Source organism: Lysinibacillus fusiformis (assembly GCF_002845985.1).
Taxonomy (GTDB): Bacteria; Bacillota; Bacilli; order Bacillales_A; family Planococcaceae; genus Lysinibacillus; species Lysinibacillus fusiformis_D.
On sequence record NZ_PDFK01000002.1, the window covers coordinates 519,045 to 749,730 of the forward strand.

205 protein-coding genes, 40 tRNA genes, 4 rRNA genes, 2 riboswitches and 2 other annotated features (2 of these 253 only partly in view) are annotated in these 230,686 nt (G+C 38.8%); of the genes, 67 read left to right on the forward strand and 182 right to left on the reverse strand.

The features are described 5' to 3' along the window. On the reverse strand, positions 1–161 hold the beginning of the coding sequence (tyrS, locus tag CRI88_RS08515) for a tyrosine--tRNA ligase (RefSeq protein ID WP_058843403.1). Its footprint begins 1,108 nt before the window's first position; 161 of the gene's 1,269 nt are visible here — the first part of the coding sequence; it begins with the start codon at positions 159–161; the stop codon falls past the left edge of the window. An 85-nt stretch (positions 162–246) separates the two neighbouring features. Next, positions 247–455, reverse strand: a binding site (T-box leader). 102 nt (positions 456–557) lie between these two features. On the opposite strand from tyrS, the gene CRI88_RS08520 reads away from it, so the two are divergent. After that, positions 558–3,566, forward strand: a complete 3,009-nt coding sequence (locus tag CRI88_RS08520) for a transglycosylase domain-containing protein (protein ID WP_036118854.1) — start codon at positions 558–560, stop codon at positions 3,564–3,566. Between the two features lie 137 nt (positions 3,567–3,703). Further along, the gene (locus CRI88_RS08525) at positions 3,704–4,585 is read left to right on the forward strand and encodes an NAD-dependent epimerase/dehydratase family protein (protein WP_036118853.1); all 882 of its coding nucleotides are present in this window, start codon (positions 3,704–3,706) and stop codon (positions 4,583–4,585) included. 171 nt (positions 4,586–4,756) lie between these two features. Here the strand turns inward: CRI88_RS08525 and CRI88_RS08530 are convergent, their stop codons facing one another. From CRI88_RS08530 to acsA, 5 genes are all read right to left on the reverse strand, one after another. Continuing rightward, on the reverse strand, positions 4,757–5,887 hold the full coding sequence (locus tag CRI88_RS08530; protein ID WP_036118851.1) for an acetylornithine transaminase: 1,131 nt from the start codon (positions 5,885–5,887) through the stop codon (positions 4,757–4,759). Positions 5,888–5,960: 73 nt separating this feature from the next. After that, on the reverse strand, positions 5,961–6,746 hold the full coding sequence (argB, locus tag CRI88_RS08535) for an acetylglutamate kinase (protein WP_058843406.1): 786 nt from the start codon (positions 6,744–6,746) through the stop codon (positions 5,961–5,963). Next, positions 6,709–7,941 carry a bifunctional glutamate N-acetyltransferase/amino-acid acetyltransferase ArgJ gene (gene argJ / locus CRI88_RS08540; protein ID WP_058843407.1) on the reverse strand — a complete coding sequence of 411 codons (1,233 nt, stop codon included), beginning with the start codon at positions 7,939–7,941 and terminating at the stop codon, positions 6,709–6,711. The genes argB and argJ overlap by 38 nt, the downstream gene beginning before the upstream one ends. A 57-nt stretch (positions 7,942–7,998) precedes the next feature. After that, positions 7,999–9,033, reverse strand: a complete 1,035-nt coding sequence (gene argC / locus CRI88_RS08545; protein WP_058843408.1) for an N-acetyl-gamma-glutamyl-phosphate reductase — start codon at positions 9,031–9,033, stop codon at positions 7,999–8,001. Between the two features lie 235 nt (positions 9,034–9,268). Continuing rightward, the gene (gene acsA / locus CRI88_RS08550) at positions 9,269–10,996 is read right to left on the reverse strand and encodes an acetate--CoA ligase (RefSeq protein ID WP_369802721.1); all 1,728 of its coding nucleotides are present in this window, start codon (positions 10,994–10,996) and stop codon (positions 9,269–9,271) included. A gap of 321 nt (positions 10,997–11,317) precedes the next feature. On the opposite strand from acsA, the gene CRI88_RS08555 reads away from it, so the two are divergent. Genes CRI88_RS08555 through CRI88_RS08565 form a run of 3 tightly spaced genes read left to right on the forward strand, consistent with a single transcriptional unit; the run spans position 11,318 to position 13,782 of the window. Then, a complete protein-coding gene (locus CRI88_RS08555) occupies positions 11,318–11,950 on the forward strand; it encodes a GNAT family N-acetyltransferase (RefSeq protein ID WP_036118837.1) in 633 nt (210 codons plus the stop codon). Positions 11,951–11,974: 24 nt separating this feature from the next. After that, positions 11,975–12,622, forward strand: a complete 648-nt coding sequence (locus CRI88_RS08560; RefSeq protein WP_058843409.1) for an acetoin utilization AcuB family protein — start codon at positions 11,975–11,977, stop codon at positions 12,620–12,622. Next, entirely contained in the window at positions 12,622–13,782 is a 1,161-nt protein-coding gene (locus CRI88_RS08565; RefSeq protein WP_036118833.1) for an acetoin utilization protein AcuC, read from the forward strand. Before CRI88_RS08560 ends, CRI88_RS08565 begins: the two co-directional genes overlap by 1 nt. A 244-nt stretch (positions 13,783–14,026) precedes the next feature. Here CRI88_RS08565 and ccpA read toward each other — a convergent pair whose 3' ends face one another. Further along, the gene (gene ccpA / locus CRI88_RS08570) at positions 14,027–15,031 is read right to left on the reverse strand and encodes a catabolite control protein A (RefSeq protein WP_036118832.1); all 1,005 of its coding nucleotides are present in this window, start codon (positions 15,029–15,031) and stop codon (positions 14,027–14,029) included. 174 nt (positions 15,032–15,205) lie between these two features. Beyond that, positions 15,206–16,291, reverse strand: coding sequence for a bifunctional 3-deoxy-7-phosphoheptulonate synthase/chorismate mutase (locus CRI88_RS08575; protein WP_036118830.1), 1,086 nt, complete (start codon positions 16,289–16,291; stop codon positions 15,206–15,208). Between the two features lie 174 nt (positions 16,292–16,465). On the opposite strand from CRI88_RS08575, the gene pilM reads away from it, so the two are divergent. After that, the gene (pilM, locus tag CRI88_RS08580) at positions 16,466–18,619 is read left to right on the forward strand and encodes a pilus assembly protein PilM (RefSeq protein WP_036118828.1); all 2,154 of its coding nucleotides are present in this window, start codon (positions 16,466–16,468) and stop codon (positions 18,617–18,619) included. Between the two features lie 52 nt (positions 18,620–18,671). Here pilM and CRI88_RS08585 read toward each other — a convergent pair whose 3' ends face one another. The 9 genes from CRI88_RS08585 to CRI88_RS08625 all read right to left on the reverse strand — a co-directional run bounded on the left by CRI88_RS08585 (position 18,672) and on the right by CRI88_RS08625 (position 28,787). Beyond that, complete coding sequence (locus CRI88_RS08585; RefSeq protein WP_036118827.1) at positions 18,672–19,163, reverse strand: YtxH domain-containing protein; 492 nt, start codon at positions 19,161–19,163, stop codon at positions 18,672–18,674. 133 nt (positions 19,164–19,296) lie between these two features. Next, complete coding sequence (locus CRI88_RS08590) at positions 19,297–19,800, reverse strand: DUF948 domain-containing protein (RefSeq protein WP_036118825.1); 504 nt, start codon at positions 19,798–19,800, stop codon at positions 19,297–19,299. A gap of 109 nt (positions 19,801–19,909) precedes the next feature. After that, positions 19,910–21,223, reverse strand: a complete 1,314-nt coding sequence (murC, locus tag CRI88_RS08595) for a UDP-N-acetylmuramate--L-alanine ligase (protein WP_036118824.1) — start codon at positions 21,221–21,223, stop codon at positions 19,910–19,912. Between the two features lie 229 nt (positions 21,224–21,452). Next, positions 21,453–24,749 (reverse strand): DNA translocase FtsK, encoded by a 3,297-nt coding sequence (locus CRI88_RS08600; RefSeq protein ID WP_101966541.1) that lies wholly within the window; start codon positions 24,747–24,749, stop codon positions 21,453–21,455. A gap of 261 nt (positions 24,750–25,010) precedes the next feature. Beyond that, the gene (gene ytpR / locus CRI88_RS08605) at positions 25,011–25,625 is read right to left on the reverse strand and encodes a YtpR family tRNA-binding protein (protein ID WP_036118820.1); all 615 of its coding nucleotides are present in this window, start codon (positions 25,623–25,625) and stop codon (positions 25,011–25,013) included. Continuing rightward, positions 25,622–26,446 (reverse strand): DUF1444 domain-containing protein, encoded by an 825-nt coding sequence (locus CRI88_RS08610; RefSeq protein ID WP_036118818.1) that lies wholly within the window; start codon positions 26,444–26,446, stop codon positions 25,622–25,624. The genes ytpR and CRI88_RS08610 overlap by 4 nt, the downstream gene beginning before the upstream one ends. Positions 26,447–26,516: 70 nt before the next feature. Continuing rightward, positions 26,517–27,002, reverse strand: coding sequence for a hypothetical protein (locus tag CRI88_RS08615; RefSeq protein WP_231745133.1), 486 nt, complete (start codon positions 27,000–27,002; stop codon positions 26,517–26,519). 127 nt (positions 27,003–27,129) lie between these two features. Then, positions 27,130–27,651: a DUF84 family protein gene (locus tag CRI88_RS08620; RefSeq protein WP_101966542.1), complete on the reverse strand. Its 522-nt coding sequence runs from the start codon at positions 27,649–27,651 to the stop codon at positions 27,130–27,132. Between the two features lie 59 nt (positions 27,652–27,710). Next, positions 27,711–28,787, reverse strand: a complete 1,077-nt coding sequence (locus tag CRI88_RS08625) for a M42 family metallopeptidase (RefSeq protein WP_036118812.1) — start codon at positions 28,785–28,787, stop codon at positions 27,711–27,713. A gap of 165 nt (positions 28,788–28,952) precedes the next feature. Between CRI88_RS08625 and CRI88_RS08630 the strand changes: the two genes are divergently transcribed. Beyond that, positions 28,953–29,267 carry a peptidase M4 gene (locus tag CRI88_RS08630; protein WP_036118810.1) on the forward strand — a complete coding sequence of 105 codons (315 nt, stop codon included), beginning with the start codon at positions 28,953–28,955 and terminating at the stop codon, positions 29,265–29,267. Positions 29,268–29,320: 53 nt separating this feature from the next. Here the strand turns inward: CRI88_RS08630 and CRI88_RS08635 are convergent, their stop codons facing one another. The 7 genes from CRI88_RS08635 to pepV all read right to left on the reverse strand — a co-directional run bounded on the left by CRI88_RS08635 (position 29,321) and on the right by pepV (position 37,006). Next, a complete protein-coding gene (locus CRI88_RS08635; RefSeq protein WP_036118808.1) occupies positions 29,321–30,547 on the reverse strand; it encodes a carboxylate--amine ligase in 1,227 nt (408 codons plus the stop codon). A gap of 129 nt (positions 30,548–30,676) precedes the next feature. Next, positions 30,677–31,540: a YtnP family quorum-quenching lactonase gene (locus tag CRI88_RS08640; RefSeq protein ID WP_036118806.1), complete on the reverse strand. Its 864-nt coding sequence runs from the start codon at positions 31,538–31,540 to the stop codon at positions 30,677–30,679. Positions 31,541–31,551: 11 nt separating this feature from the next. Beyond that, positions 31,552–32,202 (reverse strand): tRNA (guanosine(46)-N7)-methyltransferase TrmB, encoded by a 651-nt coding sequence (trmB, locus tag CRI88_RS08645; protein ID WP_036118804.1) that lies wholly within the window; start codon positions 32,200–32,202, stop codon positions 31,552–31,554. A gap of 95 nt (positions 32,203–32,297) precedes the next feature. After that, on the reverse strand, positions 32,298–33,230 hold the full coding sequence (locus CRI88_RS08650) for a diacylglycerol/lipid kinase family protein (protein ID WP_036118802.1): 933 nt from the start codon (positions 33,228–33,230) through the stop codon (positions 32,298–32,300). Positions 33,231–33,233: 3 nt separating this feature from the next. Beyond that, the gene (locus CRI88_RS08655) at positions 33,234–34,238 is read right to left on the reverse strand and encodes a nuclease-related domain-containing protein (protein WP_101966543.1); all 1,005 of its coding nucleotides are present in this window, start codon (positions 34,236–34,238) and stop codon (positions 33,234–33,236) included. Positions 34,239–34,717: 479 nt separating this feature from the next. Further along, positions 34,718–35,572, reverse strand: coding sequence for a D-amino-acid transaminase (gene dat / locus CRI88_RS08660; protein WP_036118799.1), 855 nt, complete (start codon positions 35,570–35,572; stop codon positions 34,718–34,720). 27 nt (positions 35,573–35,599) lie between these two features. Then, on the reverse strand, positions 35,600–37,006 hold the full coding sequence (gene pepV / locus CRI88_RS08665; RefSeq protein ID WP_058845059.1) for a dipeptidase PepV: 1,407 nt from the start codon (positions 37,004–37,006) through the stop codon (positions 35,600–35,602). 357 nt (positions 37,007–37,363) lie between these two features. Here pepV and CRI88_RS08670 point away from each other — a divergent pair, with 357 nt between their 5' ends. Together CRI88_RS08670 and CRI88_RS08675 are read left to right on the forward strand one after the other, a co-directional pair. Further along, positions 37,364–37,585, forward strand: coding sequence for a DeoR family transcriptional regulator (locus CRI88_RS08670; RefSeq protein WP_036118795.1), 222 nt, complete (start codon positions 37,364–37,366; stop codon positions 37,583–37,585). A gap of 272 nt (positions 37,586–37,857) precedes the next feature. After that, complete coding sequence (locus CRI88_RS08675; RefSeq protein ID WP_082673772.1) at positions 37,858–39,027, forward strand: MDR family MFS transporter; 1,170 nt, start codon at positions 37,858–37,860, stop codon at positions 39,025–39,027. 47 nt (positions 39,028–39,074) lie between these two features. Here CRI88_RS08675 and CRI88_RS08680 read toward each other — a convergent pair whose 3' ends face one another. The 4 genes from CRI88_RS08680 to asnB form a co-directional block, all read right to left on the reverse strand. Next, positions 39,075–40,499, reverse strand: a complete 1,425-nt coding sequence (locus CRI88_RS08680; RefSeq protein WP_231745132.1) for a GGDEF domain-containing protein — start codon at positions 40,497–40,499, stop codon at positions 39,075–39,077. Positions 40,500–40,750: 251 nt separating this feature from the next. Further along, complete coding sequence (locus tag CRI88_RS08685) at positions 40,751–41,464, reverse strand: pseudouridine synthase (RefSeq protein ID WP_036118789.1); 714 nt, start codon at positions 41,462–41,464, stop codon at positions 40,751–40,753. A gap of 10 nt (positions 41,465–41,474) precedes the next feature. Further along, entirely contained in the window at positions 41,475–43,088 is a 1,614-nt protein-coding gene (locus CRI88_RS08690) for a putative polysaccharide biosynthesis protein (RefSeq protein WP_080717031.1), read from the reverse strand. Positions 43,089–43,359: 271 nt separating this feature from the next. Then, positions 43,360–45,210 (reverse strand): asparagine synthase (glutamine-hydrolyzing), encoded by a 1,851-nt coding sequence (gene asnB, locus CRI88_RS08695; RefSeq protein ID WP_036118787.1) that lies wholly within the window; start codon positions 45,208–45,210, stop codon positions 43,360–43,362. A gap of 287 nt (positions 45,211–45,497) precedes the next feature. On the opposite strand from asnB, the gene CRI88_RS08700 reads away from it, so the two are divergent. Further along, positions 45,498–46,748, forward strand: a complete 1,251-nt coding sequence (locus CRI88_RS08700) for a BaiN/RdsA family NAD(P)/FAD-dependent oxidoreductase (protein ID WP_036118785.1) — start codon at positions 45,498–45,500, stop codon at positions 46,746–46,748. A 469-nt stretch (positions 46,749–47,217) separates the two neighbouring features. Here CRI88_RS08700 and CRI88_RS08705 read toward each other — a convergent pair whose 3' ends face one another. From CRI88_RS08705 to CRI88_RS08730, 6 genes are all read right to left on the reverse strand, one after another. Further along, positions 47,218–47,910, reverse strand: coding sequence for an AIM24 family protein (locus tag CRI88_RS08705; protein WP_036118779.1), 693 nt, complete (start codon positions 47,908–47,910; stop codon positions 47,218–47,220). 276 nt (positions 47,911–48,186) lie between these two features. Beyond that, the gene (locus CRI88_RS08710) at positions 48,187–49,455 is read right to left on the reverse strand and encodes an L-lactate MFS transporter (RefSeq protein ID WP_036118777.1); all 1,269 of its coding nucleotides are present in this window, start codon (positions 49,453–49,455) and stop codon (positions 48,187–48,189) included. 767 nt (positions 49,456–50,222) lie between these two features. Continuing rightward, positions 50,223–51,128: a DMT family transporter gene (locus CRI88_RS08715; RefSeq protein ID WP_058845057.1), complete on the reverse strand. Its 906-nt coding sequence runs from the start codon at positions 51,126–51,128 to the stop codon at positions 50,223–50,225. A 167-nt stretch (positions 51,129–51,295) separates the two neighbouring features. Beyond that, positions 51,296–52,507 carry an amidohydrolase gene (locus CRI88_RS08720; protein ID WP_036118775.1) on the reverse strand — a complete coding sequence of 404 codons (1,212 nt, stop codon included), beginning with the start codon at positions 52,505–52,507 and terminating at the stop codon, positions 51,296–51,298. Next, positions 52,504–53,754, reverse strand: a complete 1,251-nt coding sequence (locus CRI88_RS08725; RefSeq protein ID WP_058845056.1) for an amidohydrolase family protein — start codon at positions 53,752–53,754, stop codon at positions 52,504–52,506. The genes CRI88_RS08720 and CRI88_RS08725 overlap by 4 nt, the downstream gene beginning before the upstream one ends. 43 nt (positions 53,755–53,797) lie before the next feature. Then, a complete protein-coding gene (locus CRI88_RS08730; protein ID WP_036118773.1) occupies positions 53,798–55,357 on the reverse strand; it encodes a glutathione ABC transporter substrate-binding protein in 1,560 nt (519 codons plus the stop codon). A 181-nt stretch (positions 55,358–55,538) separates the two neighbouring features. Here CRI88_RS08730 and CRI88_RS08735 point away from each other — a divergent pair, with 181 nt between their 5' ends. The 8 genes from CRI88_RS08735 to CRI88_RS08770 all read left to right on the forward strand — a co-directional run bounded on the left by CRI88_RS08735 (position 55,539) and on the right by CRI88_RS08770 (position 63,833). Further along, positions 55,539–56,441, forward strand: coding sequence for an ABC transporter permease (locus tag CRI88_RS08735; RefSeq protein ID WP_058845055.1), 903 nt, complete (start codon positions 55,539–55,541; stop codon positions 56,439–56,441). Between the two features lie 14 nt (positions 56,442–56,455). Continuing rightward, on the forward strand, positions 56,456–57,376 hold the full coding sequence (gene nikB / locus CRI88_RS08740) for a nickel ABC transporter permease (protein WP_036118771.1): 921 nt from the start codon (positions 56,456–56,458) through the stop codon (positions 57,374–57,376). A 14-nt stretch (positions 57,377–57,390) separates the two neighbouring features. Next, positions 57,391–58,404: an ABC transporter ATP-binding protein gene (locus CRI88_RS08745; RefSeq protein WP_058845054.1), complete on the forward strand. Its 1,014-nt coding sequence runs from the start codon at positions 57,391–57,393 to the stop codon at positions 58,402–58,404. Further along, entirely contained in the window at positions 58,401–59,393 is a 993-nt protein-coding gene (locus CRI88_RS08750; protein ID WP_058845053.1) for an ABC transporter ATP-binding protein, read from the forward strand. The genes CRI88_RS08745 and CRI88_RS08750 overlap by 4 nt, the downstream gene beginning before the upstream one ends. A 37-nt stretch (positions 59,394–59,430) precedes the next feature. Further along, positions 59,431–60,183: a sensor histidine kinase gene (locus CRI88_RS08755; RefSeq protein ID WP_058845052.1), complete on the forward strand. Its 753-nt coding sequence runs from the start codon at positions 59,431–59,433 to the stop codon at positions 60,181–60,183. Between the two features lie 38 nt (positions 60,184–60,221). Continuing rightward, a complete protein-coding gene (locus tag CRI88_RS08760; protein WP_036118767.1) occupies positions 60,222–60,920 on the forward strand; it encodes a response regulator transcription factor in 699 nt (232 codons plus the stop codon). Positions 60,921–60,924: 4 nt separating this feature from the next. Continuing rightward, the gene (locus CRI88_RS08765; protein ID WP_058845051.1) at positions 60,925–62,187 is read left to right on the forward strand and encodes a hypothetical protein; all 1,263 of its coding nucleotides are present in this window, start codon (positions 60,925–60,927) and stop codon (positions 62,185–62,187) included. Positions 62,188–62,651: 464 nt separating this feature from the next. Further along, complete coding sequence (locus CRI88_RS08770) at positions 62,652–63,833, forward strand: NupC/NupG family nucleoside CNT transporter (RefSeq protein ID WP_036118765.1); 1,182 nt, start codon at positions 62,652–62,654, stop codon at positions 63,831–63,833. 137 nt (positions 63,834–63,970) lie between these two features. Here the strand turns inward: CRI88_RS08770 and leuS are convergent, their stop codons facing one another. The 4 genes from leuS to CRI88_RS08790 all read right to left on the reverse strand — a co-directional run bounded on the left by leuS (position 63,971) and on the right by CRI88_RS08790 (position 70,224). Next, positions 63,971–66,388: a leucine--tRNA ligase gene (gene leuS, locus CRI88_RS08775; protein ID WP_058845050.1), complete on the reverse strand. Its 2,418-nt coding sequence runs from the start codon at positions 66,386–66,388 to the stop codon at positions 63,971–63,973. 87 nt (positions 66,389–66,475) lie between these two features. Continuing rightward, positions 66,476–66,686: a binding site (T-box leader), on the reverse strand. A 66-nt stretch (positions 66,687–66,752) separates the two neighbouring features. Then, positions 66,753–68,495, reverse strand: a complete 1,743-nt coding sequence (locus tag CRI88_RS08780; RefSeq protein WP_058845049.1) for a SulP family inorganic anion transporter — start codon at positions 68,493–68,495, stop codon at positions 66,753–66,755. 56 nt (positions 68,496–68,551) lie between these two features. After that, positions 68,552–68,899 carry an ArsR/SmtB family transcription factor gene (locus tag CRI88_RS08785; protein WP_036118762.1) on the reverse strand — a complete coding sequence of 116 codons (348 nt, stop codon included), beginning with the start codon at positions 68,897–68,899 and terminating at the stop codon, positions 68,552–68,554. A 146-nt stretch (positions 68,900–69,045) separates the two neighbouring features. Further along, the gene (locus CRI88_RS08790; protein WP_036118761.1) at positions 69,046–70,224 is read right to left on the reverse strand and encodes an MDR family MFS transporter; all 1,179 of its coding nucleotides are present in this window, start codon (positions 70,222–70,224) and stop codon (positions 69,046–69,048) included. A gap of 236 nt (positions 70,225–70,460) precedes the next feature. Here CRI88_RS08790 and CRI88_RS08795 point away from each other — a divergent pair, with 236 nt between their 5' ends. Together CRI88_RS08795 and CRI88_RS08800 are read left to right on the forward strand one after the other, a co-directional pair. Beyond that, complete coding sequence (locus CRI88_RS08795) at positions 70,461–71,417, forward strand: tRNA modification radical SAM protein MnmL/YtqA (RefSeq protein ID WP_036118760.1); 957 nt, start codon at positions 70,461–70,463, stop codon at positions 71,415–71,417. After that, positions 71,414–71,989 carry a tRNA 5-(aminomethyl)-2-thiouridylate-methyltransferase MnmM gene (locus CRI88_RS08800; protein WP_058845048.1) on the forward strand — a complete coding sequence of 192 codons (576 nt, stop codon included), beginning with the start codon at positions 71,414–71,416 and terminating at the stop codon, positions 71,987–71,989. The genes CRI88_RS08795 and CRI88_RS08800 overlap by 4 nt, the downstream gene beginning before the upstream one ends. 64 nt (positions 71,990–72,053) lie before the next feature. Here CRI88_RS08800 and CRI88_RS08805 read toward each other — a convergent pair whose 3' ends face one another. Together CRI88_RS08805 and CRI88_RS08810 are read right to left on the reverse strand one after the other, a co-directional pair. Then, positions 72,054–73,562 carry an alanine/glycine:cation symporter family protein gene (locus tag CRI88_RS08805; protein WP_036118756.1) on the reverse strand — a complete coding sequence of 503 codons (1,509 nt, stop codon included), beginning with the start codon at positions 73,560–73,562 and terminating at the stop codon, positions 72,054–72,056. Between the two features lie 127 nt (positions 73,563–73,689). Further along, complete coding sequence (locus tag CRI88_RS08810) at positions 73,690–74,496, reverse strand: alpha/beta hydrolase (RefSeq protein ID WP_036118754.1); 807 nt, start codon at positions 74,494–74,496, stop codon at positions 73,690–73,692. Positions 74,497–74,630: 134 nt separating this feature from the next. On the opposite strand from CRI88_RS08810, the gene CRI88_RS08815 reads away from it, so the two are divergent. Continuing rightward, positions 74,631–75,143 carry a gamma carbonic anhydrase gene (locus CRI88_RS08815; RefSeq protein ID WP_036118752.1) on the forward strand — a complete coding sequence of 171 codons (513 nt, stop codon included), beginning with the start codon at positions 74,631–74,633 and terminating at the stop codon, positions 75,141–75,143. 177 nt (positions 75,144–75,320) lie between these two features. Here the strand turns inward: CRI88_RS08815 and metK are convergent, their stop codons facing one another. Beyond that, positions 75,321–76,517, reverse strand: coding sequence for a methionine adenosyltransferase (metK, locus tag CRI88_RS08820; RefSeq protein ID WP_058845047.1), 1,197 nt, complete (start codon positions 76,515–76,517; stop codon positions 75,321–75,323). Positions 76,518–76,774: 257 nt separating this feature from the next. After that, a riboswitch (SAM riboswitch) is annotated at positions 76,775–76,893 on the reverse strand. Between the two features lie 389 nt (positions 76,894–77,282). Between metK and pckA the strand changes: the two genes are divergently transcribed. Next, positions 77,283–78,869, forward strand: a complete 1,587-nt coding sequence (pckA, locus tag CRI88_RS08825) for a phosphoenolpyruvate carboxykinase (ATP) (protein ID WP_058845046.1) — start codon at positions 77,283–77,285, stop codon at positions 78,867–78,869. An 85-nt stretch (positions 78,870–78,954) separates the two neighbouring features. Continuing rightward, complete coding sequence (locus CRI88_RS08830) at positions 78,955–79,911, forward strand: alpha/beta hydrolase (protein WP_058845045.1); 957 nt, start codon at positions 78,955–78,957, stop codon at positions 79,909–79,911. A gap of 97 nt (positions 79,912–80,008) precedes the next feature. Here CRI88_RS08830 and CRI88_RS08835 read toward each other — a convergent pair whose 3' ends face one another. The 10 genes from CRI88_RS08835 to CRI88_RS08880 all read right to left on the reverse strand — a co-directional run bounded on the left by CRI88_RS08835 (position 80,009) and on the right by CRI88_RS08880 (position 89,432). Then, positions 80,009–80,785, reverse strand: a complete 777-nt coding sequence (locus CRI88_RS08835; RefSeq protein WP_036118745.1) for an alpha/beta hydrolase family protein — start codon at positions 80,783–80,785, stop codon at positions 80,009–80,011. Continuing rightward, positions 80,769–81,236: an NUDIX domain-containing protein gene (locus tag CRI88_RS08840; protein ID WP_036118781.1), complete on the reverse strand. Its 468-nt coding sequence runs from the start codon at positions 81,234–81,236 to the stop codon at positions 80,769–80,771. Before CRI88_RS08840 ends, CRI88_RS08835 begins: the two co-directional genes overlap by 17 nt. A 236-nt stretch (positions 81,237–81,472) precedes the next feature. Beyond that, positions 81,473–82,396 (reverse strand): aminopeptidase, encoded by a 924-nt coding sequence (locus CRI88_RS08845; RefSeq protein WP_058845044.1) that lies wholly within the window; start codon positions 82,394–82,396, stop codon positions 81,473–81,475. An 11-nt stretch (positions 82,397–82,407) separates the two neighbouring features. Continuing rightward, the gene (locus tag CRI88_RS08850) at positions 82,408–83,169 is read right to left on the reverse strand and encodes an IclR family transcriptional regulator (RefSeq protein ID WP_036118741.1); all 762 of its coding nucleotides are present in this window, start codon (positions 83,167–83,169) and stop codon (positions 82,408–82,410) included. Positions 83,170–83,304: 135 nt separating this feature from the next. Next, positions 83,305–84,573, reverse strand: a complete 1,269-nt coding sequence (locus CRI88_RS08855) for a M20 family metallopeptidase (RefSeq protein ID WP_058845043.1) — start codon at positions 84,571–84,573, stop codon at positions 83,305–83,307. Continuing rightward, complete coding sequence (locus tag CRI88_RS08860; protein ID WP_058845042.1) at positions 84,566–85,519, reverse strand: DUF1177 domain-containing protein; 954 nt, start codon at positions 85,517–85,519, stop codon at positions 84,566–84,568. Before CRI88_RS08860 ends, CRI88_RS08855 begins: the two co-directional genes overlap by 8 nt. A 50-nt stretch (positions 85,520–85,569) precedes the next feature. After that, positions 85,570–86,577 (reverse strand): ABC transporter ATP-binding protein, encoded by a 1,008-nt coding sequence (locus CRI88_RS08865; protein ID WP_101966544.1) that lies wholly within the window; start codon positions 86,575–86,577, stop codon positions 85,570–85,572. Beyond that, positions 86,561–87,583, reverse strand: a complete 1,023-nt coding sequence (locus CRI88_RS08870) for an ABC transporter ATP-binding protein (RefSeq protein WP_036118732.1) — start codon at positions 87,581–87,583, stop codon at positions 86,561–86,563. The genes CRI88_RS08865 and CRI88_RS08870 overlap by 17 nt, the downstream gene beginning before the upstream one ends. Before the next feature lie 17 nt (positions 87,584–87,600). Beyond that, on the reverse strand, positions 87,601–88,467 hold the full coding sequence (locus CRI88_RS08875; RefSeq protein ID WP_058845041.1) for an ABC transporter permease: 867 nt from the start codon (positions 88,465–88,467) through the stop codon (positions 87,601–87,603). Positions 88,468–88,469: 2 nt separating this feature from the next. Further along, positions 88,470–89,432, reverse strand: a complete 963-nt coding sequence (locus tag CRI88_RS08880) for an ABC transporter permease (RefSeq protein WP_036118726.1) — start codon at positions 89,430–89,432, stop codon at positions 88,470–88,472. Positions 89,433–89,648: 216 nt separating this feature from the next. Between CRI88_RS08880 and CRI88_RS08885 the strand changes: the two genes are divergently transcribed. The 4 genes from CRI88_RS08885 to CRI88_RS08900 all read left to right on the forward strand — a co-directional run bounded on the left by CRI88_RS08885 (position 89,649) and on the right by CRI88_RS08900 (position 94,199). Next, a complete protein-coding gene (locus CRI88_RS08885; protein WP_058845040.1) occupies positions 89,649–91,250 on the forward strand; it encodes an ABC transporter substrate-binding protein in 1,602 nt (533 codons plus the stop codon). 62 nt (positions 91,251–91,312) lie between these two features. Beyond that, complete coding sequence (locus tag CRI88_RS08890) at positions 91,313–92,383, forward strand: amidohydrolase family protein (protein WP_058845039.1); 1,071 nt, start codon at positions 91,313–91,315, stop codon at positions 92,381–92,383. Continuing rightward, positions 92,380–93,522, forward strand: coding sequence for an amidohydrolase (locus CRI88_RS08895; RefSeq protein ID WP_058845038.1), 1,143 nt, complete (start codon positions 92,380–92,382; stop codon positions 93,520–93,522). Before CRI88_RS08890 ends, CRI88_RS08895 begins: the two co-directional genes overlap by 4 nt. Beyond that, positions 93,519–94,199 carry an AroM family protein gene (locus CRI88_RS08900; protein ID WP_257982882.1) on the forward strand — a complete coding sequence of 227 codons (681 nt, stop codon included), beginning with the start codon at positions 93,519–93,521 and terminating at the stop codon, positions 94,197–94,199. The genes CRI88_RS08895 and CRI88_RS08900 overlap by 4 nt, the downstream gene beginning before the upstream one ends. 403 nt (positions 94,200–94,602) lie before the next feature. Here CRI88_RS08900 and CRI88_RS08910 read toward each other — a convergent pair whose 3' ends face one another. Then, the gene (locus tag CRI88_RS08910; RefSeq protein ID WP_016992524.1) at positions 94,603–94,920 is read right to left on the reverse strand and encodes a hypothetical protein; all 318 of its coding nucleotides are present in this window, start codon (positions 94,918–94,920) and stop codon (positions 94,603–94,605) included. A 137-nt stretch (positions 94,921–95,057) separates the two neighbouring features. Here CRI88_RS08910 and ytzI point away from each other — a divergent pair, with 137 nt between their 5' ends. From ytzI to CRI88_RS08925, 4 genes are all read left to right on the forward strand, one after another. Then, positions 95,058–95,204, forward strand: coding sequence for a YtzI protein (gene ytzI, locus CRI88_RS08915; protein ID WP_094029263.1), 147 nt, complete (start codon positions 95,058–95,060; stop codon positions 95,202–95,204). A 30-nt stretch (positions 95,205–95,234) separates the two neighbouring features. Beyond that, entirely contained in the window at positions 95,235–95,396 is a 162-nt protein-coding gene (locus tag CRI88_RS22435; RefSeq protein WP_180957787.1) for a hypothetical protein, read from the forward strand. After that, on the forward strand, positions 95,393–95,626 hold the full coding sequence (yidD, locus tag CRI88_RS08920; RefSeq protein ID WP_036123166.1) for a membrane protein insertion efficiency factor YidD: 234 nt from the start codon (positions 95,393–95,395) through the stop codon (positions 95,624–95,626). Before CRI88_RS22435 ends, yidD begins: the two co-directional genes overlap by 4 nt. Positions 95,627–95,735: 109 nt before the next feature. Further along, complete coding sequence (locus CRI88_RS08925; protein WP_058845036.1) at positions 95,736–96,797, forward strand: metal ABC transporter solute-binding protein, Zn/Mn family; 1,062 nt, start codon at positions 95,736–95,738, stop codon at positions 96,795–96,797. Here the strand turns inward: CRI88_RS08925 and CRI88_RS08930 are convergent. The 6 genes from CRI88_RS08930 to CRI88_RS08955 form a co-directional block, all read right to left on the reverse strand. Continuing rightward, positions 96,794–98,017 (reverse strand): transglutaminase domain-containing protein, encoded by a 1,224-nt coding sequence (locus CRI88_RS08930; protein ID WP_058845035.1) that lies wholly within the window; start codon positions 98,015–98,017, stop codon positions 96,794–96,796. The genes CRI88_RS08925 and CRI88_RS08930 overlap by 4 nt on opposite strands. Positions 98,018–98,148: 131 nt before the next feature. Beyond that, on the reverse strand, positions 98,149–99,573 hold the full coding sequence (locus CRI88_RS08935) for an o-succinylbenzoate--CoA ligase (protein ID WP_058845034.1): 1,425 nt from the start codon (positions 99,571–99,573) through the stop codon (positions 98,149–98,151). A 774-nt stretch (positions 99,574–100,347) separates the two neighbouring features. After that, positions 100,348–101,166: a 1,4-dihydroxy-2-naphthoyl-CoA synthase gene (menB, locus tag CRI88_RS08940; RefSeq protein WP_036123154.1), complete on the reverse strand. Its 819-nt coding sequence runs from the start codon at positions 101,164–101,166 to the stop codon at positions 100,348–100,350. A 63-nt stretch (positions 101,167–101,229) separates the two neighbouring features. After that, complete coding sequence (gene menH, locus CRI88_RS08945) at positions 101,230–102,039, reverse strand: 2-succinyl-6-hydroxy-2,4-cyclohexadiene-1-carboxylate synthase (protein WP_058845033.1); 810 nt, start codon at positions 102,037–102,039, stop codon at positions 101,230–101,232. Continuing rightward, positions 102,036–103,751, reverse strand: a complete 1,716-nt coding sequence (gene menD / locus CRI88_RS08950) for a 2-succinyl-5-enolpyruvyl-6-hydroxy-3-cyclohexene-1-carboxylic-acid synthase (RefSeq protein WP_058845032.1) — start codon at positions 103,749–103,751, stop codon at positions 102,036–102,038. Before menD ends, menH begins: the two co-directional genes overlap by 4 nt. After that, a complete protein-coding gene (locus CRI88_RS08955; RefSeq protein ID WP_058845031.1) occupies positions 103,744–105,129 on the reverse strand; it encodes an isochorismate synthase in 1,386 nt (461 codons plus the stop codon). The genes menD and CRI88_RS08955 overlap by 8 nt, the downstream gene beginning before the upstream one ends. A gap of 247 nt (positions 105,130–105,376) precedes the next feature. On the opposite strand from CRI88_RS08955, the gene CRI88_RS08960 reads away from it, so the two are divergent. Next, complete coding sequence (locus tag CRI88_RS08960; RefSeq protein WP_058845030.1) at positions 105,377–106,297, forward strand: 1,4-dihydroxy-2-naphthoate polyprenyltransferase; 921 nt, start codon at positions 105,377–105,379, stop codon at positions 106,295–106,297. A 13-nt stretch (positions 106,298–106,310) separates the two neighbouring features. Here CRI88_RS08960 and CRI88_RS08965 read toward each other — a convergent pair whose 3' ends face one another. The 3 genes from CRI88_RS08965 to CRI88_RS08975 all read right to left on the reverse strand — a co-directional run bounded on the left by CRI88_RS08965 (position 106,311) and on the right by CRI88_RS08975 (position 108,571). Beyond that, complete coding sequence (locus CRI88_RS08965; protein WP_058845029.1) at positions 106,311–107,237, reverse strand: dipeptidase; 927 nt, start codon at positions 107,235–107,237, stop codon at positions 106,311–106,313. Positions 107,238–107,284: 47 nt separating this feature from the next. Further along, positions 107,285–107,734 (reverse strand): TraR/DksA C4-type zinc finger protein, encoded by a 450-nt coding sequence (locus CRI88_RS08970; protein ID WP_058845028.1) that lies wholly within the window; start codon positions 107,732–107,734, stop codon positions 107,285–107,287. Positions 107,735–107,809: 75 nt separating this feature from the next. Then, positions 107,810–108,571 carry a MerR family transcriptional regulator gene (locus CRI88_RS08975; protein ID WP_058845027.1) on the reverse strand — a complete coding sequence of 254 codons (762 nt, stop codon included), beginning with the start codon at positions 108,569–108,571 and terminating at the stop codon, positions 107,810–107,812. 254 nt (positions 108,572–108,825) lie between these two features. Here CRI88_RS08975 and CRI88_RS22780 point away from each other — a divergent pair, with 254 nt between their 5' ends. Both CRI88_RS22780 and CRI88_RS23265 read left to right on the forward strand, forming a co-directional pair. After that, the gene (locus tag CRI88_RS22780; protein ID WP_231745130.1) at positions 108,826–108,978 is read left to right on the forward strand and encodes a hypothetical protein; all 153 of its coding nucleotides are present in this window, start codon (positions 108,826–108,828) and stop codon (positions 108,976–108,978) included. Between the two features lie 187 nt (positions 108,979–109,165). Beyond that, on the forward strand, positions 109,166–109,291 hold the full coding sequence (locus tag CRI88_RS23265) for a hypothetical protein (protein ID WP_340809375.1): 126 nt from the start codon (positions 109,166–109,168) through the stop codon (positions 109,289–109,291). 127 nt (positions 109,292–109,418) lie between these two features. Here CRI88_RS23265 and CRI88_RS08985 read toward each other — a convergent pair whose 3' ends face one another. The 23 genes from CRI88_RS08985 to CRI88_RS09095 form a co-directional block, all read right to left on the reverse strand. Then, a complete protein-coding gene (locus tag CRI88_RS08985) occupies positions 109,419–110,621 on the reverse strand; it encodes a diaminopropionate ammonia-lyase (protein ID WP_058845026.1) in 1,203 nt (400 codons plus the stop codon). Between the two features lie 260 nt (positions 110,622–110,881). Continuing rightward, a tRNA-Glu gene (locus CRI88_RS08990) sits at positions 110,882–110,953 on the reverse strand. Positions 110,954–110,955: 2 nt separating this feature from the next. After that, a tRNA-Ser gene (locus CRI88_RS08995) sits at positions 110,956–111,046 on the reverse strand. Positions 111,047–111,055: 9 nt separating this feature from the next. Further along, positions 111,056–111,132: transfer RNA gene (locus CRI88_RS09000), tRNA-Asn, on the reverse strand. A 7-nt stretch (positions 111,133–111,139) separates the two neighbouring features. Next, positions 111,140–111,213 (reverse strand) — tRNA-Ile (locus CRI88_RS09005). Between the two features lies 1 nt (position 111,214). Further along, positions 111,215–111,288 (reverse strand) — tRNA-Gly (locus CRI88_RS09010). A gap of 5 nt (positions 111,289–111,293) precedes the next feature. Beyond that, positions 111,294–111,369 (reverse strand) — tRNA-Phe (locus tag CRI88_RS09015). Between the two features lie 57 nt (positions 111,370–111,426). Further along, a tRNA-Asp gene (locus CRI88_RS09020) sits at positions 111,427–111,502 on the reverse strand. A 3-nt stretch (positions 111,503–111,505) separates the two neighbouring features. Then, positions 111,506–111,580: transfer RNA gene (locus CRI88_RS09025), tRNA-Met, on the reverse strand. A 53-nt stretch (positions 111,581–111,633) separates the two neighbouring features. Further along, positions 111,634–111,726 (reverse strand) — tRNA-Ser (locus CRI88_RS09030). A 15-nt stretch (positions 111,727–111,741) separates the two neighbouring features. Continuing rightward, positions 111,742–111,818: transfer RNA gene (locus CRI88_RS09035), tRNA-Ile, on the reverse strand. Between the two features lie 7 nt (positions 111,819–111,825). Continuing rightward, a tRNA-Met gene (locus tag CRI88_RS09040) sits at positions 111,826–111,899 on the reverse strand. Positions 111,900–111,926: 27 nt separating this feature from the next. Continuing rightward, a tRNA-Ala gene (locus CRI88_RS09045) sits at positions 111,927–112,002 on the reverse strand. A 16-nt stretch (positions 112,003–112,018) separates the two neighbouring features. Next, positions 112,019–112,095 (reverse strand) — tRNA-Pro (locus CRI88_RS09050). Positions 112,096–112,102: 7 nt separating this feature from the next. Next, a tRNA-Arg gene (locus tag CRI88_RS09055) sits at positions 112,103–112,179 on the reverse strand. A gap of 8 nt (positions 112,180–112,187) precedes the next feature. Continuing rightward, positions 112,188–112,276, reverse strand: a tRNA-Leu gene (locus CRI88_RS09060). A 5-nt stretch (positions 112,277–112,281) separates the two neighbouring features. Next, positions 112,282–112,356 (reverse strand) — tRNA-Gly (locus CRI88_RS09065). 35 nt (positions 112,357–112,391) lie between these two features. Then, positions 112,392–112,476 (reverse strand) — tRNA-Leu (locus tag CRI88_RS09070). 17 nt (positions 112,477–112,493) lie between these two features. After that, a tRNA-Lys gene (locus CRI88_RS09075) sits at positions 112,494–112,569 on the reverse strand. Between the two features lie 8 nt (positions 112,570–112,577). After that, positions 112,578–112,653 (reverse strand) — tRNA-Thr (locus tag CRI88_RS09080). Between the two features lie 3 nt (positions 112,654–112,656). Continuing rightward, a tRNA-Val gene (locus CRI88_RS09085) sits at positions 112,657–112,732 on the reverse strand. A 10-nt stretch (positions 112,733–112,742) separates the two neighbouring features. Further along, positions 112,743–112,858 (reverse strand): 5S ribosomal RNA (gene rrf, locus CRI88_RS09090). Positions 112,859–113,177: 319 nt separating this feature from the next. After that, complete coding sequence (locus CRI88_RS09095) at positions 113,178–114,248, reverse strand: cysteine desulfurase family protein (RefSeq protein WP_082673677.1); 1,071 nt, start codon at positions 114,246–114,248, stop codon at positions 113,178–113,180. A gap of 100 nt (positions 114,249–114,348) precedes the next feature. On the opposite strand from CRI88_RS09095, the gene nadB reads away from it, so the two are divergent. From nadB to CRI88_RS09115, 4 genes are all read left to right on the forward strand, one after another. Next, the gene (nadB, locus tag CRI88_RS09100) at positions 114,349–115,935 is read left to right on the forward strand and encodes an L-aspartate oxidase (protein WP_058843238.1); all 1,587 of its coding nucleotides are present in this window, start codon (positions 114,349–114,351) and stop codon (positions 115,933–115,935) included. Continuing rightward, a complete protein-coding gene (gene nadC / locus CRI88_RS09105; RefSeq protein ID WP_058843237.1) occupies positions 115,892–116,752 on the forward strand; it encodes a carboxylating nicotinate-nucleotide diphosphorylase in 861 nt (286 codons plus the stop codon). The genes nadB and nadC overlap by 44 nt, the downstream gene beginning before the upstream one ends. Further along, on the forward strand, positions 116,739–117,842 hold the full coding sequence (gene nadA, locus CRI88_RS09110; protein WP_058843236.1) for a quinolinate synthase NadA: 1,104 nt from the start codon (positions 116,739–116,741) through the stop codon (positions 117,840–117,842). Before nadC ends, nadA begins: the two co-directional genes overlap by 14 nt. A gap of 197 nt (positions 117,843–118,039) precedes the next feature. Further along, positions 118,040–118,456: a VOC family protein gene (locus CRI88_RS09115; RefSeq protein WP_058843235.1), complete on the forward strand. Its 417-nt coding sequence runs from the start codon at positions 118,040–118,042 to the stop codon at positions 118,454–118,456. Between the two features lie 60 nt (positions 118,457–118,516). On the opposite strand, the gene CRI88_RS09120 is transcribed toward CRI88_RS09115, so the two are convergent. From CRI88_RS09120 to CRI88_RS09235, 24 genes are all read right to left on the reverse strand, one after another. Then, positions 118,517–118,588 (reverse strand) — tRNA-Glu (locus CRI88_RS09120). 2 nt (positions 118,589–118,590) lie between these two features. After that, positions 118,591–118,681, reverse strand: a tRNA-Ser gene (locus CRI88_RS09125). A gap of 9 nt (positions 118,682–118,690) precedes the next feature. After that, positions 118,691–118,767: transfer RNA gene (locus tag CRI88_RS09130), tRNA-Asn, on the reverse strand. Between the two features lie 7 nt (positions 118,768–118,774). Beyond that, a tRNA-Ile gene (locus CRI88_RS09135) sits at positions 118,775–118,848 on the reverse strand. Between the two features lies 1 nt (position 118,849). Continuing rightward, a tRNA-Gly gene (locus CRI88_RS09140) sits at positions 118,850–118,923 on the reverse strand. 5 nt (positions 118,924–118,928) lie between these two features. Then, positions 118,929–119,004 (reverse strand) — tRNA-Phe (locus tag CRI88_RS09145). Between the two features lie 57 nt (positions 119,005–119,061). Continuing rightward, positions 119,062–119,137: transfer RNA gene (locus CRI88_RS09150), tRNA-Asp, on the reverse strand. A 3-nt stretch (positions 119,138–119,140) separates the two neighbouring features. After that, positions 119,141–119,215, reverse strand: a tRNA-Met gene (locus CRI88_RS09155). 53 nt (positions 119,216–119,268) lie between these two features. After that, positions 119,269–119,361: transfer RNA gene (locus tag CRI88_RS09160), tRNA-Ser, on the reverse strand. Between the two features lie 15 nt (positions 119,362–119,376). Then, a tRNA-Ile gene (locus CRI88_RS09165) sits at positions 119,377–119,453 on the reverse strand. Between the two features lie 7 nt (positions 119,454–119,460). Further along, positions 119,461–119,534, reverse strand: a tRNA-Met gene (locus tag CRI88_RS09170). 27 nt (positions 119,535–119,561) lie between these two features. Beyond that, a tRNA-Ala gene (locus CRI88_RS09175) sits at positions 119,562–119,637 on the reverse strand. A 16-nt stretch (positions 119,638–119,653) separates the two neighbouring features. Further along, positions 119,654–119,730, reverse strand: a tRNA-Pro gene (locus CRI88_RS09180). A gap of 7 nt (positions 119,731–119,737) precedes the next feature. Next, positions 119,738–119,814, reverse strand: a tRNA-Arg gene (locus CRI88_RS09185). An 8-nt stretch (positions 119,815–119,822) separates the two neighbouring features. Next, positions 119,823–119,911, reverse strand: a tRNA-Leu gene (locus tag CRI88_RS09190). Positions 119,912–119,916: 5 nt separating this feature from the next. Next, a tRNA-Gly gene (locus CRI88_RS09195) sits at positions 119,917–119,991 on the reverse strand. 35 nt (positions 119,992–120,026) lie between these two features. Further along, positions 120,027–120,111: transfer RNA gene (locus tag CRI88_RS09200), tRNA-Leu, on the reverse strand. Between the two features lie 17 nt (positions 120,112–120,128). Next, a tRNA-Lys gene (locus tag CRI88_RS09205) sits at positions 120,129–120,204 on the reverse strand. An 8-nt stretch (positions 120,205–120,212) separates the two neighbouring features. Then, positions 120,213–120,288 (reverse strand) — tRNA-Thr (locus tag CRI88_RS09210). A gap of 3 nt (positions 120,289–120,291) precedes the next feature. Continuing rightward, a tRNA-Val gene (locus tag CRI88_RS09215) sits at positions 120,292–120,367 on the reverse strand. A 10-nt stretch (positions 120,368–120,377) separates the two neighbouring features. Then, positions 120,378–120,493: ribosomal RNA gene (gene rrf, locus CRI88_RS09220) — 5S ribosomal RNA — on the reverse strand. A 165-nt stretch (positions 120,494–120,658) separates the two neighbouring features. Beyond that, positions 120,659–123,586 (reverse strand): 23S ribosomal RNA (locus CRI88_RS09225). 242 nt (positions 123,587–123,828) lie between these two features. Beyond that, positions 123,829–125,380, reverse strand: a 16S ribosomal RNA gene (locus CRI88_RS09230). Together the 16S, 23S and 5S rRNA genes with 20 tRNA genes alongside form the textbook arrangement of a ribosomal RNA operon. 269 nt (positions 125,381–125,649) lie before the next feature. After that, complete coding sequence (locus tag CRI88_RS09235) at positions 125,650–126,549, reverse strand: DMT family transporter (protein ID WP_058843227.1); 900 nt, start codon at positions 126,547–126,549, stop codon at positions 125,650–125,652. A gap of 369 nt (positions 126,550–126,918) precedes the next feature. Between CRI88_RS09235 and CRI88_RS09240 the strand changes: the two genes are divergently transcribed. Further along, positions 126,919–127,641 (forward strand): MgtC/SapB family protein, encoded by a 723-nt coding sequence (locus CRI88_RS09240; protein ID WP_036119888.1) that lies wholly within the window; start codon positions 126,919–126,921, stop codon positions 127,639–127,641. Positions 127,642–127,655: 14 nt separating this feature from the next. Beyond that, positions 127,656–128,639, forward strand: a complete 984-nt coding sequence (locus CRI88_RS09245) for a cation diffusion facilitator family transporter (protein ID WP_036119886.1) — start codon at positions 127,656–127,658, stop codon at positions 128,637–128,639. Positions 128,640–128,693: 54 nt separating this feature from the next. On the opposite strand, the gene CRI88_RS09250 is transcribed toward CRI88_RS09245, so the two are convergent. The 5 genes from CRI88_RS09250 to pruA all read right to left on the reverse strand — a co-directional run bounded on the left by CRI88_RS09250 (position 128,694) and on the right by pruA (position 135,547). Next, entirely contained in the window at positions 128,694–129,431 is a 738-nt protein-coding gene (locus CRI88_RS09250; protein ID WP_058843226.1) for a hypothetical protein, read from the reverse strand. Between the two features lie 364 nt (positions 129,432–129,795). Beyond that, positions 129,796–130,959, reverse strand: coding sequence for an iron-containing alcohol dehydrogenase (locus CRI88_RS09255; protein ID WP_058843225.1), 1,164 nt, complete (start codon positions 130,957–130,959; stop codon positions 129,796–129,798). A gap of 270 nt (positions 130,960–131,229) precedes the next feature. Beyond that, the gene (locus CRI88_RS09260) at positions 131,230–132,474 is read right to left on the reverse strand and encodes a Glu/Leu/Phe/Val family dehydrogenase (protein WP_036119879.1); all 1,245 of its coding nucleotides are present in this window, start codon (positions 132,472–132,474) and stop codon (positions 131,230–131,232) included. Positions 132,475–132,557: 83 nt separating this feature from the next. Then, positions 132,558–133,751, reverse strand: coding sequence for an ornithine--oxo-acid transaminase (locus CRI88_RS09265; protein WP_058843224.1), 1,194 nt, complete (start codon positions 133,749–133,751; stop codon positions 132,558–132,560). 251 nt (positions 133,752–134,002) lie between these two features. Beyond that, positions 134,003–135,547 carry an L-glutamate gamma-semialdehyde dehydrogenase gene (gene pruA / locus CRI88_RS09270; protein ID WP_036119871.1) on the reverse strand — a complete coding sequence of 515 codons (1,545 nt, stop codon included), beginning with the start codon at positions 135,545–135,547 and terminating at the stop codon, positions 134,003–134,005. Positions 135,548–135,692: 145 nt separating this feature from the next. Between pruA and CRI88_RS09275 the strand changes: the two genes are divergently transcribed. Then, the gene (locus CRI88_RS09275; protein ID WP_058844857.1) at positions 135,693–137,000 is read left to right on the forward strand and encodes an AAA-type ATPase lid domain-containing protein; all 1,308 of its coding nucleotides are present in this window, start codon (positions 135,693–135,695) and stop codon (positions 136,998–137,000) included. Between the two features lie 43 nt (positions 137,001–137,043). Here the strand turns inward: CRI88_RS09275 and yugI are convergent, their stop codons facing one another. Both yugI and CRI88_RS09285 read right to left on the reverse strand, forming a co-directional pair. Beyond that, positions 137,044–137,421: a S1 domain-containing post-transcriptional regulator GSP13 gene (gene yugI / locus CRI88_RS09280; protein ID WP_036119858.1), complete on the reverse strand. Its 378-nt coding sequence runs from the start codon at positions 137,419–137,421 to the stop codon at positions 137,044–137,046. Between the two features lie 84 nt (positions 137,422–137,505). Further along, on the reverse strand, positions 137,506–138,048 hold the full coding sequence (locus tag CRI88_RS09285; protein ID WP_058844856.1) for an RNA polymerase sigma factor: 543 nt from the start codon (positions 138,046–138,048) through the stop codon (positions 137,506–137,508). Between the two features lie 219 nt (positions 138,049–138,267). Here CRI88_RS09285 and CRI88_RS09290 point away from each other — a divergent pair, with 219 nt between their 5' ends. Further along, complete coding sequence (locus CRI88_RS09290; RefSeq protein WP_036119854.1) at positions 138,268–139,608, forward strand: sodium-dependent transporter; 1,341 nt, start codon at positions 138,268–138,270, stop codon at positions 139,606–139,608. Positions 139,609–139,689: 81 nt separating this feature from the next. On the opposite strand, the gene CRI88_RS09295 is transcribed toward CRI88_RS09290, so the two are convergent. Continuing rightward, positions 139,690–139,950, reverse strand: a complete 261-nt coding sequence (locus CRI88_RS09295; protein WP_080717041.1) for a DUF1871 family protein — start codon at positions 139,948–139,950, stop codon at positions 139,690–139,692. A gap of 72 nt (positions 139,951–140,022) precedes the next feature. Between CRI88_RS09295 and CRI88_RS09300 the strand changes: the two genes are divergently transcribed. Together CRI88_RS09300 and CRI88_RS09305 are read left to right on the forward strand one after the other, a co-directional pair. Continuing rightward, positions 140,023–141,192, forward strand: a complete 1,170-nt coding sequence (locus CRI88_RS09300) for a MalY/PatB family protein (protein WP_036119849.1) — start codon at positions 140,023–140,025, stop codon at positions 141,190–141,192. A 112-nt stretch (positions 141,193–141,304) separates the two neighbouring features. Next, complete coding sequence (locus tag CRI88_RS09305; RefSeq protein WP_036118111.1) at positions 141,305–142,723, forward strand: magnesium transporter CorA family protein; 1,419 nt, start codon at positions 141,305–141,307, stop codon at positions 142,721–142,723. A 60-nt stretch (positions 142,724–142,783) separates the two neighbouring features. On the opposite strand, the gene CRI88_RS09310 is transcribed toward CRI88_RS09305, so the two are convergent. Next, positions 142,784–142,996: a hypothetical protein gene (locus CRI88_RS09310; protein ID WP_036118109.1), complete on the reverse strand. Its 213-nt coding sequence runs from the start codon at positions 142,994–142,996 to the stop codon at positions 142,784–142,786. A 22-nt stretch (positions 142,997–143,018) separates the two neighbouring features. Continuing rightward, on the reverse strand, positions 143,019–143,606 hold the full coding sequence (locus CRI88_RS09315) for a peptidylprolyl isomerase (protein WP_036118107.1): 588 nt from the start codon (positions 143,604–143,606) through the stop codon (positions 143,019–143,021). A 238-nt stretch (positions 143,607–143,844) separates the two neighbouring features. Between CRI88_RS09315 and CRI88_RS09320 the strand changes: the two genes are divergently transcribed. Next, on the forward strand, positions 143,845–145,695 hold the full coding sequence (locus tag CRI88_RS09320; RefSeq protein ID WP_036118104.1) for a transglycosylase domain-containing protein: 1,851 nt from the start codon (positions 143,845–143,847) through the stop codon (positions 145,693–145,695). A 64-nt stretch (positions 145,696–145,759) separates the two neighbouring features. Here CRI88_RS09320 and CRI88_RS09325 read toward each other — a convergent pair whose 3' ends face one another. Continuing rightward, on the reverse strand, positions 145,760–146,323 hold the full coding sequence (locus tag CRI88_RS09325) for a DUF5366 family protein (protein WP_058844855.1): 564 nt from the start codon (positions 146,321–146,323) through the stop codon (positions 145,760–145,762). Positions 146,324–146,477: 154 nt separating this feature from the next. Here CRI88_RS09325 and CRI88_RS09330 point away from each other — a divergent pair, with 154 nt between their 5' ends. Genes CRI88_RS09330 through mnhG form a run of 7 tightly spaced genes read left to right on the forward strand, consistent with a single transcriptional unit; the run spans position 146,478 to position 152,233 of the window. After that, on the forward strand, positions 146,478–148,889 hold the full coding sequence (locus tag CRI88_RS09330; protein WP_082673760.1) for a Na+/H+ antiporter subunit A: 2,412 nt from the start codon (positions 146,478–146,480) through the stop codon (positions 148,887–148,889). Further along, positions 148,876–149,298 carry a Na(+)/H(+) antiporter subunit B gene (locus CRI88_RS09335; protein ID WP_036119837.1) on the forward strand — a complete coding sequence of 141 codons (423 nt, stop codon included), beginning with the start codon at positions 148,876–148,878 and terminating at the stop codon, positions 149,296–149,298. The genes CRI88_RS09330 and CRI88_RS09335 overlap by 14 nt, the downstream gene beginning before the upstream one ends. Beyond that, positions 149,298–149,639: a Na(+)/H(+) antiporter subunit C gene (locus tag CRI88_RS09340; protein ID WP_004228379.1), complete on the forward strand. Its 342-nt coding sequence runs from the start codon at positions 149,298–149,300 to the stop codon at positions 149,637–149,639. Before CRI88_RS09335 ends, CRI88_RS09340 begins: the two co-directional genes overlap by 1 nt. Beyond that, positions 149,632–151,119, forward strand: coding sequence for a Na+/H+ antiporter subunit D (locus tag CRI88_RS09345; protein WP_058844854.1), 1,488 nt, complete (start codon positions 149,632–149,634; stop codon positions 151,117–151,119). The genes CRI88_RS09340 and CRI88_RS09345 overlap by 8 nt, the downstream gene beginning before the upstream one ends. A gap of 4 nt (positions 151,120–151,123) precedes the next feature. Then, positions 151,124–151,603 (forward strand): Na+/H+ antiporter subunit E, encoded by a 480-nt coding sequence (locus CRI88_RS09350; protein ID WP_058844853.1) that lies wholly within the window; start codon positions 151,124–151,126, stop codon positions 151,601–151,603. Continuing rightward, the gene (locus tag CRI88_RS09355; RefSeq protein ID WP_004228375.1) at positions 151,600–151,881 is read left to right on the forward strand and encodes a Na(+)/H(+) antiporter subunit F1; all 282 of its coding nucleotides are present in this window, start codon (positions 151,600–151,602) and stop codon (positions 151,879–151,881) included. Before CRI88_RS09350 ends, CRI88_RS09355 begins: the two co-directional genes overlap by 4 nt. Then, positions 151,865–152,233 carry a monovalent cation/H(+) antiporter subunit G gene (gene mnhG, locus CRI88_RS09360; protein WP_058844852.1) on the forward strand — a complete coding sequence of 123 codons (369 nt, stop codon included), beginning with the start codon at positions 151,865–151,867 and terminating at the stop codon, positions 152,231–152,233. The genes CRI88_RS09355 and mnhG overlap by 17 nt, the downstream gene beginning before the upstream one ends. Positions 152,234–152,282: 49 nt before the next feature. Here the strand turns inward: mnhG and cysC are convergent, their stop codons facing one another. From cysC to CRI88_RS09380, 4 genes are all read right to left on the reverse strand, one after another. Continuing rightward, positions 152,283–152,876 carry an adenylyl-sulfate kinase gene (gene cysC, locus CRI88_RS09365; RefSeq protein ID WP_058844851.1) on the reverse strand — a complete coding sequence of 198 codons (594 nt, stop codon included), beginning with the start codon at positions 152,874–152,876 and terminating at the stop codon, positions 152,283–152,285. Beyond that, positions 152,873–154,012 carry a sulfate adenylyltransferase gene (gene sat, locus CRI88_RS09370; protein ID WP_058844850.1) on the reverse strand — a complete coding sequence of 380 codons (1,140 nt, stop codon included), beginning with the start codon at positions 154,010–154,012 and terminating at the stop codon, positions 152,873–152,875. Before sat ends, cysC begins: the two co-directional genes overlap by 4 nt. 71 nt (positions 154,013–154,083) lie before the next feature. Then, on the reverse strand, positions 154,084–155,148 hold the full coding sequence (locus tag CRI88_RS09375; RefSeq protein ID WP_058844849.1) for an inorganic phosphate transporter: 1,065 nt from the start codon (positions 155,146–155,148) through the stop codon (positions 154,084–154,086). A gap of 12 nt (positions 155,149–155,160) precedes the next feature. Next, positions 155,161–155,862: a phosphoadenylyl-sulfate reductase gene (locus tag CRI88_RS09380; protein WP_036119818.1), complete on the reverse strand. Its 702-nt coding sequence runs from the start codon at positions 155,860–155,862 to the stop codon at positions 155,161–155,163. Positions 155,863–156,327: 465 nt separating this feature from the next. Between CRI88_RS09380 and CRI88_RS09385 the strand changes: the two genes are divergently transcribed. Genes CRI88_RS09385 through CRI88_RS09400 form a run of 4 tightly spaced genes read left to right on the forward strand, consistent with a single transcriptional unit; the run spans position 156,328 to position 160,197 of the window. Further along, positions 156,328–157,380, forward strand: a complete 1,053-nt coding sequence (locus tag CRI88_RS09385) for a sulfate ABC transporter substrate-binding protein (protein WP_036119815.1) — start codon at positions 156,328–156,330, stop codon at positions 157,378–157,380. Between the two features lie 11 nt (positions 157,381–157,391). Beyond that, the gene (cysT, locus tag CRI88_RS09390; protein ID WP_036119812.1) at positions 157,392–158,225 is read left to right on the forward strand and encodes a sulfate ABC transporter permease subunit CysT; all 834 of its coding nucleotides are present in this window, start codon (positions 157,392–157,394) and stop codon (positions 158,223–158,225) included. A 10-nt stretch (positions 158,226–158,235) separates the two neighbouring features. Continuing rightward, on the forward strand, positions 158,236–159,111 hold the full coding sequence (cysW, locus tag CRI88_RS09395) for a sulfate ABC transporter permease subunit CysW (protein ID WP_036119808.1): 876 nt from the start codon (positions 158,236–158,238) through the stop codon (positions 159,109–159,111). Between the two features lie 15 nt (positions 159,112–159,126). Then, entirely contained in the window at positions 159,127–160,197 is a 1,071-nt protein-coding gene (locus CRI88_RS09400) for a sulfate/molybdate ABC transporter ATP-binding protein (RefSeq protein ID WP_036119803.1), read from the forward strand. A 577-nt stretch (positions 160,198–160,774) separates the two neighbouring features. On the opposite strand, the gene cysI is transcribed toward CRI88_RS09400, so the two are convergent. The 7 genes from cysI to CRI88_RS09435 all read right to left on the reverse strand — a co-directional run bounded on the left by cysI (position 160,775) and on the right by CRI88_RS09435 (position 168,271). Beyond that, complete coding sequence (gene cysI / locus CRI88_RS09405) at positions 160,775–162,490, reverse strand: assimilatory sulfite reductase (NADPH) hemoprotein subunit (RefSeq protein WP_058844848.1); 1,716 nt, start codon at positions 162,488–162,490, stop codon at positions 160,775–160,777. A gap of 124 nt (positions 162,491–162,614) precedes the next feature. Next, positions 162,615–164,408 carry an assimilatory sulfite reductase (NADPH) flavoprotein subunit gene (locus CRI88_RS09410; RefSeq protein WP_058844847.1) on the reverse strand — a complete coding sequence of 598 codons (1,794 nt, stop codon included), beginning with the start codon at positions 164,406–164,408 and terminating at the stop codon, positions 162,615–162,617. Between the two features lie 42 nt (positions 164,409–164,450). Then, positions 164,451–164,600 carry a YezD family protein gene (locus CRI88_RS09415; protein ID WP_080717104.1) on the reverse strand — a complete coding sequence of 50 codons (150 nt, stop codon included), beginning with the start codon at positions 164,598–164,600 and terminating at the stop codon, positions 164,451–164,453. Then, a complete protein-coding gene (locus CRI88_RS09420; RefSeq protein WP_249663926.1) occupies positions 164,600–165,343 on the reverse strand; it encodes a sirohydrochlorin chelatase in 744 nt (247 codons plus the stop codon). The genes CRI88_RS09415 and CRI88_RS09420 overlap by 1 nt, the downstream gene beginning before the upstream one ends. A 9-nt stretch (positions 165,344–165,352) precedes the next feature. Beyond that, positions 165,353–166,126 (reverse strand): uroporphyrinogen-III C-methyltransferase, encoded by a 774-nt coding sequence (cobA, locus tag CRI88_RS09425; protein ID WP_058844845.1) that lies wholly within the window; start codon positions 166,124–166,126, stop codon positions 165,353–165,355. 298 nt (positions 166,127–166,424) lie between these two features. Next, positions 166,425–166,628: a hypothetical protein gene (locus tag CRI88_RS09430; protein ID WP_036119794.1), complete on the reverse strand. Its 204-nt coding sequence runs from the start codon at positions 166,626–166,628 to the stop codon at positions 166,425–166,427. 134 nt (positions 166,629–166,762) lie between these two features. Beyond that, on the reverse strand, positions 166,763–168,271 hold the full coding sequence (locus tag CRI88_RS09435) for a leucyl aminopeptidase (protein ID WP_036119791.1): 1,509 nt from the start codon (positions 168,269–168,271) through the stop codon (positions 166,763–166,765). 83 nt (positions 168,272–168,354) lie between these two features. Between CRI88_RS09435 and CRI88_RS09440 the strand changes: the two genes are divergently transcribed. Further along, a complete protein-coding gene (locus tag CRI88_RS09440) occupies positions 168,355–168,879 on the forward strand; it encodes a divergent PAP2 family protein (RefSeq protein WP_058844844.1) in 525 nt (174 codons plus the stop codon). A 90-nt stretch (positions 168,880–168,969) separates the two neighbouring features. Here the strand turns inward: CRI88_RS09440 and CRI88_RS09445 are convergent, their stop codons facing one another. The 5 genes from CRI88_RS09445 to CRI88_RS09465 form a co-directional block, all read right to left on the reverse strand. Next, positions 168,970–169,299 carry a YuiB family protein gene (locus tag CRI88_RS09445; RefSeq protein WP_036119784.1) on the reverse strand — a complete coding sequence of 110 codons (330 nt, stop codon included), beginning with the start codon at positions 169,297–169,299 and terminating at the stop codon, positions 168,970–168,972. Between the two features lie 305 nt (positions 169,300–169,604). Beyond that, positions 169,605–171,398: a carbon starvation CstA family protein gene (locus tag CRI88_RS09450; protein ID WP_058844843.1), complete on the reverse strand. Its 1,794-nt coding sequence runs from the start codon at positions 171,396–171,398 to the stop codon at positions 169,605–169,607. 118 nt (positions 171,399–171,516) lie between these two features. After that, positions 171,517–172,254, reverse strand: a complete 738-nt coding sequence (locus CRI88_RS09455) for a LytR/AlgR family response regulator transcription factor (RefSeq protein WP_058844842.1) — start codon at positions 172,252–172,254, stop codon at positions 171,517–171,519. 6 nt (positions 172,255–172,260) lie between these two features. After that, entirely contained in the window at positions 172,261–174,012 is a 1,752-nt protein-coding gene (locus tag CRI88_RS09460; protein ID WP_058844841.1) for a sensor histidine kinase, read from the reverse strand. A gap of 24 nt (positions 174,013–174,036) precedes the next feature. Then, positions 174,037–174,534, reverse strand: a complete 498-nt coding sequence (locus tag CRI88_RS09465; RefSeq protein ID WP_058844840.1) for an NUDIX hydrolase — start codon at positions 174,532–174,534, stop codon at positions 174,037–174,039. Between the two features lie 169 nt (positions 174,535–174,703). Here CRI88_RS09465 and CRI88_RS09470 point away from each other — a divergent pair, with 169 nt between their 5' ends. Further along, positions 174,704–175,255 carry a hypothetical protein gene (locus CRI88_RS09470; RefSeq protein WP_058844839.1) on the forward strand — a complete coding sequence of 184 codons (552 nt, stop codon included), beginning with the start codon at positions 174,704–174,706 and terminating at the stop codon, positions 175,253–175,255. A 199-nt stretch (positions 175,256–175,454) separates the two neighbouring features. Further along, a complete protein-coding gene (gene satA / locus CRI88_RS09475) occupies positions 175,455–175,976 on the forward strand; it encodes a streptothricin N-acetyltransferase SatA (protein WP_058844861.1) in 522 nt (173 codons plus the stop codon). 213 nt (positions 175,977–176,189) lie between these two features. On the opposite strand, the gene CRI88_RS09480 is transcribed toward satA, so the two are convergent. Next, complete coding sequence (locus CRI88_RS09480; RefSeq protein WP_036119760.1) at positions 176,190–176,564, reverse strand: HesB/IscA family protein; 375 nt, start codon at positions 176,562–176,564, stop codon at positions 176,190–176,192. Positions 176,565–176,751: 187 nt separating this feature from the next. Here CRI88_RS09480 and CRI88_RS09485 point away from each other — a divergent pair, with 187 nt between their 5' ends. After that, positions 176,752–177,444: a DUF2225 domain-containing protein gene (locus CRI88_RS09485; protein WP_058844838.1), complete on the forward strand. Its 693-nt coding sequence runs from the start codon at positions 176,752–176,754 to the stop codon at positions 177,442–177,444. 48 nt (positions 177,445–177,492) lie between these two features. Here CRI88_RS09485 and CRI88_RS09490 read toward each other — a convergent pair whose 3' ends face one another. Beyond that, entirely contained in the window at positions 177,493–177,729 is a 237-nt protein-coding gene (locus CRI88_RS09490; RefSeq protein ID WP_004228295.1) for a NifU family protein, read from the reverse strand. Positions 177,730–177,812: 83 nt separating this feature from the next. On the opposite strand from CRI88_RS09490, the gene CRI88_RS09495 reads away from it, so the two are divergent. Then, entirely contained in the window at positions 177,813–178,148 is a 336-nt protein-coding gene (locus tag CRI88_RS09495; protein ID WP_036119745.1) for a YuzD family protein, read from the forward strand. Between the two features lie 71 nt (positions 178,149–178,219). Here the strand turns inward: CRI88_RS09495 and CRI88_RS09500 are convergent, their stop codons facing one another. Next, a complete protein-coding gene (locus CRI88_RS09500; RefSeq protein WP_036119742.1) occupies positions 178,220–179,284 on the reverse strand; it encodes an NAD(P)/FAD-dependent oxidoreductase in 1,065 nt (354 codons plus the stop codon). Between the two features lie 269 nt (positions 179,285–179,553). On the opposite strand from CRI88_RS09500, the gene CRI88_RS09505 reads away from it, so the two are divergent. Continuing rightward, positions 179,554–179,790, forward strand: coding sequence for a YuzB family protein (locus tag CRI88_RS09505; protein ID WP_036119739.1), 237 nt, complete (start codon positions 179,554–179,556; stop codon positions 179,788–179,790). 80 nt (positions 179,791–179,870) lie between these two features. Here the strand turns inward: CRI88_RS09505 and CRI88_RS09510 are convergent, their stop codons facing one another. Next, a complete protein-coding gene (locus CRI88_RS09510; protein ID WP_058844837.1) occupies positions 179,871–180,623 on the reverse strand; it encodes a TIGR01457 family HAD-type hydrolase in 753 nt (250 codons plus the stop codon). Continuing rightward, entirely contained in the window at positions 180,620–181,078 is a 459-nt protein-coding gene (locus CRI88_RS09515; protein ID WP_036119733.1) for a DUF86 domain-containing protein, read from the reverse strand. The genes CRI88_RS09510 and CRI88_RS09515 overlap by 4 nt, the downstream gene beginning before the upstream one ends. 88 nt (positions 181,079–181,166) lie before the next feature. On the opposite strand from CRI88_RS09515, the gene CRI88_RS09520 reads away from it, so the two are divergent. Then, on the forward strand, positions 181,167–181,433 hold the full coding sequence (locus tag CRI88_RS09520) for a DUF3055 domain-containing protein (RefSeq protein WP_036119730.1): 267 nt from the start codon (positions 181,167–181,169) through the stop codon (positions 181,431–181,433). 86 nt (positions 181,434–181,519) lie between these two features. On the opposite strand, the gene CRI88_RS09525 is transcribed toward CRI88_RS09520, so the two are convergent. From CRI88_RS09525 to sufC, 15 genes are all read right to left on the reverse strand, one after another. Next, positions 181,520–181,708 (reverse strand): hypothetical protein, encoded by a 189-nt coding sequence (locus tag CRI88_RS09525; protein ID WP_170829885.1) that lies wholly within the window; start codon positions 181,706–181,708, stop codon positions 181,520–181,522. A gap of 59 nt (positions 181,709–181,767) precedes the next feature. After that, positions 181,768–182,295 carry a D-glycero-alpha-D-manno-heptose-1,7-bisphosphate 7-phosphatase gene (locus CRI88_RS09530; protein ID WP_058844836.1) on the reverse strand — a complete coding sequence of 176 codons (528 nt, stop codon included), beginning with the start codon at positions 182,293–182,295 and terminating at the stop codon, positions 181,768–181,770. A 117-nt stretch (positions 182,296–182,412) separates the two neighbouring features. Continuing rightward, positions 182,413–182,760 (reverse strand): YutD family protein, encoded by a 348-nt coding sequence (locus tag CRI88_RS09535; RefSeq protein ID WP_036119722.1) that lies wholly within the window; start codon positions 182,758–182,760, stop codon positions 182,413–182,415. Positions 182,761–182,793: 33 nt separating this feature from the next. Next, on the reverse strand, positions 182,794–183,711 hold the full coding sequence (gene lipA / locus CRI88_RS09540; RefSeq protein ID WP_036119719.1) for a lipoyl synthase: 918 nt from the start codon (positions 183,709–183,711) through the stop codon (positions 182,794–182,796). A gap of 106 nt (positions 183,712–183,817) precedes the next feature. Beyond that, the gene (gene yunB, locus CRI88_RS09545) at positions 183,818–184,615 is read right to left on the reverse strand and encodes a sporulation protein YunB (protein WP_051891599.1); all 798 of its coding nucleotides are present in this window, start codon (positions 184,613–184,615) and stop codon (positions 183,818–183,820) included. 23 nt (positions 184,616–184,638) lie between these two features. Next, complete coding sequence (locus CRI88_RS09550) at positions 184,639–185,748, reverse strand: HD-GYP domain-containing protein (RefSeq protein ID WP_036119715.1); 1,110 nt, start codon at positions 185,746–185,748, stop codon at positions 184,639–184,641. A gap of 33 nt (positions 185,749–185,781) precedes the next feature. Continuing rightward, a complete protein-coding gene (locus CRI88_RS09555) occupies positions 185,782–187,149 on the reverse strand; it encodes a bifunctional metallophosphatase/5'-nucleotidase (RefSeq protein WP_058844835.1) in 1,368 nt (455 codons plus the stop codon). A gap of 20 nt (positions 187,150–187,169) precedes the next feature. Then, on the reverse strand, positions 187,170–187,994 hold the full coding sequence (locus CRI88_RS09560; protein WP_058844834.1) for a sulfite exporter TauE/SafE family protein: 825 nt from the start codon (positions 187,992–187,994) through the stop codon (positions 187,170–187,172). Next, positions 187,994–188,851 carry a DUF72 domain-containing protein gene (locus CRI88_RS09565; RefSeq protein ID WP_058844833.1) on the reverse strand — a complete coding sequence of 286 codons (858 nt, stop codon included), beginning with the start codon at positions 188,849–188,851 and terminating at the stop codon, positions 187,994–187,996. The genes CRI88_RS09560 and CRI88_RS09565 overlap by 1 nt, the downstream gene beginning before the upstream one ends. Positions 188,852–189,028: 177 nt before the next feature. Next, complete coding sequence (locus CRI88_RS09570) at positions 189,029–190,024, reverse strand: ABC transporter substrate-binding protein (RefSeq protein ID WP_058844832.1); 996 nt, start codon at positions 190,022–190,024, stop codon at positions 189,029–189,031. Positions 190,025–190,283: 259 nt separating this feature from the next. Continuing rightward, entirely contained in the window at positions 190,284–191,681 is a 1,398-nt protein-coding gene (gene sufB, locus CRI88_RS09575) for a Fe-S cluster assembly protein SufB (protein WP_036119701.1), read from the reverse strand. Between the two features lie 101 nt (positions 191,682–191,782). Beyond that, on the reverse strand, positions 191,783–192,208 hold the full coding sequence (gene sufU / locus CRI88_RS09580; protein ID WP_058844831.1) for a Fe-S cluster assembly sulfur transfer protein SufU: 426 nt from the start codon (positions 192,206–192,208) through the stop codon (positions 191,783–191,785). Beyond that, positions 192,198–193,427: a cysteine desulfurase gene (locus CRI88_RS09585; protein WP_058844830.1), complete on the reverse strand. Its 1,230-nt coding sequence runs from the start codon at positions 193,425–193,427 to the stop codon at positions 192,198–192,200. The genes sufU and CRI88_RS09585 overlap by 11 nt, the downstream gene beginning before the upstream one ends. Beyond that, positions 193,427–194,734 (reverse strand): Fe-S cluster assembly protein SufD, encoded by a 1,308-nt coding sequence (gene sufD, locus CRI88_RS09590; protein WP_058844829.1) that lies wholly within the window; start codon positions 194,732–194,734, stop codon positions 193,427–193,429. The genes CRI88_RS09585 and sufD overlap by 1 nt, the downstream gene beginning before the upstream one ends. Positions 194,735–194,752: 18 nt before the next feature. Then, complete coding sequence (gene sufC / locus CRI88_RS09595; RefSeq protein ID WP_036119680.1) at positions 194,753–195,532, reverse strand: Fe-S cluster assembly ATPase SufC; 780 nt, start codon at positions 195,530–195,532, stop codon at positions 194,753–194,755. A 526-nt stretch (positions 195,533–196,058) separates the two neighbouring features. Between sufC and CRI88_RS09600 the strand changes: the two genes are divergently transcribed. After that, positions 196,059–196,961: a glutamate biosynthesis transcriptional regulator GltC gene (locus CRI88_RS09600; RefSeq protein WP_058844828.1), complete on the forward strand. Its 903-nt coding sequence runs from the start codon at positions 196,059–196,061 to the stop codon at positions 196,959–196,961. 508 nt (positions 196,962–197,469) lie between these two features. Here the strand turns inward: CRI88_RS09600 and CRI88_RS09605 are convergent. From CRI88_RS09605 to CRI88_RS09675, 16 genes are all read right to left on the reverse strand, one after another. Beyond that, positions 197,470–198,516, reverse strand: a complete 1,047-nt coding sequence (locus CRI88_RS09605) for a glycosyl hydrolase family 18 protein (RefSeq protein WP_230593772.1) — start codon at positions 198,514–198,516, stop codon at positions 197,470–197,472. Positions 198,517–198,538: 22 nt separating this feature from the next. Further along, a complete protein-coding gene (locus CRI88_RS09610) occupies positions 198,539–200,290 on the reverse strand; it encodes a polysaccharide deacetylase family protein (protein ID WP_058844827.1) in 1,752 nt (583 codons plus the stop codon). Continuing rightward, positions 200,287–202,158 carry a glycosyltransferase family 2 protein gene (locus tag CRI88_RS09615; RefSeq protein ID WP_058844826.1) on the reverse strand — a complete coding sequence of 624 codons (1,872 nt, stop codon included), beginning with the start codon at positions 202,156–202,158 and terminating at the stop codon, positions 200,287–200,289. The genes CRI88_RS09610 and CRI88_RS09615 overlap by 4 nt, the downstream gene beginning before the upstream one ends. Beyond that, positions 202,155–203,585 (reverse strand): polysaccharide deacetylase family protein, encoded by a 1,431-nt coding sequence (locus CRI88_RS09620; RefSeq protein WP_231745102.1) that lies wholly within the window; start codon positions 203,583–203,585, stop codon positions 202,155–202,157. The genes CRI88_RS09615 and CRI88_RS09620 overlap by 4 nt, the downstream gene beginning before the upstream one ends. Positions 203,586–203,601: 16 nt before the next feature. Further along, positions 203,602–204,927, reverse strand: coding sequence for a nucleotide sugar dehydrogenase (locus tag CRI88_RS09625; RefSeq protein ID WP_058844825.1), 1,326 nt, complete (start codon positions 204,925–204,927; stop codon positions 203,602–203,604). Between the two features lie 521 nt (positions 204,928–205,448). Continuing rightward, on the reverse strand, positions 205,449–206,297 hold the full coding sequence (locus CRI88_RS09630; RefSeq protein ID WP_058844824.1) for a MetQ/NlpA family ABC transporter substrate-binding protein: 849 nt from the start codon (positions 206,295–206,297) through the stop codon (positions 205,449–205,451). Between the two features lie 70 nt (positions 206,298–206,367). Then, positions 206,368–207,036 (reverse strand): methionine ABC transporter permease, encoded by a 669-nt coding sequence (locus tag CRI88_RS09635; protein WP_036119643.1) that lies wholly within the window; start codon positions 207,034–207,036, stop codon positions 206,368–206,370. Continuing rightward, positions 207,026–208,054 carry a methionine ABC transporter ATP-binding protein gene (locus CRI88_RS09640; RefSeq protein ID WP_036119655.1) on the reverse strand — a complete coding sequence of 343 codons (1,029 nt, stop codon included), beginning with the start codon at positions 208,052–208,054 and terminating at the stop codon, positions 207,026–207,028. Before CRI88_RS09640 ends, CRI88_RS09635 begins: the two co-directional genes overlap by 11 nt. An 83-nt stretch (positions 208,055–208,137) precedes the next feature. Further along, positions 208,138–208,241: riboswitch (SAM riboswitch) on the reverse strand. Between the two features lie 56 nt (positions 208,242–208,297). Then, positions 208,298–208,609: a thioredoxin family protein gene (locus CRI88_RS09645; RefSeq protein WP_036119641.1), complete on the reverse strand. Its 312-nt coding sequence runs from the start codon at positions 208,607–208,609 to the stop codon at positions 208,298–208,300. 14 nt (positions 208,610–208,623) lie between these two features. After that, positions 208,624–208,965, reverse strand: a complete 342-nt coding sequence (locus tag CRI88_RS09650; protein ID WP_036119638.1) for a toprim domain-containing protein — start codon at positions 208,963–208,965, stop codon at positions 208,624–208,626. A gap of 91 nt (positions 208,966–209,056) precedes the next feature. Beyond that, on the reverse strand, positions 209,057–209,437 hold the full coding sequence (gene gcvH / locus CRI88_RS09655; protein ID WP_036119635.1) for a glycine cleavage system protein GcvH: 381 nt from the start codon (positions 209,435–209,437) through the stop codon (positions 209,057–209,059). Between the two features lie 206 nt (positions 209,438–209,643). Beyond that, the gene (locus tag CRI88_RS09660) at positions 209,644–210,000 is read right to left on the reverse strand and encodes an arsenate reductase family protein (RefSeq protein ID WP_036119632.1); all 357 of its coding nucleotides are present in this window, start codon (positions 209,998–210,000) and stop codon (positions 209,644–209,646) included. A gap of 12 nt (positions 210,001–210,012) precedes the next feature. Continuing rightward, a complete protein-coding gene (locus CRI88_RS22440) occupies positions 210,013–210,174 on the reverse strand; it encodes a hypothetical protein (RefSeq protein ID WP_170832566.1) in 162 nt (53 codons plus the stop codon). A 57-nt stretch (positions 210,175–210,231) separates the two neighbouring features. Beyond that, positions 210,232–212,016: an acyl-CoA dehydrogenase family protein gene (locus CRI88_RS09665; protein ID WP_036119631.1), complete on the reverse strand. Its 1,785-nt coding sequence runs from the start codon at positions 212,014–212,016 to the stop codon at positions 210,232–210,234. 126 nt (positions 212,017–212,142) lie between these two features. Further along, positions 212,143–213,315 (reverse strand): acetyl-CoA C-acetyltransferase, encoded by a 1,173-nt coding sequence (locus CRI88_RS09670; protein WP_101966545.1) that lies wholly within the window; start codon positions 213,313–213,315, stop codon positions 212,143–212,145. Between the two features lie 49 nt (positions 213,316–213,364). Next, positions 213,365–215,749, reverse strand: a complete 2,385-nt coding sequence (locus CRI88_RS09675; RefSeq protein ID WP_101966546.1) for a 3-hydroxyacyl-CoA dehydrogenase/enoyl-CoA hydratase family protein — start codon at positions 215,747–215,749, stop codon at positions 213,365–213,367. Between the two features lie 376 nt (positions 215,750–216,125). Between CRI88_RS09675 and CRI88_RS09680 the strand changes: the two genes are divergently transcribed. Together CRI88_RS09680 and CRI88_RS09685 are read left to right on the forward strand one after the other, a co-directional pair. Beyond that, the gene (locus CRI88_RS09680; RefSeq protein ID WP_101966547.1) at positions 216,126–216,440 is read left to right on the forward strand and encodes a thioredoxin family protein; all 315 of its coding nucleotides are present in this window, start codon (positions 216,126–216,128) and stop codon (positions 216,438–216,440) included. Between the two features lie 59 nt (positions 216,441–216,499). After that, positions 216,500–217,003: a C39 family peptidase gene (locus CRI88_RS09685; protein ID WP_101966548.1), complete on the forward strand. Its 504-nt coding sequence runs from the start codon at positions 216,500–216,502 to the stop codon at positions 217,001–217,003. Positions 217,004–217,089: 86 nt separating this feature from the next. On the opposite strand, the gene CRI88_RS09690 is transcribed toward CRI88_RS09685, so the two are convergent. The 9 genes from CRI88_RS09690 to CRI88_RS09730 form a co-directional block, all read right to left on the reverse strand. After that, positions 217,090–217,977: a 5'-3' exonuclease gene (locus CRI88_RS09690; RefSeq protein ID WP_101966549.1), complete on the reverse strand. Its 888-nt coding sequence runs from the start codon at positions 217,975–217,977 to the stop codon at positions 217,090–217,092. Between the two features lie 114 nt (positions 217,978–218,091). Beyond that, positions 218,092–219,084 (reverse strand): agmatinase family protein, encoded by a 993-nt coding sequence (locus CRI88_RS09695; protein WP_101966550.1) that lies wholly within the window; start codon positions 219,082–219,084, stop codon positions 218,092–218,094. A 420-nt stretch (positions 219,085–219,504) separates the two neighbouring features. After that, positions 219,505–220,497, reverse strand: a complete 993-nt coding sequence (locus tag CRI88_RS09700) for a polysaccharide deacetylase family protein (RefSeq protein WP_101966551.1) — start codon at positions 220,495–220,497, stop codon at positions 219,505–219,507. 4 nt (positions 220,498–220,501) lie between these two features. Next, positions 220,502–221,248, reverse strand: coding sequence for a hypothetical protein (locus tag CRI88_RS09705; protein WP_231745101.1), 747 nt, complete (start codon positions 221,246–221,248; stop codon positions 220,502–220,504). Beyond that, the gene (locus CRI88_RS09710; RefSeq protein WP_058844821.1) at positions 221,229–222,902 is read right to left on the reverse strand and encodes a GNAT family N-acetyltransferase; all 1,674 of its coding nucleotides are present in this window, start codon (positions 222,900–222,902) and stop codon (positions 221,229–221,231) included. The genes CRI88_RS09705 and CRI88_RS09710 overlap by 20 nt, the downstream gene beginning before the upstream one ends. 1 nt (position 222,903) lies before the next feature. Then, the gene (locus tag CRI88_RS09715) at positions 222,904–223,998 is read right to left on the reverse strand and encodes a glycosyltransferase family 4 protein (protein ID WP_058844820.1); all 1,095 of its coding nucleotides are present in this window, start codon (positions 223,996–223,998) and stop codon (positions 222,904–222,906) included. Positions 223,999–224,045: 47 nt separating this feature from the next. After that, positions 224,046–224,681 carry a sugar transferase gene (locus CRI88_RS09720; RefSeq protein ID WP_058844819.1) on the reverse strand — a complete coding sequence of 212 codons (636 nt, stop codon included), beginning with the start codon at positions 224,679–224,681 and terminating at the stop codon, positions 224,046–224,048. Positions 224,682–224,822: 141 nt separating this feature from the next. Then, a complete protein-coding gene (locus tag CRI88_RS09725; RefSeq protein WP_058844818.1) occupies positions 224,823–225,272 on the reverse strand; it encodes an SACOL1771 family peroxiredoxin in 450 nt (149 codons plus the stop codon). Between the two features lie 33 nt (positions 225,273–225,305). Continuing rightward, positions 225,306–226,907 carry a Na/Pi cotransporter family protein gene (locus CRI88_RS09730; protein ID WP_231745104.1) on the reverse strand — a complete coding sequence of 534 codons (1,602 nt, stop codon included), beginning with the start codon at positions 226,905–226,907 and terminating at the stop codon, positions 225,306–225,308. Positions 226,908–227,119: 212 nt separating this feature from the next. On the opposite strand from CRI88_RS09730, the gene CRI88_RS09735 reads away from it, so the two are divergent. Continuing rightward, positions 227,120–227,743 carry a hypothetical protein gene (locus tag CRI88_RS09735; RefSeq protein WP_058844816.1) on the forward strand — a complete coding sequence of 208 codons (624 nt, stop codon included), beginning with the start codon at positions 227,120–227,122 and terminating at the stop codon, positions 227,741–227,743. A gap of 39 nt (positions 227,744–227,782) precedes the next feature. On the opposite strand, the gene CRI88_RS09740 is transcribed toward CRI88_RS09735, so the two are convergent. Both CRI88_RS09740 and CRI88_RS09745 read right to left on the reverse strand, forming a co-directional pair. After that, entirely contained in the window at positions 227,783–229,393 is a 1,611-nt protein-coding gene (locus CRI88_RS09740) for a GNAT family N-acetyltransferase (RefSeq protein WP_058844815.1), read from the reverse strand. Between the two features lie 136 nt (positions 229,394–229,529). Continuing rightward, positions 229,530–230,686: the 3' portion of an FAD-dependent oxidoreductase gene (locus CRI88_RS09745; protein WP_058844814.1), read on the reverse strand. The gene runs 532 nt beyond the window's last position; 1,157 of the gene's 1,689 nt are visible here — the last part of the coding sequence; the start codon falls outside the window, past its right edge; its stop codon occupies positions 229,530–229,532.

Genomic DNA, 230,686 nt, shown 5'->3' on the forward strand with positions numbered 1-230,686 from the left:
AGTGGCACAATATGACCAATATGCATTGAGTCTGCTGTTGGATCGACACCACAGTATAAAGATACCGATTGATCATCTAATAATTTTGCCATACCTTCCGCATCTGTTTGTTGGTATAGCAAACCACGCCATTCTAAATCTTGTAATAATTCATTTGTCATATTAATTCCTCCTAAAAATGGTTGAAATGCGTTACGTGTATGGGCTTATTTAAATAAAAAAAGTCCCTACACGCAAATAATTGCATGCAGGGACGTTAAGTTACAAACTAACGCGGTACCACCCGGCTTGAAGATGTCATCCATCTTCCACTTCATTCAACCGCCTTTATCGCAGGCGCGCACGTCTAAGCTCCAAGCACGTAATTCGTCTCTACACTATGACCAGTTTTCACCAACCACTGGCTCTCTAAACAGGGAATATAGATACTACTGCAAACTCTTCATCACTAGAAAACTATAAACATAATTCTATACGAATCTATTTCAAAGTCAATAACTATGTTCGAGCTAAAACATTATGTGCTATAATAGACAAGATTTTAGGAGGTCGATACATTGAAAGATTGGATTGAAAAAATCAATGCGAAGATCGATGAATTACTTGAACAAAAATGGATGAAGAAATTACGTATTTCAGGTAGTGTTACCTGGAACTTATTTTTACTATTTTTAGTCTTTGCATTGGTGGGCACTGTATTTGTCGGATCAGTTGGAGCTGGGTATTTCGCTTCTCTCGTAAAAGAAGAGCCATTACGCTCAAAAGAAGAGTTGCGCAATCAAATTTTTAGTTATGAAGAAACCAGTGAAATTTATTTTGCCAACGATATTTATATTGGGAAGTTACGGACAGATTTGGATCGCCGTGAAACATCACTTAGCAATGTAGCACCAGATGTTGTGAATGCTGTTCTAGCAACAGAAGATGAATATTTCCGCGATCATAACGGCATAGTACCAAAGGCGGTTGTTCGTGGTTTATTACAAGATGTCACTAACTCTGCTACGCAAACAGGTGGATCTACCCTTACTCAACAGCTTATTAAAAACCAAGTACTAACAAACGAAGTATCCTATGAACGTAAAGCTAAGGAAATCTTACTGGCAATGCGTTTAGAACATTTTATGACGAAGGAAGAAATATTAGAGGCTTACTTAAATATTATTCCGTACGGTCGTAACTCTTCAGGTCGAAATATTGCTGGTGTTGAAACAGCCGCTGAAGGGATTTTTGGTGTGAAAGCTAAAGAATTATCTCTTCCACAAGCTGCTTACATAGCTGGTATTCCACAGGCACCATTTGCCTACACACCTTTTACGAATACAGGTGAACTGAAAAGTGAAGAAGCTTTAAAGCCGGGTATTGATCGTATGAAAACGGTACTATATCGTATGAAAGAAGCTGGTTATATTGACGACGCGCAATACAAAGAAGCTTTAGATTATGATATAGCGGCAGATTTCCGCGGACCAGAAATGCGTGCGGAGGATCGTTACCCATGGCTAACATATGAGCTTGAAGCTCGTGCAAAAGAAATTATTGCAGAGAAACTAGCAAAAGAAGATGGGGTTGACCCAGAACGATTAAAAGCAGAAAAAAAACTAAAGGATAAATACACAATTTTAGCAGATCGTGATGTTCGTTCAAAGGGCTATCGTATTTACTCAACCATTAATAAAGATATGTATGATTCCATGCAAAAGGCCGCGAAGGACTTCCAGTATTACGGTCATACGTATACTGGTAAAGGAAAAGATTCTGTCACTGGTGAAGAAATAGATATTGAGATGCCTGTACAAGTGGGCAGTATTTTAATAGAAAATACTACAGGGAAAATTTTAAGCTTTGTCGGTGGTCGAGACTTTAAAACAACACAAGTAAACCACGCTACACAGGCTTTTCGCTCTAACGGTTCTACTATGAAGCCATTACTTGTTTACGCTCCTGCTATAGAATATGGGGTAATCGGTGCAGGTAGCCCACTCGTTGATGTGAAATTCTCGATTGGTTCCTGGAGTCCAAGTAACTATATTACGAGTGATGAACGAGGTCTTATTCCAGCTCGTGAGGCATTAGCAGACTCTCAAAATATTTCAGCGCTCCGTTTATATAATGACATTATTAATAGACGCCCTGCTGATTTATTAGTAAAAATGGGATTCACAAAATTACATCCTGATGATTTTACAAACTTAGCAACGGGTATCGGTGCTTTAAGTGAAGGGACTACTGTTGAAGAAAACACAAATGCCTTTGCAACTTTTGCAAATGGTGGACAATTCATTGATGCTTATATGATTGATCGAATTGAAGACCAAGAAGGAAATATTGTTTATCAACATGAAGTGGAACCTGTCCAAGTGTTCAGTCCCGAAACATCTTATATCGTGACAGATATGTTACGTGATGTTCTAACGAAGGGAACAGGGACAATGGCACGAAATACGTTAAAATTCTCTTCTGATTTCGCTGCAAAAACAGGGACTTCTCAAGAGTATAAAGATGTTTGGTTAGTTGGCTATAATCCAAATGTATCCCTTGGTGTTTGGATGGGGTACGATCAGCCTCGTACACTTTATGCATTTAACAATACGTATTTACAGCCAAGTGTTCGTGTCAATAAGCTATGGGGCACTTTAATGAATGCTGTTTATGATGCAGACCCTCAATTAATTGATCCGCCGACAAGCTTTAAGGCGCCTAAAAATGTTGTGACTGCTTCATTCTGTGGTATTTCAGGTATGGCACCTTCTGCCGCTTGTGCAAACGCAGGTCTTGTACGTTCAGATTTATTTAATGCGAAAGTATTTTTACCGTCACAGCCTGATGATAGCTTAGCATCTTCAAGTGTTGTAACGATTAAAGGAAAAACCTATAATGCTCTGCCAAATACACCAGCAGAATTTGTTAAATCAGGTGGTGCAGGCATTAATCAAGCATTTATCAAACGAATGCTAGGAAGACTTGGTGGTAACCCAGCTAGTCTATTACCAAAGAATTCAACATTGTCGAATTCATCTGTATCAGCAGTTGATTTCCCAGCGGACGATAGCCCACCAGCAGCTGTAACAGCTACAGTAAATGGCTCGACATTATCATGGTCAGAGTCATCAAATGATGTTGTTGGTTATCGTATCTACAACGTTACGAATGGTGGTAACACACTTGTAACGTCTGTGCTAGAGTCAACACAAAGTATCTCTGTTGCTAGTGGACAAGCATATGTTGTGGTCGCTGTAGACATTACAGGTCTAACATCACCACAGTCTAATGTTGTTTCTACTGGTGGTAGCGAAAATGAACCTGACCCAGAGGAAAACGAGCAAGAACCAATTCCACCAACAACGCCACCTACAAATGGCAATGGCTCTGGTAGTAACGGTAATGGTTCTAATAATGGGAATGGCTCTAATAATGGCAACGGCTCTGGTAATAACGGCAACGGCTCTAATAACGGCGAGGGCTCTGGTAACAATGGCAATGGAACTGAAAACCCGGAAGATGGCTCAAATGGAGGAGACAATGGCAACACCCCTCCTCCTGACACATCAACAACAAGACGCTAATCTATGTTGCTTAGCATAAAGCAATCGAATAAAACAATCTAGCTAAACAGACTTACTACATCATTACTTATGAATTGTAGTAAGTCTGTTTTTTTGTCATTATAAAGAGGACTACTATTTTGAAGGGGGGAAAAAATATGAACATATTAGTTTTAGGAGGCACACGTTTTTTTGGTAAAAAGCTGGTGGAACTTTGTATTCAAAATGGACATGATGTAACGATTTTAACACGTGGTCAAAGCGGTAATCCCTTTGGTACAAATGTTAAGCAATTAGTGGCCAATCGTAATGATCGTGACGCTTTAGCACAGGCACTAGCTAATACTACATGGGATATTGTTTATGATAATATTTGCTATTCTCCCAACGAGGCACAAGCAATTTGTGAGCTATTAAAGGGGAAAACTAAAAAACTGGTTTTCACCTCTACTCTTTCAACCTATGAAGTAGATGGAAAGATGAAAAAGGAAGAAGACTTTGACCCATTCCAGTATCAAATTCGCATGGGTCAACAAGAGGAATTTTCTTATGGCGAGGGCAAACGACAAGCAGAGGCTGTCTTATTTAAAGAGGCTTCGTTCCCAGTTGTCGCTGTACGTTTTCCGATTGTGATGGGGGAACATGACTATACACATCGTTTACATTTCCATGTTGAACGTATTTTACAGGATCAACCGATCACTCTACCAAACATAGATGCAAAAATGAGCTATATTACAGATGAGGAAGCAGCTGCATTTTTATATTTTACTGGTGTTACTCCTATAGAAGGTCCATACAACGCTACTGCGTCTGGTACTATATCACTTAAGGATCTAATAGCTATGATTGAAGAGATAAGTGGTAAGCGTGCAAAAATTTCACTTATTGGCGGAAATGAGGAATCACAGTCACCCTACGGAGTTCCTGCAGACTGGTATATGTCGAATGAGAAAGCAGAGAAAGCAGGATTTACATTTAGTCAGCTTGAAAAGTGGCTACCCGAATTAGTGAGCACTTTAGTAAAACAGCTCCAATAACTTTTTAACAACACAAGGCGGCTGGTACAAGAGGATTTTATCCAATGAAAAACCCAAACTATTTAACGAAACGCTCATCTAGTGTTTCGTAATAGTTTGGGTTATCTATTTATATAAGAAAATGTCTAGCCTTCATCATGGACAATTAATTATAACCCATCCTCTATTCGTTCAATGTAAAATCGTCTTTAAAATAGCCACTGCTTTGTCAATCTCTTCCTTTGTGACCGTTAATGGTGGCAAGAGGCGAATAACAGTTGGTCCTGCCCCCACTAATAAAAGACCACGCTCTTCTGCTGCGGCAATATAAGGTGCTACCTCTGTATTACCACAACCAATCCCTAACAACAGACCCTGTCCCTGAATGGTATAGCTAGAAGGTAAGTTTGCTTTTAGCTGAGCCACAAAATAAGCCGATACTTCTCGTACCTGCTGTAAAAATTCCGGCTCAAATACATGGCTCAAAACAGCTTGTGCTACATTCATTGCAAGAGGATTTCCACCAAATGTTGTACCATGTGTTCCAGGGCTAAATGTCGCATGAAGCTCGGCAGTTCCTAGCATGGCGCCAACAGGGAAACCACCGCCTAATCCTTTTGCCAATGTCATAATATGTGGTTTTAATACCGTTTGTTCAAAGGCATAGCGTGTGCCCGTTCGTCCAATACCTGTTTGTACTTCATCAATAATTAGCAGTATCCCTTTGTCATCACAAGCTTTTGTAATAGCTGCTGCAAATTCTGCTGATACGCTATTGACACCGCCCTCTCCCTGAATCATTTCCAGCATAATAGCTGCTACCGAATCATCAATGGTTGCTTCCAGTGCGGCCACGTCATTGAATGGCAAAATCGTAAACTTTTCTACGAGTGGTCCAAAGCCATTATGTACTTTGCCTTGACCTGTTGCAGACATGGCGCCAAAGGTACGACCATGAAAGGATTTTTCAAATGTAATAATATGATGTTTTCCTGTATGCTTCCGCGCTAATTTAATAGCCGCCTCATTAGCCTCTGCTCCACTATTACAGAAAAAGGCATGAGCAAAGTGCGTATGGGCGATTAATTTTTGTGCTACCTTCTCCTGACCCGGTATATCAAAAAGGTTTGATATATGCCATAGCTTTTCACTTTGCTCTTGCAGTGCCTGCACAATGGCTGGATGGGCATGACCAAGGCTCACTACAGCAATTCCACTAGTAAAATCTAAATATTGTTTCCCTGTAGAATCTTCCACAACGGTCCCATGTCCTTTGACAATTTGTGCGCGGCGCTTACCGTAGTTTCCAAATAAAGCACTCATGTTATCATCTCCACTATCATTAGAAATAGTCTTCTTTCAACAACTATACTTATCACATTATCTTATTAGAACTCTAGGGCGAATGAAGTTTACTCGAAGCGATAATCGTTGTCCCTATTAATGTTTCTCCCACAATTTGTACAGAAGGAATACCTGCACGTAAACCGTCAATAGCCCCTTGTACTTTCGGAATCATTCCTCCGTATATATGCCCCTGCTCTGTCCACTGATCAATGAGAGCAGGTGTAGCTATTGATTGATATTCATCCTGAATACGAATACCACTCACATCCGTTACGAGTAATAAGCTATCTGCCCCTATCGCTAGCGCAATTTCACTTGCCACTGTATCACCATTTATATTGAGAGCCTGACCTGCTTCGTTAGCACCTACACAAGCAATAACTGGAACAATCCCCCCACTCATTAACATTTCCAATAATGACGTATTGATGGTTTTGATAGCTCCAACATAGCCATAAATAGCTTGATCTAAAAAGTCTGCGACCATCAATTGACCATCAAAGCCATTTAGCCCAAGAGCAGCTATACCTGCATGTGCTAATTCATGAACTAGTGCAGGATTCACTTGACCGATTAAAGTCGATTGGACAACTTTCATAGCCGCCTCATGCGTAACACGTATGCCATTTAATGTATGTGATTGTATACCTCGAGCAGCAAGTTCGCGATTAATGGCTGGACCACCACCATGGGTGATAATCAGTTCTACCCCACTTTCTTGTAACCTTTTAAAATTATCAAAGAAAGCTTCATTTAACCCTTCCAGTGTACTGCCTCCAAGCTTAATCACCATACGTTTACGAGCGGTATGAGGCATTGATTTGGACGTAGTCATATGTTAAGTCACATCCCCAAGCATGCCCCTTACCTTCACCCAGACCAAGAGACACATAGATTTTTACTTCATGCATTTTTAATATTTGAATTAACGCATCTTCAGAGAAAGCAATTGGCTCACCGTTTTCAACCATTGTGGCACTACCAATTTGAATAGTAATTTTATCTGGATCTATAGTTGCTCCACTATACCCTACCGCAGCAATAATACGCCCCCAGTTAGCATCACAGCCAAAAACGGCCGTCTTCACAAGTGGTGAGCCCACGACAGTTTTAGCAATTTTTCGTGCCTCTTCATCTGAAATTGCCCCAACAACTTCCACTTCTATGAGCTTTGTTGCCCCTTCTCCATCTTTGGCAATCATTTTTGCTAAATCTTCCGCCACTGTTTGCAACGTGTAATAAAAATTTTGCCAGTCTGGATGTTCAGGCGTTAGAGTATCATTTCTCGCTAAACCGTTTGCCAATACAACCACTGTGTCATTAGTGGATGTATCCCCATCCACTGTAATAGCGTTAAATGTCAAATTTGTAATAGCTGATAAAGCCGCTTGTAACACATCAGATTCGATGTTGGCATCAGTTGTAATAAAACCAAGCATTGTTGCCATATTCGGTTCGATCATGCCTGAACCTTTTGCAACACCAGCGATAATGACTTCCTTGCCATCCACCGTTGTACTATAGCTTGTGTTTTTCATAACCGTATCTGTCGTCAAAATAGCCTGTGCAAAGTCAATGGCACTTTCTAAATTATCCTTTGGCTCTAGCTGTTGAATACCGTTAGCAACTGGCTCCAATTTCATTATTTCGCCAATAACACCCGTTGAACAAACACCTATCAAATTCGGTGCAATTCCTAGCTTTTCAGCAGCTAACGCCTGCATCGTTTGGGCATCCTTAACCCCTTGTTTACCAGTGCAGGCATTCGCATTGCCAGAATTCACAACGATTGCCTGCATTTTCTTTGTTGTATAGACAACTTCTTTCGTGACTTTTAATGGTGCTGCTTGGACAGCATTTGTTGTAAAAACACCAGCTACACTTGCGGGTACTTCGCTTACTAAAAGTGCTAAGTCTTTTTTCTTATGCTTTAAACCGCAATGTAATCCTGCCGCTTTAAAGCCTTTTGGTGAAACGATATTTTTACTTGATAATTTCTTCATTACAGTTGTTAACGTAGTGATTGTCATTTGAAATTCCTCCTTTGATGGATAAAATAAGACAAGCATACAGTTTCCTGCATGCTGTTAAATAAAGAACGGTACAACATCTAGCCCTGTCGTTTGTGGTAAATCAAATTGCACATTCATATTTTGAATAGCTTGCCCCGCTGCCCCTTTTACAAGATTGTCAATTACACTGACAATCGTGGCACGATTTGTACGGGAATCAACTTTTACCAAAATATCACAATAATTTGATCCTTTCACACGATTTGTCCCTAAACCCTTTGCATCCGTAACTATTCGAACAAATGGATGCTTCTCATAGGTTGTCTGTAAACAAGTGATCAATTGTGCCTCTGTAATGCCAGGCATAACAGGTGCATAGGATGTCGCTAAAATCCCCCGTGTCATTGGCACCAAATGCGTATTAAAAGTAATCGTTGTATCTACATGAGCAAACATGGAAAGTGCCTGTTCGATTTCTGGTATATGCTGATGTGTATTTACTTTATAGATTGAAAAGCTCTCATTCGCCTCACTAAAGTGGGTCGTTTGTGATGGCTTATTGCCAGCTCCCGAAATACCGCTCTTAGCATCAATCACTAAAAAGCTCGGATCAATCAACCGCTCTTTTACAAGTGGCAATAAGGATAACAAAACCGCTGTTGGGTAACAGCCTGGATTAGCAATAAGTGTTGCTTGCTGGATAAGTTCTGTATTCCATTCCGTTAAGCCATACACACTCTGTTGCACACTATGGGATGGTGCCGCTTTTTTGCCATACCATGCTTCATAGCTTGCGAGATTTTTTAAGCGATAATCACCAGATAAATCGATTAATCTTGGCCCTTTTCCAATCAATGGCGGTAAAAGCTCACTAGTCACGCCAGATGGTGTACTCGTAAACAAAACATCAAATTTTTCTAAAGTGTCATACTCTATTTTTTGTAATGGCGTATCTACTATCGTAACAAGATGACCAAATTTTGAAGAAAAAAGTACACCCTCTTCTGATGAGGTAAATAAATCAATCTGATCCACAGCCGGATGGTTATGTAAAAACCGAATAAGCTCTAGTCCACCATATCCAGTTGCTCCAACAATACCTACTTTCAATGCACTCACCTCTGAAATAAGTTAAAAATAGTATACGTCTGCATATTTATTAAGTCAACTGAATTTTTATGAAATTATATATTTTCTCTGTAGACTTTACTTCATCTTTAGAATGCTTATGTAACATTGTAAAGTCAGAAAAAAGAAGGCAAGAATCCTTTCGTTCATCGAATGAATCCTTGCCTTCCTTTTATGCATATGTTGTATAAATATCAATTGTTGTTAGCTTACTTGTTTAATCTTCCATCGTCGATAAATCACCAGTTGGCAAATTTAATTCCCATGCTTTCAATACACGACGCATAATTTTACCACTACGTGTTTTTGGCAATTTATCCTTAAATTCAATTTCACGCGGTGCTGCATGTGCAGATAAACCTTTCTTAACAAAATCACGGATATCTTCAATCAATGCATCAGAAGGTTCAACCCCTTCTCGTAAAGATACAAAGGCTTTAATGATTTCCCCCCGCACTGGATCTGGCTTCCCGATAACACCTGCTTCGATTACATCTGGATGCTCAAGTAGCTTGCTTTCTACTTCAAACGGTCCTACACGTTCACCAGCTGTCATGATGACATCATCCACACGTCCTTGAAACCAGAAGTAACCATCATCATCCATATAAGCCGAATCACCGGATACATACCATTGTCCTTTTAGGAAATAAGATTCATAGCGCTCTGGGTTGCCCCAAATTTGGCGCATCATGGCTGGCCAACCACGTTGAATAGCTAGATTACCCATTGTAAAGGGTGGCACTTCATTGCCAGCATCATCAACAATCGTTGCATGAATACCTGGAAGAGGTTTCCCCATCGAACCCGGCTTAATATCCATCGAAGGATAATTACAAATCATATGAGCTCCTGTCTCGGTCATCCACCATGTGTCATGTATACGATGTCCTAATTCCTCCATTCCCCAACGAATAACTTCTGGATTCAAAGGCTCACCGACAGATAACACATGTCGTAAAGAGGATAAATCATAGCTTTCGAGTAAACCACTACCTGCCCCCATGAGCATACGGAACGCAGTTGGCGCACTATACCAAACTGTTACACCATAATCCTCAATGGCTTGATACCATGCTTGCGGTGAAAATCTTCCGCCAACAATTAGCATTGTCACACCGTTTAACCAAGGCCCAAAAATACCATAGGCTGTTCCAGTAACCCATCCAGGATCGGCTGTACACCAATAGATATCGTCTTCCCGTAAATCAAGCACCCACTGTGTTGATTGATATTGCTGAATCATTGCATTATGGACATGCAACACACCCTTTGGAGCACCTGTTGAACCTGAAGTATAATGAAGAATCATCCCATCTTCTCTCTCAACCCACTCCACTTCAAATCGTGCCGAAGCCTCTTTTAAATGTTTATTAAAGTCTAGAATTTGAGCTGTTTCCTCAATATCCTCCCCAACTAAAAAAACATGTTCTAGCTGAGGCAATTTGGCTAATGGCACACGTTCAAGCAACGCTGGTGTTGTGACTAATACTTTCGCCTCACTATCTGCCAGACGATCAAACACAGCTCCTTCCATAAAAGCTTCAAACAATGGTCCAACAATAACACCCATTTTCAGTGCACCTAACAATGAAAAGTAAAGCTCAGGTGAACGTGGCATAAAAATAAATAAACGATCACCCTTTTGCAGGCTAGTAGCTGATTTAAAAACGTTTGCCGCTTTATTTGTTAATCTCTTCATTTCATTAAAAGAGTAAGTCTCTTTTCGTTTACCATCATTAAAATAAAGTGCCACCTTATTTTTACGATGTGTTTCTGTATGACGATCAATTGCCTCATACGCCATATTTACTAAACCTGTTTCGTACCAGCTAAATGCCTTTTCCGTATTCGTCCAATTATGAGACTTTGCTACTTCTTCGTAATTCGTTAAATGGTGTTGACCAGGTAAAGCCATTAGCTTCTCCTTCATTTTCATCCCCATAAAACTACCCCTTTCTTTGCTTTTGCATTTGTCTAAATTTCAACAATCCCCCCTGTTGAAATGTAGAAATAATCGTAAAAGCAAATTTGATATACAGCCTTTGTTATATAACAGTTTACTACTGTAATAATGATAGAATTCTTAATCACACTACTTTCATCTGTTAAATAACAGAAGCATTATATTTTTATTTTACACGAATTTTGATGGATTGTCTTAATATTTTCACTTTTCCAAAAATACAGGTATATTTTGCAAAAATAAGCGTTTTTCCGCAAGAAATCAGCTATAATGGAATTATTAAACTCAGGTGGTGTAATTATGGAACATAAAAAAACTTTTTTTTCTGTCACAAAGGAAACTAAGCATGGTACTGTGTATGTGGAAGGACCTGTACCTCCAGAAAAATTAGCTACATATTCATTCCATGAGGGCTTGGTTGCCTTCAGACCTCCAAAACAGCAGCAGCAGGCCATCATCGAAATTGCAGGGCTCCCAGAAGGTCGTATTATTATTATTCGAAACGAAGATATTATCGTAGGCTATGTTACCTATCTTTATCCTGATCCACTTGAACGATGGGCAGAAGATCGAATCGATGACATGATTGAATTGGGAGCCATTGAAGTCATTCCAGACTATCGTGGAACGGGTTCAGGTAAGGCTCTGCTAGCCGTTTCATTTATGGGAGATGAAATGGAAGACTATCTGGTGATTACTACCGAGTATTATTGGCATTGGGATTTAAAAGGAACGGGTTTAAATGTTTGGGACTACCGCAAAATGATGGAGAAAATGATGAGCTCCGTCGGCTTTGAATATTTCGCTACGGATGATCCCGAAATTACTTCACATCCAGCAAATTGCCTTATGGCACGTGAAGGAAAACGTGTGCCTCCTGAGACAATGGAAAGATTTGATAGGCTTCGTTTTAGAAATCGTTTCATGTATTAAAACCAACACAAAGGGGATGCGTATATGATCGTAGAAGAAATTATGAATGATGAGCCTTACACATTAGCGCCTACTAATACCGTGCATGAAGCACTAAAACTAATGCGTGAAAAAAAAGTTCGTCATTTACCAGTTATAGATGAGGAACGTCATGTTTTAGGTGTAATTACTGAACGAGATATTAAAGAGGTCTTACCGTCATCATTACAGGATGAACCTCACTCTCCTGTTTTTAATGCAAAAGTAGAGGAAATTATGGTGAAAGACCCGCTTATCGGTCATCCACTAGATTTCGTTGAAGAGGTAGCTCTTACATTTTATGAAACGAAAATAGGCTGTTTACCGATTGTCTCTGGTGGAAAATTAGTAGGGATTGTGACAACAACAGACTTACTCTATACATATATAGAGCTGACCGGTGCTACGGAGCCTGGCTCAAAAATCGAGATCCGAGTATCAGATACGCCAGGGGTTTTATTTGAAATCACCAAAATATTTCATCAACATCATGCCAATGTCCAAAGCGTCTTAGTTTATCCTGATTCTGAAAATACACAAAATAAAATTTTAAGTGTCCGAGTAAAAACACTGAATCCTTTAGCCATGATTGAAGACCTTCGCAAAGAGGGCTTTGATGTTCTCTGGCCCAATTTACCAGGTGTTTCATTATAATGAAAAAGGCCGTATTCGTTTACTCGCCTGAACAACTCGGATATAAATTTTCAGATACACATCCTTTCAATCATAAACGCTTGACGCTAACTATGGATTTACTAAAAAATATCAATGCTCTTGATGATGTGGATATTGTGCCTGCTCGTGTTGCAACGGAAGAAGAGTTATTGCTTGCACATGATCCAAAATATATAGACATCGTGAAAAGAGCTGGACATGGTGAATTATCGGAAGCACAATGTGAAAGCTATGGTATTGGCACTGAAGATACACCTATTTTTGCCAATATGCATGAAGCAAGTGCACAGCTCGTTGGTGGAACGTTAACCGCTGTTGATTATGTAATGGAAGGTAAAGCCGAACATGCCCTCAACCTTGGCGGAGGGCTACATCATGGTTTCCGTGGTCGTGCATCAGGATTTTGTATTTACAATGATAGTACGGTTGCTATTCGTTACTTGCAGGAAAAATACAATGCTCGTGTACTTTACGTAGACACAGATGCTCATCATGGAGACGGTGTCCAATGGAGCTTTTATGAGGATCCAAATGTTTGTACATTGTCTATTCACGAAACTGGCCGCTATCTCTTTCCAGGAACAGGAAACATCACAGAGCGCGGCAATGGTCAAGGCTATGGAACCTCGTTTAATTTTCCAATGGATGCTTTCACAGAGGATGAAAGTTTCCTAGATATTTATGAACAGTCCATGCGAGAGGTCTTTGAATTTTTCAAGCCCGATGTTGTGTTAACACAAAATGGTGCTGATGCCCATTTTTTTGATCCGTTAACACATTTACACGGAACGATGAATATTTATCGTGAAATTCCAAGGCTCGCCCATCAATTAGCACATGAGTATTGTCAGGGGAAATGGATTGCTGTTGGTGGTGGTGGCTATGATATTTGGCGAGTGGTGCCTCGCGCCTGGTCCATGTTATGGTTGGAAATGACTGATCAAGTATGTCCAACAGGATCACTCCCTCAGGCATGGCTTGATCGCTGGCAGCCAGAAGCACCTGTTCCTTTTATACCAACTTGGGAGGACCCAATTCCTTTATATGAGCCCATTCCTCGAAAAGCTGAAATCGAAGAGAAGAATGCTCAAATGTTAGCCAAAGCGCTACATATTATTCGAAATGAAAAAAGAGATTAACTTTTTTTGCCTCACGATCAACGTGAGGCTTTTTCATTGGAGCGATAATGGCCCGCCGCATTTAATCCATCGCTTCTATAGTTCTATTCTTCATTTTGGAGTTCTATCCACCACTTTTATAGTTTTATCCACTACTTTTAGAATTCTATCCTTCATTTTTATAGTCCTATCCACCACTTTTGCAGTTCTATCCATCCATATAAAAAAACACGCAAACTCTTCACAAGTTTACGTGTTACAATCATTATTTACTTTTGACCGATTGTCGATGCTCAATACGGTGGGGTAGAATAACTGCCTCGTCCTCGACAGGCTCCTTGCTCATTAATTTTGTCAGCAAGCGCATGGCAACTGCTCCAATATCATATAGCGGTAATGCTACACTTGTTAGCTGTGGGCGTACCATTCGCGCTAGCTTTGAGTTCTCAAAGCTGATGACTTCAATATCCTCTGGAACATTTTTGCCTGCGTCTTGTGCGCCATGAATTAAGCCGATTGCCAGCTCATCACTGCCTGCAAAATAAGCTGTTGGTGGATGTTCGAGAGCAGATAATATTTCCCAAGCCTCTAAGCCCATGTCATAGCTAGACTCTTCTGCGGCAATTAATGCCTCATCTATTGGTAAACCAGCATCCTGCAATGCTTTCTTATAGGCTGCTAGCTTGAATTTTCCGTTAATTGTATACGAAAGTGGACCAGTTACGAAACCAATACGTGTATGTCCATTTTGAATAAGTAATGAAATTGCTTCATAGGCCGCTTGGAAATAATCGATATTCACAGTGGCAATTGTCTGCGATTCATCAACCGAGCCAGCTAGCACAATCGGTACTGGAGAATGATCCATCGTTTGTTGCATTTTTTCTGTGACCTCATCACTCATCATAACAATTCCATCTACTTGTTTTCCAAGCATCGTATCCAGTAGCTGTAACTCTTTATCTTCATGTTGATCTGAGTTGGCTAAAATAATATTATAACGATACATCGTGGCAATATCCTCTACACCACGAGCCAGCTCCGCATAAACATTGTTTGCAATATCTGGGATAATCACGCCAACTGTTGTTGTTTTCTTACTTGCTAAACCTCGCGCTACTGCGTTTGGACGGTATTCTAATCGCTCAATTACTTCTAATACTTTTTTTCGTGTTGCTGGTTTTACATTTTGATTACCATTGACTACACGAGAGACCGTTGCCATGGAAACATTCGCTTCTCTTGCAACATCATAAATTGTAACAGTCATCGTACGTGCCTCCCTTTTTTCCTATTATAGCCTTATCATACGATAATTTTCATATTATTTTCAAGAAGAACTACGTAAAAACCAAGTACTAATAGTCCTATTCTAGACATTATTTTGTCACGATATAACAAACACCGCCTGCCGAAGTAAGCAAGCGGTGTTCGCTGTTAACAATTAAGCATGAATTTCATGATTTTTCATGAATTTTTGTAGTGTTTCATAGAATGCGTCAAATGTTGGGATGTCCATTTGTTGTTGTGAATCAGACAATGCTACAGATGGATCTGGATGTACTTCTGCCATAACACCATCAGCGCCAATTGCGATAGCTGCTTTAGCACATGGTAATAATAAATCACGACGACCTGTTGAATGCGTTACATCTACGAATACTGGCAAATGCGTTTCTTGTTTTAAAATTGGTACAGCTGAAATATCTAATGTATTACGTGTTGCTTTTTCATAAGTACGAATACCACGCTCACAAAGGATAATGTTTTCATTGCCTTTAGACATAATATACTCAGCGGCATGAATGAACTCATCAATTGTAGCAGCTAAGCCTCTTTTTAATAGGACAGGTTTATTTGTTGCACCTGCTGCCTTTAATAATTCAAAGTTTTGCATATTACGTGCACCAATTTGGATAACATCTATATAGTCTAATGCTTCCTCTAAATGACCTGGTGTTACGATTTCTGTAATCACACCTAAACCATATTCCTCTGACACACGTTTTAAAATTTTAAGTCCTTCTAGCCCAAGACCTTGGAAGTCATATGGAGAAGTACGTGGTTTATAAGCACCACCGCGAATTAACTTTTCGCCTTTTGCTTTAATAGAAGCGGCAACAGCTGCTACTTGCTCATACGACTCAACTGCACAAGGACCAAATACGAAAGATGGCTTCCCTTGCCCAATTAATTCACCATTGATATTAACAACTGTATCTTCGGATTTCTTTTTACGAGATACAAGCAATTCCTTCTTCTTATCAGCTTCTAATTGTTTTAAAGCTGTTTTAAAGATTTGCTTAAATATATAATCAACCGTCATTTGGTTTAATGGTCCTTGATTGTGTTCTTTAATAAGATCGAGCATGTGTCTTTCACGTAGTGGATCATAGCGATTCACACCTTGCTTTTCTTTAATCTTACCGATTTCATCAACTACAGCTGCACGTTCGTTAATTAGACGAAGAATTTCTAAGTTTAAACCGTCAATTTGACTACGTAAGCTTTCTAAATCTTTTTGGCTCATGCTTACTTGCTCCTCTCCTCATGACAGACACTTTCAGAACTCTGAAATGTATGTTACATTTTTAGATAATAGCATTATTATAATCAATGTTGTTCAGAATGTCACGCATTTTTAATTTAGCGCTTCAACTCGCTAAATTATTTTTCAAGTATGACGCGAAAGGAAGCGATTACATTGAGTTCTAAATTATTCGCACTTGATATTGGTACACGCTCAGTGGTCGGGATTATTCTACAAGAAGAAAATGACCATTTTCATGTGGAAGATATTTTAGTGAAAGAGCATAAAGAACGTGCCATGGTAGATGGTCAAATACATAATGTCATGTATGTGGCAGATTTAATAAATGAAATAAAACGTGAACTCGAAGAAAAACATGGTCCTCTTACAAAGGTAAGTGTGGCTGCCGCAGGTCGATCTTTGAAAACTGAACAAGCTAGTGTGACCATTAATATACGTAATCGGCCTATTTTTACTGAAGAAGATATTAGTCGCTTGGAACTTCAGGCCGTTCAACAAGCACAGCAACAACTTTTACAACAAAAGGAGGATGCAAAGATTAGCCACTATTATTGTGTAGGCTATTCAGTCCTCTATTATCGCTTGGATGGCGAGGAAATCGGCAGTCTGCTCGATCAACAAGGTGATGAAGCACAAATTGAAGTGATTGCCACTTTCCTACCTCGCGTTGTTGTGGAATCACTTATTGCTGCTCTTAAACGGGCAGATTTAGAAATGGAAGCACTGACATTAGAACCTATTGCTGCCATTAATGTGCTCATTCCGCCAACGATGCGTCGCTTAAATGTGGCACTTGTTGATATAGGGGCAGGAACATCTGATATCGCGATCACTGATAAAAGTACAGTTGTGGCCTATGGTATGGTGCCAACAGCTGGCGACGAAATTACAGAAGCATTAAGCGACCACTATTTACTAGACTTCCCTGTAGCAGAAGAGGCAAAACGTCAGCTCCAAACAGCAGAAGAAATATTAATTCAAGATATCCTAGGATTTGATCAGTTTTATCCAAAGAATGAGGTGTTATTAGCAATTGAGCCTGCAGTGAAGCAACTGGCAAAGTCTATTGGTGAAGAAATCTTACGACTCAATAATCGTGTCGCACCGAAAGCCGTTATGTTAGTTGGTGGTGGTAGCTTAACACCCAATCTGACTACAGAACTTGGACAAGTCCTTGACTTACCAGCAAATCGTATCGCTGTTCGAGGTATTGATGCTATTCAAAACCTTACAAAGGAAGAACATATAAAAGCATCACCTGAGTTAGTCACGCCGATTGGAATTGCGATTGCTGCTAAAAAAATGCCGATTCAATATATGAGTTTAACGGTTAATAATCAAGTGGTTCGCCTTTTTGAATTAAAGGAAATGACTGTGGCGGATGCTTTTTTAGCGGCAAATATACGAGCAAAGCAATTATATGGAAAACCTGGACTTGGGCTATCTGTCAGTGTCAATGGACAAGATATTTTTATCCCAGGTGGTCATGGGCAACCAGCAGAAATATTGGTCAATGGCCAACAGGCATCTACCAAAACATTGATTAAATCGGGTGATGCTATTCAGCTAATTGAAGGGCAAGATGGGCAAACTGCAACAGCTACAGTGAGAGATCTTGTTGATGATGCAGCGATAAAAACAATTACAATACAACAAACCAAATATGTGATTGAGCCAAAAATTACTGTCAATCAATCACCTGCATCACTTGATACAATTTTAAATGATCGTGATAGAGTAGTTTTTGATATAGCTGATACAATTGAAGATGTATTTAAAGTCACGAACAACTGGAATTTAGTCAAACAATTTGAATCCTATTCTATTCAAGTGGACAGTCAACCTTTGTATTTACCAGAATTCTCTTCACAGCTAATGATTAATGGAAAAATAGCTAAAATGAGCTATGCGGTTCAAGATGGCGATATCATTAGCTTTCACCAACCATCTTTACCAACCGTACAACGTATAGCAGACCAAATGAACCTTTTGCTAGAGGATAAAATCATTATTCATTTCCAACAGGAAGTTTTAGAACTTAAGAAAACAGCAAATGAGGCGCTCGTCAATCAAAACGTTGTATCACCACTGTCCACTGTGCCGAATGGAGCAACTATCGAATTTAGAGAAAAGGATCGCAGTCGTTGGATTTATCAGGATGTATTCCGTTTCTCTAATTGGCAGTTACCAGGTACATTTAAAGGGAATTTCACGATTTTAAGAAATGGTCAACCAGCAAGCTTTGATACAGAAATATTTGGTGGCGATCAACTAGAAATACTATTAGAAGCTTCACCCATCACTTAAAAAAGGGATACGTTACATCATTATCATGTAACGTATCCCTTTTTATTATGCATTATGCGCGTACTTCTTCATTTGTCTCTTCTGTTTGTTCCTTTATTTCTTGAGCTTTAGGTTCCTCACTAGGAATAAATTCCTCTAGCGGTTCTTCACCCTCAAAGGAAACCGTACCATCATCAAAAACAGCTGGTGCTTTTGCCGTTTTCAATGTTTTTACTTTTTCCACTAATTGTGTAGATTGTTCTTGAAGTTGTTTAGAAAGTTGAACCGTTTTATCTTTTGCAGTTGTCGAGAAGTCTGCACTCTTATCTTTTAACTGAACAGCTTGTACCGCCACATCACTACGTAAATCTTTTCCTGATTTTGGGGCTAACAGTAGACCTGCCGCAGCACCTACGATTCCTCCGACTAATGCGCCAATCACAAAATCTTTCATGTTTACACGCTCCTCTTCATAAATCGAGTCTTGTGAATGATAAAGCTGAGGTAAAGAACTTTCAAGCTGTTGTTCCTTTACTTCGTTAAAATTTGGCTTTTGAGTTGTCATACAACAATTCCTCCCCATCTTATTATCAAATTTGTCTAGACTGGTTGTCCATCTACTTTCACAGATGCATCTACAACTTATGTCTAAGACTTTATTTTTATTCAGTCAGCATGTAATACTCACTGAATAATTATCATTTTTTACGACCCCATTTTCTTTTTGGCTTTTCTTCTACCTGTACCGTTTCAAATGCATAGGCATCCTCAGAAACTGACTCTTGCTCAATGATTTTGCGTTTTTTCCACTTATCCGCAATACCCATCGCCACATTACTCCATTGTACAACCTGTGCAATTTTTTCTTCGTTTTGTTCTACGCTTTTAGAAACAGAAGAAGTGATTTGCTGTACAGAATTATTTAAACCATTAACGGAATCACCAATACCTTTAACAGCTTGAACAACTGAATTTAATTGTTCCGATTTATGTTGAATATCATCTGCTAAGCTATTTGTTTTTGTTAATAAGGACGTTGTTTCACGCGTAATGCCTTCCATTTGTCCTTCAATCCCAGATAATGTCCCAGCTAAACTGTTTAAAATGGACTTGAGCGAAAATAATGTCATACCAACGCTCACACATAAAATTAAAAATCCGATTGCAGCAATAATGGCTGCAATATACAAAATCACTTCCATAAGATAACCTCCTGCTAGTAAATTGTCTTTACTATTACTTTCCCTATCTTCGACAAAAAAAACGGAATTCCTTCTCAAATTTGAGAAAAAACAGCTTAACCCCTACGGACTAAGCTGTTTCATTGTTTGTAAGCACGTCTTCAAAAGCATCTTGGAACTTGTGAACATCACCAGCGCCCATAAATAAAAATACTGCGCCTTTATGTTTTGTTAATATATCAATTCCTTCAGTGGTAATCACTGCACTGCCTTCGATAAGAGACGCTAAATCATGAATAGATAGTGCACCTTGCGTTTCTCTTGCAGAGCCAAATATATCACATAAATAGGCTGTATCTGCAAGGCTCAAACTATCCGCAAAATCTTGTAAAAAAGCTTGGGTACGTGTAAATGTATGTGGTTGGAAAATAGCAACTAGCTCACGTTCAGGGAACTTTTGTCGTGCCGATTGAATTGTTGCACGAATTTCCGTTGGATGGTGTGCATAGTCGTCTATTAAAACAGTATCCCCTATATCGGTTTCAGTAAAACGTCTCTTAACACCTTTATATGTGTGTAGACGCTCCTGAATAATATCAGGTGAAATGCCTTCATATTCGCATAGCGTAATGACAGCCAATGTATTTAAAACAGCATGATCCCCAAATAACGGGATAAAGAAAGTACTATAAAATTCATTGCGAACAAATACATCAAATTTTGTACCTTTAGTTGTTTTTTCTACATTACGCGCTTCGAAGTCATTTTCAGCACCAAATCCATAATAGACAACTGGTACTTTTGCTTGAATACGCTGAAGCTGTTCATCATCACCACATGCGATGATCGCTTTTTTCACTTGTAACGCTAATGATTGAAATGCAGAATATACATCCTCTATGTTGGCAAAGTAGTCTGGATGATCAAAATCGATATTAGTCATCACAGCATAATCTGGATTGTAGGCTAAGAAGTGACGGCGATATTCACATGCTTCCATCACAAAGAAATCAGCATTTTCATGCCCTGCACCTGTACCATCACCAATTAAATAAGATGTTGGCTTATAACCGCCTACAACATGTGCCATCAAGCCTGTTGTAGATGTTTTACCATGCGCACCTGTGATTGCAATGGATGTATAGTTGCCAATATATTCACCTAAAAATTTATGGTAACGAATGATTTCTACACCGATTTCTTGGGCACGTACTAATTCAGGATGATCATCTGGAAACGCATTTCCTGCAATTACTGTCATGCCTTCTTTAATATTATCTGCATTAAATGTAAAAATTGGAATATTACGTTCACGTAACGGCTGCTCCGTGAAGAAATATTTATCGACATCTGAGCCCTGTACTTGTTCACCAGCATCAAATAAGATTTGTGCAAGCGAACTCATGCCAGAACCTTTAATGCCTGTGAAATGAAAAACTGTCATTAATTAAACCCCCCGGGAATTTCAATATCCCATCTATCATCTATTAGGTGTAACGTATTATTTCACGAATCGTTAGGTATTAATACCTTCACAAGTGTTAAAAAATACGTACTATTCAACACATCCTGTCTATTATAGCACTTTTTATGCATAAGGATAGATGTGTAACTTTTCTAAAAAAACTAAAATCGACGTAAATTAGATAATCTAGACGAAAACAATGCAATTCTTATTCAAACATAGTAATTAAATCTTCTTCTGTAATGTAACTTTCACGCGGCTTACTTCCTCTTGCCTCCGAAACAAAGCCATGTGATTCTAACATATCAATTAAACGAGCAGCACGATTATAGCCAATATGATATTTTCGTTGAATCAATGAGGTTGAGGCGCCACCTTGCTCATAGACAAATCGGCAAACATCTTCAAACAGATCATCCTGTTCTGCGGACACCTCTGTTTTCTTCAATAACTCCTCTTGATCGAAAATATAATCAGGCTCTCCCTGCTCACGAACATGCTCAATAATGGCTTCAATTTCATCATCTGTCACAAATGTTCCCTGTAGTCGCACTGGCGCTGACATACCATTACCTAAATATAGCATATCCCCTCGCCCAAGTAATCTTTCTGCTCCCTGCCCATCTAAAATGGTACGAGAATCAATTTGTGAGGAAACAGCAAAGGCAATACGTGTAGGGATATTTGATTTGATTAACCCTGTAATAACATCCACAGAAGGTCTTTGCGTCGCAACAATTAAATGAATACCACAAGCACGTGCCTTTTGAGCAATTCGACAAATGGCCTCCTCTACATCAGCCGGAGACATCATCATTAAATCAGCTAACTCATCAATGACAATTAAAATATAGGGTAGCTTCAAGCTATGCTCATTATTTTTATCTGCTATTGCATTATAACGTGTAATATCACGTGCACCTGCATGAGCAAATAGCTGATAGCGACGCTCCATTTCCTCCACTGCCCATTTCAGTGCAGCCGTTGCTGCCTTCACATCTGTAATAACAGGGCTAACTAAATGCGGTATATGGTTAAATGGTGCAAGCTCTACCATTTTAGGGTCGATCAGCATGAGTTTTAACTCATGTGGTGCAGCTTTATATAATAAACTAACCAAAATAGAATTAATACAAACAGATTTACCCGAACCCGTTGCACCAGCAATTAAGCCATGAGGCATTTTTCGCAAATCTAATGTAACAGGCTTTCCTGTTAAATCAAGACCTAACGCTGCCTCTAATGGAGAATCCGATTCAAGGAAAGAGGCACTATTTGTCACCTCTGACAAGCGAACAGCACGAGATACGCGGTTTGGAATCTCAATACCTATTGAACTTTTTCCAGGGATTGGTGCCTGAATACGAATATCTTTTGCTGCTAAGGCCAGTTTTAAATCATCGGCTAAGTTTCGGATTTTACTAACCTTTGTACCATGGCTCACCGTTATTTCGAATTGCGTAACAGCTGGCCCCTGCATAATCGATTCAATTTGAGCGGAAACCTGGAAATAAGAAAGTGCCTCGACCAATGTATCTCCCTGTTGTTCCATCCAATCCGTATCCTGTGTTTTCTCCTCTGGTGGCTCTAAATACTCATCTGTAGGCTTTTGATAGACATGAACTGGCTTTGCAGGTTTTTCAGCTTCCTGTGCTTCCACTTCAAATACTGGTGGTTCCTCTTGCTTGTCAACAGACTGTACAGGACCATACGCTACAATTTCTGAAATTTCATCAGTGTTGGTAGTTAGTTCTGGTTCTGGTTCTAGCTCTAAATCTGGTTCTAGTTCTGATTCTAGCTCTGACTCTAAACCTCGTTCTAGTTCTGATTCTAGCTCTGACTCTAAACCTCGTTCTAGTTCTGATTCTAGCTCTGACTCTAAACCTCGTTCTAGTTCTGATTCTAGCTCTGGCTCAGTAGTAGCTGAAATTTCATCATTAGCGGCTTTTTCAATTTCTGTTCTTTCTTGCGTTAATACACCAGACATTGTTGTCACAGGTGTCATTGTAATGACTGCTACATTGTCTTCAGAGCTATGTGGAGTAGTAGCATTTCGCGTATCGTCCTTGGCATATTGATGGGATGCTAACTCATCTTGCAATGGCATATGCTCTGTCATTGACTCAACAAGATCCTCTTCTGTTAGCGAATCAGCTGGTTGGGGACGATCTATTATTACAACGCTGTCTAGAGAACATGATTCTTCCTCTTCATAGGCAACCGCCACATCCACTGGTTCGTTTTCCATTGCTTTCTGAGTACTTTCTACATGAAGAGGCTGTGCCTTTTTCATTTGCTGTTGGATTCTCCATTTTTCTTTATCCGTTTTTAACATGAGGACATTAAAAGGAATACGACTTGTTTCTTCCTTCTGCACCGTATCAACAGATTGGTCGTCAACAAGTAATGGGTCATCCTTCGATGGCTGTACAACTGTTACCTCTCCGATATGAATCGTGGAATTTTCGATTTGTACTTGCTCTACTATCATTTCTTTCACGTGAATTTCAGATTGATCGGCAGAAAGTTGTTGAACTGTTTGGTCTTGCAGAACAGCTTCCTTCACTTGATCTTCAAAGGCCATGGCAAATGATGTTGTTTGAGGTATAGCCATATTAGATAACATACTCTCCTGCTCACCATTAGCCTCTACCGATACATCATCATCAAAATGAATAGGCTCATTTGCTAAAGGTAGCTCATCAGGTTCAATGATTTCATGCTGCTCTACTTCAACCATTTGACCTATGCTAGCCGGCTCTTTTTCTTCTAGTATATTTTCATTAGCCTCATTTGTTGTCGTTTCTTTTATAGAGTTCGTAACCGTCACCATTTCGGTATCATGTACCGAGGTTTCTTGCTCCTCGTATTCTTCTTTTCTTTTATCTAATAATTCTTTGATGGGACTTGGTTTTGCAAATCCATAGACGGGTGAAGGTACATCTGTTGGCACAAAGCGTTTACGATTCTCAGGTAAAATGCTTTCAACTTTTTGTTCCTTCCACTGCTTTTTCTCTTTCGAAACAGATGCTGGTGCAGACGCAGACTTAACATTGACTGTCTCATGTTGTGCATCCCGAAACACTAAGCTTGCTCGTGAACGATATTGCTGTTCTACAGGCTGACTTTTCATCGTTGTTTTTCGACCAGTGCGTTTTGAACGATTTGCTAATAAATCACGAATCCCTGAAACCTCCACATCATAAACACTGGAGTCAACAATATGGTGGTTTAAATGCTTCGGTAAAGATAAATCACCAATCTGTCCATAATCATCATTACCCATTTGATCAAACATTTCTTTTTGTGGTGTGTAGGATGTCCCGCTTTCATCATCGTCAATCAATGGAAAACGGAAAGTCTTCTGCTTAGCCATCGGTACTTCATTTTGCGTATGTAGTTGCTCGGTCTGCTCTTCTTCGTAGCCATCATAATATTCTTCATACTCGTAATATTCATCTTCTTTATTTATAAATTTACTAATTTGTTTTTTAAACCAGTTCACTTCGTTTCACTCATTTCTCTTACACTTCATTTATAGCATTGGCTTGATTCATATAATTAATAGCTCAATGTCTATATCAAAAAGCATACCATAAAAACGCTCTTGAAACTTGCATTTAGAGGCTCATTCTAAACAAAAAAATCGTTACGCTACTAGCATATTAGTAACATAACGATTTAGGGCATTTCACCTTGATACAAGGAATAATATCATGATAAAACATTTACATTTTAATAAATTCCTTTTCAAATAAAGGCATTTCTATTTAGTTGGTGTTTCAAAAGCACTACCAATAGTGGCATCTCCCGGTAATACTAAAATTCCTTTTTCAGAAGGAGCGTTAGGAATGGCTAATTCACGAGCTGAGCAAAGCATGCCGTAAGACTCAACACCACGTAAATTTCCTGCTTTAATGAGCATACCTGAAGGCATTACTGCACCAATTTTTGCAACAACTACCTTCTGACCTGCTTCTACATTAGGAGCACCACAAACAATTTGCAATGTCTCATCGCCTACATTTACGGAACAGATACTTAATTTATCAGCGTTCGGATGCTTGTCCTTTGTTTCCACATAACCCACCACAAATTTTGGAGAAAAGTCAACATCAAGGTTGATTGTAGCTCCATTTTTCTCGATGGCTGCAGTTAGTTGTGCTACTAGTTCTGGTGTCACTTCCACTAAGCCTCTTGCATCTGTTTGGATGTAGCTGCTTGCATTAAATAAATTAAACGCCTTTATTTCTCCTGTTTGTGCTTCTTTTAAAATAGCGATATCTCCAGCTCGTTCTACTACTGTTTTCACAATAGACTCAGTTGCTAATTGAACTAGTAAGACATCTCCTACATGCTCTTTGTTGTAAAATACGTTCATTGTTTTTCTTGCTCCTTTTTCACTCTGTTTTTGGCTAAAATAAAGATTGGTTCTAGTTCCCCATCTTCATAAATAAAAGATAATGATGTGATCGGTACTATACCGACAGTAAAGAAATGCATCGTCATCTGTGCTAATACATCATACCCTGTTTCATTGCGAATATCACCTATAATTAACACATCTTGATGTGGCACAGACAATGTCATATCGCCTTCCACCAGTGCTCGCATGTCTGTCAAAAAACTCTCATTTAAAATACGGCTAGCATCGTAGCCATCATTCACATTGACAAAATAAAATAGATTACCTGCTACCTCATCTTTTTTATATGCGGTTGGTAATTGCTTTACTGAAAAGCGTGCCATTTCTCGAATTTGCTCTACCGTTAATTGTAATGCTTCTAGCATGGATTCATCAATAAAACGATAGGTTTTACCCAAATCGAGCGCATAAAAAATACGTGTCTCCGCTGTATGCTCAGTTGTAATAAACGCATGTCCTTCTTTAGATGCTTGGGGATAAGAAGTCGCACGTATAATAGGATAAATTTGTGTAGTCGTTTGAAAGCCTTGTTCTTTTTCTTGCTCCATCGCATTAAAAGTCTGCTCAATCGTATAGACAACTTCCTCAATCGCTGCCTCTTGCTTATCATTGTATTTTGCTAAGATACCAGGTAATGAGAGCTCCATTCCTTTGTCAATCGTCTTATGATTCAATCGTAATTTATCATGCTTTTTATCAAAATGAAATTCGTATTTCTCTTCATTCAATCGTTTTTTTAATAGCTCTATCAGTTGTTCTGATTTCAATTGCTTCATTTCTCTCACATCCTGACTTCAAAATGAAACGGCTCACATGTTTGTGAACCGTCTGTTCAATCCAATCTATTTACTTCATTTTAACCGAATGTACAATTTTCGTCATCTCACGCAAATTAGTTTCAATATGTTTGGTCTGAGAAATCGTTGTCATTTTCACGCCGCCGCTACTAACAATGAGCTCCATCTCATTTTTATCTTCCGTCTTTAGAACCGCAGTGAAGCCAAAACGACCATTCTTGTCATAAGTTAACTCTTCGATAATTTTGTCCGCTTCATTTTCTTTTAAAAGATTATAATAAAGTTTACTGTCTTGTGCTTCTTCATCATTAATAAAAAGAATATAGCTTTCTTTTCCTTTTGAAATCACAATATTATAAGCATCTGAACTGTCTTCAACTTTAAAGTTTGAAGGTAAGTATAATTTGATATCTCCAATTTTCTCCGTATGTTCTTCTGGCTCTTCAGCAAAAACCGTCTCCGTTAATTGGAGCCCATTCGCAATTTGGTCATCAATCGATTGATTACAGCCAGAAAGGACCAGAAGTAAAAGCATCAGGCCGATAGTTTTTAGCCAGGTAAACGACATGTTCCTCTTCCTTTCTCTGCTAACTTTTTTCTATTTTAAAAAAATTATTCATCAGATGCAACCTAACTGCATGCTGAATACTAATTCTATTTAACTATTTTTGTGAAAATGCGAACAAATATTGACCAACCAATAGTGATACAATATGCTCAAACATCATCTGTCGACTCACCAAACCTTGCGTAAAAATACCTACAGCACCTGCACCTTGACGAATATCTCGACGTTTTGTGTATTGCTCCATAATAGGGCCAAGTTCTCCACCACCTCTTATTTCCTGGGCAATTTCTTTTGGTAATATAATTTGTGCACCAGCAGCTGTGAAAATTGTTCCATCAGAAACTGTTAATGCACCCCAATTACAAACATACATTTCATCATCTATTTCAGTTACGCCACCCTCTAAGCCAAATGCGAATTGTGCACCTGTTGTGTTCATGGCGTTTTTTGCACGATTAATCGCCCCTAGTCTCGTTTCTTCATTACTTATTGGTTGATCTGACACTTCAGAAGCAGCTTTCACATGCGTAAAGATGGCATCTTCAAAATATTGTCGAGCAATTACTTCAACTGCCTCTGTCTTCGCTTTATTCATTGTCCCAATGGCTATATTCATCTAATCCCCACTTTCTTTCCATAGAAAAAGATGCCTCTAAAAGGCATCTTGTTAACTTCTTATACATTAGCGCGAATTGTCTCTAATGTCGAACGATCTGCTTTTTTCACTAATTCAACAATTAATGCCTTGGCAGCTGCGTAATCATCAATATGAATAATGGACGCTGACGTGTGAATATAGCGTGAGCAAACACCAATAACAGCGCTTGGAACACCATCATTTGCTGTATGTACTCGCCCTGCGTCAGTTCCTCCCTGAGATACAAAGTACTGGTAAGGAATATGATTTGATTCGGCAGTATCTAAAATAAATTCTCGCATACCACGATGTGTGACCATTGTGCGGTCTAAAATACGAAGTAATGTACCTTTGCCAAGCTGTCCAAATTGATTTTTTTCTCCCGACGTATCGTTGGCAGGAGAAGCATCTAATGCGAAGAATAAATCTGGTTTAATCATATTTGCTGATACTTGAGCACCACGTAAACCTACTTCCTCCATAACATTTGCGCCTGAATATAAATGCGATCCTAGTTTTTCATTTTGTACTTCTTTCATTAACTCAATCGCTAGACCACAGCCATAACGGTTATCCCAAGCCTTAGCCATAATTTTTTTCGGATTGGCCATTGGTGTAAATGGACAAATAGGAATGATAGATTGTCCTGGTCGAACACCCATACCCATTGCATCTTCTTTGTTGTCAGCGCCAACATCGATAAGCATATTTTTTATATCCATCGGCTTAGCACGTTCCGCATCTGTTAATAAATGCGGTGGAATAGATGAAACAACGCCAGGTATTGCGCCATTTTTTGTATAAACTTCTACACGCTGTGCAAGCATAACCTGGTTCCACCAGCCACCTAATGTTTGGAAACGGATCATGCCATTATCTGTAATAGAAGTAACCATAAATGCTACTTCATCCATATGTCCAGCAACCAACACTTTCGGCGCGTCAGCAACCTCACTGCGCTTGACACCAAAGATGCCCCCTAAATTATCTTGAACGATTTCATCCGAGTATTTTTCTAACTCAGAACGCATGAACGCACGTACAGCATGTTCATTCCCCGGAGCGCCTGGTAGTTCTGTTAATGTTTTAAATAATTGTAATGTTTCCTCATTCATGATGACTCTCTCCCCACGAAGTAGAATATTCTTCCTTGCCTATTGTAACACATTTATTTCCGAATTCGAAATATTGATACATTTCCTAAAACTGTTAAAGTGTGAACGTGCATTCACTCCATAGGCTATGCTAAAATATAGGTATAGAAAAAGGAGGAAAGATGTATGAAATTACGTGATTTTTTAATTGGTGTTGCAACTGGCTTAGCTGCCGCAGTCATTATTAAAGAAGCTAGTGAAAAAGTTTCTCCGTTCGTACCTGCAGGACAAGTACTTGAAAACATAAAAAGAGAGTTTAAAAAGGATGCACCGATTGACGGTTCTTGGATTTTTATGAAAACAGAAGATTTCACAAACGGTATTATGACTATCCCAGTATATCGCGGAGGAATCTCTCGTATGAATGAAGGGGAAATGCAGACTTTCGAGTTTGCTGCCGACGCACGCTCTGGTGTTGTCGTGGAACTAACAGAAGTTTAATCATGTATAGACAATAAGAAGCCATCTCCAATGAATGAGATGGCTTCTTATTGTTATTCGGATAAACCTTTATTATTAAAGTACTTTTTATACTTACGATAATAATTCAAGTTATTGAGCGTTAACTTCACCCAACGCTTCGTATTCATATCCTCATTAAAGTAAAGAGAGTTTGTATATTTGCCCTCACTAATTAATTTTTTTGCTTCTAGTTTAAGCTTTTCATTTGATGCATATTTGAATAATACGCCCTTAGGAATAATCATCCATAAATGTTTGTCCTGCACATATGTGACATCTTGCTCGATATTTAACATATGGTCATCAGCGACATACTTCATTAAATTATGACCACTTGCTGTTACATAGTAGCTAGAGCGACCATTACGTAAATTAATTTCAAATAGCTTATACTGCTTGTCTCGAATATCATATTTCATATCGAAATTTGCAAAGCCTGTATAACCGATATCCTCTAAGAAGAATCGTACTTGATCCATTAATTCTTTATCATAGGTTGTAACGATGGCTGCATAACTTCCGATTCCTTCAGGAGAATGTTCTTCTAGAATAGGATTACCTAGACACATCAGCTTTACTTTTCCATCTTTCCCTACGTAAGCATTTAACACACGCATATAAGAATCATCACCAGGAATAAATTCTTGGATAATCATAGTATCCTGATATGTTGAGCTATAAATCGCTTTTAATATGGCCGTTTTTTCCGCATCATCATGCGCAACAAATACTTTTTTCTTACCTGGGAATTTACATGCCCAATATTCTACAGAGTTTGAAGCTTTTAAAATAATAGGGTAATCAAATGGTGGTGTAAAGTTTTCATAGTTATCGGCTGTCACCGTTGTTGTACCTGGATATTTAAAATTATATTGATCACACATTTTATAGAAGTTTTCTTTCAATAAAATTTCATCCATCAACGATTCATCGATGTACGGTACAGTAAAATGCTCTTGTAACGCTGGCTTATTTTTAATAATCAGCTTAGCATAATCGTCTCCACATGCTAAAAGCAATAGTTTTTTATCAGCATATTTTTTTGCAACTTCTGCAAGTGCAGGTGCAAAAACATCTTGTTCATTTAAACGGTCTATTTCTTGAAATTGTAGGATATGGCTATCTTGAGTCGCTGTTAAATGAGAACGTCCTAAGACAAGTGGTTTAATACCATATGCTTCATAAAACGCGCGTGCCATACCATATGCATTCATATCTGATCCTAGTAAAACTGGTAAAAATGGTTGTTCAGTTGCCATGTTTATTTCAACTCTCTTTTGTATTTTAGTATCGTGTTAAGTGTATCATATTTTCTATCCTGTTCACGAACAAAAAAGCGAGGTAATTGACATTTTATATGTCAATTACCTCGGCCTTTGCTGGCGCTATTAAAATGTAATAACAGCTTGTCTACTACGTTCAAGCTTATTGACAATTTCTTTGCCCGTTTCATCCCATTTAATCATACGGTAATATGCATCGTGATAGAAAATAAAGCTATAGCTATTGGTAAGCGCCTCTTTTATAAGTCGCTCTTTGGCAAATACACTTGTCATTGGGTAATCATCATACGCTAATACCCATAATGGATTCTGGTGAGCATGTGTTGGCATAATATCCGCCATATGCAATAATACTTCACCATTTTGCGTTAGCTTGATAACAGCATGTCCCTCACTATGTCCACCTGTATGAATCATTTCGATCCCTGGTACCACTTCCAACGTATCTTCATAGGTTTCAACTAAGTGCTGCACTGGCTCCCAATTCTCTTTCCAATACGTATTTTTAGAGCGGATATTAGGATTACGCATTTCATCCCATTCAATTTTCGTAACAAAAATTTTGGCATTCGGAAAAGTTGGTACAAGTACATCCTCTTCCCATTGTGTTAAGCCACCAGCATGATCAAAATGTAAATGAGTCATTAACACTGCATCAATATCCGCTGTTGTTAACCCCAGTTCCTGTAAGCTTTCCGTTAATGAGGATTCCTCGGTTACACCAAAGTTTCGTAATTGTTTTTCGTTTAATTTATTAAAACCAACTCCTGTATCAATCAGGTAGTTTTTGCCCTCATATTGAATGAGAATGGGTTCTGTTGGTAATTCAATTTGATTTTTTTCATTGACTGGATATTTACGTGACCAAAGCGGCTTCGGTACAACACCAAACATTGCCCCGCCATCTAGGCACGTAACACCCCCGTTAAGCCATGTTAATGACATTTTGTGAAACTGTAACTGATCCATCCATATTCCCCCTACAATTTAATGATAAATTGTGATTCTAAGCGATAAATCGGCTGCCCTTTCGCAGAAAATTTCTCCTCATATTCCGTCATCACATTATCCTCTGGCATATTTGCATGTAGGTCGAGAGATACATACTTTAGTAACATACCATATTCAGACATACTGATTAAAGAATACTCGAACAGACCACGGTTATCCGTTTTAAAATGGACTTCCCCATTATCCACTAAAATCGACTCATATAATTTCAAAAAACCCTCGTGCGTTAAACGTCTTTTTGCATGACGTGTTTTTGGCCAAGGATCTGAGAAATTCAGGTATACACGTGATACATCATTTTTATCAAAGAATTTATATAAATCTGCGCCATTTACTTTTAGTAAGCGTAAATTCGCTGGAGATTTTGCCTCTAGCACTTTTTCTAGTGCACAAACAATCACACTATCATAAAGCTCAATGCCAATATAATTAATCGTTGGGTTTTGCAAAGCCATACCTGTAACAAATTGCCCTTTTCCAGAACCTACTTCAATATGGATAGGATTGTCATTTCCGAAAACAGACTGCCACTTACCTTTAAAGTCTTCAGGATTTGGAATAATCACCTCTGGGTGATCTGTAATCATTTCCTCTGCCCAAGGCTTATTTCTTAATCTCAATGTTGTTCCTCATTTCTTTCTTGTGAAGTTATTGATGTTTTATAGTATAACGTATTCCCCTACAATTCGCATGAAATTATTGCACAATGATATTTTTAGGCATCTTTAGCAATAACCTGCCATGCATTTTGCTGTACTGTACAGTGTATAGGGATCCCTTGATTCACAACGCCCACGTAATTGCCATCCGTATGACAATCAACCTGATGAGCGCGTACACTCATATCAAAGTGTTGGCCCTGTAAAAAAGTAATTTCCTTAAATTTTGTATGCTTTTCAAAAAAAACAGTGATAAAAACAAGTAATAATTTGATACGTGATATTCCATGGACAATCGTTATATCCACAAGGCCATCATCTGCTTTTGCAGCTGGTGATATTTTCATGCCTCCCCCGAAATAAGGCTGATTACTCATCGCTACAAACCATGCCTGCTGGAATTGCCATTCTTGTTCACCTGAACGAATCGTTACATCAAAACGCTTAAAGCGAAATAACCCTCTCATAACAGCTACAGCATAGGAAAGCTTTCCTAACCCAATTTTATTGAGATAAAATTTAAGACGAGATGTATTAATTGATTTTGTCACATAGGCATCGAAGCCTATACCCGCATTATTAACGAAAATTTCATTCCATTTATCACCGAGCTGAATAATTCCTGCATCCATCTGTGTATTGGCCATAGTGTTCCTTATATAGGCCTCTATTTGCCTCGCATGTTGAAAGCTTGGGAAAAAGCGGGCAAAATCATTGCCAGAGCCTGCTCGAACGACACCTATAATGACGTATTTATTATGTACAACACCACTAACTACCTCATGGATGGTGCCATCACCACCAACAACGACAAGTAACATGTGTTCTTGCTGTTGCTGAGCCCATTGTTTGGCTATTTCCTTCCCATGTCCTTCATATTCCGTAAAAGCTACTTGATAGGTGATCGTTAGTTGCTGTTGCAGCTGAAGCCAAACCCTCTTGCCTTTCCCATTTCCTGCTGCCTCATTGACAATAAATAATACCTGCATATATCAGTCCTTTGTTGGTTGTGGCGCTTGCTGCCAAATGTCTCGATTAAAGGAGGTTGTTTGGACAGTATTTAAAATTGTTTGAGCAGCCCGTATTTGCATATGCTTCATAGGAGAGGAAACTTTTCTCAACTGCTCTATCCATTCGTGGTAATTTCGACGATCAACAAAGCGAATCCCAAATGGTGCACCAGGATAATCAAAATAACCATTCCGAGTTAGCACAACTTTACGGATAGGCATATCTATATTCTCTTGTTTAAATAATTGCGATAGCACCGATTCCATCCGCCCTAAATTAATTGTTGGATTCAGTACTTTAACGTCCTTAGTTCCCACTTTCTTCATCCAGAAGCGATCACTCCCACCTACATAGACAGCTTGATTTTCAGCTTCTAACACCGTAATACAAATACATTCTGTTGGTGACATGAGTACTACATCAAGCTCAATAGGGGCTTTTCTTATTTGTAGAATAGGATAATAAAACAACAAATAGTTATCTGGTAACGTTTGCAATAATGTACGTAGTAAAGAGTCACGCATGAAACGAGGATCTACATATGATTTTTCACGTAATGTTGAACTAGCCCATTTCATTTGAAAATGGAAAAATTGATCGATAAACATTCGTTTCAGCTCATGGATGGATTGTGGTGCAAACACAATTTTAGGTTCAAATGTGAGCGTCGTTTCTTCTTCTGGAATGGTATCTTCATCACTGACAAGCTCGTTGGATATTTCTAGTTTTTCAACATCCTCAGTTGCTTCCTTTTGGCGGCCAGCAAAGATTTTTTTGAAGAAGGAAAACCGTTCCTTTTCTTCGAAGGCATTTGTTTCTGCCTCATTGTCGTCATGTTGCCATTCGCTTATATCCTCTCCCAATTCCCACTGACGCTTAATGCGCTCCCACTGACTTTTCTTTAAGCGCACAAATTGAGTTGGATATCTCGCTAAATCAATTTGATAGCGTGAAATATAATCTTGTAATTTCACCAATTGTGCCATGTAAAGGTCACTCCATTCTTACTCACCATATCTATATTTCTTTTTATCTTGATTCAGCAATTGTTTTTTGTACTAAAAGCGTGTGTTCAAACGCTCGCTGAAATAGGGAGAACACTGTCAAAAAGCATCATGCCCTGAAGCAATGACGACGTGATCTACTCCATGTTGTCCCGAATTCCCCGACGAATGTTACAACCTTTAAGAGAAGATAATTAACTGCTCACACAACAGGATGACTTGAGGTTAACTTCTTACTTGCAGGCTTGAAAAAAATTTAGACACTATTACACCGAGACATCATGGATTACGATTGCTTTAGTAGAAAAAGAGGCAATTGTATACATTACATCGACATTTGTTCTACGAATTTCAATCTGTAAAATTATTCTTTCCTATCCTTTTTATTTTACATGACGACACTCAACATTACATCCATAAAAAAGAGAACTATCCTTATTGGTAGTTCTCTAAATGTTTTTTTATTTTGTATTTGAAGAAAGTGGTAATTTCGCTTCAAAAGCTTGTTGCAATTGACGTGTCCATTCCCCTGGTACACCAGCACCAATTTGGTTTCCATCAACATCCACTACAGGCGTCACTTCAGAAGATACAGACGAAACAATGATTTCATCCATCGTTAATAAATCAGCTTTTGTCATCGGCTCTTCCACGACAGGTAAATTAATTTCCTCTGCACATTTTAAAATGACTTGACGGGTAATGCCATTTAAAATGAAGTTATTCGCTGGATGTGTATAAAGCTTGCCGTCTTTAATACCATAAACATTCGCTGATGAGCATTCTGTCACGATATCCCCACGATGTAATATCGCTTCATAGCAACCTTTTTCAGCAGCCTCTTGCTTTGCTAATACGGCACCAAGTAGGTTTAAAGATTTGATATCACAGCGTAACCAACGAATATCCTCAACAAAAGTAGCCTTTACCCCTTTTTCAAAGTTTTCATATGCACGTTCACCCTCTTTAACATTACCAGTTAATACAGCTGGAACACTCGCATCTGGGAAAACATGATTACGGGCATTAGCACCACGTGTAATTTGGAAGTATACATGCCCTGTATCTAGATTATTTTTTTCAATTAGCTCATGTAATAATTTGTGTAAAACGTCCTTTGTATAAGGAATAACAAGACGAATTTTTTCGGCGCTTGCATAGAAACGATCAATATGCTCTTGTGCTGTAAACATATTTCCGTTATAAACTTTGATTACCTCATAAATGCCGTCACCGAATTGATAACCTCGGTCTTCTGGAGATATCACAATCGATCCTTCTTCAACAATTTGATCATTCCATAATGAATATGCCATGTTTTGTTCATCCTTTTCGTCTTTGAGTTATTTTTTTCCTGCAAGTTCAACAATTGCTTCAGCATAAATTGCTGCAGCTTTAACGAGATTTTCAACGACAACAAACTCATCTGCACGATGCGCTACATCTGGCTCTCCCGGAAACAGCATGCCAAATGCCACACCTTTTTTCATCACACGTGCATACGTCCCACCACCTGTCGATAATAGAGGTGTTTCTCTATCACCCGTTTGACGTCTATAAATAGCTGCTAATGTTTGGATAAATGGATCATCTTCACTGACATAATGCGGTTTGGAGTCGTCTTGAATATCTAGTGAGAACCCTTTTTCCACCGTTAAGCGTTGAGCCGCCGTTATTTTTTCATCGAATGGGTAGGACACAGAATAGCGCATACTAATTACTAAACTGCCACCTTTATGAACATCATAGCTGACGATACCTGGATTTAATGTAGTTTTTCCTGACATTGCATCCTCAAACTGTAGCGCAAGCTGATGGCCGTAATGATCCTGATAAAAAACATGTGCGATAAAGTCAACAAATTGTTTACTTGCCTCTGTCGTCAACTCTTGTTGTAAAAATGCTGCAAGATAAACAGCTGCATTAACACCTTTTTCTGGTTCCATTGCATGGGCTGCTTTACCTTTGATAGTTATTATATAGCGAGAGTCCTCCATTAATAAAGAGCCATCTAGCTGATTTTTGCTTAAAAATGTTTGAAAATTCTGTTCGAATGACTCGGAGACATGCTGAATTGTTGCTTTCGCAAAATCTGGTACCATATTTGGGCGCTTTCCTGCATTAAATAGTAGTAGTTGTTCTTTCGTTGCATCACCTATTTTATTTTGAGAGAACACAAGCTCGGCAATGCCTTTTTCCGCATTGATGAGCGGGAAATCCGCATCTGGTGCAAAACCAATTGTCGGCATTTCCTCTTGTTTAAAATAGTGGTCGACACAGCGGAATCCTGTTTCTTCATCCGTACCAATAATCATTCGTACTCTTTTTTCTAATGGAATACCCGCTTCTTTCACAAGCTTCATAGCCATCCATGCCGCAATCGTAGGACCTTTATCGTCAATCGCACCACGTGCATATAACTTACCGTCTGCTACTGTACCGCTGAATGGTGGGTATGTCCAGTCAGCTTCGTCTCCAATCGGTACAACATCAACATGACATAAAATACCAAGTAGTTCTTCACCTGAACCCATTTCAATATGCCCAGCATAATTATCAACATTTTTCGTTTGTAAGCCTTCGTTCTGACCTTTTGCTAGTAACCATTCAAGCGCTTGAAGTGGACCATCTCCAAATGGTACTTCAGTAGTTATTGTATCCTCATCAAGAACACTATTAATTTGCACAAGCTCCTGTAACTCTTGTATCAATTCATCTTGCCTTTCTTTTGCAGCCTGTAACCAATCCATACCATATACCTCCTTCAAAGTATCAACATTATTCTACACCTTACAACATATATGACAATCAGCTTTCTGACAACTATTTTCAGTAACTTCTACTGACACTACCACATATAGCATGTTTTTCACGTATTCCCACAAAATACAGTATAAAATTTATATTTCAAATGTAAATTTCTCTTGCATTCACTAGAAAATTAAGTAGTTTTTCTATATAATGAAGTTATCAGAATAATTGTTCTGACTATAAAATTAGAAAAGGGGATGTCTAAGGCAGCTACTTATTAGCCTAAGTGCACTCCGCACATATTGTCGTCCGCTAGTCTTTGCCAAGAGAATTAAGATGAAGGAGTGGTTCATTTAATGAAACCAACTACTGATCGAATGCTTAATCGTATTAAAGACGTGTACATGTTTATTTTAGACAAAGGAACCGTGTCTACACAGGATTTAGTCGAAGAGTTTAGTATCACTCCTCGCACCGTTCAAAGAGATTTGAACGTGTTAGCCTTTAACGATTTGGTAATGAGTCCAAGTCGAGGCAAATGGACAACGACGAAGAAAAAAGTAAAAATGACGTCTTAGTTTTACGTTTTGTACGTAAAGCATTGTGTATGGAAAAAGAATGACCTTTCGTCGGGGTCATTCTTTTTTGTCGTTATAAGCGTATTAGATTTTTTTATGGCTTATTGGAAGGGCCAGTCATTTCACTATTGTGCATTCAAAACATACCCTTTATGCTCCATACTTACAGAAAAATTTCCCTATGTGCTCCTTCAAGATTATTTTGACTATTTACAGTTGCTTAACAATCCGTTAAACTCGAAACATTCTAAATGTTGAGAGGAGGATTTTATTTGAAATTGTCAACGTACTTTCATCCATTAGTTTGGATTATCTTAGGCGGAACAATATTTACACGTATTGCAAGCTTTATGGCAATGCCTTTTTTAGCTATTTATCTACATAATGAAATTCAAGCCTCCCCTTTACAAATTGGGTTGACGATTGGAATTGCGCCACTTATTTCCACTATTGGTGGATTTTTTGGTGGTTATCTAACAGATCGCTTTGGTCGAAAAAGTGTTATTTTACTAACGATTATTGTTTGGAGCCTTGTATTTTTCGGCTTTGCAACTGTTCATACCGTATGGCTCTTTGTCCTATTCAATGCCTTGAATGGTCTTTGTCGTTCATTTTTTGAACCTTCCACACAGGCATTAATGATTGATTTTACACCTGCTGATAAACGAAAAAGACTATTTTCGTTACGTTATACAGCCATTAATATTGCAGCGGTCATCGGCCCTATTATCGGTGTGTACATCTCACAGCTATCAAGTCCAAGTATCCCCTTTATGCTGACAGGTATTATGTATATCATTTATGCTGTATTTTTATTTTTCGTGTTAAACCGTTATCAAATGCAACAACCTAAAGCTGTCACTCAAACAAAAATACTAAGTACATTCACAATTTTATTAACAAATCGTGTACTACTTAGCTTTATTTTAGGTGCCATCCTAATCAATATAGGATACTCTCAATTTGATTCTACATTACCACAAATCATTGAATTAAAAATCGAGGAAGGTGCGAAACTTTATTCGCTATTAATCTCTCTCAATGCAGCGGTTGTCTTATTATTACAATTACCAATAAGCATTGTATCAGAGCGGTTCTCATCGTCCGCAACATTATTGGTAGGTATACTGTTCTTTGCAATTGGTCTATTTTTGTTCGGATTTTCCAATAATTATACGCTCTATATCATCGCCATGATTATTTTTACAATAGGTGAGATTTTTGCCTTTCCAACAATGAATGTTATGATTGATGAAATTGCACCAGATACACAAAAAGCAACTTATTTGGGCGCTGCGCAATTTAAAAATTTAGGCGGCTTTATTGGACCCATAATAGGTGGTTGGTTATTGACTCATTATATGAATGCTATGTTTGCTGTCATCGCCATTCTTGTATTATGTAGTTGTTTCTTTTATAAATCCAAAACGACAACGCATTAAAAAACGCTCCATTGCTATCATTGGTTAATGATAGAATGGAGCGTTTTTTAAATACTATAATCTTCGTCAGCAGCGACCTCAGCATAACTAGAATATTGATCTTTACCTGCATTTTTAGATTGATATAGTGCCTTATCCGCCCGTTCAAATAAGCTCATTTCTGTCTCTTCAGCATGATGATAAATGGCGCCACCCATGCTGACAGATAATACGGACCATTTTTCACTAGCATATCCCTCATATTTTACGGTTCTGATTTGAGTCAAAATGGCCTCTGCAATTTGTTCCATCTGTTGTTCTGTCGTATCGTACAAGACAATAGCAAATTCATCTCCACCGAATCTCACGACAAAGCCATTGTTTTTCACTACATGCTTTAAAATCATGGCTGTTTCAATCAGGATACGATCCCCTTCCACATGCCCAAATTGATCATTTACTTGCTTAAAATTATCCAAGTCGATTAACAACAAACCCGGTACATTCATTTTTCGTTTTTTTAATAAATTGTCAAACTTCCGAATATAGGTAGCACGATTATAGACACCCGTTAACGGATCGAATGTGGCAAGATAGATTGTTTTAGATAAAATTTTATTGATGACTAATAGCATAATAAATGCTGTTAGCAAGGCAATGGATAGTAAAATCCAAAATTGTTTTGTATTTTTTTGGAGCGCTTCTATTTTAGTAAAATTGACAAATTTCACATAAACAAGCCTTTTTGAAGACTCCCCTCTCACTGTCTCTGCTTCATAAGGCAAAAAAAGATGCGTTTCTATATAACCATGATGTAATGCTTTTTGAAATTCAACTGGCTCCATTTTTTTCTTCGCTAGCTCAAAATATTGCTGAAATTGTTTGGATTGATCTCGCACGGTGATCTTCTTCAATCTAGAATCATCAAAAAAAACTCCACCGGCGTTAATGATTTGCACTTCTACTAAATCCTCGTATTTAGCAATTAAGGATTCTGCGGTTTTCTCAAAATTAAAGGTTTGAAAGACTGGATCATTCAGTAAGTCTATGCCTAACTCAAGCAGATATTTCTTATCATGCGTTGCCAAATAGCCGAACTTTCGGTATTCTCCTGTCGTTGTCGAAATATCTATTCCATCTGTATAAAACTCACCACTAGCACGCCGCTCATCCAATAATGCCGAAAAACGCTGACAGCAGCTCGAAAAATCCAAACCAATATCTTTCTCAAATGTCGTGTAAATCACCTTGTTGGATTGATCTACTATGTAAATATCCATACCATGCTTCTGTTTCTTCTGTTGCAAATCCCAAGTTTCAATAGCAGGATTTTTGCGATAATCGTTTTGTAATTTTCTAAGTTCCTGTTCCATATTATCTGACATATTTTTATCAAAATAAAAATGAGCATTATCGATCGTTTGCATATCTGTCAGAATATGATTTTCAATTAATACTTTATTCATGGCCACTTGCTTCTCGATATCTGCCACTAGTATTTATCTGTTGACATATGAAATGACAGCAACGAGTATGACTGCAAAAGCTATTAAAGATAGTAATAATTTTATACGCAGGTTCTTCATATATTTGTCCTCTACCTATTTTTACCATCATATTTTAAAAACTTTAGATAATGATAAGCTACATGAGTACATCACAGTAACTCATTCATATTATACCGTTACTGTCATCATACTGTATATAAAAAATCCCCGATGCTATAGTAGCACCGAGGATTGTGTTAATGATTGTTTTGTAAGCTGGCTAGCTCTTCTGCAGTTAGTTCACGATATTCACCTAATGCCAGCTTATCATCTAGGTGAAGATTCCCCATAGACAACCGCTTTAAATACGTTACACGTTTACCCACAGCCTCAAACATTCGTTTCACCTGATGAAATTTGCCTTCCTGAATTGTCAGCTCTATTTCTGATTGCTGTGCAGATTGTAGAATCACAAGCTTTCCAGGCTTTGTAACGTAGCCATCATCTAATTCCACGCCATGCGCAAATTTCTCGACATCTTCTTCCGTCACAACGCCCTCAATCTGTGCAAAATAAACCTTTGGCACATGTTTTTTCGGAGACAATAAATTATGGGCCAGCAAACCGTCATTGGTTAATAACAGTAACCCTTCTGTATCTTTGTCCAGCCGTCCAACTGGGAAAGGTTGAAAATGCTGATGCAATGGCTCTAATAATTCAATCACCGTTTCGTCTCTTAAATCTTCTGTTGCAGAAATAACATCAGGTGGCTTATTCATCATAAAATAGACAAACTCTGTATAAACAACGCGCTCTCCAAACACTGATACAATCTGCTGTTCTGGGTCTACATGTAGCGCTGCGTCTTTAACATAAGCACCATCCACTGTGACAGCCTTTTGCTTTAATAGCTGCTTCACTTCTTTACGGGAACCATACCCCATATTCGCTAGTAATTTATCTAAACGCATAGTACCACTCCTATTTCATTCCCAGTTTGCTCATAATGCGCGTTAATCGTTCACCCAATAACTTTTGTGCCAAACCTAAGCGCAGTGATAAAAAGCCGTAAACAGCCACACCAACACCCGCACAAATAATAGAGAATAGTAATGCTGAGAATTTACTATCTACTGGGCCCATAAGCAATTCCAATAATTTATGCACAACGAGCACGCTAATTGCCATTGCCATTGTCAATAAAGCAATCAACATAACACGACGAACAACCATTTCTGATCGATAATTCAATGTTTTTCGTAGCACAAGGATATTGATAAGAATCGATACACTATAGCCAATTGCAGTTGCCACAATGGCACCATCTGCCTCCAGCCAACGAATGAATGGAATATTTAACGCTAGCTTAACGAATATCCCTGATAATAAGCTGAAGACAATCCACTTTTGAAAATCAATCCCTTGTAACAACGCTGCTGTTACTTGGAATAATGCAAATAAAATCGCAACTGGTGCATAATGCGCTAATATAGTAGCACCCATTTCACTTTCTGAATAAAGCATGAAGTAGATTTCATTAGCTAAAAGAGAAATACCTACTACAGCTGGCAATGTAATAAAAATTAAAATTTGATAGGTTTTATCCATCGCATGGCGTAGCGATAAATACTCACCCTGTGTGTAATATTTTGTAATCGTCGGTACTAATGCCATTGAAAAGCCTGTCGCTAGCATGACCGGAATGATGACAACCTTATGTGTCATAAAGTTTATCATCGATAAATAAGTATCTGTCACTTCTGCTAAACCAATGGAAGTCATCGCCCCATTAAATGTAAGCATGTCAACTAATTGGAATAACGGGTTGGCTACTCCAACAAACACCATTGGTATGGAATAGGTAATCACTTCTTTATAAATATTGGACATCGGTAGCTGTGTAGACGTCACACTTTGGCTACGTAATAAGTTGAATTCAGGCTGATATTTTTTCCAGTAGTAATAAAGAACACCTAATCCACCGATTGCCCCAATAAAGGCAGCAAACACAGCAAACGAAATCGCTGTCTCTGGCTTCCCTTTGAACACCACAACGACTAAGAAAGAACCACCAAGTAACACAACAATTCGCACAATTTGTTCTACCAATTGAGAAACTGCCGTAGGCTCCATTTTGTCATAGCCTTGGAAGAAGCCGCGCCATAGACTCATAAATGGTACGACGATTAAGGCAAAGCTGACCCAGCGAATCACCGAAGCAATTTGTTCAACCGTAAAGACTTGTTCCTCACTTTTAATAACTAGCCCTGCTATCGGCGTTGCAAGCAGGAAGAGTGCGATAAATGCCCCGAAGCCTGTTACCATCATAATGAGTATGCCCGATTTCATCAGCTTGCGACCTGATTGATAGTCTCCCATTGCATTATACTTGGAGACAAATTTAGAGACGGCTATTGGCGCACCTGAAATAGCTATTGCCAACATAATAGAATAGGGAATATATGCATACTGATAAAGCGCAATGTTCTTTTCGCCAACAATTGCATAAAACGGAAAAATATAAATTAATCCGAGTACCTTCGATAAAAACATCCCCAGTGTTAATATCGCAGTACCTTTCATTAAATTGGACATCATACCCATCCATTCATTGTAAAATCAATATTAATATCGTAACACTTCAAGGATACTTATAAAACATTTTCGTTTCTGTTATTTCAAAGAAACCAACATGCAAGCGCTATCACCTTGTGAATAGCATAAGTAAACCAACTGTAATCTTAACATATTTATAGGAAATGAGACGCATAAATACACCAAAAAGTTCATTCAAAAATACCTGATGAAAAAAGACCTTAAAATAATCGGTGAGGAATGGAACATCCCCACCGATTAACCGTATTTCTTATACCATGTCCACAAAGAACTTTTTATACCACACTAGGAATACATAAACCGTCCAAATATATCGACCGCGATTTGCTTTCCCTTCATAGTGCTCATCTAGATAGCCCACTAATTGTTTTGTATCAAAGAATTCATTCGCAAAGTCCGTTGTAAACATTTCTTTGACCATGCTGTAATACTTTTCTTCACGTAACCAGTGACGAATTGGCACTGGGAAACCAAGTTTTGGCCGTTTCGCCCATTCCTCTGGTAATTCTTGATGTGCCGCTTGACGTAAAACATATTTTGTATCAATGTCGTTGACACGATATCTAGATGGAATATTTTTCGCTAATTCCATAACTTCTTTATCTAAAAATGGTACACGTAATTCAATTGAATGAGCCATACTCATTTTATCTGCTTTTAATAAAATGTCACCAGGCATCCAAAGGTTTAGATCCAGGTATTGCATTTTTGTCACATCGTCATCACCAGGCACTTCATCATAAATACGTTTTGTAATCGATTTTACAGATGGCGCATTTTTATAAGCTGGTTTTAAAACATTAATGGCATCTACTTCATCCCACACGACTGCTTCTCCAATAAAACGCTCTTCTACCGTTTGAGCACCTTTAATAAGGAAGTTCGTATATTGATTTTTCGGTAGGGCTTCTGCCATTCCTCGTAATGTTTTACGAAGACCTAATGGTAGTTTTTCGTATTTTTGCATTTTCCCTGAGTTTTGATACCAAGCATAGCCACCAAAAATTTCATCTGCGCCTTCACCTGATAGCACAACTGTTACATCTTTTGATGCAAGCTCTGAAAGGAAGTAAAGTGGCACTGAAGATGGATTGGACTGTGGCTCATCCATATGCCATTGAATTTTAGGAAGAGCTTCAAAGCACTCATCCGCTGTAATATATCTACGTTCATTTTGAATATTCAACGTATCTGATAAATCTTTTGCAAGATTTGTCTCATTGAACATATCTTCATAGTCAGCAAATCCTACTGAGAAGGATTTATCTGGGCGTAATAAAGAAGTAATATAACTAGAGTCAATACCACCAGATAAGAATGAACCAACTTTTACATCACTAATTTTATGAGCTTCTACAGACTCTTTAACCGTTGACTGAATTTCTTCGATATATTTTTCAATCGGTGCGTCTTTTGCATGGAATTTTTTATCCCAATATTGCACAATTTGCTTTTGTCCATTTTGAATCAGCATATAGTGTGCAGGTGGTAATTTAAAGACACCTTTAAAGAAGGTTTCATCCATTGAAGAATATTGGAATGTTAAGTATGGGCGTATCGCCTGTTTATTTAATTCTTTAATAAATGAAGGATGTGGTAAAAACGATTTTATTTCAGAACCGAAAATAAATGTACCATCTGTTGTATGCTCAGAATAGTACAATGGTTTAATACCAAAACCATCACGTGCAATAAATTGTAAATCATTCTTTTTATCCCAAATACAGAAGGCAAACATCCCACGTAGTTTTTTCACAAAATCTACGCCATATTCTACATAGCCATAAATAATGACTTCACTATCTGACTGTGTTTTAAACGTATGACCTTTTTCAATAAGATCTGCACGTAACTCTTGGAAGTTGAAAATTTCCCCATTAAATACAAGCACAATATTGCCGTCTTCACTATATAATGGTTGATTTGCTACTTCTGATAAGTCAATAATACTTAATCGACGGAAACCTAACGTTACTTTATCGTCACTATGAATACCGCCGCTATCTGGTCCGCGGTGAATAATTGTATTCATCATATTTTCTATTGTTTGATGATGATCAATCACATTTGTTCCATTAATATAACCAATAAATCCGCACATTCTATTTTTCACCTCATAATTTAGTGCATAACCTTTACCATAATAGCATGAAAAGACGTTCATTTCATGCTGACAATGCTAATAAAGGAAAACTTTCATCGAAACAATTGTATAACAAAGATTCATGTGTTTCATTCTACTATAAACACTCTTCATCACGAAAGATGAGATAAGGAATTATAAAACACTTTTCTATTATTTTCAATGTCCAAGAAAACCCCTCTCTATATAGACTTCATGTATAATAGGAAAGATTCCTAATTTGAACAGAAAGTGAGTTTCTAACTATGTATGATGTAATCGTGATCGGTGGTGGCCCATCTGGTTTAATGGCGGCGATTGCTGCCGGAGAGCGTAAAAAGAAAGTGTTATTGTTAGAAAAAGGCGCAAAACTTGGCAAGAAATTAGCCATCTCTGGCGGTGGACGTTGTAATGTTACTAATCGTTTACCTGTCGAAGAAATAGTTAAGCATATACCTGGCAATGGTCGTTTTCTTTATAGTCCATTTACAGTTTATAATAACGAAGATATTATCGCATTTTTTGAAGGGCTTGGTGTCGCCCTAAAAGAAGAGGACCACGGCAGAATGTTCCCTGTATCCAATCGGGCACAAGATGTAGTTGATACACTAATTCGTCAGCTTCAACGACTACATATTGAAGTTCGTTTACACACAGCCGTCAGTAAGCTTCTGATGGACGAAAATAAAATTTTGGGTGTACGTCTTGCGGATGGCTCCGAAGTCCGTAGTCAAGCAGTCATTGTAGCAGTTGGTGGCAAGGCGGTCCCACAAACCGGTTCAACAGGTGATGGCTATCCTTGGGCAGAGCGTGCTGGTCATACAATCACGACGCTCTTCCCAACAGAGGTGCCTGTTCTATCAAAAGAGGACTTTATCCAAGCGCGTGAGCTTCAAGGTCTAGCATTGCGTGATGTCGCTGTCTCTGTGCTCAACAAAAAAGGCAAGACACTTGTCACACATCAAATGGATATGCTCTTTACCCATTTTGGCTTGAGTGGTCCCGCTGTTTTACGCTGTAGTCAGTTCGTTGTGAAAGAATTAATGAAAACAGGCTATGAACCAGTGACAATACGTATTCAGACACTGCCTCATTATAATGAAGAAACATGTCTGCAATATTTAAATAAACTAATCAAGGAAGATCCAAAAAAGGCTGTGAAAAATGTCTGGAAAGGCATTGCACCAGAACGGTGGCTCTTATTCTTATGTGAGCGAGCAAATATCGATGTCCAATCAACAGGTGCTGAGTTATCCCAAGAGAAAATTCGTCAATTAGCACATTTATTAGTCAATTTCACATTAAAAGTGAGCGGCACACAGTCACTTGACAAAGCGTTTGTTACGGGCGGTGGTGTCTCTGTAAAAGAAATCGAGCCAAAAACAATGGCATCAAAGAAAAAAGAAGGTTTATTCTTCTGCGGAGAAATTCTTGATATTCATGGCTATACAGGGGGCTATAATATTACCTCTGCGCTCGTAACGGGACGTATTGCAGGAATGCATGCTGCATTATAATAGAAGAGAAAGACCTTTTGGCAAGGCAAGGGGTTGATTTCCGTTCAAGGGGCGTCCGATAAGCCGCCTCCACCATGTTTCTTTATCTTTCATTTAGCTGTTGCAATCGAATAGCCCTTTATTTGTATAATGAGAGAAAGAACAGGCTCTTATTTTCAATGTGGAGAAGTGTTTAGTTACAACACGCTTTCATAAATGCTTAGTGAACACCTTCACTTTATTTAAAAACCTTTGCTAAAAAGTTAAATATTTGTGGGTTGAGGTGGCAGGCTACTTGACTCCCATGGGATAGCGAGACAGTTGAAACCCTACACCGAGCGGTAGCGGAGGAAGCAGCTCGGTGCTCGCCTACAGGAAAGCAAATAGCCAGCAACGGAAATCCATTTTCATCTTTCACAAAAATGCTATTGATTGCTTTGTTTTTCAACACTATGAAAAAGCGTGTCCAAGAAAAACGGACACGCTCTTTTTAGCTTTCACTAGACATATAAACTTCTTCAAACGGCTGGATAATGACAAAGCCTTCACCTGAAAATGCCATTTGAATGGATTCGCCACTGCCACGACCGATAAATGTACGGAAGCTGATATCTGTTTTAAACTCAGGTGTTAAATTTCCTGACCATGCAACGGTAGCATGTGGATCAGTATAAACTGTTTCACCTGGTTTCACTAATAATGTCAATGGTTCAAAATGTGTTGTAATGGCCACTTTCCCTGTTCCTTGTAGTGTCACATTGAATAAACCACCTGACATGATGCCAGCCATTTTACGCATTAAGCGTATATCCCATTCAATACTAGGCTCAAAGGCAAGTAAATCATTTCCGTTTACACAAATACTATCATTTTTTAAATCAAAAACCGTTACTTTCTTTCCTTGGTCTGCTAAATAAAGTCTTCCCTTTCCACTTGCTTTCATCAATTGCGTGCCTTCACCTGTTAAAGCCTTCTTAAACATCTTACCAAGACCATGCTCCAGCACACGCTCACGTTCAAATTTAATATCACCCGTATAGGAAATCATTGCACCCATTTTTGACCATACTTCACCGTTTAGATTCACTTCTAATACTCGTTCAGTTTCCAATTCAAAATAATCATTCTCATTGTCATCTTGCTGTGTTTTATGAACAAATTCATCTAAAGAAAATTTCCCCAAGATTCATCCCTCCTAATTACCTTATATACGTTTACTGTTGAGAAAAGATTCAAATTTTAGCGGATTGTCCCTGATTGTGCATTTCGTTACAAAATTTCTCTTTTAATAATAAAATCACTTCATTTCCAGTCATGTTATTGACATCAAATATATACTGTTATACATTAAATGAAGAAACGTTAATTGTTATATAACAATCGCTGCAAAAAAATAACTATATAAGTGCCATATGCGAAATGACACTTATATAGTTCCTGTCTCAATTGAAAGTTCATTTTATTGAGTAGCGGAGACATCTCCAACATTTTGTGCTGCTTTTAAAGCAGTTTGTTTACGTACATCTGCACGTAGTGTTAACGAAATAATTAATGAAGCTGCGATTAACCCAGCAAATACATAGAACACAGGAATATAGCTTCCGTAAGCATTTTTAATTGTACTTACTAACAACGGTCCGAAAATACCACCTAATGACCAAGTTGTTAATAAATAGCCATGAATAACGCCAAGTTGCTTTGTACCAAATAGATCACTAGCAAATGCAGGTAAATTCGAGAATCCACCACCGTAGCAACTAACAACTAAGAAAATAAGTGCTTGGAAAATAATTACGTTTGTTGTATGTGGTAGGACAATAAATGTAATTAATTGTGCTGTAAAGAAAATAACAAAAACGTTTGAACGACCAATATAATCAGACACAGCGGCCCAAATTAAACGACCACCACCATTAAATAGCCCCATTATTCCTACCATTGCAGCAGCACCAGCAACTGATAGACCAACAATCTCCTGTGCCATCGGAGAGGCAACAGATATCATCATAATCCCCGCAGTTACATTGACTAAATGCATGGACCATAGCATCCAGAAATGCTTTGTTTTGACAGCCTCACGCGCTGACATCACTGCTAAATCTTTCTTTACTACTTCTTTGCCTTTATCGGCAGCTGCCTTCATATTCGCTGGCATATAACCAGGCTTAGGCGGCGCTATATATGAAGCCCCTAAAATCATTAACGTGAAATAACTTGCCCCTAAAATAAAATACGTTGTAGAAATGCCAACTGCCTCCATTAAGTTGGCTGCGACTGGCGCTGTAATTAATGCACCAGATCCAAATCCAAGTACGGCCATACCTGTTGCTAGACCACGGCGATCTGGGAACCATTTTACAAGTGTTGATACAGGGGCTATATAACCAATCCCCATACCTAACCCACTAAGAACACCATATGTTAACCAGTACATGACAACAGAATCCATTGAAATCGCTACACCCGCACCAGCTTGTCCTGCTCCAAATAAGACAGCTGCTACCATCGCCGATTTACGTGGCCCCATTTTTTCTACTAAGCTACCAAATAATGCGGCAGAGAAACCTGCAAGCCCCATCATAATGGTAAAGGCAACCGTTACCTTTGTTTCACTCCATCCCATTTCTGTGACAATCGGTAGCTTATATACACTGTATGCATAGGCTCCACCGATTGAAAGGTGAATAGCGATTGCAGATAATGCAATTAACCATCTATTTTTATTCATAAATTCTCATTTCTCCCCTCTTTTGCTACCTGTGAAAATTCTATGAACGTCCATGTAAAACAATTTACCACTTAGAATTATTCAAATGCAAGATGTTTTTCTAAAAAATATTATTTCTCCAAAAAGTATTTTGTTTTTTTATCAATGATTTTTATCACATAAACCTTACAGTCTCTAAGTATAAATTCGTTTTTCCTACAAAAAACATGACAGCTTTTAGCTAATATTACTTTTCTACTCTATTATACTATGTATCATTAATTATATTAATATAATTATTTTTGTGCATAACTTCACATTCTGATGTTGTATACGTCTTATTTTACCAACAATATTTTTATGCTCATTTCTCTAAAAAGGAAGCAGATCAAATTAATGAATAATAGAAATTTTTAGAACAAAAGAGAATTTCACCATATAAATGTACGAAATTTTAATTTTTAGAAGTAGCAATAAAAATTAAAAATCAATTCTGTTTTTACTTAAACTTTCAAAAAAAAAATTTATTGACAATACAGAGTATGCATATTTTATAAATAGCTTTCAATCGCTCCCTATTTTTATTATTCAAATATACATTTTTATTTCAGGAAATTGAATATTAATGGCAACTAAACAAAATCAATTGCTTCTTAATAGAATACAAATAATCTGGAACAAGACGATTTTCGAAGTCATATTGTTTTTGTAAAAAAATAAAACAAGCGCTACAAAAAAACAGCATGTTAGAAGCTACCTCTAACATACTGTACAGAAAAATACATTTTTTAATTTGTTTTTCCTTTCATAAAAAGCATAACTTTTATTTCTTTATAATAAATACATAGCAAAATCCCTAGTAAAATCAGTAAGGAGCCATAAATTTGGACACTGGTAGGAAATTGCTTTAAAAAAATCGCACTCAACAGCATGGCAATAGCTGGCTCAAAATTCAATAACAGCGAAGCATTCGTCGAGCCTATTTCCTTCATTTTTTGATTCCACATTAAATTACTAACCCCATGAATAACGATTGCTGATAAAACTAGCAAAATCCAATAGGGGTATGTTACTTGCCAATTTGTTTGCGGCAATATAGTAAAAGAAAATGGTATAAGCATCAGTAAGCCAATTAGATTTGTATAAAAGGTGATGGACTGAGCTGACATTTTTAGACTAAGATGATTCACAATAATAAGAAATAAGGAAAAGCTTAGCATTGTAATTAAACTTAGCACCTCTCCCTTACCAATAGAAATGGTGATGAGGGCTCCTTTTGTAATGATGAGACCCACTCCTACAAATGAAATGATCGCACCTAGCCAAAATATGCCGTTCCGTGATTCATGATAAATCAATTTATTCAATAATGATGTGACAATCGGTGCACAGGCTAATATTAAAGCCGCAGTGATAGGAGAAGTATGCTGAAGGCTGGCATAAAAACTATAGTGATTAATGGAAACGCCCAGTATTCCTGCAATGACCAACAATAGTAAATTCTTGCGCGTAAATATTGTTCGGGTAATAGCTTTCCAACTAATACATCCCAAAAATAAAACAATGATAATTAGCCTAAAAATGGCGACTGTTATAGGAGCCCAGTGTTCAATTAAAATCGAGCCAATAATGAAGTTACTGGCCCAAAAAAATACACAGCTAAATAAAATCATATAGATAGTGAATTGCTTCATATTAATCGTACCTGCATGTAAAGAGACTTCTACATAAGTTCTGGGTCAACTATTAAAAATCTACTTCCCTTTCCTTTATTAATCTTTTCTATTAAAACATAAGTATAGCAAACTAGAAATCTTCTAGTTTGCTATCATATCTAAATAAGGGGGATTTAGATTTATACTTAGTTGATAAACTTACCATTTGACATAACCACTCGGTTAGATGGTTTACGTGCAATGACCTCAGCACTTGATACTGCGTCAAAGAATACAAAGCTTGCTTCGTCTTTCACATTCGGCCAAACCTTTTGACCATTTGCATCTAATGGTGTTACACCATTTGTAATATATTTTAATGTTTGTCGAATAGAGCGTTCATCTAGCTTACGAGAAATATCAGCAAAAGTAGTCGCTTTTTCTAAAATATCTCCAGAGCCATTAGGACTCCAAGAATCATAAAAGCCATCGCACCCAAAGTGGACATCTACTCCGTGCTCTGTTAGTAAATCAATTGGTGGAATTAAACGTCTTAAATCGAATGGCACAGTAGACATAATTTTCACTTGCTGTTGTGCGAGACGATCAGCGATTTTATGCTGTTCCATAACGGATACATCCCCAAGTGAAAATGCATGACTAATCGCCGTTCTACCTTGATATTGTGCATCCTCAACGATATCTATCCATTTATCGATTGTATAATACCCAACATGACCACCATCATGGAGGTGAATATCAACATCTACATTAAACTCCTGTGCGATATCCATCACTTCATAAAGAGAAGGCTCAATTGAATTATCAATCCCTGCTGGATCTAAGCCGCCAATCATCGTTGCCCCATTGCGTAAGGCTTCACGCAATAATTTAGGGACATCATCTCTTAGTAAGCCATGCTGTGGGAAGGCAATGACTTCTGACGTCACGACATCTTTATATTCATCCAATGCCGCTAGTACACCTTCTAAATTTTTCAAGCCAATGTAAGGATCAATATTAACATGGGTACGAATATGGTTGGCGCCATTCTTAACGATTTTCTCAATCATTGCAGCTGCACGTTGTTTACCTGTTGTAGCAAGAACGGATAACTCTTGTGCTTCACGATCAAGTCGTTCCTTTAAATTTTTTACGGGTACACAAGCCTTCCATGGTAAAGTTAAGTATGTTTTATCTAAATGATTATGCATTTCCTTAAAGGCAGGTAATAGCAGCTTCCCGTTCATATTTGTTACTTCATTTGGAGAATCGATTACCTGCGTTGCTGGTACAATTTGAGAAATATAGCCATCTGTAATTTCAAGGTTAAAAAGCTCCACTTTCGTACCAACTGTATCATTTTCTTTTACATATTCTCCTGTTTCAAGTAGAACATTTGTAAGCCAGTGCTTCATCTGAATTCTCCTTTCAACTCTCCTACTTCCTGTTGGTGAATAATTTTGCCCTGTGAAATAACAGTAGAAATTGGGCATCTTCTTGCTATAACATGAGCAGTGCTAACGCCATCTACTAACAGCATATTGGCTTTATCACCAGCTTGTGGCCAAACACGTTCTCCCACGTCGTTCAAAGGTGTGATACCACCAGAAGCGTATCTCCAAGCACGACTTAATGAATATTCGTCGATAAAACGGAATCTCTGTGCCATCACATTTAATTTCATAATCGTATTGCCCGTACCGTATGGTGACCAATGGTCTGTTAAACTATCATGTCCTACAGAAACCTTTACACCATTGTTATAAAGATAAGGCATTGGTATTGTTGAACGATTCAGGTCTGTTGGTACAGTTGTTGTGACATCCATTTGTACAGCAGCCATCGCCTGTACTAAATCTTCTAATCGTGACTGTTCTAAATCCGCAAGTGCCATCGCATGGCTAATTGTCACTTGTCCTTCTTTTTTCGCCTGTTTCGTTAACTCGATTAGCTTATAAAATTCAAATTCACCAAGTGTGTTAGCTGTATGAATATGAATATCTATTCCTGCATTATAGTCTTGGGCAATACCCATCGTTGTGTGCAGTGATTTCTCAATATTGCGATCTACAATGGATGGGTCAACGCCCCCAACGAGCGTTGCACCCATTGCCATTGCTTCACGGATCAATTCTTCCACATTGGAGCGTAATAAGCCATGTTGTGGAAAAGCCACAATCTCATAGGTGATTTGATCTTGGTATTTTTCTAATACTTGCTTTGTGATGTCAATGTGTTTTGTCCCAATTTGTGGGTCCACATTACAATGTGAACGAATATGTGTATGTCCTTGGGAAATAAGCCACTTCACCATTTCCTCTGCTCGATAAGCAGCCGTTGGTAATTGCTTTGGTAATAGCGTTCTTTCTTCTTCAATACGCGTTAATATCCCTTTAGTAATGGGTCTTGGTGCTTGCCATTCCCCACCAAAATACGTTTTATCGATATGGATATGCATTTCTCGGAAAGAAGGGACTAATAGTTGCTTTTGAGCATCCACTACTTCTACGTCTCCATCGGCCACTATATTGTTATCCACTTGTTGAACATGCCCATCTACGATTAGGACATCATAAATACCTGTACGAGTTGCAACAATATGTTCATTTTCGTGCTCATATGCTTCTTCTAATCTTACATTTTTCAGCAATAGTTTACTCATAGTTTCCTCCCAATTGGTATTTTTTATCTTTCACCAAATTCGATTATTCTACAATTTCAACGCCACCGATTATTGTGTAGTTAGATGCGTCTAACCAGAAACCTTTTACAGCATTGCTGTAGACTGCTAAATGCTCATAGTTACGAACTGGAATGTATACAGCTTCATCTAACTCTATTTGCATTGCCTTTTTGTAGATTTCATTACGTGCTTCTTGATTTGACTCAGAACGCCCTTGCTCAATTAGCTTGTCTACCTCTGGATTTGAATAGTAGAAATGGTTGCCTGGAGGTCCCATAGAAGCCGTGTGGAATAGATTAAATTGATTATAATCAGCATCCCCAGTAGCATTACCCCAACCACTAATAAATATTTGGTGCTGTTCTTTCGTGATTTCAGAAATAAATGCACCATACTCCATTACTTGAATTTCAACATCTAATCCAATACCTTTTAATTGAGATTGAATAACCTCAGCCATATTGATACGCTCTTTACGGTCACTTGTCAGTAATTTAACTTTTGTTCCTTCTTTAACGCCAGCTTCTTTTAGTAACTCTTTTGCCTTTACTACATCATAGTCATATGGTTTTGTTTCACTAGAATAACCAATAATTTTAGGACTCATTGCCGAATTTGCAAGTGTACCTACATTATCATAAATACCACTAATAATTGCTTCGCGGTCAACTGCATAACTAATTGCCTGACGTACTTTTACATCTAATAATAGTGCATCTTTCACATTGAAACCGATAAATTCTACTGCAAGTCCTTCGGCACGGAATAAATTCATCGTTGAAGAATTTTCTATGCGGTCAATCTCTGTTACGGGTACTTGTTCAGCGATATGTGCTTCTCCACTTTCAATCATTGCTAAACGAGTAGAGTCCTCTGGTACGACTTTAAATGTTACTTTATCTACTTTCGGTACAGTGCCCCAGTAATCTTTGTTTGTATTTAATGTAATTTCTTGACCAGATTTCCAATCCTCGAATACAAATGGACCTGTCCCTACTGGATGTGTTGCTAATTCATCAGCCGCTTCCGCAATAGCTTTCGGGCTGATCATACTACCTTCTTGACTTGCTAAAATAGATAAAAGCGGTGCATATGGTTCTTTTAACTTCAACGTGACAACATACGTATCATCTACCACTGCTTCATTAATCATTGATAATTTATCACGTTGTGGTGAACCAGTTGCAGGATCTAAAATACGATCAAATGTAGCTTTAACAGCCTCTGCATTAAAATCTGCTCCATCATGGAATTTAATGCCCTCATTTAATGTAAATGTCCAAGTGACATCATCTTTTTGCTCCCACTCTTTTGCAAGTAATGGAACAATTTTGCGATCTCTATCAAAAGCAACAAGTGTTTCATATATTTTGCCATGGATAATATTCGCTGACGGAATATCTGTAATAAAATGAGGATCAAGGCTTGTCGCATCCGATGCTCTTAAAACAACTAATTCTCCTCCTACACTTTTTGATCCCTCCTTAGAACCTTCTGAACTTTGATTACTTGCAGTTGAACATGCCTGTAAAACAAGTACGGTAATGAGTGTCATAAATAAAATCAACTTCATTTTCTTCATAAACATTTCCTCCTTATATGATTTGATCCTTACATTTCGAATTATAAAGAAATAAAATTCACTTGTTTTTTAAAATCTTTACATGTTTTTTAAATTTTCTGACTAATACTCCATTAATCATTTACATTCTTTACGCTTTTCACTAAATTGAAAACAAATCAAATAGAAAAGGAGATTCGATATGGATAAAGTAACTACTACTATCGATCATTCTGTTTTAGTGAATGCACGCAAGGCCTCTAGAAAAAAGAATCTTGTCTCTTTCCTAAACAAAATAAAAAAAAATAAAGCGGCGGTCGCTGGGGGCATCATCATTCTTCTCTATATATTGATGTTTCTTATCGGACCTATTCTAGCACCTTATGATCCTTACGACGTACAGTTAGATCAAAAATTACAAGGGCCAAGTTTAGATCATCTAATGGGCACCGATGACAAAGGACGAGATATTTTAAGTCGAATTTTATATGGTTCACGCTTATCCATTGGAGTTGGTATTTCAGCTGTGTTATTTGGTGGGTCGATTGGCACATTCCTAGGACTTATCGCTGGTTATTATGGTAAATGGATTGATTCTATTATTAGTCGAATTTTAGATATCATGCTTGCCTTTCCAGGTATTTTATTAGCTCTAGCTATTGTTAGTGCATTAGGGCCAAGTCTAATTAACGTCACAATTGCAGTAGGTTTTTTCTCTATCCCCATGTTTGCTCGTATCGTACGTGGCTCGACAATGGAAGTTAAAAAACTAGAATATATCGATGCTGTCAAAACACTCGGAGCAAATGATATGACGATTTTAATTAAACATATTTTCCCGAACATTTTATCACCGATTATTGTACAAGCATCTATGCGTTTAGCAACGGCTATTCTATCTGCGGCAGGTCTATCCTTTTTAGGATTAGGGGCACAGCCACCATCTCCTGAATGGGGTGCCATGCTATCAAACGGAAGAGATTTCTTATTTACTGCTCCTTATATGGCGCTATTCCCTGGTATTATGATTTCCATCCTTGTTTTAGGATTTAACTTATTTGGCGATGGTTTACGCGATGCGCTAGACCCAAGAATGAAAAATTAAAGGAGAGAAGACACATGACATTATTTATCATAAAACGGCTCGCTCAAATTATTCCTGTGACCCTTGGTGTAACGCTTGTTGTTTTTTTAATTATGCAAATGATCCCCGGTGATCCCGCCATTATTTTAGCAGGAGAAGGAGCTTCTCAAGAAACGGTTGAAGAATTACGTGAAAATTTAGGGCTTAATAAACCATTAGCTATCCAATATACAGATTATATTAAAAATCTTGTACAGGGAGATATGGGGCATTCGTTAAAAAATAAACAACCTGTATTTGAGGAAATTACTGCACGTTTACCAATTACAATTGAGCTAGCCTTTTATAGTATTTTAATCACTATTATTTTGGGGTTGATTGCCGGCATCATCTCAGCAATCCGTCCATATTCGTTTATGGATGTTGGACTAATGATTGTCGCCTTATTAGGGATTTCCCTACCAAGTTTTTGGTTAGGTATTTTATTGATGTATGTTTTCTCTGTACAGCTACACTGGCTTCCTGTAGCAGGTTGGGATAGTGCCAAACATATTATTCTACCAGCGGTCACACTAGGTGCTGGTGGCGCTGCAATCGTTGCGCGTATGACTCGCTCTAGTATGCTAGAGGTTGTGAACCAAGACTATATTCGAACAGCGAAGGCGAAAGGTTTAAAAGGCTATATTATCATTTTAAAACACGCACTACGCAATGCCTTAATTCCAGTTATTACAGTTGTAGGCTTACAGTTTGGTAGTTTACTTGGGGGAACAGTATTAGTAGAATCTGTGTTCGCTGTCAACGGCTTAGGACGAATGATTGTAGATGCTATTCGTACACGAGATATACCTGTTGTTCAAGGCGGCGTTCTCGTAGCCTCATTAATATTTGTTTTCATTAATCTTTTCGTAGACATATTATATCGAATTTTTAATAAACGAATGGATTTAAACTAGGGAGGGAAAAAGCGATGAAACAAAATACCGTGTTAGAAGTAAAAAATTTACAAACTTATTTTTATTCGAGTGAAGGCGTTGCCAAAGCTGTGGATGGTGTTTCCTTTATACTTCAAAAGGGAGAAACGCTAGGCATTGTTGGTGAATCTGGTTGTGGGAAATCAATGACCTCCCTATCGTTACTTCGTTTAGTACCGTCACCTCCTGGTAAAATCATCAACGGTGAGATTTTCTTAAATAATACAGATATCTTAAAATTATCAGATGAGGAATTACGCAAAATTCGAGGCAATAAAATATCAATGATTTTCCAAGAGCCTATGACAAGTCTAAATCCTGTGTTATCCGTTGGGGAGCAAATTGCTGAATCTATTCGCTTACACCAAGGTTTATCACGTAAAGAGGCATGGCAAAAGGCCGTCGATATGATCCGTCTAGTGGGAATTCCTGCACCAGAAAAAAGAGCGAAGCAGGAGCCGTACCAGTTAAGCGGTGGGATGCGTCAGCGCATTATGATCGCAATGGCATTAGCGTGTACACCCGATGTTTTAATTGCAGACGAACCTACAACGGCACTTGATGTAACCATTCAGGCTCAAATTATTGAAATTATACAAAATCTGCAAAAGCAATTAGGCATGAGCATTATTTTCATTACTCACGACCTAGGTGTTGTAGCAGAAATTTGCGATAAAATTGCTGTGATGTATGCGGGGCAGATTGTAGAAGAAGGCACAACAGAAAGTCTTTTTGAAAAACCGTTACACCCCTATACAAATGGATTAATACAATCATTACCAAAGCTCTATGAAGAGCAAGAAGAATTATCTACTATTCACGGAACTGTTCCAAGTCCATACAATTATCCGGTTGGCTGTCGTTATGCAGAACGTTGCCCATTTGCTACAGATTTATGTCATGAACAACAACCTGAGCTTATGACTGTGGAGCACGAGAAAAAAGTAAGATGCTGGATGTACAGTAAGGAATGGCAGGGAGCAACACTTATGGAGGAGATGACCATATGATAAAAGAGCAGCAAGCACAGCCACTATTACAAGTAAATAATTTAAAACAACATTTTTCCTTAAAAAAAGAAAAGCTCTTCGGTCCTCAGCAAATTGTAAAAGCTGTGGATGGTGTTTCCTTTGACATTATGCCTGGTGAAACACTTAGCATTGTTGGAGAATCTGGCTGCGGAAAATCAACGACGGGGCGTTCTATTTTAAGATTAGATGAACCTACTTCTGGAGAAGTAATGTTATTTGGTAAAAACTTAGTGAATATGAACAAAAAAGAGCTACGTGCTGCACGCAAGGACATCCAAATTATTTTCCAAGATCCGTATGCATCCCTTAACCCACGAAGAACCATTCGTAAAATGTTAACAGAGGCCATGTCTATTCAAAAAATAGTACCACCTGAACAACAAGAGGCACGCATGATTGAATTAATGTCGCTTGTTGGATTACGTCCTGAATACTTAGAGCGCTATCCACATGAATTTTCTGGTGGTCAGCGTCAACGTATCGGAATTGCAAGAGCTCTTGCAGTCAATCCTAAAATTATTATTTGTGATGAATCGGTTTCTGCGCTAGACGTTTCTATTCAAGCACAAATTTTAAATTTATTAAAGCAGCTACAACGGGATTTAGATTTAACATTTTTATTTATCTCGCACGATTTAAGTGTTGTTCGACATATTTCAGATCGTATCATAGTCATGTATCTTGGAAAGGTTGTCGAAATTGCTGATAAGCATTCCCTTTTCACACAGCCATATCATCCTTATACAAAAGCATTATTTTCTTCTATTCCAGTAATCGACAAACAACATCGCAAGGAGCGCATTATTTTAAAAGGAGACCTACCGTCACCTCTTAATCCTCCTACTGGCTGTAGCTTTCACACACGTTGTCCATTCGCCACAGAGAAATGTAAAGCAGAAGTTCCAGCATTACGAGAAATCACCGCAACACATAAGGTAGCTTGCCATTTTGCAGAAAATTTAGTTTAATGTATCTTACACTTATAAAATAAATGGAGAGATCATTATGTTACAACTAGAAACCTTCAACATATATATTCTCCTATGTGTAATTGCTCCAATTATTGGAGCTTTTCTGCTTACTTTTATATTTATTTTCGAAAAACAAATCGATAGCCTTGAGGAAGAAAAGAGAAGTTTAGAGCTCAAGCAGGATTTACAACGAGCGAATATTCTTCAGTTAAATCAGCAAATACAACCACATTTCTTTTTTAACGCATTAAATTCATTGCTAAGCCTAGCCCGCATCAATCGTAAGGAAGATTTGGTTGCGGGTATTGAGGCCTTAGCAACGTTTTTTAAATTTAAATACAATAATCATGAGGTTTTAATCACGTTAAAGAACGAGATACAATTTATGGATAGCTATTTAAATATTCAACAGTTACGCTTTGGACATCGTTTGACGATTCATAAGGATATGGATGATGAAGCTCTATCTGTACAAATACCTCCATTTATTTTGCAGACCATTATTGAAAATGCATATAAACATAGCTTTGAAAAGCATATAGGACCTGCTGAGTTATCCATTACGATTAAAAAAATGGACAAGATCTTATTAATAGAAATAAAAAATACACAGCCTTTAGAAAAGATAGAAACTGCTATTGAACAGCTAGAAGATGAATTACAGCAAGGTTATGGTCTTGAAAATATTAGACAACGGCTTGAGCTTATTTATGGTCTCGAAAATGTTTTATTTTCGATTCAAAATAATGAACAGTTTTACACAGTTACAATTCACGTTCCCGCTTAGCCCTTCTATCAATTTGAATGTGAAAGGAGAATCTCACCATGCATATTTTAATCGCAGATGATGAGCCGTTAGAGCTAGAGCAAATGATTTATTTATTAAAACCGCATTTCCCTAATTGGACATTCCATACTGCTCAGGATGCCTCACAAGCTCTGCAATTAGCTAAAAAACACCGTATGACTATCGCCTTTTTGGATATCCAAATGCCTGGGAAAGATGGTATCACTTTAAGCAAGGAATTAAAAGAAATGTATGAAATAGACATCATTATGGTAACTGCTTATCAGACCTTCGAATATGCCCAGCAAGCATTGCGTATCGGGGTAAAAGATTATCTTACAAAACCTGTTATTGCTAGTGAATTAGATGCGATTGTGGAGAAATATAAAGTATGGAGCTCCAACCATGATGCGATTCAAAGTGCGCTTTCCTATATCCATGAAAACTATTATGAAAAGCTCGGTTTAAATATTATTGCAGAAAAGATCCATTTGAATCCAAGCTACTTAAGTCGTAAATTTTTGGAGGAGCAGTCTATTGGCATTAATGAGTATATAAATAATTACCGCCTCGAAATGGCCGTGAAGAAAATAAATGAAAACCTGGACGCAAGCATGTCTGCAATCGCGGAGAGCTGTGGATTTAATAGCCAACACTATTTTAGTGTGGCCTTTAAGAAAAAGTATAATCAATCGCCACGTCAATATAAATCCGCTAAAATGAGTAAAGGTATTTGATAGTATGTTAAAAAATTATTCATTGCTCGTACCATTTGCAAGTTTAAGCACAGCAGCAGGCGTCATCATTCTTTTAGCAAGATGGATTAACGGTAATTTATTATTGTCCTCTCCCTCAGCTCTTATTTCTTATGGCTTTATGGCAGGCATTTGTTATACATTAGCAACAGCTATTTCGTTTATTGTAGTGAGCTCCTTGTTAAATAAAAGGAATTACAAGCAAAACCAGCATACACAAAGCTTTTTACTCTTTACCATACAACAAAAATTGAGTGGTATGAATTTAAAAGTGATACGACTGTTTTACCTTTTGACAAGCATTGAACTTTGGTTAATTCAATTAATTAGCATTAGTGTCTTGTCTGAAATCATGTTAAATATCCCGATACCCATTACGCTTTTTTTATTTCTAACCGGTATGTTACTGCTTGATCGCATCATGTCTGTGAAAAGTATACTTTGGCTAGAAATTTTATTTATCATCGCCCTGTTTTCATTACTTATTTTTATCCCTATTTACTACTTTGTACAAAATGGAGCAAGCACCGTTTATGAAGGCATTCGCTTATACCACCCTTATTTATTTTATTTTAAAAATAGCGAAATCCTCCTGTTCTATGTCATTATTCAATTAGCCGTTTTAGGACAAGTACTTTTCGATAAATCAACATGGTATTTAATTGCATTTATCAAGCCAAAAAAAATACGTCGCAGCCTATTTTCATCAGGTGTGATTTTAGCATTATTAACATTATCCTTTACAGCTATTTTAATGATTGCTTTATACAGTGGCTCCTTTGGTCAGTTTCAAGTGCTAATTTTTACGTTCTTATATGAAGTACAGCCTGGGTTTTTGACATTCGCTTTCCTTGTCATTGTCCTGTTAGCCGTTGTGACGTCCTTGCTTGTAGATATGCGTGCAACAAAACGATTTTTTATGAAGAAAAGACCCTATTATTTTTACTTAACTGGACTTATGGTCATTTTACTTACCTTTTTCTTATCTATCAATTTAACGATTTTAGGGGTTATTTATTCTTTCGCGTTCCTGCACATTACCATACTGCCGTTTATGTTAATTCTTTTATTTACGAATCGCCGTATTCATAAACATAGTTGGTTTGTCATACTGCTATCTATCCTCATAGGAATTGGCGTTGCCCTAAGCTTCAATGCACTTTACGGATTAGCAACTAGCTTTATGATCTCTAGCATTTATCAATTAATGCTTCAGACCGATACTATAGAAAAAATGCCTGAACCCTAAAATATATGGAGGTCAGGCATTAGTCTGTAGTTAACTAAATATATGTCTTTTATGTTTTCGTCAATAATGATTAGGTAAAAAAATACATCCTGAATACCTTCTTCTGCATCTTTAAATAACACCACTCGTACGTTTGCCACAATGGTCAGAACTTCCCAAACACGCCTTACACTTTCACTTCCCTAGTTGGTTTCCTACGTTTTCATTTACACATTGGTCATAAAATTTTAAAAACTTCACACAATAAAAAAGTGTTTTGACATGAGCTTTTCTTGTTATAGAGCTGTATTTATCGTATTCGTATGCCCTGTTGCATACTTTTTTTCTATTATCTATTGAATAACTAGCAAAAAAACTGTTATAGTGAGATTGTTTGTCTGACGTCTGACTAATTAAGATCTTTAGCTGTTCTTCTGAATTTAGAACATCAGGACAAACTATTACACATACTTATGGAGGAACTTATGAGATACTTAATATCCTTTTGTGGATTGTTACTTGTTTTTGCCCTAGCTTTATTAATGAGTAAAAACAAAAAAGAAATAAAATATAAATATATAGTGGTGATGTTAATCATCCAATTTTTATTGGCAGCTCTACTACTCAATACGACAATTGGTTTTGTTTTAATCAAAGGAATCACCAAAGTATTTGATCATTTATTGTCTTACGCAAATGCAGGGATATCATTTGTTTTTGGTGGATTAGCAAATGAAGGAGAGTCTCCGTTCTTCCTAGCTGTATTATTACCGATTGTCTTTATATCAGTCTTAATTGGGATTTTGCAGCATTTTAAAATTCTCCCTTTCTTCATGAAATGGATAGGATTACTGTTGAGTAAAGTAAGTGGAATGGGGAAATTGGAATCCTATAATGCTGTTGCTTCCGCAATGGTTGGACAATCGGAAGTATTCATTACAGTTAAAAAACAATTAGATAAGATTGCGCCACAGCGTATGTATACATTATGCGCATCCGCGATGTCGACCGTCTCGATGTCAGTTGTTGGCGCGTACATGACGATGATTGAACCAAAGTATGTCGTAACGGCGATTGTGTTAAACTTATTTGGTGGTTTTATAATTGTTTCCATCATTAATCCGTATACCGTAAAAGAAGAGGAAGATATCTTAACCATTGAAGATGAGCAGAAGCAAGCTTTCTTCCAAATGCTTGGTGAATATATTATGGATGGCTTTAAGGTAGCCATCATTGTTGGAGCCATGCTAATTGGTTTCGTAGCATTAATGGATTTAATCAATTCATTGTTTGATATGATTATCGGTGTTTCTTTCCAAGAAATATTAGGCTATATTTTTGCACCAATAGCTTTCCTAATGGGTATCCCATGGGCAGACGCTGTTTCAGCTGGTGGAATAATGGCCACTAAATTAGTAACGAATGAATTTGTTGCTATGATCAACCTTGGCGACGTCTCAGAGTCCATGAGTGAACGTACACTGGGCATTATTTCGGTATTCCTTGTATCCTTTGCCAACTTTTCATCCATCGGTATTATTTCCGGAGCAGTTAAAGGGTTGAATGAAAGACAAGGTAATGTCGTTGCTCGTTTTGGCTTAAAGTTATTGTACGGAGCCACACTTGTCAGTATCCTAACAGCTATTATTGTTGGATTGATTATTTAAACATCATCATTTGAACTGCACTCCGATAGTTATGGAGTGTAGTTTTTTAAATTATCCACTATAAACTCTTCACGAAAAATAAAAAATGTACATCACTAAAATTTCATTTAGTAATGTACATTTTAATTTATGTCTCTTTATTTAACGACAATATTGACAAGTTTGCTTGGAATAACGATAATTTTCACTAGGTTTTTTCCTGCCATATATTCTTGTACTTTTTCATCAGCAAGCGCTACTTTTTCGATATCCTCTTTTGAAGCATCTTTCGCTACGACGATTTTTGCACGGACTTTACCAGCCACTTGCACAGCAATCTCCACTTCATCATCCACAAGCTTCGTTTCATCGTATGTTGGCCATTGCTCGTAAGAAAGTGTTGAATCGTGGCCTAATAGCTGCCATAGCTCTTCTGCAATATGCGGCGCCATTGGTGCTAGCATTTTAACAAAGCCTTCCGCATACTCTGCTGGAATAACGTCAGCTTTATAGCAATCATTGATAAATACCATCATCTGTGAAATAGCTGTGTTAAAGCGGATACCTTCGTAATCCTCTGTCACTTTTTTCACTGTTTGGTGGTATGCTTTTTCAAGTGTTTGATCGTTAGACACTTGAATTTTTGATGAAATGGCACCATCTTCTTCATTAACAAATAGACGCCAAATACGATCTAAGAAACGACGTGCCCCATCTAAACCATTTGTTGACCATGCAACAGATGCCTCTAATGGTCCCATGAACATTTCATACAAACGTAATGTATCGGCACCATGTGATGAAATGATTTCATCTGGGTTTACAACATTACCTTTCGATTTAGACATTTTTTCATTACCTTCACCAAGAATCATACCTTGGTTAAATAATTTATGGAATGGCTCTTTCGTGTGAACAACACCTAGATCATAAAGAACTTTATGCCAGAAGCGAGCGTAAAGTAAGTGCAGTACTGCATGCTCTGCTCCTCCAATATAAATATCTACTGGTAACCAACGTTTTAGTAACTCTGGATCTGCAATCGCCTCTGTATTTGTAGGGTCGATATAGCGTAAGAAGTACCAGCTAGACCCAGCCCACTGTGGCATTGTATTTGTTTCACGGCGACCCTTTTTGCCTGTCTCTGGATCTACAACATTCACCCATTCAGCAATATTAGCTAATGGTGATTCACCAGTACCCGATGGACGGATATTATCTGTTTTTGGAAGCACTAATGGTAATTCTGATTCTGGAACAGGTGTGATCGTGCCATCTTCCCAATGAATCATTGGAATTGGTTCACCCCAGTAACGCTGACGTGAGAATAGCCAATCACGTAGTCGATAAGAAATTTTCTTCTCTCCAACGCCTTTTTGCTCTAACCATTCAATTGCTTTCGCAATGCCATCTTCTTTATTTAAACCATTAAGGAATTCAGAATTAATATGTTGACCATCACCTGTAAATGCTTCTTTGCTAATGTCCCCACCCTCAAGTACAGGAACGATGTCTAAACCAAATGCAGTCGCAAATTCATAGTCACGTTCATCATGTGCTGGCACCGCCATAATAGCACCTGTACCGTAAGACACTAACACATAGTCAGCAATCCAAATCGGCGCTTTTTTCCCGTTAATCGGATTCACTGCATAAGCACCTGTGAATACGCCTGTTTTTTCTTTTGCTAAATCTGTGCGCTCAAGATCCGATTTCATTTTCACGTTTTCTAAATATGCCTCAACAGCTTGACGTTGCTCAGCTGTCGTTATTTGTTCTACCAATTTATGTTCAGGCGCAAGTACACAATATGTAGCACCAAATAATGTATCTGGACGTGTTGTGAAGACCGTGAAGTTTTGATCTGAACCATCAATAGCAAATGTTACTTCTGCCCCTTCTGAACGACCAATCCAGTTGCGCTGCATATCTTTAATAGATTCTGGCCAATCAACTTCTTCTAGGTCGTCGATTAAACGATCAGCATATGCAGTAATTTTAAGCATCCATTGTTTCATTGGTCGACGTTCTACTGGATGCCCACCACGCTCTGATTTCCCATCAATTACCTCTTCGTTAGCCAATACCGTACCAAGCGCTGGACACCAGTTAACAGCTACTTCATCCACATAGGCTAAACCTTTTTTATAAAGCTGGATAAAAATCCATTGTGTCCATTTATAATACTCTGGATCCGTCGTGTTAATTTCGCGATCCCAATCATAACTGAATCCTAGCTCTTGAATTTGGCGTTTAAAAGTTGCAATATTTTTAGCTGTAAATTCTGCTGGGTCATTTCCTGTATCGAGTGCATATTGCTCAGCTGGTAAACCAAAAGCATCCCAGCCCATTGGATGTAATACATTGTAGCCTTGCATACGTTTAAAGCGTGATAAAATATCTGTCGCTGTATATCCTTCTGGATGTCCTACATGCAGTCCAGCGCCAGATGGATATGGAAACATATCTAATGCAAAAAATTTAGGCTTCGCTGTTTCATTTTCAGTTTTGAATGTTTTGTTATTAGCCCAATACTGCTGCCACTTTTTTTCAATTTGTAGATGATTAAAACTCATTCTTTTTCCTCCTTCGATTGAATCATGTTGCTCTTCATCATAATTGACAAAATATTTAAAAAATAAAAAAACTCGTCCCTTTCTTATAGAAGGGACGAGAGAATTTGTACTCCCGCGGTACCACCCAAATTAGTGATTACACTCGGCTCAAGCTTCCTTAACGCGGAAGAAACGACACACGCTGTTTCACGCGGGCAGACTCAGAAGGCGAGTTCAACTTGCTTTCTTACTAGCTCCCACCAGCCGCTAGCTCTCTAAAAAGAACGACAAATTTACTATTCCTCATCACAGTCTTTACATGATATTGCATTTATTCTAATGGAAAGTATTGAAAAGCACAAGCCTTTGTTTACAGACTAACCCATTACTGAAGAATTAATTCCTTTTCTTCCTTAGATTTTGATAAATCCCTACATTCATGAAAAGCAAAATGCTGGCATCCGATGCATTTCTTTGTGTCCAAATAGCCGAGAGCCTTAGTAATCGCTTCTCCAGTATGCTGATAAAAATGATGCGCTCCAATCTTATCGTAAATACCATTGTGCTGAAGAGCTATTTTTAAATCACCTTGCACACCTGTTACCAGGATTTTACCACCCTGTGCTGTAAAGTTTTCAATAATATTGCTAAAATATGCTTCACCAGTGGAATCCATAAAGGGCACTTTCCCCATTCGCAATATCAAAACTCTTGGTTGCTGATGCAAAGTGCTTTCAATTTTTTGTTCAAACATTTGAGCAGCTCCAAAGAACAATGGTCCTTCAATTGTATACATGCTAATTTGCGGACAATCATGCTGCTGGTGAACGACATGGGGCTGTACCTTCCCACTTTTGTTTGAATGGTCTGGGAGTACCTTTGTCACAACAAGCTTTTCACTCATGCGTTTTGCAAATAATAGCACAGCTAATACAAGCCCTACTTCCACTGCTAATGTGAGACTTGTAAACACCGTTAATAAAAAGGTAATCAATAACACTAGCGAGTCACCCGATTTTAATTTCACAATATGTGAGAAATGGTGTCGTTCGCTCATATTCCAGGCTACAACCATCAATACAGGAGCCATACTTGCTAATGGAATATGAGACGCATATGGTGCTAATAGCAATAATGTAACTAAAACAAATACTCCGTGTATGATACCTGACATAGGCGATACTGCACCTGTTTTAATATTAGTTGCAGTCCGTGCAATAGCACCTGTAGCTGGAATCCCCCCGAACAAAGGCGTCACGATATTAGCAATTCCTTGACCAATCAGCTCTCGATTACTGTTATGCTTACTATTCGTCATCCCATCTGCAACGACTGCCGATAGTAGTGACTCTATGCCCCCTAGCATGGCGATGACAAACGCTGGTCCAATAAGCAGTTGTAGGCGTTCAAAGGTGATATCAGGTATAGCAAAATGAGGCAATGAATTCGGAATTTGCCCATAAGCTGTCGCGATCGTAGCAACATGTCCTGTAAAGAGGAAAGTGGCCACAAGTGTAGAAACAACAATACCTGCTAATGCTCCAGGAACCTTTGGAAAAAACTTCGGCGTCATCAGTATTGTCACAAAACAGATAACAGCCGTCAAAATACTATACATATTGGTCGTTCCAAGCTGCTTCATAATTTCTTGTATATTGGCAATAAAATACTCATGTCTTTTAACATTTGTTAACCCTAAAAAGTTGGCAATTTGACCTGTAAAAATAATAACTGCTATACCTGCTGTAAAGCCAACTGTTACAGGGCGAGGAATAAATTTAATTAAAGATCCTAACTTAAAAATGCCCATTAAGCAAAGCATAATCCCAGCCATTAATCCTGCAAGTAATAAATCCTCATAGCCATAGGTAATGACAATTCCTAATAAAATCGGTACAAACGCCCCAGTTGGCCCACCAATTTGATATTTCGATCCACCAAAAAGAGAAATAAGAATACCCGCAATACAGGCGGTATAAATCCCATATTCGGGTTTCACCCCCGATGCAATGGCAAAAGACATGGCAAGTGGAATAGCGACGATCCCAACTATAATTCCGGATAATAGATCCTTCTTGACGTGATGAACAGAATACCCTTCAAAGCGTCCTGTAAACAGTGACTTCATAGATAAATCTTCCCTTCGAAATAATAAGCAAAGCATAATTTTTCAACTTCTTTGATTTACTTATTGCCTTCGTCACCTTCATTGCTCGTCATTTCCTCTAATCTCGAAATGGTGTTAACTAAATGGTTATTGAAAATATCCTTTGCCACCCCAAGTAATTCACCAATCATCGGATCACTTAAAGAATAGTAGACTTTTTTACCTTCCTTCACACCATAAACGATATTTTTGGCGCGTAATACACTTAATTGCTGAGAAACAGCAGAACCCTCTTTCTCTAAGCAATCTTGAATCTCATTGACACTTTTCTGACCTTCTACAAGGAGTTCCAGTATTCTAATGCGTAACGGATGTGCTAATGCTTTAAAAAAATCCGCCTTAAATTGTTGTAAACCCTCTTCCATAAAAAACACCCTCCACATTACTACATATTCAAATATTTGAATATGTATGATTGTAAGCCTGTATCGATTATTTTTCAATAGCTTCAATAAAAAAAGAGCAAAACCAAGTGCTGATCACTCGTTTTTGCTCTCTTCCTTGCCCACTATTAATCTGCAACGATATTATTCTTTTTTAAAGGATAATCATAAGTTAAACATGGAATAATAGCCAACAGCACAACGACCACTAAAGTTAATACAAGAGGTATCATGCCAAATTGATCCACCATTATCCCACCGAATAATGGCCCAATCATCCGACCACCTGTCGCTGCACTATTGATAATGCCCTGATAGAATCCTTGTCGACCTTTTGGTGCGAGCTGATTCGCGATGGTTGGTAATGCTGGGGTATAGAACATTTCACCAAACGTTAAAACAAGCATCGCGGCTCCAAACATTTTAAAATCACTCGCAAAGGCGATGATTCCAAACGATAGGGCAATCAGAATTACACCAAATACGAGCTGACGCTTTAAATTGTTTTCCCATCTTTTCACAAGCGGTGCAATGAGTGGCTGACCTACAACTATAAGCAAACCATTTATTGTCCAAAGTAAACTATATTGCTTTAACCCTAAGCCTAAATCTTGAGTATAGGATGAAATAGTAGCACTCCATTGAGAATATGCAAGCCAACATAACACTGAGGATGCGCTAATAATTAACAAAGCATAGAATGGTGCTTTGTTAACAATTCGTTTACTTTCACTGACGACATTTTTAGGGGCAATACTGCCTGCCTCTAAACGTTTAAATGTAAATAAAGCAATAAAAAAGAATAAAATATACATGCCTAAATTCACTTTAAAAACATAATCAAATTGATAATCAGCCACTATACCCGCAAGAGCAGGGCCAACTGCAACACCAACATTCTGTGCCAAATAGATCGCATTAAAGGCTTTTCGTCCGCCCTCAGGCCATGCAGCCCCTGCTAATGCGAACATACTTGGAAAAACGATGCCCCCACTAAAGCCTAGTATCGTTAAAAACCACACATAATGTGGCCAACCATGCCAAATTGTTAAGCCTATTAATGAAGCAATCGTTAGCAGGATGCCAAACATAATCGCCTTATAGCCACCGATTCTATCAAATAAGTAACCACCTAATAGATTGCCCAATACTCCAGCAGCAGAGTTGAGCATTAAGACAAAACCAGCCATCGCTAAAGTTTTCCCTAAATAATCATGCATATATATGGCATTTAAAGGCCATAAAAAAGAGTTACCTGTTGTGTTCACAAGCATTCCAATAAGTAAAAACCAAACACGTTTTGGCATATGATGACCTCCATTATTTCGCCTCTCTAAATAGCTAGTTTATGCTGAAAACCTTAAAAGCACAAGAAAAATAATTTTACCCTTTTTACAAGTATGCCATCATACTTTAACTAAGTTTTAAAAGTCTTTTTCTTGTTTTCATTACAATTTTTCTTCATTGATGTAACGATCAAGCCCTTCCCCCATGACGGAACGAAAAGCACATGATAGAATAAAGCGTTAGAGGAGTGAAATAAATGACAGAAACGAATTTTCCTTTTCCTTCAGAAGGAAAAAGGTATTATACATGGAATCGCTATTTACGTGATCAATTCGGACATAAAGTATTTAAAGTCGCATTAGACGCAGGCTTTGATTGTCCAAACCGTGATGGCACAGTCGCTTTTGGTGGCTGTACATTTTGCAGTGCTGCAGGCTCTGGTGATTTTGCCGGTAATAAGGTAGATCCAATCGATGTACAATTTGCTGAAATCCGAGACAAAATGCATCAGAAATGGAAGGACGGCAAATATATGGCGTACTTCCAAGCCTATACAAATACACATGCCCCACTGCCAGTTTTAAAGGAAAAATTTGAAGCTGCTTTAGCACAAGAAGGTGTTGTTGGTCTTTCCATTGCTACTCGCCCTGATTGTTTGCCAGATGATGTCGTGGAATACTTAGCAGAGTTAAACGAGCGTACGTATTTATGGATTGAGCTTGGTCTTCAAACCGTGCATGAAAAAACAGCGAATCTGATTAATCGTGCCCATGATTATGCAACCTATGTGGAAGGCGTTGAAAAATTGCGCAAGCACGGCATACGTGTTTGCTCACATATCATTAATGGCCTGCCTCTTGAAGACTATGACATGATGATGGAAACTGCTCGAGCAGTAGCACAGCTAGATGTCCAAGGCATAAAAATCCACTTACTACATCTACTAAAAGGGACGCCAATGGTGAAGCAATATGAAAAAGGCATGTTAGAATTTTTAGATCAGGATGTCTATACAAAACTAGTAGCAGATCAATTAGAACTTCTCCCACCTGAAATGGTCATTCATCGTATTACCGGCGATGGACCGATTGATTTAATGATTGGACCAATGTGGAGCGTCAATAAATGGGAAGTATTGAATGGTATTGATGCCGAGCTTGAACGTCGTGGCAGCTGGCAAGGGAAGTTTTATAAGGCTGAGGTTACAAAATGAAACTACAACGTGTTTTACAATATGCACAGCAGCTTTTAAAGGACAGTATAGATGAGGGAGATACGGTCGTCGATGCTACTGCTGGAAACGGTCATGATACATTGTTTCTAGCACAGCTTGTGGGGGATAATGGACAAGTTTATGCCTTTGATATTCAAAAAGAAGCGGTTGATGCAACACTCCTTCGCCTTTTAGATCACGGTTTAGAGCATCGTGCACTGGTCCTTAATAAAGGGCATGAAGACGTAGCACAGTATGTACACAAGCCTGTAGCTGCAGCCATTTTCAACCTTGGCTATTTACCTGGCAGCAATCATGACATTATTACAAAGCCCGCTACAACGACACAAGCTATTGAGGATTTACTAAAGCTTTTGAAGGTTGGCGGCCTAATCATTCTTGTTATTTATCATGGTCATCCTGGTGGTAGGGAAGAACGAGATACGGTCATGGACTATGTTAGTAGGCTTCCACAAAAACATGTACATGTCTTAAAATACGAGTTTCTCAATCAACAAAATGATCCACCTTTCGTTATTGCGTTAGAGAAAATGAAAGAATTTCCTATTTAATACATGACATGCAAAAGGCTATCTACTAGTTTAATAGAAACTAGTAGATAGCCTTCGTCATTTACTATTTATTTTTACGTTGCTCATTATAATCAACCCAGAAATCTGCACCCTTAATGCCTAGTTTACGAGGATCAAAGACAGGGTCTTTCCCCTCTTTTTTCTGTTTCTCGTAATCTTTTAATGCTACGATAGCTGGTTTCATAATAATTAAAATAGCAAGAACGTTAATCCAAACCATTAGTCCAAGACCCACATCTCCCATTGCCCAAGCTAGGTCAGACGTACGGACTGTACCATAAAAGGCAGCAACTAAAATGGCAATTTTCGCAATCCAAATGAAAATCTTCTCCGTGCTACCTCTGAATAAATAGGCGACATTCGTTTCAGCAATATAGTAATAGGCCATAATTGTTGTAAAGGCAAAGAAGAATAACGCGATTGCTACGAATGGAGCTCCAAAACCAGGTAATGATGAATCAACTGCATATTGTGTATAAGCAGCACCTGCTTCAATACTTTTCGCAAATGTCATTTGCTCATCGCCTGCTAATCCGCCACTATTGAATTCCCCAATATGGATAAATGGATCTGCTCCTTCAGCGGCCTTTTCATCATGTACATTGTACATACCTGTAAATAAAATCATAAATGCAGTAGCAGAACAAATTAATAATGTATCAATGTACACAGACGCCGCTTGTACTATCCCTTGTTTAGCAGGATGTGATACTTCCGCAGCAGCAGCAGGGTGCGCCCCTGTTCCTTGACCAGCTTCATTGGAATAGATGCCACGCTTCACTCCCCAAGCTATCGCAGAACCAATGATACCACCAAAAATCTCTTGTGCACCAAAGGCACTTGAGAAAATTAAAGCAAAGACTGCAGGTACCTCAGAAATATTCATAGCAATAATGATAATAGCCATAATAATGTATGCTAATGCCATGAACGGTACAATGATTTGGGCAGCATTCGCGATAGATTTAACTCCCCCAATAATAATAGCACCTAACAACACTACAATAATCAGTCCTGTAATCCATGTATCCAGACCAAAAGCGTTTTCAACAGCTCCTGCAATGGCGTTAGACTGCACACCTGGCATTAAAATTAGCATTGCAATCAACGCAGCTACAGCAAAAATAACTGCAAACCATTTTTGACCCATTCCCTTTTCTATGTAAAAGGCTGGTCCACCACGATATTCCGTATCTTTTTCTTCTTTATAGATTTGTGCTAATGTTGACTCTACATATGCGGTAGCCGCACCAATGAAAGCGATTGCCCACATCCAAAAGACAGCACCAGGTCCCCCCATCCCAATTGCAGTTGCAGTACCAGCAATATTACCAGTACCTACACGGCCTGATAATGCAATCGACATTGCTTGGAAAGATGAAATCCCCTTTTCCGATTTCTCCCCTTTAAACATTAAAACAAACATGTCTTTAATGTGTCTAACTTGTAGAAATCTTGTGATGATTGAGAAAAAAAGTCCAATCAATAAAATACCATAAATAAACCACGGACCCCATAAAATGCCATTCAACTTACCAACGATTACCTCCATTATACCCCTCCAATTTGAAAATACCATACTTTAAGTCATTATAGTATTACACTTTTCTGAAAATTACAATATTATATTTAAGTAACAATATTTAAGTAAGTCTTCTAGTAAATGGAAGGGATAAAACCTATTTAATGATATAACCGATTCTTCGAAGAGCATTATTAATAAAATCACGAATATACATAAAAATCTCTTCTCGTTCTACTTCGTGAAATAAATTGTGATAGCAATTTGCCCATTCTTTAAATTGAAACTCTGTAAACTCTTGTTGATGGAGCCAGTTTCGAGTTTGCCGTGTTTCCGTAATTTTATCTTTCTCAGCTGTCATAATGAGCATAGGCATATTCGGAAATTCACCTTTTGGAAGCATCACTAAATTTTTCATCATCTGCTGAAGCTCTCGATACCATTTCACTGAAACGACTGACATGAATGGTACCTCATCTTTCATTTCGTCCCTACCTTCAACATTGCGTGTAAGGTTCTCATATGAAATATTGTGAGTCATTTTAACATTTGCAGTCAATGCACTTAGACTCGTTAAAGCATTTGATAATTTACCTGGTAAAAGCTTTAATTGCAGCCACGGTGATGTCAAAATAATCCCTGCACATTCATATTGCTTCTTTTGCATTGTGTGAAGAACTAACGTTGCTCCAAGCCCATGTCCTATTACAAAAGTTGGTAAATTATATGAAAAAGCATTCTCAATCAGATTTCTTGTATATTTATTGTACAATTTGAAGTCCTCATCATGGACACGAGCAAACCTTGCATTCACGCCATGATTAGGTAAATCTCCCATGACTATGTGGAAGCCTTCCAATCTTAATTTCTCTATCAGCCATGCATACCATCGGTGATTTTCATATGCACCATGAACTATAGCAATCACAGCCTTTGCTTGTCCTTCAGCTTCCCATTTCCACATTCACATAGTCCTCCTAAAAAATAATTACACATTGATTATATCGAAATAAATAGCTCATTTTAATTTTATATTTCCATAAAGTTGCGTATTTGATACGATAATACTACATTATAGAAAGAATTGAGGCGATTTTCATGATTTATCCATTTAAAGATAAAATGCCAAAGATCGATCCATCTGTCTTCATTGCTGATTACGCAACTGTTACGGGCGACGTAACAATTGGTGCTGAAACAACCATTTGGTTTAATACGGTCATTCGTGGTGATGTTTCCCCAACCATTATTGGGAAACGTGTCAGTATCCAAGATCTTTGTTGCTTACATCAAAGCCCAAAATTTCCGCTAATTATTGAAGATGAGGTAACAGTTGGACACCAAGTCACTTTACATAGCTGTACAATTCGCAAAAATGCTTTAATTGGTATGGGCTCCATTATATTAGACGGGGCAGAGATTGGAGAGGGTGCATTTATTGGGGCAGGAAGCCTAGTACCTCCTGGTAAAGTCATTCCTCCGAATAGTTTAGCATTAGGTCGTCCGGCAAAAGTAGTCCGTGAATTAAATGCAGAAGATAAAGAGGATATGGAACGTATCGTGCGCGAATATGCAGAAAAAGGACAATATTATAAATCCCTTCAGAAGTAAACAATATACACAAAAATTCAATATTAACGAAAAAAATACCTCGCATTTCCGTGTAACCAAAATGTTCACGGATCGTAGCGAGGGATTTTTTGTAAAACAAAGGGGACAATATTGCCCCTTTCCTTTTTAATACATTAGAATAATTTTCTAATGTCTTCATTACTTTAGCTCAATAGTTTATAGATGTGCCTTTTCTCGTAGAGCATCTGCTTTATCGATTTGTTCCCATGGTACATTTAAATCTGTACGACCAAAATGACCATAAGCTGCCGTTTGTTTATAAATCGGACGACGTAAATCTAGCATTTTAATAATACCTGCTGGACGTAAATCAAATAGCTCACGTACCCACTCTACGATTGCGCTTTCTTTCACTTTACCTGTACCAAATGTGTCAACCGCAATGGAAACTGGTTGAGCCACACCAATCGCATAGGCAAGTTGTACCTCAGCGCGTTCTGCCAAGCCAGCTGCTACAATGTTTTTTGCTACATAACGTGCCGCATAAGCCGCTGAACGGTCTACCTTTGTTGCATCCTTACCAGAGAATGCGCCACCACCGTGACGTGCATAACCACCGTATGTATCAACAATGATTTTACGTCCTGTTAAACCAGCGTCCCCTTTAGGTCCACCGATAACAAAACGGCCAGTCGGGTTAATAAAGTATTTCGTGTTTGCATCTAATAATTCACTTGGCACAACGGGTGCAATAACAAATTCTTTCAGATCAGCTTGAATTTGTTCAAGTGTTGCTTCTTCATCATGTTGTGTTGAAATAACAATTGTATCCACTCGCACAGGTACATTATTGTCATCATATTCAATCGTTACTTGTGTTTTTCCATCAGGACGTAAATACGCTAATTCACCTGATTTACGAACTTCTGTTAATCGGCGTGCTAATTTATGTGCTAAGCTGATTGGCAATGGCATTAGTTCAGGTGTTTCATTACATGCATAACCAAACATTAGACCTTGGTCACCAGCACCAATTGCTTCAATATCAGCATCTGTCATAGAGCCTTCACGAGCCTCTAAAGCTTGGTCAACACCTTGTGCAATATCAGGCGATTGTTCGCCAATAGCTACAAGCACCGCTAGATTTTCAGCATCAAAGCCATATTTACCACGTGTATAGCCAATTTCTGCTACAGTATCACGAACGATACCTTTAATATCAACGTAAGTAGAAGTAGTTATTTCTCCTGCTACTAATACTAATCCTGTTGTGACAGTTGTTTCACACGCTACACGTGCATTTGGATCTTCTGCTAAAATAGCATCTAAAATGGCATCCGAGATTTGGTCACAAATCTTATCTGGATGTCCTTCTGTTACACTCTCTGATGTAAACAGTCGACGGTTTGTCATTTGGTTTTCCTCCTATTACTCTTACAAAAAGTAGTTGTGTATGAATACGGTACTCATTACCCATGTCAAGTCCGCTCCTAAGGATTGAACTCTCAAGCCGTTACTGCTGCTTTTAACACGAGGATTTCGAAAGATCTGTCATTATAATAAGGAAAGAACTACATATACTTACCTTTACATTCTTTTTTAGCAATAAAAAAATCCTTTACTCACGTTACTGCACATGAGGAAAGGAATAATGACTTCGTAACCTTTCACTCTTATCGTTCAAGGGATGTTCCCTTGCATCAGGTTGGCACCAACGCATGATGTGAAATAAAACATGCAGGTTGCCGGGTTTCACAGGGCCTGACCCTCCACCAGCTCGGGATAAGAGTATCCGTTCAATTTCATGTTACTGAAAAGGTTGAACGTTGTCAAATATTTTCTTATGTATTACTGTATAGAAAGGAAGGAACTGATTACACAAAAACTTTTCATACTTGGATGATGATGTAAATAGAAGCAAATTAATCCCTACAACATACCTAGCTACTTGTGGTAACATATGTGTGGCTCAATTTTTGCGCCTAATTACAGTAGGATTGATCGGATTCTACTCGAAAAACATTATTTTTTGTCAGTTTATTGAAAAGTGATAAAAACTCTAAAATAATTTCTTAATTAGTATAGATTATTTAAGCAATTGTGTTATACTATTTTTGAAATTAAGAAAAAATCCCTCTAAATCAAGGGAATACTATAAAAAAGGATGGTATTTAATCGATGAATTCAGTAGAAATTGCAAACGAACTGAAGGAATTATTAAACGGCGGTAACATTAATGTTCAACTTTCAGTACCACAATTAGCAGAAAAAGCTACATCTCGTGGTGAAGCAATGTTAACAGTAGATGGCGCAGTTCGTGCAGAAACTGGCAAATACACTGGTCGTTCACCTAAAGATAAATATACGGTAGAAGAAGAAAGCACAAAAGATCAAATTGACTGGGGTAAAGTCAACCAACCGATTTCTTCTGAAGTGTTCGATAACTTATATGTAAAAGTAATAAAATATTTAAAAGAACGTGACGAGTTATTCGTATTTAAAGGCTTCGCAGGTGCTGACAAAGATTCACAATTAAGCATCCAAGTAATTAATGAATACGCTTGGCACAACCTTTTTGCTCATCAATTATTTATCCGTCCAACTGAAGAAGAATTAACTTCTCATGTTGCAGACTTCACTGTCATCTCTGCTCCTAACTTTAAAGCAGACCCTGCAGTTGATGGTACTGCTTCTGAAACTTTCATCATTGTATCACTTGAAAAGAAAATGATCTTAATCGGTGGTACTGAATATGCTGGTGAAATGAAAAAATCTATTTTTGGTATCATGAACTACTTATTACCACAGCAAGGTATCCTTTCAATGCACTGTTCAGCAAACGTTGGTGAAGCTGGCGATGTGGCATTATTCTTCGGTCTATCTGGTACTGGTAAAACGACATTATCCGCTGATCCAGATCGTAAGCTAATTGGTGACGATGAACACGGCTGGTCTGATAATGGTGTATTCAACATTGAGGGTGGCTGCTATGCAAAAACAATCAACCTTTCTGCTGAGAAAGAACCAGAAATCTACAATGCAATCCGCTTCGGTTCTGTTTTAGAAAACGTAGCTGTTGATCCAGAAACTCGTATTTGTGACTATGATGATGGTTCATTAACAGAAAATACACGTGTAGCTTATCCAATCCAATACATCGAAAATATTGTTGATCCTTCTGTTGCAGGTCATCCAAAAACAATCATCTTCCTAACAGCTGATGCGTTTGGCGTATTACCTCCAATCAGTAAATTAACAAAAGAGCAAGCAATGTACCACTTCCTAAGCGGTTTCACTTCTAAGCTTGCTGGAACTGAACGCGGTGTAACAGAGCCAGAACCAGTATTCTCTACTTGCTTCGGTTCTCCATTCCTTCCACTTCCAGCAACAGTGTACGCAGAAATGTTAGGTCAAAAAATTGACGAGCATGGTGCACAAGTATTCCTAGTGAACACTGGTTGGACTGGTGGCGAATATGGTACAGGTAGCCGTATGAAGCTGTCTTACACACGCACAATGGTACGTGCAGCAATCGACGGAAAATTAACAAATGTTGAAACGACACAAGATGCTGTCTTCGGTTTACACATTCCAACAGCAGTTGAAGGTGTACCGTCAGAAGTGTTAAATCCTCGTGAAGCATGGGCAGATAAAGCTGCATATGATGCGAAAGCTGCTGAACTTGCAGGCTTATTCAACGAAAACTTCAAGAAATTCTCAAACGTTTCTGATGCCATTACTACACTTGGTGGCCCATTAAAATAACGACTAGACACAAGAATCAAAGGGAACGAATTCATTCGTTCTCTTTTTCTTTACCTTGAAGGTAGCTAGTATTAGGGAGATACATATGACAAAAAAATATAAAATACTATTTTCTATTCTTATAATGTTGTTAGCTTTATTTGTTGGCGCTGGTTTTTTTGCAGGAAATTACTTTTATAATCTGGCATTAAATCCTGACACTGATAAAACAGCAGTGCTAGATGCACCTCATAATGTAATAGCTGTCAATCCTCTGGAAGTTAAAGAGAAAGAAACAACTGAGCAATGGTTTCATAAGCAATATGAAGATGCTTCGCTTCAATCCTATGATTCGCTAAAGCTCCATGCTTACTCCATCCAAAATGATCACCCCACTGACAAATGGGCTATCATCTTTCATGGCTATTCAAGCGAAGGCGCACAAATGACAAAGTATGCTAAACATTTTTATGATATGGGCTATCATGTACTTATTCCAGATGCGAGAGGCCATGGTAAAAGTGAAGGAGATTATATTGGCATGGGCTGGCATGATCGTTTTGATGTTGTTTCATGGGTCAATCACATTGTCAGCTTAAATGAGAGCGCTGAAATTGTTCTTTATGGTGTTTCGATGGGTGGAGCCACTGTCATGATGGCTTCAGGAGAGAATTTACCAACAAACGTTAAAGCAATCATTGAGGATTGTGGCTATTCTTCAGTATGGGATGAATTTTCCTATCAGTTGAAAGCAATCTTTCACTTACCTGCATTTCCAATCATGCATTTCTCTTCTGTAGTGTCGAAACTAAAAGCAGGCTATACATTAGGTGAAGCGAGTGCAGTTGAACAAGTGGCAAAATCGAAGACACCCATGTTGTTTATTCATGGAGACAACGATACGTTCGTTCCATCTACCATGTTGAATGAAGTATATGAAGCGGCAAATGTACCAAAGCAAAAGTTGATTGTTGAGGGAGCTGGGCATGGTGGCGCAGAAAGTGTTGCAAGCGAGCTTTACTGGGCTACCATACAACAATTTTTAGAAAGTAACATGAAATAATCATCACCCCTTTATTGCCCCCTACTCCTTAGCATAGCTATCTTGCCTGAAGTGGATAGCTATTCTAAGGAAGGGGGTATTTTTTTTCATCATTTATTTATTGCTGTTTCATCCATTCACAAAGGGCACGGACGGTTTCACGATTTTTTGCTGGTGGGTATTGATGTGCATGGTCTGGATCATACCAGGTTTCGTATGATTTATTCGCATCTTCTAAAAAAAAGGCTAGTTGTCTGGCATGTTCGATATCTACATTTTCATCACGATAGCCATGTATGATTAATACAGGCGCAGTGATCTGCTCTATCTCGAAAAGTGGGGTTCGCGCATCATATGCTTCTGGTACACGATTCGGTGTTCCGCCAATTACACGCTTCATCATTCTGCGCATATCCGTACGTTCCCAATAAGTGGCTGTTGCGTCCGAAACACCTGCCCATGTGACGACCGAGGTAATATCCTTTCTTAAAATGGCTGTCCAAAGAGCCATAATTCCCCCACGAGAAAAACCAAAAACATGTATATTGTCATTACAATATTGCTTGAGAACATCTACGGCATAAACAGCATCATAACGGTCTGCTCCTGCAAACTCATCACGGCCTTCTCCACCACGATTTCCACGATAGTATGGGGCAAAAACGATAAAGCCCTGTGCAGCAAATTGGGCAATACGTGAAGGTCTTACCATCCCAATGCTTTGCATGCCCCCTCTTAAATATAAAAAACCATCATATGTACCTTCTGCCTTTGGCTCTGCTAATAATCCTTTTATACGTAAGCCCTGTGATAGATAGGTTATTTCTGTTAGTCGTATGGCTGGATTCGGTGAGGGATAGGCACGTTTTTCCACAATTTCACCATTGTATGTCACGGTCTTTCAACTCCTCCAGCATTTTCTTCATACCCTCATCCTTCATATGAAAGCTTAAATTAGGATGATGAGCAAATTCTTCATCCGTTAGCCAAAGCATACCCGATGTTTCTAAATCAAATTCAATGTCCTCCTGCGTTAAAAATTGTGCAGTAAAAACAGATTTACAAAACACAATGGCATCATGAACGGCATATTCTGCGAACCATTGGAGATTTTTCACACGGACACCCGTCTCTTCGAAAACTTCCCGAATAGCCGCCTCCTCTAAAGTTTCACCTTGCTCTAATTTGCCCCCTGGCACCTCTACACCACGTCGTTTATGAATAGTACATAGCCATTTATTTTCATGCTTTAACAAAACAAGGACGTGCTTTGGCTCGACTTCAAATTCCCCTCTTGAAAAACTCAAATCTACTTGTAGACCATGTAAATCTGTAAATGTTAGCATATTTTCAACCTCACGTTCTTTCTTGATGACCAATAGAAGCTATACCTATTCTTTGCTCCTATTTTATGGACAGGATCTAATGTTGGTTCCTAGTTTAACGGAATGCTAGATGCAAAATGTTTCCTTTCCTCTAGCTTATCTATGTTAACTATAGTGTAATCCTACAAAGACAAGCAACTGTAAGCTATAGTGAGGTAAAGCAAAAAAGCGTGCTTCATATGAAGACACGCTTTTCCTTAGATGACTTGCTGACCATCGAAATAGACAGTCGGGTTTTTCACAACGCAATCAATATGGACATCAGCCATATTTGCTCCACCGAATGGCTTATTACTACCAAATGCAATATGGATTGTCCCATACACCTTCTCATCCTCTAGTACATTACCACATAGGATGGCACTTTTATTCGCTCCGATGCCAAACTCTGCAATGATTCTACCATTTCCTTCACCAAGTAAAGCAAGTAATTGAGGACCATCAGGACCGATTGCCTCCTCTAAACGACCATTCGTGATTTTTAATAATAATGGCTCCTTTAAAACACCTATATTAGCAATCGAACCATCCACTAAAATCTCTCCATTCGCAGATGTTTCTAGTGGTGCAATATAAGATTCTCCAGAAGGGATATTCCCATGCTCTCCAGCTTGGCGTATAACGCCTGTAGAACGAATTCCCAAACGATTTTCTACACTAAATGTTAATGTATGCCCGTCTTTGTCAATGCGAATATTTTTTGCTGCATCAAGTAAATGAACATATTTTCCTACCATATCTTCTATTTCCTGTGCATCTGCATGTAGCGCACCTTGCTCTAGCATATCCATTGTAACACCTGGCATTGTCGCCACTCGGCCACCCTGTTCACAGGCGTTTTTACGAGCAGCTGTATGTGTTAATGAGTGCGAGGTAATACAAAGCGTGACATCGACATTCGTCATCAGCGTCGAAACAGCTTGGATTGGCTCCTGTCCAGATTTATCTAATAGCGGCATTACCATTAACATTGTCTTCGCTGTAATAGATTGCCCAGCTTTATAAAAGATTTGCGCAATATCTTGCTTATGAATATCTGTTAAGATTAACAGTGTTTCAGATGATTGAACATTTAGATTACCTTTTAGTATAGTAAGTGCAATATCATGTAAATGTTGCATAATAAAACTCCTTAATTAAAATTCAAATGATATCTACGAATAATTCCTTCTATTTCATTTCTCGCCTCTTTTAATGGTTCTAAAACTTCTGGAACACGTTGTTCCGTAAAACGATAGATTGGTCCAGAAACAGTAATGGAGGCTACGACCTGATCTTCACTATTGAATATGGGCATGGCAAGTGCCAGTACATCAACAGAATATTCACTGTTACTGAGTGCATAACCACACGCACGAATTTTTTCCAGCTCTGCTCGTATTTCATTAGCATCTGTCATCGTATTATTCGTATAGGCTGTTAAAGGCTCGTCAATCACCTTGGCAATTTGCTCTTCATTTAGAAAAGCAAGCATCGAACGATAGGATGCCCCTACATAAAGTGGGGATCTACTTCCTCTTGAAACGGTGAATTTCACCTTATTAACAGGTTCGGCTTTTAGTAATGTTAACGCTTCCAGTCCATTCAGTACAGTAAAAATAGCTGTTTCGCCTGTGACATCTTTTAATTTCTCAAGAACCGGCATACATAGCTGATCTATGTTTAATGAATCATACATATTCATACCAATCTCCCATAAAGCAATACCGAGTGAGTATTTTTTTGTTACAGGATCTTTTGTAATAAACCCATTATTTTCAAAGGTTTCAAGAATGCGATATAAATTTGTATGATTCATATTCATCGCCATTGCTAACTCTCTTCCACCCCATATGGGCTTTTCTTTTGTAAACATTTTTAAAACCGCAATTGATAAATTTAACGTCTTTAGCATATCTCTCATCCTTTTGATCTATTTATCTGTACAAACGGCTGCAAATCTTTCTCTTAAAGGGGGAAATAAGCGACAGATTTAGCAGCCGTCAGCACCTGATATCACTTTATCAAAAGTAAGAGAGTAGCTAATCTCTTACTTTTGATATAGGAAATCAACAGCAGCAGTAATATATACTTTTGCACAGCGTACGATATCCTCAACACGCACTTTTTCATTGTAACCATGAATACTTGGTAAATAGGCTGGGCCGTACTGCAATACAGGAATATTATATTGTCTGAAATGTCGAGCATCACTACTTGCCCATTGCATAACGCCATATGCCTCTTGCCCTGTTACAAATGAAATATTTTCCACAATGGATTGGCATACAGGATTTTCGGCAGGCGTATAATTTGCTACACTTTTGAAGCCAAAACGTTTGATTGAATAATCAATAGCCAAACCATCTAGTTTATGTTTCAAAATTTCTGTTACTTCTTCTTGTGTAATACCGAATGGTAAGCGACAATCGACCTGAACCTTGCAATAATCTGGGATTACGTTGGACTTCGTACCTCCCTCAATTGTACCAATATTTACAGTAATTTTCTCTAAAACTTCTTGATATTTCAAACGATCTTTTTCCACCTCTCGCATGTATTTTTTAGATACCTCGATAAGTGGCAGTACCTCTTCTGGGATCGTAATTTCCAAATCCCATAGTGTACGAATCTCTTGAATAGCTCGAATGGCATCGACAATAGCATTTCTCCCAGCTAAAGGTGATAGGCTTCCATGTCCAGGTTCCCCACGAACCTCTAATTCAAACCAATAAGAACCCTTTTGCCCAATGGTTGGATTTAGCGGTGAAGAAGGCTCAGCGATTAAGCAACCATCTCCTTGCACAAAACCTCGCTCTAACAACCACGGAACACCAAATTCGCCGCCTGTTTCTTCATCTGGCACAATCGCCAATGTTAGTTTCCCTGGTAATTCAATATTCAATTTCTTTAGTAGCTTTGTTGCAAAAATAATACCAGCTAAACCAGCTTTCATATCACTTGCACCACGGCCCAGCATCCAGCCATCCTTCACCTCCCCTGAAAATGGATTGAATTCCCACTTTGATAAATCACCAACAGGAACAACATCTGTATGACCACAATAAATGAGTTCCTTGCCCTCACCACTCCCAATAGAAGCTACTAAATTAAACATTTTATCTGCAGCTTCGTATTTTTGATAAGTAATGCCAACATCCTGTAAATAGTTTTCGATAAAAGCTGTTATTTCAGTCGTATCTCCTGGAGGATTGACACTAGGAATTTGAATGAGTTTCGAACAAAATGCAATCAGTTCATCTTGATGCTTTTCAACTTCCTCTAATAATTGCGCTTTGAGTGCTTGTAAATCATTCATGTGTATATACCTCTTTTCCTTTCGTTTGTAGATGATGCATGCTTCCATATAAATTTTTCATATGTGTAAACTGCTTTTCGTCAAAGAAGGAACATTTATGAGCTCCATACGTTTTTGCTACTTCTAACACAAATCGAACTACATTTTCTACATCTGTTACATGTGTGGCGCCTGTTGCACAGCCTGCCACGACAGATTCTGTTGTGATAGCCACACCTACAACAGGGCTTGTTGTTGCCACAGCTGGTTGTAAAATACTATTAATATGGAATAAACCATTGCCATATGGTGTAATGTCTTGCATGGTAATCGGTAGTACAACTGGAGAAATTCCTGCTGCTTGTGTGTAAACATGCAATAAATCATCACTGATTTTTAATATGTAACCTTCTTTGACTGTTGGCGTAATGGCAAACCCTTTATGGTTACATACTTGATTGCCTTTCGTTGTATCGATTGATAGAATGGCATCCATTGTTTCATCCACTTCATTTTCGTTCATGACACTAATATCCACTGGAGAGTTCATAAATGGCACTGGCTCATGTGGCAAAGTGGGTGCTGTTGGACAAATATGCGTTGAGAAAATAACATCTCCTTCTAACTGATCACCCTTTAACGCCATATCAATGGCTTTGGCTGCACCTGCCATACATGCTAGTGCTCCATCTCCATCTGATACAAAGCCTGTCATTTCAGGACGTGCTCCAATACCACCGAGACGACCAATAATGCCTAACGTCGGTGCCTGACCACCAGAGGATTTTCCTTGCTTTCCTTTCACTAGTACACGCACAAAATCCGTTGAGCCACTTTCACCTTTAATCGTTTTGATCTTCACATCTGCTGTTGGATCAATGCTGTGTAAATAGGCTTTAATCGTTTCTCCGTTAACATGGAAATTATCCATTACCTCGTATAATTCAATAACATGCTTCAATGACATAATCAGTCCGCTCCTTTTTACTTCTATAATTTATTCAATTACTTTCTGCTCTAAGTCGTCGACACTTCTTGCTGTATCGACGAAAATAAATGACAAGAAACTTGATGTGTAGCTGTCACAGTATCGAGTGTCGGTTGGACGTCTGCACATTTGTCTGTAGCAAAACGACAACGCTTGTGGAATGCACAGCCACTCGGTGGATTTACTGGACTGGGAACATCTCCAGATAAAATAATACGGTCCTTTTTATCAAAGGGATTTTCCTTAGGAATTGCCGATAATAAGGCTTGTGTGTAGGGATGTTGAGGGTTCTCATAAATTTCCTTATATGTCCCGATTTCCACAATTTTACCCAAGTACATGACGGCAATCCGATCACACATATAATTCACAACATTTAAATCATGTGAAATAAAAATATATGTTAAACCGAAGTCTCTCTGTAAGTCTTTTAATAGATTGATTACCTGTGCTTGTACAGAAACATCTAATGCTGAAACAGGTTCATCGCATACAACAATATCTGGATTAAGCGCAAGGGCACGAGCAATATTGATACGTTGTCTTTGTCCCCCAGAAAATTCATGTGGATGGCGCTTTGCATGATAAGCACTTAATCCTACTGTTTCAAGTAATTCAATAACACGCTTTTTACGTGATGCTTCATCACCAATATCATGGATGACTAATGGCTCGGCAATGAGATATTCAATCGTTTTTCGAGGATCGAGTGATGCATATGGATTTTGGAAAACCATTTGTATCGACTTTCGAGCAGAGCGAATATCCTTTGTATTTAAGCTTGCTAAATCCGTACCCTTAAACTCTACGATTCCCTCTGTTGGAGAAATCAGCTGGTTGATTAAACGAGCAACCGTCGATTTCCCACAACCTGATTCACCTACAATCCCAAGTGTTTCGCCCTTATATAATTCAAAACTGACGCCATCTACTGCTTTCACAAATTGTGTTGATTTTTTAAAAGGGATTGAACTTTTAATGGGAAAATGCTTTTTTAAATTACTTACCTTTAAAACAAGTTCATTGTGCTGTTGCATTAAAAATTCCCTCCTTCCTTGCGACAATTTGATTTTTCGCTTGTAAATGGCAGGCTACAAAATGGTTGTCCTGCACTTCCACTAAGTCGGGTACTGTATGACGACAAATATCTGTTGCTAAAGGGCAACGTGATGAAAAGTGACAGCCGCTATGTGGCATTGTTAAATCCGGTGGACTACCTGGAATGGCTGGCAATCTTTGTTGCTCCTGTGTGCCCATTGTAATTTGAGACTCTAATAATCCCCACGTATAAGGATGTAAAGGTTTTTCATAGAGCTGTCTTGTTGTAGTCGACTCAACTGTTCGACCTGCATACATAACATTTACTTTGTCACATAACTCCCAAACCACACCTAAATCGTGTGTAATCATAATGATGGCTGTATCATGGTCTTGTTGTAATTTTTTCATTAAATCAAGAATTTGAGCTTGTACAGTTACATCCAGTGCAGTTGTTGGCTCATCAGCAATGAGTAGTTTCGGGTTACAAGCAAGAGCAATAGCAATCATGACACGCTGACGCATGCCTCCTGAAAATTCGTGAGGATACATTTTTAATCGTTTCTCTGGCTCGGGAATACCAACCATTTTTAACATATCGACAGCTTTGATAGCGGCATCTTTCTTCGAGATCTTTTCATGTGCTTGGATGACTTCAATAATTTGATTGCCCACTGTTAATACAGGATTCAAACTTGTAATAGGATCTTGGAAAATCATTGAAATATCATTACCTCGCACATTGCGCATTTCTTTTTCAGAAATGCCAATTAAATCACGACCATTAAAGTCAATTTTTCCATTCGTTATTTTTCCTGGCGGAGATGGAATTAAACGCATGAGAGCAGTGGCTGTAACACTTTTTCCCGACCCTGATTCTCCAACAATCCCTAGTGTTTCCTTCTTATTTAATTGTAAATTTACTCCATTGACAGCTTTCATTGTAGAGCCGCCACTTTTAAATTCTACTGTTAAATTTTCTACATCTAGTAAACGTTCAGTCATGACTCCACCCCCTTCCATTAAACTTTCATTTTCGGATCTAACGCATCACGTAATCCATCTCCTAAAAGGTTAATACCAAGAACTGTTAATAAAATACAGATTCCTGAAAATGTCGCCATTTGAGGATTTAATACTAAAAAATCTTTACCATCTTTTAAAATACTACCCCACGAAGCTGTTGGCGGTTGAACTCCTAATCCTAAAAAGCTCAGTGCCGCCTCCGAAATAATAGCGCCCGCTGTACTCATCGTTCCATAAACAATTAAAGGAGCTAAACAGTTCGGTAATATATGGCTAAAAATAATTCGACTATGTGTAGCACCTAGAGAATGCGTCACTTCGATGAATTCTTCTTCTTTTACACTTAAAACCTGACCACGAACAAGTCTTGCGAACCCTGGAATGTTGGCAACACCAATAGCAACAATAACGTTGACAAGTCCTTGCCCTAATACCGTCATTAGTGTAATAGCAAGTAAAATGAATGGGAATGCAAAAAGACCATCCATCGTACGCATAATGATCGAATCAATGCGACCACCGAAATACCCTGCCACTAACCCTAATAATGTTCCAAACACAGCTCCAAATAGCACCGCTGCAATGCCGACAATCATCGATATTTGTGTACCGTAAACTAAACGACTAAACAAATCACGTCCATAATTATCCGTTCCTAGCAAATGCCCTTCTGTGTTCATTGGTAAAAATGATTTACCGACAATCATTTCATTTGGTGGATGGGTAGCAATCAATGGTGCAAAAATTGCAACAATGGCCATCAAGGTGACAATGACTAACCCAATTGTCGCTAATTTATTTTTTAGCAACTTGCGCAACAACGTATTTCTTTTTCTTGTTTCATTGACGATTGCTTGAGTCATTGTTATTTTTTCCCTCCATCCGATTCTAAATTGACCTTAGGATTGACAACTTTATAAAGCACGTCCACTACTAAGTTAACAAGTACAAAGATAAATGCGATGAAAATAACAGTACCTTGTACAACAACAAAATCACGTTTATCAATGGCATCTACAATTAGTCGCCCCATTCCAGGCCAACTAAAAATCGTTTCTGTTAAAACCGCTCCCCCCAGTAAATTGGATATCTGCATCCCTAATACCGTTAAAATAGGTGTTAGCGCATTTTTAAAGGCATGTTTACCAATCACTAAATATTCTTTAATGCCTTTAGAACGAGCTGTTTTAATATAATCTTGCGAAATAACCTCTAACATGCTTGAACGGGTAATCCGTGCAAATGTCGCCATTGGAATCGTTGCTAATGCAAATGCTGGCAAAATTAAATGTTTCAAATAGGTCCATAGACCATCACTGATGTTGCCCATTCCAGTGGCTGGGAACCAACCAAGATTGACACTAAAGAATAAAACAAGCATGATCCCCAACCAAAAAATGGGCATGGATACACCAACTAATGATACAAGCATGACAATATAATCAATGATTGTATTTTGCTTTCTAGCAGCTAATATTCCTGCTGGGATACCGACCACAACCGCTATAAACAAGGCTGCCAATGCTAGTATCACTGTGTTAGGGAATCTTTCTATAATAAGCCCGATGACAGACTCACTATAAGAATAGGAATATCCTAAATTTAACTGTGCTAAGTCTCCTACATATGAAATAAATTGCGAAGGCATTGATTTATTTAATCCTAGCTCTTCTCTTAAATTCTCTACATCTTCCACACTGGCTTGTGGCCCAAGCATTACTGAAGCTGGGTCACCTGGAATCATTCGCGTAATAATGAAGACGATGATTCCTACTACTAGCAGTGTCGGGATAAGGTTGACTAACCTTTTTAAAATAAATGAGCCCATCTTATTAAGACCTCCTTTTCATTATTAGAATCAGTGGTTCATATTGTGAATAACCACATACTACACCATGTGATAATTATTTGTAAATATATTTTTTCTGAATTTTTTTAATTTTATATTTACTTTCTATTTACAAATGTGCTAATTTTAATTCGAACCTATCATTTTTGAATCAACGGTTCATATTGTGAAACAAAATAAAGGAGGCTTATGCAGATGAAGAAGATAAACGTAAAAAAACCTTTACTACTACTCTTTTTAACTTTATTAATTGGTGTTTTAGCAGCTTGTGGTGGGAACACAGAAAAAAGTAATTCTTCAAATGAAAAAGATGGAGAAGTCACTTCAGGTGGCAAATTAAATGTTGGTCTTTCAGCCAATGCCAAAACATTTGACCCTATCAAATATACAGGGGTTTATGAATCGCAAGTTATGCGTCAAATGGGTGATACTTTAGTTGTTTATAACAAAGATCTATCAGATATCATCCCCTCTTTAGCAACAGAATGGAAAGTGTCAGATGATATGTTAGTCTATACGTTCAAATTACGTGAGGGTGTGAAATTCCAAAAGGGGCAATACCAGGATGGCCGTGAAATGACAGCGGAAGATGTGAAATATTCTTTAGAGCGCTCCGCCAAAGAATCCGCTATGAATCGTTTAAGTGGTGTGACAGAAGTTAAAGTGTTGTCAGATTATGAAATAGAAATTCACTTAACTACACCGAATGCTGCCCTTCTTGCTATGCTAACGGATGCAGGAAATATCATTATTCCAAAAGAAGAGGTTGAAGGCTGGGGCGATAACTTCTCAGAACACTTCATTGGTACAGGCCCATTCCAGTTAACAGAATGGAAAAAAGACCAAGAAGTAAAACTAGTTCGCCATGACAATTATTGGGGTGAAAAACCTCACGTTGATATTTTATCCATGAAGTTTATCTCCGATCAAAATATGATGACAAATGCATTACGTTCTGGTGACATAGATATTGCCATGGATGTCAAAGGCCAAAACAGAGAAATTATTAACCAAGATAGCAACCTTGAGCTTTTAACGAATCCAGGTTTATCTATTGTTTATCTTGACCTTAACAACAAAGTTGGTCCGACTGCTGACAAACGTGTTCGCGAGGCACTTTATATGGCAACAAATGTTGAGGAAATCATTTCTGGTGTTAACCAATGGGGTGGCGGTGATGTTTCTTATTTACCATTACCACCAGGTTCATGGGGATATGATAAATCATTAGTTGATTTAGTACCAAAATATAATCCAGAAGAAGCAAAAAAATTGCTAGCAGAGGCTGGTTATCCTGATGGCTTCAAAACAGAGATTTATGTATCAGAAGCACGTGTGCCTTACGCAACGATTTTCCAAAGTCAATTAAAGAAAAACTTAAACATTGATGTGGAAATTAAAGTGCTTGAATGGGGTACTTACAGTGATACTGTTGCAAAAGGGAACGCTCCAATGAATATTGGTGGCTGGACTTGGTATCCAGATCCTTATTTCTTCCTATATCAATTATTCCACACAAATCAAATCGGTGCGTTAGGTAATGGGAAAGGCTATAGCAACCCAGAGGTAGATAAATTATTAGAGCGTGCCGTATCTGAAACAGTGGTACAGGAAGAACGTGCTAAATTATACCAAGAAGCATTAAAACTGATTTTAGCAGATGTTCCGCGTATTGAATTAGAAGCAACACAAACCGTTGCAGGTGTAAACAAAAAAGTACAGGGCTTTGAGGTTTCTACTGACAACTCCGTACAAATTGTACATCCAAACGGTACGAACGTATCCATTTCTAAATAATTAACTGGAAAAGTGGAGATGCTTGTCTCCGCTTTTCTCTTCATAAGGAGAGATTTAATCCCATGACTCGATATATAAATGGACTTGTTTTTAACTCTGAGACACGTAGCTTTAACAAACAGTCATTTCAAGTACAGGGGCAATACTTTGCTCCATCTTCTACAACGTCTGAAATAGACATCGATTTAGATGGCTATTATATTACACCTGGCCTTATCGATAGTTGTTCACAAATTGGCTTAGCTGAAATAGGGATTCGTTGGGAGGGGGATGATAGCTATGAATTTGACTCACATCTGGACTATTCTGTAGTTGATGGCATTTATCCATTCGATGCTGCCTTTCAAAAAGCTATCTCCCATGGGGTGACAGCCTCTCATATCGTTCCCTCCCCTAAAAGCTTGGTCGGTGCAAAAACAGCTATTATTCATCATACACATACAACGGTTGATGAAATGGTCATTGCCAAAGATATTGCTTATTCCTTCTCCATTGGACACCAAGCAAAAAGCACTTTTTTCGCTGAAAGGAGAAAGCCACTAACCCGTATGGGGATTGCCAAAATTTTAAGAGAAACATTGCAACAGATTCAGCAGCAAGAACCTTTAATTAAGAAAATTGTCATACGGGCACATAAAGCTGTGGATCTTGAATTCATTGACCGTCTTCAACAAGAGTTTAAGTCTACTTTTGATTTTCATATTATTCACGGCACTGAAGCTTCACTGCTTCAAGGGACATCCTTCAATACGGTCATTGCTGGCCCAACGTTTCGATATATCGAGCATAACGAGATGATGGCATTATCACCAAAACTATACCGCCAGTTGTCCCAACAACATACTCCGTTTGTTTTTTGTACGGATCATCCTGTTAGTAGCACCTCTCACCTAACATTAGAAGGTTGCTTAGCTGTAAGAGAAGGGCTGACACGTCAGGATGTTCTGTATGCACTAACAACAGGAGCTGCTAATTTCCTTGGAATCGCTCATAAAACTGGCACTATTCGTGATGGCCTTCTAGCTGATTTTGTCATATGGGATAAGCATCCATTAAATTTAGATGCACAGGTTGTAGCTACTTTTATTAAAGGAACAAAAGTTTATGCAAGGGAAGAAGGGTTCTCAGAATGATTATTTATCATCATGCAAAGTTTCTCACAGTCAATGAACAAAATGATATTTTTGAACAGTTATGGATCGAAGATGGGCGTATAGTCTATGTCGGTCCAGCCAAAGATTATCCTCCTCAAGCAGAGTTAGTCGATCTTCAGGGAGCTTATGTCACACCAGGCTTAATTGATATTCACGCCCATGTTGGGACATGGGCAGAGGTTACTGAAGACATTAATGATGCTAATGAATATAGCGAGCCCTTTACACCTCTTATGCATGCTCTAGATAGTGTAGATATCCGACACTTTTCCTTCCAACATGCGTTAGAAGGCGGTGTGACGACTGTACAAACTGGTCCAGGTAGTGCCAATGTCATTGGGGGCATTTGGAGTATTCTTAAAACAGCAGGGCCCACTCTTCCCTCTCGTGTTTTAGTAGAACGAAGCGGCTTAAAGGGCGCGTTAGGAGAAAATCCAAAGAATGTTTTTGGCAATCAATACAAACGAAAGCCAATGACTCGCATGGCCATTGCCCAGCTTTTACGTGATGGTTTCCAACGTGCAAGTCAACTGAATGAACAACAACGGGCTGAGCAAATTAAACAAAATTCAGAGTTGCGTCCATTCATTGAAGTGCTACGAGGTGACATGCCCCTTCGCCTTCATTGTCACAGAGCAGATGACATTATGACAGCTATAAGAATTGCTAAAGAATTTAATGTGAAGCTCCATTTAGAGCATTGCACAGAAGGCTATTTAATAGTCGATGCGGTAAAAAACAGTGGCTTTCATGCGACACTTGGGCCCTATATGTTAACGCCATCTAAATATGAAACACGTAATTCTACACCAGCGATTGCAGCCATTTTTAAAGAGCATAATATCCCATTTGCCATCATGACAGACCATCCATTCGTACCAATTCAGTACTTAAAATATTGTGCTACTGAAGCTATTCGCTATGGTTTAGATGAGGACACCGCCTTAAAAAGTATTACAATAAATGCTGCTAAGCTCGTACAGCTAGATCACCGCATTGGCAGCCTTGAGGAAGGCAAGGATGCTGATTTTGTTGTTTGGTCACACCCTATTTTTGAAACAGAAGCAAAGGTCTTACAAACGTATGTCAATGGACAAAAATATTACGAAGCGGAGTGAGCTTATTGAAACATTCAAAAATTGCCGTAGTCACAATTGGTCAAGCGCCTCGCAAAGATATGGCGGAGGATATTCAGCAATTAAGAGCATCTGGTTTACATGTTCATGAGTTTGGCGTACTGGATTCACTCTCTCCAGCCGAAATCACTTCCCTTTCACCCTCTAGTGAAGACACAGATGTTTTAGTAACACTTTTGACAAATGGACAACAAGTCAAGCTAAGTAAACAAAAGCTGATGCCCTATATTCAGACATGCATTGATGATTTACATGAATTCACTTGGGTTTTGCTTATGTGTACAGGAGATTTTACGAATAAGCTGTCATGTAAAAACCTGTTACTACCTGATCGCATGATGACAAATTTAGTGAAAGGGTTACAAACAGAATTAGCACTTGGTTTAATAGGCCCTGAGCCTGAGCAACAACAAACTGTTGCGGAGAAATGGCAAAGTGCACAGTTCGATGTCACCTTTTCAGCTAGCTCACCCTATCAGTTCAATGCACAACATTTATTAGCAAAAGCACAGCTATTAGAATATCAAGGAGCTGATTTGCTCATTCTTGATTGTATGGGTTATTCCACAACAATGAAAAACATGATTAAAGATCAACTCACTATTCCCGTCATTGTTCCTAGAGAAGCAGTATTTACGATTTTAAAGGCCATTTGTTAATGGTAAAAAAGGTGATGTCAACAGCAGAAACAACCATTTTGAAAGGCGAGGGATTGATTTCCGTTCCGCCAGCATCCCTTCCAGGGAATGCCCGATGAGCCGCTTCACTCACAGGGTCTCATCAACCATGTGGAGAAGTGATGAGTGACAGCACCCCTCCATAAAGAGTAGTGAATACCCTCACTTTATTTGAAAACCTTGCTAAAAAGAAATATTTTTATGGATTGGAAGGCTAGTAGACTCCCGTGGGCGAGCGTCCTTACACGAAGCGGCTCGCCAACAGGAAAGCAAGTAGCCTGCCATGGAAATCCATTTTCACCTTTAACATCAATTCTATGGATGATTTTGTTTTTCAACACTATGAAAAAGGGCATTGCCGATGCAGTGCCCTTTTCCCGTTCCGCTAGACACGTTTATTGAAATAAGGAAGCTGCTCAACAAATGCCTTTGTGTCATCATCCCCATATTCATGAACGAGTGCATAAATTTTCATTAATCGCTTATCGATTTCATCATTTTCCCTGTCTAAGTGATACTGTATATACGGTAATTGTGCACGCCATGCATTTGAAATTTCTAGCAGCTGCATTTGCTGAAAGATTCTCTCAAATACATCTAATGCCTGTCGATCTACATTCAGTTCAAAATTCCACGGCCCAGCATAAGGATTTGTATAATAGGTTCTATTGGCAAGTGAAAAATATACGCGCTGACGATCCATCTTTATGATTCACTCCTTTTTCCATAGTATGGAGAGAACGGAGTTGTTTTATTCGCTTTAATGTCAAACTTCCTTCACAATTAATAGAACCACATAATTTATAATAGGTATGATGAACAAAGAACGGAGTGAATACTATGAGTTTAACTACGCTCTTAATAGTCGCAGTTATCATTGTTATCTTTATCACTATTGCGACGATTATCAGTGTCAACCGTGCCTATGCCTTTAAACATACTATTGATGAAAAACCACAGCAAAGCTATCATCAAGAGGATAACTAATCATAATTTATTGAATTTGGAGTGAAAGCAATGGGTGTACCTTTACCAATTATCATTATGATTGCCATGATGATGCTAATGTTTGGTCTTTCTGTCATTATTATTTTGAAGAAAAAAAATCATATCTTTACACAAACTATTGATCCGAAGCCTGAACAAATGACGTCTCAGCAAGAGGAAGAACAACGATGAAATACCCCTTTATTTGGCTCATTCAGTTTTATAGAAAATTCATTTCACCTATGACGCCACCAACTTGCCGTTTCCATCCTACTTGTTCTTCTTACGGGCTGGAAGCTTTTCAAAAGCATGGAGCATTGAAAGGCTCCATCTTAACCATTACACGTATATCGAAGTGTCATCCGTTTCATCCTGGTGGCTTTGATCCTGTGCCTGAAAAATGGCCTTCGAAAAAGAATTAACTTTCGGAGGGCATTTTTTTCTTGTACTTTTTTAAGTTGTGCGTTATTATAATAACTGTTCTAAAAAATAAATCGTAATGATTACTATTTAAGAGAGGTATCTGATTATATGAAAAAATTGTATTTATTATTGTTAGTCGCAGTCCTTGCCTTATTCACTGCTGCTTGTGGAGACAAATCTTCCACTTCCCAAAAGTCTGATGACAAGGATACGTTAAGCATCTATACAACGGTTTATCCGTTAAGCTATTTTGCACAGCGCATTGGTGGCGATTTTGTTGAAGTATCTTCTATTTACCCAGCTGGTGCGAACGAGCATACATTTGAACCCACTCAAAAAGATATGATGAAATTAGCAGATGCAAATATCTTCTTCTATATTGGCTTAGGACTGGAAGGCTTTGTCGAAAACGCTAAAAAGACTTTAGCAAACGAAGATGTCACGATGGTGGCAACTGCTGACACAGTTTCAGATGAAAAATTAGCTATCAGCACAGGCCATGTTCATGCAGAAGATGAGCATGACGAGCATAATCACGCTGCCACAGAGGAAGAGCACGATCATGAGCACGATCACGCTGCCACAGAGGGAGAGCACGATCATGAAGCTGATGAGCACGGACATGATGAGCATGAACATGGCGACATCGACCCACATGTTTGGTTATCTCCTACAATTAGTCAGGATTTAGCACTTGCTATTAAAAATACACTAGTTGAAAAAATGCCTGCTCAAGAATCGACTTTTAATAAGAATTATGAAGCACTAGTAAAAGAACTGCAGGATTTGGATAATGACTTCAAAGCAATGGCTGACAAAGCACCAAATAAAACATTCTTTGTATCACATGCTGCCTTTGGCTATATTGCAGGTCAATATGGTTTTACACAAGTGCCAATTGCCGGCTTAAATTCACAAAATGAGCCATCTCAAAAAGAATTAACAAAAATCGTTGATAAAGCAAATGAATTGCATATTCACTATATTTTATTTGAACAAAATGTTTCTTCTAAATTAGCAGAGGTTATTCAAAAAGAAGTTGGCGCAGAATCTCTTGTCCTGCATAATTTAAGTGTATTAACAGCTGACGATGAAAAAAATAAAGAAACCTACTTCACCTTGATGCAAAAAAATATTCAAACACTAGAAAAAGCTTTAAACGCACATTAATCAAGTAAGAGCCAATAAGTAGAGATTAAGCCAGTGTAAACCAACATATTATGAGTAAGGAGGTGCCCCGACGAATGGGACACCTCCTTTATTATGACGTATTTTTCTTGTGGCATGCGTTTCCCCGTTCGATAAAAAGATGGTCGGCATTTTGTTGTTTTTAGTTCCTTATCCTGCATCACTTTTGGTTGAATCGCAATAAAAACGGACATACTTCCCACTAACATTGGTGTCCATTCAGTAAAGTCAAACTGAACTAAAGTGTTTGGATCATTTGTTTTTTGTGCAATAAGCTTTGTCGGCTGTTCCACTAATTGTTGTACTGCCAGCTTATTTTCTCCAATAATAGAGATTCCATTATTTTCAGTAAAGCTAGCTTGTAAAGGCATTGTTAAACTCTGTATTTTCGTTTCTTCTAGCATCTCCGTATACTTCTCGCTTGTTGCAGCAGGAAAACTTGCGTAGTCCCAAGTATGATCCTGTGCTAATTGACGATCCGACACTAAAAAATATTGATAGCGTACTTCTCCCTTACGATCCGGCAATGGATCATCCCAAGTGACATCAATATGATACCAATCACGATCCAACTTTACTAATACCCAGGCATGGAGCTGTTCACCCACTTTTCCTGGCACATATTGTACCTCAAAGCCCAACATTTCTAACATTCGATAAAGCACTAAAGCATATGCCTGACAAACTCCCTTATTTTCTGTTAGTAACGTGTAAGGGGAATATTGACTTCCTTCTGTTTCTTTGGAGTATTCCGCAGTTAAAACAATAAAATCATGTGCAGCCTGCAGTTTTTCTATGTCACTTAATCCATGCATGGGTGCAATAATATTCGCCAAAGTTTGCCCTACAAATGCTTCCTCTGTTGGGGAAATATGATAGGTAAAGGCAAATGCAATGACAATATTATTGTTATAACCATCGTACTTCCATTTAAAGCTAGAAATATTAGTATAAATATAAGAGTTTTGAATCGCAGTTTTTGTAATGTCTGTTAGTCCATCTTTTATTTCAGTTATGTCACCAGTATAGCGAATGGAAAATTCCGAAGATAGCTGCGTAACTTCTTTATTAATGAGAGATTGTAGTGTTTCAATTGAATGAGCAGTTGCTACATTATCTTTTTCATCGTTTGCAAATACTTGCACATGACTCATTTGTAGAACAAATACTATAATGACAACATTATATATATATTTCCTCATATGAGTCATTCTCCTTTACTAACTAGTTTATGCCTCTCATTTTTTATTATGTTAATGAATGATTAATTTCATGCTAAAAGTGCGAATAAAAAAGAAGCCTTCATTTTAAGAAGACTTCTCTCACAAATTTTTTATTGTAATAATTTTCGTCTCAGCAATTTATCCGCACCATTTCGCGGAAGACTGTCTGTAATAATAATTTCTTTAGGTACTTTATATTTAGCAAGTTTCTGTAAACAAAAGGCTTGGAGCTGCTCAACAGATGCCTGCTCATGTAACACGATAAAGGCAATCGGAACCTGTCCCCATTGCTCATCTGCCACACCACATACCCCCGCTTCTTTGACAGCAGGATGTGTGAGTAACACATTTTCTATTTCTGCAGGATAAATATTTTCTCCCCCTGAAATAATTAAATCTGCTCTACGATCAATGACGAATAAATAACCTTCCTTATCGATATAACCAATATCACCCGTATGCAGCCAGCCATCCATCGTTGCATCTTTTTGTGCAAAACGTCCAATATAGCCAGGAGTAACATGAGGCCCTCGAATACAAATTTCTCCCTCACCTTTCGCATTGGGCTGCGCAATCTTTATTTGATTAAAAAATAAAGGTTTGCCAGCAGAACCAATTTTTCGCATGGCATCTTCACTTGCCAATGTAGCTGTTTGTGAGGAAGTTTCTGTCATGCCATAGGTTTGCGCGACAGCTAAGTTTAACGCATGTGCTCTCACTAAATAATCAACGGGCACTGGCCCACCTCCAGCTAACATCAACTTAAAGTGTGGCGAAGCTTTCGTATTATGCTGCTCTAACGTATGTAGAATCCGTTCCAATGTCACTGCTACAACAGACATATGAGTTACTTCCCCAGCTATAATATGTTGTGAGATAGCCTCTACATCAAATTGATCGTATAAAACAACCTGATTGCCATACAGCAGTGAACGTACTAATATTGAAAATCCACTAATATGGAATAATGGTACAGCACATAACCAAACATCATGAGCCTGTAGTCCAATGTTTAAAACAGAGGCAGTCGCACTCGCCTGATGATTCCCAACCGTTTGGCGAACTCCCTTTGGAAAGCCAGTAGTACCCGATGTATACATGATCGTTGTAGTTTGATGTAAAGGCCACTCCTTTTCAATATCTACGGTGCGCTCAACCCCCTCTTCAATCGTTGAAAATAAATGATGACCTGTTTCAGGTGGCAACTTTTCTATATCCTCATCTGCAATCAACACGCACACCGCTCCTGAATCCTCTAGCTGATAAGCCAGTTCATCCTGTGATAGTCTACGATTAAGCATCACCATCTCACATTGTAAATGCATACAAGCATACATCACAATAACTAGTTCAGGCTTACTTGGTCCCATAATCGCAATTCGGTCTCCCCGTTGAATACCGAGTGCCACTAATTGTCGGGCACGTTTTATAGATAAATCCTGTAGTTCCTGAAAAGTCCAGCTTTGTTTTTTATAAGCCAATGCCTTCCGTAATGGTGTTAAATAGGCTCGTTGTAAAATCCAATTTGGATACATCTTTGTCACTCCAATCACCCTACATCTTAACGCTTTCCCATCAACTTTGTCTATTAGTCAATGGTCTTTCTCGCCCTTTTGTATGTCTATCTGTTCCGCTAATCGCTCTATCCTTCACATTTTAAGTTTTATCCGCCATTTTGAGCGTTCTATCCATCTCTTTTATTATAAGTACTACTCTATCCCTCACATCTTGAGTTCTATCCAACACTTTTGATGTTTTATCAACCTCTTTTTGCATTTTATCATCCAATTTGAGCGCTCTATCCTTCTCTCTTTTTCAAAGTACTGCTCTATCCCCCACATTTTGAGTTCTATCCAACACTTTTTATGTTTTATCAACCTCTTTTTGCATTCTATCCACTATTTTGAGCGTTCTATCCATCTCTTTTTCAAAGTACTACTCTATCCCCCACATTTTGAGTTCTATCCAACACTTTTGATGTTTTATCAACCTCTTTTTGCATTCTATCCACCATTTTGAGCGTTCTATCCACCTCTCTTTTTCAAAGTATTACTCTATCCCTCACACCTTGAGTTCTATCCAACACTTTGTGCATTTTATCCATCAATTTGAGCGTTCTATCCACCTCTCTTTTTCAAAGTACTACTCTATCCCTCACATTTTGAGCTTTATCCAACACTTTTGGCATTTTATCAACCTCTTTTTGCATTTTATCATCCAATTTGAGCGTTCTATCCACCCCACTCCTCCTGCATGCATACAAAAAGCTCGTATCTCCAAAAAGATACGAGCTTTACATCCTTTCATCATCAAGGGAATCTTGGGAATTGACCAAAGTCTGGTTGACGTTTTTCTTTGAATGCGTCGCGACCTTCTTTTGCTTCATCTGTAGTGTAGTAAAGAAGTGTAGCGTCACCAGCCATTTGTTGAAGACCTGCTAAGCCGTCAGTATCTGCATTCATCGCTGCTTTTAGGAAGCGTAGTGCAGTTGGTGACATTTGTAGCATTTCTTCACACCATTGAACGGTTTCATCTTCTAATTGCTCATAAGGAACAACTGTATTGACTAAGCCCATATCAAGTGCTTGTTGTGCATCGTATTGACGGCAAAGGTACCAAATTTCACGTGCCTTTTTATGTCCAATAATACGAGCAAGATAGCCTGAGCCGTAACCAGCATCAAATGAACCTACTTTTGGTCCAGTTTGTCCAAAACGGGCATTGTCAGCAGCAATTGTTAAGTCACAGACAACATGTAAAACATGTCCTCCACCAATTGCATAGCCTGCAACCATTGCCACTACAGGTTTTGGGATTACACGAATTAAACGTTGTAAATCAAGAACGTTTAGACGTGGGATTTCATCATCGCCTACGTAGCCACCATGACCGCGAACTTTTTGATCTCCGCCTGAGCAGAAAGCATGTTCACCTTCACCAGTTAAAATAATCACACCGATATTTTTGTCATCGCGTGCACGTGAGAATGCGTCAATCATTTCCATTACCGTTTTCGGGCGGAATGCATTGCGCACTTCTGGACGGTTAATCGTAATTTTTGCGATACCGTTATAGAATTCATACTTAATGTCTTCATAAGTATGTAATGTAGTCCATTGACGTGTCATTGAATTGCCTCCTATATCAATAAATTCGTCTCGTTACTAGCGAGGCGCTAACGTAACAGTATATTACGTTAAATACTCCTCTACTATTGTAGCAAATTCAGCGGGATTTTCCACATGAATTGCATGTCCAGCGTCATTTACTGTAAGATGGCTAACAGTATTTAATAGCGCTTTCATTTCTAGTGCAATTTTACAAAATTTCTCATCCAATGAACCAGTAATGAGTAGTACAGGTATTTCCACTTGCGCTAGGCTCTCCCAATTTGAAGGCTGAGCACCTGTTCCAATACCTCTCAGGCTTCCAGCCAGTCCCTCTTCTTTCTGAGAAAGTCTTTCTGCTCGAATGGTTTCTCGTACGCTTCTAGGAAGACGATGCTGTGTTGCAAAAAGAGGTATGTTCTCCCAAGCATGGACAAATGATTGTAACCCATTTGCCATTATTTTTTGTGCCAGTACTTCATCTCGCTCACAGCGTTCCTTTCGTTCTTCTGCTGTTCGTAAACCTGGAGAAGCACTTTCTAAGATAAGCTGTTGAATATGGCCTGGGTGTGCAATAGCATACGATAAGGCAATTCTTCCTCCCATTGAGTAACCTAACAACGTAAATTTCTCTAGATGAAGCTGGCAAAATAATTCTTCTAAATCTTGTAATTGTTCCTCCATGGAGAAACGCTGTATATCCTCTGGAATAGCTGTTTGACCATGACCAATTAAATCAATGGCAATAACACGAACATTAGGTAGAGCTTGCGCTAGATCGTGCCATGTAGCCGTGCTGCCTGTAAATCCATGTAACGCAACAAGTGTATGTTCACTATTGTCATTCCATATTTCAATATGTGTTTCAAGTCCTCGAATCATGCATTTTGTCATGCTTTTAGCTCCGCATTAATTCGATTCCATAGCGCTCGATGAGCATTAACATTTTCGGTTCTATCGGTAAATATTTCAACCAAACGTAAAGGATGATGTTGCTTTGTTGAAAATTTCTCTGAAAGCTCGGAGATTGTTTCCACACGCACATAGTCCATCTCATACATATGGGCAATGTCACGGAATTCAAGTGCAGTCGGTGTGCCAAATAAATCTTCATAATGATCTTCGACAGTTGACTGTGGTAAATAAGAAAAAATACCGCCACCATCATTATTCATGACAAGAATGGTTAAGTTACACTTCTGATATCTGGAGGCAATCAATCCATTTACATCATGTAAAAAGGCTAAATCCCCAATCAGCAAATAGGTTTCTCGTTTATTTCCTTGACTGAAGCCCATCGCGGTTGATACTACGCCATCGATTCCATTCGTGCCTCGATTGGCAAAAATACGCAAATCTTTCGGTGTGGCCAATAAAAATGTATCGATATCACGCACTGGCATACTGCTACTAACGAAGATATCACTACCGTCAGGAATCATTTTAAGTAAACGGCTAACTATAGCGCCTTCATCTTTCTCTACTTCTGAATACTGCTCAATAGAAATGGATGCCAGCTCATTCGCATTTTGCCATTTGGCTAAGTATGTTTCTTCAAGGGCTGTATCATTGATAGCTAATTGTGTCAGCCACTGACCGATAGTAGCATGAATAAAATGCGTAGATACGCCCGTAGCATCTCTAAACATAGGATCTTCATCGATAATCACATAAGCGTTTGGCTGTGATTTTGTGATGAATTGCATAATAAATTTTGAGACGGGCTGGGCCCCAATACGTAATACTGTATCTGGTTGAACAAGTGCTTTAAAATCCTCGCTTTTCATAATGGCATCATAGGTTGTTACGATATATGGTAAACAATCCTCTGGTACAGATGCACGCATATTCGATAAGCTTTCAACAAGGACTGGCCACTTGAGCTGACGGACAAATTCCCAAACGATGGATAAGTCCGTGCCAAGCGCTAATTCCCCAATTATAATAAAGCCTCTTTTAGTCAATTGTAGTATAGAGGAAAGCTCCTGCTGATTAGCCAACGTTGGGGTTAGTTGTCCCATACTGCTATGTTTGAATGTTACTGTTGGCAGTTCATGCTGTAAATCAATTAATAATGGTTCGCGGAAAGGTACATTAATATGTACTGGTCCAAATGGTGCACTTGTGGCAATCGCTACCGCACGAGCAAGGTGACGCTCAATCAAAGGTAATGTCGGATCAGCCCCATCTGCTAACGGAAAATCTACACTCCATTTCACATGTGAACCATATAAATTAAGCTGATTGATAGCCTGGGGTGCACCTACCTCACGTAATTCATGAGGGCGATCTGCCGTTAAGACAATCAATGGAACTCGTGCATAGCTTGCTTCTACAATCGCAGGAAAATAGTTTGCTGCTGCTGTACCAGATGTACATAAGAGGACAACAGGCTTAGCAGTAGCCTTAGCCAGGCCTAACGCAAAAAATGCAGCTGAGCGTTCATCTACTTGACGATACATGTTTACTTCTTTCGTTGAAGCAACTGCATAGGCAAGAGGAGTGGAACGTGAGCCTGGACTGACGACAACATTTTCTACACCGGCTTGTACTAATGATGCAACCATTTTATAAACATAATCTGTTAATCTTTTTCGTTCACTCATGTAATCGTCCCCCTAGCGCACGAAGCATTGGACGGAATTTCACTAATGTTTCTTCATATTCAGATTGTGGTTCTGAATCTGCTACGATCCCTCCACCTGCATATAAATAAGCTTTATCACTTAGTAACGCAGCTGAACGTATCGCAACTGCAAATTCACCATTACCTTCAGCATCTAGCCAGCCAATTGGCGCGGCATACAGACCACGATTCATCGGCTCATACTTACGAATGGCTGCCAATGCTTCTTTGCGTGGTACACCACCTAAAGCTGGTGTAGGATGTAATGATTTTGTTAATTGTAAAATTGTAGCATTTTGATTTAACTGACCTTCTACAGGTGTATATAGATGTTGAATATCACGAATTTTTAATAGGCGTGGTCTATCTGGCACTGTCATGTCCACGCAATTTTTACGGAAAGTATCCACAATCATATCGACAACATATTGATGTTCACCACTATTTTTCGGATCATTTAATAAACTTTGTCCATAAGTCTCATCTTCCTCTGCCGTCTTGCCTCGTTTAATCGAGCCAGCAATGCAAGAAGAAAACGCACGACCCTCTTCTACTTTTACAAGGCGTTCAGGTGATGCACCAAAAAACAATAAATCTTTATGCTCTAAACCGAATAAATAGCTTTCTGGCTGCTCATGAATAATTTGAGAGAGTACTTGTGGTGCAGATACATCCTCTTTAAATTGCAATGCAAGTGAGCGTGCAATAACTACTTTATCCGCTTTTTTCTGTTTGATTAATGCTGTCACTTGGTCAATCGAGGCTAAATAAGGTTCCTTATAGGGTTCGAAATAATTTGTGATATCAGGTTTTGTATACGTTTTCACTTCTTTAACCTGGGCTGCATGAATTAAATGATCTCGCTCTTTTCTCAATACTTCTAGCTGATCTTCAGCCTGATGATTTTGTGTCAACAGATGAATACTCACGTATGCTTTATCATCACGAATCACAAGTTGAAATGTTGCTAATGCAAAATAAGCCTCAGGAAAATCCGTCCATTCTCCATCAACATTATTTTGCGGATCAAATGTAAAACCACCAAACAAAATAGGCTGTAACTCACTTTGTCCTTTTGGACAGTTTTTCGTTAAGTTTTTCCATTCTGCTTCCACAGCATCGAAACGTTCATGTTGAGCATTGTTTTGAATAGTATGAGCATGTCCTAGCCCAACTAATGTCATTGTTTTTTCTCTATTTTGCCAATAAAATCGTTCACCTTTATAACACTCTTCGCCTGCTGCATAGAACGCCAGTGCAGATAAGCGACTTACTTCAATTGTTTCCATATAAAAATGAAGGCTTTGGCCCAAAGAGTCCACTTCTACCTCTGTGGATTGGTACCACTTCTGTTGCATGAAAATTACCTCCGTTGCTGCAATGTTCATAATCAATGATGATTAAAATACATCATTTTTTTGGTTGGCAACACTGTTATTCGTACTGTTGCTAATCATTCTTATTTATTTTCAGTTCATAAATGCATGTTCTATTGTATCATTTTTTTTCATTAAACAGTATGTAATAAGCTGTGAACCTACCCATTTTCTCATTCTTCGTTTAAAATAAGAAGAGTCGACAACATTTGAAGGAGAGAAAGACCTTATGACCAAAGTCATTGAAGCTGATAGGGGTTTGAAAGTTTGGTGGCATTTAACACGTCCACATACTTTAACCGCTTCATTTGTTCCCGTATTTCTTGGGACAGCAATTGCTCTAGCAATTGAAAAAGAAGCAATTGATTTTGGACTATTTTTTGCTATGCTCATTGCAAGTATGCTTATTCAAGCAGCAACGAATATGTTCAATGAATATTATGATTACAAATTAGGATTAGATAACGAGCATTCTGTGGGAATTGGCGGAACGATTGTCCGTCATGGTGTACAGCCGAAAACAATTATGTTGATTGCGTTAAGCTTCTATGCCATTGCTATGCTTCTTGGCATTTACATATGTGCCTCAACATCTTGGTGGTTAGCAGCTGTAGGGCTTGTTTGTATGCTTATTGGTTTCTTATATACAGGTGGACCTTATCCAATCGCCTATTCCCCATTTGGAGAAATTGTTTCTGGGGCAGTAATGGGCATGGGCATTGTGTTAATCGCCTTCTATATTCAAACGCTTACAGTGACACTCGATGCTGTATTGCTGTCTGTGCCAAGCATGATTTTAGTCGGTGCTATTATGTTATCGAACAATATCCGTGATATTGTTGGCGATACAGAAGGTGGACGAAAAACATTGGCTATTTTAGTAGGACGCGATAATGCGATTTCTGTGTTATCTGGCTTTTTTATCGTCTCGTATTTATGGGTAATCGCCCTTGTAGCAGTTGATGGCATTACTTTTTGGGCATTAATTATTTTCCTAAGTATTCCAAAACCATTACGTGCTATTCAAATTTTCCGAGACAAAAAAGAAGCTAAAGAAGTAATGCCTGCGATGAAATATACAGCACAAACGAATACATTCTTCGGCTTCCTATTAGGAATCGGTTTATTAATTTATTATTTCTTTTATTAAAAATGCGGCAGCCTTAACGGGTTGCTGCTTTTTTTATATAACGTCTGAAATTTTGACTTGCGATACCATGCACTTCTTCGGCTGAAAAACGTGAGCGTAGTGCCTCTACTAAATTTTGTGCTTCTCCTGCATGCGCTAAGCCTTTGACAGTCCTATCAATCCCATCGAAATCTGAACCTAATCCTATGTGCTCGACACCTACTAATTTTGCTAAATGCTCCACATGATCCACTAAATGTTCTAGTGTTGCATCTTTACCAATGAAGGGTGGGAAGTAAACTACATGGATATGTCCCCCATGTTCTACAAGCGCCTTTGCTTGGGCATCCGTTAAATTACGTGGGTGGTCACATAGTGTACGTGCATTACTATGACTTGCAAGAATATGCTTCGCTAAAGGCAACACGTCCCAAAAGCTTTGTTCATTCAGATGAGAGACATCAATAATAATATCTCGCTCATTTAGTAATTGTATAACTTCTTGACCAAACGGCTTCAATCCTAAACTTGCATCCTGTTCAGCTCCATGTGCAACAGCATTTTCTTCATTCCATGTTAAGCCTACTAATTTTACACCAGCATCTAGTACGGCTGTCAGTTTTGCTAAATCATCACCAATGGCATTGCAGCCCTCTAAGCTTAAAATAGCTCCTATCTCATGTGGAGCTATTCGGTCTAACTGCGCCCAATCTGTTATATGCACCATGCCCTCTGTTTGTAAAATATGGGTATGAAATGCTTCAATTTGGCGCATGACCTCAAGAAATTGCAGATTTTGTGGGATTTCTGGGTCAATAAAGATGGCGAATACTTGAGCCTCTATTTGCCCTAATTGCAGTCTTTTTTGATTGGTATGAAGACGCTCATCCTCTGCAAAATTTGCCGTTTCAAGAGTTGTTAATTTTAAAAGCGCATCACAATGTAAATCAATAATCTTCATATCCTCACCTCTACAGCTATTATACTGCTTTCACGAGGAAAAACTTACTAAATTTTATCTTGCGGTGTATCGGAAGAGCCAAATTCCTCAAGTTCAATAAAATCATCAGATCTTGGTGTTGAAGATAGTACATCTTCTTCCACCGGTCGTAAGTTTTCTTCTTTCTGTTCTGCATGCTCCACGCATGTCAAAGCTTGCGGCATAGCCTCTAAACGTCCTAATGGAATGTCTTCACCACAGACCACACATTTACCATATGTTCCGTCTGCCATTGCTTGAAGAGCTTTTTTAATTTCCTCCGCATTGTCGCCAAGATGCTCATCCATAGCCATTTCTGTTAGCTGATCTGTTAAATCACTCGCATTATCAGCAGGATGATTATCATAATTAGATAGCTCTGTCGCTTGGGGACGCTCTGATTCCTCTAATCGTTGTTCAATTTCTTGCAATTCTTGCTCTAGTTGTCTTTTTAATTGTTGCATTATTTGTTGATCCAAAAAAATCTCCTCCTCATGCCTTCATTTTTTCCTAATTTACGATTTCTAAAACATGTCAGCATAAGGAAGACCTATTTATTTACTCGTGTAAGCTATGATTGCATCGTGTAAAAATTGTGCAGTTCCCTTTGCACCTCGCTCATCATAATAAGCCGTAAATCGTTCGTCAGCTATATACATTTGTGCAAGTCCTGCATGGGCCTCTTGAGAATATTCATTCCATGTAAAGCTTAGCCAGCGTTTATGCAATTCTGCCACTTCCATCGCAATGTCACTTGTAGGATTCCCGAGCTCCATAGCCTCTGCTAACCGCTCAAACATTTGCTGTTCTAGCTCTTGCATCGCCTGATATTGTTGCTCTGTCATATTCATAAGCTTAGCATTCGAAGCATCCACTGTGCCTTCTCCATATTTCGCACGAATTTCTTGTCCGTATTGCTTTTCATTATATTCGATTAACCTTTCTTTAAAACCTTTAAATTTTTCTTCATTGGACATCGGTTGTTCCCCCTCAATGGATTGTATTGTTTTTTCTACCGTCTGTAAGATTGTTACAAGCTGTTCCTGGCGTTGAAGCAAAGCTGCTCTATGTGTTTTTAGCGCCTCTGCATGTTGAAAATTTGGCGCCTTAATAATCGCTTGAATCGTCGCAAGTTTCATATCTAATGCACGATAAAATAAAATCTGCTGTAGCATATCGACCTCCAATTGGCCATAGAATCGATACCCTGCCTCATTTGTTCTGGCTGGCTTCAGCAACCCAATTTCATCATAATAACGCAATGTTCTCGTGCTAACACCCGACAATTGAGCAAGCTCCTGAATGGAATATTCCATGTGCTCACCTCCTCTAATGCTACTGTAAACTTTGACGCAACGTTAAGGTCAAGACAAAATAAAAAATATTAAACGAACTATAATCATCCTTTCAGAATATATAATTCCATAAAAATCTATAATCTGAGTTTTTATACACCGATATGAATAATAAATATTTCACAGGAACGTGATAGGATGAAGTGTCCAAATTGTCACCATGAGAGTCATACAAAACAAGTACTAACTTTGCCTTCTCCATCCCTCTTTACAGTATGCTTGACCAATTTGAAGGATGGATTGCTAAGCCACTTTCAGCAAATGAAGTTCGTGCTGTTGCGAATGTTTATGAAAACAGTCAACTATCTATTATTGAAACAGAATCCACTAACGAAGCAGACGCTATACTAGCTGGTCAATTCGTGTAAGCATTCCGTTTGTATTATGAGATAGCACTCAATGAGGGTGATTTTTATTGGATTGCTGATATGCTTGCACTTGGCAGTTCAGCTTATCAAGAATTAGAGAAATATAGTAATGAAATTACATATTACTTCTATTTAAAACAATGGGGTATTAGATGTACAATTTTCAAATGGTCAATACTATGTGGATATGAACGAAACGTGTGATTTTTATGATGCACAAGAAAATTATCAATTCTATGATTGCTATAAGACCTATACTGTTACAATAGATGATTATGGTGCTTTTAAAATTGCCCATATTACTATTCACTAATAAGGTCTTTTACAATCGTAAAATAAGCAAGGAAAAAATAAACTATCGCGAGATACTCTTATTTCGCAATAGTTCGTTTCTTCTGCATTGTTTTGGTAGTTTAAAAATGATCCAGCTATCTTACTGTTCATTGATTCGCATATTTCCCATGCCACACTATGTGATGATAATTCTTTTTATCTGTGTCGCCCTCTGTATTAATAAACAACACCCTCGCATGTTCGTCTAGCTGTAGGTCGAGTATTAAATCTTTGTAGTGTTCATTAGTCATTAATTCATAAAAGCAACCAAACGGAGCCGCTCCTGATTCTCCTGCTATAATACGTGAGTCTGAAGCCAATGGATTTGCAAGAACGCGCATTCCTGTTGCTGCTATTTCTTCCCCACAGGAGATGCTTATTTTTATATGGGCTTTTAAAAGTTGCCAAGCCTGTGGATTAGGTTCACCGCAAGCAAGGCCCGCCATTATGGTTTTCATCTCTCCACCAACAGTTACATATTGCTCAGTACCTGCCTTAAAGCTCTCATAATAACAATTAGCAACATGTGGCTCAACTAACACAAATGTAATATCCTGCTCATAATATTGTTGTAAAAAAGCTACTACTGCCCCTGCAAATGATCCAACACCAGCTTGTAAAAATACATGTGTCGGAGCTTGCTGCATCTGTTCAACGATTTCATGTACAAGTGTTGTGTAGCCTTGCATAATCCATAATGGTATTTCTTCGTAGCCATCCCACATCGTATCCTGAATCAGGACCCAGCCATTTTCTTGTGCTAGCTGCGAGGTATAACGCACGGTTTCATCATAATTCATTGTCGTTATTTCAGCATAGGCTCCTTCTTTTTTAATATGCTGTAAACGTTCATCGGCACTGCCAGCTGGCATATATATTCGCGCTTGATACCCCAGTTCACGAGCCGCCCATGCCACACCACGACCATGGTTACCATCTGTTGTTGAAATAAAGGTTAAATTACCTATCTGCGCTTTTACTTCTGATGATTTTAATTGTTCAAACGATAGTTCCTCTATATTTTTCTGGAGTCTATTGGCAACATACTGCGCAATTGCATAAACTCCGCCTAATACTTTAAATGCGTTTAAGCCAAATCGATAGGATTCGTCTTTTACCAAGATTTTTTCTACACCCATCCATGAAGCAAGTGAATCAAGATGATGGAGAGGTGTCTTTTCAAATTGCTCATATGTACGTAGAAATTGCCCCACTTTCTTTACTTGTTCCAATGTAAAATATGGCAGTAAAGCTGTTCCGTCATTTGCTTTATCCAGCTGATTGTGCACCCACTTTAATTTTTCATTCATTCCTATCCCTCCTTTATCATTAGCTTAGTCCATCTAGCTTCAAAATACAAAATTATACAATACAGAACTTACATTTGTCTAAGTTCCTTGTTATGCGTTTATGATCCCCTACGGAAAAGGGAGAAAAATTTCTTAACTTCCTATATAATTAACAAGCCTTCACAGATTCGATGTTCTGTGAAGGCTTCATTTTTATAGTAACTATGTTATCAAATCAATTAAAAAGTGCAGTAGATGTAATTCATCTACTGCACTTAGTATGACCCGTACGGGATTCGAACCCGTGTTACCGCCGTGAAAGGGCGGTGTCTTAACCACTTGACCAACGGGCCAATGGCGGAGAAGGAGGGATTTGAACCCTCGCGCCGGTTACCCGACCTACACCCTTAGCAGGGGCGCCTCTTCAGCCTCTTGAGTACTTCCCCACATAAAAATGGCTCCGAAGGCAGGACTCGAACCTGCGACAACCTGATTAACAGTCAGGTGCTACTACCAACTGAGCTACTTCGGAATAATGATGGGCCTAAATGGACTCGAACCATCGACCTCACGCTTATCAGGCGTGCGCTCTAACCAGCTGAGCTATAGGCCCTTGGAGCGGGTGATGGGAATCGAACCCACGACATCAGCTTGGAAGGCTGAGGTTTTACCATTAAACTACACCCGCATAAATGGTGGGTCAGGACGGAATCGAACCGCCGACACTTAGAGCTTCAATCTAATGCTCTACCAACTGAGCTACTGACCCATTTCGTCCATGCTAAGCTTATTTTCTTTTGCTTTTCATATCTTCTTATGAAAATAATGGCGGTCCCGACCGGGATCGAACCGGCGATCTCCTGCGTGACAGGCAGGCATGTTAACCGCTACACCACGGGACCATTTGGTTGCGGGGGCCGGATTTGAACCAACGACCTTCGGGTTATGAGCCCGACGAGCTACCACTGCTCCACCCCGCGATAATTTTATACGGTTTCGAGTTTTTAAAGCACCATTTATAAAGATTTAAAACTGGAGGAGGTAGAGGGATTCGAACCCCCGCGCGGTGTTACCCGCCTGTCGGTTTTCAAGACCGATCCCTTCAGCCAGACTTGGGTATACCTCCGTTGCAATATATAAATGGTGGACCTTGCAGGACTCGAACCTGCGACCGGACGGTTATGAGCCGTCTGCTCTAACCAACTGAGCTAAAGGTCCTTTAAGATGGCGGCAGAGGGGATCGAACCCCCGACCTTACGGGTATGAACCGTACGCTCTAGCCAGCTGAGCTACGCCGCCAGGATCTTTATACTGGTTAATTTATTATGGTGGAGCCTAGCGGGATCGAACCGCTGACCTCCTGCGTGCAAGGCAGGCGCTCTCCCAGCTGAGCTAAGGCCCCATAATTTCTTTGGAAATGGTCGGGAAGACAGGATTCGAACCTGCGACCCCTTGGTCCCAAACCAAGTGCTCTACCAAGCTGAGCTACTTCCCGTTCTTTTTGGCGCGCCCGACAGGAGTCGAACCCATAACCTTCTGATCCGTAGTCAGACGCTCTATCCAATTGAGCTACGGGCGCATTAAAAATGGTGCCGAGGACCGGAATCGAACCGGTACGGTAGTCACCTACCGCAGGATTTTAAGTCCTGTGCGTCTGCCAGTTCCGCCACCCCGGCACATTTGGAGCGGAAGACGAGGTTCGAACTCGCGACCCCCACCTTGGCAAGGTGGTGTTCTACCACTGAACTACTTCCGCATGTGCATAAGTTTTTTTATCTGGCAATGAAATAATGGTGCGGGTGAAGGGAGTCGAACCCCCACGCCTTGCGGCGCTAGATCCTAAGTCTAGTGCGTCTGCCAATTCCGCCACACCCGCTTATTATTATTTAAAAATGGTGAGCCATGAAGGACTCGAACCTTCGACCCTCTGATTAAAAGTCAGATGCTCTACCAACTGAGCTAATGGCTCTAAAAAAATGGTGCCGGCTATAGGAATCGAACCCACGACCTACTGATTACAAGTCAGTTGCTCTACCTGCTGAGCTAAACCGGCATATGGTGGAGGATGACGGGCTCGAACCGCCGACCCTCTGCTTGTAAGGCAGATGCTCTCCCAGCTGAGCTAATCCTCCTGGGTATTATGCCTAGCGACGTCCTACTCTCACAGGGGGAAGCCCCCAACTACCATCGGCGCTAAAGAGCTTAACTTCCGTGTTCGGTATGGGAACGGGTGTGACCTCTTTGCCATCATCACTAGACTTGCACATGGATGTGCTGGCTTCTGCGTTCTTAGCAGAAGTTTCTTTATGTATCTTGTTTTGAAGTTGTTTACCTGTCCTTCAAGACAAGAATTATTGTATAACGTTTTCTCACATTGTGCAATACTTTTTTATAAAAAAAAGAAATTATTACTTTTTGAAGTTATTTTTGCTAAGTAAGAGAAAATATTGCCCTGCAAAATATTATAACAATTGTTGTTTCAAAAGAAAACAATTATTTTATTTCACCTATTTTCTTAGCTTATAATCTATTTCTAAACAAGGAAAGGGTATAGAAAACCCTTCACTTGTTGTTTCATTAAATAGTTAAAAGCTCTTGTTTCAATCTTAGAATTTCTTCAAATGTTGTGGAAGCTCCAAAAGATAGTCTAAAAAATTGGCGTGCTGCTTCCAAAGAGTAACCCATTGATAAAATGGCTTTCGTTCCAGATTCACTATGAATATCACATGCACTACCCGTCGAAATACAGATTCCTGCCTCATTTAACTTTAAAAGAACATATTGTCCCTCTATTTTATCCATCATTACGCCACAAATAGTAGGCAATTGTTGGTTACATTCTATTAATTGGCATGTTTCAGGCAAATTGTTTTTCAAAAATCTTCTTAAAGTCTCATAATGTTGTCTTTCATATTGATAGTTTTCAATTGCTGCCGCAAAGGCTACAATTGCTGGTGTATCTAATGTGCCGCCTCTTAAACCCCTCTCATGAGTCACACCCGGTGTTAAGGCAGGTACTCGGAGCGCAGGATTCAGATAGACAGCACCACACCCCTTTGGTCCACCTATTTTATGAGCTGAGATTGTGATGGCATCTACTCCACTTGGTATAGCAAGCTTCCCAAATGATTGTACACAGTCAATATGGCTGAAAACATCAGATTTTTTAGCCATCTCTATTATTTTCTCTACAGGCTGAATAGCACCAATTTCAGAATTGACATGTTGAATTGTAATCAAAGCCGTATCTTTGCGGATTGCTTGCTGTAATTGTTCAAGGTCAATCCATCCATCCATCTGTAAAGGCAATTTTGTCACTATAAAACCCATTTTCTCAAGCGTATTCAATGCTGCATGCACAGACGTATGCTCAGCTTGAGATGAAATAATGTGTTTTCCTTTTTTAGAGGCTAGCGCTAATGACAAGATAGCCAGGATATTTCCTTCTGTCCCGCTCCCTGTAAAAATAATACCGTCACTATTTACGCCTAAAGCATTGGCTACAACCTCTCTTGATTGCTGGACAAAATAATAGGCTTGTCCTCCTAAATCATGAAGACTTGCACTATTTCCATAATAACGCTGTGCTACCTCTACATAAGCTGCAAGAGCCTCCTTCGTCATCGGTGATGTCGCAGCATAATCCATATAAATCATTGTCTTCTCCCTCTCTAGTTCATCAAGTCTTGTTTTCTTTTTTATTTTATGTAAAGATAAGTGTCAAGACAACTGTAAAGAGGGTATAACTATGGATGTAAAGGCAGATGTCCTTATAATCGGCAGTGGAATTGCTGCACTTCAAGCTGCTTTACTGCTCGAAGAACATTTTCAAGTACAAATTGTTACAAAATCATCTCTTTATATGAGTAGTTCTTATCGTGCACAAGGTGGCATCGCTGCTGTTACAAGTGAGAAAGATCATATTGAACACCACATTGCTGATACATTGAAAGCTGGAGAATATCATCACGAGAAAAAACATGTTACTACACTCATAGAAGATGGCACTAAAATCATGCAGAAATATTTAAAGACTGGTCTCCCTATCGATCGTCATGTTGATGGAAAACCGGCTCTAGGACTCGAAGGGGCACATAGTCATCATCGTATTCTACATGCAGGTGGTGATCGTACTGGTCAAATTTTCATAGATTACTTACTTCATAAACTTTCGCCTAAAACAAAGGTGAATTGTTATGAAATGGCTTATGAGCTTTTACGGAATACAGATGGTGACTGCATAGGTGCACTTACCAAAGGACAAAAAGGCATTACACGCTATTTGGCCCATCATGTCATTTTAGCGACAGGTGGTGCAGGTGCACTCTATTCAAGCACATCTAATTATCCAACCAATACAGGTGACGGCATCGCGTTAGCATTTCGCGCAGGTGCTGCCATCAGTGATATGGAATTTATGCAGTTCCACCCTAGTCTGCTTTGGTGTGAAAATGAGGCGAAGGGATTAGTTTCCGAAGCTGTTCGAGGTGCTGGTGGCATCTTTGTCGATGCACAGCGTCAGCCCATTATGACAGGCTTACATGCCCAACTTGACTTAGCACCAAGACATATTACGGCACTTGCACTTTTTAAAAAGCGTGCTGCTGGTGAGGAGACGTTTATTGATATTACTAACATTCAAAATTTTGAAGTGAAATTCCCAACAATTGCTCAGCTTTGCTATGACAATCAAGTTTATTTACAAGATGGCTTAATTCCTGTAGCTCCAGGAAGTCATTTCTTAATGGGGGGCGTTATTGCTGATGACAAAGGAAGAACCACTATACCTAATCTATATGCAGTGGGGGAAGTTGCCTGTACAGGTGTCCATGGTGCGAACCGTTTAGCAAGTAACTCCCTATTGGAAGGTATTACGTTTGGGCAAAGAATGGCTCAGTTCATCATTCAACATGGTTGCCATCAAAAAAATTTCACACATGACCACCATCAATGTGCTGAAATAATGCCATCTTTATTTAGCAAACAGCAGTTACAGCAATACATGATGCAGTTTTTAGGCATCGTGCGAAACGTTAATGACTTGCAGCATTTTATTCAGCAATTACCCTCCTTACAATCACTTCTTTATACGAATCTAAAGGGTCTAGAACAAGCTGAATTGGAACTATTTATGATGCATGTTGTTGCAACATTAATGGCACATGCTGCAATTACACGAACGGAAACGCGTGGTGCTCACATTCGTACGGATAAATTAGAAATGGACGCACACTGGGCAAGTCGTTGGATTATTTTTTCGCAAGGCCAAATGAAAGTGAGGAACTCATTGTATGAATATCATCAAACTCGAGGAAATGCTCAAGCAATTTTTTAATGAGGATTTAGGTGATGGGGATTTATCGAGTGAATATATCTTTTCAGCTGAACAGCAGGGATCATTTTCTTTTTATGCTAAAGAAAATGGGGTTTTCTGCGGGGCGCTCATTATTGAGTATGGCTTTCACTTACTCGATCGATCAATAAAAATCCAACTTCTAAAAAAAGATGGAGAGACAGTAAAGACCGGTGATGTGCTTGCTGTGGTAAAGGGACCCTTACAAAAATTATTAATAGGTGAGCGCGTTATATTAAATCTTATTCAGCGTATGTCCGCTATTGCGACAGCGACCCATCATGCCGTTCGAGAAACAGCTGGTACGCATGCGAAAATATGTGATACGCGTAAAACCATGCCTGGATTGCGTATGCTGGATAAATATGCTGTTAGAACCGGTGGTGGCTTTAATCATCGTAATGGCCTGTATGATGCCATCATGCTAAAGGATAACCACATTGCCTTTGCTGGTAGCATTACAAAAGCTGTTCAGGCTGCTAGAGCAAAAGTCGGTCATACTGTAAAAATCGAAGTGGAAATTGAAACAAAGGACCAGCTAGAAGAAGCCATCATTGCTGGAGCAGATATTATTATGTTTGATAACCGTAGTCCAGAAGAAATACGAGCATGGCTTCCCACTGTCCCTTCTTCTATTGTGACAGAGGCATCAGGAGGCATCACACTTGAAAATTTAAAGGCCTATGCACAATCAGGTGTTCAGTTTATTTCACTTGGTTCATTAACGCATTCCGTTAAAGCCTTTGACATTAGTGCACTCGTTCAAATGAAAGGAGATCATTCCCTTGTCCATAACTAGTTTATTACAACAAACGACACTACTTCCAGAGCATTACCGGGCATTATCAGTAAAGGAAATGGAATCTCGTATTTTATCAATAAAGCAAAAATTAGGATCTAAACTATTTATACCAGGACATCATTATCAAAAAGATGAAGTCATTCAATTTGCAGATGCAACTGGTGATTCCCTACAGTTAGCTCAATTATCTGCCGCAAACAAGGAAGCTGAGCATATCGTATTTTGCGGTGTGCATTTTATGGCTGAAACTGCTGATATGCTGACAACGAAGCAGCAACATGTCTATTTACCAGATATGCGTGCAGGTTGTTCAATGGCTGATATGGCTGATATTTATCAAACAGAACAAGCATGGCCGATTCTTCAGCAACTCTTTGGTGATACAATTATCCCGCTAACTTATGTCAATTCAACTGCTGCCATTAAAGCCTTTACGGGAAGACATGGTGGTGCCTGTGTCACTTCATCGAATGCTAAGGAGCTTGTTCAATGGGCATTTACACAAAAACAGCGTATTTTCTTTTTACCTGACCAACATTTAGGAAGAAATACTGCCTATGATTTAGGTATTCCACTTAAAAATATGGCTGTTTGGAATCCCCATAAGAATATACTTGAAACAAATGAGCCGCTTGAGAACATTCAGGTTATTCTATGGAAAGGTCATTGCTCTGTACATGAAGGATTTACGGTTCACCATACGGAGGTCGTTCGCAAAGAACATCCAACTATGCAAATTATTGTTCACCCTGAATGCAGTCGTGAAGTTGTAGCAGCTGCTGATGATGCAGGTTCCACAAAATACATCATTGAGACAATCAATCGTGCACCAAGCGGATCGGCATGGGCTATTGGAACAGAAATGAATCTTGTCAATCGCATAATGAAGCAGCATCCAGATAAACATATTATCTCTTTAAATGAAAATTTTTGTCCTTGCTTAACAATGAATCGCATTGACCTTCCCCATCTGTTGTGGAGCTTAGAAAGTATTGAGCAGGGGCAACCACATAACCGTATCCAAGTAGATGAATATACTACAGCTGAAGCACTTAGCTCTCTCGAAAGAATGCTAGCACGAGGATAATTAGGTTGCTTTAAAAGCAGAGATGGTGTAAAAAAACGTCTCTGCTTTTTATGTTCATATAACATCTATTTTGAATAGCTTAAACAACTGCCATTTTCAAATGCATCATCATCGATCCAATCAAAGAATATCCATCTATTGCTGAAATTGACATGGCTTTATGCTCTATGCTACTGTCGATTTGGAGGTGAAAATAAATGGCTTTTCAATCGAAAAATATTTTTATCAATTTACCAGTGAAAGATCTAAACAAATCCATCAACTTCTTTAAGGAACTAGGTTTTGAGTTCAATCAACAATTTAGCGATGAGACTACAGCCTCAATGATTATTAGTGAAAATATCTTCGTATTAATGATGGTGGAAGAACGATTCAAAGGGTTTAGTAAGAAGGAAATTACAAATACTACTACGTCTGCAGAAGCAATTTTATGTCTATCTGCTGAAAATCGAGAGCAAGTAGATCAATTAGTAAATAAGGCACTGGCCTCCGGTGGTAAATCTTATAGTGAACCCCAAGATCATGGGTTTATGTATGGCTGGGGATTTCAGGATGTAGATGGGCATATCTGGGAAGTAGTTTATATGGATGAAAATGCATTGAATCAAGAGTAATATTTATATCTATGAATATGAAAAAACAGTAGATGCGTGTGCATCTACTGTTTTTTAGTATGACCCGTACGGGATTCGAACCCGTGTTACCGCCGTGAAAGGGCGGTGTCTTAACCACTTGACCAACGGGCCAATGGCGGAGAAGGAGGGATTTGAACCCTCGCGCCGGTTACCCGACCTACACCCTTAGCAGGGGCGCCTCTTCAGCCTCTTGAGTACTTCCCCACATAAAAATGGCTCCGAAGGCAGGACTCGAACCTGCGACAACCTGATTAACAGTCAGGTGCTACTACCAACTGAGCTACTTCGGAATAATGATGGGCCTAAATGGACTCGAACCATCGACCTCACGCTTATCAGGCGTGCGCTCTAACCAGCTGAGCTATAGGCCCTTGGAGCGGGTGATGGGAATCGAACCCACGACATCAGCTTGGAAGGCTGAGGTTTTACCATTAAACTACACCCGCATAAATGGTGGGTCAGGACGGAATCGAACCGCCGACACTTAGAGCTTCAATCTAATGCTCTACCAACTGAGCTACTGACCCATTTCGTCCATGCTAAGCTTATTTTCTTTTGCTTTTCATATCTTCTTATGAAAATAATGGCGGTCCCGACCGGGATCGAACCGGCGATCTCCTGCGTGACAGGCAGGCATGTTAACCGCTACACCACGGGACCATTTGGTTGCGGGGGCCGGATTTGAACCAACGACCTTCGGGTTATGAGCCCGACGAGCTACCACTGCTCCACCCCGCGATAATTTTATACGGTTTCGAGTTTTTAAAGCACCATTTATAAAGATTTAAAACTGGAGGAGGTAGAGGGATTCGAACCCCCGCGCGGTGTTACCCGCCTGTCGGTTTTCAAGACCGATCCCTTCAGCCAGACTTGGGTATACCTCCGTTGCAATATATAAATGGTGGACCTTGCAGGACTCGAACCTGCGACCGGACGGTTATGAGCCGTCTGCTCTAACCAACTGAGCTAAAGGTCCTTTAAGATGGCGGCAGAGGGGATCGAACCCCCGACCTTACGGGTATGAACCGTACGCTCTAGCCAGCTGAGCTACGCCGCCAGGATCTTTATACTGGTTAATTTATTATGGTGGAGCCTAGCGGGATCGAACCGCTGACCTCCTGCGTGCAAGGCAGGCGCTCTCCCAGCTGAGCTAAGGCCCCATAATTTCTTTGGAAATGGTCGGGAAGACAGGATTCGAACCTGCGACCCCTTGGTCCCAAACCAAGTGCTCTACCAAGCTGAGCTACTTCCCGTTCTTTTTGGCGCGCCCGACAGGAGTCGAACCCATAACCTTCTGATCCGTAGTCAGACGCTCTATCCAATTGAGCTACGGGCGCATTAAAAATGGTGCCGAGGACCGGAATCGAACCGGTACGGTAGTCACCTACCGCAGGATTTTAAGTCCTGTGCGTCTGCCAGTTCCGCCACCCCGGCACATTTGGAGCGGAAGACGAGGTTCGAACTCGCGACCCCCACCTTGGCAAGGTGGTGTTCTACCACTGAACTACTTCCGCATGTGCATAAGTTTTTTTATCTGGCAATGAAATAATGGTGCGGGTGAAGGGAGTCGAACCCCCACGCCTTGCGGCGCTAGATCCTAAGTCTAGTGCGTCTGCCAATTCCGCCACACCCGCTTATTATTATTTAAAAATGGTGAGCCATGAAGGACTCGAACCTTCGACCCTCTGATTAAAAGTCAGATGCTCTACCAACTGAGCTAATGGCTCTAAAAAAATGGTGCCGGCTATAGGAATCGAACCCACGACCTACTGATTACAAGTCAGTTGCTCTACCTGCTGAGCTAAACCGGCATATGGTGGAGGATGACGGGCTCGAACCGCCGACCCTCTGCTTGTAAGGCAGATGCTCTCCCAGCTGAGCTAATCCTCCTGGGTATTATGCCTAGCGACGTCCTACTCTCACAGGGGGAAGCCCCCAACTACCATCGGCGCTAAAGAGCTTAACTTCCGTGTTCGGTATGGGAACGGGTGTGACCTCTTTGCCATCATCACTAGACTTGCACATGGATGTGCTGGCTTCTGCGTTGCAACATGGATGTTGCGTTCTTAGCAGAAGTTCCTTTATATCAGCTTCAAAATAAATGGTGTCTTGAAGCTCTCTTTTTTGAAAGAGTTGTTCTTTCAAAACTGGATAAACGGTTCATTGAATGGTTCAAACATTTTGGTTAAGTCCTCGATCGATTAGTATTCGTCAGCTCCATGTGTCACCACACTTCCACCTCGAACCTATCTACCTCATCGTCTTTGAGGGATCTTACTTACTTGCGTAATGGGAAATCTCATCTTGAGGGGGGCTTCATGCTTAGATGCTTTCAGCACTTATCCCGTCCACACATAGCTACCCAGCGATGCCTTTGGCAAGACAACTGGTACACCAGCGGTGTGTCCATCCCGGTCCTCTCGTACTAAGGACAGCTCCTCTCAAATTTCCTACGCCCACGACGGATAGGGACCGAACTGTCTCACGACGTTCTGAACCCAGCTCGCGTACCGCTTTAATGGGCGAACAGCCCAACCCTTGGGACCGACTACAGCCCCAGGATGCGATGAGCCGACATCGAGGTGCCAAACCTCCCCGTCGATGTGGACTCTTGGGGGAGATAAGCCTGTTATCCCCGGGGTAGCTTTTATCCGTTGAGCGATGGCCCTTCCATGCGGAACCACCGGATCACTAAGCCCGTCTTTCGACCCTGCTCGACTTGTAGGTCTCGCAGTCAAGCTCCCTTGTGCCTTTACACTCTACGAATGATTTCCAACCATTCTGAGGGAACCTTTGGGCGCCTCCGTTACCTTTTAGGAGGCGACCGCCCCAGTCAAACTGTCCGCCTGACACTGTCTCCTGCCCCGCTAAGGGGCATGGGTTAGAATTTCAATACAACCAGGGTAGTATCCCACCGACGCCTCCTTCGAAGCTGGCGCTCCGAGATCTCTGGCTCCTACCTATCCTGTACAAGTTGTACCAAAATTCAATATCAGGCTACAGTAAAGCTCCACGGGGTCTTTCCGTCCTGTCGCGGGTAACCTGCATCTTCACAGGTACTATAATTTCACCGAGTCTCTCGTTGAGACAGTGCCCAGATCGTTACGCCTTTCGTGCGGGTCGGAACTTACCCGACAAGGAATTTCGCTACCTTAGGACCGTTATAGTTACGGCCGCCGTTTACTGGGGCTTCAATTCGCAGCTTCGCTTGCGCTAACCACTCCTCTTAACCTTCCAGCACCGGGCAGGCGTCAGCCCCTATACGTCACCTTACGGTTTTGCAGAGACCTGTGTTTTTGCTAAACAGTCGCCTGGGCCTATTCACTGCGGCTCTCATGCGCTTGCACGCTCAAGAGCACCCCTTCTCCCGAAGTTACGGGGTCATTTTGCCGAGTTCCTTAACGAGAGTTCTCTCGCACACCTTAGGATTCTCTCCTCGACTACCTGTGTCGGTTTGCGGTACGGGCACCTCTCACCTCGATAGAGGCTTTTCTTGGCAGTGTGAAATCAGGAACTTCGTCCATACGGACTCGCCATCACAGCTCAACGTTACAGTGTGCGGATTTGCCTACACACACGCCTTACTGCTTGGACGCGCATAACCAACAGCGCGCTTACCCTATCCTACTGCGTCCCCCCATTTCTCAAACGGTGAGGAGGTGGTACAGGAATATCAACCTGTTGTCCATCGCCTACGCCTATCGGCCTCGGCTTAGGTCCCGACTAACCCTGAGCGGACGAGCCTTCCTCAGGAAACCTTAGTCATACGGTGGACGGGATTCTCACCCGTCTTTCGCTACTCATACCGGCATTCTCACTTCTAAGCGCTCCACCAGTCCTTCCGGTCTGACTTCAACGCACTTAGAACGCTCTCCTACCACTGACATCGTAGATGTCAATCCACAGCTTCGGTGAATCGTTTAGCCCCGATACATTTTCGGCGCAGCGTCACTCGACCAGTGAGCTATTACGCACTCTTTAAATGATGGCTGCTTCTAAGCCAACATCCTGGTTGTCTGTGCAACGCCACATCCTTTTCCACTTAACGATTACTTTGGGACCTTAGCTGGTGGTCTGGGCTGTTTCCCTTTTGACTACGGATCTTATCACTCGCAGTCTGACTCCCGTGTATAAATATCTGGCATTCGGAGTTTGTCTGAATTCGGTAAACCGGGATGGCCCCCTAGTCCAAACAGTGCTCTACCTCCAGTATTCTCATCACGAGGCTAGCCCTAAAGCTATTTCGGAGAGAACCAGCTATCTCCAAGTTCGATTGGAATTTCTCCGCTACCCACACCTCATCCCCGCACTTTTCAACGTGCGTGGGTTCGGGCCTCCAGTAAGTGTTACCTTACCTTCACCCTGGACATGGGTAGATCACCTGGTTTCGGGTCTACGACCACGTACTATTTCGCCCTATTCAGACTCGCTTTCGCTGCGGCTCCGCCTTCTAAAGCTTAACCTCGCACGTAATCGTAACTCGCCGGTTCATTCTACAAAAGGCACGCTATCACCCATTAACGGGCTCTAACTACTTGTAGGCACACGGTTTCAGGATCTCTTTCACTCCCCTTCCGGGGTGCTTTTCACCTTTCCCTCACGGTACTGGTTCACTATCGGTCACTAGGTAGTATTTAGCCTTGGGAGATGGTCCTCCCGGATTCCGACGGAATTTCACGTGTTCCGCCGTACTCAGGATCCACTCAGGAGAGAACGAACTTTCGACTACAGGGCTTTTACCTGCTCTGGCGGACCTTTCCAAGTCGCTTCATCTAACTCGCTCTTTTGTAACTCCGTATTGAGTGTCCTACAACCCCAAGAGGCAAGCCTCTTGGTTTGGGCTCTTCCCGTTTCGCTCGCCGCTACTCAGGGAATCGATTTTTCTTTCTCTTCCTCCAGGTACTTAGATGTTTCAGTTCCCTGGGTCTGCCTTCAAGACGCTATGTATTCACGTCAAGATACTACGCGATTAAACGTAGTGGGTTCCCCCATTCGGAAATCTCCGGATCAAAGCTCACTTACAGCTCCCCGAAGCATATCGGTGTTAGTGCCGTCCTTCTTCGGCTCCTAGTGCCAAGGCATTCGCCGTGCGCCCTTAATAACTTAACCAAGTTATTAAGCCTATAAAAAACTTAAAAAATAAATGTGTTTGTTACAATTTCAATGTCGTTTTATCCAGTTTTCAAAGAACAAACCTACTGCCTGCTTCTACATCTCGCAGCTTTGCGACGAAAGCGTAGCGACAGGAGCACATAATTAGAAGTAATTCATTCAAGAAGAATGAACCTTCAAAACTGAACGCAAAACGTAATCTTACAAACCCTAGGTTTGTATTCCGAAATAATCCTTAGAAAGGAGGTGATCCAGCCGCACCTTCCGATACGGCTACCTTGTTACGACTTCACCCCAATCATCTATCCCACCTTCGGCGGCTGGCTCCAAAAGGTTACCTCACCGACTTCGGGTGTTACAAACTCTCGTGGTGTGACGGGCGGTGTGTACAAGGCCCGGGAACGTATTCACCGCGGCATGCTGATCCGCGATTACTAGCGATTCCGGCTTCATGTAGGCGAGTTGCAGCCTACAATCCGAACTGAGAACGACTTTATCGGATTAGCTCCCTCTCGCGAGTTGGCAACCGTTTGTATCGTCCATTGTAGCACGTGTGTAGCCCAGGTCATAAGGGGCATGATGATTTGACGTCATCCCCACCTTCCTCCGGTTTGTCACCGGCAGTCACCTTAGAGTGCCCAACTAAATGATGGCAACTAAGATCAAGGGTTGCGCTCGTTGCGGGACTTAACCCAACATCTCACGACACGAGCTGACGACAACCATGCACCACCTGTCACCGTTGCCCCCGAAGGGGAAACTATATCTCTACAGTGGTCAACGGGATGTCAAGACCTGGTAAGGTTCTTCGCGTTGCTTCGAATTAAACCACATGCTCCACCGCTTGTGCGGGCCCCCGTCAATTCCTTTGAGTTTCAGTCTTGCGACCGTACTCCCCAGGCGGAGTGCTTAATGCGTTAGCTGCAGCACTAAGGGGCGGAAACCCCCTAACACTTAGCACTCATCGTTTACGGCGTGGACTACCAGGGTATCTAATCCTGTTTGCTCCCCACGCTTTCGCGCCTCAGTGTCAGTTACAGACCAGATAGTCGCCTTCGCCACTGGTGTTCCTCCAAATCTCTACGCATTTCACCGCTACACTTGGAATTCCACTATCCTCTTCTGCACTCAAGTCTCCCAGTTTCCAATGACCCTCCACGGTTGAGCCGTGGGCTTTCACATCAGACTTAAGAAACCACCTGCGCGCGCTTTACGCCCAATAATTCCGGACAACGCTTGCCACCTACGTATTACCGCGGCTGCTGGCACGTAGTTAGCCGTGGCTTTCTAATAAGGTACCGTCAAGGTACAGCCAGTTACTACTGTACTTGTTCTTCCCTTACAACAGAGTTTTACGAACCGAAATCCTTCTTCACTCACGCGGCGTTGCTCCATCAGGCTTTCGCCCATTGTGGAAGATTCCCTACTGCTGCCTCCCGTAGGAGTCTGGGCCGTGTCTCAGTCCCAGTGTGGCCGATCACCCTCTCAGGTCGGCTACGCATCGTCGCCTTGGTGAGCCGTTACCTCACCAACTAGCTAATGCGCCGCGGGCCCATCCTATAGCGACAGCCGAAACCGTCTTTCAGTGTTTCACCATGAGGTGAAACAGATTATTCGGTATTAGCCCCGGTTTCCCGGAGTTATCCCAAACTATAAGGTAGGTTGCCCACGTGTTACTCACCCGTCCGCCGCTAACGTCGAAGGAGCAAGCTCCTTCTCTGTTCGCTCGACTTGCATGTATTAGGCACGCCGCCAGCGTTCGTCCTGAGCCAGGATCAAACTCTCCATAAAAGAAATTTGAATAGCTCAAATTGTTTTGCTGGCATCATTTTGATGTCCAAAATTTTGTTTCGTTCACTAACCGAAGTTAGTTACTGAAAACTTTATTGATTACGTTTTGCTTGTTCAGTTTTCAAGGTTCATTTTATTCAAGTCGTTTTCAGCGACTTTATTATCATATCTTGTTCACAACAAGAAGTCAACAACTTTTTAAAACTTTATTTTCAAGCGTTCCTTCTTGTTAAGGACAAGTAATAATATATAATATAGCATTATAAAAATCAAGCATTTTTCGTAAAAAAATTAAAAATCTTTTTAACATCGATGACAAACAATAGAATCCCTGCTAATACAATCAATCCACCAATGATTTGTGTCATAATCAAATACTCTTTAAATATCAGCAAGGCTAAAAGAGCTGCCCCTACAGGTTCAAATAATATAGCGATTGAAACAACATTCGTACTAACATATTTAATAGACCAATTAAATAGAGTATGACCCAATAAATTAGGGACTAACGCTAATAAGAAAAACCATAACCAATCCATCGAAGAGTATGGACCAAAAGATTCTCCTTTAATCAATACATAAAAAAGTAAAGTAATGGTACACACAACATACACAACCATCGTATACGTCATTAAAGATAATCTTTTACGCACATCCTGTCCTAATAGAAAATAAGCCGTAGCAAGCGCACAAGCAATGAGCGCAAGTATATCTCCATAAAAAGCTGTTCCACTTACTTTAAAATCCCCCCAACTGATTAACACACTGCCTACTATAGCGATGGTACCTGCAACGATCGTTTTCTTTGTTATCTTCTCTTTAAAGAAAAAGTATGTTCCCACAAATGCAAACAACGGCTGTAATGTCACCAAAACTGTAGAGCTTGCTACTGAAGTATAGTTGAGTGATTCAAACCATAAAATAAAATGGAAAGCTAAAAAGATTCCCGCAACTGAAGAAAATAACCAATCACGTCTACTTAAAGCTGTTAACTCCTTTGTATACTTCCTCAAAAATAACGGTGCCATTATTAAAACAGAAAATAGCATACGATAAAAAGCTATGATGCCAGCTTCCGCTGATGCTAATTTCACAAAAATAGCGGACATGGATACTGAAATAACACCAATTACGATTGGGATGTATGGATGAATTTTAGGTTGCTCCAAAAATCTCACCTCCATCATTGATGCCTCGCGCGTAATATTCAAACTGAATCCCCAGAAGCTATTACGTCTTGTAACAACAGTTAATTGATCTGCCTCATGCAAACACATTACCTTAGCACATAGGTTCCCCTATTTCACCAGGTGTTTGAATCCCCGCTGAAAAAACAAGCTCCACTCCATTCATTACAAGAAGGAGATTTTCTATGTCTGATACTTCTCTTTCATTTCCAAAAAAACATCTGCTTAATCAAGAAAAAAATAATTATATTTCCTTACTTCCATGATGTACAATACAAAAAAGTAATGCACATATAATAATGACAGCTTGCATATCTCTTAGCAATACGAAATATCTATGGAGGGTTGTGTATGGAAACATTATTGGAAAATATGATTACATATGAAGTTGGCATAAAATTAATTATTGCAGCCACATTAAGTTTAGTGATCGGTATCGAAAGGGAATTAAAGAAGAAGCCAGTTGGATTAAAAACCAGTTTAGTTATTGCTACTTTCAGCTGCCTATTAACCATCATCTCCATTGAAACAGCATACTCAACTCCTTCCAGAGAAGATATTAATATTACGATGGATCCTCTCCGTTTAGCTGCACAAATTGTCAGCGGGATTGGGTTTCTTGGAGCAGGTGTCATTTTAAGACGTGGCAATGATAGCATTACGGGATTAACAACTGCAGCCATGATATGGGGAGCCGCTGGTATCGGTATTGCAGTTGGTGCAGGATTTTATATGGATGCAACGCTAGCTGTCGTAATTATTGTGTTCGGCATTGAAATACTATCGCCTTTCCTGATGAAAATTGGACCTAAGCGAATTCGAATGCGAGAAATTTTATTAAAAGTCCAAATTGATGATGACAACCATACGGAATCATTTCTATTATTTTTAAAGGACAACAACATTATCATCGAAAATATCCGCATTAAAGATGTACCTTTAAAAAATGATAATGTTTTACATGAATTGGACTTGCGGCTATCCTTAATTGTCTCTGATAACCTATTATCATTTTATCGTTCATTACGAGCACTATCTTATATAGAAAAAATCGAAATGGAAATTTTAAACTAGTTGGAGGATTTTTTATGGCAGAACTATTAAAATTACTAAAGGATGGCAACAAACCCTCCCTATTGGCAGCATGTGTCAACACCTTTTTAGGAATCATCAAAGGAGTCGCCTTTTTCTTAACTGGTAATGTTGCCATGTTTGCAGAAATGATGCACTCTCTCGGTGATGCAGCAAACCAATTATTTGTGTATATAGGCTCAGCACTTTCAAAAAAGGCACCTACAAAACAATTTCCCGGTGGTTTCGGTCGAATTGTCAATTTAGTCTGCTTATTTGCTGTCATTATTGTAGCTATCCTTTCTTATGAAACGATAAAAGAAGGTTGGCATCATTTTATTCATCCTACAGGAGAGTCTAGTGGAATACTAATTGCACTCGGGGTATTATTCATAGGGATTGTTTTAGAGGGTACAGTGCTTGCCAAAGCAGCTGCTGAAGTGCTGCATGAAGCGGGTCAAGAAAAAGCAGGTCTCTCCACAATTCCAAAAGCGTTTTCTTATTTAAATCGTGCAAAGCCTGCAACCAAATTAGTCTTTATGGAAGATTTAGTTGCTACTAGCGGAAACTTTTTAGCCTTTGCTGCCATTTTAATTGCCTACTTTACTGGTTGGGGCCGAATAGAAGGTCTTGTTTCGATGATTATTGGCGCGATGATGTTTTATGTTGTCGGTAAAGTATTTCTAGATAACGCTCGTGGCGTCATTGGGGAGACTGACGAGGAAATGTTAAATCACATCGCCCATATTGTAATGGATGATCCCAATATTAAAGATATCTTCCGCCTTGAAGTAATTAAAGAAGGAGAATTTTTGCATGTCGAATTAGTAGCTGAAGCGGATCCTCATTTATCGCTGGCTTTTTTAGATGACGTACGTGACCATTTAACAGAGGTCATCTTAAGCCAAAAAGGGGTATCGAAAGTAGCGATTTTATTTGATGAAGATGATGGAAAAACAAATTGGGTACATGTTAACGAAAAACCAAAAGACACCATATAATCATTTAAAGAAAACAAATAGCCAATTGCCATATTTCAGGCAGTTGGCTATTTGTTATACTGGTATTAAACAATCTCGTTTTACATAATTTTCAACTTCATTTTGATAATCAGGTATATCCTCGTACCCAACAAAGACATGGTTGGTAATCATAAAAGTAAGCAGTCTGTCACAGGCTATCGCCTTTCTCTTCCCCCTTTGTAGAATGATGATTTTCGAAAATTGTAATGAAGCTTGACGGTTAGCTAAAGCATATTCATTAGCATTTTGAATTTCTCTGCCATCCATATGACAACCTAATACAAAATGTCCAGCAAAAGAATCCTTTAAAACATTTGGATGCATGGATTGATAGTGCACCTCTGCAATCGAATCTTCTCTGTTCATGAATTGATGGGCCACCAGATAATGTTTTAAAGCACCTTTTAAATCAATTGCGATAAATGTATCCGCTAAAATTGTTCGATAATACACAGTGACAATTTCAGCTTCTCCTAAATAAGGCTTTACTTCTACAACAATTTCTCCAGAAGGACGAACAAATAATTGTACAATTGCTTTATTTACACCATCCGAAAAATGAATAATCGTTTGTCCAAAACGTAAGCTTTTGAAAAATATACTTTGATCATCAATGTATCCTGTGATAATTTTATTATTTTCAATTTGTAGAGATTTCGCTTCAATTCCCAATACTTCTACACAATTTTGCATTTTATAAACATGCTGTTGAAATGGTATCTCCACACAATTTAATGTAACAATGCGCTTCTCTAACAATCGTTTCAACATTTGATCCCTCTCCCCTTTGTTTTAAATTGTCATTATTTTAATAAAGATGGCTGAACAATTTCTGAACATCTTTACATCATTCGAGCAATTACGACAAAAATACTTTTCTTCTTATTCAAAAGTAATATTGTTTTCAATAATTAACCAATAATTCAATTTTCACATGACTTTTCTCACCTAAAAATAATAGAAATAATATTTCTACCATCTTATTCATCTATCTATTTCACTATATCGCAGGACTTAAGAAACTTCTACGACAAAATTCAACATGAATCGTTAATTTTTCTTAACATTTCGATTCATGAAACCTAAAAAAAACAATGCGTGCAAGACCATAAATCATAGCCTCACACTCATTGTTTTAAAGAGAATTTTGTAAAATGGTTCTTACATCTTCCTCTTGCAGTTTATTAAAGTTTCCAAAAGGACCGTTCTGCATAGCATGCTCTACAATCTGTTGGAATTTCGAATCATCAATATCATAATCAGCCAAGCGATTAGGCGCCCCTAATGACGTCCAAAATGCTGATAGACGATCGATTCCTTCGTAAGCAACTTCTTCTACTGTCTTGCCTGTTGCGTCGACCCCAAATACACGTGTTGCTATACCCGCAAAACGCTCAGGATTCACAGGCACATTTAAACGCATCCAATGTGGCTGGAGGATAGCTAATCCCCCTGCATGTGGAATATCGTATACAGCGGATACAGCATGCTCAATATTATGAGATGCCCAATCACCACGAGAGCCGATTGATAAGAATCCATTTAAACCAATTGTCCCCGCCAATAAAATCGTTTCACGTAATGTCGTATTCTCTAAATCCTCAAGTAATTTGGGCGCTGTCGTAATAACCGTTCGTAATACTCCTTCACACATTTCATCTGTAATCGGGGTATTCGTTGTGTTATGGAAATATTGTTCAAAAACATGTGACATCATATCAACGATTCCATAAACGGTGTGGTTTTTAGGTACCGTCACAGTATAGACTGGATTCAGTATTGAAAATTTCGGGAATGTCGCTGGGCTACCCCAGCTTAGTTTTTCTTCGGTAGCTGCATTGGTAATAACAGATCCTGAGTTCATTTCAGAACCAGTAGCTGCAAGCGTTAATACCGTTCCTAACGGTATGGCTTGCTCTACAATTACCTTACGTTTTACGATATCCCAAGCATCACCATTATATTTTGCACCGGCAGCAATTAATTTGGAACAATCAATAACAGAGCCGCCACCAATAGCTAGCACTAAATCAATGCCTTCAGTTTTACAAATTTCAATACCACGTCTCGCTGTTTCCACACGTGGATTTGGTTCAACACCACTTAATTCAACTATTGTTTTATTTGCCTGTTGTAATTTCTCTATAACAGCATTGTAAACACCATTCGCTTTGATGCTTCCGCCACCATAGACAACTAGTACCTTCTCGCCATATTGCGTTAATTCGTTCGGTAATTTTTCCAGTGCATCTTCACCAAAATGGAGCTTCACTGGGTTAAAAAATGTAAATGAATCCATTTAATTCGCCCCTTTCTAGTTGGATTTTCTCATATTTATATTGGAGAAAGCAAAGATTAAACGCCGACTTTGCAATCATAATACTAGTGATTGTTCAGATTTTGTTGAGTCACCCTCTATATAAATGGAATATTGCGTATACTTATTACGTCATTACTACTTAGATTAGTACAACAGCGCCTTGAGCACCTTATTCAAACAAATAAACAAGAAAAAACGAGTCACCCCATTATTATAGGAATGACTCGTTTCATTTCATTTATCTTCTACTTAAACCCATCCACGGAAGCGTGAAGCTTCAGCAGTACGGCGAACACCTACCATGTAAGCCGCTAAGCGCATGTTGATGTTACGTGTTGTTGCTGTTGTATAAACATTGTCAAATGCTTCAACCATTTTTTTGTATAGACGCTCTTCAACTTCTTCTTCTGTCCAATAATAACCTTGGTTATTTTGTACCCATTCAAAGTAAGAAACTGTCACACCACCAGCAGAGGCTAATACGTCTGGTACAAGTAAAATGCCACGCTCTGTTAAGATTTTAGTTGCTTCAGATGTTGTTGGACCGTTTGCTGCTTCTACTACGATAGTGGCTTTAATATTGTGTGCATTGTCAGCAGTAATTTGGTTTTCAATAGCAGCTGGCACTAAAATATCACAATCAAGCTCTAATAATTCTTTGTTTGAAATCGTGTTTTCAAATAAAGTTGTTACTGTTCCGAAGCTATCACGACGATCTAATAAATAGTCGATATCTAAACCTTCAGGATCATGCAGTGCACCATAAGCATCTGAAATACCGATTACTTTTGCACCTAAATCATGCATGAATTTCGCAAGGAAGCTACCTGCATTACCAAATCCTTGAATCACAACGCGAGCACCTTTAATGTCAATGCCACGTTTTTTTGCTGCTTCTTCGATTACGATTGTAACACCTTGTGCAGTCGCACGATCACGACCTTGAGAACCACCAAGTACTAGTGGCTTACCAGTGATGAAGCCTGGAGAGTTGAATTCATCCATGCGGCTATATTCATCCATCATCCATGCCATAATTTGTGCATTTGTAAATACGTCTGGCGCAGGAATATCTTTTGTTGGTCCTACGATTTGACTTACTGCACGTACATAACCACGGCTTAAACGCTCGATTTCGCCCATAGACATTTGACGAGGATCACAAATGACACCGCCTTTACCACCACCGTATGGTAGATCGACAATACCACATTTCAATGTCATCCACATTGAAAGCGCTTTAACTTCCTCCTCAGACACTTGTGGGTGGAAACGAACCCCACCTTTAGTTGGTCCTACAGCATCATTATGCTGTGCACGGTAACCAGTAAATACTTTTGTTGTACCATCATCCATTTTCACTGGAATGCGTACTTGTAGCATGCGAAGCGGTTCTTTTAGTAATTCATACATTGCTTCATCATAGCCAAGTTTATTTAGAGCATCTTGAATGACATCTTGTGTTGATGTGAAAAGATTTAAGTTTTCAGACATATTAAATCGCCTCTTTATTTTTTTTAATGATAGTATATCGGCATCATTGTAACATACTTCCGAATTAAAATGTGAACATTTTGTTAAAGTTTAAATACTTTTTCAATTTGTTCAATTGACCAATCTAAATCCTTTTGAGAAATAACAAGTGGTGGTGCAAAACGAATAACTGTATCATGTGTTTCTTTACATAATAGACCTAATTCTTTTAGTTTTTCACAGTATGGACGCGCTGCCTCTGTTAATTCCATACCGATAAATAAACCACGACCACGTACTTCTTTAATAACCGGGTTGTTAATTTCTCTTAATTTACCTTTGAAATATTCACCAAGGTCATGTGAACGTTCTGCTAATTTTTCATCTAATAACACTTTAATTGATGCAATTGAAACTGCACAAGCTAAAGGATTTCCACCGAAAGTTGAACCATGAGAACCTGGGTTGAATACGCCTAGGATATTACGGTTTGCAGCCACACAAGAAATAGGGAATACACCGCCACCTAGTGCTTTACCTAAGATGTACATATCTGGTTCTACTTCTTCCCAATCACAAGCAAACATTTTACCAGTACGTGCTAGACCTGCTTGAATTTCGTCAGCAATGAATAATACGTTGTTTTCACGGCAAAGTTCACGAGCAGCTTTTAAGAAGCCTTCTGTTGGAATGACAATACCAGCTTCGCCTTGAATTGGTTCGATTAAGAATGCTGCAGTGTTTGGTGTAATAGCTGCCTTTAATGCTTCAAGATTACCATAGTCTACTAATTTAACGTTTGGTAACATTGGACCGAAGCCACGACGATATTCTTCGTCAGAAGATAAAGATACAGCAAGCATTGTACGACCGTGGAAGTTACCATTACATGCAATAACTTCAGCCTTGCCATCTTCTACGCCTTTTACATCATATGCCCAACGACGAGCTGCTTTAAAGGCAGTCTCTACTGCTTCAGCACCAGTATTCATTGGTAAGACCATTTCTTTATTTGTTAATTTTCCTACTAGCTCATACCATTCACCAAGATTTTCGCTGTAAAATGCACGTGAAGTTAACGTTACTTTATCAGCTTGTTCTTTTAAAGCAGCAATAATTTTTGGGTGACGGTGTCCTTGGTTTACAGCTGAATAAGCTGATAGCATATCTAAATATTTGTTGCCCTCTGGATCTTTAACCCAAGCACCCTCAGCCTCTGAAATTACGATTGGCAGTGGATGATAGTTTGCTGCACCATAATTTTGTGTTTGTTCAATAACTTGTTGAGTTTTTGTCATATCCTATTCTCTCCTTACTAAATCATGATGAAAAATCTATGGAAGATAGGGACTATGTATCTCTATGAGTAGAATAATTAAGAATTCAGCAACAATTCAACCATAAATTTGCTCACTTCTCCAAAATAAACTACCTCGTCATGAGTGTCTACGGTTTGAGCCAGGGATAGTATTACCTGGAGAAGTTTTGCAAATCCTGTCATAATGCTTTAATTTCTACTTATTAGAGTAGCCCTAACGTCAATATAAAATTAAAGCATTTCTGAAGTTGTTTTTGCTTGCATATGCAGTTGTAGGTAGTCTGGTCCACCTGCTTTTGAGTCTGTACCTGACATGTTGAAACCACCAAATGGTTGGTAGCCAACGATGGCACCTGTACAGCCACGGTTGAAGTAAAGGTTTCCTACATGGAATTCTTCACGTGCTTTTTCTAAGTTCACACGGTTTTTCGTGATGACTGCACCTGTTAAACCGTATTCTGTATCGTTCGCAATTTCAATAGCGTGATCGAAATCTTTTGCTTTTGCGATCGCTACCACTGGCCCGAAGATTTCTTCTTTCATAATACGTGCAGAAGGTTCTACGTCTGCGAATACAGTTGGCTGTACGAAGTAACCAACTGAATCATCTGCTGTACCACCAGCCACTAGACGACCTTCGCCTTTACCGATTTCGATGTATTCCGTAATTTTGTTGAATGCCGCTTGGTCAATAACTGTTGCCATGAAGTTGCTGAAATCTGTTGGATCTCCAACTGTTAAAGCATTTGTTAATTCTTCTACACGATTAACAACTTGCTCATATACATCTTCTACGATGACTGCACGAGAACATGCTGAACATTTTTGACCTGAGAAGCCAAATGCTGATTTGACGATTGATTGTGCAGCTAATTCTAAGTCTGCTTCTTTATCAACTACGATTGTATCTTTACCGCCCATTTCAGCGATGACACGTTTAATCCAAATTTGACCATCATTTAATACAGAAGCACGTTGGTTGATACGTAAACCAACATCACGTGAACCTGTGAAGCTGATGAAGCGTGTTTTTGGATGATCGACTAAGTAGTCGCCTACTTCAGCACCAGAACCTGGTACGAAGTTCACGGCACCTGCTGGAAGACCTGCTTCTTCTAATACTTCGATAAATTTATACGCCACTACTGGTGTTGTAGAAGCTGGTTTTAATAAGACTGTGTTCCCTGTTACTAAAGCGGCCACTGTTGTACCAGCCATGATAGCAAATGGGAAGTTCCAAGGAGAAATAACGATACCGATTCCTAATGGAATATAGTCATAACGGTTGTATTCGCCTGGACGGCTTTCTACTGGTTGACCGCCTTTAATGCGTAGCATTTGGCGACCATAGTATTCCAAGAAGTCGATTGCTTCCGCTGTATCTGCATCTGCCTCTGCCCAAGGTTTCCCTGCTTCTTTTGTTAGTAATGCAGAGAATTCATGTTTACGACGACGAATAATAGCTGCAGCTTTGAATAAAACGTCAGCACGAATCGCAGGGTCAACTTTTTTCCATGTTTTAAATGTTTCATCCGCTGCTTGCATCGCTTTTTCAGCTAACTCTTTGCTTGCTTTTGACACACGGCCGATCACTTCTGTTTTCTTTGCAGGATTGTACGAAACGATTTTATCTTCTGTTGTAATGCGCTCGCCACCAATGATAAGTGGGTAGTCTTGACCTAAGTAACCTTCAACTTTATTTAAAGCCTCCACATAAGCATTGTAGTTTGCCTCTTGTGAAAAATCTGTGAATGGTTCGTGTTTGTATGGAATCATACTTAATCCTCCCTTGTGAGATGTATTTGGGTATGCAAAAAACATTGACGCAAAATATCTTTGCGTATAAAATATTCTTACACTTATTATAATGCAAAATTTTGTTGCATATTTCAAGTAAAAAATTTTTGAGGTGCACATTTTTATGAAAAATTCTGAACCTTTACTACCTTTTTATGAGTTTATTGCAACAAATGTATCCGTTGGTATCCATGCAGTAGACCTATCTGGTAAAACAATTATTTACAATACAAAAATGAAAGAAATTGAAGGATTTCATTTTGATGAACTTGCGGACCGTTCCATTATTGAAATGTTTTCGTTCCGTCAACACGAAAGTACATTAATGCGTGTTTTACAAACAGGAAAAAAGGAAATCAATGTTAAACAATCCTATTGGAATAAAAATGGTCATGAAATTACAACAATCAATGATACTTTTCCACTTTTTGTGGAAGGTAAACTCATCGGGGCAATAGAATTTGCTCGAGATATTACCTCACTTGAAAAGCTTGTTTATCAACCCCTTCGTCGTTATGATGAACCATTAACATTTGATATGATTAAAGCTGATTCAGAATCAATGAAGCAGGTTATCGAGAATGCTAAAAAAGCAGCAGCCGTAAAATTACCTGTATTATTAATTGGTGAATCTGGCACAGGGAAAGATTTAGTGGCTGAAGGAATCCACCATGCAGCCTCTCCAGATCCTGAAGCTTTTGTGACGCTTGTCAGCCGCCGTTCTGCTCAATCCGTGCTGGATAAATTACAGCAACTGTTAGAAGAAGATACGGACTATACCTTTTTCTTTGAACGCATAGATTTTTTGAGCTTAGACATTCAGGAACAACTTTTAGCTATACTACAATCCCTTCCACAGTCCAAATATATGCTGATTGGAAGTGTGGGCAGTGACCCCATTACATTGATCGCTGAAAAAAAGCTGTCTAAGTCACTTTATTATTTCTTTGCAACAATGGCTATTACCATTCCTAATTTAACGGATCGAAAAGAAGATATTCTTCCATTTGTCGATGATTATTTTACTCGACATCGAGAACGCTTTGCCTCCCAAGTCACTGAACTTGCACCAGATGTACAGGAATTATTTTTACAATATGATTGGCCAGGAAATCTTAAGGAACTTGAGCTGCTGTTGGATGAAATCGTTTCATTTATGACAACAGAGTCAACGGTTACTTCAGATTTATTGCCACTCCATTTCCGCTTCAAGGTACAACAGCAAGACACAAACAATCGTGAGCCAGAATTTTTTATGTTTCATCAAAATCATGAAGTCATGCCACTGGATGCTTATTTGCGTGAAGCCGAATCATATTATGTGCAAAATGTCTTAAATTTATATGAGGGCAATATTACAAAAGCAGCGAATGCACTTGGCATGAGTCGCCAAAACCTGCAATATCGAATCCGAAAAATAAAAAAACAATAGCAAAAAAACGAGGATCCCTTCAGTCGAAAGTATCCTCGTTTTTTTAGTGTCCTGATTGTTCGATCCAGTCTTGCAACTTATCTTTTAAGGAATTAAAACCATTTGCATCCGATTCATCTACACGGTCCTGCAATGTTTTACGCGGCGGTGCATCTTTTTTTCGTACTGATGTGGGGCGTTCCTGTAGCGCTCTCATCGATAAACTAATTTTTTCGGCCTCTTCATCGATTTCAAGAATTTTTACTTCTACTTCCTGCCCAACAGCTAAAAACTCACTAACGTCTTTAACAAAGCCGTATGTTATTTCCGAAATATGCACAAGGCCTTGCGTATTGTCATCTAGTGCTACGAATGCACCGTATGGTTGAATACCTGTAACTTTTCCGGTCAACACGTCTCCTAATTCATATTTTTTTACCATAACCTTTGCCCACTTTCTTTTTGTTTGCTACGTATATATCGCTTAAATTATAACATACGTGTAAAAACGGGGCAAAAAATCTCCTTACTCGGAAATGGCCGTAATGATGCAACGTTCTCCGCCTTTTTCTGTAGACATTGTACTTAGCTGGAAGGTTAAATGCTGACCAATCTTCTGCATTGATTCTAGTTTAACGCCCACTTTAATTGTTGTTTGGGATGGATCTGTTGCATAGCGATACTTTTCATCCAGAGGTTGCATGGCACTATGTAACAGCCTGTCCTCCTCAAATAGAAGAACATTATCTTCTGCAGATGAATAGTTATTTTGTTGTTGAGCGTGTAGCTTGTCCTCTTTTTCCTGCTGTCGTTGTTCCTTGCGATAGTAATCACGAGTAGCATTTAAGGTGATTTTATAGAGCCACGTTGTAAGACGATTCTGCTTAAATTGATGTAAAAAGCGATACAACTTGACAAATACCTCCTGTGAAACATCAGCTAAATCATTCCTATGTACACCACATTGAAAGGCAAATTTTTCAACAGTTCGTTGATGGATACGAATAAGCTCGGTATAGGCCTCCTTATCTCCTTGTTGGGCCCTTGCTATTAAGTCCGACTCCATCAAAGCGATCCCCCCTTTTGTTAGTGAAACGAAATATTATACCCAATTGTTACAAAAATAATATACCTTTTACTCAAAAAGAAGACCCCTCCTAATATGTTATTATTTCATTTCTAAACAGCTGCTGATATAGGAATATCCATCGTCAATTTTCTGATATCTGCTTGTGTTATGAGAATATTGAGGTAAAATAAAACTTTAGTATAAGGAGGATTTATTTTCGTGTCATCGAGAGATCAGTTTACAACTAAAATTGGTTTTATTTTAGCTGCTGCTGGAAGTGCTATAGGGTTAGGAGCCATTTGGAAATTCCCCTATATGGCAGGTACTAATGGCGGTAGTGTCTTTATTTTATTATTCATTTTATGTACATTTTTTATCGGCTTACCAGTGCTTATTGCTGAGTTTATGATTGGTCGTCGAGGGCAAAAAGACGCTGTCACTTCCTTTAAGGAACAAGCGCCAGGAAAGCCGTGGTATTTGATTGGCTGGGGTGGCATGGTGATTGCGGGCCTTATCTTATCGTTTTATAGTGTTGTTGGTGGATGGATTTTAAGCTATTTGGGTCGTGCCATTACATTTAAGCTAACAAATGCTAGTTCTGAGATGAATTACGCAGATTTATTTACCAATATTATTTCAAGCCCCTCCGAAGCCATTCTAGTACAGGGACTATTCATGCTATTAACAGTAGTGATTGTATCGGCAGGTATTAAGGGTGGAATCGAAAAAGCCAGCACATGGATGATGCCCTTGCTCTTTATTTTCTTCATTGTCTTAGTTATACGCTCTTTAACTTTAGATGGCGCAATGGAAGGCGTTAAATTTATGTTTGTGCCTGATTGGTCTTACTTTAACGCTGAAACATTTTTAATGGCTTTAGGACAAGCCTTCTTCTCTTTAAGTGTAGGTATTGCCGTTATGATTACATATGCTTCCTATTTGTCTAAAACAGAGAAGATTGGTAATTCAGCAATCAATGTAGCTTCCATGAATATTATTATTTCTTTACTTGCGGGTCTTGTTATTTTCCCCGCAGTATTCGCTCTAGGCTATACGCCTGACCAAGGGCCTGGCCTTGTTTTCATTATTTTGCCAGCTGTTTTCGAGCAGTTGCCACTTGGTGGTCTATTCTTAACCATTTTTTTCATCCTGTTGCTATTTGCTACCGTCACTTCCTCCATTTCTATGTTAGAAATTGTTGTAGCCATTGCGATTGGAGACCATCCAGAAAAACGTAGAAAGATTGCTTGGATTGGTGGAATCATCATTTTTATTTTCGGTATCCCAAGTGCGCTGTCGTTTGGTATATTATCAGATGTAAAAATATTAGATCGCTCTATTTTTGACTTTGTTGATTTTCTGACGAACAGCATCGGCATGCCGATAGGAGCTTTCCTTATTTCTATATTTGCAGGTTATTATTATACGAAGGATATTTCACGTAAGGAATTAGCCGCATCTAGCTTAATGTTTAATATCTGGTATATTTTAGTTCGTTTCGTTTCTCCAATTGCCATTTTCATTATTTTCATTCAGGGGATTTTACCTTTATTTAAATAAGAACTAGCCTCAAACGTGCACATTAAAAAAGAGGTTGTCGAATGACAGCCCCCTTTTTTTATAAGAAATATGCAAAATATTTTAAATAATACATTTTGCTTCAAATTTAATAGCAATTAGTTTGTAAGAAATGGCTACACAATCTTCAAATGGTATCCATTGTTCAAACGAATGCTCATATGTTTCTTGAATAATTTTTGCAAGTGTCGATGGATCATCTATCCCTTGCAATGCTGCTACTACATCTGCCGTTTCTGTATCATAATGGTCTGGACCTAAGTGGAATGGATCCCACTCCTCTAGCAGATGTACAGCTGCTTGATTCATTTTTATATTTTCCAAAATACTCACCTGTTATCCTTTGATCATACCCGTATGATACCATATTAAATAAAAAAGAAAAGAGTGATTTGCTTGTCTATTTTTGATCAAACTTTCAAACGTCGATGTACAAACTCTGTAAAATGGGACGCAATGGAAAAGGTATATGGCCTAGATGATGCGTCAGATATCTTGCCAATGTGGGTAGCCGATATGGATTTTGCAGCACCAATAGCCGTTTCAAAGGCATTACAGAAACACGCTGAACAAACTATTTTTGGCTATAGTTTTATGGGTGAAGAAGCGATTCAGTCAATCGTAGACTGGCAAAATACTCGCCATGCCTGGCATATTGATAAAGAATCTATCCTATTTTGTAATGGTGTTGTAGCGGCATTAGCCAATAGCATTGTAGCCCTAACAAACCCTGGTGACAAAGTACTCATTTCGCCACCAGTCTACCCACCATTCTATAACATCCCCAAAAGTAATGGGCGTGAAGTTGTAAGCTGCCCATTAGTTGAAAAAGATGGTGTGATTGGCTATGATTTCGAAGCCTTTGAACAGGCATTAGCGCAAGATGTGAAAGCCTACATATTATGTAACCCTCACAATCCAGGAGGCTATGTATGGGATGAAGCTACTTTAAAGGAGATTGTACGACTTTGTGCTAAATACGATGTCATCATTATTTCTGATGAAATACATGCTGATTTAATGTTAAACGGGGATAAGCATATTCCTCTAGCAAAGGTTGCAGGTGATGAGATCAATCGTATTATTACTTGCATGGCTCCTACCAAAACATTTAATTTAGCAGGAATTCAAGTTTCTTATATGATCGTAACAGATAGGAAAAAACGTCTACAGCTAGAGGCAATAAATATGGCAAGTGGACAAGGCTCGTTAAATACATTTGCCTCTGTTGCACTTCATGCCGCTTATACAGAAGGAGCTCCTTGGTTAGACGAGTTACTTCCATATATTTCTACAAATATGGAATATGTAAAAGCCGAGTTAGAGCAGCTTCCAGGCATTCGTGTCACAATACCACAATCCACTTATTTAATCTGGATTGATTACCGCGAGCTAGAGCTTGAAGAAAAGGACATCATGAATCGCTTATTAAAAATCGGAAAGCTTGCATTAGAGCCAGGGACAAAATATGGGGAAGAAGGTCATGGCTTCCTACGTATGAATGTCGCTTGTTCATTTGAAACCGTTCAAGATGGTGTAAAACGCTTTAAAAAAGTGTTTGAATAGAAAATAACAGTAAAAAGGATATCTCAACTTTTGGAGATATCCTTTTATATGTTTAAAATAATGATTTTGTGGAAAAGTTTCTTATCAATCAGATGTAAAAAGAGGTGTTTTCATGGACTTAGCGCCATTAATGATTAAACGTGCATATATGACATTCTTATTTCCCTTTGCCTATTCCACGAAAAATCGTCAAAAAATTGGAGAGGTACTACTAAAGGAAGGTTTTACTTTTTTCACCCTAAATAATACAGCTCTTGAAAATGCCTTTTACGGTGATACGACAATCATCCATGAGGAGCTTGCCCAGTTTTTCTATCCCTTTTTAGAGGATAAATTATTCCCATACGATATGAATAGCCCTGACTTTATTCGGTTTTCAAAAGCATTCTATACCCAAGGCTCCTTACATCATCTAGACAGTCGTATTCATTATGAAATCACGAGTATTGATGTAACACTATGTCCTTTTGGAAACGGTATTATAACCGTGAGAACAAATATAACAGATACCCCACATGATATAAGTGACATTTTAAATTTTATTCACTATTTTAGAGTACTGGAGGCTAAGCTTCGAGAAGAAAAAGGGGCGAGTCATCATTTTTCCTTTGGCCATTGTTCTTCAACCAGTGAACTATTATTTAACTATTTTATCCCCTATTTACAGCCTTTTTTACAGCATCAACAAGACACTAGCTACGAAGGATTACCGTTTTTCGAGGATGAGCGGATGTATGCTTCTGCCTATTTAATTGCTGAGAAAGAAGCAGACATATTACCTGAGCATTTATTTCGATTAGGACAAGTAGATGGTAGAACACCTGCAGGCAAGCCCTTTATTTCCAGCACAAACGCTCAATATATTGCGCAATATGTGCAAGACCATGCACATACACGTTGGGCACCCAATAGCTATATTATTACTTCGGCACAGGCACAAATGACCCTTACGAATTTGCCCTTTGAAAAGTGTACACATAGCATTCAAGAGTTTATGGGAACACACTATTATAATCTTTTCATTCATTATTTTTACAAAATGATGCTCTTAAAGTTGTCCTATGAATATAGTGAAATCAAATGGGGCAAGGATAAGCTCGTTGTGAATGAATTAATTGAATTAATTACAAAATTTTCGGCACGCTATTATTTTGAAGAAGTGATTGTTCGAACGGAAGGAAGAGAAATTTCCCAAATGCTACGAAAGCTGTTCCGTATTAATGAGCATTATGTAGAAACCAAAGCGACATTGGACAGTTTGTATCGCACACAAGAGGATCAATCAGATAATAGAAGTAATAATTTACTGTTTATTTTAACTGTATTTACTGTGGTATCTGGTATTTACGGTATGAACTTAGTTATTGAGGGGTGGAAGGATAGCAGTGATTTCGAGAGTATTTGGAGTTATACACTATTCGAATGGCTAGCGTTTATTACCGCATTAAGTGGGATTGGTTTATCGCTTGTACTCGTTTGTTTCACTGGCTTCAAGACGGTGCAAAATATGATTCGTCGTTATAAAAAATGATCTATAAAAAAGAATCTGCTTACCCTTAACATCTAATGTGGGAAGCAGATTCTTTTTTAGCTAAATGTTTTGTTGATTATTTGTATTTTTCTTATCTGCTAGAATACGTGCTTCGATTTCTTTTGATTTCATTTCCTGTTTCTTAGAAATTTTTCTAAAAAGCATAAACACGATAATACATAGAATAAGCATGATTAAAAACTCAAAAGCCGCTGGAATATAACCTGATTTGTCTTCAGGGAAATATAAAAATTGGTACATAAAGTTTTGCATACTCTACACGTCCTTATAAGTATTATTCAAAAACCGTAATTGACTCAATTTTCACATCTTCTAATGGTTTATCGCGGAAATCTTTTTCAACATCCGCAATTTTGTCCACAATGTCCATACCTTCCACAACATGACCGAATACTGTGTGTTTATGGTCTAACCAAGGTGTACCACCATTTTGTGCATAAGCTTCAATGATCTCCTCTGGGAAACCAGCTCCTTGTAATTGGCGAAGCATATCACTTGGCAGATGCTTCATTTGTACGATGAAGAATTGAGAGCCATTTGTGTTTGGACCTGCATTTGCCATTGATAACGCACCGCGCAGGTTAAACAAGTTATCTGAGAATTCATCTTCAAAAGAATTACCCCAAATCGATTCTCCACCCATACCAGTACCAGTTGGGTCTCCACCTTGAACCATGAAGTCTTGAATAACACGGTGGAAAATAATGCCATTATAGTAGCCTGATTTAGCATGGCCTAAAAAGTTCTCAACCGTTTTTGGTGCATGCTCAGGGAACAACTTAATTTTGATAGCACCTAGTGTTGTGTTCATTTCTACAAGCACTTCGCCTGCTTGTACGTCTGTTGTTAATTGTGGAAACATGGAAGTCTCTCCTTTAATGATAAATTTCAGTTTCAATGAAAAAAATGACTAATGCATCCTTTCCGACCTCATTTTAGTCTAACATACTTCTTATTGGTTTTCTTCATCAAAGTATTGACGATTTTTGCAATTTTAACTTTCATAATCAAAACCAAGGAAATAGGTCTGAGCGAGTATTTGGAATCAATCCAAAATATGTTATTCTGATGAAGGATTTATCGAAAGAGTGGAGGCACACATGAAAAAGGCTTTTGGTTTTTTTATTATATTACTATCCCTACCTGCTTTATGGTGGATTAGTACAAACATTAGGACAGAAATCAATACCGCTCAAGCACATGAGGAACAAATATCGAGTGCTATTCATTTACCTGAGGTACAAACCCAACTTCCTGTCACTCTAATTGATCGAAATGGGCAAACATTTAGCGAGGAATATGTCGAATGGCGACAGCCGTTAACCTTACAAGAAATTCCACAAATTGCCCAGGAAATATTCATTACAAGTGAAGATGCTGATTTTTATGAGCATATCGGTTTTGATTTAAGTGCAATCATTCGTGCAGTTGTAGCCAATTCGAATAGCAACACAGCCTCTCAAGGTGGTAGTACGATTACACAGCAGCTCGTTCGAATGCGTTATTTATCTGATGAAAAAACATATGAGCGGAAATTAACAGAGCTTTTTTATGCGCATGAATTAGAAAAAGAATTTGATAAAGAAACTATTTTAACAATGTATCTTAATGAATCCTATTTTAGCAACCAAGTTTATGGTATCGGTGGAGCAGCGACCTATTATTTTCAAAAGCCACTTCAAGAATTAAGCATTGCTGAAATTGCTTTTATTGCGGCGATCCCAAATAACCCCTCTCTTTATAATCCTTTGAAAAATTTCGATCAAACTAAAGCGAGACAGGAGCGTTTGTTAGATACGCTAGCAGTTAATGGCGCTATTACAAAGGAAAATGCAGCTACCTACAAAGCTGAGCCGATTACATTAAATGTGAAAGATAAAATTCAAAGTTATCCAATGTATAGCACTTACGTTCTTCAAGAGCTAAAGTGGTTAGTTGCTGAAAAAGAGGGTTATGCGGATCGACTGAGCAATACAGAGAATGAGGAAGAAAAGAAAAAAATTAAAGCACAATTAGATAATCGACTAGATACACTATTTCAAAATGGACTCATCATTCAAACTGCACTTGATCCAAATAAACAGCAGCATGATGAGGTTAAAATGTCAGCTATTCTCGGTACAGGTTCGTTGCAAGCAGCTGGTGCAGTCATTGAAAACCAATCAAGAGAAATTGTCAGCTTGTATGCAGGAAAAAACTATGAAAAATTTGATTATCATCGTGCATTCCAAGGAACACGTCAGCCTGGATCAGCCTTTAAACCTTTAGCAGTCTATGCCCCTTTCTTTGAAACGTCAGCACATACACCTGATTCTATTGTCAATGGAGGTAGATACTGTGTTGGCTCGTTCTGTCCGCAAAACTATGGGGGCTATACGTATGGTGATGTGTCCCTCCGTACAGCTTTTCGACACAGCTACAACACATCTGCACTGCGTCTCTTTGAAACTATTGGCGTTGAAACGGCCTTTCAATACCTTAATCGCTTTCACTTCCGTTCGATTGTAGCGAAAGATCATAATTATGCCGCTTCATTGGGTGGGCTAACTTACGGTGTGACAGCCTTAGAGCTAGCAGATGCCTATACAAGCTTTATCGATGGCTCCTATGTTTTAGCTCATGGTATTCGTAAAGTGACAGCTTTAGATGGAACTGAGCTTTATAGTTGGGATACACAGCGTAATCAAATCTGGTCTCCGAAAACGGTGAAATATATGCGTGAGCTTCTTGCTGATGTTGTGGCAAATGGGACAGGACAAGGGGTTTACAGTAACAGCGACTATATAGGAGCAAAAACAGGCACAACTAATGACTATCGGGACTACTGGCTTGCCGGACTTAATGATGGTTATACTGCGGCTGTATGGCTAGGCTATGATAAGCCTCAATCCATGCAAAAATTAGAGGCATACAAAATTCATCATCAATTATTTAATGTTTTATTAGAGTAGTGAAACAGCCAAGAGGTAGCAGTCTTACATGACTGCTACCTCTTTTCACTAGTATGTAATGTAACTAATGGGCAAACGGCAAACTTGCCAAAATGCCATTATATAGCTTCAACACAACATAAATAATGAGTGTTAAAAGAATGGTCCACATAAAAAGCTCAAAGATTAATAGACCAATTGTGCCGCCCATCGACATAAAATGACTCATTTTATAAATCAGATAAATAAAATAGGTAAACACAGTTATGATAAAGATACCAATCAAAACATAAATAAATTGGATGGCAAATGCGGAACACATGGCGCCGATAAACAAGATAATATAGCCACCTCGAGCCTGACTAACAGTAGCTCCATCATGATCTTTTGAGAAAAACAGCATTCCTAGCTCATGAATCGTTTCCCCTACTAGTTTGAGTGCAGAAAATAACATAAAAAAAACAATGGCAAAAACAATGAGCAAAAATACGCGTAACTCAAAATCAGATAAAAATTCTCGCATACCTGAATAAACACCGATTGCTTGAAAAATCTGTAAGGATTCGCCAACAGCATACATGCCAAATGTCAAACTAAACAATAAAATTGTAATTAATGGTAGATAACCATAGATATAAGGATTCCTCATAAAAAATTTTTTCCTCTATTTTTATTGATAACTTCCTATTTATAATATAACGAAAATTCTTCCACTACCGCAAGCTAAATCCCATTCGTCCATATGCATTCGCAATTAAAGTACGTTATAATTGGTATACTTACCTGCATAAAGGAGGGTTTTTTTGTTACAAGTACTTTATATTTTCATTCCAATGCTTGCTGCAATATTAGTGCCTTTTTTATATAAACGCATGAAAAATATTCACACAGGCTGGTTTGTTCTTGCTGTACCTGCTACACTCGCAGTTATCTATGCAACATATATTGCACAAGTAGCTGAAGGAGAAGTATTTATTGCAGAGCTACCTTGGATTCCATCACTTGATATTTCCATCGTTTCGTATTTGGATGGACTTAGCTTATTATTCTCACTACTCATTACCGGAATTGGTTCATTGGTTGTACTTTACTCTATCTTTTACTTAGATAAGCATAAAGAAAAATTACATAATTTTTATGTTTACTTATTGCTATTTATGTCAGCCATGCTGGGAGTAGTACAGTCAGATCATTTAATAACACTTTATTTCTTTTGGGAACTAACATCTATTTCGTCATTTTTACTCATTGGCTATTGGTATAACCGTGATGCCTCACGCTTCGGTGCACTGAAGTCCATGATGATAACAGTCGGTGGCGGCTTAATGATGCTAGGTGGTTTCATTCTTCTTTATTTAATGGGAGGAACCTATTCCATCCGTGAATTGATTGTGATGGCACCTAATTTAGTAGACCAACCTTTATTCACTTGGTCGCTCGTTTTATTACTTTTAGGCGCATTTACAAAGTCCGCACAATTCCCATTCTATATTTGGCTACCAGATGCAATGGAAGCACCAACACCAGTAAGTGCCTATCTTCACTCCGCAACAATGGTCAAAGCAGGTATCTATTTAGTGGCACGATTTACACCTATTTTTGCTGCCTCAGAGCTTTGGATATGGCTTGTAACAGGAGTAGGTCTCTTAACGTTATTCTGGGGTTCCTTCTTTGCAGTGAAGCAAACAGACTTAAAAGGCATTCTTGCATTTTCTACAGTCAGTCAACTGGGACTGATTATGTCACTGCTTGGGGCGAGCGCCGTTGCCTTTCATGCTAACGACACAGTCGATACGATTAAATTTGCGGCATATGCAGCTATTTTCCACCTTATCAATCATGCAACATTTAAAGGCAGTTTATTCATGATTGCAGGGATTGTGGATCATGAAACAGGAACTCGTGATATTCGAAAACTTGGTGGATTAATGAGTATCATGCCGATTAGCTTTACTGTGGCAGCTATTGGCAGCTTATCAATGGCTGGTCTTCCACCATTTAATGGCTTCTTAAGTAAAGAAATGTTTTTAACAGCTATGCTTGCCCTTCAAAAGTTTGAATTTTTCGGCTTTGAAACATGGGGAGCACTCTTCCCTATTATTGCTTGGATCGCTAGTATTTTCACATTTATCTATAGCTTTTATTTTGTTTTCCGAACATTTAATGGCAATTACAAGCCGGAACAATTACCTCATAAACCACATGAGGCACCAATAGGGATGCTTATTTCGCCGATACTTTTAGCAGCATTAGTCGTAATTATTTTCTTCATCCCGAATTTAATAGGCAATACCTTTGTCAAGCCTGCTGTTCAAGCCATTCAGCCATTTTTATATGATACACCACAAGCTGTTGATATACATGTATCAGCTTGGCACGGCATTAACCCTGAGCTACTGATGACAATCGGAATAATTATCATTGGGGTATTATTATTTGTTGCCTTACCAAAATGGCAAGGAATATACCAACGATTCCCACAAGCATTCACATTAAACAATGCCTATGACAAAATCATGCAGGGGTTGGGTGTTGGCTTAAATCGTTTATCACGACGCTATATGACTGGCTCGATGCGTCACTATTTACTCTATATGTTTAGTGGAATCGCTATTATCGTCATTGGCTCTCTTTTCGTGAAGGATGCTTTTAGTCTTTCATTCCAAGGGGCCTCACCAATTAGACCATATGAAATTATATTGATTGTGGTTTTATTAATTGGTACAGCCATTACTATCTTGGCCAAGTCACGTTTAACAGCCATTATTGGACTGGGTGCTGTTGGCTACACTGTTGCATTATTCTTTGTTATTTTTAACGCGCCGGATTTAGCGTTAACACAGCTCGTTATTGAAACGATTTCAGTAGCACTATTTTTATTAGCATTTTATCACCTCCCGAAGCTTGGTAAGCGCGAGGAAAGAATGAGATTCCAATTAAATCGTGCCATTGTTTCAATTGCAGTTGGTGTTATGGTAACACTTGTGGCACTATCTGCGCATTCACAAAAACTGATTCCTTCTATTGCTAAGTACTACGAGGAAACCGTGTACTCATTAGCTGGTGGAGGAAATATTGTAAACGTAATTTTAGTAGATTATCGTGGTTTCGATACATTATTTGAAATTACAGTACTAGGCATTGCGGGCATGGCGATTTTAGCCATGATTAAGTTACGTATGAATAGAAAGGAGAAAACACATGAAAACAAATGATGTGATAATACAATTTACAGCTAAAATTGTATTTTTCATTATTTTCTTCTTCTCCATTCATATATTTTTAGCTGGTCACTACACGCCTGGGGGCGGCTTTGTTGGAGGACTGTTAACATCAAGTGCACTTGTTCTCTTAGTGTTAGCTTTTGATATCAATACAGTGCGCCATATCTTACCTATCAATTATACGTATGTAACAGCTATTGGCTTACTATTAGCCCTTGCTACTGCGGCATTCCCAATGTTTGTGGGCAAACCGTTTTTTACGCATTACTTTGATTATTTCGATTTACCGCTTCTGGGCAAACAGTCATTACACACGGCTATGCTTTTTGATAGCGGTGTCTATTTGGTTGTTGTCGGCGTTACGATGACCATTATTCAAACGATTGGGGAGGATGAATAATGGAAATAATTATGGCCTTTGTCATCGGCTTTCTCTTTATGGCAGCTGTCTATTTAATTTTATCGAAAAGCTTATTACGCATTATTATTGGAACAGGTCTTTTAAGTCATGGTGCCCACCTGCTCATCTTAACAATGGGGGGCCTTGGTGGCGAAGCACCACCCGTTTTAAACGAAGGAGCCAAAACTTTTGCGGACCCTTTACCCCAGGCACTTATTTTAACAGCTATTGTTATTAGCTTTGGGGTTACAGCATTCTTCCTTGTACTTGCTTATCGTTCCTATCAGGAGCTTAACACAGATGATATTAGCTTAATGAGAGGAAGTGATGAGGATGAATAACTTCCTATTATTGCCCATTATCATCCCGTTTTTCTTCGGTATGATTTTAATGTTTGGGCAAAAAAATCTAACCTATCAACGGTCATTTTCATTACTTGGTATTGGGCTCGCCTTCATCTCTGCTATTTCACTTCTTTTAAAAGTGAAACAGGATGGTATTCAAAAAGTAACATTCGGAAATTGGCCTGTTCCTTACGGTATTACAATGGTATCTGATATGGTATCTGTATTACTCGTTACAACGACATTGCTTATTGCATTTTTTGTTGTTTGGTATGGTTTCGGTTCCATTACGAAGGAACGTGAACGCTTCTTTTATTACCCTGGTATTATGTTTATTTTAACGGGGGTCAATGGGGCCTTTACGACTGGCGATATTTTCAACTTGTTTGTTTTCTTTGAGGTATTGTTAATGGCTTCCTACTTACTCATCGTTCTAGGTGGTGAGAAGGGACAACTGAAAGGGTCTATTAAATATATTTTAATTAATGTTATTTCTTCGGCCTTATTCGTTATTACCGTTGCCTTTTTATATTCCGTAGTCGGTACATTAAACATGGCGGATATTGCTGTCAAAATTGCTGAAATTAATCAGCCGGGAATTATTACGGTTATTGCCGTCCTATTTTTAATGGTATTTGGACTAAAAGCAGCCATTTTCCCATTATACTTTTGGCTTCCTACTTCTTATGCGGCAGCGCCAATCCCTGTCCTAACTCTATTTGGTGCTTTGCTTACAAAGGTGGGTGTCTATGCCATTACACGTACCTATACGCTATTTTTTGTACATGATTTATCCTATACGCACGATTTATTAATGGTACTAGCCATTGCTACTATCGTAGCTGGATGTATTGGGGCACTAGCTTATTTTGATGTCAAACTCATTATTATCTACAACATTGTTATTGCAGTAGGTGTCATTTTATTTGGTGTTTCTCAAATGAATGAGGTTTCCTTAAAGGGTGCTATGTTTTATTTAATTCACGATATGCTTATAAAGGCAGCACTCTTTATGTTAATCGGCATTGTCATCTACATTACTGGTACATCTGATTTGCGTAAGATGGGTGGTCTCATGAAGAAATATCCGGCTCTAGGCTGGTGTTATTTGATTGCAGCTTTTGGTTTAGCTGGCATTCCACCACTTAGTGGATTTGTTGGAAAGCTGCTTATTGTACAGGGAGGCTTTGAGGCTGGTAGTATGTGGAGTAGTATTTTTATCTTAGCATCTTCACTGCTTGTCCTATTATCCGTGATTCGTATTTTCCTTTATGCTTTTTGGGGTGAGGAGAAAGAAACACACGGGTCTGTCGATAAATCTGTCTATAAGATGCTGTTTATGCCTACTGCCCTTTTAGTACTCATTACTGTAGCATATGGTGTTGGTTCAGAATGGATTACGCCATTCATGGACGATGCAGCAAAATTATTAACGGATCCATCTATCTATATAGATGCTGTCATGAAGGAGGATTAACACAATGGCATTTCAAATGATTTTAAATTTTGTACTTGCCTTCGTCTGGATGTTCCTTTCCTCTAATTACACAGCAGCTGGCTTTATCATAGGGTTCATCATAGGGATCATTTTACTTATCATCATGCGAAGATTTTTCAAATCACGTCTTTATGTCTACCGCTTATGGGCCCTTATTAAACTGACTTTGCTGTTTTTTAAAGAGTTAATATTAGCCAATGTGCAAGTTTTAAAGGTCGTGTTAAAGCCTAAATTGGACATGCAACCTGCCTTTTTTGCCTATCCTACTGTTTTAACCGAAGACTGGGAAATCACTTTATTATCAAGTCTTATTACGTTAACACCCGGAACAGTGGTAGTGCATGTATCAGATGATGCGAAAACATTGTATGTACATGCGATTGATATTAATGATGTGGATGAAGCTGTTGCTTCCATTCGAGATTCATTTGAGAAAGCGATTTTGGAGGTGAGTAAATCATGACAACATTTATTATTGCTGTGATCGTAGTGATTTGCTTATCGATGATTGCAGTTATTTACCGAATGGTAAAAGGCCCTTCTGCATCTGATCGTGTTGTCGCTTTGGATTCACTTGGTGTTTCACTTATTTCTCTTATTGGACTATTTTCGATTTTAGTGGAAACAAGCTTCTTTCTAGAAATTATTTTATTGCTTGCGATTTTATCGTTTATCGGGACAATGGCTTTCTCTAAATTCATAGAGAAAGGAGATATCATTAAACGTGACAATTCTCGCTAATAGCTTAGTTATCTTTTTCATTTCTGTTGGCGTACTGTTTATCGCCGTCACAGCTATCGGACTTGTCCGCTTACCTGATTTGTATACGCGTGCCCATGCAGCTTCTAAAAGTGCAACACTGGGTGTCATGTGTGTATTGATTGGTGTATTCTTTCACTTTTGGCTAATAGAAGATCATTTCAATCCCCGAATTTTACTAGGGATACTGTTCCTCTTCATCACTGGTCCTGTAGGGGGACACATTATGACTCGTTCTTCCTATATCGCTGGTGTAAAGCCTTGGAAAGGTACAGTACGTGATGAGTTAGGTCCTGAAATTGACAGAATGAAAAAGGAACAAAATGTAAAATAAACATAAAAGAACTGCTCGTTCGTACTGTCGAGCAGTTCTTTTAATTTCTTTAAATGTATCCCTTCAAAGTTAAAATCTTCGTCAGTTGTTCAACACACTCCTCGATGGAATGCTGTTCTGTGTTCAAAATAATTTCTGGATTCTCTGGTTCTTCATATGGGGCACTAATACCTGTAAAGTTCGTAATTTCAGCATTCCTTGCCTTTTTATATAAACCTTTCGGATCTCTTTTTTCACATGTTTCTACTGAACACTTTACATAGACCTCTAAAAATTCACCGTCGTCTACAAGTCCACGTACTACTTGACGATCTTCTCGATAAGGTGAAATAAAAGCGGTTAGCACTATTTGACCACTTTCAATAAATAGCTTAGAAACTTCCCCTATTCGGCGAATATTTTCCTTTCGTCCGAACTCATCAAATCCTAAATCCTTATTCAAGCCATGGCGTACATTATCACCATCTAAAACGAAGGCTTGATTGCCCCGTGCAAATAATCGACGGGCAAAAGCATTGGCCACGGATGATTTCCCTGAAGCAGATAATCCCGTAAACCATAAAATAAAGCTTTGATGTTTGTTTTTTGAACGACGTTCCTCTTTCGTAATGGAGGCTTCATGCCAAACAATATTTGAACTCATTTAACTACCTCCTTACGCATGCCTTTGATTAATACATCTACAACTTCTTTGCGGCTAAATGTACTAGGTGGTACTTCTCCATTACGAAGCATTTCACGTACTTTCGTTCCTGATAGAATAACATGGGCAGAGCCATCATGCGGACACGTTTTGGTAGTAGCCATCCCCTCACATCGCTGGCAATAAAAACTATGTTCGAATTTTAATGGCACTATTCCTAATTCATCTTCCGTAAACTGTTCAAAAATCTTTTGTGCATCGTACGTACCATAATAATCACCTACACCTGCATGGTCACGACCAACAATAAAATGGGTACAGCCATAATTTTTCCTTACAAGCGCATGGAAAATAGCCTCCTTTGGCCCAGCATAACGCATTGCGGCAGGAAAAACGCCTAATTGTACACGGCTTTCAGGATAGTAGCTTTTCAATAAAACCTCATAGCTCTCCATACGTATTGTAGCTGACACATCATCCGATTTTGTTTCACCAATAAGTGGATTTAAAAATAACCCATCAATTGTTTCAAGCGCTGCCTTTTGAATATATTCATGCGCCCTATGAACTGGATTACGAGTTTGGAAGCCAACAATTGTTTTCCATCCCTTGTCGGCAAATAATTGACGTGTTTCTACGGGATCAAACGAATACGCAGGAAATTGTTGTGCGATACGTTTGATTAAGGTAATTTTTCCACCGACATAAATAGCAGGTCGGTCATGAAGCTTTTGAACTCCTGGATGTGCTAAATCCTCTGTCCCATATACAAGCAAAGCCTCTTTTCGTTTATTCGGCTCATAAATATCAACTACTTCAATAACGCCATAAACTTCATCTTGATAGACCAGTTTCACCTCATCACCAGGCTGTATCGTAGCTGCTTTTTCTTGTGTAACAGGTAATGTAATCGGAATACTCCATACTACGCCTGATGCTAAGCGACTTTGTTCCACAACTGACTCATAATCTTCTTGTGTTAAAAAGCCTTCAATTGGGCTATAGCCACCTATCGCAATTAACTCTAAATCACTTAAAGAAATAGCATCCAGCTCAATTTCCTTGTGAATGGTTGCTATCTCTTTTTCTGGGTTAAACGCTTGCACAAGAAGCCCACCATGTGGTTGTAAACTCATGAAAATCTCCTCCTACTTCTAGTTAAATACTAAGTTTTATAGTCAAAATAGTAGTTCTAGCATGATTCAATTTATATGCCTTCACCTGCGTCATAAATGGACTGCTCTTCTTCTCGCATCGTCCGCATTAGGCTAATGACACCTAGTGTCCCAACAATAATAGTGCCAATCAAAATAATGGCATAGAGGTCCTTTTCTAAAAATAGCTGCACTAAAAAGTACGAAATAGCTAACGAAAAGATAGGCGATACAATCCAAATCCGAATGATTTTTTTGACAATATGCTGATGGAAAATTTGTTTTCCATTCTTCGCCATGCCCATCCCGATGATGGATGAAGATGTTACTTGTGTTAAAGGAACTGGAAGCCCAAAAAGCGAGCTTACGCCAACAAGAAGGGCACCTGTACTAGAAATTAAGATTCCTTCTGCCTTTTGAAAGCGCACAATTTTTTTACCATTGGTTTCAAGCACCCGTTTGCCAAGTAGCATAGCACCTAGTGCCACAAATGCCCCACCTAGGACAATGCCCATCGTAACATCTATCATCCCTGCACCAACAAGTGGTCCAACAGCATTGGCGACATTGTTCATGCCAGCTGAAAAGGCTTCGAAAAATCCAGCTAATACGAGCAGAACCGTTAAAATCGGACGATCTTTTAGCAGCCCTCTGTTTTGTAATTTATATAATAATTTTCCAAAGACAAGTGCAATGACAAAGGCGACAAGCGGTACAATGATCCAAAATGATATGATAACTAGCAGTGAGCTCACGAATAATACTTTATAGGCTATTCCTACTCCAACAACAGCGCCAACCGTTACTTCGCTCGTTGATAAGGGGATACCTAAAAGATTGGCGAAAAATAAGGAGCTTGTCGCCGAAATTAGGATAATGATGACAACCTTTACCGTAATATAGTCCTGCGGCATAATGCCTGAGCTAATCGTTTTGACAACCTCTCCTCCGCCTAATACAGCTCCACTATAGACACCTATTGCACATAAAAGTAATGCTTGCCAAGCTTTTTTGATGGCACCCGCACCGTAAGCAACGCCCATTGAGGCTGCTGCTCCGCTTGCCCCTATATTCATCGCAAAAAATAAACTAATAGCTATTGCAAAATATTCAAGCATGGCAAAACTCCTTTATTCATGTAAACCACACTCCGTTTTACCAGAACCTTGCCATCGTCCTGAACGTAAATCATCCATCGTAAATGCTGGCTTTGTACAATGCTCACAGCCGATACTCGGATAACCTTGATCATGCAATGGGTTGTATGGCAGATTGTGCTTAGAAACATAGCGCCAGACATCCTTCCATGTCCAATGAATCAGTGGACAAACTTTAATCGATTTAAATTTATCGTCCCGATTTAGAAAGTTTGTCTGTTGACGTGTTGGCGATTGTTCACGCCGCAAGCCAGATATCCAAGCCTTGTTACCTGACAAGGCTTCATGCAAAGGTTTTATCTTGCGAATGTCACAGCATTTATTTGGATTGGACTTCCAAAGCTCATCACCATATTGAGCAGCTTGTTGTTCTAATGTAAGGATAGGCTTCTTCATGACAATGTTTAGTTGTGGATATTTTTCTTTGACTCTATTAATCGTTTCATAGGTTTCTTTAAAATGGACATCTGTATCTAAAAAAACAATTGTAGCATCTGGTTTTACCTTTGAAATGAGATCAATTAAGACAATACCTTCAATGCCAAAGCTACATGCATAGACGATTTCCTCTCCATATTCTCGATAGCCCCACTGTAAAACTTCCAGTGCACCCTTATACAGATCATCAACTTGAAAATCAATAATCGGTTCTTGCCAATTTTCGTACGTTAACATCAAATCCCCCCTCATAGCAAAAAAGGCATTTTAACAATAGACACAGTAAAACAGGTCTTTGTTAAAACGCCTCTAGTTTGACTAGCCAGCTCTTTATTTAATGATTGTTCACTAGTATTTGCTACCTCGTACCACAATCATTCTTCTTATTACCAAATATATACTAAAATACACCAAGTAGTCAACTAGGTTTTTTGACATATCTTTTTCATCCACCCATTTTTTCAGTTCCTTCCTGCATAGAATGAGTGGTATCTAGTGACCGTTATATTCATTTTCAAAATAATTAATTTTTTATTTAATTCCTTGTTGACTAATAGGAAATATATGTTTAATGTATTATTAAAGCTTTGACATAAATAATAAGTTGCTGATCAGAGAATCTGAAGGCCATCTACCCATGAAGTCATAACATTATGGGGGATGGCTTTTTGCATTCTTTAGATGGAAAAGGAGCGAAATGATATGAAAAAAAGGAGCTATGTTCTCCAAACGTTAGCACTATTAGCTGCAGTAACGTTAAGTTTAACTGGCTGTGGAAGTGCTAATTCTGATGAAAAAGCAAGTGGTCAGGAAGCAAAGAAGTCTGTAGAACTACTCAATGTTTCCTATGACCCAACACGCGAGCTTTACGATGAATTTAACAAGGATTTTATAAAAAAATGGAAAGACGAAACAGGTCAAGATGTCAAAATCAATCAATCACATGGTGGATCTGGCAAACAAGGTCGAGCTGTGATCGATGGTCTCGAAGCTGACGTTGTCACCCTTGCACTAGCTTACGATATAGACGAAATTGCTCAAACACGCGAGCTATTGAATAAAGATTGGCAGACAGAATTTGATTATAACTCGACCCCCTATACATCGACCATTGTGTTTTTAGTACGCAAAGGGAATCCAAAAAATATTCAAGACTGGGATGATCTAATTAAAGAAGATGTGTCGGTCATTACACCCAACCCCAAAACATCTGGTGGTGCACGTTGGAACTACTTAGCGGCTTGGGCTTATGCTGGAAAGTTATATAACAATGATGAAACAAAAATAAAAAAATTTATGAAATCACTCTATAGCAATGTTGAAGTATTAGATTCTGGCGCTCGTGGTGCTACAACGACATTCGTAGAACGAAAGATTGGAGACGTCTTAATTGCATGGGAAAATGAAGCCTACTTATCTTTAAATGAATTAGGGAAGGACGAATTTGAAATCATCACACCATCATTAAGTATTTTGGCAGAGCCACCAGTTGCAGTTGTTGACAAAATCGTTGATAAAAAAGGGACACGTGAAGTTGCGGAAGCTTACTTACAACATTTATATAGTGATATCGGGCAAGAAATTGCGGCAAAAAACTATTATCGACCACGTAATGAAACCATTCTAGCAAAATATAAAGAGCAATTTCCTCAGCTTGAACTTGTGTCCATTGATGATTTTGGCGGTTGGTCACAAGCACAAGCTACCCATTTTAAAGATGGTGGTACCTTTGATGAAATATATGTACCACAATAAGGAGCGTTTTGATGAGTCAGTTAATCCTTCCTAAAAAATCACGGCGAATAATTCCAGGCTTTCATCTGTCTCTTGGTTATACAATGCTCTATGTTAGTTTACTAGTGTTACTACCACTTTCAATGATTTTCATTCATACCATGTCCTTAAGCTGGACTGAGTTTATCGCTATCATTACAGAGCCTCGTGCTGTTGCCTCTTATAAAGTGAGCTTCAGCACAGCATTGATTGCGGGCTTACTAAATGTACTTTTCGGCACCATTATCGCATGGGTTCTCGTTCGCTATCAATTTCCATTTAAACGAATCATTGATGGCCTAGTAGATTTACCCTTTGCCTTGCCTACTGCTGTTGCTGGTATTGCTTTAACATCACTCTATGCGCCAAATGGCTGGATCGGTCAATTTTTTGATTTTAAAATTGCCTTTACACCGCTTGGTATTATGATCGCGTTAACATTTATCGGGCTACCTTTTGTAGTACGTACAGTCCAACCCGTATTACAAAATATTAGCGCTGAGGTCGAGGAAGCTTCGGCAAGTCTTGGTGCCAATCGTTTACAAACCTTCAGTAAAGTCATTCTGCCAGAGCTATTACCTGCCATTTTAACTGGCTTTTCATTAGCCTTTGCCCGTGCACTTGGTGAATATGGCTCCGTTGTTTTCATTGCAGGAAATATGCCGATGAAAACAGAAATTACACCGTTAATTATTATGACGAAGCTAGAACAATATGATTATGCAGGTGCTACCGCAATAGCAGTTGTCATGCTTGTGACATCCTTTATTCTGTTGTTCACCATCAACTTGATCCAATGGCTAGCCAATCGTCGTTTTGTACAGTAGGAGGTACCACATGGAACAATCAACATTTATTCAGCAGGCTAGTAGTGAGAAAAATAAAGCAGCCCCAAAGTCTGCTGCATTACAGGAGCCCCGTATTGTTCGCTATTCGTTAACGTTCATTGCCTTAGCTTTTTTAGCTTTCTTTATCGTACTACCTTTACTATCTATTTTTATTACAGCCTTTCAAAAGGGAGCCGACGTTTATTTTGCTGCTATTACACATCCAGATGCGTTAGCTGCTATTAAGCTTACGTTAACGGTTGTAGCTATTGCTGTACCACTTAATGCTCTTTTTGGCGTAATGGCTGCATGGGCCCTTACAAAGTTTAATTTTAAAGGGAAAAATCTATTACTTACCATCGTTGATTTACCATTTGCCGTCTCCCCTGTTATCGCAGGACTAGTATTTATTTTATTGTTTGGTTCACAGGGACTTTTCGGTGATTGGCTGTTCGCACATGATATTAAAATTGTTTTTGCCTTGCCTGGCATTGTCCTCGCCACTATTTTCGTCACTTTACCCTTTGTTGCACGTGAGTTAATACCACTCATGCAAACACAGGGCACATCTGAGGAGGAAGCGTCCATTTCACTTGGTGCCAACGGCTTTAAAACATTTTGGTATGTTACATTGCCCAATATTAAATGGGGACTGTTCTATGGTTTGATTTTATGTAATGCACGAGCCATCGGGGAATTTGGGGCGGTCTCTGTTGTATCAGGTCATATCCGTGGCATGACCAATACGATGCCACTTCATATTGAAATTCTCTATAATGAATATCAATTTTCAGCAGCCTTTGCTGTTGCCTCCTTAATGAGTGTTATGGCCATCTTTACATTAGTTGTGAAAGATATAATCGCATGGAAATCAAAATCTAGTTAAAAGGAGATGGTCACGTTGAGTATACAAATTCAAAACGTATCCAAAAAATATGGTGCTTTTCAAGCATTAGAGGATATATCAGTTCATATTCAGTCAGGGGAGCTAGTAGCACTGCTCGGCCCTTCTGGTTCGGGAAAAACCTCTTTATTACGTGTGATTGCGGGGCTGGAAACCACTGATGTTGGTGATATCTTATTCGATGGTCAGTCCATAACCAATCGACATCCAAAGGAGCGCAATGTGGGCTTTGTCTTTCAGCATTATGCCCTTTTTCGTCATATGACAGTCTTTGATAATGTCGCATATGGGCTAAAGGTTCGCCCGCGAAAAAGCAGACCCTCAAAACAAGAAATAACAAATAAAGTGATGGAATTATTGCAGCTAGTCAAACTCGAAAATTACGCTAATCGATATCCGACACAGCTTTCAGGGGGGCAACGGCAACGTGTTGCACTGGCGAGAGCCCTTGCTGTAGAGCCTAAGGTTCTTTTATTGGATGAACCGTTCGGAGCACTTGATGCAAAAGTTCGCAAGGAATTACGTCGCTGGCTACGAAAGTTGCATGATGAATTTCATATTACCAGTATATTTGTGACACACGACCAGGAGGAAGCACTAGATGTAGCGGATCGCATTGTCGTAATGAATAATGGCAAAATCGAACAAATTGGCAGCCCAGATGAGGTGTATACGAATCCAAATAGTCCATTTGTTTATGACTTCTTGGGCAATGTCAATCTTTTTAAAGGTCGCTTACATAATGGTAAGCTCATGCAAGGCGAAGTTGCACTGGATGTACCAGATGCCCTCACACATACGAATGATAACGTAATTGGCTATGTACGCCCTCATGACATTCATATCGAAAAAACAAGTATTCCAGGGACAGTTCCTGTTAAAATCAGTCATATTCATTTGCTAGGACCTATTGTCCAAATTGAGCTACGCCGTGAGGATCTTGATGAATTTTTAGAGGCGGAGTTATCAAAAGAACAATTTTTCCACCTACAGCTTAAAGTTGGCGATCAAGTATTTGTAAAGCCAAAACAATTAAAAGTATTTATTCCCGAAGATTACTCCATTTAAAAAGCCATGTAGCAAAGCAATTTGCTACATGGCTTAGTGTTGAAAAAACAAAACCATTAATAGTATTTTTGTGAAATGTGAAAATAGATTTCCATTGCAGACTACTTGCTTTCCTGTGGGCAAGCGCTGAGCCGCTTCCTCCGCTACCGCTCCAATCCATAAAAATGTTTCTTGTTAGCAAAGGCTTTCAACTAAAGTGAAGGTATTCACTACTCTTTATGGAGGGATGTTGTCACTCATCACTTCTCTACATTGAAAATAAGAGGTTATCCTTTCTCTACAAATAATGTGCTATTTTGTTCATTACGTCTAGTATGAAAGAGAAGGAAAAGACACTTTTACCACATGGTTGGTTGGAGTGGAGCCGGCGTCACTCCTAGGGGATTTAGCGTCCACAGGTGAGACCCTGGAGCGAAACGCAGTGAGTGAAGCGGCTCATCGGACGCCCCCTGGAAAGGACGCTGGCGGAACGGAAATCAACCTCTCGCCTTGCTAAAGGTTCTTTTTTTGCTATTGACATCACCTTTTTTCAACAACAAGCCATGTAGCAAAGCAATTTGCTACATGGCTTTAATCATTAGTGAAATTCTCTCCCATCATTAACAGCTGTCACATATCCAGCACGAATAACAAAGTCACCAAAATGCTCCCCCTCTAAACGCTCCTTCGCAAAATGCAGAAGAATTGGTCGAAGCTCTGCTAATATTTCTTCTTCGCCAATATTTTCACGATAGATTTTATTCAATCGGTTGCCTGTAAAACTTGCCCCTAAATACATATTATATTTCCCTGGTCCTTTACCGATAAAGCCGATTTCAGCCATCGCTGCACGTGAACAGCCGTTTGGACAGCCAGACATGCGTATAACAATTTCTGTTTCATTTAATCCTGCCTCATCGATAATGGCATCAAGCTTCGTAATGAGCGAAGGTAAATAGCGTTCTGCTTCCGCCATTGCTAAACCACAGGTTGGTAAAGAAACACAGGCAATGGAATTGCGACGTAAGGCAGAATAATGCGCACCATCTGTTAGTTTGTATTGTTCAATAATCGTATTAATTTTTTTCTTTTTTTGTGGGGTCACATTGCTAATCATTAAATTTTGGTTCGGTGTTAGGCGAAAATCACCTGTGTGTACTTTAGCTATTTCGCGTAATCCTGTTAACAGCTGATAATCTTCAAAGTCTTTTATACGACCATTTTGAATAAATAACGTGTAATGCCAATGACCATCTGCCCCTTTAATCCAGCCAAATTCATCACCAGTACGCTCAAATATATAGGGACGAGCCTGCTGAATTTCCCAGCCTAGCCGACGTGTTAATTCTTCTTGGAACCAGGCAAGCCCTCTTGCATCGATCGTGTATTTAAAACGTGCATTTTTGCGCACAGAACGATTCCCATAATCACGCTGTACCGTAATAATTTTCTCTGCTGTTTCCAATAATTTATCTGGCGTAATAAAGCCAATTAAACGAGCAAGCTGTGGATAGGTTTCATGGTCACCATGGGTCATGCCCATTCCTCCACCAACAGCTATATTAAAGCCAATAAGCTGATTTTTTTCAACGATGGCAATAAGTCCAATATCTTGTGAAAAAACATCCACGTCATTACTTGGTGGAATTGCAATCCCTATTTTAAATTTACGAGGCAAATATTGTGCTCCGTAAATCGGTTCAATTTCTTCATCCTGACTATCTACCACCTTTTCCCCATCCAACCACAATTCATGGTAAGCCCGTGTTCGAGGTAATAAATGCTCACTTAGTTTGGCAGACCAGTTGTAAATCTCTTCATGTAATGCTGATTGGTTTGGATTCACATTACACATCACATTGCGGTTTACATCTCCACAAGCTGCCAGAGAATCCAATAGTACCTCATTGATTTCCTGCATATATTTTTTGACATTCCATTTTAAAATACCATGTACTTGAAATGCTTGACGTGTTGTTAACTTTAAAGAGCCATTACCATATGTTCTAGCCATTTCATCCATGACTAGCCATTGTGCTGGTGTAGCTGCGCCACCTGGTGTTCGTACACGCACCATAAATTGATAAGCAGGCTCCAGCTTTTGGCGTTGACGTTCATTGCGCAGATCTCGATCATCCTGTAAATAACTACCATGGAATTTCATAAGACGATTATCATCCTCTGGAATACCAGAGCTTAATGGATCATTCATGGTACGTTCGAGCGTACCACGTAGGTAATTACTGTCAGTCTTAATGCGCTCTACATCACTTGGTTCTCCAGGCTGTGGAGGTAAAACTATCTTTTCTGTCATTCTTGATCGCTCCTTTAATCCTTTACACCTCGGCGTTTTGGCTTCCATCTGGGGCTGTGCTTTTTAGCTAAGGTACGAGCCTCACTAGAGGAATCATTTGTTAAAGAACTCATGCTAAATACAGTTAGTAAACGTCACGTTGGTAGCGTTTCTGCTGTTTTAATTCATTCACAATAATTTTCGCTTCCTCTGGTGTTTTCTGCCCTTGCTGCTCAATGATGTGATGAATGGTTGCATCCACATCAGCTGCCATCGACTGCTTATCACCACACACATAAATGACAGCACCCTGCTCAAGCCATTCATAAAAGCTCGCCGCATTTTCTTGTAATTTATGCTGAACATATACTTTTTGGTCGGTATCTCGTGAAAAGGCTACATGCATTTGGCTTAATGTGCCCGATGCAAGCCAACGTTGCCAATCCGTTTGATAAAGAAAGTCCGTAACAAAATGCTGGTCGCCAAAAATAAGCCACGCCTTCCCCTCAATCCCTAACTCTTCTCGCTCCTCAAGGAAAGCTCGATACGGGGCAACTCCTGTACCTGCTCCAATCATAATAATTGGCGTATCTTCATTCTCTGGTAATCTGAAGTTCGGGTTTTTATGAACATAGATTGGTAATGTATCACCAATTTGAACACGTTCTGCTACACTGCCAGAACAAACACCCAAACGTTTTCTGCCAGCTGTCTCGTAGCTAACCTTTCCAATGGTTAAATGAACTTCTTCGTTATTGGCCTTTTGGCTACTAGCGATTGAATAAAGTCGTGCTGGAATTTTACGTAGCATCTCTACAAATTGCTGAGCACTCCATGTAAATGGTGCAAAATCCTTTACCACATCAAGTAAATCTCTACCTTTTGCATAGCCCTTCCAAGCATTCGGTTCCTCAAATAGCTTTAAAAATTGTTGATGCTCTGTATAAGCACCTATTTTTTCGAGTAAAGGCCTAGATAACACCGTAATCTCTAATTTTTTCTGTAACGCATCCCTCAATGCTACCGTTTCCTCAAAAACAGTCACTTCCGTTTCTGGATTGAATTGAAGGGCTGCCAGCAATGTATGGACTAATTGCTCATCATTCTCTGGCAGAATGCCAATGCTATCTCCAGGTTCAAAATGAAAATGAGCTCCCTCAATTGATAATTCAAGATGACGTGTCTCTTTATTCGAGCCACGACCATTTAAATTCAGATTTTCAAGTACTTCAGCGTAAAATGGATTTTTTCTTGAATATGTAGATTCTTCTAGTAGTTGCGTGTCTTCGTTTGATGTTGAAGTAGACCCTACAGCAGTTGCTTGCTGCAGAAATTTTTGTTGAACTGCTGAGAACCACTGTGCAGCTGCGTCGTCATAATCCACATCACAATCAGTTCGGGGAACCATTCTTGTTGCACCTAATTTGGCGAATTGCTCATCGAAATCCTTCCCCGTTTTACAGAAAAATTCATAGGAGCTATCCCCTAAAGCAAGGACCGAATACTGTAGATGCTCTAGCTTAGGTGCGCGCTTACTGTGCAAAAACTCATAGAATTGTATCGCTTGATCGGGTGGATCACCTTCCCCATGTGTACTAACAATCAGTAAAAGATTTGTTATCTTTTTTAAATTAGTTGCTTTAAATTTTCCTAATGATGAGATAGTAACCTCTACATGTTGAGCTTTTAAAGCGGCTGCATATTTTTCAGCTAATCCTTGACTATTGCCTGTTTGAGAGCCATATAAAATGGTCATTGTTTGGGTAATGGGTTGGGCTGCTGGTGTTGGCTGTTCCTCATTTGCCTCCAATGTTGCTAGTGGTGCACTTAAATAACCGTTAAGCCAAATTTTTTGTTCGGTTGTTAATTTAGGAAGAAGCTCATTTAATAACTTCACCTGCTCTTCATTAAATGGACTGTTTATTACTTGCAATTTCAATCTTTGCCACCTCACGAATCATCATCATTTCATTTTTTTAGATTATCGAAGCCTGATCTTTTCCTTTTTTTCGATTTGAACCACGTACGCATTTTGTACAATTAATGTAATTGATCCGTGGTTCACAGTATTTAACATTTGGCGGACATTCTCTAATGCTAGATTTACGTTTTCAGCTCTTTTATCTACCATTACGAAACACCTTCCTCTTTAAAATGTAATAATTCATCAATACGTTCCACTAACACCTTTTTCACATTGTCATCGTAGCCTAGGCTTTCACAAAGCACGATATCTTGACTGTCAAAACTCTGTATTCGCTTGGCAATACTTTGCCTTAAAATACCTGTAAATAATAAATACGGTACAATAAAGACTTGCCGTTGCTTCCCTTTTTCTTGTTGGAGCCAGTCTTCAAAAGTCGGTCCCATCCCATATAAAAAGCATGTATCAACAACTTTATAATGATATTTAGTACGTAACTTTGCTGCAATTTTTGCTAGATCTCTTTTGACGGCTGAATCACTACTCCCACGCCCTATAAGTAAAACACTTGCGTCAAACTTAGGTTGCTGTTTTTCTATTATCCTAGCTTGTAATGAGTCAATTAATCGTTCATGGATTCCAAGAGGCTCACCATAAGTAAACTTTACAGATGGATATTGCTTTTGAGCTTTTGCCACTTCTTTCGGAATATCTTGTTTGGCGTGTTGGGCAGCTAGTAGTAGAATGGGCATCACTGCAATCGCTGTTGCACCTTTTCGAATACAGCTCTCAATTCCTTCAGCAATGGTCGGTGTTGCAAGCTCCAAAAAGCAGATTTCTTGAATGGATACATGAATTTCCTGCTGCACGCGTTGAAGAAACGTTACGGCCTGCTCTACGCCTGCCTTGACTCGGCTGCCGTGTGCAATATATAAAATTGCTTGCATCATTCCACATCCTTACCTCGTTATTTGGACTGGCTGTGGCGTGTTATGCTCAAACCATTGAATTGTTTCTCTTAGTGTCACAACTTTCCCTACTAATATGATGCTAGGGTTTTGAATAGTTTCCGTACACACAATTTCTTCAATTGTAGCTAAAGTACCCGTAACGGTTTGTTGCTTTGTGGCTAATGTGCCCCAATGAATAACAGCCACAGGCGTATTTTCATCACGGCCATATTTGAGTAATTGCTGACGAATGTATGGCAGATTACCAACCCCCATATAAATGGCAATCGTGTCAATTCCCTTCGCAAGACTTTCCCAACGTATCGCATCTTCTTTCCCATCCTGCATATGCCCCGTAACCATGGCAAAACTTGAACCTAATGCCCTATGTGTAACAGGAATGCCTGCATACGCTGGCGCTGCTATACCTGAAGTAATGCCAGGTACAATTTCAAATGGAATCTGATGCTTAGCTAGTACCTCAGCTTCCTCAGCCCCTCTACCAAAGACAAACGGATCTCCTCCTTTTAATCTTGTTACGACATACCCTTGCTGTGCATAACTGACAAGAGTCTGGTTGATCTGCTCTTGAATCATTGCATGCTGTTGTGGCAATTTCCCACAAAAAATCAATTTAGCGTCTTGCTTGGCATAATCCAATAGCTCTTTATTAATGAGTCTGTCATATAAAATAATGTCAGCACATTCAATACAACGTAATCCTTTGACCGTAATGAGGTCAACGTCTCCAGGACCTGCACCTACGATATAAACTTTCCCCATTCCGTTTCACTCCTTCTATCCTCTATTTATAGTGGAGGGAGTCTTCTGTACCTGGTGGTTCAAAAAACACTTATTGAATCAAGATAATAAAAGAGGCCAATATTATCCTTAGGCACAACAATGCCTATGAACAATAAAAGCCTCTAGTTTGCTAGTCAGCCACCTATTTAATTCTTAGTAATATAATAAGAATAATAAATAATTTAGTATATTCTGTCAACACCCAATTTGCTACTTCGTAAGGCACAACAAAAACCAGTTGCCGATTATAGGGCAACTGGTTGATCGTTTTATGTGCTTACCAAGGTCTGCGATACCGTGGACCTGGTCGAAAATATGGACCTGGCTGATATGGTCGATAGTTTGGATAATATGGATTATAAGGATATTGATTAAATTGAGAGCCAAGGAAACTTCCTAAAAAACCACCGAAAAACGGTGCACCAAATGGCCAAATAAAGCCTCCAAATCCTCCTCCTGGGTAACCTCCGAAATTGCGCATATGCTACCTCCCTTTTTACTCTATCGTATGAAGGAAGATACATCTATCATATGTAGAATGCCTATTCTATCGGGATTAGTGCTTAAATCACAAAAAATCAGCGAGAACAAATTCCCGCTGATTGCCATTCTCTCTTACTTTTCTTCCCCTAAACGTTGAACAAAATTCGCAAGCGTACGTACCATAACCCCAGTACCGCCTTTAGGCCCTAAATCATGTATAGCCACTGCATCAGATGTGCCAGCAATGTCTAAATGAATCCATGGCGTATCGCCAACAAATTCGCCTACAAAGCCTCCACCGAAAATCATATGACCATCACGACCTGGAGAGTTGTTTAAATCAGCTACATCTGATTTACGAATTCGTTTTTTATCATTCTCTGTTAAAGGCATACGCCAAACAAATTCATCTGTCTCATTTGCAGCTTCCATAAATGCTGCGAAAAATGCATCATCATTCGCAAGAGCACCTGTTTTATCCATACCTAGCGCAGTAATGACGCCTCCAGTTAAAGTAGCAACATCAATCAGTGATGTAGCACCTTGCTGTTTAGCATATGTAGTTGCATCTGCCAGAACTAAACGTCCTTCTGCATCCGTGTTTAAGACTTCAACCGTTTTCCCACTATACGTAGTAATCACATCATCTGGTTTAAATGCTGTATCAGATACCATGTTATCTGTAGAACCGATAACAGCTACAACATTTTTATTTGGACGTAATTCACCGATAATTTTCATCGCTCCAAGCACAGCTGCTGCGCCGCCCATATCGCCTTTCATACCGACCATTGAGTCTTTTGGCTTTAAAGAATATCCACCTGTATCATACGTTACCCCTTTACCGACAAGGCCAATTGGATCTTCAAAATCTTCAGTCGCTTTATATTTTAAAGTAATTAATCGTGGTTCTTCATATGAGCCTTGGTTAACACTTAAAATACCGCCCATACCTAGTTCCTCTAATTGAGCTTTACCTAAAATCTCTACTTCAAAATCATACTCTACTGCAAGTGATTGTGCATAATTGGCTAAATCAGTTGCTGTTAGTAGGTTTGGTGGTAGATTAATTAAACTACGAGCTTCATTGACAGCATCCGCATAAATTACACCTACTTCAAAGCTAGCCACAACCTCATCTATATCCTCTGACATTGTCACAAGATGAACAGCATTAATACGTTTATCTACTTCGTTTGAAGTTGTTTTGTAATGAGGAATAGCATAATAGCCAAGTCCAATTCCTTCTCCTGCTAAAAACGCTACATCTGTAGTTGCAATTGAATCTGTTGTAAATGATTCAAGCCAAATGGAATACTCTTTTGCCTTTAAAGCTTTTAATTCTTTTCCTACTAAACCAAATGCTGCGCGAATATCACCTTCTGTTAAGTTTTTACGCTCGTCCAGGCCTACAAATAAAATACGTTTAAGGTTCGCATGGTCTTTCACAAATGGCAATTTCGTTAGTTTCTTTAATTCTGTTGATACGTCCCCAGCACTAATCCACGTATCAAGTGATTCACCGTAAAAAGATGAAAAGCTTGTCCAATCCTGCATTTGTTCACGATGTTTTGTGACTCCCACCACTAATAGTTCTGTAGAAATCGTTTCAAATGTTTTTGCTTCTTTTACAATATGCATGTAAATTCCTCCATTCCATATACTATTATAACGAAGTTTCTGAAAAGTACGTAATATTTGCCTGTATCTTCTTTTAGAAAATAATGAATGTTATAATAAAAGCAATTATTTGCGAAGGTTGTGATGAATTGAGTTTACTTCAAAATACCCCATTACTAATTGCCCTCTTTGCCGTTCTCTTTGCACAGTTTGTCAAAATCCCCATCCATTTTTTAATGACTAGACAAGTGAACTGGAGCCTGTTTACCTCGACGGGTGGTATGCCTAGCTCTCACTCTGCCTCAGTCACTGGACTGGCAACCTCGATTGCTTATGAGACGGGGTTGGAATCCCCTATTTTTGCAGTAGCCGCTATGTTTTCCATTATTGTGATGTACGATGCCAGTGGTGTTCGTTACCAAGCAGGACAGCATGCCGCTATATTAAATCAGCTGCGCAAGGACTTCCAAACATTGCTCCATGATTTAAAAAAATGGCCTCAGATGGATGGGCAGGAGAAAATGGAGGAATTAAAAACATTATTAGGTCATAAACGAAGCGAAGTATTTTTTGGGGCTCTCACAGGTATTTTTATCGCCATCATAACCTACGAGTTTTTCATATTATAAGCAATAAAAACACATCCTCTAGAGGGAGGTTGTGTTTTTTTGTATAAAAAAAGTATTCTTCCTTCGATTGAAAGAAGAATACTCAGCAAGTTAGAACATTCGATATCCACTTTTTCGTAAATAAATCATCACGATACCTGCCACAATGGAACCCGCAAAACCACCTGATAAAATAGCAATATCTACAAACTGTAGCGCCTGTAATTTATCGATTAGTGCTGGGAATGCAGAACCTGGCTTAAAAATATAATCTAAGAAGCTTACTTCATCTACAATAAAGATGACAACGATTGGATACACAATCGACATTAACCATGTCATACGTAACAGCATATTTAACAAAAATCCGATACCAAAGAACATGACGAAAAATAACAATATTGAAATGATTAACTGTACTAATGAAACTGGACCATCCATGTATGTATAACCTCCGTTTTCCTCTCATTAGTTTACATGATTACGACAACGCTTTCAATGAACATATCCTTGTTTTCGCTTGTTCGACATATTTAGTTAATCTTTCAGTTATCGCGGATTTTTGCAGGTATTCTTTCTCTTAACAAGAGTATTTCCCTGTCTTCCGCGAGTATTCCTCCTCCTATCGAGAGTATTTCCCTGTCTTCCGCGAGTATTCCTTCCTTCATCGCGAGTATTTTCCCGCTTTTATCATCAAAAAACTATTGAAGATAGGACTTCTAATCTTCAATAGTTTTACTGTTTCTTTATGAAGCTGTTTGAGCTAGCAAGAACTTCGGTGATTTCCAAAGCTGTGCCCATTTTTTAAAGGCTGTGATGACGATTAATAAACCGAGCATCAGCATAATAACGGATAAGATGCCATTTAACATATTGAAGCCTGCAGCTGCTGGATTCCAATACACATTTTTAATCATCCAATAGCCTGCAACATTGACAGTGACGTATAAATAAGCCAATGGAATAAAGCATGTTAGCGCATAAACTCGCTTATCTGCCACCTTCAATACCATCGTCACTCCACATACTAAACCAATAGCTGCCATCAGTTGATTGGATACACCAAATAATACCCAAATGGAGCTAATATCCCCCGAATACAATAAATAGCCCCACATAAAGCAGGCGAGTGCACTGGCAAAAATTGTACCCGGTACCCAATTGGTACGCTTCAATGGTTTATAAACATTGCCACCAAAGTCTTGAATCAAATAGCGAGCTACTCTCGTTCCTGCGTCAATAGCTGTTAGAATAAAGACAGCCTCAAACATTATTACAAATTGATAGAAATAAGAAGATAACTCTGCGAACCAAGGAATGCCTGTAAAGATATCTGTCATTCCAACAGCCAAGGTTACAGCGCCTCCTGTTCGTCCCTCTAAATCCATGCCAATGCTTTGAGACAAGGCTTGTAAATGAACAGGCTCCATCCCTAATGTGGCAAATACAGCTGGTGCTGAATTAATCGCAAAATAGTCTGCTGGATGAAGGGCTGTAGCTGCAATCAAGGCCATCACGCCTACTAATGACTCTACTAACATTGCGCCAAAGCCAACAATACGAATATCTTCCCAACGATCAATCATTTTAGGCGTCGTTCCTGAGCCTACAAAAGCATGGAAGCCTGAAATAGCTCCGCAGGCAATCGTAATAGACACAAATGGCCATACAGGACCTGCAATTACTGGGCCACCGCCATGAATAAATTCTGTTAACGGCGGGAACTGAATAGCAGGATTGACAAAGAAAACGCCAATAATTAATGCAATAAATACACCAATCTTCATGAAACTACTTAAATAATCACGTGGGGCTAGTAATAGCCATACAGGCAAAGCAGCGGCGAAAAAGGCATAAATCGGTAAGATAATAGCTAATGTATCACGGTCAAACGTTAAAAATTCACCAAATGCTGTACCTTGAATAAGTGGCCCGATAAATACGCCAATCATCAATAAAATAAAGCCTACTGTGGATGTTAAAATTAAATTGCCTGTTTTTCGATAAGCAATCCCTACTAGTATCGCGATTGGAATAGTAATTCCTACCGCAAACGTTCCCCATGGATTACGTTCTAAAGCTCCTAACACCACCATTGAAAGACCTGCCATAGTAATCGTAATAATAAATAGCATCGCAAGGCCTGTACAGAAGCCAGCAATAGGACCAAGCTCCTCCTTCATCACTTCTGATAAGGATTTCCCCCCATGACGCATGGAAGCAAATAACACAACAGCATCATGGACAGCCCCACCAATTACCGCTCCTATTAATAACCAAAGAAGTCCAGGTAAATACCCGAACTGTGCAGCTAAAATCGGTCCAACCAACGGCCCTGCAGCGGCAATCGCTGCAAAATGATGCCCAAAGGTTACCCATTTATTCGTCGGAACATAGTCCTTACCATCTTCCAAAGCATGCGCTGGCGTGGGCGTATCATCTTTTATTTTGAGTACCTTTTTTGTAAAGAATATGCCATATAAACGATAGCTAATCACCAAAACACAAATAGATCCTATCACAATTGTAATCGCATTCATGCAAACACCCCTTTTACTTTTTTCACATCATAGCAAAGGAATGTCCCCCATATTCATAAAATTAACTGAAATGTCAGAAATCAAAGTTGAAATGTCGTATTCTTCTATTGAAATGCAACTATTTTGATAGGTCAAAAATTTTCCGTACATCCTTCATATACAGCCTACTAACCGGAATTGAATGTCTGTTGTGCAATATTAAATTATATTTAGAACTACTCCAAGGCTCTAGTTCCACAATATGCTCTAAATTAACAATGAACGCACGATGGACACGCACAAAACCTTTTAAAGCCAGCTTCTTCTCTAACGCTGCCAATGACTCCGAAGCGAAAAATCTCCCTTGCTCTGTCACAACCACCGTTTTACTGTCCTCAGATGTACAATATAAAATATCCTGTATTTTCATTAATAAAATTCGATCGTTTACATAAACCGTTAATTTATCGAGCTTGTCCAACTGTGAAAACTTTATTTCTTCCATTGTTTTTACCTGGGCAGCTCTTTTTTTAGCTAATAGCTTTTCCACAGTAGCTTGTACTCTTTGTGCCTCAAATGGTTTCAAAATATAATCAAAGGCACTGACCTCAAATGCCTGTAATGCATATTCATCATAGGCTGTAGCAAAAATAATTTCGGGTCTTTGTGCATCTAACAGTAGTTGCTTAGCTAAATCGAGTCCATTATTCATTCCTAACTCAATATCTAAAAATACACAATCTATCTGTTCATACTGTTTGCAAAAGTCCTCTAGATTTTCAGATTCGCCACAAACATTTACTAGCGCTGTTTGCTCTAATAAATACCTCAACTCAGCGCGTGCCAACGGTTCATCATCCACAATATATACATTCAATCTTTTCTACTCCCATCTAGTCGCCTTTAGCGGCAGTTGAATCATTATTTTCGTTCCTACATCCAATGTACTCGCTATATGAAAATCTGCCTCTGTGCCGTAAATTTCATGAATGCGTTGGTAAATATTCCATAACGCCGTTCCTGTTCCTTGCTCCGATTGCATAATATGTTTACCGAGCTGTTTCACCTGTTCTTTTCTCATACCACAGCCATTATCTTCCGTTACTAGTACTAGCTTATCGTTCACTCGTTGTACTTTGACAAAAATCTTGCCTTCCTTGCGGTTTTTAAAGGCATGATAAATAGCATTTTCAACAAGAGGCTGTAATGTAAATGGAGGAATTTGCACATCAAAGAGTGTTTCATCCATCATAAATTCGACTTCGTAACGATTAGGAAATCTTGTTTGCTCAATGGATAAATAAGCCTCAACATGATCAATTTCATTTTTTAATGGAATGAGCATTTGCCGTGCGCCTTGCAAATTGCTTCTAAAAAATGTGCTTAGTTTGATCAATAGTGCTCTTGCCGCATCTGCATCTGTTCGGATCAAGCTCGAAATCGTGTTCAGACTATTAAAGAAGAAATGAGGATGAACTTGTGCCTGTAATGCTTTAATTTCAGCGTCTTTTAATAACTTTCGCTGTTGTTCAATTTCAGCATATTCGAGCTGCGAGGAGAATAGTCTACTTAAGCCCTCCGCAAGTTCCTTCTTCACTCCTGTTAAAGATTCTGCTTTCGTGAAATAGAGCTTTAAGCTTCCAACAGTGCGCTGCTGTACCATTAAAGGCAGAACAATGGCAGCGCTTAATGGGCAACCATCATGTGGACATTGAATCTCCTTTGCCGAAGTAGCCATTAAAATTTCGCCTTCCTTTAATACACGTTTCGTTAGAGCTGTCATAATTTCACGATGAATTAAATGATGATCCTCACCAACACCGACATGTGCCAATATGCCCTTTTTATCAGTAATAGCGACCGCCTCTACTTTTATTTCCCTTTTAATAATTTCAGCAACCGTTTGGCATGATTCTTCATTCAAACCCTTACGAAAATGCTCAATCGTTTGTTGGGCAATCGAAAAAGCTTGATGTGTTTGTAAAGCTTTTGTCCGTTCTTCCTCATCAATAAATGTTTTAATAATCATGAAAAATAAAAATATCCCAAAGGCATTCATCAAAATCATTGGCAGCGCAATTAACGATACTAACTGCAAAGCTTGCTCGAATGGCTTCGCGACTACTAAAATGACAATCATCTGAATCGTTTCCGCACAGATTCCAATAATGACAGCTTTCTTATAGGAAAAAGTTTGACGTATTTTGAAACGTTTGCTTAATCCACCTGTCATAAAGCCAGCAAGAATCGTCGAAACACCACAGGCTATCGCTGTAAAGCCCCCAAGTGTAATTCGGTGAACACCTGCAATAATCCCTACACAAACACCTACAAGGGGCCCACCAAAAATACCTGCAATGGCTACGCCGATTAACCTCGTATTAGCAATAGCCTCCTCAGCATTGATCGTACTATGTATCATCTGATTTAAAGGATGAATCGTACCGCTTTCAATTTTAATACCTGTATAGCTACTAATAATACATAAGCTACTAAAGATAATGATAAGCCATATTTTCTCCTTCTTTCCTTGCTCCTGAAACAGCTTCTCTCGAAAAAGTCTCCATCTGGACATTAAAAAGGCAAACACAATGATCAAACCGACTCGCTCCAGCATAAATAAAAATAACTCCATCATAGCCTTCCTCCTGAAGTCATATCATTTTTTAAAGAACAGTCGATAAGAGGTATAACCAAAAATATCGCCAGGATTAATCCCCTCTATCGCTTCTAATTGATGTTTTTCGAATTGATTGGATGCCATTTCTTTTAACATAACCGAGGTTGTTTCATCCTGTGCTAGCTCATGAGGATACAACCATTTGGCTTCTAGTATTTCTTTTTCCTGAATGCATACCTGTTGCTGCTCATCTAGCATATGACAATAAAAAATCGCCATATTATCACTAATGTCATCACGGATGACACCCGTTCTAAATCCAATTAAGCCTGATACACTGCAATCAATTCCTGTTTCTTCTTTGATTTCACGAATGACCGCCTCATCCACTGTTTCACCTGCGTTGACAAACCCTGCTGGCAATGACCAACGTCCTTTCAAGCCGCTATAAGCCTTTTTCACAACTAACCATTGTCCAAGCTCATTGACCGTAACACCTGATACACCCAACCATATTTTTCCTCGATCTTTTTTCATAACCTTCACCTCTATCTAACTATTATACCTGCTTGCTTTCAATGGAATGAAGCTTTTATTCAGAATTTTAAGACCAATCTTTATATACTATAAAAATGCGTATACATACCTTATTTGTAAATATGTTACACTTTCAATAACAAGGAAGTTTGATTTAGGAGGAGACCTTATGTTAAATGCACTCTCAGTGCGAGCAAAGTACTTTATAACAGCACTTATGTTAGCAATATTAACTCCTTTTCTTGCCTTTTTTATGCCCTTAACTATATCGCATACATTTTATTTTAATAGGGATAATGTCGTACTGATTACACCTCCTAGCAACTTTATTATGCTTTTAATAGCCATGGGATTGATAGTATTAGCTTTGATTGTCCTCGGATTAAAAAGAAATCCATATATTTACGCCATTTCATCTGCAATCATCTTAAGCAGCTTCGTATTAGGCTATTATTCTTTTTTAAGCTATAGCGCCATACAAAAGGATCAAATCGTTTTTCAACATTATCACAAACAAACTATTTATAAATGGCAAGATATAAATGAGGTTATCTACGAATATGAAATAGGCTCTGTAGGAACGTATTACTTTCAAACAACAAACAATGAACAATTTGTTATCGAGGAAAACGGACAATTTGGTCTCGATGAAAAAAGGACCATTTACCAGCTAGCTATTTTAAATGAGGCAAAGTTTATTGAGCGTGAAAAATCTGATTAGCTCCATGAAAAAGGCTTCTTTCATTCCGCTTTTCTTAGAACTGATTGTACATTAACTATTATTTCATCAAAGAGAGTCTCACCAATGTAAACATGTAAATTCCAATTTCCTGCTGTCGGGAATTCCATTAAAGAAGGTAGATGTTAGTTTGACTTAAGATAGGTAGAAATCCTACCTCAATGGAGAAAGGGAGATGAAAATGATTATTAAAATGAATCAAGATAATATAAAGGATTTTAATAAAACAAACGACGGTTTTATGGTTTCAGGAAGGATTGTACCGACATATGCAAATAATATTTGGACATTCACAGAGGAAATATTTGCTGAGCCTTACTTCAAGAAATATGATGATGATGAAATGGACCTTCGTTACATAGAGGAAGTCGAGAAAGCTGTATTTTTTTATTATATTGAAAACAACTGTGTTGGGCAGATTAAGATGTGCTCTAATTGGAATGGATATGCACTTATTGAAGATATTGCTGTTGCAAAGGATTATAGAAAAAAGGGTGTTGGTACTGCCTTACTAAATAAAGCAATTGAGTGGGCAAAAGAAAGGAGCTTTTGTGGTCTCACGCTTGAAACACAGGATATCAATGTTTCAGCTTGTCATTTTTATGCCAAAAATCACTTTATAATAGGTGCAGTGGATACAATGCTTTATGCAAACTTTCCAACAGCAAATGAAATAGCGATTTTTTGGTATTATAAATTTTAGATTATTAGAATGCCCTGTTTCATTATATAAACGGGGCTTTCGTTTTAGATTTTTTATATTTGCAAACCATAGTAAAAGCCTCTTCAATTTGTTGTTATCCCAACATACAAATCAAAAAGGCTTGGTATCTATAACCCTAAACCGCTATTTTAGGGTTGTGTTCTTATTTTAAGGATTGTGTACACTTATCTATCAACTTCCTGATACAAGTTTTTATTCACAAACCTCAGGTGTACCTTCACGTTTAGCTGTTTTAAATGAAGTACCACAGCCACATGATGCAATAGCATTTGGATTATCGATTGTGAAGCCACCGCCCATTAGCGATTGTTTATAGTCAATTTTTGTTCCCATCAAAATCGGCGCATCTTCACGGGAAACAAGAATTGTTAAACCATGCTGTACATCTTCAAAGTCATCTTCTTTTTTCTCTTGATCAAAGTGCATGCCATAGGATAGTCCGCTACAGCCGCCACCGTTCACCACTACACGTAAAAAAGAACCTTGTTCTTCATTATGCTCCATCATTTCATTAATATGAAAGCCAGCAGCTTGTGTAACTTCTATTACTTTTTTTGTACTTGTCATCCCAATCACCTTCCTTCTTACGTATTATCATATCAATTTTGACCATTGTATGACAAACATTCAGCTTCAAGTCGATTTTTAGTCATAATTCTAATATTTTTCACATTTTTAGTATTTTTTATTCATGTTAATAAAAACTCTATTGGTATAATAGTTACAACGACTTCTTTGTAGGGGGGGAATATATATGGAGATTTCACCATATTACGAAAAAAAAATTCAATGTTTGAATTGCAAAAAAGAATTTCCAACATTAAAGGTACGCTCAAAATTTATTAAAGTAGACCATACCGAAACAGATTTTCAACCGATCTATGCAGATGATGTCAATGCTCTTTATTACAACGTCTTTGTTTGCGAGCATTGCGGCTTCTCCTTTACAGAAGACTTTACAAAATATTTTGCACCAGGTATTCAAGATGAAATTCGTACACACATTACGGAAAAATGGGTGCACCATGATTTCAAGGGTGAACGTACCGTATTTCAAGCGATTCAAGCCTATAAGTTAGCTTTTCTTTGTGGGACAATTAAAAAAGAAAAAAATGTAGCGATTGCCGGATTAACTCTACGTCTTGCTTGGCTCTATCGTTCGTTGAACAATAGTGGACAAGAGGAGCGCTTTATGAAATTAGCACGTGATTATTATATGGAATCTTATTCTACCGAGGATTACAGCTCCACACAAATGTCAGCTGTCCGCATCATGTATATGATTGCTGAATTATCCAGACGCATTGGAGATATTGAAAATGCCACACGTTTCTTTTCAAGAGTCATTGAAAAACAAAGTGCTGGGGGCGAAGCAAAAATTGTGGATATGGCGAAAGAGCAATGGGCCATTATACGTGAAGAGAAAGAACATGCACGCCATGTATAGCTGAAAAAAGTTCTAGCTGTGCTGACAGCTAGAACTTTTTATGATAGCTTAGAATACTTGCTCTACTTCCACAATACCTGGTACTTCTTCTAGTAAAGCACGTTCAATACCAGCTTTTAATGTAATCGTAGAACTTGGGCAACTGCCACATGCACCTAATAAACGTAATTTAACAACGCCATCCTCAACATCTACTAATTCACAGTCTCCACCGTCACGTAGTAAGAATGGACGTAATTTATCTAATACCTCTTGTACTTGGTCGTTAATTGTTGCTTCTGCCATTTATCTCGACTCCTTTCCTTATAATGATTATAATGTTAGCAACAGAAAAAATCCAATATTGAATCACAAGGAGAGAAAATACTATGCCATCAACAAAACCGATGATTGAAATTTATGGAACAGCTGTTATCTGTGCTAGCTGTGTCAATGCTCCATCTTCAAAAGATACATATGAGTGGCTTCAAGCAGCCATCGACCGTAAGTACCCAGATCACACCTACGATATTCGCTATATTGATATTGAAGGTCCAATTGAGAATGATCGCGACCAAGAGTATGCCAAACGTATTCAAGAAGATGAGTTTTTTTACCCTCTTGTCCTCATAAATAATGAAGTTGTTGGTGAAGGCTATGTGCAATTAAAGCCTGTATTTACAGCACTTGAAAATTTAGGCTTTGTTCCAGACGAAACTGTTTAAACAAAGCTAAGGGATTGCTTCAACATGATGTTAGAGCAATCCCTTTTCTCTCTATGAAAGACAGTAGCTAATTAATCATTTTGACGTTTGTAATACCATAATAATCCTGATTTCATTAAGCGCGCAATACGTCCAGTGACTGTTGTATCAGCTAAGTACACAAAGCCTTGTTTTTTACCAAGAGCCCCCATGAAGCCTTTTAATTTAATGTCTGGCATCTTCTCTGGTAAATGTTCACCTTTCCAACGCATACGAAGTACTTTTACGATTTGCTCCGCTTGTTCCTCAGCTAACTGTGCTGTTGGAGGTAAATCTGATGAAGCACAATCCCCTACAATATAGACATGTTCATCATCAAGTACATTAAAATACTGAGTGACAAGTGGACGGTCATGTTTATCCTTCTCAACATCCATATCACGAACGATTTTGACAGGCTGTACACCTGCAGTCCAAACGACAGCATCGAGTAAAATTTCATCTTCGTGATTGAAAATTTTACCTGGTTCTACTTTTGTAATATTGGAGTTGGCTATAACATCAACATTATGCTTAACAAACCAATCCTTTACATACTTACTTAGTTTTTCTGGAAAATCCTTAAGAATACGTTGACCACGGTCAAATAACTTTATTTTTAAATCTGATCGACTTTCACGTAGCTCACTTGCAAGCTCAATTCCACTCAAGCCAGCCCCTACAATTCCCACTGTAGACCCAGCCGGTAAACCACAAAGTGCTTGGAATGTTGCGCGCGATTGTCCCATCGTTTGAATGCTATATGTGTGCTCTTCCGCACCTGGTACACCATGATATTTATCTTCACAGCCAAGCCCAATGACTAAATCATCATATTCAATACGTTGCCCATCTTCTAAAAGGACTACTTTTTCTGCACGATTAATTTCAACGACTTCTCCATATACAGCCGTTAAACGTTCATGCTCTGGGAAGCTTACACGAATTTCTTTATCTGTTGCAGTCCCTGCCGCCAATGCATAAAATTCTGTTTTTAAACTATGGAAAGGGGCTCTATCTACTATAACTACCTCTCTGTCTAATGGTAAGCTATTTAATAGACGAAGCATGACACGCATATTGCCGTAGCCGCCACCTAAAAGTACTAATTTACCCATAATAGTCTCCTTTTATATCTCTTTTAATAATTGTTCACAAAGTATCCACAAACGAGTATAACCGATTGTGAGAAGTTTCACAATATCAGAATGAAATTTTGTGAAAGATTTCACATAATAAATGAGAACTTGTTCATTTCGATTGATTTTAGAGCTATTAATAACGAATTCCCTTTATCTTTTATCAAAAAACGTTTCTTTTACCTTAAACATAAATAATTGACGAAAATCGTAAAACCGAGTAGCATTACTTTGGTGAGGTGACATGAATGAATCCAATGGTTGAATTTTGTATAAGTAATTTAGCAAATGGCTCTCAAGCAACTTATGAAGTACTCGAACGCGACCCAAACATCGACGTTTTGGAATATGGCTGCCTCAGTTATTGTACAAAGTGCTCGGAATCTTTTTATGCAATTGTAAATGGTGAATTAGTAGAAGCCGATTCTCCTGATGCATTAACGAAAGCCATTTATCAATTTATTGAAGAAAATCCATTATGGTAGTTTTCTAAAATGCCTATATGAAATAAATTTGAACAAATAAAAAGGATGTTATGCTAAAAATCAGCATAAACATCCTTTTATTATTTTAATACATCCACTACATATGTAGGTTGACATTCTTTTTCTAGTACAACCTTTGTAGGAGTAACACCTGTATTCACATGAATGGTGTCACAGCCAAAATGAATACCACACATAATGTCCGTGTCATAGTTATCACCGATCATCACCATGTCTTCTTTAGCCATTCCATGTTCTGTAGCGATTACTTCCAGCATGGCTGGTGATGGTTTACCAATATAGATTGGTTCAACATCTGCAACCTCTCCTACTAAGCGAGCAAAAGAACCATTGCCTGGTAAAAAGCCGTACTCTGTCGGGAATTTAATATCTTGATTAGTCGCAATAAAGGTTGCCCCTTTTTGGACAAAAATCGTTGCTCTAGCAAGTGCCATATAATCAAGCGTACGATCAATACCCATAACAAATACTTCCGGCTCATCTTCAACAGGTTCAATATTTTCATTGAGTAATGCCTGACGTATTCCATCTGTGCCCATCATGGCTACTTTTTTGCCTGCGAAATGAAGTGCCACATATTTTGCTGTTACCAATGCACTTGAATAAATATGCTCTAATGGTGCGTTTACACCAATAGACATTAAAACTTCCTGCAGTTGTTCTCGCGTCTTCGAAGAATTATTCGTTACATAAAATGGCTCAATTCCTGCTTGCTGTAAACGATGAATAAACGCAACCGCTGAAGGAATTCCTTCCTTCCCGCGATAGACAGTGCCATCTAAATCAAAGCAATAGGCTTTATATTGTTTCATTGATGGTCCTCTGGTAAAAAAGCTGAAACTGGCCCTAATTCATTTGTTAAATAATGGTGGACTGCTGGCGAGAATTGCTTTAAAGCCTCTAAATTGGCTGTTAGTACCTGAATAACCTCTGGGATATCTACATCTATAAACTCGCGTACAAGCATTTTACGCAAGCCAACAACTGCTTTATATGGTGCTTCCATTTCAGCAGCTACAACTTTTTCATCGACTAAAATATCGATGATATCCTCGTAGCTTCCTGGATCACGCATAATGAAACCGTCAATCATTAAATTGCCTACATCCATCATTGACTCCATAATGTTGTGTCCAATTCGCTCGATAGCTAATTTCTTTATATCATTTTGAAGCCAGTTATCATTATCCTCTGTCTCCAAAATAGTTAATAGCCCATCTAAGTACTGTAAATTTTTTGTGATTTTATTACGATCTACAAAATACACAAGGAAAGCCCCCATTCAAATCATTAAAAGTTGATAGTCTTTTCTCTTCTATAGTACCATAACTATAGGACTGGAAGGAGATTAAAAGATGGAACGTTTTTTTTTATATGATGATGTAGAAGATACAAAAACACGCTTTGTTAGTTTTGCTGGGAAAAAGCTACGTTATGATTTAGCTATTTTACAATCAGGCCGCTTCTTTGGAAAAGTGCTTGTCATGGATATTCAATTTGGTCGCTTTGCTATCATCGGCCCTGATGATATAGAAGAACCTGGTTACTTAGAACATGTGTACAATCGCACAGAGGAAGAAACGATAGAGTTACGAGAATATTTACGTGAATTATTGAACTAACACCCTTTTTATTGGGTGTTTTTTTATAGGGCATAAAAAAATTCCGCGTTACCCTGTAGGCGATTGCGAAATCTTTTTACGTATTGTTATTTATTTAAAGTAGATGGATTATTTTTATTATGGGGCTTATTGTCTTTGTTTTCTTCATCATTTTGTTTTTTTGCTTGCTGATTTTGACCAATAACCGCTAAATCATCTACACTTATATCAAAACCATATCCGTATTCCTCACGATCTAATGGCTTTTTATCGCGCTTGTTCTTTGCCAATATCATCACCTCCACTCATAAATTATCCTTTTTTTAATGTTTTATACTTCTTTTTTTCACACTAATTAAGTCGTTGAATCCTCAATAATCCAATGTGCAGCACTTATTAAATCTGGGAAAACGGCATCTGCTAATGGATCTTGGTCTCCTAAAAATACACCCTTTGTTCCTGCTTGTTTGCCTGCAATTATATCCGTGTCCGTATCACCAACCATATAGGATTTAGATACATCAATGTTATATTTCCTCGCTAAATCCACAATTAATTTACTATTGGGCTTTCGGCAAGCACAGCCCGACCTAGGCTTATGTGGACAATAAACGACCTCATGGATAGTGGCGCCTTTTTTCTTGAGCTCCTTCACCATATGCTCATGTATTTTCTGTAAGCTCGTTTCCTTCATGAAACCTAAACCGACACCACCTTGATTTGTCACAACAAACACATAATCAAAATGTTTATTTAACTTCTTGATCGCCTCAGGCACCTGTGGTAAAAAGTATAAATCCTTAGGCTTATTGACAAATTTCACACGACTCGTTAGTACCTCATTGATGACACCATCGCGATCTAAAAATACGGCTCTTTTCATATGCAACACACCTTTAATAAGCTGTTTTGTGCTTTAGTTTTCCCCCATTACTGCAAAAGAAAACAAGGACACAAGAAAAAACCTGATGCCTATCACATCAGGTTTCTCTTATCTTTTTTATTCCGCTAAAGGTTCTTGGTCTGTTGGCTTTGTTACCACACTTGTATCCAACACTTCGGGCTGTTTCATGACTTTGCCCGTTTTACGTAACACAAAATAAGCACAGCCAAAATTACAATACTCATATAGATAGTCTTGAAGCGTACTTATTTTCGTATCAAAAGTTGATTTTTGATTTTTATCATCAAAAAAACCCTTTAAACGTAATTGATTATAGCCCCAATCCCCTACAATATAATCGTATCTGGCTAAAATATCTGAATACCTTTCCTGAAAAACTTCCTCCTGAAAGGCTTCTCGATAATCCTTTATTAGTTCATATTCTAATCCTTCAATTATGATCAAAGTGACACCACCCTTTTCGTTCAGCCTTGACGTTTAGAGTTCTGCTTGTAATTGACGTTCTTTTGTTGCAGCATTTACTTGTTCATCTGCATGATAACTACTACGTACAAGTGGGCCTGCTTCACAATGTTTAAAGCCTTTTTCCATGGCAATCTTACGCAGTTTACCAAATTCAATTGGTGAATAATATTTTTTAACTGGTAAATGCTTTTTCGTTGGCTGTAAATATTGACCGATTGTCATAATATCTACATTATTCGCACGTAAATCGTCCATTACTTCTAAAATTTCTTCGTGTGTTTCGCCTAAGCCAATCATTAACGATGATTTCGTTGGAATTTCTGGCTGCATCTCTTTAGCCAAGCGAAGGAACTCTAATGAGCGTTCGTATTTTGCACGAGCACGTACTCTTGGTGTTAAACGGCGTACCGTTTCAATATTATGGTTTAAAATATCTGGTTTCGAATCCATTAGCAGTTGAAGGTTTTCTTTTATACCACCTAAATCTGATGGCAGCACCTCAACAGATGTGAAAGGACTTTTACGGCGAATAGCACGAACTGTTTCGGCTAATACTTGCGCACCGCCATCCTTTAAATCGTCACGCGCTACCATTGTGATTACAACGTGCTTTAAGTTCATAATTGCTACTGAATCTGCAACGCGCTCTGGTTCAGCCAAATCTAGTTCATTGGGTAACCCTGTTTTGACTGCACAGAAACGACAAGCACGTGTACAAACGGAACCAAGAATCATCATGGTAGCAGTACGTCTTTCTCCCCAGCATTCATGGATATTTGGACAGCGAGCTTCTTCACATACTGTATGCAGATTTTTCTCACGCATCAGCTTTTTAAGCCCTTTATATTCGTCGTTCGTGTTTAGTTTTATTTTTAGCCAGTCTGGTTTTCTTACATGTTCTTCTTTACTTGTAGGTTTACAAGATGTCATACGAATATCGCCCCTATCAAAAATATGCATTTTTTAATATTAACTATCTTCACTGTTGTCAATGTAACATATTAAAGGAGCTCCAACAACTATCACAATAACATTTCTACTTATAAGGGACAGGTATTTCGATGGAGGGTTGCGGTGCATCACTACTATTTGTATAAATGTTTGGAACAGGACCTCTCGTTAAGCCCATTGCTACAGGGATATCTTGTGCAACGGTTGAAGATTTACTAGCGAACGGGACAATAATCTGTACATTGACTTCTAAATGAATACCTACCTCCACATAAGCACTGTTGATCCCAAATTCCTGAATGGAGGACGTCACATTGCTATGAACATTTCCAATCACGTGGAAGCGTATCGGAATCTTTGGCCCTAAATTTCCGAGCAAAGGTATATTGGCCGCTTGACCAAGAGGTACAAAGAAGACAATACCATCACCTTCCTGAATTCTGTTAATATCATATTCAACATTATCTAATTCAGGTAAATGCGATAATTCTCCTTGTTCAGCTTGCTCTAAATACATTTTAACAAGCTCTAATGTCTCTGCTCGAACACGATTAATAATTTCTGTATTAAACTTAGTCGTCATCATTTCAGATGTACCGGGAGGAATATCTTGAATGATATCATTGACATCTAATACATTTGAGGTACGTGAATTAATGGCTTTGCTCACAACGTATGACGCAATCTTAGTGGTTTGTACCTCGGCATACTGCAAATAGGTTGGCATGAGCCGTTCGTTTAAATAATAAATAAATAATATAAGGCAAATAACCGTACTTACAATTAAAATTGTTAATCGATTAAGACGTATTCCCCTTTGATTATATGAGCGTAATTTCATCCTTTTTCGAGGGAAAAACAAAAAAATCTCCTCCTGTTCCATAACGTATGAACAGGGGGAGCAATTTATTCTACTTTTGCGGAAGCCACGTAATCGGTCTCAACACTTTCAATTGAAACACTAGGATAATCCACTAAATTGATTTCATATGTAGCTGCGAGCAATTGATTTTGCTCTTCAAAAATACGAATCCACGGTAATGCTGCATCCAATGTATTTTGTCTGGATACAATACCGCGTCGTCCATCCGATAATTTTAAAATAACGCCATTTGGATAGTGGACCACTGCCCTTTTTAACGCTTTTACAACACGAGCATCATAAAGAGTACCAGAGCCTGCTTCAACAATTGCTAACCCTTGTGAGGGTAGCATCTTTTCACGGTAAACACGATTGGTTGTAACTGCGTCAAAAACATCTGCCACGCCAATAATCTTGGCAAAAGGATGAATTTCAAAATCAACAAGCCCTCTTGGATAGCCGCTTCCGTCAATTCGCTCATGATGCTGAAAAGCACAATGTGCCACAAGTAATGAGATAGAATGTAAATTGCGCAATAAATCGAAACCATAACGAGCATGCATTTTCATTGTTTCAAACTCATCATTAGTGAGACGATCAGGCTTTGTTAATATATCTTTAGGTACCATGAGTTTACCAACATCATGCAGTAAAGCACCAATACCGATTAAGCGTAAATCCTCAGCCGAATAACCAAGCTCTTTGGCAATCGCAATGGAGTACAAGGTCACTTGGAAGGAGTGTTGATATAAATATTCATCAAATAAATAAGCATCTGTTAAAATAGTTAAAATTTCATCATTTCCAGTAACTGCAGAAAGTAGTTCATCTACAATTGAGACAATTGTCTTTGATTGCTGATCTAATATATAAGAGGCATTTACGGGATTACAACCATCAATGGATTGGAATGAATCCTTTATAGTTGTAATCACTTTATTTCGCATAGCAGGTGGAACGGTCTCTTCTACTTCTATACCTTCAGAAATATCATCGTTAATATATAGATAATGCATATTTAACTGTTGAAGTCGTTGAATAATCCGGTCATTAATAACAACATCTTTCTTTAAAAGTGGATGACCTGCCTCATTCCAAATGGTTCTACCTAATACCATTCCTTCTTTTAATACATCGATTGAAATTAATCGCATGATTTCTTCCCCAATCCATTCTTTAAACTCTCTCTATTGTTTAAAGAATCTTTGACCATAATCTATCATAATGTTTCGTAAAAATTCAGGTAAAATATATTGTTTCTTCGCATATTTAAAGCTTGGATAAAAATAACCAAATGTAAATAAATCTAACGTCACAAGTTTATAAATATGATCGTGATCCGCTAGCTTGCCATTAATCAATAATTGGCGATTGTCATTCATTGAAAATCCGTATGTCAACATTTTCCCAAAAATAACGCCTCTAAACCCTAAACCTTTTAATTCGATATAGGGCCACTCTTCATTTTTGGATTGCATATAAATTTCTTTCATTTCTGCAACGGATAATTCAATTGTACATAAATTAATAGGATGTGGAAAAATTCGATGCAAATCTAGCGCAGTTACAGTGCCCTTCGGTAAACCATCTAAAAAGATACCTGCATTGAACAATGCACAGTCGGCACCGCTTTTTTCCAAAATGGCATGTGCAAATAAATCTGATAGCTGTGAGTAATGGAACCATTCCTTGTTATAGGATTTATTTGTTGTAAAGACTGGTGTATCCAGTATTCTGTTACCTTCATCCTCCCAAAACTGTACCATTTTCTGTTCATTATTAACAATTGGCAAATCCTTATTATGAATTAAAGTATCCTCTTTTTCAACAATTTTCCTCATTTTTTTATCATATTCTATGACAAGATGACCTGTATATTGGCCAAATTTCCCTCCACCTGTCAGTAAAACACCATTGATATGTTTGCCAGTTGGCAAGACATGATGTGTATGGGACCCGAATATCACATCAATTTCGGGACATTCTTCCGCTAAGAGCTCATCCTCTGTAATGCCTAAATGTGACAAGCACACAACAATGTCAACCTCTTTACGTAGTTGATGTGCTAGACGTAGCAATGTACTGCGGGCATCGTCCATATGCCAATTTAATTCTTGATAATACACTTCAAACATGGCTGTAGCAGCAATTACACCTATTTTTGTACCTGTTTCTGTTGTTAAAATAACATAGGGCTTCATCCAAGATGGCTTTTCCCCTTGAGAGGCATAGACATTCGCCACCACAACTTCAAAATTGGCATCATCATATAAATGGAAGAGCTCTTCATGTGACAATGTAATGCCTTCGTTGTTACCGATTGTCACTACATCATAACCTGCCTCATTAAGTAATTGTACATTGCCTCTCCCAACCGTCGCCTCTGTATAAATATTAGAACGGTCTAAGTGATCTCCAACATCAAATAAATAGCTTGTTTCCCCTATTGCCGCTAGATTGTTACGCATCTCTTTCACATAGCTTTGCATACGTGGCCAATACTTAAAATGACTATGCAAATCATTTGTGTGAAAAATATGGATTTTTTCAAGCATTAAAGCCACCTCATTTCAAATTAAGCTAATATGCCTTCTATAATGGAACGAATTCCTAATAATAATAAAATAATCCTTAGGGCGAGTACAAGCGTATCTGATTTAATTCTTTTATTTAATGCCGCCCCCAATTTTGCCCCAATATAGGCCCCTGGAATAACAGGGATTGTATAGAGCCACGGCACATGTCCGAAGTAAATATGGCTTGAGGAATTTACAATGGACGTTAAAAACACCATAAACATCGATGTTGCCACTGCGACATGTGGTGGAAATAAAAACAAAATAATCATTGCTGGTACAATCATCGAGCCACCACCAATGCCGAACAGCCCAGAAGCAAAGCCAATACCAAATGTTAATATAAAGGCAAACCAAATAGGATAGCCATATATAAAGGTATTGCCCTCAGAGTCTGTAAATTCTTGTTGCGTACCATTTTTCACAAACCATTTTACTGGCTTCAACTTGTCACGGACAAGCAAAATGATTGATAAAATAATAAGCAGAATACCAAAATATAAATTGAAGGATGGTAAGTCTAATCCTTTATTGACCCAAGCTCCAAGAATCGTTCCTGGAATACTTCCAAGAAAAAATATAAAGCCACTTTTATAATCCACCGTTTTGGATTTCATATAGCTTAATGTGGAGGCTAGCCCTGTAAAGATCATCATAACAACTGATAAACCCACTACTTTTTGAGGCGTAATATCTGGAATCATTCCTAGATTTAAACCAATATATAAGGTTGCTGGTACTAAAACGATACCACCACCTAGCCCAACCAATGAGCCAATTAGACCCGCCAATAGTGCAATGATAACTAATAAAATAAATTCCATTATAGTTCCCCTTCAAACATGTTTAATTGTTTAGGCGCTAGTCCAACATCTTTAATATTCAACATGTCTTGTAGCTCCTTTGCATTTTTCGCTGCATGATTACCTGAATTATTATTAAATAATACGAAGAGTTCATTGACCTCTTTTTCAAGCTTTTGCATGCTATGCCCAAGCTGTTGTAATTCTTCTTTATTATAATCATATAAAAAGCGAACTTTACGCCAATTTTCAGCATTCCCTGTGTTGCGCCATCCATGGATATTGCGACCATGGATACGGATAAGTGCTTTACTCGCCGTCACTACAGGATAGAAGGGGACTGAACCTACACCAGCCTGTGGTTCATCACAAATCGTATGAATAAATTGATGTTCACGTAAAAAATCCATCGTCTGCTGTACGACATTTTCTGCATACCATGTTTGATTTCGAAACTCAATAGCTACTTCAAAATCCTTGAGCTGCTGCCGTATATACAATAAATATTGTACATTTTTTGCCTGGCAATCAAACCACGGTGGAAATTGTGCTAATACCATTGCTAGCTTTCCATAACGTTTAAATTCATTCGCACATTCGATAAAAGCATTGAACATATCATTTTTTGTTTCAAAAGGTATATCACCACGCAAATGGCCAGTCATACCTTGGTACGCCTTTACAACAAAACGAAAATTTTCGGGTGTATCCTCACACCATTTACGAACATGCTCCTTGGACGGGATGGCGTAAAAAGACGTATCGACTTCGACCGTTAAAAAATGACCTGTATAATCAAATAATTTATCTTTTGAGGTAGTCACTCCACTAGAAAGTGAAGGGTGATCGCCCCAACCGGTTAATCCAACTACAATCATGTGACACCCTCCTCTATGTACATAATCATAGCACACAGTATGATACTAGAAATAAACATCATGTAAAAAATATCGCATTCTTTTGTACATTCAAAATGAAGGTTTGTCTCTTATATGCAAAAGAAAAAGCATGAGTCCATATACCCTTGAACTCATGCTACTTAATTGGGCTACCTATTATTTCACAAGATTTTGTTGGATAGCCTCTAAAAACTTAATTCGGCTATAAGCTGGGCCACCTTCCATTAATGGATCAAGTACATTGACAAACACTTGGTCATTTTTAAAGGCATTAATATTTTGGATGATTGGATTGTTTTTAAAGTCTTCTAAAGCATTTGGTGCATCCGCATTTTCATCTGTTGAAAACTGTACAAATAAATAATCAGGGTTCATATCTGCCAGTTGTTCCACAGAAATGGCTTCTTGTGCTTTTGCTTTCGCAACTTCATCAGGCACTGCTAAACCGAGTTCTCCATAAAGAACAGCATTTAAAAATACTTCTTTTGGATAAACATAAGCCTGTCCACCACGAATACGAACAGCAGCTACTTTTTTATCTTGTAGTTTCTCAGTTAACGTCGTTTTAGCAGCTTCAATATCTGCCTTATATGTAGCTAAGATTTTCTCTGCATCTGCTTGCTTACCTGTTAATTCAGCTAATAAGTTTAAATTAGACTCCCAGTTTGTCGATATATGCGACACTAAAATAGTAGGAGCGATTTTCTCTAATTTACTTTGTACTTCTTCTGGGAACTTTGTTGAACCTAAAATGACATCAGGATCTAATTCTAATATTTTTTCAAAATTTGGTTTGATTTTCTCACCAATTGATTCTGCTTTGTCTGTTACAGAAGCATATAGCTCAGGGAACTTGCCACCAATAGCAATAGCTCCTACTGGATGAACATCAAGAACAACCATATCCTCCATCGCTTCCATAGCACCTGTTACAACAATTCTTTCGACCTTTTCTGGTACTTCATAGCTTTCACCAAGATATTCAATTGTTCTCGTACCATCTTCATTTGTAGATTCATCTTTTGTTTGCGTTGCTTCTTCTTTTGGCGTATCTGTGGATGTTTCCTCTTCCGTAGTCTTTTTCTCACTACATGCAGCTAGGATCAGCATAAATAATGCGATGACACTAATAAATAGAAACTTCTTTTTCATTGACAATAATCTCCTTTAAATTGTTATCGTTATGACAAACAGCTATGTCATCTGGCATATTGAAGCATTGAACATGAAATTATTTTATCAGCTCCTACTTTTCAATTGATATTGATTCTCATTATCATTTTAGTATGTAATCATCCAAAAATCCAGTATTATTTTAATATATTACAAAAATCCATTTATGATCTGATATATCAGATCATAAAAAAGCCCCTAGTCACAAGTTTTACTGTGACTAGGGGTGGTAAGTTAATTACCCGATAGACCCTTCCATCTCGAATTTAATCAGACGGTTCATTTCTACTGCGTATTCCATTGGTAGTTCTTTTGTGAATGGCTCGATGAAGCCCATTACAATCATTTCTGTCGCTTCTTCTTCAGAAATTCCGCGAGACATTAAGTAGAATAATTGCTCTTCAGATACTTTTGAAACTTTTGCTTCATGCTCTAAAGAAACATTATCATTTAAGATCTCGTTGTACGGAATTGTATCAGAAGTCGATTGATTGTCCATGATCAGTGTGTCACATTCGATGTTCGCACGTGCACCACTAGCTTTAGGACCAAAACGAACTTGTCCCATATAAGTTACCTTACCACCTTGTTTAGCAATCGATTTCGATACGATTGTTGAAGATGTGTTTGGTGCCATATGGATCATTTTTGCGCCAGCATGTTGGTGCTGTCCTTTACCTGCTAATGCAATGGATAATGTCATACCACGAGCACCTTCACCTTTCAGGATACATGCTGGGTATTTCATTGTTAACTTAGAACCGATGTTACCATCAATCCATTCCATTGTACCGTTTTCTTCAACAACTGTACGTTTCGTTACAAGATTGTAAACGTTATTCGCCCAGTTTTGAATCGTTGTATAACGGCAATAAGCATCTTTACGTACAACAATTTCTACAACTGCAGAGTGTAAAGAGTTTGTTGTATAAACAGGTGCTGTACAACCCTCAACATAATGTACGTGTGCACCCTCGTCCACGATAATTAATGTACGTTCGAATTGACCCATGTTTTCAGAGTTAATACGGAAGTAAGCTTGTAATGGTGTTTCTACTTTTACACCTGGTGGTACATAGATAAATGATCCACCTGACCATACAGCTGAGTTTAATGCAGCAAATTTATTGTCCGTGTAAGGAATTACTTTGCCCCAATATTGTTTGAAAATATCTTCGTTTTCACGTAAAGCTGAGTCAGTATCTTTGAACACAATACCAAGATCTTCAAGGTCTTTTTTCATGTTGTGATAAACTACCTCAGACTCATATTGTGCTGATACACCAGCAAGATATTTTTGTTCTGCTTCTGGAATACCTAATTTATCAAATGTAGCTTTGATTTCATCAGGCACTTCATCCCATGATCGTTGTGTAGCTTCTGATGGTTTTACGTAGTACGTAATTTCATCAAAATCTAAATCTCCAAGATCGCCACCCCATTGTGGCATTGGTTTTGTATAAAATGTTTCAAGTGCTTTTAAGCGGTACTCAAGCATCCACTCTGGCTCTTGTTTCATATTTGAAATTTCACGGACGATTTCTTCAGTTAAACCACGTTTTGAACGGAAAATTGATACGTCCTTGTCATGGAATCCGTATTTGTAATCGCCGATATCAGGCATTTTTTTAGCCATCGTTTCTCCTCCGTTCACTGAGATGTATTTTCTCCAGGTATTCAACCCTTGTCTTGGATGAAAGCCATGTCGCTTTCATCCAAGCAACAAGGATGTAAGATTTATTTCACGCCTTTTTCCATTGCTTTCCAAGCTAATGTCGCACATTTAATTCGTGCAGGAAATTGTGAAACACCTTGCAGTGCTTCTACATCCTCAAGGTCGTATTTATCGCTATACTCTTCCCCCATCATCATCTTAGAAAAAATATCTGAAAGCTCTATTGCTTCTTCAACCTTTTTCCCTTTGATGAGCTGTGTCATCATCGATGCAGAGGACATGGAAATAGAGCAGCCTTCGCCGTCAAATTTTGCATCCTCTACGATACCGTCAGTCACTTTTAATGTTAAGTGAATGCGGTCGCCACATGTTGGATTGTTCATATCAATCGTTACAGCATCCTCTTGTAAAGATCCTTTATTACGAGGATTTTTATAGTGATCCATAATGACTGAACGATATAGTTGATCTAAATTATTAAAAGACATCTCCAAAATACTCCTTCGCAGAACGTAACCCTGCAACTAAACGGTCAATATCCTCCTCTGTATTGTACAGATAGAAGCTTGCACGCGCTGTTGCTACTTGCTGAAGACATTTCATTAGTGGCTGTGCACAATGATGTCCTGCACGAACAGCAATCCCATTCATGTCAAGCACCGTTGCAACATCATGTGGATGTACATCATCTAAGTTAAATGTCACCAATCCACAACGCTTCATTGGATCACGTGGACCGAAAATTTTCAAACCGTCAATTGTCTCAAGCTGATCCATTGCGTAGCCTACAAGCTTATGCTCATGTGCTGCAATATTATCTAGCCCAATGTCAGTTAAGAAATCAATAGCGGCACCTAAACCTATTGCACCTGCAATAATAGGCGTTCCACCTTCAAATTTCCACGGTAATTCCTTCCACGTTGAATCATAAAGCCCGACAAAATCAATCATTTCGCCACCAAACTCAATTGGCTCCATCTTTTCAAGGTGTTCCTTTTTACCATATAGTACACCTATTCCAGTTGGTCCGCACATTTTATGCCCTGAGAATCCGAGGAAATCCACATCCAAATCTTGCACATCGATTTTCATATGTGGGGCAGCTTGTGCACCATCGGCCACCATAACCGCACCATTAGCATGTGCAATTTGAGCAATTTCTTTAATTGGATTTATTGTTCCAAGGACGTTTGACGCCATAGAAACAGAAACGATTTTCGTTTTAGGTGTGACTGTTGCACGAACTTTCTCCAGACTAATAGTACCATCTGCTTCTAGCTCAATGTATTTCAATGTTGCATTTTTCTCTTTAGCCAGCTGTTGCCAAGGAATAATATTGGAGTGGTGCTCCATATGGGTAATAACAATTTCATCACCCTCCACGACATTAGCACGCCCATAACTTGACGCCACCGTATTTAAAGCCGTTGTTGTGCCACGTGTAAATATAATTTCCTGCGTTGATTGTGCATTGATAAACTTACGAACTTTTTCACGTGCACCTTCATATTTATCTGTTGCACGATTTCCTAATGTATGCACGCCACGGTGAACATTAGAATTATCAAATTCATAATATGCTTTAATAGCTTCAATCACTTGAACAGGTTTTTGAGACGTTGCAGCACTATCAAGATAAACAAGTCTATGACCGTTGACATCCTGATTTAAAATTGGGAAATAGCTTTTAATGTCTTTATTCATCATTAGCGAACTTTCCTTTCAATAACCTCCGTCAGTTGCTTTTGAACGCCCTCAATTGGTAATTGCGTAACAACTGGCGCAAGGAATCCATGGATAACAAGGCGCTCTGCCTCTGCTTTTGAGATACCACGGCTCATTAAATAATAAAGCTGTAATGGATCTACTCGACCAACAGACGCTGCGTGTCCTGCTGTTACATCATCTTCATCAATTAATAAAATTGGGTTTGCATCCCCACGAGCTTTTTCTGACAGCATTAATACACGTGATTCTTGTTGTGCATCTGCTTTTGTCGCACCATGCTCGATATAGCCAATACCGTTAAAGATTGATTGAGCTGCATCTTTCATTACACCATGCTTTAAGATATGCCCGTTAGAGTTTTTACCCCAGTGACGAACCTCCGTAGTGAAGTTAAGTTTTTGTTCTCCACGACCAACTACTACTGTTTTTGTATCTGCATGAGAACCGTCACCAATTAAATGTGTAATGTTTTCAGAGATTGTATCTGAGTCATTCATCAAACCAAGAGCCCAGTCAACTTTTGCATCACGTGCTAATCGTGCACGACGATTTACGTATGTCGTAAAGCCTTTTGCAAGTACATCTACTGCACCATATGTTACTTGTGCATTATCTTGGACAACGACTTCAGCAATAATATTTGCTTGACCTTTTGCCTCTTCAATTGTTGAAATATATGTTTCTACATAAGTTACAGCAGAATTAGCTTCCGCTACTACTAAAACGTGGTTGTATAATGAAGCTTCTGCATTGTCGTTTAGGAAAACAACTTGAAGTGGTTGCTCAATGATTACGTTCTTTGGTACGTATACAAACACACCACCATTAACAAGCGCTGTATGAAGTGCTGTTAACTTATGCTCCTCCACTTTAACAGCTTCTGTCATAAAGTATTTTTGAACAAGTTCACCATGTTCACGGACTGCTGTGAAAATATCAGTAAAAATAACACCTTTATCAATAAGTTCTTGCGATGTCTTAATGTACGCTGGTGTATTATTACGTTGGATATATAGGTTTTCTTGTGATTCAAGGTCAATTAACCCTTTTGCTTCTTCAGGTAGAGCATCCAATGAAGAGAATGCCTCACTATGAACCGCCAATTGCGGGAATTCCATGAAATCCCATTTTGTAATATTCGTTCTATCTGGTTTTGGCAAATCTAAACCAGTTACTTTGTCTAGTGCTGCCGTGCGAAGTTCTGTAAACCAAGTTGGTTCACCATTTGCTTCTGAGAACGAGCGCACGTCCTGTACTGTTACAGGCAAGTTAAGTTCCACTGTCATGCTAGTTCGTCCTCCTTCTTATGCTTCTTGTTCTTCTGCTTCTTCTTCGATACCTAATTCTTTTTTAATCCAATCATAGCCTTCTGCTTCTAAGCGTTGTGCAAGCTCTGCACCACCAGATTTTACAACACGTCCTTGCATCATTACGTGTACATGATCTGGAGTAATGTAGTTTAATAGACGTTGATAGTGTGTGATCATTAAGCAACCAAAGCCTTCACCGCGCATTGCGTTAATGCCTTTTGATACTACTTTTAATGCATCAATATCAAGTCCAGAGTCAATTTCGTCTAAAATGGCAAATGTTGGTTTAATCATCATTAATTGAAGAATCTCATTACGTTTTTTCTCACCGCCAGAGAAACCTTCATTTAAATAACGTTGAGCCATATCTTCATGCATTTCTAGGAAATCCATATTTTTATCTAATTCACGAATAAATTTCATTAATGAAATTTCATCGCCTTCTTCACGACGCGCATTAATCGCCGAACGTAAGAAATCAGCATTTGTTACACCAGCAATTTCTGATGGATATTGCATTGCTAGGAATAAACCAGCTTGAGCACGCTCGTCCACTTCCATTTCAAGTACATCTTCGCCATCAAGCTCTACAGTACCTGAAGTGACTTCATATTTAGGATGACCCATAATTGCAGAAGCTAGTGTCGATTTACCAGTTCCGTTTGGTCCCATGATTGCGTGAATTTCATTTGTATTAATTGTAAGATTTACGCCTTTTAAAATCTCTTTCCCGTCGATCGCAACGTGAAGATCTTTAATAACTAAAGTTGACATGAAAATACCTCCATAGTGTTCAGTGAATGGGTCAACCATTCCTTAATTATTATCATTCTAATCTTAACTGAAAATCGTTCTCTATGCAAACCATTTCAATTACTTTCCCATTTCTCAAATAAAATATTGAAAAACAAAGGATTTATAAGCGTTTTCAGATTATTACTAGTTCAGCTAGACAATGAGAATAGACTTTCTTCATTTTCAATGAAATATCCCTAATTGAGAATAGATTTCATCTAGCTACATAGTGAAAACCTCTTGGAAAGTGTTAATTGTAGCGGTTTTATGACAAATTTGCATAAACAACCATAACTATACTATAACCTATTTCATTAAAATGGAATCAATTAAAAACAAGATATTTTAGGCAAAGTTTCTTCTAGACTTCAATAACCAAATCCATCTCGCAAGATAACATAATATTCTAATTATTATTTTGACATTTACAATCATTTTTCATCTTAAATAATATATAATTAAGGTAAAATCAATCTTATTTTTAGATTAATAGAGGTGAATATTTGTGGAGTTACGTCAATTACGCTATTTTGTAGAGGTTGCTGAACGGGAGCATATTTCAGAGGCCGCGGAGCATCTTCATGTAGCCCAATCTGCCATCAGTCGGCAAATCGCAAACCTTGAAGATGAATTAGGCACGCCATTGTTCGAGCGCGTTGGTCGAAATGTGAAATTAACTCCCATTGGGAAAACATTTCTTGAGCATACCATTACAGCCTTAAAGGCCATTGATTTTGCGGCAAAGCAAGTAGAAGAATATTTGGATCCTGCCAAAGGTTCTATTAAAATTGGCTTTCCAACAAGTTTGGCTAGCTATGTTCTGCCTACTGTTATATCCGCCTTTAAACGAGAATATCCCGATTTACAATTCCAACTACGTCAAGGATCTTATCGATTTTTAATTGATGCGGTCAAAAACCGGGAGTTAAACCTAGCCTTTTTGGGACCATTACCCCCTAAGGACGAATCCATTCAGTCCACAATTCTGTTCACTGAGAACATCGCCGCACTACTACCCGCTAATCACTCATTAGCTAAAAGGGAAAGTATTCAGCTAGCAGAGTTGAAAAACGATTTATTTGTCTTATTTCCAGATGGCTATATATTACATAAAGTAGCTATGGATGCTTGCCGTGCTGCAGGCTTCTTACCAAATGTTATTTCAGAAGGTGAGGATTTGGATGCACTGAAAGGTTTAGTAGCTGCTGGTATAGGTGTTAGTCTATTACCTGAAAGCTCCTTATATGATTCAGCCGCTCGATTTACCGTCAAGGTTCCAATTGAATCACCCACAATACCTAGAACTGTTGGCATTATCTCACCCGTAAATCGAGAAATCGCACCATCTGAAGCAATCTTTTTAGATTTTGTGAAACATTTCTTTTCTCGTCTTTCCCAATTCCAATAAAAAGGCGATGTCAATAGCAGAGAAAGACTTTTTGACAAGGCGAGAGGTTGATTTCCGTTCCGCCAGCATCCTTTCCAAGGGGCATCCGATGAGCCGCTTCACTCACCGCGTTCGCTCCAGGTCTCCGCTGTGACGCTAATCCCTAGGAGTGACGCTGGCTCTACTCTAATCAACCATACCGCATTTTGTCTTTCTTACTAACTTAAGGAACATAGCCTATTATTAGAGAAAGGATAGGCTATTATTTTCAATGTGAAGAAGTATTGGTCCCAACAGCCATCGATTAAATGAGTAATGAACACCATCATTTTATTTGTGCAACCTTTATCACTTTGCAGATGAGAGTGGCAGACTACTTGACTCCCGTAGGATAGCATGACAGGGGGCAACTGCTTTTATTCTGCACAACAGCGGCAAGCAAGTTTCCTAAAACGAAAAGCCCTTTTCACCTTTCACTTTCAATACTATGAAAAAAATCGCCTGAAAAGGCGATTTTTTTGCATGAATGCTATTCAATTGATTGCTCACTGATCCATTGTAAAGTTCTTGCACCTAAGCCTCCAGCACGCCATAGCACCACGTCATGATAGCTTCTTTTTTGTATATAGTTTACCCATTTTTCAAGTGTTTCTTGATCTGCATACCAAACCTCATGACTGACATTGTCATCATCTACATACGTAAAATAAACGGCCCCACTCCCCTTATCACGCTGCTTCACTGCATTCGTTTCAGCTAATAGTTGTTCAGCCTCAAGCTCTGTTAAAGCAACAATTTGACCTTCGGCTACCCAATCAAAGCCTCCTGTAGCAAAGGCAATCGCTAAATCCTGATTGGACTTCTTCACTTTTCTCACTAAATCATTGAGAAAAGAGTAAGTGGCCTTCGCACCTGGACCACTATGATAGCCATGAACATTATAGGCCATGACAGTATAGATTGGTCCATTTGGCAATTTCATATTAAATGGAAAACTTGGCTCTAGAACGACATGTAATGTCACATCCTTTTTTGAAAGAGCTTTGTACAGCTCTTTTAAAAAAAGAATGTAGTTTCGAAGGTCTTTCTGTGCTACCTTTTCATAATCAATCTCAATGCCACTCACTTGGTATTGATCGACTACTTGCAAAATATTATTGATATGCTTTTGCCTCGCAGAAGAATCCTGCACGAGTCTATGCAAAAGCGTACTGTCCTTTTGAACAGAAGGGGCATTATCTGTTACATAATCATTGATAAGCGTTAGGATTACAGGATGGGAATCATTAAATTGTTGCTGCGTTTGTTGTAGCATGTCAATCGCATTTTCAGTTAATAATAGTTCATCTTTGCTATTAAAATAAGCACCGAAAACCCGTATATCTTGTAATCCATCTAGAGAATTTTTCACATCCTCCATCGCAGATTTATTTTGCCATTCTGGTAACCAGATGGACAATCGAAGCTTCTCCTTGTCCTTTATTCCTACCTTTGCTTCAGCTGGTGGCTCTTTACTATTACTACAAGCAGTGATAAATAGTAGTGCTATACATATAAACAATACAAAGTTCTTCACTTGAATCAAATTTCACCCCGATTTAGAAGGTTTCAATAAAGAAATCCACAACATGATTAAACATGGTGATGGTTTTATGCTTCACCTTCTCAAAATTCGTATATTGGTTCGTAAATATGGTTTGATCTTTACTGTCTGTAATTAATATATCCTCTATCAATGTATCGTAAATATCATCTGCATACTGTTCATGTGAAGTATCCTTTTTACTGTACAATGCACCAAATCCAATTTGTGACCCTTGTAACAATGGATTTATTTGAACGGTCTCGGATAATACATTATCAACATCTATTTCTATTTTATCCTTATTCACGGTAATGTTAAATACTCTTTTTTTCGTTAAGTTTCTTGGGTATTCTTTGTCATTAATCCGTGACCCATTTTGTGTATCTTGATAGGAATAAACGGTCGCTTTGTTAAAGGCATATTCCTCTTCATTCCATTTTATTTCATTTAACTGAAAACGCTGCTTTTCAACAATTCCTGCTCCTGGTAATTTTTCGCTAATCACAATCTCATTATCTACTAATGCAACTCGCAAATAGCTATTCGTTTTTTCATCGTAATTAATATAGAAGGCTTGCTGACCCACAACATTTCCCTTAAAAGTAAAATGCGCCTGATAGTTTTCGGGTAAGGCTTCCTTAAAGAGAATTCTCCCTTCACTTGATGGTGCTGATGTTAACGTAACTTCATTATTTTCAAATTCAGCAGCACCGTTCATTACATCCCACTTCTGTGCTAATGAAAGATCCCCTATTTTGAATTCAACATTTTGTTTACTAGCTTGACGGATTTTCATCATGACATGATTGGTTGACCAATAGGGGGAGACTTGCAAGCGATTTAAATTATACAAATCTGCCTCTCGATCATTATAGGCACCTAACTCTAAATTGAAGTGCATACGAAACTTGTCTTTAATTTCCTTATCATTGACATGCTGAACAAGTGGGTCCATATTGTTATACAGTGAGTTGGCATGCATAATTGCATAGGCTTTCGGCACTTCGCCAAACTCCTGTTGATAGATTTCCTCCATCAATGTGTAATCCTTGCGAATGCGTTTTTCCATCTCTAATCGTGTTTCACTTGGAATCATATATTGATTTCGAATAAAGTCCATTAAATAGTGGTTATAGTATTCTATCGTTGTTTTATTTGGTACATTATTTTCATCAATCACACCAAGAGACTGTCCCTTATCATTAAAAATATTAATATAGGTTAGCCTATATCCATTAGATCCTAGCTCCCAATAACCGCTTCGTTCCATTAGCTTTAAATCTTTAGGCTTTAAAAATTTATTGTCTCGCGTATCCATTTTATTAGCATACGTAAACATCGTCGCCTTATAATTTAATTTTTCCATAATATTTTGAGCAAAAATACTGGAGTCTGTTCGTCCATCCTCAAACGATAAATACAATGCTTTTTCTGGCAATGGTTTATCTTTTTGATAAAAATCTAAAATATCCTGTTGCGTAATGGTTTGATAACCTTGCTTTTCTAGCAATGTTAATTGTTCTTCTAAATTCTTTTTGGACACATATTTAGGTGAATCATTTCTACTCACACCGAAATAGGAAAGGGCAATAAAGCCCTCTTTATTGTTTAATGGTACCGTTTCAGCTGTTCGTTTCTCTGTTAAAAATACAGCTTTTATTAAAATAACAGCTAACAAAACTACAATGATTAATTGCACGATTGAACGGATGATTTTTCGACGATTTTTTTTTGCTGGCTGGAGTTCTATATTTCTCTCATTCATTCCTTCTCACCCATTTTTCTAATTTTTAACATCGAAAATCGGGATTTTCGTAATTTTTGCTTTTCCATTTTCTTTTCTTTCGCGAGAATGTCCTGAGGTGTCTCCCTTGTCCCCCATGTAGATTTCCAAAACGTCACCCAAGCAACTGGCATCTGCCAAAGCAAAATAAATTCATAATAGAGAACAAAGATAAAGCCAAATCCCCATAATTTACTTTTTCTAAAGAATAAATGAGCCAAACTCATTAGCATGGCCATTAGTAGTAAGCCAATTAAAAAAGTGGTTGGAAAAATACCATACATCAGTGGTACATAAATTAAGTTATAAACAACGACAATTGGTGCAGCAATCGGCACAATTAAACCAATAATGAAGAAAAGGAACATAAACGGTTCTTTTTTCCACATAAATAAAAATGCTCGTAATGATTCTCTTAGCCAAGAGCGTTTCCATCTCATTTGCTGTGATAAAAAAACTTTTGTGTCAGAGGGTACGATCGTTGAGCAAATGGCATTGTCCTGATAACCTGTTCGATGCGTTTTCAAAATATAGTTAGTCATACTGCGATCATCACCAAATGTCGCTGGCTGACCAAGAAATTTTTGATTGAGCCAGGCCTTTTCATTTTTTAAAATAAGCTCTTTTCGATAACATGCTAATGGCCCAGATAAGCAAGTAACCGTATCAAACCATGATTCAGCCGCTTTCATAATGCGGAAGGCGATATAATAACGGACCGTTTGTAATTTCGTTAGAGCATTCGTAAATTTATTTTCAACCTCAGTTCGGCCAGCTACACCACCCATTTTAGGATCTTGAAATGGCTGTACTAAATTGCGGATTGCATGTGGCTCTAAAAAGCTATCTGAATCCACAAAAACAACTAAATCATGCTTTGCTTGATGAACACCAGCTACTAACGCTTCCCGTTTCCCTCCATTTTGTGGCAGCTTATAAAACTGTAAGCGATCATTTGTCCTAAAACGCTCGCCCTCTTGATGAATAAGGTCAATCATGTCCTTTGCCTTTTCTTCTGTACGATCTGTTGAACAATCATCCACAACAATGACTTCTAATTTATCTACTGGATAATATTGATTGATACAGCTTGAAATTGTGCGATGAATCCATTCTTCCTCATTAAACACGGGGATAATAATCGATACACCTGGTTCAAACTTCGGATTGATTGGTACATTCTTATAGAAAATACCAAATATATATCTACTTAGTAGAAACGTAGCCGCAATAATACTATATAAATATAAAAATTTATTAAACCTAAAGTAAATCACACTTTCGGCTCGCATTAACATGACAATAAGTGATACAACCAATAAAAATAAACTGGCCATAAAAATAGAAATGCCCCAACGTTTTTTTGTCATATATTCATTCAAAGGCTGTAAAAATTCACAGGCAACGTAATACTGGATTTGTCCATCTATCTCTTTCGTAAAAAAACGTTTAACCTTAGCCTTTAACTTTACTTTAGCTTCATAGCCCTCAGGCATCGCTCCACCTGGTATTGTAAAATTCATTGTTAAAATTTCATCGATGAGTAAATGATGGGGCTGATTCGTGTAAACAAGGATACCTGTTACTGAAATATCCTCCGCATAGTATTTGTCTGAACTCACTTGACGTCGTGCTCGTTTAATTTGCACCTCAAAATGAGTTTCATAGCGCAAGCTTAGTTGTTGGAGCCGATAAATTTCATTCACATCGGCAGGATCAATTTCATCTTTCTGGTAGGATGCTCCACGCCGATTGACAAGGCTCCGTACATTTTCGGGATCAGGAATATTTGATAAAATCCGACGATCAGAGCGTGGTATGGTTAAAACCTCTTTTTTCGTTTTCATCATTCATTCACATCCCTATTTGAATCTTCTTCAATCCACGTCGACATTTTACTAAAGCTGTAACCATCTTGTTGCAGCTTTTCAATGATGAGTGGCAGTGCTTCTACCGTATTAGTTCCATCTAAAATGTGCATGACAATGACCTTTCCTGGCCCGACCCTAGACATCACTCGATCATAAATGTCTTGTGCTGTATACTCTAAATTCCAATCAAAAGAAGCTATATCATACATAGCAATCGTTTTAATGCCCGCAGCAGTGATGATTTTGGCTGTTCGCTCATCCATTATGCCTTGTGCTGGTCTAAAATAGAGTAGAGGTGGCTCTTGTAGCGCATAGGTCAAAGCCCTATGTGCTTTTACTAAATCGTCCTGTAAATCTTCGGGTGTCATTTTCGTAACATCTAGATGGTAATAGGAGTGACTAGCTACCTCATGACCTTCCTCTACAATCATCTTTGCTAATTGTGGATTTTTCTCCACGCCACTACCGATCAAGAAAAAGGTGCTTTTGATTTCATATTTACGTAAAATATCCAACACTTCTTTTACTCTTTTTTCATGTGCCCAGTCATCAAAAGTAATCGCAATCTCCTTTTTAGTCGTCTCTTTCCGATAATATAAATTCGGCTTGACCTGCTCATAATTTAAATTGGGGCTAACAGCATCATAACCAGCTATTTCTTCTACAGACTTTGTTAAATAGCGCTCATCTAATAAATCACTTAAAGTAGTAAAGGTATACTCCCGTTCGTTCGCTAATTGGGCTAATAAAGGAATGGCATCTATAATAGCAGGGTTAATGTATGTGTTGAGATGAATAATAGAGCCCCTATCAATATATTGGCCGATATAGTCGGTCAATTCCTGAGCACTTTGCATTTTTCGATCAAGTGGATTAATAGATAATCCAATAACGGCCTTCATATTTAGTGCCGCTGCTGCTAAGCGCATATTATCGGTAACATCACCTGAGCGACTACGAACAAATTGTGGTGTATAACCTAAATGCTCTTTAAAAATTTGATTGGTTAAAACGATTTCTTCATACGTTTGGTCATAATCTAAAATTGATACATCTGGAAATGTCAATGTACCATTTTGCACCTCATGTCCCCTTTTTAATATTTCTTTAACAAGCTCTGGCTCCTGAGCAACACGCATCCCCTCTAGAAAAAAGGTTGCTTTCATATTCGATTCATCTAATTTTGTCAGTAATAACTCCATCGTTTCATTATCTGCGAAGCCATTAAATGTTAAGGCAACCTTTGGCACAACTATATTGGCATGACTGATTAAGTCACTCATAGTACCATCAGATTTTTTGACGTCTATGGTAGAATCAACTGGGTGAATCGTTTCTTTAGGAGTAGATTGACAGCCTGCTAACAACAGTAGAATGAGCAGACCACATAGTTTAAGTTGTTTCATTTCCCATGAATTCTCCTTATAATTTGTAATAATTTTTATTTTTAAACAGAAAATGGGTATTTCGTGTATCAAAAATTAAAGAAGCCTGTTGGTCAATTAAAGAGTAATCAATATCTGAATGATTCGTTAAAATTAATACTGCGTCTGCCTGTTGGATTATTTCTACTGTTAGTAGGTCCGTCTTGACAAGAGCTTGCTCTACAGAAAAGGTTTCAATAAAAGGATCGATAATCTTTAACTGACACTGATTATCTAGTAGTTGTTGAATAACACGAAGTGCTGGAGATTCACGTGAATCATTTATATTGGGCTTATAAGTAACGCCAATGACAACAATGTTTGCCTTACACAGCTCTTTACTTTGTAGACGTAAGTAGTTTTCTAATCTGTTCACAACAAAATGAGGCATGGAATCATTGACTTTATCTGCCGCTTCAATTAGCGTTGCCGAGATCCCGTGTTGTTGTCCTGCCCACAATAAGTATTTAGGATCGACTGGAATACAATGCCCTCCTACTCCTGGTCCAGGTGTAAATGGCATAAAACCATATGGCTTTGTAGAAGCTGCATGAATGACTTCCCAAATATCGATATCCATTTTGTAGCAAATCTGACTTAACTCGTTGACAAGGGCAATATTAATTTGACGAAATGTATTTTCCAGCAATTTCTCCATCTCAGCCACTCTTGGGCTTGAAACAGGACAAACATTGGTATGAATGACTGTTTCATAAAAGATCTTTGATACTTCTAAGCATGCTGCAGTTATTCCACCAACCACTTTAGGCGTATTCGATACGGAAAAGTTGATATTTCCTGGATCCACACGTTCTGGTGAATAGGCTAAAAATAAATTTTGACCAATCACAAAACCATAGTTTTCTAAAATAGGCTGGACAATTTCTTCTGTTGTCCCAGGATACGTTGTGCTTTCAAGAATAACTAACCCATTCGTCTTGATATATTGTCCGATGGTATGTGTTGCTTCTTTTATATATGAAATATCGGGAGTTCCTTCTGCAGTAGTAGGTGTAGGCACACAAATCATAACGACATCCACTTGTGAAAGCTTAGAAAAATCATTCGTTGGCTCAAATTGATTACTCTTTAGCATTTGCTGTATATTTTCTTTAGGTAGATCAGCGATATAACTATGACCATTTTGTAACTGCATGATTTTATCTTGGTTTTTATCAAAGCCTATTACCTGAAACCCACTTTGAACCATTTCCACTGCAAATGGTAACCCTACATAGCCAAGCCCAATAACCCCAATTGTAGCTTTTTTTGTGTGGATTTTTTTTGATAAAGCTTTGCTTAATGATGTCGTTTCAATTGTCATAAAAAATTACTCCTTTATCTAATCTAGTAGTCCATTGTCATCGTTCTTTTCGTTACAGCTTCGTTTGACCATAGTTATTCATGGCAAGCATTCTGCAAAGTAATTTGTCACTTCTCATCATCGTACTGTACAGACTCCTTTCATCGCTACATACTTACGTATGATTTTTCTAGTCAAAATAGATTAAAAAAATAAATTTAACTCAAAAAAACTTCATCAACATTTATATAGTACTAATTATAACTAAACAATTTCTAAACAATTATAAAATATACTCATAAACACCTACATTTTATGTAATTTAATAATATTTGTGCAATAATGTTCATCCTATTTAACAAATAATTTCAGAATTACTTTCTAACTCTAAAAAAATCAACACTAAATTATATTAATTATTGGTAAATCAACATTTTTTAATAATTGCAATAAAAATAACCCCCTCAAGTATCATTAATGAGCAATACTTGAGGGGGCTAATAAAAAAGTAAGTGAGTTAGATCACTCACTTACCCTTTGAATTATTGTACTGGTACTACTGCACCTTTCCATTCTTCTAAAATGAAGTCTTGGATTTCTTTAGAAGTTAATACTTCTAATAATTTTTTAATTTCTGGTCTTGTTTCGTCGCCTGCACGTACTGCGATGATATTCACATATGGAGATTCTTTGTCTTCAAGAGAAATAGCATCTTCGATTGGATTTAAACCATTATCGATCGCAAAGTTAGAGTTGATAAGTACTGCATCGCCCTCATCATTTTCATACATTTGTACAAGCATTTCTGGTGCAGTATTCGCATCGAATTTAAAGTTTTTAGGATTTTCTTCAATATCCTTTATTTCTGCTGCCGTTTTATCAATACCTTCTTTTAATTTAATTAAGCCTTTAGCTTCCATTAATGATAGCATACGACCGTGGTCTGATACTGAGTTAGAAAGTAAGATTGTTGCGCCTTCAGGTAGATCTTCTAAAGTTTTATATTTTTTTGAGTAAATACCGATTGGTTCAATATGAACGCCACCAGCATTCACGAAATCATAGCCATTATCTTTAATTTGTAACTCCAAGTATGGAATATGTTGGAAGTAGTTTGCATCAAGTGTTTTTGAATCTAGATCTTGGTTTGGAAGAACATAATCTGTATAAGTTTCAATTTCAAGGTCGATGCCTTCTTTAGCTAAAATTGGTTTTGCTTTATCTAGGATGACTGCGTGTGGTGTATTAGAAGCACCTACTTTTAATGTTACATTGTCTTTACTATCTGTTTGATCAGATGCTGAATTGGCATCTTCCTTTTTATCTGTACCACAAGCTGCTAATGCTAGTACAAGTATAGATAAAAATAATCCTGCTAATAACTTTTTCATTTATGACACTCCCTTTTATTTGTTTCAAATATGTTAGCGGTTAGAACCGGATTAACCTCTTTTAGTCTTACTAACGTTTATCGATCTTCACCGTTATGAGATCACCAATCCATTGAATGATAAATACAACTACTAAAATCAAAATAGTTGCCATTAATGTCACATCTTGGCGATTTCGTTGGAAGCCGTCTAGGAAAGCTAAGTTACCAAGACCACCTGCACCGATAATCCCTGCCATTGCAGTATAACCAACGAGGGCAACAGCCGTTACAGTAATTCCTGAAATTAGTGCTGGTAAAGATTCAGGGATCAGTACTTTCCAAATAATTGTGGATGTTTTTGCCCCCATTGAACGGGCTGCTTCAATGACACCTTTATCTATTTCACGTAACGCAATCAATACCATACGAGCGTAGAACGGGGCTGCACCAATAATTAGAGCAGGTAATGCCGCATTTGCTCCCCGAATCGTACCAAGTAAGAATTTCGTAAATGGAATTAATAAAATAATTAACACGATAAATGGGATGGAGCGGAAAATATTAACGATTGAACCCGTTAAAAAGTTAACCATTTTATTAGCCCATAGCTGATTAGGGCTTGTTAAAAATAGAACGATCCCAATGACTAACCCAAGAATAAATGTGACAACTGTAGAAATTGCCGTCATGTACAATGTTTCATACATAGCTTGCCACATATTTTCCCAGTCTACGTTTGGAAAAAGATTAGTTAGCATTTGCGATCACCTCCGTTTGTACTTCGACTGTATTTAAATAACGAAGGGCTTCAGCCACATTTGTTTTCGAGCCATCAATTTGCACAATCAGTGTACCGTATGCACCGTTTTTCGTTTGCGAAATATTACCATGAACAATGCTTACTTCTACATCAAATTGTTTCACAAGATGTGAGATAACCGGCTGCTCGGTCTTTTCACCAACAAAAATCAGTTTGACAAGTTGTCCAGTTGGATAATTTGTTTTGATTTGTGCCACCGTATCCTGTGTTTCCTTTGTATCTGTAATCTGAGATACGAATTTTTTAGTGATAGCCGCTTGTGGTGCTTGGAAAACTTGCAATACCTCACCACGTTCCACTATTTCGCCTGCCTCCATGACCGCTACACGATGACAAATTTTGCGGATGACATGCATTTCATGGGTAATCAAAACGATTGTTAGGCCTAAACGTTCATTGATATCAACGAGTAAATCAAGAATGGCATCCGTCGTTTCAGGATCGAGTGCGGAAGTCGCCTCATCACATAGTAAAACCTCTGGATTATTCGCTAATGCACGGGCAATCCCTACACGCTGCTTTTGTCCACCAGAAAGCTGGGATGGATATGCCCTGTCACGTCCCTCTAGACCAACAAGTGCAATTAATTCCTTCACTCGTGCTTCACGTTGAGCCTTTGAAACACCTGCTATTTCTAGTGGAAATGCAATATTTTCGGCAACTGTTCTAGACCAAAGTAAATTGAAATGTTGGAAAATCATACTTACCTTTTGTCTAGCTGCTCTAAGCTTTTGCCCTTTAATCGATGAAAACTCTTGACTGTTCACCGTTACTGTTCCTGTTGTCGGTTTCTCTAAACCGTTTAATAAACGAATCATGGTACTTTTACCAGCGCCACTATAGCCGATAATGCCAAAAATTTCACCTTTATTGATGGTAAGGTTGACGTCTTTGACTGCCGTTAATTCGCCATTTGCTGTTTTGTACTTCTTCGTAATATTTTGAAGCTGGATCATAGCGAATACTCCTTTTCTCATATAGAAAACCCCTTCACTCACAGACAAGTAGAAGGGGTCACGTATAATAACGTTAAACCGTTCTCTCATCTTTCAAAGAAAAATCTTTGAGTGATTTGGCACCTTTTCACTTTGTGATGGTTGCCGGGCTTCATAGGGCACTTCCCTCCGCCACTCTTTATAAGAGTTCGATATATTTAATGTTTTAGTAATATATTTGATACTTTACCACGCTAGTAAAGTTCAGTCAATTGATTTTTTTAACAATTCGTATAAAAATGGTACGGATTGAAAAGCATAAATCTTATCTGTCACTTTTCCGCCATCACTAACAAGTAAACACGGAACACTTTCAATTTGATGCTCAACAGCAACATGCTCTAAAAAATTTATATTCGCTTTACCTATTGGTAGCTGTGGCAGTAATTGTTCAATAATGGCCATCATTTTAGATGCCACTGCACACGTTCCACACATCGGTGTATATAAATAAAATGCAGCTTTCTGTCCCGACTGTTTAGCCGTTTCCCACTGCTCTTTTGACCATTCTTCCATTTCCTCACGCAACCTTACAAAATATATTCATTATGGATTGAAAAATGTGCACGCAGTAATATCATCGCTAACACTTTTCTTGGTGTCGTCTCTACTTCCTTATAGGTTGGCATTGTACGTAAATGCTCTGCCTCTGGATAATGTCTGTCCATTAATGCACGTAGCTTATCGCCTGAAGTATCTGCATCAAAAAAAGTAAATAGCTCACAGCTCTCATAGGGATCAAGCAGCTCTTCTAATTGATGCACACCAATTGTACCATTCGTACATAGTATTGTAACATTCTCATTTAAAATTGGCTCAATTTGTAGCTTATCTGAGCGTCCTTCTACTATTAAGCATTTTCCCTCGAACATTACGCCACCTCCATTTAGACATACCCACTTATAAGTCATTATATAACAAAAAACGCCGGTAGTTTCCGACGTTTTTCGATTATAGCTTGTCTTATTCAGCGATCATTTCTTCGTATTGCTCTGCTGTCATTAGTTTTTCAACTTCTGATGCATCAGCAGGCTCCACAACGATCATCCATGCTTTTTCATATGGTGATTCATTAACGAATTCTGGGCTATCTTCTAAATCTGCATTTACTTCAACTACAGTACCTGAGATTGGTGCATACAATTCAGAAACAGTTTTAACTGATTCTACGCTACCGAATGGATCATCTGTTTTGATTTCGTCGCCAACTTGTGGAAGCTCAACGAAAACGATATCTCCTAATTCAGATTGTGCGAAGTGAGTAATACCAATACGTACTTTTCCATCTTCTGTTTTTACCCATTCATGTTCTTCAGAATAACGTAAGTCTTTAGGTGTGCTCATGCAAAAAACCCCTCCATAAATATGTAATATATTCACTTTCAGTGTGCCATACTTCTCCTATAAAAACAAGATTCAATTACGTGCCAGCTTAATTGCAGTCCACAATTTTTTCAAGTTACTTGAAATACATCTCTGTTAAAAATTTGTGACATCTGCCAGTGACTTTATCTCGGTTAGAAGAGTCGTTCGATCCTGTTTAAATACGGCTATTTCCAAGTTTGCTCAAAATCTGATTCTTTAAACCCTAGCGTTACTTTTTGGCCATCCGTTACGATTGGACGTTTGATTAACATCCCATCAGAAGCAAGTAGCTCCAGCTGCTCATCTTCAGTCATTTCCGCTAGCTTGTCCTTTAAACCAAGCTCACGATATTTCATACCCGATGTATTAAAAAATTTCTTCAAAGGCAGTCCACTGGCTTGCCAAATGGCTGTTATTTCATCCTTTGTTGGCGATTGCTCTACAATGTGTACCTCTTCATAGGAAACCTCATGATCATTTAACCACTTTTGTGCTTTTTTACATGTCGTACATTTCGGATAATGGATAAATTGAATCGTCATTAAAATGCTCCTCTACTGTCTTTTTCTGTAGTATACCATCATAATTGTTTCGAATGGTGGAACTTCTCTCATTTTCGTAAGCCTATCCATCCGTTTTGCTGTTCTATTCATCACTTTCTCCATTTTATCCGTCAATCTAGCTGTTCTATCCGTCAGTTTCACGCTTCTATCCATCTCTCATAAAAAAACCTAGCTATCCTCTTACAGATAGCTAAGTGAAAGTGTATGCTATTAAACAATATATTTTTCAGCTTCGATTAGTTTAACAGAAGCTTCACGTTTCTTCGCAATTAAGTTATAAGGATTATTGCGTGTTAATTTACGAAGTGCAGATAATGTCATACGTGCTGCATCGCCATCTGCTGAAGCAAGAATTGTGTCTTTTGCTTCTTTTTCGATTTCTGTGAATGCTTCTTGGCAGAAGATTTGCGTGTATAGCAATTTCTGCTGTGCTTTTTCAGCGCCATCACGAGCAATTGCCTTTTCTGTACGTAAGACAGCTGACTCCATTGCAAATAATTGGTTAGCGATATTAGCAATATTCACTAATACCTCTTGCTCCTGATCAAGCTTCGCACCAAAGCGTTGTGCTGCTAAGCCTGCAGCTAATACAGCAATCTTCTTAGCATTTTTCACTAAATATTTTTCTTGTGCTAGTGGCTCTGTACCGATGTCTTCTGGCATTAACATTAGCAGCTCTTGCTGTAAATTTTGAGCAACTTGTAATAAAGGAAGCTCGCCTTTTAGCGCCTTTTTCATAAATGTGCCAGGGACAATCATGCGGTTAATTTCATTTGTACCTTCAAAAATTCGATTAATACGAGAATCACGGTAAATACGCTCTACCTCATATTCAGCCATAAAGCCATAACCGCCATGTAATTGTACGGCTTCATCTGCAATATAATCTAATGTTTCCGACCCAAATACTTTCGCAATAGAGCATTCAATTGCATACTCAGCAATAGCACCTGCAATTACTTTTCCTTGCTTTTGCTCTTCAAGGCTTAACTGGCTTAAACGATCCTCAAATAGACCAACAGTACGATAGTTTAATGATTCGGACGCGTACAATTGAGAAGCCATTGTTGACAATTTCTCTTTTGTTAGATTGAAATCAGAAAGCTTTGTTTTAAATTGCTGACGTTGGTTTGTATACTGGATAGCTAACTCCAATGCACGTTTAGAGCCACCAATTGTGCCCACACCAAGCTTATAACGACCAATATTTAAAATGTTGAAGGCAATGACATGCCCACGACCAATTTCACCTAATAGATTTTCTACAGGTACTTCCGCATCTTCTAATACTAATGTACGAGTTGACGATGATTTAATCCCCATTTTCTTCTCTTCCGGGCCTACTGAAACGCCATTGTAGGCACGTTCTACGATAAAGGCAGAGAATTTATCACCATCAATTTTTGCATAAACAACAAATACGTCAGCAAAACCTGCATTTGTAATCCATTGCTTCTCACCATTTAAAATATAATGTGTGCCTGCCTCATTTAATTTCGCAGTCGTTTTTGCCCCTAGAGCATCTGAACCTGAGCCTGGCTCTGTTAATGCGTATGCTGCGATTAATTCACCTGAAGCAAGCTTAGGTAAATATTTTTTCTTTTGATCTTCATTACCAAATAGAACGATTGGTAGTGAACCAATCCCAACATGTGCACCATGTGTGATGGAAAAACCACCTGCAACAGACATTTTCTCAGCAATTAAAGCTGAAGAAACTTTGTCTAGTCCAAGCCCTTCATATTCTTCTGGCACATCTGCTCCAAGCAAACCTAATTCGCCTGCACTTTTTAGGAGACGCACTGAATGCTCAAATTCATGGTGCTCTAAATTTTCAACTACTGGTAAAACTTCATTTGCTACATATTCCTCTGTTGTTTTAGCAATCATCTTATGCTCGTCAGTGAAATCTTCTGGTGTAAATACACGATTTAATTCCACATCTTCAATTAGAAATCCGCCGCCTTTAATGAAATCAGTTGTTTTTTCAGTCATGATAAATTCCTCCCAATATATCTATTTTGATTGTTTAATCCCCAAATGAACATGTATAGAAAAGCTTGATGTGAACATGTTCGGAGGCAACCGTAAACCGTACACCTCAAGCTGATCTAGAAAATTTTATAAAATTTCAAATACACCAGCAGCACCCATGCCGCCACCAATACACATTGTCACCACGCCATATTTCTTCCCTTGACGCTTCAATTCATGAATAAGCTTTAACGTTAAAATAGCTCCTGTAGCACCTAGAGGGTGACCTAATGCAATTGCTCCACCATTGACATTGACTTTTTCTTGGTCGATGCCTAAATGACGTACTACCTGTAATGATTGAGAAGCAAATGCTTCATTGATTTCCCATAAATCAATGTTATCTATGGATAAACCTGCAATTTCTAACGCTTTAGGTACTGCCACAATCGGACCAATTCCCATTACTTCAGGAGGCACACCACCAACAGCAAAGCCTAGGAATTTTGCCATTGGTGTCAGTCCTTGCTGTTCGGCCTCCTCACGATCCATCACTAGTACAGCTGCTGCACCATCAGAAGTTTGGGAGGCATTACCAGCCGTTACACTGCCCTTTACATGGAAAGCTGGACGCAATTTTGCTAAGCCTTCAACTGATGTACCTGGTCGTACACCTTCATCCATACTAAATGTAAATTTTTTTACTTGTGGTTTATTGTGATCGTCTACGTAATGCTGTTCCACTTCGATTGGTACAATTTCATCATTGAATTTACCTTCTTTAATCGCCTTTTCAGCAAGAACATGCGAGCGAACTGCAAAGGCATCTTGATCTTCACGACTAACATTGTACTGGCGAGCCACTTCCTCAGCCGTATGCCCCATACCCATATAATATTGAGGAGCCGATTCAGCTAATGTCGGATTTAAGCGTGGTGTATTCCCCACCATCGGCACCATACTCATAGACTCGACACCGCCAGCTAGAATCACCTTTGAATGACCTAGCATAATTCGTTCTGCTGCATACGCAATTGCCTGTAAACCTGATGAACAAAATCTATTAATCGTTAGCGCAGGAGTTGTATCTGGTAATCCTGCTAGTGCCCCAATACTACGTGCTACATTCATCCCTTGCTCTGCTTCAGGCATCGCACAGCCTAAAATTAAATCATCAATCGGTCCTTCATAGCCCGCTCTTTTCAATGTTTCTTTGACTACGACAGCACCAAAATCATCTGGTCTTACTGTTGCTAAAGAACCTTTTTTTGCTTTTCCAATTGGAGTTCGTGCTCCTGCTACAATAACGGCTTCACGCATCGTATTAATCCCCCTTTGTTTCATGTGCAAGATTGATCTATTTTGTCAATTAGTTACGAAGTGGTTTACCTTTTAACAGCATGTGTTGCATTCTTTGCTGAGAAAGTGGGTCAGCAACAAGGCTAAGGAAAGCCTCACGCTCTAAGTTCAATAGATACTGTTCGTCAACTAATGTACCGTACGGAACCTTACCACCCGCAATGACATAAGCTAATTTTTTAGCAATTTTTAAATCATGTTCGCTGATAAAGCCTGACTCAAACATGCCTTGCGCACCGATGAGTAATGTTCCGTAGCCTGATGCACCGACCACTGGCACTTTTGTTGGTACAGGTGGTTGATAGCCCGCTTCGTAAAGCGCTAATGCAGCTTGCTTCGCATCATATAATTGATGGTCTGGGTTAACAGAAATACCATCTGCAAAGTTTAAGAAGTTATTTTCACGTGCTTCCTCACCAGAAGTTGAAACCTTCGCCATTGCAATTGTTTCAAATACTTTATTAGCAATATGTTGATAGTCTACATCTACGCCGTTCGGTAAGCCCTTTAGGAATTTTTGATAAAGCGCTTTATTACCACCGCCGCCTGGAATTAAACCAACGCCAACTTCCACTAAGCCCATATACGTTTCCATCGTTGCTTGAATATGTGCAGCTGGTAAGCAAACCTCTGCTCCTCCACCCAATGTCATGGCAAAAGGTGCTGCCACAACAGGCTTACGTGAATATTTGATTTTTTGCATAGCATCTTGGAATGCCTTAATTACGAAATCTAGCTCAAAAATATTATCATCCTGTGCTTCTACTAAAATCATCCCTAGATTTGCACCTACACAGAAGTTTTTCCCTTGATTGCCGATTACTAAGCCTTTATAGTTAGCCTCTACTTCATCAACCGCAAAGTTAATCATTTGGATAATATCTAAACCAATTGCGTTCGATTGTGAATGGAACTCAAGCAGTGCAACTCCATCACCTAAATCTATTAAACTAGCACCTGTGTTTGATTTAATAACACCATGCTTTTTCTTATAGCGCTTTAAGTTAATCTCTTTTTCATTGACTGGAACTTTCACATATTGCGAACCATCGTAGTAAGCTACATCGCCATCTAATTCAGAATAAAATGTCTCAAAGCCATTCGCTAACATCTCTTTGACAAATGCAGGGACTTCTCGACCTTCAGCCTCCATTTTTGCTACAGATTCTTGTACACCAATAGCATCCCAAATTTCAAATGGTCCTTGTTGCCAGCCGAAGCCCCATTTCATGGCATTATCAATGGCTACAACATCATCTGCAATTTCACCGTGTAGCTGTGCTGAGTAAATTAATGTTGGAGCAAAGATCCCCCACAATAACTCACCTGTACGATCCTTTGCATAGGTTAATGCCTTCACTTTATTAGCTAACCCACGTGTTTGTTTCGCCATTTCAATAGAAGCTGTTTTTAACTTTTTCGCTGGACTATATGATAATGTTGTTGGATCAATCTCAAGTATCTCTTTTCCCTGTTTTAAGAAGAAACCTTGACCCGATTTTGCACCTAACCAGCCATTTTCAACCATTTTTTGTAAAAATTCAGGAACTGCAAATACTTGCTGTTCCTCATCTGTTGTTTGATCGTAAACATTTTTTGCTACATGAATAAATGTATCTAAACCAACAACGTCTAGTGTACGGAAAGTTGCAGATTTTGGACGACCAATAAGTGGACCTGTTACAGAGTCTACTTCACCAACTGAATAACCACCTTTTAACATTTCCTGTAATGTTATCAGTAAGCCATATGTTCCGATGCGGTTTGCAATAAAGTTTGGTGTGTCCTTCGCCAGTACAACACCTTTACCAAGCACATCTTCCCCAAATGTTTTCATGAAACTAACTACTTCAGGAGCAGTTGTATTAGCAGGAATCACCTCTAGTAATTTTAAATAGCGAGGTGGGTTGAAAAAGTGTGTGCCAAGGAAATGCTTTTTAAAATCATCTGAACGTCCCTCTGCCATAGCATCAATACTAATACCAGATGTATTTGAACTAATGATTGTTCCCGGTGTACGAACAGCATCAATTTTTTCATAGAGACTTTGTTTAATTGGTAAATTTTCCACAACAACTTCGATAATCCAATCTACATCTTTTAGTTTCCCTAGATCATCTTCAAAGTTGCCAACCGTTAGTAGTGATAAATTTTTCTTAGAAGTAAGTGGTGCTGGCTTTTGCTTTAATAACTTTTGCAAAGCTCCGTTTACAATACGATTTCTTACAGCTGGATGCGCTAAAGAAAGACCCTTTGCTTCTTCCTCTTGCGTCAGTTCCTTCGGTGCGATATCCAATAGTAATGTTGGTATACCGATGTTTGCTAAATGTGCTGCAATTCCAGAGCCCATCACCCCAGAACCTAGAACAGCTGCTTTTTTAATGTTGTAAGTCACAAGCAATTCCCCCTTATTCTCCCATTGAATGAATAGCCATTCATTTTTTGGCCAAAAAAATATCAAGTGTACCTTAGTGGATTTTGTCTTGTTGTTGGATGAGATTCACTCCATTCAACCAAGCACTACTAAGGTTTATCTCCGTTCCCATTACAACTCTTAATGAATGAAGATAAAACTACTTTTCTGTTTTTAGTGTAGATTATTTTGTCTAATTTAGCAATCTTTTTTCAAGAATTATTTTTTGCAATATACATCTTTTTTTGTTCTTTACGAGCTAAAAGCAGACAATATGTAGCGATCAAAACGGCCAAACAGAAAACTTTCAGGTTGAGAGAAAAATGTGTAGAATGAAAAGCAAGGAGAGTGAATACTTATGAAAACAATTACTACTGCAGAACAATTTAATGAACTAATCGCTGGTGACCAAAAAGTGCTAGTGAAATTTTACGCTGGCTGGTGCCCAGATTGCACACGCATGAATATGTTCATCGATCCAATCATTGAAGAGTACAGCCAATATGATTGGTATGAGCTAAATCGTGATGAGCTTCCAGAAATCGCTGACAAATATGATGTTATGGGAATCCCAAGCTTATTGATTTTCCAAAACGGTGAAAAACTTGCACACTTACACAGTGCCAATGCCAAAACACCTCAGCAAGTAACAGAATTTTTAGCTGCACAATAATAATGAATAAAGAGCTGCATTTCTTCTTGAAATGCAGCTCTTTTTGGGAGGGAAACATGATGCACCAACAATTGGCTTTATATGGAACATCACAATATGATTCATCCATTGCACCAAGCTATCGAAATTCTGCCTGTGGGCCCACTACGATTTACGTCATTTTACACTATTTGAACAGTTCAGCTCCTTCTATTAATAAGCTTTATCGACAGCTTGGTGGCACAAAAATTGGTTTGTTCAAATGGCGACTGATTCACAACCTCCGCGAAATGCAACCCACCTGGAATATTCGAACTTGTTCACTAAAAGAAGCTTTACAAGAAATTGACGCAGGTCGCCCTGTTGCTATGCGTTTTGACCGCTATTTTAGCCTACAGTGGCAGAATAAAAAATCAACCTTTGCCTACCATTGGGTACCGCTTATTGGCTATACCATAAAAAATGATGCGCTATGGTTAATATTTCATGATAATGGTGGGCCACAACGGGACAGTCAAATTCGGCAGGCTCTCTATAAAGACAATGTCAAGGTATTATCGTTCGTTAAAATAACACCTCAGTAGGGCAAATAATGAATCGTCCTTATTTGCTCTCTCCACTCATTTCTCATAAAAAAACAGAGCATATTGCTATACTCTGTGATGATCCATTAAATAAGGGAATATAATGAGCGTGCGTGCTTTGCAATTAGCGTGTAGCCACTCTCTTCTATCTCTTTAAAAATTTGCGGTTCATAGTTTGGTAACATGAGGCTTGTAAAATCGGCATCAATTGGAACATTCGTTTGAATTGTTGCAAGCTCATGGGATAATTGCAGCATGTCCAAATTCTCTTGAATTTTTGTCCGTTGCCCTGGCTTCAATTCACCGAGTGACGCTAAAATTTTGTCAATCGAGCCATATGTTTGAATTAACGTTAGTGCTTGCTTAGGACCAATCCCCTTCACACCTGGATAGCCATCACTTGTATCACCCATAAAGGCTTTAACCTGTGCAAACTGTGTTGGTTCAATACTATATTCTTCTTTAAAGCGAGCATGTGTATAAATATCGTATTCTGTGTAGCCTTTTTTCATAAAGGCAATTTCTGTAGATGGTCTTAAAAGCTGAAGCAAGTCCTTATCACCACTAATGACAGTAATGTCTGCCTGTTCCTGCCATTTGGTAATCATCGAGCCAATTAAATCATCAGCCTCCATGCCCTTCACTCCGAAATTTTGCCAGCCAATTTGCTGTGATAAATTTTTCGCCATATCAAATTGAGGGAGCATTTCCTCTGGTGGTGCTGGGCGATTCGCTTTATAGCCATCATATAAATCATTGCGGAATGTATGTGCCCCCATATCCCAGCAAACAGCCATATGTGTTGGCTTCATGATCGATTGTGCCGTTAACACATGTCGCACAAATCCTTGGGCTCCATTAGTCGGTGTTCCATCTGCCAGACGAATAAAATGCCCCATTGCAGCGGAAGCGAAAAATGACCGGAATAACAGTGCCATCCCGTCAATAATCAATAGTTTTGGTTTTGTTGTCATGCTATATTTCCTCTCTATTACAATACAAAGTTTGTATCTATTATTGTTTTCTACTTAAACATTATAGCAAACTTTCAATAATCAGCATTGTTAATACACGGAAATACACTTACTTTACAACATAACCTTCCCTTTTTTCGAGATGCGATTGCGGTGATCCAGTTGAATCCCTGTTAACCATTGTAAAAAAGCTGTCACTCCAATCTTAACAGTTTCTGGACGCAGCACTCCTTCCTTCGGGTCGGCGTAAACAAAATCAATATGACGAACCCCTTCATTTTCACCAATTAGTTTAAGAATATCAAATAATTCATAGGCCGTTAAACCACCTGGTGTTGCTGCCGGAACATCGCGTGCAAACATAATATCAAGAGCATCTAAATCAACGGAAACATAAATGCGATCTACCTCATACATAAGCTGACGTAACATTTCGCGGATTGTGAGCTGAATACCATCACGTCGCATTTGCTTTAACGTAATCATATGAATCCCTTGCTCTCTTGCATAATGAATCATTTCAGGAGAATTAAAAAAGCCATGTAGACCGACATTATACACATGTTTCCCCTCCACAATCCCTGCTGCCATTAACTGATGGATTGGCGAATCTTGCGCTAAACCAACCTCCTCTTGATTTCTTGCATCTAGATGCGTATCAATTTGAATAATGCCAATCCGATCTTGTGGAAAAGCATTCTTTATGCCTTTTAGTGAGCATGCTGTAATGGCATGATCGCCTCCAATCAAACAAGTAAAGCTTTTTTGAAAGGCGATACTTAAATTTTCCGCTGCCGCCTCAATGGCCGATTCTGAAAGCATTCTATCTTGTTCATGAATCGCCACATCTCCTATATCAACGACTGATAGTGCACGTAAATTTATCTGCTCATCTAAATTATACGATTGAAAGCTTGGCCAAGCTTTCCGAAATGCTGTTGGGTATTGCGCTTTTGTTGAGGCTCCACTGGCATACGATAAAAGTGCACCATATACGACAATATCCACATCATTCGGGTTTGGATTTAGCTGCTGCTTTATCCATTGATGCATCGCTGATCCATTTTCTTGCTTCCATTGGCATTCTGGTTGTATAAACATATTCATCTACCACCTTTATATCTTTTCTATTCAAGTTAAATTGACCTATACGAACTTATGCTCTCCCTAAAAAGTCTTAACATATATCCTCTATAGTAATAGTACCATTCGTACATTCAACTTCGTCACTGTTTTTCTTTTTTCCTCTTTTCTTTTAAATTTTCTCCTTATACAACAAAAGAGCAAACTAGAAATCAGTTTGCTCTGCACATTTTATATGAATAAATATTTGTTTTTAGTCCCGAGTTGGTGTCTTTCACAAGAGTTACCACTATTTTAGAACGCCTTGCTCTTCTTTATAAGCGGCTTTCTCACCTCGAGAGCTATTGGACCACTCTCATGAGCAAGCCACCGTGGTAAAGAAGATGTGAACCCCCAACCCTGTTTCCAAAAATTCTCCACTTTTAATAAAAGCACTCTAATCCTCTACTTCTGCTGTTTAGAACGGCTTTCACAAAGTTCTGCTACTTCATACATGGAGTAACTTTGAAAATCGTATTGACTGCGCAAGGTCTGAAAATAACTTAATAGCTCTTCTAGCATAGCTAAATTTTTATCAAGATGTTTGCCAAAATTATGAGGATGCCACCATAAATGATAAAATGCTTGTGCCTTAGCAGCCTCAAGCATGCCTTCCTTTATGCGATTTACTTTTAAACCCTCGAATACACGTAACGGACTACAATAAGGTCTTAAAAAGGCACTTGATCGAATATTAATTAGTTGGTCCTCTTGCATTTCCTCCAGTGTAGCCATATGATGACCAGTTAGATTCCAATAGCTATCTAGCCACTTTTTGGCACCCAAAAGTCTTCCTTTTTTCGTAAACTTTTGGGCATCATACAGAACATGATTTTCAGTACCTCTGTAGCAAACATAGCCCGCTTCTAAACAGGCTGCTAAATAATCTTTGTTTACTTGATTACGGGGGAAGACTATGGATTTCATCGGAGCAACATACCCCTCACTAATCGTTTTTGTCGCATGTAAGTCTGCACAAAAGGCTGCTTCTGTTTGACCATTCTCTAAGCAATAGAAATGAGAAAAGGTATGACTTCCTATTTCCTGATGTGGTGTACGTTTAATCTCCTCAATTAATGATTTCCCAAAATGCAAGAGATCCTCTTGTTCATTTTCGCCTACTTTTGCTAGCTGGCTATGCGCCGCAAAGCGCATGTTATCATATTTCACAGGGATACCTCGTAAATAATGAGCCATTTCTGCCTTTGATTCTGCAAACAATAATCCGACTGTAGCCCAAGTCGCATGTATGTCATATTGCTCAAATAACGCTAGTATCCTGGGCAAGGCTTTCCGTACACCATAAAGGTTCTTATTATATTGTCCATATCGAAATACATCATGGACACCCCAATTCAGCTCAAAATCTAATGAAATAACGAGACCCCCACCATTCATGTAACTACTTCCTCCATTTTTGCACACCTAGTAACAGTGCACGTATTTTGGATTGAGTAATATAGCCTGAGTAAACATGGACAAGCTTGCCTCCAAAGCTTAATTTAAAGGCTCGTACATTTCGATTGTCCGTTAACTCACCCATATCATATAAAACAAACCCTTGTGCTTTTAGATGCAGTAGGTTATGCCAGATTAAAAAACGATTAGCATAACGGATTGGGCGTTTTAAATGAGCTGGCATAGCTGATGCATGACAAGTTGCCACATAATAGGACATCGCTTTTTTCTCATGTACAATATCTAATCGATAGCACAATGTTTGTCCACAAATACTTTGGATCTCAGATAATAATAATGCCCCCTGTTCGTTGAGGAGCATAATAGTTTCCATTTGCGACTTGCCAATCGCTTCAAGCTTTTTTCTTTTTGCAATATGATTATAAAATTGCTGAAAGGCTCGTAAGTTCTCCAGGGATGGCTCTTTATACAAAATGACTTGATAAGATTCCTTTTGGGCACGTCGTAAAATTTTGCGATTGCCTTCAGAAAGCGCTAAATACAATGATAGCTCATGCTCTTGCAAATGAATGTGAATCGTTTCACTTTTTACAAGCTTTCGACTAGGTACCAATGAATGTGTATACCCTACGACTTTCATTGATTTTCGAAAATTCGCTGGTTTTTCTAAAAAATAAAAATGCTGCATTGCGATATTCCATCGCTTACTTTTAATGGACAGAATGAACATCGCCCCCACTCTCTGTATATTTTTCTACACGCTGTCGCTCAAAACGGGCGATTTTATAAAGTTTCATTCGAGAAATAGGTTTATAGCCTAGCTGTACTAAACGTTTACGTTTCCGCCATTGCCAAAAGCTTGCTGTTACCCACAATGTTTGTGCTGGTTTTATTTTTCGGAAATACGCTGTAATAATATCGATTTGTTTGAAAACATCATAGGCTAAAAAATAGGTTTCCTTCGGTAAGGCTTCTACAATTTTCATTGAATCTACACGCCAATTGGAGGCATGTAACGCAAAGGCTGGCTTATTCGTTTCCGCAAAGGAGTCTTTATAGATCTTATAGCCCTTATAATAAAGAGCAATGACTTCTTCCTGATCAAGCTGCATCGCTTCCTGAATGGACATTTCTTCAAATAAATTACCTACAGGCTGCTGTGGCGATACGTCCTCTAATGGGGATAATTCATACAGCTCCACTTGTTTCAAACGAATACATTTTTCTACGAATTGTTGTCCATATTCTAGCCAATCTTTTATCTTTCCATACTTTACTAAATAACGTAAATAGCCCAGTGTATTACGCTTCCAGTCCACAATTCGTTGATTGCCCTTTACGTGTTCTTTGAGCCGTTCCTTTAGCGTCAAAAAACCTGCCAATAGATTTGTACGTTTCGTACCACTGCTAGCAAGCATATGCCTCGTAAAATCAATGCTAGAACGCCAATCAAATTTATAAGGCTCATAGCCAATGCTCATATCAAATAAGTTATAGTTTGCTGCAAACGTTCGCTGAATGGTTTCCTGATTGACTATACGACCTGCACCAAATAAATTGAAGGTTGGCTCATGTGCCAGAGCATAAGTTACATAACGACCACGACAGCCAAGACCATAGGTGAAAGCAATCCACTGGTTTTCAAAAACAAGTGCATCGACCTCCACCTGTAATGCCTCTCCTTTTAGCATTGTAAGACGCTCAAAAAAATCTCTTTTCTTGCCCTTTGTAAAATCACTTGTATCTAGCTTCTTTGCCCAGCGTCTATCAAACAACCGAAACATTTGCCAAAGCTCGTCCTGTGATGGCTCACGCATTGTTAAGGAGCCTAAATTTCGGAGCTTTCGTTCGCGACGATCAACACCATGCATTTTTCGCCGTTGCTGGAAATGATGCTGAAAATCTACTTCTGAAAAGGCGAGATAGGGTGTCACAACACGGAAAATACTTGTACGTAATTGTCGCTCTACAAAGTATTGCTCCACGACTTTTGTAGACACTTTACTTTCTAATAAGCCATGCAGTGAAAAAACAATATGCCGATGCCTCTTAATCAGTTCATCAAATACGAAGGTCGTTGCTTGTGGTAACCATTGATGTTTGGCAACAACCCCTGTATAGTTAGCAATATTTTCACCTGCAAAGGCATACACTCTTATCCCCCATCGAACAGATACCTTAAAGGGGAAAAACGCAATGATTGTCCCGTCATGTTCAATGGCGTAAAGCTCAACTCGTTCTTTACGCCCTACAATTTGCCACCAATTATAAAACCAAGCAAATTCTATAAACGGGTTATCATTGTCCTCTGCTTCTAAAATGGCATCCCAAATTTCCTTGTACCACATAAGCTCATCATCTGTTCTAATGCGAATTAATTGCAATTTAATCCCCTTTCTTCACAAGTTCTGAAACAGCCTGTTGATACACTGTTACTGTTTTTTGATACATGGGGATAAACGTGAAATCCTGCAAGTAACGACGTTCACTTGCATTCCCCATTTGTTGCCTTAAAATAGTATCCATTAACAATGTACGAAGCCTCTTCTTCAATAATTCATATTCTTCTCGCCCTACTAAAAATCCATTATCCTTATCTGCAATAAGTTCGTTCACACCACCTACATTTGTTGCAATAATTGGAAGACCTACACGCATTGCTTCAATGATAGAAATCGGCAAGCCTTCCCAATCTGACAACAATACAAATACATGGCTCTTCTCTAGATATGAATGAACGTCTAATTGATTGCCTAAAAAGGTTACACGATTCGTTAAACCATGCTGAACAACGAAACCCTCAAGAGCTGGACGTAAAGAGCCATCCCCAATTAATTGAAGATGCCAAGATAGATCTGTGAGCTCTGCTAATGCCTTTAGTAAAATATCCTGTCTTTTTGGCACTTCAAAACGAGCAACCATGATAATGATTGGCTGCTCCACGAATGTCTTTTCAGTTGCCTTGCTTCTCTCAATTCGATCAATTCCATTATGGATGGTCAGCAATTTATGAGCGGGCGCAACCTTTTCCAAGAGGGCTAGTTCCCGATCATATTCAGATACTGTAATTATTTTTGTTGTGAATGGCTGAACCGATTTTTCCACCCGATGATAGAGTAGCTTTTTCTTGCGGGGAACACCTTCTGTAAAACTCCAGCTATGTGCAGTAAAAACAGTTGGGATACGTAGTAAACTGCCAACGACACGACCTATTACACCTGCCTTAGATGAATGGGTGGCTACAACATCAGGTTGTATTCGTTTGAAGATTGCTCTTAATTGCCAAAATGTTTGAAAGTCTTTCGTTACATGAATAGCTCTTTGCAAGGTAGGGATGGTGATCACTGGAATTTGTTGTTCTTGTAAGCACCATAATGAGGGCTGATAGGAACCTGTCACGACAGTTACTTCATGCCCATCTTGTTTGAGCTGGATAGCAAGTGCCTCCACATGCTTTTGTGCTCCTCCCACTTTATCCATTCGTGTAATAAGCTGAACAATCTTCAGTCTAGCCACTCCTTATTTCTTTAATAGGCACCTGTTCTTGCTACTACGACATAAAGTGTCTTCAACACAATTTGAACATCCATCCAAAAGGAATAATTTTCAACGTATTCAACATCATAAGAAATTTTTTGTCCATGTGAAATATTCGACCTACCGTTAATTTGGGCAAGACCCGTTAAGCCGGGTTTTACCTCCAGACGCCTGGCCTGTAGCGGGTTATACGCATTTGTAATGGTGGGAACCTCTGGGCGTGGTCCGACAATGCTCATCTCACCCTTTAACACATTTAAAAGTTGTGGAATTTCATCAATACTGAGCTTTCGAAGGATAGCACCCACTTTTGTAATCCGTGTATCTTGCTCTGTTTTAAAATAATAATCATCAGGGATACCGTCAGCACAAATAGCAGGCATATTCACTGGAATAGCTTGAATACACATGGTTCGTAGCTTCCAAATCACAAAGCGGTGATGATCGAGGCCAGTTCTTATTTGTTTAAAGAAAATAGGGCGACCTGTCGTCATGAGTAAAATGAGGAATACTATTAGCATAAGAGGGATTGTCATGAAAAGTAAAAATAATGCTCCAACTATATCAAATATTCTTTTGCCGTACTGACCATAGAATGTGAGATTCTGAGCTGTCTGAACGTGCAATACATCATCCTTTGCATTTTTTTAGCACTTATCACTATATATTCATTTTGAACATTTCTAGAACTATTTAAAAAAAGTGCCTCTTTTTATAAAAAAAAGAGTTATATCAGCGACCTATGCTGAATAACTCTTTTTGCCTTATTATATGCTTGCTTCCAAAATTTGAACATCACATTCAATCATAACGTTACCTTTTAACGCTTTACTAATCATACACGTTTGTTCCGCCTTTTGTGCTAAACGTTCCACTCTTTTTGCAAGTTGTTCTGATAATGCTTGGACAACAATCGTTGGGTTATGCACAATTTTCTCATAAGTAAATACACCATTTTCTACACTGACAAATCCATGCGCTTGCATGGATAATTGCTGCACCTCAATTTCTGATCTTTCAAGGAGGGCTGCTAATGTAATTAAATAACACGTTGCCGCTGCCCCTAACAGCATTTCATCAGGATTTGTCCCAATGCCAGGTCCATTCATTTCCTGAGGAATAGAAATTTCTGTTTGCAAATTGCTTGCTTTGATGTTCCCTGTACCATTTCTTCCCTCTGCCCATGTTAAATCCATTGTAAATTGATGCTGAACCATTCTATACCCTCCTTCTGGAGATGAGTATTCCTTTTATTCAACTATTGCTGTGTTTTTTTCTGCCTCAACATGACGACCTTTTTTAGTTACGGTTTGATACTCAGCAAGGCGAGCCGTTGTACGCCAATAGTGATAAATAAGGCGATCAAGCCACAGTAAAGCCTCCACTTTCGATACGGCTGTCTCTAACTCTACCACATTTTCAACAGTATGCTCGAAGTACGCATTTCGTTTGTCACGTCGAACTGCCGCCATTTCGGAGGATGTAACCTCAAGCAGAGTTGCAATCTCAGGTAAACGCTCATCCTCATCGATAATCAATAGAACTTTTTCCAATACCTCTAACCATTTTTGAGTTAACGTCACCTGTAATTGGAAGGCATTAGGGTTCTGCTCACGTAATGCCTTAGATAGACGGTACAAATGATCTAAAGCATGTAAAAGTGCTATATGCTTAGAACGTTCCTTTTGCGAAGAAGATTGTATAGCATCCATAAATAAACGCGTTTTTTCAATCGCCTCATCAATTTGAGCTAATTGACTGTCTATTTCAGCTGTTCGTTTTTTCCCTTGTATAAGGGTAACAATGACAGTCGTCAATTCCTTGGTAATGTCCTGTAACGTATTGAAGGATACTTCTACAGCTACCCCTGGTAATTTAGCTACACTATCATCTAAATTCCGTGTTAAACGATTTCCTTTTTCAGGAATCATTTTTTCAATAGCCTTTGCGAAAGGGCGTACAAAAGGCACAAAAAGAATGGCTCCGATGACACTAAATAATGTATGGAAAACAGCAATGCCTAATGTTTCATCGAAGCTACCATTGATGGATTTCGTGACAAATTCGGTTAGTGTGAACATAAACGTTGCACCAAATGTCACTAGAATAGCCGTTACTACGTTGAACAATACATGTGTCACGGCTGTTCGTTTAGCAGCTGTTGATGCACCAATTGCAGCAAATAATGCTGTAGCAGTCGTACCAATATTTTGGCCAATAACTAAATAAGCTGCCTGTTCAAAATCAATAGCGCCTGCATATAAAGCTGTTAAAGTGGCGGCAATTGCGGCACTAGAAGCCTGCATAATAACCGTCATAATAAGACCTAAAACAATTAAAATTAGTATTCCACTAATAGAATTTGCACTAAATGCATCGAATGGAATTTTATCCTGTACAGCTGCCATTCCTCCCTGCAGGACATCAATACCTAAGAATAATAATCCAAAACCAGTAACTAGCCCACCAACTGCTTTGTAGTCACGAGGAGCAAGCAATTGCACAAACACACCAAGAGCAATGAAAGGCAGTGACATTGTCTGCATATTAATTTTGAAGCCGATTAGTGAAATAATCCAACCAGTACTTGTACTCCCAATATTGGCGCCAATAATGACACCAATTGATTGGACAAACGTGAGGAGACCCGCACTGACAAAACCAATGGTAATCAAGGTAGTGGCGGTGGAGGATTGCACTAGCATCGTCATCAATGTTCCTGATAATACCGAACTAATGGTCCCACCTGTAAAACGATTTAGCCATTTTTTCAAGGCATCTCCTGCCAATTCCTTCAAACCGTTAGTTAGCATCGTCATCCCAAGTAAAAATAAACCGATGCCCCCTAGCACATTGATCAACCTATCAACACTCCCTACTAAATAATCTCTATTGATGCTCGACTCCTCTTTGGAGACGTTTTATTTCTTCATCGTACCATTATTGAATTTGAGAAAATAGGGATGTTTTCCTTTAACGAACAAAATAATCCATAATTTTACGAAAAACAAGATGATAATTTTTATGGTAGAATAGAATAAATAATTATTTAGGAGATTTTCAAATGATTTTAACAAAGCAAGAAGCAATACAAGCACTTAAAAAGAATAAGTTTATCGGTTTTACAATTACAACAGGCAATATTATTATGAAAAAGATCAATAAAACCGAATATAATATTTTTGTCTTTGAAGAAGGGCGAGATAAACCTTTACGTTATGTTGGTTCTATTATGAACGTTATGGCGACAATGAGCGATAAAGCTTCTAATAAAGATTTTGTCGTTGTTGAACAACTTCCAGCAGCAAGCAGCAATGAGGAAACGCAAACTTCTAATCAACAGGCAGCAACAGAAGAAAAAGTAGCACCAGCGATAGAAAAGGAAGAAACTGTAGCTGAAGGAACAGAAGAAAGCCGTGCTATTGCTGGCTATGAAGGGCTATATGAAATGACTGTGAGTGGTCGCATTTTAACGGTCCGTGAAAATCGTCCTTTAGCTCGTTGTAATGACGAATACGGCTTCCATATTGCACGACTAACGAAGGATGGCAAAGCATCCAGTCATAATGTCTTTGAGCTTTGGAAGCAAACATTCCCTGAACTTGAGCACACTCATTTCAAAGGTGCGTTAAAAGCAAAATATGGTACAGGCTGTAAACTAATCGATAAACCTGGTATCCATTTTTAATGAAACACCCTCAGCTTTTTTTGCTGAGGGTGTTATTTTTTAGAATTGATATATTTTTCGCCATTTGAACAACTTCACAATGTGAATTTTGGCTACCTTATGGAACCCAGCATACTGAAGCTTGCGCCGCCTGTGTCCATCATACCATGAAGCGATTGTACAAACCGCTCTCCCTTCACGCTGCACATCAGCAACAATGTCAGCTAGTCGCTGGCTATCATATTCCCTGATAAAGGACATATTTTCTGGCAGCTCATAAGAATAGTCAAGCATTTCTTCAATTGCTATTTTATCGTGTCTCCTATATAAAACTTGATTGTTTTCCCCAAACAGCCGATAGCCCTTATAGAAACTTGCAACATAATGTGCTCGCTCATTCAGCGTCATGATATCCTTCATTGTTATCTCTTGAAAGTTTACTAATTCTTTTGCTTGATTTTGCTCTGCGATATAAACGTCTAATATATGAATGGCTAGAATTCGTTGGAGTCTGCTTGTTAAAGCCTTTAACCAATTTTTTGCACTGGCATTCTTCACAAAATAACGCAGTTCCCCTAGTCGATCTCTCTTCAATTTCACTAGCTGATGATTATTCGTTAATAGACTTTTCAGGCGATCACGAAATACCATCCATGTTCGAATAACACGCTCTTTGACCCCTTTTGTACTCATGACAAACTTCCTTGTGAAATCAATATGTGTATACCATTCAAACTTATATGGCTCATAGCCACTTCCTAAGTCATAATAACGATAGCCAGAGTCATGGGCTTTTAACATATTTTCTTTTTCTATGATGCGACCAGGACCAAATAGATTGAAATCAGGCTCATGTCCCATTGCCTGACAGAAGTTACGCTCTCTACAGCATAGATCAATGGTAAAAGCAATCCACTGCCCTTCAAATTGCAAATGATCTACTTCTACTCGTAATACCTTGCTGTTCGTTTTGGCTAATCGTTCATAAAATAAGCGAGTTTGCTTTGCTGTAAAACCACTTTTATCAATTTTCTTTTGCCATCTTCTTGTAAATAACGTAAACATATCCTGTATATGATTGTGCTTCACACTTTGAAAGACTACTTGACCAAGTGACCTTAATTTATGTTCACGACGCTTCAAGCCTTTGAATTTTTTCCGGTGCTTTTTCAAAAACTCATCCAATGAGATCGATTGAAAATCTATATAGGATGTTACTGTTCGAAATATAGAATAAGGCATCTGGTATTCTATGGCATACTTTTCAAGCGCTTGCGAGGTAATTTTACTTTCTAACAAGCCATGAAATACTAACAAATAACGCTTATATTTTTGGCTAAATTCCTTTATTAAATAAGCAATTGCCTGCTCTAGCCATCGCTTTTCTGCTATGACTTCCATATAGGTCGCAAATCCTTGTCCTATAAAGCTAAAATGATGGATTCCATACCTCACAGAATGAATGAACGGAAAAAAAGCAATGGCCATGCCTTCATTTTCGACTACATAAATCTCTACATTGTCATGAGCCCCTAGTGTTGTCCACCACGTTGAGATCCATTCGTATTCAATAAAAGGATTATTATTATGCTCTCGTTCAAGTATTCCTGACCAAGTACTTCTATAGGGCTCTAATGTTTCAATGTCCGTGATGAGTCTGTAAGCTAGCAACGTACTAAATCGCTCCTTTTTCCGTTTTCATCGCCATACATTTAGTAGCCACTATATTCCTAGCAAGAAAGTGTTAGAACATTTCCCCAATGTAAAAACCCTTCCTCATCAGCGTGCTGGAAGGGTTCCGTCCAATTTATACATTCACAAGTGATGCCTCTTCTTTTGCTACTCCCTTGGCCATATATGTTGTCGCCACATAGCTTAAAGTCATACCAGGTCCAATGGTCGCTCCTGGTCCAGGATACGTTTCTCCCATAATAGACGCTGAACAATTGCCAGAAGCATATAAACCTTCGATTGGTTCACCATCTTTCTTAATCACCCGAGCATATTCGTCCACAACTAAACCGCCTTTTGTACCAATATCTCCTGGATATAAACGCAATGCATAGAACGGGGCTTTCTTTATCTCCGCCAAATTTGGATTTGGTAATGTCGGGTCCCCATAGTAATTATCATAGGCGCTATCTCCTCGATAAAAATCATCATCATGACCGTTCCGTACAAAGTCATTAAAACGATCTACCGTCGCTACTAGCCTCTCAGCTGGCACATCCATTTCTCTGGCAAGCTCTTCAATCGTCTCCGCACTTTTCACGATGCCATGATCATACCAACTTTTCGGGAAGGCTTGTCCTGGAAACAGCCCTGTAAAAATATAACGGCTTTTAGCAGAGGCATCAATCAATATCCAGGAAGGAACAGCCTGCTCTGTAGCTTCTTGATGCTTGTACATCCTCTCTACAAATTCATGATAGGGTGCCGCTTCATTAACAAAACGTTGCCCTGTGCTATCCACTACCATCATATTCGGTACACCGCGATCTGCCACTAGGAAGAATGGTTGCCCTTGCGGATCAATAACAGAAGGCGCTCCCCACACTTTATCCATTAGATCTAACGTAGCGCCAATTTTCACGCCAGGTTCAATGATGTCGCCTGTCTGCCCTTCTGGTGAAGAAGTCCACGCAGCATTCGTTGGGCTAGGTAAATACTTTTCGCGGAGTGCCTGATTATGTGAAAAGCCACCTGATGAAAGAACAACACCCTTCTTTGCCTCAATGCGCTGCTCTTGCCCATCACGTTCCACAACGATGCCAATCACTCGTCCCTTGTCCATAATGAAATCTTTAAAGGCAGTTGATAGCCAAAGCTCGCCATTTGCCTCCGCAAGAGAGAGCCGTAAACGTGCCACTAAAGCCTCGCCTAAAGCTACTGGGTCACTCTTTGTCACCTTTGATTTTACTAAACGCGCCCCTAATTTCAGTGCAGTCGTTTTTCCTTGCAACG

Excerpts from the sequence above, each read along its gene's own strand:
- CRI88_RS08860 (WP_058845042.1), bottom strand. The coding sequence starts at position 85,519 with ATGTCATTGAAGCATGTTATTGAATTATACGAGGTAATGGATAATTTC.
- CRI88_RS09660 (WP_036119632.1), bottom strand. The coding sequence starts at position 210,000 with ATGACGATTCAATTTATCCATTATCCGAAATGTACGACATGTAAAAAA.
- CRI88_RS08560 (WP_058843409.1), top strand. The coding sequence starts at position 11,975 with ATGATCGTAGAAGAAATTATGAATGATGAGCCTTACACATTAGCGCCT.
- CRI88_RS09495 (WP_036119745.1), top strand. The coding sequence starts at position 177,813 with ATGCCATCAACAAAACCGATGATTGAAATTTATGGAACAGCTGTTATC.
- acsA (WP_369802721.1), bottom strand. The coding sequence starts at position 10,996 with ATGGGGATGAAAATGAAGGAGAAGCTAATGGCTTTACCTGGTCAACAC.
- CRI88_RS09690 (WP_101966549.1), bottom strand. The coding sequence starts at position 217,977 with ATGACAACAAAACCAAAACTATTGATTATTGACGGGATGGCACTGTTA.
- CRI88_RS09435 (WP_036119791.1), bottom strand. The coding sequence starts at position 168,271 with ATGCATATTGTAAAAGAAGCAAAAACATTTGAAACGATTTCTACAGAA.
- CRI88_RS09420 (WP_249663926.1), bottom strand. The coding sequence starts at position 165,343 with ATGATGCAAGCAATTTTATATATTGCACACGGCAGCCGAGTCAAGGCA.
- CRI88_RS09695 (WP_101966550.1), bottom strand. The coding sequence starts at position 219,084 with ATGAATATGTTTATACAACCAGAATGCCAATGGAAGCAAGAAAATGGA.
- yidD (WP_036123166.1), top strand. The coding sequence starts at position 95,393 with ATGAAATACCCCTTTATTTGGCTCATTCAGTTTTATAGAAAATTCATT.
- CRI88_RS08700 (WP_036118785.1), top strand. The coding sequence starts at position 45,498 with ATGTATGATGTAATCGTGATCGGTGGTGGCCCATCTGGTTTAATGGCG.
- CRI88_RS08885 (WP_058845040.1), top strand. The coding sequence starts at position 89,649 with ATGAAGAAGATAAACGTAAAAAAACCTTTACTACTACTCTTTTTAACT.
- CRI88_RS09635 (WP_036119643.1), bottom strand. The coding sequence starts at position 207,036 with ATGCTAACTAATCTTTTTCCAAACGTAGACTGGGAAAATATGTGGCAA.
- CRI88_RS09385 (WP_036119815.1), top strand. The coding sequence starts at position 156,328 with ATGAAAAAAAGGAGCTATGTTCTCCAAACGTTAGCACTATTAGCTGCA.
- CRI88_RS09315 (WP_036118107.1), bottom strand. The coding sequence starts at position 143,606 with ATGTTTCCACAATTAACAACAGACGTACAAGCAGGCGAAGTGCTTGTA.
- CRI88_RS08965 (WP_058845029.1), bottom strand. The coding sequence starts at position 107,237 with ATGAAGATTATTGATTTACATTGTGATGCGCTTTTAAAATTAACAACT.
- cysT (WP_036119812.1), top strand. The coding sequence starts at position 157,392 with ATGAGTCAGTTAATCCTTCCTAAAAAATCACGGCGAATAATTCCAGGC.
- CRI88_RS09510 (WP_058844837.1), bottom strand. The coding sequence starts at position 180,623 with ATGAAACAATATAAAGCCTATTGCTTTGATTTAGATGGCACTGTCTAT.
- pepV (WP_058845059.1), bottom strand. The coding sequence starts at position 37,006 with ATGGATTGGTTACAGGCTGCAAAAGAAAGGCAAGATGAATTGATACAA.
- CRI88_RS09490 (WP_004228295.1), bottom strand. The coding sequence starts at position 177,729 with ATGGCAGAAGCAACAATTAACGACCAAGTACAAGAGGTATTAGATAAA.
- CRI88_RS08610 (WP_036118818.1), bottom strand. The coding sequence starts at position 26,446 with ATGAAGCAATTGAAATCAGAACAACTGATAGAGCTATTAAAAAAACGA.
- CRI88_RS08875 (WP_058845041.1), bottom strand. The coding sequence starts at position 88,467 with ATGACTCAAGCAATCGTCAATGAAACAAGAAAAAGAAATACGTTGTTG.
- CRI88_RS08685 (WP_036118789.1), bottom strand. The coding sequence starts at position 41,464 with ATGCGTTTAGATAAATTACTAGCGAATATGGGGTATGGTTCCCGTAAA.
- nadB (WP_058843238.1), top strand. The coding sequence starts at position 114,349 with ATGGATGTAAAGGCAGATGTCCTTATAATCGGCAGTGGAATTGCTGCA.
- CRI88_RS08530 (WP_036118851.1), bottom strand. The coding sequence starts at position 5,887 with ATGAGTGCTTTATTTGGAAACTACGGTAAGCGCCGCGCACAAATTGTC.
- gcvH (WP_036119635.1), bottom strand. The coding sequence starts at position 209,437 with ATGAGCACACCTAAAGACTTACGTTATTCTGAAGAACATGAATGGGTA.
- CRI88_RS08910 (WP_016992524.1), bottom strand. The coding sequence starts at position 94,920 with ATGGATCGTCAGCGCGTATATTTTTCACTTGCCAATAGAACCTATTAT.
- CRI88_RS08955 (WP_058845031.1), bottom strand. The coding sequence starts at position 105,129 with ATGCAACAGAAGTGGTACCAATCCACAGAGGTAGAAGTGGACTCTTTG.
- CRI88_RS08935 (WP_058845034.1), bottom strand. The coding sequence starts at position 99,573 with ATGTATCCAAATTGGATTTTACAACGAGCCTATTTAACACCATTACGG.
- CRI88_RS09325 (WP_058844855.1), bottom strand. The coding sequence starts at position 146,323 with ATGAGGAATCCTTATATCTATGGTTATCTACCATTAATTACAATTTTA.
- CRI88_RS08880 (WP_036118726.1), bottom strand. The coding sequence starts at position 89,432 with ATGGGCTCATTTATTTTAAAAAGGTTAGTCAACCTTATCCCGACACTG.
- CRI88_RS08715 (WP_058845057.1), bottom strand. The coding sequence starts at position 51,128 with ATGAAGCAATTCACTATCTATATGATTTTATTTAGCTGTGTATTTTTT.
- CRI88_RS08770 (WP_036118765.1), top strand. The coding sequence starts at position 62,652 with ATGAGATACTTAATATCCTTTTGTGGATTGTTACTTGTTTTTGCCCTA.
- CRI88_RS09620 (WP_231745102.1), bottom strand. The coding sequence starts at position 203,585 with ATGAAACAACTTAAACTATGTGGTCTGCTCATTCTACTGTTGTTAGCA.
- CRI88_RS23265 (WP_340809375.1), top strand. The coding sequence starts at position 109,166 with ATGAACGAAACGTGTGATTTTTATGATGCACAAGAAAATTATCAATTC.
- CRI88_RS09115 (WP_058843235.1), top strand. The coding sequence starts at position 118,040 with ATGGCTTTTCAATCGAAAAATATTTTTATCAATTTACCAGTGAAAGAT.
- menB (WP_036123154.1), bottom strand. The coding sequence starts at position 101,166 with ATGACACGTCAATGGACTACATTACATACTTATGAAGACATTAAGTAT.
- CRI88_RS22780 (WP_231745130.1), top strand. The coding sequence starts at position 108,826 with ATGCTTGACCAATTTGAAGGATGGATTGCTAAGCCACTTTCAGCAAAT.
- CRI88_RS09465 (WP_058844840.1), bottom strand. The coding sequence starts at position 174,534 with ATGAAAAAAGATCGAGGAAAAATATGGTTGGGTGTATCAGGTGTTACG.
- CRI88_RS08670 (WP_036118795.1), top strand. The coding sequence starts at position 37,364 with ATGAAACCAACTACTGATCGAATGCTTAATCGTATTAAAGACGTGTAC.
- cobA (WP_058844845.1), bottom strand. The coding sequence starts at position 166,126 with ATGGGGAAAGTTTATATCGTAGGTGCAGGTCCTGGAGACGTTGACCTC.
- CRI88_RS09665 (WP_036119631.1), bottom strand. The coding sequence starts at position 212,016 with ATGACTGAAAAAACAACTGATTTCATTAAAGGCGGCGGATTTCTAATT.
- CRI88_RS08760 (WP_036118767.1), top strand. The coding sequence starts at position 60,222 with ATGCATATTTTAATCGCAGATGATGAGCCGTTAGAGCTAGAGCAAATG.
- argB (WP_058843406.1), bottom strand. The coding sequence starts at position 6,746 with ATGACTACGTCCAAATCAATGCCTCATACCGCTCGTAAACGTATGGTG.
- menH (WP_058845033.1), bottom strand. The coding sequence starts at position 102,039 with ATGACAAAATGCATGATTCGAGGACTTGAAACACATATTGAAATATGG.
- CRI88_RS22440 (WP_170832566.1), bottom strand. The coding sequence starts at position 210,174 with ATGGATAGAAGCGTGAAACTGACGGATAGAACAGCTAGATTGACGGAT.
- CRI88_RS08620 (WP_101966542.1), bottom strand. The coding sequence starts at position 27,651 with ATGAATATAGCCATTGGGACAATGAATAAAGCGAAGACAGAGGCAGTT.
- CRI88_RS09460 (WP_058844841.1), bottom strand. The coding sequence starts at position 174,012 with ATGGAGTTATTTTTATTTATGCTGGAGCGAGTCGGTTTGATCATTGTG.
- CRI88_RS09530 (WP_058844836.1), bottom strand. The coding sequence starts at position 182,295 with ATGAAAAGAGCCGTATTTTTAGATCGCGATGGTGTCATCAATGAGGTA.
- CRI88_RS08930 (WP_058845035.1), bottom strand. The coding sequence starts at position 98,017 with ATGAGGAAATATATATATAATGTTGTCATTATAGTATTTGTTCTACAA.
- CRI88_RS09570 (WP_058844832.1), bottom strand. The coding sequence starts at position 190,024 with ATGAAAAAGAAGTTTCTATTTATTAGTGTCATCGCATTATTTATGCTG.
- CRI88_RS08850 (WP_036118741.1), bottom strand. The coding sequence starts at position 83,169 with ATGCTAAAGACGTTAAATTTATCAATTGCGGTTTTAAAAATGTTTACA.
- CRI88_RS09095 (WP_082673677.1), bottom strand. The coding sequence starts at position 114,248 with ATGGATTATGCTGCGACATCACCGATGACGAAGGAGGCTCTTGCAGCT.
- CRI88_RS08790 (WP_036118761.1), bottom strand. The coding sequence starts at position 70,224 with ATGCCAAAACGTGTTTGGTTTTTACTTATTGGAATGCTTGTGAACACA.
- CRI88_RS09650 (WP_036119638.1), bottom strand. The coding sequence starts at position 208,965 with ATGTTCGAGGGAAAATGCTTAATAGTAGAAGGACGCTCAGATAAGCTA.
- cysC (WP_058844851.1), bottom strand. The coding sequence starts at position 152,876 with ATGAGTTCAAATATTGTTTGGCATGAAGCCTCCATTACGAAAGAGGAA.
- CRI88_RS08710 (WP_036118777.1), bottom strand. The coding sequence starts at position 49,455 with ATGAATAAAAATAGATGGTTAATTGCATTATCTGCAATCGCTATTCAC.
- CRI88_RS08575 (WP_036118830.1), bottom strand. The coding sequence starts at position 16,291 with ATGAGCCAAAAAGATTTAGAAAGCTTACGTAGTCAAATTGACGGTTTA.
- sufB (WP_036119701.1), bottom strand. The coding sequence starts at position 191,681 with ATGGCTAAAAAAATGCCTGATATCGGCGATTACAAATACGGATTCCAT.
- CRI88_RS09255 (WP_058843225.1), bottom strand. The coding sequence starts at position 130,959 with ATGGATTCATTTACATTTTTTAACCCAGTGAAGCTCCATTTTGGTGAA.
- CRI88_RS09525 (WP_170829885.1), bottom strand. The coding sequence starts at position 181,708 with ATGATATTGGCAAAGAACAAGCGCGATAAAAAGCCATTAGATCGTGAG.
- nikB (WP_036118771.1), top strand. The coding sequence starts at position 56,456 with ATGACATTATTTATCATAAAACGGCTCGCTCAAATTATTCCTGTGACC.
- CRI88_RS09555 (WP_058844835.1), bottom strand. The coding sequence starts at position 187,149 with ATGCTTGAAAAAATCCATATTTTTCACACAAATGATTTGCATAGTCAT.
- sat (WP_058844850.1), bottom strand. The coding sequence starts at position 154,012 with ATGAGTTTACAACCACATGGTGGGCTTCTTGTGCAAGCGTTTAACCCA.
- CRI88_RS09310 (WP_036118109.1), bottom strand. The coding sequence starts at position 142,996 with ATGCAAAACTTTATGTACCAATTTTTATATTTCCCTGAAGACAAATCA.
- CRI88_RS08830 (WP_058845045.1), top strand. The coding sequence starts at position 78,955 with ATGACAAAAAAATATAAAATACTATTTTCTATTCTTATAATGTTGTTA.
- cysW (WP_036119808.1), top strand. The coding sequence starts at position 158,236 with ATGGAACAATCAACATTTATTCAGCAGGCTAGTAGTGAGAAAAATAAA.
- sufD (WP_058844829.1), bottom strand. The coding sequence starts at position 194,734 with ATGACAGTGGAACTTAACTTGCCTGTAACAGTACAGGACGTGCGCTCG.
- CRI88_RS08810 (WP_036118754.1), bottom strand. The coding sequence starts at position 74,496 with ATGTGGAAATGGGAAGCTGAAGGACAAGCAAAGGCTGTGATTGCTATA.
- pruA (WP_036119871.1), bottom strand. The coding sequence starts at position 135,547 with ATGATTCCATACAAACACGAACCATTCACAGATTTTTCACAAGAGGCA.
- CRI88_RS08615 (WP_231745133.1), bottom strand. The coding sequence starts at position 27,002 with ATGCTTTTACTTCTGGTCCTTTCTGGCTGTAATCAATCGATTGATGAC.
- CRI88_RS09625 (WP_058844825.1), bottom strand. The coding sequence starts at position 204,927 with ATGACAATTGAAACGACATCATTAAGCAAAGCTTTATCAAAAAAAATC.
- CRI88_RS09565 (WP_058844833.1), bottom strand. The coding sequence starts at position 188,851 with ATGATTGTAGTTGGATTAACCGGTTGGGGCGATCACCCTTCACTTTCT.
- CRI88_RS09265 (WP_058843224.1), bottom strand. The coding sequence starts at position 133,751 with ATGACAAAAACTCAACAAGTTATTGAACAAACACAAAATTATGGTGCA.
- CRI88_RS09335 (WP_036119837.1), top strand. The coding sequence starts at position 148,876 with ATGAAAACAAATGATGTGATAATACAATTTACAGCTAAAATTGTATTT.
- menD (WP_058845032.1), bottom strand. The coding sequence starts at position 103,751 with ATGAGTGAACGAAAAAGATTAACAGATTATGTTTATAAAATGGTTGCA.
- argJ (WP_058843407.1), bottom strand. The coding sequence starts at position 7,941 with ATGACAATCACTACGTTAACAACTGTAATGAAGAAATTATCAAGTAAA.
- CRI88_RS08785 (WP_036118762.1), bottom strand. The coding sequence starts at position 68,899 with ATGGAAGAGGGTTTACAACAATTTAAGGCGGATTTTTTTAAAGCATTA.
- CRI88_RS09610 (WP_058844827.1), bottom strand. The coding sequence starts at position 200,290 with ATGAATGAGAGAAATATAGAACTCCAGCCAGCAAAAAAAAATCGTCGA.
- CRI88_RS08870 (WP_036118732.1), bottom strand. The coding sequence starts at position 87,583 with ATGACTGAACGTTTACTAGATGTAGAAAATTTAACAGTAGAATTTAAA.
- CRI88_RS08555 (WP_036118837.1), top strand. The coding sequence starts at position 11,318 with ATGGAACATAAAAAAACTTTTTTTTCTGTCACAAAGGAAACTAAGCAT.
- CRI88_RS09615 (WP_058844826.1), bottom strand. The coding sequence starts at position 202,158 with ATGATGAAAACGAAAAAAGAGGTTTTAACCATACCACGCTCTGATCGT.
- CRI88_RS09470 (WP_058844839.1), top strand. The coding sequence starts at position 174,704 with ATGTTAAATGCACTCTCAGTGCGAGCAAAGTACTTTATAACAGCACTT.
- CRI88_RS09485 (WP_058844838.1), top strand. The coding sequence starts at position 176,752 with ATGGAGATTTCACCATATTACGAAAAAAAAATTCAATGTTTGAATTGC.
- CRI88_RS08840 (WP_036118781.1), bottom strand. The coding sequence starts at position 81,236 with ATGCTAACATTTACAGATTTACATGGTCTACAAGTAGATTTGAGTTTT.
- CRI88_RS08815 (WP_036118752.1), top strand. The coding sequence starts at position 74,631 with ATGATTTATCCATTTAAAGATAAAATGCCAAAGATCGATCCATCTGTC.
- CRI88_RS08565 (WP_036118833.1), top strand. The coding sequence starts at position 12,622 with ATGAAAAAGGCCGTATTCGTTTACTCGCCTGAACAACTCGGATATAAA.
- satA (WP_058844861.1), top strand. The coding sequence starts at position 175,455 with ATGATTATTAAAATGAATCAAGATAATATAAAGGATTTTAATAAAACA.
- CRI88_RS09450 (WP_058844843.1), bottom strand. The coding sequence starts at position 171,398 with ATGAATGCGATTACAATTGTGATAGGATCTATTTGTGTTTTGGTGATT.
- CRI88_RS09440 (WP_058844844.1), top strand. The coding sequence starts at position 168,355 with ATGAATGTTATAATAAAAGCAATTATTTGCGAAGGTTGTGATGAATTG.
- CRI88_RS09585 (WP_058844830.1), bottom strand. The coding sequence starts at position 193,427 with ATGATGAATAAAGACATTAAAAGCTATTTCCCAATTTTAAATCAGGAT.
- sufC (WP_036119680.1), bottom strand. The coding sequence starts at position 195,532 with ATGTCAACTTTAGTTATTAAAGATCTTCACGTTGCGATCGACGGGAAA.
- cysI (WP_058844848.1), bottom strand. The coding sequence starts at position 162,490 with ATGACAGAAAAGATAGTTTTACCTCCACAGCCTGGAGAACCAAGTGAT.
- CRI88_RS08865 (WP_101966544.1), bottom strand. The coding sequence starts at position 86,577 with ATGCAACAGCACAATGAACTTGTTTTAAAGGTAAGTAATTTAAAAAAG.
- CRI88_RS08765 (WP_058845051.1), top strand. The coding sequence starts at position 60,925 with ATGTTAAAAAATTATTCATTGCTCGTACCATTTGCAAGTTTAAGCACA.
- CRI88_RS22435 (WP_180957787.1), top strand. The coding sequence starts at position 95,235 with ATGGGTGTACCTTTACCAATTATCATTATGATTGCCATGATGATGCTA.
- CRI88_RS09260 (WP_036119879.1), bottom strand. The coding sequence starts at position 132,474 with ATGTCTGAAAACTTAAATCTTTTCACATCAACACAAGATGTCATTCAA.
- CRI88_RS09305 (WP_036118111.1), top strand. The coding sequence starts at position 141,305 with ATGGACTTAGCGCCATTAATGATTAAACGTGCATATATGACATTCTTA.
- CRI88_RS09245 (WP_036119886.1), top strand. The coding sequence starts at position 127,656 with ATGGCAGAACTATTAAAATTACTAAAGGATGGCAACAAACCCTCCCTA.
- CRI88_RS09685 (WP_101966548.1), top strand. The coding sequence starts at position 216,500 with ATGCACCAACAATTGGCTTTATATGGAACATCACAATATGATTCATCC.
- CRI88_RS09715 (WP_058844820.1), bottom strand. The coding sequence starts at position 223,998 with ATGGATAAAGTGGGAGGAGCACAAAAGCATGTGGAGGCACTTGCTATC.
- CRI88_RS09705 (WP_231745101.1), bottom strand. The coding sequence starts at position 221,248 with ATGTTCATTCTGTCCATTAAAAGTAAGCGATGGAATATCGCAATGCAG.
- CRI88_RS09560 (WP_058844834.1), bottom strand. The coding sequence starts at position 187,994 with ATGGAATTTATTTTATTAGTTATCATTGCACTATTGGCGGGTCTAATT.
- CRI88_RS08795 (WP_036118760.1), top strand. The coding sequence starts at position 70,461 with ATGACAGAAACGAATTTTCCTTTTCCTTCAGAAGGAAAAAGGTATTAT.
- ytzI (WP_094029263.1), top strand. The coding sequence starts at position 95,058 with ATGAGTTTAACTACGCTCTTAATAGTCGCAGTTATCATTGTTATCTTT.
- CRI88_RS09275 (WP_058844857.1), top strand. The coding sequence starts at position 135,693 with ATGAAAAATTCTGAACCTTTACTACCTTTTTATGAGTTTATTGCAACA.
- CRI88_RS09645 (WP_036119641.1), bottom strand. The coding sequence starts at position 208,609 with ATGGAAGAATGGTCAAAAGAGCAGTGGGAAACGGCTAAACAGTCGGGA.
- asnB (WP_036118787.1), bottom strand. The coding sequence starts at position 45,210 with ATGTGCGGATTTATTGGTTATATTAATGGAACAAATGTGATTGATCAT.
- metK (WP_058845047.1), bottom strand. The coding sequence starts at position 76,517 with ATGACAAACCGTCGACTGTTTACATCAGAGAGTGTAACAGAAGGACAT.
- sufU (WP_058844831.1), bottom strand. The coding sequence starts at position 192,208 with ATGTCTTTTAATAATTTAGATCAACTATATCGTTCAGTCATTATGGAT.
- CRI88_RS08890 (WP_058845039.1), top strand. The coding sequence starts at position 91,313 with ATGACTCGATATATAAATGGACTTGTTTTTAACTCTGAGACACGTAGC.
- CRI88_RS09680 (WP_101966547.1), top strand. The coding sequence starts at position 216,126 with ATGAAAACAATTACTACTGCAGAACAATTTAATGAACTAATCGCTGGT.
- CRI88_RS09700 (WP_101966551.1), bottom strand. The coding sequence starts at position 220,497 with ATGAATGGTGGGGGTCTCGTTATTTCATTAGATTTTGAGCTGAATTGG.
- CRI88_RS08855 (WP_058845043.1), bottom strand. The coding sequence starts at position 84,573 with ATGAATGATTTACAAGCACTCAAAGCGCAATTATTAGAGGAAGTTGAA.
- CRI88_RS09520 (WP_036119730.1), top strand. The coding sequence starts at position 181,167 with ATGGAACGTTTTTTTTTATATGATGATGTAGAAGATACAAAAACACGC.
- CRI88_RS08780 (WP_058845049.1), bottom strand. The coding sequence starts at position 68,495 with ATGAAGTCACTGTTTACAGGACGCTTTGAAGGGTATTCTGTTCATCAC.
- CRI88_RS09445 (WP_036119784.1), bottom strand. The coding sequence starts at position 169,299 with ATGGATGGTCCAGTTTCATTAGTACAGTTAATCATTTCAATATTGTTA.
- CRI88_RS09725 (WP_058844818.1), bottom strand. The coding sequence starts at position 225,272 with ATGGTTCAGCATCAATTTACAATGGATTTAACATGGGCAGAGGGAAGA.
- CRI88_RS09340 (WP_004228379.1), top strand. The coding sequence starts at position 149,298 with ATGGAAATAATTATGGCCTTTGTCATCGGCTTTCTCTTTATGGCAGCT.
- leuS (WP_058845050.1), bottom strand. The coding sequence starts at position 66,388 with ATGAGTTTTAATCATCTACAAATTGAAAAAAAGTGGCAGCAGTATTGG.
- CRI88_RS09430 (WP_036119794.1), bottom strand. The coding sequence starts at position 166,628 with ATGCGCAATTTCGGAGGTTACCCAGGAGGAGGATTTGGAGGCTTTATT.
- CRI88_RS08745 (WP_058845054.1), top strand. The coding sequence starts at position 57,391 with ATGAAACAAAATACCGTGTTAGAAGTAAAAAATTTACAAACTTATTTT.
- CRI88_RS08985 (WP_058845026.1), bottom strand. The coding sequence starts at position 110,621 with ATGAATGAAAAATTAAAGTGGGTGCACAATCAGCTGGATAAAGCAAAT.
- CRI88_RS08845 (WP_058845044.1), bottom strand. The coding sequence starts at position 82,396 with ATGCAACATTTACATGATATTGCACTTACTATACTAAAAGGTAATCTA.
- CRI88_RS09250 (WP_058843226.1), bottom strand. The coding sequence starts at position 129,431 with ATGTTGAAACGATTGTTAGAGAAGCGCATTGTTACATTAAATTGTGTG.
- CRI88_RS08585 (WP_036118827.1), bottom strand. The coding sequence starts at position 19,163 with ATGACAACTCAAAAGCCAAATTTTAACGAAGTAAAGGAACAACAGCTT.
- CRI88_RS08640 (WP_036118806.1), bottom strand. The coding sequence starts at position 31,540 with ATGGATCAGTTACAGTTTCACAAAATGTCATTAACATGGCTTAACGGG.
- CRI88_RS08625 (WP_036118812.1), bottom strand. The coding sequence starts at position 28,787 with ATGAATGAGGAAACATTACAATTATTTAAAACATTAACAGAACTACCA.
- CRI88_RS08755 (WP_058845052.1), top strand. The coding sequence starts at position 59,431 with ATGTTACAACTAGAAACCTTCAACATATATATTCTCCTATGTGTAATT.
- CRI88_RS09355 (WP_004228375.1), top strand. The coding sequence starts at position 151,600 with ATGACAACATTTATTATTGCTGTGATCGTAGTGATTTGCTTATCGATG.
- CRI88_RS09505 (WP_036119739.1), top strand. The coding sequence starts at position 179,554 with ATGAATCCAATGGTTGAATTTTGTATAAGTAATTTAGCAAATGGCTCT.
- CRI88_RS08590 (WP_036118825.1), bottom strand. The coding sequence starts at position 19,800 with ATGGAAGTGATTTTGTATATTGCAGCCATTATTGCTGCAATCGGATTT.
- CRI88_RS09345 (WP_058844854.1), top strand. The coding sequence starts at position 149,632 with ATGAATAACTTCCTATTATTGCCCATTATCATCCCGTTTTTCTTCGGT.
- CRI88_RS09500 (WP_036119742.1), bottom strand. The coding sequence starts at position 179,284 with ATGGGTAAATTAGTACTTTTAGGTGGCGGCTACGGCAATATGCGTGTC.
- CRI88_RS08730 (WP_036118773.1), bottom strand. The coding sequence starts at position 55,357 with ATGAAGAAAATGAAGTTGATTTTATTTATGACACTCATTACCGTACTT.
- CRI88_RS08895 (WP_058845038.1), top strand. The coding sequence starts at position 92,380 with ATGATTATTTATCATCATGCAAAGTTTCTCACAGTCAATGAACAAAAT.
- pckA (WP_058845046.1), top strand. The coding sequence starts at position 77,283 with ATGAATTCAGTAGAAATTGCAAACGAACTGAAGGAATTATTAAACGGC.
- CRI88_RS08720 (WP_036118775.1), bottom strand. The coding sequence starts at position 52,507 with ATGAAGCACTGGCTTACAAATGTTCTACTTGAAACAGGAGAATATGTA.
- CRI88_RS09670 (WP_101966545.1), bottom strand. The coding sequence starts at position 213,315 with ATGCGTGAAGCCGTTATTGTAGCAGGAGCACGAACTCCAATTGGAAAA.
- CRI88_RS09735 (WP_058844816.1), top strand. The coding sequence starts at position 227,120 with ATGATTTTAACAAAGCAAGAAGCAATACAAGCACTTAAAAAGAATAAG.
- CRI88_RS09480 (WP_036119760.1), bottom strand. The coding sequence starts at position 176,564 with ATGACAAGTACAAAAAAAGTAATAGAAGTTACACAAGCTGCTGGCTTT.
- CRI88_RS08635 (WP_036118808.1), bottom strand. The coding sequence starts at position 30,547 with ATGGCAACTGAACAACCATTTTTACCAGTTTTACTAGGATCAGATATG.
- CRI88_RS08735 (WP_058845055.1), top strand. The coding sequence starts at position 55,539 with ATGGATAAAGTAACTACTACTATCGATCATTCTGTTTTAGTGAATGCA.
- CRI88_RS08690 (WP_080717031.1), bottom strand. The coding sequence starts at position 43,088 with ATGTCCAATTTAATGAAAGGTACTGCGATATTAACACTGGGGATGTTT.
- CRI88_RS08800 (WP_058845048.1), top strand. The coding sequence starts at position 71,414 with ATGAAACTACAACGTGTTTTACAATATGCACAGCAGCTTTTAAAGGAC.
- CRI88_RS08750 (WP_058845053.1), top strand. The coding sequence starts at position 58,401 with ATGATAAAAGAGCAGCAAGCACAGCCACTATTACAAGTAAATAATTTA.
- CRI88_RS08805 (WP_036118756.1), bottom strand. The coding sequence starts at position 73,562 with ATGGAGGTAATCGTTGGTAAGTTGAATGGCATTTTATGGGGTCCGTGG.
- CRI88_RS09320 (WP_036118104.1), top strand. The coding sequence starts at position 143,845 with ATGAAAAAGGCTTTTGGTTTTTTTATTATATTACTATCCCTACCTGCT.
- nadC (WP_058843237.1), top strand. The coding sequence starts at position 115,892 with ATGAATATCATCAAACTCGAGGAAATGCTCAAGCAATTTTTTAATGAG.
- CRI88_RS08725 (WP_058845056.1), bottom strand. The coding sequence starts at position 53,754 with ATGAGTAAACTATTGCTGAAAAATGTAAGATTAGAAGAAGCATATGAG.
- CRI88_RS09375 (WP_058844849.1), bottom strand. The coding sequence starts at position 155,148 with ATGCTTGAATATTTTGCAATAGCTATTAGTTTATTTTTTGCGATGAAT.
- yunB (WP_051891599.1), bottom strand. The coding sequence starts at position 184,615 with ATGGAACAGGAGGAGATTTTTTTGTTTTTCCCTCGAAAAAGGATGAAA.
- CRI88_RS08925 (WP_058845036.1), top strand. The coding sequence starts at position 95,736 with ATGAAAAAATTGTATTTATTATTGTTAGTCGCAGTCCTTGCCTTATTC.
- CRI88_RS08960 (WP_058845030.1), top strand. The coding sequence starts at position 105,377 with ATGACCAAAGTCATTGAAGCTGATAGGGGTTTGAAAGTTTGGTGGCAT.
- CRI88_RS09240 (WP_036119888.1), top strand. The coding sequence starts at position 126,919 with ATGGAAACATTATTGGAAAATATGATTACATATGAAGTTGGCATAAAA.
- CRI88_RS08655 (WP_101966543.1), bottom strand. The coding sequence starts at position 34,238 with ATGGCACAATTGGTGAAATTACAAGATTATATTTCACGCTATCAAATT.
- dat (WP_036118799.1), bottom strand. The coding sequence starts at position 35,572 with ATGGCATATTCATTATGGAATGATCAAATTGTTGAAGAAGGATCGATT.
- CRI88_RS08650 (WP_036118802.1), bottom strand. The coding sequence starts at position 33,230 with ATGCAGGTATTATTTATTGTCAATGAGGCAGCAGGAAATGGGAAAGGC.
- ccpA (WP_036118832.1), bottom strand. The coding sequence starts at position 15,031 with ATGACTGTTACAATTTATGATGTTGCAAGAGAAGCGAATGTTTCCATG.
- CRI88_RS09415 (WP_080717104.1), bottom strand. The coding sequence starts at position 164,600 with ATGGTAGATAAAAGAGCTGAAAACGTAAATCTAGCATTAGAGAATGTC.
- ytpR (WP_036118820.1), bottom strand. The coding sequence starts at position 25,625 with ATGAACGTATTTTACAACAAAGAGCATGTAGGAGATGTCTTACTAGTT.
- murC (WP_036118824.1), bottom strand. The coding sequence starts at position 21,223 with ATGACAGTTTTTCATTTCACAGGCATTAAAGGTTCTGGCATGAGTTCG.
- CRI88_RS09350 (WP_058844853.1), top strand. The coding sequence starts at position 151,124 with ATGGCATTTCAAATGATTTTAAATTTTGTACTTGCCTTCGTCTGGATG.
- CRI88_RS09630 (WP_058844824.1), bottom strand. The coding sequence starts at position 206,297 with ATGAAAAAGTTATTAGCAGGATTATTTTTATCTATACTTGTACTAGCA.
- CRI88_RS08630 (WP_036118810.1), top strand. The coding sequence starts at position 28,953 with ATGAAATTACGTGATTTTTTAATTGGTGTTGCAACTGGCTTAGCTGCC.
- CRI88_RS09380 (WP_036119818.1), bottom strand. The coding sequence starts at position 155,862 with ATGTTAACGTACGAAAATTGGCAAGAACCGATTATTGATTTTCAAGTT.
- CRI88_RS09550 (WP_036119715.1), bottom strand. The coding sequence starts at position 185,748 with ATGCGATTAATTTCAATCGATGTATTAAAAGAAGGAATGGTATTAGGT.
- lipA (WP_036119719.1), bottom strand. The coding sequence starts at position 183,711 with ATGACATCTTGTAAACCTACAAGTAAAGAAGAACATGTAAGAAAACCA.
- CRI88_RS09640 (WP_036119655.1), bottom strand. The coding sequence starts at position 208,054 with ATGATCCAGCTTCAAAATATTACGAAGAAGTACAAAACAGCAAATGGC.
- CRI88_RS08525 (WP_036118853.1), top strand. The coding sequence starts at position 3,704 with ATGAACATATTAGTTTTAGGAGGCACACGTTTTTTTGGTAAAAAGCTG.
- yugI (WP_036119858.1), bottom strand. The coding sequence starts at position 137,421 with ATGGTAAAAAAATATGAATTAGGAGACGTGTTGACCGGAAAAGTTACA.
- CRI88_RS08975 (WP_058845027.1), bottom strand. The coding sequence starts at position 108,571 with ATGGAATATTCCATTCAGGAGCTTGCTCAATTGTCGGGTGTTAGCACG.